Source organism: Caballeronia sp. LP006, from assembly GCF_031450995.1.
Lineage (GTDB): Bacteria > Pseudomonadota > Gammaproteobacteria > Burkholderiales > Burkholderiaceae > Caballeronia.
Map to the genome: position 1 here is coordinate 1 of NZ_JARTVW010000004.1, position 230,686 is coordinate 230,686.

The 230,686-nt window shown below is 62.1% G+C and carries 196 protein-coding genes, 3 tRNA genes, 3 rRNA genes and 2 pseudogenes (1 of these 204 cut by a window edge); 123 read left to right on the forward strand and 81 right to left on the reverse strand.

Translation table 11 applies throughout. The annotated features are described in order from the left end of the window. The coding region (locus P9250_RS10155) for a manganese catalase family protein (RefSeq protein WP_310392802.1) at window positions 1-859 on the reverse strand (859 nt) is incomplete at its 3' end. A 440-nt stretch (window positions 860-1,299) separates the two neighbouring features. Between P9250_RS10155 and P9250_RS10160 the strand changes: the two genes are divergently transcribed. Next, window positions 1,300-1,767: a hypothetical protein gene (locus P9250_RS10160; protein ID WP_310392804.1), complete on the forward strand. Its 468-nt coding sequence runs from the start codon at window positions 1,300-1,302 to the stop codon at window positions 1,765-1,767. Between the two features lie 81 nt (window positions 1,768-1,848). Here P9250_RS10160 and P9250_RS10165 read toward each other — a convergent pair whose 3' ends face one another. Together P9250_RS10165 and P9250_RS10170 are read right to left on the reverse strand one after the other, a co-directional pair. Further along, the gene (locus tag P9250_RS10165; RefSeq protein ID WP_250493707.1) at window positions 1,849-2,301 is read right to left on the reverse strand and encodes a DUF3597 domain-containing protein; all 453 of its coding nucleotides are present in this window, start codon (window positions 2,299-2,301) and stop codon (window positions 1,849-1,851) included. A gap of 213 nt (window positions 2,302-2,514) precedes the next feature. Next, complete coding sequence (locus tag P9250_RS10170) at window positions 2,515-3,369, reverse strand: LysR family transcriptional regulator (RefSeq protein WP_310392806.1); 855 nt, start codon at window positions 3,367-3,369, stop codon at window positions 2,515-2,517. Window positions 3,370-3,491: 122 nt separating this feature from the next. Between P9250_RS10170 and P9250_RS10175 the strand changes: the two genes are divergently transcribed. After that, window positions 3,492-4,373 carry an NmrA family NAD(P)-binding protein gene (locus P9250_RS10175; RefSeq protein WP_310392808.1) on the forward strand — a complete coding sequence of 294 codons (882 nt, stop codon included), beginning with the start codon at window positions 3,492-3,494 and terminating at the stop codon, window positions 4,371-4,373. Between the two features lie 9 nt (window positions 4,374-4,382). Here the strand turns inward: P9250_RS10175 and P9250_RS10180 are convergent, their stop codons facing one another. Together P9250_RS10180 and P9250_RS10185 are read right to left on the reverse strand one after the other, a co-directional pair. Beyond that, complete coding sequence (locus P9250_RS10180) at window positions 4,383-4,976, reverse strand: histidine phosphatase family protein (RefSeq protein ID WP_310392810.1); 594 nt, start codon at window positions 4,974-4,976, stop codon at window positions 4,383-4,385. A 103-nt stretch (window positions 4,977-5,079) separates the two neighbouring features. Continuing rightward, window positions 5,080-6,333 carry an MFS transporter gene (locus P9250_RS10185; protein ID WP_310392811.1) on the reverse strand — a complete coding sequence of 418 codons (1,254 nt, stop codon included), beginning with the start codon at window positions 6,331-6,333 and terminating at the stop codon, window positions 5,080-5,082. A 155-nt stretch (window positions 6,334-6,488) separates the two neighbouring features. Between P9250_RS10185 and P9250_RS10190 the strand changes: the two genes are divergently transcribed. Then, window positions 6,489-7,304 (forward strand): exodeoxyribonuclease III, encoded by an 816-nt coding sequence (locus tag P9250_RS10190; protein WP_244828748.1) that lies wholly within the window; start codon window positions 6,489-6,491, stop codon window positions 7,302-7,304. Window positions 7,305-7,310: 6 nt separating this feature from the next. On the opposite strand, the gene P9250_RS10195 is transcribed toward P9250_RS10190, so the two are convergent. Both P9250_RS10195 and P9250_RS10200 read right to left on the reverse strand, forming a co-directional pair. Then, window positions 7,311-7,859 (reverse strand): phasin family protein, encoded by a 549-nt coding sequence (locus P9250_RS10195; RefSeq protein WP_310392814.1) that lies wholly within the window; start codon window positions 7,857-7,859, stop codon window positions 7,311-7,313. Between the two features lie 153 nt (window positions 7,860-8,012). Next, on the reverse strand, window positions 8,013-9,371 hold the full coding sequence (locus P9250_RS10200) for a nucleobase:cation symporter-2 family protein (RefSeq protein WP_310392816.1): 1,359 nt from the start codon (window positions 9,369-9,371) through the stop codon (window positions 8,013-8,015). Between the two features lie 275 nt (window positions 9,372-9,646). Here P9250_RS10200 and P9250_RS10205 point away from each other — a divergent pair, with 275 nt between their 5' ends. The 7 genes from P9250_RS10205 to P9250_RS10235 all read left to right on the forward strand — a co-directional run bounded on the left by P9250_RS10205 (window position 9,647) and on the right by P9250_RS10235 (window position 16,806). Beyond that, window positions 9,647-9,994: a response regulator gene (locus P9250_RS10205; RefSeq protein ID WP_244828745.1), complete on the forward strand. Its 348-nt coding sequence runs from the start codon at window positions 9,647-9,649 to the stop codon at window positions 9,992-9,994. Window positions 9,995-10,306: 312 nt separating this feature from the next. After that, the gene (locus P9250_RS10210; protein ID WP_244828744.1) at window positions 10,307-11,239 is read left to right on the forward strand and encodes an STAS domain-containing protein; all 933 of its coding nucleotides are present in this window, start codon (window positions 10,307-10,309) and stop codon (window positions 11,237-11,239) included. Between the two features lie 59 nt (window positions 11,240-11,298). Continuing rightward, complete coding sequence (locus tag P9250_RS10215) at window positions 11,299-11,655, forward strand: STAS domain-containing protein (protein WP_244828743.1); 357 nt, start codon at window positions 11,299-11,301, stop codon at window positions 11,653-11,655. A 21-nt stretch (window positions 11,656-11,676) separates the two neighbouring features. Continuing rightward, entirely contained in the window at window positions 11,677-12,117 is a 441-nt protein-coding gene (locus tag P9250_RS10220; protein WP_244828742.1) for an anti-sigma regulatory factor, read from the forward strand. Beyond that, window positions 12,102-13,145, forward strand: coding sequence for an ATP-binding SpoIIE family protein phosphatase (locus tag P9250_RS10225; protein WP_250467494.1), 1,044 nt, complete (start codon window positions 12,102-12,104; stop codon window positions 13,143-13,145). The genes P9250_RS10220 and P9250_RS10225 overlap by 16 nt, the downstream gene beginning before the upstream one ends. Next, window positions 13,142-14,896 carry an ATP-binding protein gene (locus P9250_RS10230; protein ID WP_309848446.1) on the forward strand — a complete coding sequence of 585 codons (1,755 nt, stop codon included), beginning with the start codon at window positions 13,142-13,144 and terminating at the stop codon, window positions 14,894-14,896. The genes P9250_RS10225 and P9250_RS10230 overlap by 4 nt, the downstream gene beginning before the upstream one ends. Then, window positions 14,893-16,806, forward strand: a complete 1,914-nt coding sequence (locus P9250_RS10235; RefSeq protein WP_310392819.1) for a response regulator — start codon at window positions 14,893-14,895, stop codon at window positions 16,804-16,806. Before P9250_RS10230 ends, P9250_RS10235 begins: the two co-directional genes overlap by 4 nt. Before the next feature lie 11 nt (window positions 16,807-16,817). Here P9250_RS10235 and P9250_RS10240 read toward each other — a convergent pair whose 3' ends face one another. Genes P9250_RS10240 through P9250_RS10250 form a run of 3 tightly spaced genes read right to left on the reverse strand, consistent with a single transcriptional unit; the run spans window position 16,818 to window position 18,208 of the window. After that, on the reverse strand, window positions 16,818-17,129 hold the full coding sequence (locus tag P9250_RS10240) for a hypothetical protein (RefSeq protein WP_310392821.1): 312 nt from the start codon (window positions 17,127-17,129) through the stop codon (window positions 16,818-16,820). Further along, on the reverse strand, window positions 17,062-17,547 hold the full coding sequence (locus P9250_RS10245) for a hypothetical protein (protein ID WP_310392823.1): 486 nt from the start codon (window positions 17,545-17,547) through the stop codon (window positions 17,062-17,064). The genes P9250_RS10240 and P9250_RS10245 overlap by 68 nt, the downstream gene beginning before the upstream one ends. Next, window positions 17,501-18,208, reverse strand: a complete 708-nt coding sequence (locus P9250_RS10250) for a hypothetical protein (RefSeq protein WP_250493698.1) — start codon at window positions 18,206-18,208, stop codon at window positions 17,501-17,503. Before P9250_RS10250 ends, P9250_RS10245 begins: the two co-directional genes overlap by 47 nt. A gap of 300 nt (window positions 18,209-18,508) precedes the next feature. Here P9250_RS10250 and P9250_RS10255 point away from each other — a divergent pair, with 300 nt between their 5' ends. From P9250_RS10255 to P9250_RS10295, 9 genes are read left to right on the forward strand one after another with little or no spacing between them, the layout of a single operon-like run. Further along, window positions 18,509-19,177, forward strand: coding sequence for a GntR family transcriptional regulator (locus P9250_RS10255; protein ID WP_284503398.1), 669 nt, complete (start codon window positions 18,509-18,511; stop codon window positions 19,175-19,177). A 34-nt stretch (window positions 19,178-19,211) separates the two neighbouring features. Then, window positions 19,212-20,018 carry an SDR family oxidoreductase gene (locus P9250_RS10260; protein ID WP_310394119.1) on the forward strand — a complete coding sequence of 269 codons (807 nt, stop codon included), beginning with the start codon at window positions 19,212-19,214 and terminating at the stop codon, window positions 20,016-20,018. 14 nt (window positions 20,019-20,032) lie between these two features. Beyond that, a complete protein-coding gene (locus P9250_RS10265) occupies window positions 20,033-20,965 on the forward strand; it encodes a 3-keto-5-aminohexanoate cleavage protein (protein ID WP_250467488.1) in 933 nt (310 codons plus the stop codon). A 46-nt stretch (window positions 20,966-21,011) separates the two neighbouring features. Beyond that, window positions 21,012-21,758, forward strand: a complete 747-nt coding sequence (locus tag P9250_RS10270) for an N-acyl homoserine lactonase family protein (RefSeq protein ID WP_284503887.1) — start codon at window positions 21,012-21,014, stop codon at window positions 21,756-21,758. Window positions 21,759-21,810: 52 nt separating this feature from the next. Continuing rightward, window positions 21,811-22,944, forward strand: a complete 1,134-nt coding sequence (locus P9250_RS10275) for a sugar ABC transporter substrate-binding protein (RefSeq protein WP_310392826.1) — start codon at window positions 21,811-21,813, stop codon at window positions 22,942-22,944. A 30-nt stretch (window positions 22,945-22,974) separates the two neighbouring features. Beyond that, window positions 22,975-24,489: a sugar ABC transporter ATP-binding protein gene (locus P9250_RS10280; RefSeq protein ID WP_250493696.1), complete on the forward strand. Its 1,515-nt coding sequence runs from the start codon at window positions 22,975-22,977 to the stop codon at window positions 24,487-24,489. Between the two features lie 10 nt (window positions 24,490-24,499). Then, window positions 24,500-26,599, forward strand: coding sequence for an ABC transporter permease (locus tag P9250_RS10285; protein ID WP_250467485.1), 2,100 nt, complete (start codon window positions 24,500-24,502; stop codon window positions 26,597-26,599). Between the two features lie 35 nt (window positions 26,600-26,634). After that, window positions 26,635-27,576, forward strand: a complete 942-nt coding sequence (locus P9250_RS10290; RefSeq protein WP_310392828.1) for a 3-hydroxyacyl-CoA dehydrogenase — start codon at window positions 26,635-26,637, stop codon at window positions 27,574-27,576. A 28-nt stretch (window positions 27,577-27,604) separates the two neighbouring features. Further along, window positions 27,605-28,507 carry an SMP-30/gluconolactonase/LRE family protein gene (locus P9250_RS10295; RefSeq protein WP_309848461.1) on the forward strand — a complete coding sequence of 301 codons (903 nt, stop codon included), beginning with the start codon at window positions 27,605-27,607 and terminating at the stop codon, window positions 28,505-28,507. 18 nt (window positions 28,508-28,525) lie between these two features. Here the strand turns inward: P9250_RS10295 and P9250_RS10300 are convergent, their stop codons facing one another. Then, entirely contained in the window at window positions 28,526-29,311 is a 786-nt protein-coding gene (locus P9250_RS10300; RefSeq protein WP_310392830.1) for a DUF3658 domain-containing protein, read from the reverse strand. Window positions 29,312-29,584: 273 nt separating this feature from the next. Here P9250_RS10300 and P9250_RS10305 point away from each other — a divergent pair, with 273 nt between their 5' ends. From P9250_RS10305 to P9250_RS10340, 8 genes are all read left to right on the forward strand, one after another. Next, on the forward strand, window positions 29,585-29,977 hold the full coding sequence (locus P9250_RS10305) for a response regulator transcription factor (RefSeq protein ID WP_250467481.1): 393 nt from the start codon (window positions 29,585-29,587) through the stop codon (window positions 29,975-29,977). A gap of 102 nt (window positions 29,978-30,079) precedes the next feature. Then, entirely contained in the window at window positions 30,080-30,586 is a 507-nt protein-coding gene (locus tag P9250_RS10310) for a glycine zipper domain-containing protein (protein WP_310392832.1), read from the forward strand. Between the two features lie 105 nt (window positions 30,587-30,691). Then, window positions 30,692-31,861 (forward strand): efflux RND transporter periplasmic adaptor subunit, encoded by a 1,170-nt coding sequence (locus P9250_RS10315; RefSeq protein ID WP_409014891.1) that lies wholly within the window; start codon window positions 30,692-30,694, stop codon window positions 31,859-31,861. A 12-nt stretch (window positions 31,862-31,873) separates the two neighbouring features. After that, window positions 31,874-35,077 (forward strand): multidrug efflux RND transporter permease subunit, encoded by a 3,204-nt coding sequence (locus P9250_RS10320; RefSeq protein WP_310392834.1) that lies wholly within the window; start codon window positions 31,874-31,876, stop codon window positions 35,075-35,077. Window positions 35,078-35,096: 19 nt separating this feature from the next. Then, window positions 35,097-36,569, forward strand: coding sequence for an efflux transporter outer membrane subunit (locus tag P9250_RS10325; RefSeq protein ID WP_409014892.1), 1,473 nt, complete (start codon window positions 35,097-35,099; stop codon window positions 36,567-36,569). Continuing rightward, complete coding sequence (locus tag P9250_RS10330) at window positions 36,566-37,831, forward strand: paraquat-inducible protein A (protein WP_310392838.1); 1,266 nt, start codon at window positions 36,566-36,568, stop codon at window positions 37,829-37,831. Before P9250_RS10325 ends, P9250_RS10330 begins: the two co-directional genes overlap by 4 nt. Then, complete coding sequence (locus tag P9250_RS10335; protein WP_310392840.1) at window positions 37,824-39,476, forward strand: MlaD family protein; 1,653 nt, start codon at window positions 37,824-37,826, stop codon at window positions 39,474-39,476. Before P9250_RS10330 ends, P9250_RS10335 begins: the two co-directional genes overlap by 8 nt. Continuing rightward, the gene (locus tag P9250_RS10340) at window positions 39,473-40,048 is read left to right on the forward strand and encodes a PqiC family protein (RefSeq protein ID WP_250467476.1); all 576 of its coding nucleotides are present in this window, start codon (window positions 39,473-39,475) and stop codon (window positions 40,046-40,048) included. The genes P9250_RS10335 and P9250_RS10340 overlap by 4 nt, the downstream gene beginning before the upstream one ends. A gap of 8 nt (window positions 40,049-40,056) precedes the next feature. Here the strand turns inward: P9250_RS10340 and P9250_RS10345 are convergent, their stop codons facing one another. Then, a complete protein-coding gene (locus P9250_RS10345) occupies window positions 40,057-40,437 on the reverse strand; it encodes a nuclear transport factor 2 family protein (RefSeq protein ID WP_310392842.1) in 381 nt (126 codons plus the stop codon). 183 nt (window positions 40,438-40,620) lie between these two features. On the opposite strand from P9250_RS10345, the gene P9250_RS10350 reads away from it, so the two are divergent. The 11 genes from P9250_RS10350 to P9250_RS10400 all read left to right on the forward strand — a co-directional run bounded on the left by P9250_RS10350 (window position 40,621) and on the right by P9250_RS10400 (window position 53,750). Beyond that, window positions 40,621-43,035, forward strand: a complete 2,415-nt coding sequence (locus P9250_RS10350) for a penicillin acylase family protein (protein ID WP_310392844.1) — start codon at window positions 40,621-40,623, stop codon at window positions 43,033-43,035. Window positions 43,036-43,199: 164 nt separating this feature from the next. Then, window positions 43,200-43,568 carry a DUF4148 domain-containing protein gene (locus P9250_RS10355; protein WP_244828721.1) on the forward strand — a complete coding sequence of 123 codons (369 nt, stop codon included), beginning with the start codon at window positions 43,200-43,202 and terminating at the stop codon, window positions 43,566-43,568. Window positions 43,569-43,974: 406 nt separating this feature from the next. Beyond that, window positions 43,975-45,507: ribosomal RNA gene (locus P9250_RS10360) — 16S ribosomal RNA — on the forward strand. A gap of 64 nt (window positions 45,508-45,571) precedes the next feature. After that, a tRNA-Ile gene (locus P9250_RS10365) sits at window positions 45,572-45,648 on the forward strand. A gap of 56 nt (window positions 45,649-45,704) precedes the next feature. Next, window positions 45,705-45,780: transfer RNA gene (locus tag P9250_RS10370), tRNA-Ala, on the forward strand. 305 nt (window positions 45,781-46,085) lie between these two features. Then, window positions 46,086-48,966: ribosomal RNA gene (locus P9250_RS10375) — 23S ribosomal RNA — on the forward strand. 117 nt (window positions 48,967-49,083) lie between these two features. Beyond that, window positions 49,084-49,197: ribosomal RNA gene (gene rrf / locus P9250_RS10380) — 5S ribosomal RNA — on the forward strand. The 16S, 23S and 5S rRNA genes sit together here with 2 tRNA genes alongside, the layout of an rRNA operon. 200 nt (window positions 49,198-49,397) lie before the next feature. Beyond that, on the forward strand, window positions 49,398-50,042 hold the full coding sequence (locus P9250_RS10385; protein WP_310392847.1) for a hypothetical protein: 645 nt from the start codon (window positions 49,398-49,400) through the stop codon (window positions 50,040-50,042). Between the two features lie 53 nt (window positions 50,043-50,095). Further along, the gene (locus P9250_RS10390; protein ID WP_310392849.1) at window positions 50,096-51,094 is read left to right on the forward strand and encodes a LacI family DNA-binding transcriptional regulator; all 999 of its coding nucleotides are present in this window, start codon (window positions 50,096-50,098) and stop codon (window positions 51,092-51,094) included. A gap of 90 nt (window positions 51,095-51,184) precedes the next feature. Then, on the forward strand, window positions 51,185-52,969 hold the full coding sequence (locus tag P9250_RS10395) for an IlvD/Edd family dehydratase (RefSeq protein ID WP_310392851.1): 1,785 nt from the start codon (window positions 51,185-51,187) through the stop codon (window positions 52,967-52,969). A 13-nt stretch (window positions 52,970-52,982) separates the two neighbouring features. Next, window positions 52,983-53,750 carry an SDR family NAD(P)-dependent oxidoreductase gene (locus P9250_RS10400; protein ID WP_250526972.1) on the forward strand — a complete coding sequence of 256 codons (768 nt, stop codon included), beginning with the start codon at window positions 52,983-52,985 and terminating at the stop codon, window positions 53,748-53,750. 58 nt (window positions 53,751-53,808) lie between these two features. On the opposite strand, the gene P9250_RS10405 is transcribed toward P9250_RS10400, so the two are convergent. Beyond that, complete coding sequence (locus tag P9250_RS10405; RefSeq protein WP_244828716.1) at window positions 53,809-54,144, reverse strand: hypothetical protein; 336 nt, start codon at window positions 54,142-54,144, stop codon at window positions 53,809-53,811. A gap of 357 nt (window positions 54,145-54,501) precedes the next feature. Between P9250_RS10405 and P9250_RS10410 the strand changes: the two genes are divergently transcribed. The 8 genes from P9250_RS10410 to P9250_RS10445 all read left to right on the forward strand — a co-directional run bounded on the left by P9250_RS10410 (window position 54,502) and on the right by P9250_RS10445 (window position 64,561). Next, window positions 54,502-55,683 (forward strand): MBL fold metallo-hydrolase, encoded by a 1,182-nt coding sequence (locus P9250_RS10410; protein ID WP_310392853.1) that lies wholly within the window; start codon window positions 54,502-54,504, stop codon window positions 55,681-55,683. Between the two features lie 138 nt (window positions 55,684-55,821). After that, on the forward strand, window positions 55,822-57,462 hold the full coding sequence (locus P9250_RS10415; protein ID WP_244828714.1) for a methyl-accepting chemotaxis protein: 1,641 nt from the start codon (window positions 55,822-55,824) through the stop codon (window positions 57,460-57,462). A 13-nt stretch (window positions 57,463-57,475) separates the two neighbouring features. Continuing rightward, window positions 57,476-57,943, forward strand: coding sequence for a chemotaxis protein CheW (locus P9250_RS10420; protein WP_250466574.1), 468 nt, complete (start codon window positions 57,476-57,478; stop codon window positions 57,941-57,943). Further along, complete coding sequence (locus P9250_RS10425; protein ID WP_310392856.1) at window positions 57,940-59,250, forward strand: CheR family methyltransferase; 1,311 nt, start codon at window positions 57,940-57,942, stop codon at window positions 59,248-59,250. Before P9250_RS10420 ends, P9250_RS10425 begins: the two co-directional genes overlap by 4 nt. Continuing rightward, entirely contained in the window at window positions 59,247-59,963 is a 717-nt protein-coding gene (locus tag P9250_RS10430; RefSeq protein ID WP_250509858.1) for a chemotaxis protein CheW, read from the forward strand. The genes P9250_RS10425 and P9250_RS10430 overlap by 4 nt, the downstream gene beginning before the upstream one ends. Beyond that, window positions 59,960-62,398, forward strand: a complete 2,439-nt coding sequence (locus P9250_RS10435; RefSeq protein ID WP_310392859.1) for a hybrid sensor histidine kinase/response regulator — start codon at window positions 59,960-59,962, stop codon at window positions 62,396-62,398. The genes P9250_RS10430 and P9250_RS10435 overlap by 4 nt, the downstream gene beginning before the upstream one ends. A gap of 16 nt (window positions 62,399-62,414) precedes the next feature. Beyond that, window positions 62,415-63,446, forward strand: coding sequence for a chemotaxis response regulator protein-glutamate methylesterase (locus tag P9250_RS10440; protein WP_310392861.1), 1,032 nt, complete (start codon window positions 62,415-62,417; stop codon window positions 63,444-63,446). Next, window positions 63,443-64,561, forward strand: coding sequence for a diguanylate cyclase (locus P9250_RS10445; protein ID WP_284503312.1), 1,119 nt, complete (start codon window positions 63,443-63,445; stop codon window positions 64,559-64,561). The genes P9250_RS10440 and P9250_RS10445 overlap by 4 nt, the downstream gene beginning before the upstream one ends. A gap of 78 nt (window positions 64,562-64,639) precedes the next feature. Here P9250_RS10445 and P9250_RS10450 read toward each other — a convergent pair whose 3' ends face one another. The 5 genes from P9250_RS10450 to clcA all read right to left on the reverse strand — a co-directional run bounded on the left by P9250_RS10450 (window position 64,640) and on the right by clcA (window position 68,746). Further along, entirely contained in the window at window positions 64,640-64,801 is a 162-nt protein-coding gene (locus P9250_RS10450; protein ID WP_035967564.1) for a DUF1328 domain-containing protein, read from the reverse strand. 231 nt (window positions 64,802-65,032) lie between these two features. Beyond that, a complete protein-coding gene (locus tag P9250_RS10455) occupies window positions 65,033-65,203 on the reverse strand; it encodes a hypothetical protein (protein ID WP_244828708.1) in 171 nt (56 codons plus the stop codon). A gap of 316 nt (window positions 65,204-65,519) precedes the next feature. Further along, window positions 65,520-66,134, reverse strand: coding sequence for a LysE family translocator (locus tag P9250_RS10460; protein ID WP_250466581.1), 615 nt, complete (start codon window positions 66,132-66,134; stop codon window positions 65,520-65,522). A gap of 118 nt (window positions 66,135-66,252) precedes the next feature. Next, a complete protein-coding gene (locus tag P9250_RS10465; RefSeq protein ID WP_310392864.1) occupies window positions 66,253-67,281 on the reverse strand; it encodes an aldo/keto reductase in 1,029 nt (342 codons plus the stop codon). 121 nt (window positions 67,282-67,402) lie between these two features. Further along, a complete protein-coding gene (clcA, locus tag P9250_RS10470) occupies window positions 67,403-68,746 on the reverse strand; it encodes a H(+)/Cl(-) exchange transporter ClcA (protein ID WP_310392866.1) in 1,344 nt (447 codons plus the stop codon). 192 nt (window positions 68,747-68,938) lie between these two features. Here clcA and P9250_RS10475 point away from each other — a divergent pair, with 192 nt between their 5' ends. From P9250_RS10475 to P9250_RS10485, 3 genes are all read left to right on the forward strand, one after another. After that, window positions 68,939-71,236 (forward strand): VTT domain-containing protein, encoded by a 2,298-nt coding sequence (locus P9250_RS10475; RefSeq protein ID WP_310392868.1) that lies wholly within the window; start codon window positions 68,939-68,941, stop codon window positions 71,234-71,236. Next, a complete protein-coding gene (locus P9250_RS10480) occupies window positions 71,233-71,985 on the forward strand; it encodes an endonuclease/exonuclease/phosphatase family protein (protein WP_250509863.1) in 753 nt (250 codons plus the stop codon). The genes P9250_RS10475 and P9250_RS10480 overlap by 4 nt, the downstream gene beginning before the upstream one ends. Window positions 71,986-72,216: 231 nt before the next feature. Beyond that, window positions 72,217-72,705 (forward strand): HU family DNA-binding protein, encoded by a 489-nt coding sequence (locus tag P9250_RS10485; RefSeq protein WP_310392871.1) that lies wholly within the window; start codon window positions 72,217-72,219, stop codon window positions 72,703-72,705. Window positions 72,706-72,803: 98 nt separating this feature from the next. On the opposite strand, the gene P9250_RS10490 is transcribed toward P9250_RS10485, so the two are convergent. Beyond that, entirely contained in the window at window positions 72,804-73,697 is an 894-nt protein-coding gene (locus P9250_RS10490) for a LysR family transcriptional regulator (RefSeq protein WP_250466591.1), read from the reverse strand. A gap of 129 nt (window positions 73,698-73,826) precedes the next feature. Between P9250_RS10490 and P9250_RS10495 the strand changes: the two genes are divergently transcribed. After that, window positions 73,827-74,570 (forward strand): SDR family oxidoreductase, encoded by a 744-nt coding sequence (locus tag P9250_RS10495; RefSeq protein ID WP_310392873.1) that lies wholly within the window; start codon window positions 73,827-73,829, stop codon window positions 74,568-74,570. Between the two features lie 45 nt (window positions 74,571-74,615). Here the strand turns inward: P9250_RS10495 and P9250_RS10500 are convergent, their stop codons facing one another. Next, on the reverse strand, window positions 74,616-76,196 hold the full coding sequence (locus tag P9250_RS10500) for an exonuclease domain-containing protein (protein ID WP_310392875.1): 1,581 nt from the start codon (window positions 76,194-76,196) through the stop codon (window positions 74,616-74,618). Window positions 76,197-76,376: 180 nt separating this feature from the next. Here P9250_RS10500 and P9250_RS10505 point away from each other — a divergent pair, with 180 nt between their 5' ends. Next, window positions 76,377-77,246 (forward strand): proteasome-type protease, encoded by an 870-nt coding sequence (locus P9250_RS10505; RefSeq protein WP_244828698.1) that lies wholly within the window; start codon window positions 76,377-76,379, stop codon window positions 77,244-77,246. Window positions 77,247-77,261: 15 nt separating this feature from the next. Here P9250_RS10505 and P9250_RS10510 read toward each other — a convergent pair whose 3' ends face one another. The 3 genes from P9250_RS10510 to P9250_RS10520 form a co-directional block, all read right to left on the reverse strand. Continuing rightward, the gene (locus P9250_RS10510) at window positions 77,262-78,227 is read right to left on the reverse strand and encodes a glycerophosphodiester phosphodiesterase family protein (protein WP_310392877.1); all 966 of its coding nucleotides are present in this window, start codon (window positions 78,225-78,227) and stop codon (window positions 77,262-77,264) included. 220 nt (window positions 78,228-78,447) lie between these two features. Then, window positions 78,448-79,617 (reverse strand): porin, encoded by a 1,170-nt coding sequence (locus P9250_RS10515; RefSeq protein ID WP_244828696.1) that lies wholly within the window; start codon window positions 79,615-79,617, stop codon window positions 78,448-78,450. A gap of 343 nt (window positions 79,618-79,960) precedes the next feature. Further along, window positions 79,961-81,328, reverse strand: a complete 1,368-nt coding sequence (locus tag P9250_RS10520; RefSeq protein WP_310392880.1) for a YihY/virulence factor BrkB family protein — start codon at window positions 81,326-81,328, stop codon at window positions 79,961-79,963. Between the two features lie 237 nt (window positions 81,329-81,565). On the opposite strand from P9250_RS10520, the gene fdnG reads away from it, so the two are divergent. From fdnG to P9250_RS10535, 3 genes are read left to right on the forward strand one after another with little or no spacing between them, the layout of a single operon-like run. Beyond that, on the forward strand, window positions 81,566-84,643 hold the full coding sequence (gene fdnG / locus P9250_RS10525; protein ID WP_244828694.1) for a formate dehydrogenase-N subunit alpha: 3,078 nt from the start codon (window positions 81,566-81,568) through the stop codon (window positions 84,641-84,643). Between the two features lie 10 nt (window positions 84,644-84,653). Further along, entirely contained in the window at window positions 84,654-85,586 is a 933-nt protein-coding gene (gene fdxH, locus P9250_RS10530) for a formate dehydrogenase subunit beta (protein ID WP_244828693.1), read from the forward strand. After that, window positions 85,573-86,223 carry a formate dehydrogenase subunit gamma gene (locus P9250_RS10535; protein ID WP_310392883.1) on the forward strand — a complete coding sequence of 217 codons (651 nt, stop codon included), beginning with the start codon at window positions 85,573-85,575 and terminating at the stop codon, window positions 86,221-86,223. Before fdxH ends, P9250_RS10535 begins: the two co-directional genes overlap by 14 nt. Window positions 86,224-86,235: 12 nt before the next feature. Here the strand turns inward: P9250_RS10535 and P9250_RS10540 are convergent. Beyond that, a pseudogene (locus tag P9250_RS10540) lies at window positions 86,236-86,566 on the reverse strand (type II toxin-antitoxin system ChpB family toxin). Between the two features lie 10 nt (window positions 86,567-86,576). Continuing rightward, on the reverse strand, window positions 86,577-86,855 hold the full coding sequence (locus P9250_RS10545) for a PbsX family transcriptional regulator (protein ID WP_409014867.1): 279 nt from the start codon (window positions 86,853-86,855) through the stop codon (window positions 86,577-86,579). A gap of 92 nt (window positions 86,856-86,947) precedes the next feature. Between P9250_RS10545 and fdhE the strand changes: the two genes are divergently transcribed. The 6 genes from fdhE to P9250_RS10575 all read left to right on the forward strand — a co-directional run bounded on the left by fdhE (window position 86,948) and on the right by P9250_RS10575 (window position 94,230). After that, window positions 86,948-87,925, forward strand: coding sequence for a formate dehydrogenase accessory protein FdhE (gene fdhE / locus P9250_RS10550; protein ID WP_310392885.1), 978 nt, complete (start codon window positions 86,948-86,950; stop codon window positions 87,923-87,925). Between the two features lie 63 nt (window positions 87,926-87,988). Further along, window positions 87,989-89,395 (forward strand): L-seryl-tRNA(Sec) selenium transferase, encoded by a 1,407-nt coding sequence (selA, locus tag P9250_RS10555; protein WP_409014893.1) that lies wholly within the window; start codon window positions 87,989-87,991, stop codon window positions 89,393-89,395. Continuing rightward, on the forward strand, window positions 89,392-91,305 hold the full coding sequence (gene selB, locus P9250_RS10560) for a selenocysteine-specific translation elongation factor (RefSeq protein ID WP_310392889.1): 1,914 nt from the start codon (window positions 89,392-89,394) through the stop codon (window positions 91,303-91,305). Before selA ends, selB begins: the two co-directional genes overlap by 4 nt. 61 nt (window positions 91,306-91,366) lie before the next feature. Further along, window positions 91,367-93,370, forward strand: coding sequence for a VTT domain-containing protein (locus P9250_RS10565; RefSeq protein ID WP_309959899.1), 2,004 nt, complete (start codon window positions 91,367-91,369; stop codon window positions 93,368-93,370). 48 nt (window positions 93,371-93,418) lie between these two features. After that, complete coding sequence (locus P9250_RS10570) at window positions 93,419-94,039, forward strand: DedA family protein (protein ID WP_244828687.1); 621 nt, start codon at window positions 93,419-93,421, stop codon at window positions 94,037-94,039. A gap of 95 nt (window positions 94,040-94,134) precedes the next feature. Beyond that, window positions 94,135-94,230 (forward strand) — tRNA-Sec (locus tag P9250_RS10575). A 30-nt stretch (window positions 94,231-94,260) separates the two neighbouring features. Here P9250_RS10575 and P9250_RS10580 read toward each other — a convergent pair. Together P9250_RS10580 and P9250_RS10585 are read right to left on the reverse strand one after the other, a co-directional pair. After that, window positions 94,261-94,830, reverse strand: coding sequence for a hypothetical protein (locus tag P9250_RS10580; RefSeq protein WP_310392890.1), 570 nt, complete (start codon window positions 94,828-94,830; stop codon window positions 94,261-94,263). Further along, a complete protein-coding gene (locus P9250_RS10585) occupies window positions 94,776-95,492 on the reverse strand; it encodes a hypothetical protein (protein WP_310392892.1) in 717 nt (238 codons plus the stop codon). The genes P9250_RS10580 and P9250_RS10585 overlap by 55 nt, the downstream gene beginning before the upstream one ends. Before the next feature lie 542 nt (window positions 95,493-96,034). Between P9250_RS10585 and P9250_RS10590 the strand changes: the two genes are divergently transcribed. Continuing rightward, window positions 96,035-96,925: an NAD(P)H-binding protein gene (locus P9250_RS10590; RefSeq protein ID WP_310392894.1), complete on the forward strand. Its 891-nt coding sequence runs from the start codon at window positions 96,035-96,037 to the stop codon at window positions 96,923-96,925. 453 nt (window positions 96,926-97,378) lie between these two features. Beyond that, on the forward strand, window positions 97,379-97,561 hold the full coding sequence (locus tag P9250_RS10595) for a hypothetical protein (protein ID WP_250466609.1): 183 nt from the start codon (window positions 97,379-97,381) through the stop codon (window positions 97,559-97,561). 71 nt (window positions 97,562-97,632) lie between these two features. Here P9250_RS10595 and P9250_RS10600 read toward each other — a convergent pair whose 3' ends face one another. After that, window positions 97,633-98,544: a sterol desaturase family protein gene (locus P9250_RS10600; protein WP_310392897.1), complete on the reverse strand. Its 912-nt coding sequence runs from the start codon at window positions 98,542-98,544 to the stop codon at window positions 97,633-97,635. 343 nt (window positions 98,545-98,887) lie between these two features. On the opposite strand from P9250_RS10600, the gene P9250_RS10605 reads away from it, so the two are divergent. Continuing rightward, entirely contained in the window at window positions 98,888-101,095 is a 2,208-nt protein-coding gene (locus P9250_RS10605) for a TonB-dependent siderophore receptor (protein ID WP_250526952.1), read from the forward strand. A gap of 81 nt (window positions 101,096-101,176) precedes the next feature. Here P9250_RS10605 and P9250_RS10610 read toward each other — a convergent pair whose 3' ends face one another. The 3 genes from P9250_RS10610 to P9250_RS10620 form a co-directional block, all read right to left on the reverse strand. Beyond that, window positions 101,177-102,475 carry an SUMF1/EgtB/PvdO family nonheme iron enzyme gene (locus tag P9250_RS10610; protein WP_244828681.1) on the reverse strand — a complete coding sequence of 433 codons (1,299 nt, stop codon included), beginning with the start codon at window positions 102,473-102,475 and terminating at the stop codon, window positions 101,177-101,179. 136 nt (window positions 102,476-102,611) lie between these two features. Next, window positions 102,612-103,322 (reverse strand): helix-turn-helix domain-containing protein, encoded by a 711-nt coding sequence (locus P9250_RS10615; protein WP_244828680.1) that lies wholly within the window; start codon window positions 103,320-103,322, stop codon window positions 102,612-102,614. Between the two features lie 101 nt (window positions 103,323-103,423). Then, window positions 103,424-103,894 carry a universal stress protein gene (locus P9250_RS10620; RefSeq protein WP_250466613.1) on the reverse strand — a complete coding sequence of 157 codons (471 nt, stop codon included), beginning with the start codon at window positions 103,892-103,894 and terminating at the stop codon, window positions 103,424-103,426. 264 nt (window positions 103,895-104,158) lie between these two features. On the opposite strand from P9250_RS10620, the gene P9250_RS10625 reads away from it, so the two are divergent. The 3 genes from P9250_RS10625 (at window position 104,159) to P9250_RS10635 (ending at window position 108,546) form a co-directional block, all read left to right on the forward strand. After that, entirely contained in the window at window positions 104,159-105,691 is a 1,533-nt protein-coding gene (locus P9250_RS10625; RefSeq protein ID WP_244829721.1) for an MFS transporter, read from the forward strand. 297 nt (window positions 105,692-105,988) lie between these two features. Beyond that, window positions 105,989-107,575, forward strand: coding sequence for an aldehyde dehydrogenase (NADP(+)) (locus P9250_RS10630; protein ID WP_310392901.1), 1,587 nt, complete (start codon window positions 105,989-105,991; stop codon window positions 107,573-107,575). A 32-nt stretch (window positions 107,576-107,607) separates the two neighbouring features. Next, window positions 107,608-108,546, forward strand: coding sequence for an SMP-30/gluconolactonase/LRE family protein (locus P9250_RS10635; protein WP_310392903.1), 939 nt, complete (start codon window positions 107,608-107,610; stop codon window positions 108,544-108,546). Between the two features lie 98 nt (window positions 108,547-108,644). Here the strand turns inward: P9250_RS10635 and P9250_RS10640 are convergent, their stop codons facing one another. Further along, window positions 108,645-109,103 (reverse strand): hypothetical protein, encoded by a 459-nt coding sequence (locus P9250_RS10640; RefSeq protein ID WP_310392906.1) that lies wholly within the window; start codon window positions 109,101-109,103, stop codon window positions 108,645-108,647. Between the two features lie 185 nt (window positions 109,104-109,288). Between P9250_RS10640 and P9250_RS10645 the strand changes: the two genes are divergently transcribed. Next, window positions 109,289-109,441 (forward strand): hypothetical protein, encoded by a 153-nt coding sequence (locus P9250_RS10645; RefSeq protein ID WP_244828674.1) that lies wholly within the window; start codon window positions 109,289-109,291, stop codon window positions 109,439-109,441. Window positions 109,442-109,498: 57 nt separating this feature from the next. Here P9250_RS10645 and P9250_RS10650 read toward each other — a convergent pair whose 3' ends face one another. Then, a complete protein-coding gene (locus P9250_RS10650; protein ID WP_310392908.1) occupies window positions 109,499-110,116 on the reverse strand; it encodes a DUF3005 domain-containing protein in 618 nt (205 codons plus the stop codon). A 280-nt stretch (window positions 110,117-110,396) separates the two neighbouring features. On the opposite strand from P9250_RS10650, the gene P9250_RS10655 reads away from it, so the two are divergent. Then, window positions 110,397-110,630 (forward strand): hypothetical protein, encoded by a 234-nt coding sequence (locus tag P9250_RS10655; RefSeq protein WP_250509879.1) that lies wholly within the window; start codon window positions 110,397-110,399, stop codon window positions 110,628-110,630. 97 nt (window positions 110,631-110,727) lie between these two features. Then, window positions 110,728-111,708, forward strand: coding sequence for a serine O-acetyltransferase EpsC (epsC, locus tag P9250_RS10660; RefSeq protein ID WP_310392910.1), 981 nt, complete (start codon window positions 110,728-110,730; stop codon window positions 111,706-111,708). A gap of 5 nt (window positions 111,709-111,713) precedes the next feature. On the opposite strand, the gene folE is transcribed toward epsC, so the two are convergent. The 4 genes from folE to P9250_RS10680 all read right to left on the reverse strand — a co-directional run bounded on the left by folE (window position 111,714) and on the right by P9250_RS10680 (window position 113,621). Next, entirely contained in the window at window positions 111,714-112,364 is a 651-nt protein-coding gene (gene folE / locus P9250_RS10665; RefSeq protein WP_244828667.1) for a GTP cyclohydrolase I FolE, read from the reverse strand. Window positions 112,365-112,437: 73 nt separating this feature from the next. After that, window positions 112,438-112,656, reverse strand: coding sequence for a hypothetical protein (locus tag P9250_RS10670; protein ID WP_310392912.1), 219 nt, complete (start codon window positions 112,654-112,656; stop codon window positions 112,438-112,440). Between the two features lie 49 nt (window positions 112,657-112,705). Next, the gene (locus P9250_RS10675) at window positions 112,706-113,161 is read right to left on the reverse strand and encodes a VOC family protein (protein ID WP_250509881.1); all 456 of its coding nucleotides are present in this window, start codon (window positions 113,159-113,161) and stop codon (window positions 112,706-112,708) included. Window positions 113,162-113,198: 37 nt separating this feature from the next. After that, window positions 113,199-113,621, reverse strand: a complete 423-nt coding sequence (locus P9250_RS10680) for a nuclear transport factor 2 family protein (RefSeq protein WP_310392914.1) — start codon at window positions 113,619-113,621, stop codon at window positions 113,199-113,201. 150 nt (window positions 113,622-113,771) lie between these two features. Between P9250_RS10680 and P9250_RS10685 the strand changes: the two genes are divergently transcribed. Then, window positions 113,772-114,407, forward strand: a complete 636-nt coding sequence (locus tag P9250_RS10685; RefSeq protein ID WP_310392916.1) for a TetR/AcrR family transcriptional regulator — start codon at window positions 113,772-113,774, stop codon at window positions 114,405-114,407. A gap of 56 nt (window positions 114,408-114,463) precedes the next feature. Here P9250_RS10685 and P9250_RS10690 read toward each other — a convergent pair whose 3' ends face one another. Continuing rightward, on the reverse strand, window positions 114,464-115,843 hold the full coding sequence (locus tag P9250_RS10690; protein WP_244828654.1) for an MFS transporter: 1,380 nt from the start codon (window positions 115,841-115,843) through the stop codon (window positions 114,464-114,466). A gap of 419 nt (window positions 115,844-116,262) precedes the next feature. Here P9250_RS10690 and P9250_RS10695 point away from each other — a divergent pair, with 419 nt between their 5' ends. From P9250_RS10695 to P9250_RS10745, 11 genes are all read left to right on the forward strand, one after another. Continuing rightward, window positions 116,263-117,225 (forward strand): 2-hydroxyacid dehydrogenase, encoded by a 963-nt coding sequence (locus P9250_RS10695; protein ID WP_310392919.1) that lies wholly within the window; start codon window positions 116,263-116,265, stop codon window positions 117,223-117,225. 85 nt (window positions 117,226-117,310) lie between these two features. Then, window positions 117,311-118,210, forward strand: coding sequence for a LysR substrate-binding domain-containing protein (locus tag P9250_RS10700; RefSeq protein WP_310392921.1), 900 nt, complete (start codon window positions 117,311-117,313; stop codon window positions 118,208-118,210). A gap of 173 nt (window positions 118,211-118,383) precedes the next feature. Beyond that, window positions 118,384-120,261, forward strand: a complete 1,878-nt coding sequence (locus P9250_RS10705) for an ABC transporter permease (protein WP_310392924.1) — start codon at window positions 118,384-118,386, stop codon at window positions 120,259-120,261. Continuing rightward, the gene (locus P9250_RS10710; RefSeq protein WP_310392926.1) at window positions 120,258-121,004 is read left to right on the forward strand and encodes an ABC transporter ATP-binding protein; all 747 of its coding nucleotides are present in this window, start codon (window positions 120,258-120,260) and stop codon (window positions 121,002-121,004) included. Before P9250_RS10705 ends, P9250_RS10710 begins: the two co-directional genes overlap by 4 nt. Further along, window positions 121,001-121,720: an ABC transporter ATP-binding protein gene (locus P9250_RS10715; protein ID WP_244828646.1), complete on the forward strand. Its 720-nt coding sequence runs from the start codon at window positions 121,001-121,003 to the stop codon at window positions 121,718-121,720. Before P9250_RS10710 ends, P9250_RS10715 begins: the two co-directional genes overlap by 4 nt. Window positions 121,721-121,750: 30 nt before the next feature. Further along, the gene (locus P9250_RS10720; RefSeq protein ID WP_310392928.1) at window positions 121,751-122,956 is read left to right on the forward strand and encodes an ABC transporter substrate-binding protein; all 1,206 of its coding nucleotides are present in this window, start codon (window positions 121,751-121,753) and stop codon (window positions 122,954-122,956) included. 16 nt (window positions 122,957-122,972) lie between these two features. After that, window positions 122,973-123,893 (forward strand): LysR family transcriptional regulator, encoded by a 921-nt coding sequence (locus P9250_RS10725; protein WP_250526941.1) that lies wholly within the window; start codon window positions 122,973-122,975, stop codon window positions 123,891-123,893. A gap of 150 nt (window positions 123,894-124,043) precedes the next feature. Beyond that, on the forward strand, window positions 124,044-125,132 hold the full coding sequence (locus P9250_RS10730) for an HlyD family secretion protein (RefSeq protein ID WP_250493198.1): 1,089 nt from the start codon (window positions 124,044-124,046) through the stop codon (window positions 125,130-125,132). Between the two features lie 4 nt (window positions 125,133-125,136). After that, window positions 125,137-126,711, forward strand: a complete 1,575-nt coding sequence (locus P9250_RS10735) for a DHA2 family efflux MFS transporter permease subunit (protein ID WP_244828642.1) — start codon at window positions 125,137-125,139, stop codon at window positions 126,709-126,711. 12 nt (window positions 126,712-126,723) lie between these two features. Beyond that, entirely contained in the window at window positions 126,724-128,184 is a 1,461-nt protein-coding gene (locus P9250_RS10740) for an efflux transporter outer membrane subunit (RefSeq protein ID WP_310392931.1), read from the forward strand. Next, the gene (locus P9250_RS10745) at window positions 128,181-128,630 is read left to right on the forward strand and encodes a PaaI family thioesterase (RefSeq protein ID WP_310392933.1); all 450 of its coding nucleotides are present in this window, start codon (window positions 128,181-128,183) and stop codon (window positions 128,628-128,630) included. Before P9250_RS10740 ends, P9250_RS10745 begins: the two co-directional genes overlap by 4 nt. Window positions 128,631-128,672: 42 nt before the next feature. Here the strand turns inward: P9250_RS10745 and P9250_RS10750 are convergent, their stop codons facing one another. Further along, the gene (locus tag P9250_RS10750) at window positions 128,673-130,001 is read right to left on the reverse strand and encodes an aspartate aminotransferase family protein (protein ID WP_250493201.1); all 1,329 of its coding nucleotides are present in this window, start codon (window positions 129,999-130,001) and stop codon (window positions 128,673-128,675) included. A 163-nt stretch (window positions 130,002-130,164) separates the two neighbouring features. Between P9250_RS10750 and P9250_RS10755 the strand changes: the two genes are divergently transcribed. Further along, complete coding sequence (locus tag P9250_RS10755) at window positions 130,165-131,574, forward strand: PLP-dependent aminotransferase family protein (protein ID WP_310392936.1); 1,410 nt, start codon at window positions 130,165-130,167, stop codon at window positions 131,572-131,574. A gap of 17 nt (window positions 131,575-131,591) precedes the next feature. Here the strand turns inward: P9250_RS10755 and P9250_RS10760 are convergent, their stop codons facing one another. From P9250_RS10760 to P9250_RS10780, 5 genes are all read right to left on the reverse strand, one after another. Then, the gene (locus tag P9250_RS10760) at window positions 131,592-131,990 is read right to left on the reverse strand and encodes a hypothetical protein (protein ID WP_244828624.1); all 399 of its coding nucleotides are present in this window, start codon (window positions 131,988-131,990) and stop codon (window positions 131,592-131,594) included. Between the two features lie 112 nt (window positions 131,991-132,102). Further along, window positions 132,103-132,870, reverse strand: a complete 768-nt coding sequence (locus P9250_RS10765; RefSeq protein WP_310392938.1) for a methyltransferase domain-containing protein — start codon at window positions 132,868-132,870, stop codon at window positions 132,103-132,105. A gap of 10 nt (window positions 132,871-132,880) precedes the next feature. After that, window positions 132,881-133,660, reverse strand: coding sequence for an ABC transporter substrate-binding protein (locus P9250_RS10770; RefSeq protein WP_250466645.1), 780 nt, complete (start codon window positions 133,658-133,660; stop codon window positions 132,881-132,883). A gap of 120 nt (window positions 133,661-133,780) precedes the next feature. After that, window positions 133,781-134,185, reverse strand: a complete 405-nt coding sequence (locus tag P9250_RS10775; protein WP_244829720.1) for an Hsp20/alpha crystallin family protein — start codon at window positions 134,183-134,185, stop codon at window positions 133,781-133,783. Window positions 134,186-134,202: 17 nt separating this feature from the next. Further along, a complete protein-coding gene (locus P9250_RS10780; protein WP_250466646.1) occupies window positions 134,203-134,637 on the reverse strand; it encodes an Hsp20/alpha crystallin family protein in 435 nt (144 codons plus the stop codon). Between the two features lie 261 nt (window positions 134,638-134,898). Here P9250_RS10780 and P9250_RS10785 point away from each other — a divergent pair, with 261 nt between their 5' ends. Genes P9250_RS10785 through P9250_RS10795 form a run of 3 tightly spaced genes read left to right on the forward strand, consistent with a single transcriptional unit; the run spans window position 134,899 to window position 137,584 of the window. Continuing rightward, window positions 134,899-135,879 carry a 2-dehydropantoate 2-reductase gene (locus P9250_RS10785; RefSeq protein WP_310392940.1) on the forward strand — a complete coding sequence of 327 codons (981 nt, stop codon included), beginning with the start codon at window positions 134,899-134,901 and terminating at the stop codon, window positions 135,877-135,879. Between the two features lie 44 nt (window positions 135,880-135,923). Further along, a complete protein-coding gene (locus P9250_RS10790; RefSeq protein WP_250510275.1) occupies window positions 135,924-136,349 on the forward strand; it encodes a nucleotide pyrophosphohydrolase in 426 nt (141 codons plus the stop codon). A 59-nt stretch (window positions 136,350-136,408) separates the two neighbouring features. After that, a complete protein-coding gene (locus tag P9250_RS10795; RefSeq protein WP_310392942.1) occupies window positions 136,409-137,584 on the forward strand; it encodes an acyl-CoA dehydrogenase family protein in 1,176 nt (391 codons plus the stop codon). A 36-nt stretch (window positions 137,585-137,620) separates the two neighbouring features. Here the strand turns inward: P9250_RS10795 and P9250_RS10800 are convergent, their stop codons facing one another. Continuing rightward, on the reverse strand, window positions 137,621-137,884 hold the full coding sequence (locus tag P9250_RS10800; protein ID WP_244828613.1) for a DUF4148 domain-containing protein: 264 nt from the start codon (window positions 137,882-137,884) through the stop codon (window positions 137,621-137,623). Between the two features lie 388 nt (window positions 137,885-138,272). On the opposite strand from P9250_RS10800, the gene P9250_RS10805 reads away from it, so the two are divergent. From P9250_RS10805 to P9250_RS10815, 3 genes are all read left to right on the forward strand, one after another. Further along, window positions 138,273-138,512 (forward strand): hypothetical protein, encoded by a 240-nt coding sequence (locus tag P9250_RS10805; RefSeq protein WP_244828611.1) that lies wholly within the window; start codon window positions 138,273-138,275, stop codon window positions 138,510-138,512. 292 nt (window positions 138,513-138,804) lie between these two features. After that, on the forward strand, window positions 138,805-139,266 hold the full coding sequence (locus tag P9250_RS10810) for a DUF3293 domain-containing protein (RefSeq protein ID WP_250466652.1): 462 nt from the start codon (window positions 138,805-138,807) through the stop codon (window positions 139,264-139,266). 445 nt (window positions 139,267-139,711) lie between these two features. Continuing rightward, window positions 139,712-140,398 (forward strand): filamentous hemagglutinin N-terminal domain-containing protein, encoded by a 687-nt coding sequence (locus P9250_RS10815; protein WP_310392945.1) that lies wholly within the window; start codon window positions 139,712-139,714, stop codon window positions 140,396-140,398. Here P9250_RS10815 and P9250_RS32600 read toward each other — a convergent pair. Further along, a pseudogene (locus P9250_RS32600) lies at window positions 140,360-140,728 on the reverse strand (hypothetical protein); the annotation flags it as partial. The gene P9250_RS10815 and the pseudogene P9250_RS32600 overlap by 39 nt on opposite strands. Before the next feature lie 66 nt (window positions 140,729-140,794). On the opposite strand from P9250_RS32600, the gene P9250_RS32605 reads away from it, so the two are divergent. The 5 genes from P9250_RS32605 to P9250_RS10840 all read left to right on the forward strand — a co-directional run bounded on the left by P9250_RS32605 (window position 140,795) and on the right by P9250_RS10840 (window position 146,188). Continuing rightward, window positions 140,795-140,998: a hypothetical protein gene (locus tag P9250_RS32605; protein ID WP_409014868.1), complete on the forward strand. Its 204-nt coding sequence runs from the start codon at window positions 140,795-140,797 to the stop codon at window positions 140,996-140,998. A gap of 329 nt (window positions 140,999-141,327) precedes the next feature. Further along, a complete protein-coding gene (locus P9250_RS10825; protein WP_310392949.1) occupies window positions 141,328-142,653 on the forward strand; it encodes a hypothetical protein in 1,326 nt (441 codons plus the stop codon). A gap of 312 nt (window positions 142,654-142,965) precedes the next feature. Next, window positions 142,966-143,319 carry a hypothetical protein gene (locus P9250_RS10830; RefSeq protein WP_250526577.1) on the forward strand — a complete coding sequence of 118 codons (354 nt, stop codon included), beginning with the start codon at window positions 142,966-142,968 and terminating at the stop codon, window positions 143,317-143,319. 427 nt (window positions 143,320-143,746) lie between these two features. Beyond that, the gene (locus P9250_RS10835) at window positions 143,747-144,097 is read left to right on the forward strand and encodes a hypothetical protein (protein ID WP_310392952.1); all 351 of its coding nucleotides are present in this window, start codon (window positions 143,747-143,749) and stop codon (window positions 144,095-144,097) included. Window positions 144,098-144,391: 294 nt separating this feature from the next. Beyond that, complete coding sequence (locus P9250_RS10840; protein WP_310392954.1) at window positions 144,392-146,188, forward strand: ShlB/FhaC/HecB family hemolysin secretion/activation protein; 1,797 nt, start codon at window positions 144,392-144,394, stop codon at window positions 146,186-146,188. Between the two features lie 86 nt (window positions 146,189-146,274). Here P9250_RS10840 and P9250_RS10845 read toward each other — a convergent pair whose 3' ends face one another. Beyond that, window positions 146,275-146,775, reverse strand: coding sequence for a M48 family metallopeptidase (locus P9250_RS10845; RefSeq protein WP_244829716.1), 501 nt, complete (start codon window positions 146,773-146,775; stop codon window positions 146,275-146,277). A gap of 213 nt (window positions 146,776-146,988) precedes the next feature. Between P9250_RS10845 and P9250_RS10850 the strand changes: the two genes are divergently transcribed. The 3 genes from P9250_RS10850 (at window position 146,989) to P9250_RS10860 (ending at window position 153,130) form a co-directional block, all read left to right on the forward strand. Further along, window positions 146,989-147,549 carry a metal-dependent hydrolase gene (locus tag P9250_RS10850; protein WP_310392956.1) on the forward strand — a complete coding sequence of 187 codons (561 nt, stop codon included), beginning with the start codon at window positions 146,989-146,991 and terminating at the stop codon, window positions 147,547-147,549. A gap of 58 nt (window positions 147,550-147,607) precedes the next feature. After that, window positions 147,608-148,105, forward strand: a complete 498-nt coding sequence (locus tag P9250_RS10855) for an LEA type 2 family protein (RefSeq protein ID WP_250493211.1) — start codon at window positions 147,608-147,610, stop codon at window positions 148,103-148,105. Between the two features lie 168 nt (window positions 148,106-148,273). Continuing rightward, complete coding sequence (locus P9250_RS10860; protein WP_310392958.1) at window positions 148,274-153,130, forward strand: NAD-glutamate dehydrogenase; 4,857 nt, start codon at window positions 148,274-148,276, stop codon at window positions 153,128-153,130. A gap of 1 nt (window position 153,131) precedes the next feature. On the opposite strand, the gene P9250_RS10865 is transcribed toward P9250_RS10860, so the two are convergent. Then, window positions 153,132-153,320 (reverse strand): hypothetical protein, encoded by a 189-nt coding sequence (locus P9250_RS10865; protein WP_244828599.1) that lies wholly within the window; start codon window positions 153,318-153,320, stop codon window positions 153,132-153,134. A gap of 297 nt (window positions 153,321-153,617) precedes the next feature. Between P9250_RS10865 and P9250_RS10870 the strand changes: the two genes are divergently transcribed. Continuing rightward, window positions 153,618-154,898 carry an ATP-binding protein gene (locus P9250_RS10870; RefSeq protein WP_310392960.1) on the forward strand — a complete coding sequence of 427 codons (1,281 nt, stop codon included), beginning with the start codon at window positions 153,618-153,620 and terminating at the stop codon, window positions 154,896-154,898. Next, window positions 154,895-155,575 (forward strand): response regulator, encoded by a 681-nt coding sequence (locus P9250_RS10875; RefSeq protein ID WP_310392962.1) that lies wholly within the window; start codon window positions 154,895-154,897, stop codon window positions 155,573-155,575. Before P9250_RS10870 ends, P9250_RS10875 begins: the two co-directional genes overlap by 4 nt. A gap of 41 nt (window positions 155,576-155,616) precedes the next feature. Here the strand turns inward: P9250_RS10875 and P9250_RS10880 are convergent, their stop codons facing one another. The 10 genes from P9250_RS10880 to P9250_RS10925 form a co-directional block, all read right to left on the reverse strand. Further along, entirely contained in the window at window positions 155,617-155,886 is a 270-nt protein-coding gene (locus P9250_RS10880) for a hypothetical protein (protein ID WP_244828592.1), read from the reverse strand. A gap of 144 nt (window positions 155,887-156,030) precedes the next feature. Next, window positions 156,031-156,366 (reverse strand): host attachment protein, encoded by a 336-nt coding sequence (locus P9250_RS10885; RefSeq protein WP_244828591.1) that lies wholly within the window; start codon window positions 156,364-156,366, stop codon window positions 156,031-156,033. Window positions 156,367-156,561: 195 nt separating this feature from the next. Continuing rightward, window positions 156,562-161,379: a cellulose synthase subunit BcsC-related outer membrane protein gene (locus P9250_RS10890; RefSeq protein WP_409014894.1), complete on the reverse strand. Its 4,818-nt coding sequence runs from the start codon at window positions 161,377-161,379 to the stop codon at window positions 156,562-156,564. Then, a complete protein-coding gene (gene bcsZ / locus P9250_RS10895) occupies window positions 161,379-162,530 on the reverse strand; it encodes a cellulose synthase complex periplasmic endoglucanase BcsZ (protein WP_244828587.1) in 1,152 nt (383 codons plus the stop codon). Before bcsZ ends, P9250_RS10890 begins: the two co-directional genes overlap by 1 nt. A gap of 1 nt (window position 162,531) precedes the next feature. Then, window positions 162,532-165,012: a cellulose biosynthesis cyclic di-GMP-binding regulatory protein BcsB gene (gene bcsB / locus P9250_RS10900; protein WP_250493216.1), complete on the reverse strand. Its 2,481-nt coding sequence runs from the start codon at window positions 165,010-165,012 to the stop codon at window positions 162,532-162,534. Between the two features lie 10 nt (window positions 165,013-165,022). Next, window positions 165,023-167,239, reverse strand: coding sequence for a UDP-forming cellulose synthase catalytic subunit (gene bcsA / locus P9250_RS10905; protein ID WP_250509905.1), 2,217 nt, complete (start codon window positions 167,237-167,239; stop codon window positions 165,023-165,025). Then, window positions 167,236-168,021 (reverse strand): cellulose biosynthesis protein BcsQ, encoded by a 786-nt coding sequence (gene bcsQ / locus P9250_RS10910; protein ID WP_310392969.1) that lies wholly within the window; start codon window positions 168,019-168,021, stop codon window positions 167,236-167,238. The genes bcsA and bcsQ overlap by 4 nt, the downstream gene beginning before the upstream one ends. Continuing rightward, window positions 168,018-168,878: a cellulose biosynthesis protein BcsP gene (gene bcsP / locus P9250_RS10915; RefSeq protein WP_310392971.1), complete on the reverse strand. Its 861-nt coding sequence runs from the start codon at window positions 168,876-168,878 to the stop codon at window positions 168,018-168,020. Before bcsP ends, bcsQ begins: the two co-directional genes overlap by 4 nt. 155 nt (window positions 168,879-169,033) lie before the next feature. After that, on the reverse strand, window positions 169,034-169,492 hold the full coding sequence (bcsD, locus tag P9250_RS10920) for a cellulose biosynthesis protein BcsD (RefSeq protein WP_310392973.1): 459 nt from the start codon (window positions 169,490-169,492) through the stop codon (window positions 169,034-169,036). Between the two features lie 607 nt (window positions 169,493-170,099). Then, window positions 170,100-170,297 carry a hypothetical protein gene (locus P9250_RS10925; RefSeq protein ID WP_244828575.1) on the reverse strand — a complete coding sequence of 66 codons (198 nt, stop codon included), beginning with the start codon at window positions 170,295-170,297 and terminating at the stop codon, window positions 170,100-170,102. A 433-nt stretch (window positions 170,298-170,730) separates the two neighbouring features. Here P9250_RS10925 and P9250_RS10930 point away from each other — a divergent pair, with 433 nt between their 5' ends. Continuing rightward, window positions 170,731-171,345, forward strand: a complete 615-nt coding sequence (locus P9250_RS10930; protein WP_310392976.1) for an NAD(P)-dependent oxidoreductase — start codon at window positions 170,731-170,733, stop codon at window positions 171,343-171,345. A 91-nt stretch (window positions 171,346-171,436) separates the two neighbouring features. Here P9250_RS10930 and P9250_RS10935 read toward each other — a convergent pair whose 3' ends face one another. From P9250_RS10935 to P9250_RS10955, 5 genes are all read right to left on the reverse strand, one after another. Continuing rightward, complete coding sequence (locus tag P9250_RS10935) at window positions 171,437-171,910, reverse strand: DUF3331 domain-containing protein (protein WP_250466687.1); 474 nt, start codon at window positions 171,908-171,910, stop codon at window positions 171,437-171,439. An 872-nt stretch (window positions 171,911-172,782) separates the two neighbouring features. Next, window positions 172,783-173,622 (reverse strand): ABC transporter permease, encoded by an 840-nt coding sequence (locus tag P9250_RS10940; protein WP_250466689.1) that lies wholly within the window; start codon window positions 173,620-173,622, stop codon window positions 172,783-172,785. Between the two features lie 4 nt (window positions 173,623-173,626). Then, window positions 173,627-174,889, reverse strand: a complete 1,263-nt coding sequence (locus tag P9250_RS10945) for an ABC transporter permease (protein ID WP_310394125.1) — start codon at window positions 174,887-174,889, stop codon at window positions 173,627-173,629. Between the two features lie 96 nt (window positions 174,890-174,985). Further along, window positions 174,986-176,026, reverse strand: coding sequence for an ABC transporter substrate-binding protein (locus P9250_RS10950; RefSeq protein WP_250466692.1), 1,041 nt, complete (start codon window positions 176,024-176,026; stop codon window positions 174,986-174,988). A gap of 85 nt (window positions 176,027-176,111) precedes the next feature. Then, window positions 176,112-177,209: an ABC transporter ATP-binding protein gene (locus tag P9250_RS10955; RefSeq protein WP_250466694.1), complete on the reverse strand. Its 1,098-nt coding sequence runs from the start codon at window positions 177,207-177,209 to the stop codon at window positions 176,112-176,114. 216 nt (window positions 177,210-177,425) lie between these two features. Between P9250_RS10955 and P9250_RS10960 the strand changes: the two genes are divergently transcribed. The 10 genes from P9250_RS10960 (at window position 177,426) to P9250_RS11005 (ending at window position 191,880) form a co-directional block, all read left to right on the forward strand. Beyond that, complete coding sequence (locus P9250_RS10960; protein ID WP_250466695.1) at window positions 177,426-178,928, forward strand: PLP-dependent aminotransferase family protein; 1,503 nt, start codon at window positions 177,426-177,428, stop codon at window positions 178,926-178,928. Window positions 178,929-179,344: 416 nt separating this feature from the next. Continuing rightward, window positions 179,345-179,890, forward strand: coding sequence for a fimbrial protein (locus tag P9250_RS10965; protein WP_244828565.1), 546 nt, complete (start codon window positions 179,345-179,347; stop codon window positions 179,888-179,890). Between the two features lie 116 nt (window positions 179,891-180,006). After that, on the forward strand, window positions 180,007-180,750 hold the full coding sequence (locus tag P9250_RS10970; protein ID WP_244828563.1) for a fimbria/pilus periplasmic chaperone: 744 nt from the start codon (window positions 180,007-180,009) through the stop codon (window positions 180,748-180,750). 156 nt (window positions 180,751-180,906) lie between these two features. Beyond that, on the forward strand, window positions 180,907-183,504 hold the full coding sequence (locus P9250_RS10975) for a fimbria/pilus outer membrane usher protein (RefSeq protein ID WP_310392982.1): 2,598 nt from the start codon (window positions 180,907-180,909) through the stop codon (window positions 183,502-183,504). A gap of 12 nt (window positions 183,505-183,516) precedes the next feature. Beyond that, entirely contained in the window at window positions 183,517-184,623 is a 1,107-nt protein-coding gene (locus P9250_RS10980) for a fimbrial protein (RefSeq protein WP_310392985.1), read from the forward strand. 74 nt (window positions 184,624-184,697) lie between these two features. Beyond that, window positions 184,698-185,216, forward strand: coding sequence for a fimbrial protein (locus P9250_RS10985; protein WP_310392987.1), 519 nt, complete (start codon window positions 184,698-184,700; stop codon window positions 185,214-185,216). Window positions 185,217-186,255: 1,039 nt separating this feature from the next. Beyond that, window positions 186,256-187,107 carry a hypothetical protein gene (locus P9250_RS10990; RefSeq protein ID WP_310392989.1) on the forward strand — a complete coding sequence of 284 codons (852 nt, stop codon included), beginning with the start codon at window positions 186,256-186,258 and terminating at the stop codon, window positions 187,105-187,107. Between the two features lie 78 nt (window positions 187,108-187,185). Further along, window positions 187,186-188,415, forward strand: coding sequence for an HlyD family efflux transporter periplasmic adaptor subunit (locus tag P9250_RS10995; protein WP_244828543.1), 1,230 nt, complete (start codon window positions 187,186-187,188; stop codon window positions 188,413-188,415). A 2-nt stretch (window positions 188,416-188,417) separates the two neighbouring features. Continuing rightward, complete coding sequence (locus P9250_RS11000; protein ID WP_310394127.1) at window positions 188,418-190,538, forward strand: ATP-binding cassette domain-containing protein; 2,121 nt, start codon at window positions 188,418-188,420, stop codon at window positions 190,536-190,538. Then, the gene (locus P9250_RS11005) at window positions 190,531-191,880 is read left to right on the forward strand and encodes a TolC family outer membrane protein (RefSeq protein WP_310392991.1); all 1,350 of its coding nucleotides are present in this window, start codon (window positions 190,531-190,533) and stop codon (window positions 191,878-191,880) included. The genes P9250_RS11000 and P9250_RS11005 overlap by 8 nt, the downstream gene beginning before the upstream one ends. On the opposite strand, the gene P9250_RS11010 is transcribed toward P9250_RS11005, so the two are convergent. Next, complete coding sequence (locus P9250_RS11010) at window positions 191,877-192,449, reverse strand: TetR/AcrR family transcriptional regulator (RefSeq protein ID WP_244828540.1); 573 nt, start codon at window positions 192,447-192,449, stop codon at window positions 191,877-191,879. The two genes, P9250_RS11005 and P9250_RS11010, sit on opposite strands and share 4 nt — an antisense overlap. Window positions 192,450-192,529: 80 nt before the next feature. On the opposite strand from P9250_RS11010, the gene P9250_RS11015 reads away from it, so the two are divergent. Next, on the forward strand, window positions 192,530-193,024 hold the full coding sequence (locus tag P9250_RS11015; RefSeq protein WP_310392994.1) for a nuclear transport factor 2 family protein: 495 nt from the start codon (window positions 192,530-192,532) through the stop codon (window positions 193,022-193,024). A 13-nt stretch (window positions 193,025-193,037) separates the two neighbouring features. Here the strand turns inward: P9250_RS11015 and P9250_RS11020 are convergent, their stop codons facing one another. Continuing rightward, window positions 193,038-194,060, reverse strand: coding sequence for a transporter (locus P9250_RS11020; protein WP_310392996.1), 1,023 nt, complete (start codon window positions 194,058-194,060; stop codon window positions 193,038-193,040). Window positions 194,061-194,307: 247 nt separating this feature from the next. On the opposite strand from P9250_RS11020, the gene P9250_RS11025 reads away from it, so the two are divergent. The 3 genes from P9250_RS11025 (at window position 194,308) to P9250_RS11035 (ending at window position 195,770) form a co-directional block, all read left to right on the forward strand. Further along, complete coding sequence (locus P9250_RS11025) at window positions 194,308-194,631, forward strand: hypothetical protein (protein ID WP_244828535.1); 324 nt, start codon at window positions 194,308-194,310, stop codon at window positions 194,629-194,631. Between the two features lie 82 nt (window positions 194,632-194,713). Next, the gene (locus tag P9250_RS11030) at window positions 194,714-195,169 is read left to right on the forward strand and encodes a response regulator (protein WP_310392998.1); all 456 of its coding nucleotides are present in this window, start codon (window positions 194,714-194,716) and stop codon (window positions 195,167-195,169) included. A 322-nt stretch (window positions 195,170-195,491) separates the two neighbouring features. Further along, complete coding sequence (locus P9250_RS11035; protein ID WP_244828532.1) at window positions 195,492-195,770, forward strand: hypothetical protein; 279 nt, start codon at window positions 195,492-195,494, stop codon at window positions 195,768-195,770. Window positions 195,771-195,906: 136 nt separating this feature from the next. On the opposite strand, the gene P9250_RS11040 is transcribed toward P9250_RS11035, so the two are convergent. Further along, on the reverse strand, window positions 195,907-196,866 hold the full coding sequence (locus P9250_RS11040; RefSeq protein ID WP_244828531.1) for a chemotaxis protein: 960 nt from the start codon (window positions 196,864-196,866) through the stop codon (window positions 195,907-195,909). Between the two features lie 355 nt (window positions 196,867-197,221). On the opposite strand from P9250_RS11040, the gene P9250_RS11045 reads away from it, so the two are divergent. The 3 genes from P9250_RS11045 (at window position 197,222) to P9250_RS11055 (ending at window position 199,705) form a co-directional block, all read left to right on the forward strand. Then, a complete protein-coding gene (locus tag P9250_RS11045) occupies window positions 197,222-197,665 on the forward strand; it encodes a CBS domain-containing protein (protein WP_244828530.1) in 444 nt (147 codons plus the stop codon). A gap of 190 nt (window positions 197,666-197,855) precedes the next feature. Beyond that, complete coding sequence (locus tag P9250_RS11050; protein WP_309849500.1) at window positions 197,856-198,866, forward strand: diacylglycerol kinase family protein; 1,011 nt, start codon at window positions 197,856-197,858, stop codon at window positions 198,864-198,866. Beyond that, window positions 198,863-199,705 carry a metallophosphoesterase gene (locus P9250_RS11055; protein ID WP_250466715.1) on the forward strand — a complete coding sequence of 281 codons (843 nt, stop codon included), beginning with the start codon at window positions 198,863-198,865 and terminating at the stop codon, window positions 199,703-199,705. Before P9250_RS11050 ends, P9250_RS11055 begins: the two co-directional genes overlap by 4 nt. A 42-nt stretch (window positions 199,706-199,747) precedes the next feature. Here the strand turns inward: P9250_RS11055 and P9250_RS11060 are convergent, their stop codons facing one another. Further along, a complete protein-coding gene (locus P9250_RS11060; RefSeq protein WP_244828521.1) occupies window positions 199,748-200,155 on the reverse strand; it encodes a PPC domain-containing DNA-binding protein in 408 nt (135 codons plus the stop codon). 129 nt (window positions 200,156-200,284) lie between these two features. Here P9250_RS11060 and P9250_RS11065 point away from each other — a divergent pair, with 129 nt between their 5' ends. Together P9250_RS11065 and P9250_RS11070 are read left to right on the forward strand one after the other, a co-directional pair. Continuing rightward, window positions 200,285-200,674, forward strand: a complete 390-nt coding sequence (locus P9250_RS11065; protein ID WP_250526599.1) for an MAPEG family protein — start codon at window positions 200,285-200,287, stop codon at window positions 200,672-200,674. 39 nt (window positions 200,675-200,713) lie between these two features. Then, a complete protein-coding gene (locus P9250_RS11070; RefSeq protein WP_250466718.1) occupies window positions 200,714-201,400 on the forward strand; it encodes an alpha/beta hydrolase in 687 nt (228 codons plus the stop codon). A 115-nt stretch (window positions 201,401-201,515) separates the two neighbouring features. On the opposite strand, the gene P9250_RS11075 is transcribed toward P9250_RS11070, so the two are convergent. The 9 genes from P9250_RS11075 to cobA form a co-directional block, all read right to left on the reverse strand. Further along, on the reverse strand, window positions 201,516-202,475 hold the full coding sequence (locus P9250_RS11075; protein WP_310393003.1) for a nucleoside hydrolase: 960 nt from the start codon (window positions 202,473-202,475) through the stop codon (window positions 201,516-201,518). Beyond that, a complete protein-coding gene (locus P9250_RS11080; protein ID WP_250493237.1) occupies window positions 202,472-204,511 on the reverse strand; it encodes a hybrid sensor histidine kinase/response regulator in 2,040 nt (679 codons plus the stop codon). The genes P9250_RS11075 and P9250_RS11080 overlap by 4 nt, the downstream gene beginning before the upstream one ends. Window positions 204,512-204,902: 391 nt before the next feature. Next, complete coding sequence (locus P9250_RS11085) at window positions 204,903-205,061, reverse strand: hypothetical protein (RefSeq protein WP_244828514.1); 159 nt, start codon at window positions 205,059-205,061, stop codon at window positions 204,903-204,905. A gap of 159 nt (window positions 205,062-205,220) precedes the next feature. Then, complete coding sequence (locus P9250_RS11090) at window positions 205,221-208,043, reverse strand: Hsp70 family protein (protein ID WP_310393005.1); 2,823 nt, start codon at window positions 208,041-208,043, stop codon at window positions 205,221-205,223. Further along, window positions 208,044-209,927, reverse strand: a complete 1,884-nt coding sequence (locus P9250_RS11095) for an Hsp70 family protein (RefSeq protein WP_309960825.1) — start codon at window positions 209,925-209,927, stop codon at window positions 208,044-208,046. Next, on the reverse strand, window positions 209,924-210,508 hold the full coding sequence (locus P9250_RS11100) for a DUF2760 domain-containing protein (protein WP_250466727.1): 585 nt from the start codon (window positions 210,506-210,508) through the stop codon (window positions 209,924-209,926). The genes P9250_RS11095 and P9250_RS11100 overlap by 4 nt, the downstream gene beginning before the upstream one ends. Before the next feature lie 487 nt (window positions 210,509-210,995). Further along, entirely contained in the window at window positions 210,996-212,135 is a 1,140-nt protein-coding gene (locus P9250_RS11105) for a CmpA/NrtA family ABC transporter substrate-binding protein (protein WP_310393008.1), read from the reverse strand. A 20-nt stretch (window positions 212,136-212,155) separates the two neighbouring features. After that, the gene (locus P9250_RS11110) at window positions 212,156-212,731 is read right to left on the reverse strand and encodes an ANTAR domain-containing response regulator (RefSeq protein ID WP_244829714.1); all 576 of its coding nucleotides are present in this window, start codon (window positions 212,729-212,731) and stop codon (window positions 212,156-212,158) included. Window positions 212,732-212,920: 189 nt separating this feature from the next. Further along, window positions 212,921-213,682 (reverse strand): uroporphyrinogen-III C-methyltransferase, encoded by a 762-nt coding sequence (cobA, locus tag P9250_RS11115; RefSeq protein ID WP_250493241.1) that lies wholly within the window; start codon window positions 213,680-213,682, stop codon window positions 212,921-212,923. 716 nt (window positions 213,683-214,398) lie between these two features. On the opposite strand from cobA, the gene P9250_RS11120 reads away from it, so the two are divergent. Genes P9250_RS11120 through P9250_RS11140 form a run of 5 tightly spaced genes read left to right on the forward strand, consistent with a single transcriptional unit; the run spans window position 214,399 to window position 222,660 of the window. After that, window positions 214,399-215,724 (forward strand): MFS transporter, encoded by a 1,326-nt coding sequence (locus P9250_RS11120; protein ID WP_244828502.1) that lies wholly within the window; start codon window positions 214,399-214,401, stop codon window positions 215,722-215,724. Between the two features lie 23 nt (window positions 215,725-215,747). Further along, entirely contained in the window at window positions 215,748-218,291 is a 2,544-nt protein-coding gene (gene nirB, locus P9250_RS11125; protein ID WP_250466731.1) for a nitrite reductase large subunit NirB, read from the forward strand. Window positions 218,292-218,306: 15 nt separating this feature from the next. Next, window positions 218,307-218,651, forward strand: a complete 345-nt coding sequence (gene nirD / locus P9250_RS11130; RefSeq protein WP_244828499.1) for a nitrite reductase small subunit NirD — start codon at window positions 218,307-218,309, stop codon at window positions 218,649-218,651. Further along, window positions 218,648-219,916, forward strand: a complete 1,269-nt coding sequence (locus P9250_RS11135) for an FAD-dependent oxidoreductase (RefSeq protein WP_310393011.1) — start codon at window positions 218,648-218,650, stop codon at window positions 219,914-219,916. The genes nirD and P9250_RS11135 overlap by 4 nt, the downstream gene beginning before the upstream one ends. 2 nt (window positions 219,917-219,918) lie before the next feature. Continuing rightward, entirely contained in the window at window positions 219,919-222,660 is a 2,742-nt protein-coding gene (locus tag P9250_RS11140; RefSeq protein WP_310393013.1) for a molybdopterin-dependent oxidoreductase, read from the forward strand. 544 nt (window positions 222,661-223,204) lie between these two features. On the opposite strand, the gene P9250_RS11145 is transcribed toward P9250_RS11140, so the two are convergent. From P9250_RS11145 to P9250_RS11165, 5 genes are all read right to left on the reverse strand, one after another. Next, window positions 223,205-224,725 carry a heavy metal sensor histidine kinase gene (locus tag P9250_RS11145; protein WP_244828493.1) on the reverse strand — a complete coding sequence of 507 codons (1,521 nt, stop codon included), beginning with the start codon at window positions 224,723-224,725 and terminating at the stop codon, window positions 223,205-223,207. Next, entirely contained in the window at window positions 224,722-225,435 is a 714-nt protein-coding gene (locus tag P9250_RS11150; protein WP_244828488.1) for a heavy metal response regulator transcription factor, read from the reverse strand. Before P9250_RS11150 ends, P9250_RS11145 begins: the two co-directional genes overlap by 4 nt. A gap of 100 nt (window positions 225,436-225,535) precedes the next feature. After that, complete coding sequence (locus P9250_RS11155; protein WP_309849533.1) at window positions 225,536-226,999, reverse strand: efflux transporter outer membrane subunit; 1,464 nt, start codon at window positions 226,997-226,999, stop codon at window positions 225,536-225,538. Further along, window positions 226,996-228,246 (reverse strand): efflux RND transporter periplasmic adaptor subunit, encoded by a 1,251-nt coding sequence (locus P9250_RS11160; protein ID WP_250493245.1) that lies wholly within the window; start codon window positions 228,244-228,246, stop codon window positions 226,996-226,998. The genes P9250_RS11155 and P9250_RS11160 overlap by 4 nt, the downstream gene beginning before the upstream one ends. Before the next feature lie 25 nt (window positions 228,247-228,271). Continuing rightward, window positions 228,272-230,686, reverse strand: partial view of an efflux RND transporter permease subunit gene (locus P9250_RS11165; RefSeq protein WP_309849536.1) — the 3' portion only. 786 nt of this gene lie beyond the right edge of the window; only the last 2,415 of its 3,201 coding nucleotides appear in the window; its start codon lies off the right edge, out of view — the gene reads right to left on this strand; it ends in the stop codon at window positions 228,272-228,274.

Consider the following 230,686-nt stretch of genomic DNA (forward strand, 5'->3'; position numbering starts at 1 on the left):
TGCCGGAGCCGAGATCGGCGCCGGTGGTCGGGTCGCTCGACGGGTCCGATGCGGTACGCGTAGCCATTGCCTGCAACGCATCCACCTCTTCCTTCGATACGCCGACGGTGGCCGTGCCATCGCCGCCATCGACTGCGGGTTGTGGATCTTCGACGAACTTCCAGTCGCCGCCTTCATTCCACGAACCGCGCGCGTCATCGCCCTTCGACATATTGAAGTACACGCTCGTGAATTCCGGCTGACCGGGCAGCTTGCCTTGCGGGAAATTCGGCTGAATGGAATGCAGCGCCTTTTCGAAGGACTTCTGATGCGCGATTTCACGCGTCATCAAAAAGCCGAGCGCTTCCTTGATGCCCGGATCGTCGGTCACGTTGATAAGGCGTTCATAGACGATCTTCGCACGTGCTTCCGCCGCGATATTCGAGCGCAGGTCGGCAGTCGGTTCGCCGATCGTATCGATATAAGCTGCGGTCCAAGGCACACCGGCCGAGTTCGTAAGCGCCGGTCCGCCGCCATAGAGCAGAGCGGTCGTGTGCGAGTCGTTACCGTGACCGGTCATCGAGCGATACAGCTCGGCTTCGGTCTGCACGGCTTCGGCGAGTTGGCCCTTTGCGCCCTTGTTGAGCATGGCCACGATCGAGCCGATGATTTCCAAATGGCTCAGTTCTTCGGTGGCGATATCGAACAGCAGGTCCTTGCGGCCCGGATCGTCTTCCGATACAGCTTGCGTGAAGTAACGGCATGCCGCCGCCAGTTCGCCTTGCGGCCCGCCGAACTGCTCTAGCAGAAGATTGGCAAGACCAGGATTCGGCGCAGCTACGCGAACGGTGTATTGCAGACGCTTATTGTGAACGAACATATCAGCCACTCCTTTGTAACAGCGAGCGCCATCCTGCAGCGGACGAGCGCACGCATTCGGTTTTAGATGAGTTGTTGATCTCGCGGCGACCGAGAGGACGTTGTTGCGTCACTTGCGGTCATCTTGCTGCGAGCCTCAGCGCATGGTTCGCGCTGGCTGAACGGCCGGGGACAGGGCCGAGTTGAGTCGTTGAATGGGGAACCGAGTTCATGCAGCCGCGTGGACTGGCATGGCGTCGGCTTGTAAGTACTACAGCAACCGCCGTGCCATTGAATCCGTCATGCAGCTTTTTCCTCTAGCGTTCAGCGAGAAGCACCGATCGTTCGAGAAGTATCTGGACGTTCGCAATCGGTGTGCCGCGACCCGGTTGTAACCGGAACTTACGGCACGCGGAATAGCCTTTGCTCTTGGCTAACGACTCTCAAAGCTCAAAGGAAAGTATGCATTCCAGATTAATCGAAACCTTGTCGCGCGCGATGTTCTCCGGCGCAAGCGCGGGTGTGGCGTCGGCGCTTGTCGCAGCGGCGGGCGCGTCGAAATCCGGGCATCGTCCTTATTCGGCGATGAACGCTGTCGCGCATTGCATCTGGCCCGAACAGGCGCCAAAGGAGGAGGCGCCCAGCGTTCGATTTACCGCCGTCGGTTCTGGCATCCATCTGGGCAGCGCGGTTTTTTGGGGCGTGCTATTCGAAACGCTGTGCACTTCGCGTGCGCGTCCGCGTGATGTCGTTGCTGCCGCGATTGCAACGTCAGTCACTGCTTATGTCGTGGATTTCCATGTCGTCCCTAAACGCTTCACGCCGGGATACGAAGCGCGTTTGAGCAAGCGCGCCTTGGCATCGACTTACGTGGCACTGGGTGCGGGGTTTGCCATGGTGGCGTTGGCGCGCATGGGGCGATCGCGCTAAAGGATGTGAGGTGCGGTCCGTGATGCGTCATACCAAATGAGTCGCGACGCCAGGGCAACGCCGCGACGATTTACAGCGTGGTCAGTCTTGCAAATCCGCCGGCACCTTGCCTCCGTTTTCCGCCAGCTTCTTCATGACTTGCTTATGAAGCCAGATGTTCATGGACGCGGAATCGTCGGTGCTGCCGGTGTAGTGCAACTCGGCGGCAAGCGACTTGCGCGCATCCAGGCTGCTGTCGAGATCGAGCAACTTAAGCAAGTCGACAATCGAAGTGCGCCAGTTCAGGGTCGCACCGCTTTGCTGCTGCTTCTGCGTGAGGATTGCTTCGACATCCACTTCGGGCATCGGCGTGACCGGCGGGCGCGCGGGTTCGGCGCTTGCCGTGCCTGCGGGCGTGCTCGTCGGCGTGCCCGATGCCGTCGGTGTCGCCGGCGCTGCGCCCGGTGAAGCGGGCGGAGTAGCGGCGCCGGATGCGCTCGCGGCCGGATGATCGTGCGGGAAAATCTTGTTCAGGATGCTTGAAAAGATGCTCATGGTTCCTCCGTTGGTTTCATTGGTGTTTTGCGATGAAGCCTGTCATTTCTTCACCGGCCGTCGGACAAGGACGCATAAAGCAAGCCTGCTTCCGACAGACTCGTACGTCATGGTGAGCGAACCATCGGACAGATAGGCTCGAAGGGTAGTTGTCGATGCTAATCTGATCGCCAGCCCACTCGCAGCCGTCGACGCTCAAACAGCCTACGTTCATCACTCCGGCTTTCCGAGCACATCCAGAAAAGCCCGCACCTTCGCACTCAACAAACGACGTGAGCTATACAGCGCCCAGATCGCGACGGCCGGACCCGCATCCTCCCCCAACGCGACCAGCCTGCCCGCAGCCACATCCGGCGCAACGAGCAACCCAGGCAGAAGCGCGGCGCCCGCACCATCCAGCACGGCTTCGCGTATCAATAAGAGCGACGACATACGCAACACCGTTCGTGCTTCGATGGTGCGTGACTTGCCATTGGCGGTACGAATTTGCCAAGGCGTGTCGTTTGCGGTGGAAAGCGTGATCGCAGGCAGCGACGAGGGAAGTTCATCGCTGTCGATAAGCGAAGGCGCAGCAACCAGCACGCGCCGGTCGGTCGCGATCTGGCGGCCCATGAGTAGTACGTCGGCCGCCGGATTCACGCGTATCACGAGGTCATAAGCGTCTTGCACGGGATCGACCAGACGGTCCTCGGCGACGAGCTCCAGTTCGACTTCGGGATAAGCAAGCGCGAACCGGGCAGCCACACGCGCAAGCACCGCATGTGTGAACACGACGGGCCCGCTTACGCGCAGCTTGCCGCGTGGCACGGGCGCACGCGAGGCGATCGATTCGCCGAGATCGGCGATATCCGCGAGCAGTCCGTGCGTTCCCTGATGCAGCGCCTGACCGTCCTCCGTGAGCCGCAACGTGCCCGAGCCGCGCTCGATCAGCCGCACACCGAGCTCCTGTTCGAGTTCGGCGACACGTCGCGAAAGCGTGGCTTTCGGCCGGTCGAGCTTGCGCGCGGCGGCCGCGAAACCGCCATATTGGGCGACGGCGTTGAAATCGGCGAGAGCGATCAGGTTCATGGCGTTCCATCCGTGAGACGGGGCGTCTTGTTTTAAGGGCTTCCGACTCGAAAGCGGAACGCCTATCGTATCAACACCGGGCCTCTTGACGGCCCGATCAACTCGAAAACTGGAGAATCAACATGGCTATTCTCGTTACAGGAAGCACGGGCGTGATCGGCACGCAGGTCATCGAACAACTCGCGCGGCTGGATGGCGGCGTCGAGGTGAGGGCGCTGACGCGCAAGCCCGCGGACGCGAAGTTTCCGGCGCACGTCAAGCCGGTGCAGGGCGATCTCAGCGGCCTCTCTTCGTTTGCAGCGGCGCTTGCCGATATCGACACGCTGTTCCTGCTCGCGCCGAACGCTGCCGACGAACTCACGCAGGCCCTGCAGGCTTTGAGCCTTGCGCGCGAGGCGGGCGTGAAGGGCATCGTCTATTTGTCGGTATTCAAGGGCGACGAATATGCGGATGTGCCGCACTTCACGAGCAAGCACACCGTGGAGCGCATGATCGAGCGTGAGGCGCTGCCCGTCACCGTGCTGCGTCCGGCGTATTTCATGCAGAACGACGTGCGCCAGAAAGAGCCGCTGCTGAACGCGGGAATCTTCGGCATGCCTATCGGCGATAAAGGGATTTCGATGGTCGATGTGCGCGATATCGGTGAGGCGGCCGCGCGCGAATTGCTCAGACGCGAACACGCAACCGACGCGCTGCCCGCCGAAACGTACGACCTCGTCGGACCGGAGGCGATCACTGGGACGAGCGTCGCGGCTATCTGGACCGAAGCCTTGCAGCGCCCCATTCGTTACGCGGGCGACGACCTCGCTCCTTTGCAGGCAAGCCTCAAGTCGGCGCCCGAATGGCTCGCGTACGACATGCAACTCATGATGCGTCGCTATCAGCGGGAAGGCGCGGTGGCAACGGCCGCGCAAATCGAGCGCCTGAGCGCGCTGTTGCAGAGGCCGCCGCGGTCGTATCGCGATTTTGCGCGGGAGACGGCGAGCGGCTGGCTCGACGCTTGAGCGGACGGTTCAGGCGCGCAGATTCCACTTGATGATCGCGCGGGTGTCGCGCTCGAAGCCGAGCACGCTCATCGACGCGGTATCGAGCACGAAATGCGCGCCGAACGTGGCCGTGCCGGTGACCCACTGCGCCGCGAGCACGCGCAGAAAGTGCGCGTGCGAAAAGATGGCGATATGCGTCTTGCCGGAGCCAGTCAGCCGGTCGATCACGGATTGCGCGCGGCGTCCGATATCGGCGGCAATTTCGCCTTGGGGCATGGGGGAAGTCCAGACCGACCAGTCGGGAATTTCCTGGCGGATATCCACGGTCTTCCTGCCTTCGTAGATGCCGTAGTCCCATTCGTGCAGCGACGGCTCGACCTCGGCTTGATCGCCGAGACCCGCGAGCTTGCAGGTCTCCCGCGCGCGGCTCATTGGACTCGTGAGCACGAGATCGAACGACTGGGCGGCGAGCACGGGTGCGAGCGCCGATGCCTGCTTGCGGCCTTCGTCGGTCAAGGGGATATCGGTCGAACCGGTGTGCTGGCCCGACTTGCTCCATTCGGTTTCGCCATGCCGGATCAGCCAGATATGCATGCTGTCGTGGGGTTTGGAATCGGCCATGATGTGGGTAGAGTGGTTCGCGCACACGCGCGGCGTGGCTTGCATGGTAAGGGTTATGGGAGCGTTTGTCAGAGGCGGTGCGAAAGAAGGTGCCGCATGACTATCACGGCGCGGCATCCGAGCTCGTGCTGCCGTTCCTGCGCAAAAACACCCACGCATTAAACCCCGCCCCCATGAACATCAACACGCTCGTCATCGCGAACACCGAATGCATGCCCACGTGCGCCGCGATGAAGCCGCCCGCGAGCGGCCCCGTCACCTGTCCGATGTATTGGGCCGAAGTCGCATAGCCGAGGATATAACCCGCCGCGCTGTCCGGCACGCTATGACGCACCACGCTAGTGATGGCGGGCAAAAGACCGCCGAGCGCAAGCCCCATTAGAAAGCGCAGCACGACGAGCTGCGTGCCGGTCGTGACGAAGATCTGTGGAATCAGCAGCACGCCGCATAACCCGAGACACGCGACGATCACCTTCGTCGCGCCGATGCGGTCCGCCAGCCGCCCGACGCGAGGCGCGGCGAGCACGCTACCCAGCGCGGCGGCGGACATCACGAGGCCCGCGACCAGCGTCACGTTCTTCTGGTCCTGCACCAGTTGCGACACGTACACGGTGATGATCGGTTCGATCGACATGTTGGCGAACATCAGCAGCATGGCGCTCGCGAGCATCGCGATGACGGGCGTAAGCTTCGGCACGTCGCGCCAGCCGCTGCTGCGCGCGCGGGCCGGCGAACCCTTCGCGCCATCGGGCACACGGCGCTCTTCCTTCACGAAGAGCGTCGTCATGATGAACGAGCAGAAAATAAGGCCGCCTGCAAGAAAGAAGGTCGAACGGATGCCGATCAGCCCAGGCAGCAGCCCGCCCACGAGCGGGCCGACGAGATTGCCCGCCATCATTCCCGACGCGTGCGTGCCGAGCGCCCACGCGGTGCGGTGCCGTGGCGTCTGCGTCGCGATCATCACGATGGCGCCGCTCGCATAGCCGCCGACGAGTCCCGCGAGAAAGCGGATCGCCACCAGTTGCCAGACCGTCTGCACGACACCGAGCAGCGACATGGTGATCGCCATGCCGAGACTCGCGCGGATCAAAATCGGCTTGCGGCCATATCGGTCGGCAAGACGCCCCCACAAAGGCGCGACGAGACCCGCTGCCAGAAAGGTCGCGCCGAACGCGACGCCCGACCATTGCACCGCGCTCTCCACGGAGGCCGCGCCTAACTGCTGCACGTAAAGCGGCAAAAAGGGCAGGAGGAGCGTCATCGCCATGATGGTGGTGAACGAACCGAACACGCAGACATAGAGATTGCGTTGCCAGTGCAGCGAGCCATCGGCGTGCGGCGGAACAGTAGCGGACATGTGGATGCGGACAGGAGAGTGAAGTCGAGTTCCCGTGAATGTCGCAGATTTCATGGCGATGCGCTTGGCCACGACGACGCGGCATGCATCGTGCAACGGCCCTGGGCGCGTTACGATGAACGCGCCACGAGTCCACGACCGATGGAGAACGCCGAGTGAAGATCGCGACTTTCAACATCAACGGCATCCGCCCGCGCCTGTCCGCCCTGCTCGGGTGGCTCGAACGCGAGGAGCCGGATATCGTCTGTCTGCAGGAGCTGAAAGCAACCGATGCGCAGTTTCCCGCCGCCGATATCGAGAAAGCGGGCTACGGCGCGCTGTGGCACGGTCAGGCATCGTGGAACGGCGTCGCCATTCTCGCCAAGGGCGCGGAACCGATCCTCAGCCGGCGCGGATTGCCAGGTGGCGAAGACGACACACATAGCCGCTACATCGAGGCCGCAGTCAATGGTTTGCTGATCGGATGTCTTTATCTTCCGAACGGCAACCCGCAGCCCGGCCCGAAGTTCGACTACAAGCTCGCGTGGTTCGAGCGCCTCAACGCGCACGCGGCCGCTTTGTTGAAGAGTGGCCATCCTGTCGTGCTCGCGGGCGATTACAACGTCATTCCCACCGACGAGGATATTTACAACACGCGCTCATGGAAAAAGGATGCGCTGTTGCAGCCCGAGAGTCGCGCGGCTTACGAGAAGCTGCTGGCGCAAGGTTGGACCGATGCATTGCGCAAGCATTATCCGAATGAGCGTATCTATACGTTCTGGGATTATTTTCGGCAGCATTGGCAGACGAACTCGGGCTTGCGCATCGATCATCTCTTGCTGAGCAAGGACCTCGCGCCGAAGCTGAAAGATGCGGGCGTCGACACGTGGGTGCGTGGCGAGCCGCATGCAAGCGATCATGCGCCAACGTGGATCGTGCTGAAGGAAGGGCGCGGCGGCGCACGCCCCAAGAAGAAGGCGGCGGATGCTTGAGGCGCGTCAGCTCGATCTTTTCGATGCCGCGCGTGTTGCCTTCGTGACAGCGGTTTGCGCGCTCTGTGTGATCTCGCCGCTCGCATCGAGAATGACGCCGCTGGTTTGCTCCGCGGCTGTAGTCGCGGTGTCGGCGAGATCGGTGATGACAGCGCCCGTGGACTGCGCGGCTTCGGTGGCGTCGGTCGTGGCGGTATCGAAGAGACCCTTCAGTTTGATGCCGTTTTGCTCATACTGACTGCGCACTTCGCCGACGACGTCAGCTTCCGTCGACGTGATGATCGACAACACATGCTGTCCGTACGATGCCGCTTTCTGCGGGAACTGCGCGAGCATGATCGACTGCCAGCCGAAGACATCGCCGGCGCTGGCTTCATCGCCCGCTTTCAGAAGCGCGTTGCTTTCCTCGACCATTTTATTGACGGTCTGCACGTTGAGTTCGGCGAGCGCCTGCATGGTGCTCGCGAATCGGCCGCTGATAGTGAGAAACGCCTGGAGATTGGCGCGAGCAAGCGATGGCATCTGGTAGGCGAATTGACCGGGGTATTGGAACATTTGGCGCTCCTTGTGGGATTGGGTATGTTCGCGGCGCTCGTGCCGCATGCGATCAATGAGACGTGACGGTGTAGCGCCGGTTCCCTCGATCCCGCGCGAAATTTTGCTGACACTCGTGCTTATGCGACAACGCGAAGAAGTGTCGCTGAACCGTCACTCCTCCCCCTGCCTCAAACTCAACGGCATTTCCCCCGCAATCTCGCGCTCGACATCCGCCGCCGCTCTGCCGCGATTGAAGAACGCATTGAGCAGGATCGCAAACACGGCAGCAAGCGTGATGCCGCTGTGCGTCAACGGCCCGGCCCACGCCGGCATGTGCGCAAAGAACGTCGGCGCGACGAGCGGAATCACGCCCACGCCCAGACTGATCGCGATGATCAGCAAGTTGTTCTTGCTCTCGTAATCGACCTTGCCGAGTATCTTCACGCCCGTGGCCGCGACCATGCCGAACATCGCGATTCCCGCGCCGCCCAACACGACCACGGGAATCGATGCGATCAAATTCGACAGCTTCGGCAAGAGCCCGAGCAATATCAGGATCACGCCCGATACCGCGACCACCCAGCGGCTCTTCACGCCCGTAATTCCGACGAGTCCGATGTTCTGCGAAAACGAGCTATGCGGAAACGTATTGAAGATGCCGCCGATCACCGTGCCGAGGCCATCGGTGCGTAAGCCACGCGTCGCGTCGCCGCGCAATACCGGCCGCCCCGCGAGATCGCCCAGCGCGAGAAACATGCCGAGCGATTCCACCATGATGACGACCATCACGAGACACAGCGACGCAATCGCCGCGATATCGAAAGTCGGCCAGCCGAAAGCGAACGGCCGCACCGGAGAAAACCATGCCGCTTGAGCGGTGCCCGAGACATCGACGAGTCCGAGCGCCAACGCGACCGCGAAGCCAATCGCCATGCCGAGCAGCACGGAGATATTCGCGAGAAAGCCGCGCAGATACTTGTTGATGACGAGAATCGCCAGCAGCACGATGCCCGCGATCATCAAGTTCTTCGGATCGCCGAAATTAGGCGCGCCGCGCCCGCCGCCCGCCCAGTTGATCGCCACCGGAAAGAGCGTCATGCCTATGGTCAGGATGATCGTGCCCGTGACGATAGGCGGAAAGAAGCGCATCAGCCGCCCGAAAAATGGCGCGATGAGTATGGCGAACACGCCCGCCGCGATGGTCGCGCCGAAGATGGCGGTGAGCCCCGCGCCCGACGAAGCCATGGCGACCATCGGCCCGACCGGCGCGAAACTCACGCCCATGATGACCGGCAAGCGAATGCCGAATTTCCATACGCCGATGCACTGCACCAACGTCACGATCCCGCACGCGAAGAGGTCCGAGCTGATGAGAAACGCGACCTGATCCTTCGGCAGCTTGAGCGCCGCGCCAATGATGAGCGGCACCGCAATCGCGCCCGCATACATCACGAGCACGTGCTGTATGCCCACTGCAAGCATGGCGGGCAAGGGCAGCACTTCATCGACGGGATGGATCGTGTGGGCCATGTGTGCTCCGCAAGTTTCATGGTTGTCCTGCTCCGGGCGAGTATTGCACCGGCACGCTCCTGGAAAAATATTCGCGCCGCTATAGATGGCATGCAATGGCGCATCGACGCGCCGACTCAAGCGGCGAACGGCCAAACCTTCGCCGCTTTCGGTACGAATGTGCTGGCGCCAGAGTGGATGGACTACACTCTTTCTCGCGCGCGGCGTCATGGGTTGCTTGGAGTTTTTTTGCTTGCCGCTGGCGCATCGTTTCGGTCGTACCGGAGCCAGTCACGATGAACCTGTTGCTCGTCGACGATAATGAAGCCTGCATCGAGACTCTCGCCGATATCGCGACGAGTCTCGGGCACACCGCTGCCATTGCGTACGACGGCGCCGGTTGTCTGGCGCTCACGAGTCACACACGTTTCGACCGCATCTTTCTCGACATTTCCCTGCCCGACGCCGACGGCCGCGACATCTGCAGCCGAATTCGCGCCGCCGGTCTTTCGCGCGACGCCCGCATCATCGCAATGACGGGTCACTCCGATTTCGTCGATGGCAGCGGCGAAACGGAATTCGACGGTTATCTCCTCAAGCCCATCAGCCTCCAGGCGCTGGAACTGTTCCTGCTGACACGCTGATTTGGTCTGATTGCATGGGATAGTTTTGACCGGCTTCTGTCCATCCCGGATCGAACGACCGGAAGCAATTGCCGATCGCTTGCGAATCGCTTTATCGAGCTAGCGAAAATGCGCGGAAGGCACGCGCCAAAAGGCTTCGCAGACTGTCGATTTTTGAGACGACGTGCTACATTCCGAGCGCCTTTGCGTTGCTTTCGGTCATTCGCAGTTCTGCGTGGCCGATCGTTGCAGCGCAAAAGCGCTTTCGCCCGGCGCGGCTCGCCAGTCATCCTACGGACGCGCGCATAAAAACATTCGCACAGGAATCTCGGCATGGATATGGTCGGCGGAACTCGGCTAGCCCAATTGTTCAACAGCAACCAGGCGGGACTGCTCGCCGAGTGGATCACGCAGCAGCATGCAATCGCATCGCGGCGCGGACTGGTCGGCGAAGCGGAGTTGCGCAATCAGTTCGGGCAGTTCGTCGAACTCATGGTGGCCGCGCTCGGCGCAAGCGACACGGTCGACTTCGAATCGAGCGCGTGGCAGGAAGTGCGCGCATTTCTCGCCGATATGTCCGGCCAACGCGCGCGTCAGGGTTTCTCGCCGGTCGAAACCGCGATGTTCGTGTTCTCGCTGAAGCAGCCGCTGTTCGCGCGTCTGCGCGCATCGCTCGAAGGCGAGCCCGCGACGCTTGCCGATCTCACCTGGACCATCAGCACACTCTTCGACGCGCTCGGGCTCTACACCACCGAAGTGTTCCAGGCGAGCCGTGAGCAAGTGATCGTACGTCAGCAACAAGAGTTGCTCGAACTGTCCACGCCTGTCGTGCAACTGTGGGACGGCATCCTCGCGTTGCCGCTCATCGGCACGCTGGATTCGGCGCGCACGCAGGTGGTCATGGAAAACCTGCTGCAGAAGATCGTCGAGACGGGAGCCGCCATCTCGATCATCGACATCACGGGCGTGCCGACCGTCGATACGCTCGTCGCGCAGCATCTGCTGAAGACCGTGGCGGCGGCGCGTTTGATGGGCGCGGACTGCATCATCAGCGGGATTCGGCCGCAGATTGCGCAGACCATCGTACATCTGGGCGTGAACCTGTCCAACGTCACGACGAAGGCGACGCTCGCGGCGGCGTTCGTGGTCGCGCTGCAGCGCACGGGCAAGTCGCTCTCCGTCGAAAACACGCAGCGCGGGGGCAAGAGCGGCGCATCCGGCACAGCAGGCCCGGCGGGTTCGTACGACGCGCTGCAAGCCGAATGACGGCGCGCGTCGACAACCGCCACGCACAACGCGATTAGAAAGACCGAACGGGGCCAGCGATGGAACGCATTCCGATTCTCACGATGGGCAAGCTGCTGCTCGTCACCATTCAAGTGGACATGCACGACCGTCTTGCGCTCACGCTGCAGGACGATCTGACGAGCCGTATCGTGAAAGATGGCGCGCGCGGCGTGCTGATCGACATTTCTTCACTCGACGTGGTCGATTCGTTCATCGGCCGCATGATCGGCAACACGGCGGCCATGGCGCGCGTGCTCGATGCGCAGACGGTGGTCGTCGGCATGCAGCCATCGGTTGCGATCACGCTCGTGGAACTCGGGCTCGCGCTGCCGGGCGTGCGCACCGCGCTGAACGTCGAGAAGGGCATGGCGCTGCTCAATCAGAGCATCTACTGACGGCCGCATGTGACGCCTTCCATGACGACCTTCACTTCATCAGCCGCGCAAGCCGCCTCGACGTCGCCCATCACGCTGCCGATCCGCTCCGACGAGCAGATCGTGCGCTTGCGCCAGCTCGTGCGCGAAAAAGCCGTCGCGCAGGGCTTGTCGCTCATCGATCAGACCAAGTTCGTGACGGCCGCAAGCGAGCTGGCACGCAACACGCTCATCTACGGTGGCGGCGGCGACGTGCATTGCTTACTCGTCGAGCGCAATGGGCGCCGTGGCCTCAAACTCGAATTCGTCGATCAGGGGCCCGGTATTCCGGATATCGCCCGCGCGCTGTCCGACGGCTTCACCTCGGGTCATGGTCTCGGGCTTGGTCTGGGCGGCGCAAAGCGCCTGTGCGACGAGTTCGAGATTCGCTCGGCGCCGGGCGAGGGCACTTACGTTTCGATCACCAAATGGAAACCGTTTTGAAGGAATCGATGGCCGCGCAGCAGCGCTTCGAAATCGCGGAGGCGAGTCAGATCGCCTTTGCCCGGCGCGCTATCGGCGAACTCGCGCGCGGCCTCGGTTTCAACGAGACGGTCGCGGGAAAACTGGCGATCGTCGTGACCGAATGCAGCACCAATCTGCTGAAGCATGCCGAGCGCGGCGAGTTGCTGGTGCGGCCGCTCGAAGATAGCGGGCGTTACGGCATCGAAGTACTGTGCATCGACAGCGGACCGGGAATCGCGGATCTTTACCGGTGCTTCGAGGACGGTTACACGACCGCCGGCAGCCCGGGCAACGGCATGGGCGCGATCAAACGTCTGTCCGACGAACTCGACATCTGGAGCCAGCCGGGACAAGGCACGGTGCTGCGCACGGTGTTCTGGAGCGGCGAAGCCAACCATGCGGCACCGGCGCGCGTGACGTATGGCGTAGTCAATCTGCCGCTCGAAACCGAAACCGTTTCCGGCGATGCCTGGTCCTGCCACATGGGCGAGAACGACTTCACCGTGCTCGTCGCCGATGGCCTCGGGCACGGTCCGCTTGCCAATCTCGCGGCAATCGAAGCGGCGAAAATTCTGGGCACGGACGGCGACGCATCGCTCGAACGCATCATGGAACTGGCCAACGGCGCGCTGCGCACCACTCGCGGCGCGGCAGTGGGCATCGCGCGCGTGCCGTTCGCCAGTGACTCGGCGGCAGTCGCGTTTGCGGGCATCGGCAATATTTCGGCGAGTGTGTGGTCGCTCGACACGCACAAGCATCTGGTCTCGCACAGCGGCATTGTCGGGCACGCGGCGCGGCGTGCGCAGCAATTCGCGACGCCTTATCCCGCGCACGCGCTCATCGTGCTGCATTCGGACGGGCTTACGTCGCGCTGGGATCTCGCGCGTTATCCGGGTTTGAATCTGCGCCATCCTTCGCTAGTTGCGGCGCTTTTGTATCGCGATTTCACGCGCGGCCGCGACGACGTCACGGTTTTTGTCGCGCGTATGGGCGTGCGTGCGCCATGACGACGCGCCTCTATTCGATGCGGCTCGAAAGCGAGCACGATATCGTCGCGGCGCGGCGCAAGTCGCGCGATGCGAGCGCGGGACTCGGTTTTTCGTCGCAGGATCAGACGCGCATCGCGACTTCGGTGCTGGAAGCGGCGCGCACGGTGCTGCTCGCGGGCACGTCCGCACGCGCCGATTTTCTCGTCGATACGGACACGCGGCCGGCCCGCTTCGTCGTGCGCTTTTTTGCAAGCGCCGGTGCGGGCGAGCGTCTGCGCGCGGTCAGAACCGACGATTCGCAAGCCGCGCTCGGCCTGCTCGCGGCACAGCGATTGATGGACGAATGCGCCATCGCCGAGGAAGCCGACGGCGGCACGTCTATCTCGCTCGCGAAGGCGCTGCCGGACAACGCGCCCTTCGATGCAACGTCGGCCCGCTCGGTCGCCGACACGCTCTCCGCTTCCACGGACGTCGATTCCACCGCTGAATTGCAGCGTCAGAACCGCGAATTGATCGGCGCGCTGGCCGACTTGCGCGAGCGTCAGGAAGAACTCACGCATCTCACGCGCGAACTCGAAGATACGAATCGCGGCGTGGTGGCGCTTTATGCCGAACTGGATGCACGCGCCGATCATCTGCGTCGCGCGGACGAGTCCAAGTCGCGCTTTTTGTCGAACATGAGTCACGAGTTCCGCACGCCGCTTTCGTCGATCCGTGCGTTGTCCAAGCTCTTGCTCGAACGTATCGACGGCGAGCTGACCGAGGAGCAGGAAAAGCAGGTGCGCTTCATTCGCCGGGCGGCGGAAGACTTGTCCGAAACGGTCGATGACCTGCTCGACCTCGCCAAGATCGAAGCGGGCAAGATCGACGTGCGCCCCGTCGAATTCGAAGTCGATACGCTTTTTTCCGCGCTGCGCGGCATGCTGCGGCCGCTTTCACCGGGTGGCGCGGTCGACTTGATTTTCGATTCGTGCGTGGGCCTGCCGCCCATTCGCACCGACGAAGCGAAGGTCGCGCAAGTGCTGCGAAACTTCGTGTCGAACGCGCTCAAGTTCACGGAGCGCGGCGAAGTGCGCGTAAGCGCGAGTTACGACGAAGCGCGGCGGCTGATCACGTTCGCGGTCGCCGACACGGGCATCGGCATCGCGGCCGAACATCAGCACGTGGTGTTCGAGGAATTCGGCCAGGTCGAGAACCGGCTGCAGCAATACGTCAAAGGCACGGGGCTCGGTTTGCCGCTGTGCCGCAAGCTCTGCAAGCTGCTTGGCGGCGATGTGTCGCTCACGAGCGAACCGGGGCGCGGCTCGACCTTCAGCGCGACCATGCCCGCTTATTACGGCGACGAACACGACATCGCGCATACCGAACATTCCGCCGCCGACGACCCTCGTCCGATGGTGCTCGTCGTCGCGAGCAATCCGATCGAGCGACTCGATTGCGAAGCGGCCTTGCGGCAGTCGCCGTATCGCGCGATGACGGCCGCGACGCTCGACGAAGCGACCCGCGCGCTTACTCGCACACCGCCCGCCGCGCTTTTGTTGACCGTGCGGCCCGCGCCGGTCGAAGCGTGGACGTGGCTCGCCGCGTTGCGCGCGCAGGCGGCCATGCGCAACCTGCCGATCGTCGTGCTCGGCGAGGCCGAGGACCGTGGCGAGGCGGAAGCGTTGGGCGCGGCGGCGTTCATCGGCAAACCGGTGGCGGGCAGTGAACTCGCGAGTGTGCTCGCGGCGGTGACGGACGCGCACCGCGCTTACGGAACAGAGTCATGACGAGCGACTGGAGCGAGGTGCTGATCCTCAACGTCGACGACAACGACGGCGCGCGCTATGCGAAAACGCGCATTCTGTCGCGCGCGGGGTTCAATGTCATCGAAGCCGCTACCGGCACGACGGCGCTCGAACGCGTGCGCGCCGAATCGCCCGACCTCGTTTTGCTCGACGTGAAACTGCCCGATATCAACGGGCTCGAAGTGTGCCGGCTCATCAAGGCTTCGCCGGAGACGGCGGGCACGCTCGTGCTGCAGACATCGGCGGCGGCCGTGCATAGCCTCGATCGCATTCGCGGTCTGGAAGGCGGCGCGGACAGTTACCTCACTGAACCCGTCGAGCCCGCCGAATTGATCGCGCATGTGCGTGCGTTGTTGCGCGTGCGGCTTGCGGAAAGCGCGTTGCGGGAAAGCGAGGAGCGGTTTCGTCAGCTTGCCGAGAATATCGACGACATTTTCTGGATGCTCGATCCCGCGACCAATCAGTTGCTCTACGTGAGCCCCGCTTACGCGCGCCTGTGGGATACGCGCGAGGGTGCGCCGCTGCCGACGCCGGGCGTGGATCACTGGTCCAACGAAGTGCATCCGCTCGACCGCGAGCATGTGGGCGCGGCGTACCGGGAACTGGCGGCGCACGGCACGCCTTATCAGGAAGAGTTTCGCGTCACGGGTGCCGAGGGCGGTCCGCGCTGGATGGCCGAGCGCGCGTTCCCGATACGCGGCGTGGGCGGACGGCCGGATCGCATCGCGGGCGTCGTCAACGATATTTCCGAGCGCAAGGCCGCGGAAATGCTGCTGCGCGACGCCGATCGCCGTAAGGACGAATTCCTTGCGATGCTCGCGCACGAGTTGCGCAATCCGCTCGCGCCAATACAAAACGCCGTCGATTTGCTCGATCCGAAGCGCAAGCCTTCGCCGCAGCACTTTGAAACGGTGCGTACGATCATCGACCGTCAGGTGCGGCATTTGAGCCGTCTTGTCGACGATCTGCTCGATGTCGCGCGCATCACGCAAGGCAAGATCACGCTGCGTCAGGAAGCGGTGGATGTGGCAATGGCAATCGAAGCGGCCATCGAAACCGCGCAGCCCGCGCTGCAGAGAAAACGCCATACGCTCACGACCAAGCTCGGCGATTTGCCGCTATTCATCGTGGGCGATAGCGTGCGGATTGCGCAGGTGTTCGGCAACCTGTTGTCGAATGCATCGAAGTACAGCGTCGAGGAAGGCGAGATCGAGATCGAGACGGCGCGGGTCGGCGACCAGGCGCGCATCAGCGTGCGCGACAAGGGCATCGGAATTGCCGCCGACATGCTGCCGCATATCTTCGATTTGTTCGTGCAGTCGGAGACATCGCTGGAGCGTTCGGAAGGCGGGCTCGGCATCGGCTTGCCGCTTGCGAGGACGCTCGTCGAGTTGCAGGGCGGACGTATCGAAGCGTATTCGGCGGGACTGCAACAGGGCAGCGAGTTCGTCGTGTGGTTGCCGCTTGCGTGTGGACCGCAGGCGGTGCCGGTTCCGCGTGTCGAGATCGCGCCGGGATCGAGCGGCGGCAGACGCGTGCTGCTCGTGGATGACAGCGTGGACGCGGCAACCGCCATGGGTCTTCTGCTCGAAGCCGATGGCTACGATGTGCGCGTCGTCCACGATGCGACGGCTGCGCTCGAAATCAGCGAGACATTCGCGCCGCAGATCGTGCTGCTGGATATCGGCTTACCGGGGATGGATGGATTTCGCCTCGCCTGCGAGATGCGCAAGCGTGCGGCGACCGCGGATGCGCTCTTGATCGCGGTGACGGGTTATGGACAGGCGCATGACCGGCAACGGTCGAAGGAAGCCGGGTTCGATCATCATCTCGTGAAGCCGGTGGCGTTCGAGGAAATTCAGAAGGCGGTGGCGGGGCGGTTTGGGGCTTGAACGCCTGCCGGCTAGCGTTCGCGGCGTGCGCGTTTCATCTCGAGGTATAAGCGATTCGCTACTGGATCGTTCGCCATGTATGCAACGTCTTCGCCGCTGCTTTCCATTTGGCCATCGAGACCGGGTAACGCGGTGAGATGCGCAAGCAGGCCGGCGTGAGAGACGGCATCGACAATCAACGGCGCGAAATAGCTATCGAGATGCTTGTCCGCCGGGCTCTCGATTTCCTTTGTGAGCGCTTCCAGATAGGCTTCTTTACGCGATGCGCTCCAGTTGATCGCGAAATTGGCCCGGTAACAAAGCTCGGCATGAACGATCAGCATGGTGCGGCCGTTTCCGTCGAGAAACGGATGCCCAGGCGAATGCGCCCATCACGGTTCCAGGCGCTTCTCGCATCTTCAGCGGATGGTTGCCGATGGCAAGACCCCATTCAACCGCGCGTTGACATTGTTCCGACGCTTCGAACTGAATGCGTTGCCCCTTGCCGACGAGTCTTGCCACGCCTAGCGAGTAACGATCTTTTCCCGCCCAGGGATAGAACTCGTCGAACAGAATTCCGTGGACCTCGAGGAAATGCTCATAAGCAATGTTGCCTCGCACCGAGCGCAAAAATGTCAGTGCCTTTTCGAGGTTTGCTTCGAAGAAGCCGTGCTCCTGATACTTCAGCTCGTCGAGATCCTTGATGCGTTCAATGTTACGCAGATAGCCTGCCGTCTCGTAGTCCCCGAACGGGTCGAACACGCCTCACCTCTTTCAAATGATTGGTCATCAAGCGTGCGAACTGACGCGCGTTGACAATGTCGTTCTTCTTCAGCAACACGAGCAACTTCCCTGTCAAGTCGAAGTCGACGTCGTCTCCAGCGGCGCGTGTCACAGCTTCCGCGAAGTCATCGAGCCCGGAGCGCCGGTATTCAATGCCATGCGACTTCGCAAGGCGCTCTACGAAACTCGCAACGCCTTGAGTGGGCAGCTCGTCGATATTAGCGGGCAGCCCGGGCGTTTTGGTAACGTCTGTCTCGGCGCGCGGACGGACCACATATTGCACCTGAATGCCGTCCCACCCGAGCTTGCGCTGAGTCCGGTTGGTTCCAATATCGACCAGGCAAACAGCGCGATCGCGTTCGCGTCGAATGGTCAAGCCGATGACATGCACGCCTAGTTTGTCGAACACTTCGAAAAGCAATATTTCCAGCCGCACGGCAAGTTGCGCTTTGCCCGCCGAATCTGGAACCGCCTTTGCAAAAATTCCGGCTCCTAGTCTAACCAGCCGGCCATCGTCGATTTGATGCTGTATTGCCGTACTGAGGTGGGAGGCACTCGCAAGACCACTCAAGTCACGGCGAAGCACGACATTGCCTGCGCGTTTCTTCAATGAGATCGACAGCTTGCTATCCAGGTTCATGAAGCACCTCGGTTCGTCGACAAGGTAGTCATTATAAAACGATAAAAACGATTTAGATACATGAAGTTAGACGCGCATGAATTGCCTGATTACCAGCAACATATGCACGATGCTTTAACGTGTGATGCGCGTTTTCACCTATCAATCCCTCGTTGACTCCACGCCCATCACGTCCCACACTTCACTCCAAGCAAGTGTGATCACAGGTCACACAAACCATACGAAACCAAACCGGAGGCTGTGTTGGCGACTCGCACGACGACAGACCTTCCCGCGCTCGAAGTCGTGGCGCGCGAAACCATGGCCGGGCGCGTCTATGCGCAGTTGCGCGAGGCAATCATGACCGGCCGCTTCGCGCCCGGCCAGTTGCTGAGTCTGCGCAGCGTCGCGGAAGCGGTAGGGTCATCCACCATGCCGGTACGCGCCGCGCTCACGCGCCTGCAAGCGGAAGGCGCGCTGATCGACGGCGCCGGACGCGCGCTGATGGTCCCGCCCATGACGCTCGAATTGCTCGAGGAATTGCGCGACGTGCGCATCGCGCTGGAAGGCGCGGTCGCGAAGCGCGCAGCATCGCGCATGAGCCGCGCGCATCTCACGCAATTGCAGGAAGTGTTCGACGAGATGGATGCCTACGTCGAAGCCGGCGATGCATCCGCTTATCTGCGCAGCAACTTCGAATTCCATATCGCGATCTACACGCACGGCGCAAGCGATCTCACGCTCGCGACCATTCAAAACTTGTGGATGCGCATCGGTCCGTTCCTGAACCTCGTCGCGCCGGACATTCCGCACATGCGCAAGTCGATGGCCGCGCATCGGCATATCGTCGATGCGCTTTGGCGCGGGGATGGCGAAGGCGCGCGCGCGGGCATCGAGGAAGATATCGGCGATGCGGCGGCCGATCTACAGGAACGGCTTCCGGCCGCTCATTCGGAAAGCGGCAACGGCGAGCAAAAGGCAAGCGCCTGAGTTTGTATTCAACGATAACAATGACGGAGACATGATGACGGTTCTTCAGATGCTGAAACCGCACGCGGGTTTGCGCGTGCTCGTGACAGGCGGCGCATCGGGCATCGGGCTCGTGATTGCGCGGGCCTTCGTCGATGCCGGCGCGCGCGTGCACGTGTGCGATGCGAGTCAGGAAGCCATCGACGCACTCGCCGAAGCCGAAGCCAGCACGGAACTCAACGCGATCAGTTCGACGCTCGCGGATGTGTCGGATAAAGCGGCCGTGGAGCGCGTCTTCGCCGATGTCGAGCGCGAGCTCGGCGGTCTCGACGTGCTTCTGAATAACGCGGGAATCGCGGGACCGACAGGCGGTATCGACGAGCTCGACGAGAAGGATTGGGAAGACACGGTCGATATCAACCTCAACGCGCAGTTCTATTTCGCGCGTCGCGCGGTGCCGCTTCTGAAGCAGGCGCGCGATGGCGGCGCGATCATCGCGCTGTCGTCGGTTGCGGGCAGGCTCGGCTACGCCTTTCGCACGCCGTATGCCGCAACCAAGTGGGCGGTGGTCGGCATGACCAAGAGTCTTGCCATCGAACTCGGACCGTCGAACATTCGCGTCAATGCAATTCAGCCGGGCATCGTGAAAGGGCCGCGTATCGAGCGCGTGATCGCGGCGCGTGCGAAGCAACTGAATCTGCCTTACGAAGAGATGGAGAAGCAATATCTCGCGAAGATTTCGCTGCGCCGCATGACGACGCCCGAGGAAGTCGCAGCCACCGCCTTGTTCCTGTGTTCGCCGGGCGGCAGCGGCATCTCGGGGCAGGCCATTTCGGTGTGCGGCAACGTCGAAGTGCTCTAAACCAAGGAGACGACATGGCAACGAGACGCAAGGTCATCATCACGTGCGCGCCCACGGGCGCAATTCATACGCCGTCGATGTCGCCGTATCTTCCGGTCACGCCGCAAGAGATCGGCGATGCGGCGCTCGCCGCCGCCAAGGAAGGCGCCGCGATTCTGCATCTGCACGCACGCGATCCGAACGATGGTCATCCCACGCAAGACCCCGCCGTGTTCCAGGAATTTCTGCCGCGCATCAAGGCCGAAACGAACGCCGTCATCAATCTGACGACGGGCGGCAGTCCGCACATGACGGTGGCCGAGCGTCTGAAGCCCGCGCATCACTTCAAGCCCGAAGTGGCGTCGCTCAACATGGGTTCGATGAACTTCGGTCTCTACCCGATGCTGGACCGCTTCAAGGATCTGAAGCACGAGTGGGAGCGCAAGCATCTGGAGAACAGCCGCGATCTCGTGTTCAAGAACACGTTCGCGGATATCGAATACATCCTCACGTCGTGCGGTGCGAACGGCACGCGCTTCGAATACGAATGCTACGACATCTCGCATCTCTATAACCTCGCGCATTTCGTCGATCGCGGGCTCGCCAAGCCGCCTTTCTTCGTGCAAAGCGTGTTCGGTCTGCTCGGCGGTATCGGGCCGCATCCGGAAGACCTCGCGCACATGCGCCGTACCGCCGACCGTCTCTTCGGCAAGGACTATGTCTGGTCGATTCTCGGCGCGGGCCGTAACCAGATCACACTCGGCTCCATTGGTCTCTCGCAAGGCTCGAACGTGCGCGTGGGCCTGGAAGATTCGCTGTGGATAGAACCGGGCAAGCTCGCTGAATCGAGCGCGGCGCAAGTGCGCAAGATTCGCCAGGTTATCGAAGGACTGTCGCTCGACATCGCCACGCCAGACGAAGCGCGTGAGATGCTGAAGCTGAAGGGCGCAAGCGAAACCAACTTCTGAGCCAGAGGGCATCGTGAACGACAGGGCAAAGCTGAAAGTAGTCGCGATGCCGACGGGCTGGCTGACCGTCGATCGCTCGTCGCAAGTGTATGGCCGCTATTTCGGCCAGCAGATCAAGGTGCCGGTGTGGTCCACGGCAATCGTCGGGGCCGGCAAGAAGATCGTCGTCGATACCGGCATTCATGATCCAGGCTGGGTTTCGAACTTCGTGTGTCCGTGCGAGCAGGCGCCCGAAGAGAAGCTCGAACGCGCGCTCAAGGAGTACGTGGGATGGAGCGCGGATGACGTCGATATCGTCATCAACACGCATCTGCATTACGACCACTCGGGCGGCAACACGCTCTTTCGCAACGCACGCTTCATCGTGCAGGCAAGCGAATGGGAATACGCGGGGCATCCATTGCCGACGCAGGCCACGTATTACCAGGAGTTTCTGATCGGCCGCGAGCCGCTGGCGTATTTTCGGTGGCAGTTCGTGCATGGCGTGGCCGACATCGTGCCGGGCGTGCGCGTGGTGCCGACGCCGGGACATACGCCGGGGCATCAGTCCGTCGCGGTGGACACCGAAGACGGCGTCGTGCTGATCGCGGGCGACTGTGCGAACTGCATGGAGAACATCGTGGATCTGGTGCCCGTTGGCATCGTGCATGAAACGCTGGCGGAGTTCAGCTCGCTTTCGCGGATTCGCCAGATCGCGGATTTCGTCATACCCGGACACGATCCCAACGTCGTGCCCGGCAGCGCGGGTATTGCACTGCCGGCGAGCGCTCGCTTGCCGCATGTTCCGAAGTAAAAGCGCGCAATAGCAGAAGCGGTAAAAACCATACGAAGACCCGGAGGAAGACATGAAAGCATTGACGCAGACAATTCGTCGTGCGAAACGCACGGCGTTCGGTTTGGCGCTCGCGACGACGCTCGGTATCGCGATAACAGGGCAGGCCGCAGCGGCGGACAAGTACAAGGTGTTTCTGTCGATGAGCTATGTCGGCAACGACTGGCAGACCGAAGCTGCGAACATGGTGAAGGCAATGGCCAACACGCCCGCGCTCAAGGACAAAGTCGATCTCGAAGTGCAGGTCGCGGGCACCGACGCACAGAAGCAGATTCAGCAGATCAACTCGATGGTGCAGGCAGGCGCGAAAGCCATCGTGATCTACCCGATCTCGCCGACGGCGCTCAATCGCGCGATCAAGAACGCGTGTTCCAAGGGCGTGGTGGTCGCGGCGTACGACGGCGAAGTGACCGAGCCGTGCGCGCATAACGTGACCATCGATCAGCATCAGGCAGGCACCGTCACCGCGGAATGGCTCGCGAAGACCATCAACGGCAAAGGCAATATCGTGGTCGTCAACGGCGTGCCGGGCACGTCGGTGGACCGCGCGCGCACCGAAGCGGCAAAGGCCGTGTTCGCGAAGTTCCCCGGCATCAAGATAGTCGCCGAAGGCACCGGCATGTGGAGCCAGGCGACGGCGCGCACCGAACTCTCGAAGATTCTCGCGACGAATAGCTGGGACAAGATCGACGGCCTGTGGATGCAGGTCGGCTGCTTCACGGCGGCCTCGATGCAGCTCGAAGCCGGTATCGCCGATGACAAGATCAAGCCGTGCGCGGGCGAATCGTCGAACGGGCATCGTGTGCAGATGCTGCCGCCGGGAACGGTCAAGGGCGAGGGCACGTATCGCTCGATCGGGTATCGCTCGATCTCGTATGGCGCGCCGCCGTACTCGGGCGCCATGGCGCTCAAGATGGCCGTGCAGAAGCTCGACGGCAAGGACTTTCCGCCGCGCGTGACGCTCAAGCTGCCGCTCGTGCTCACGCAGGATTCGAAGCTTTGCAAGACGGGCAGTATCGAGGAACTGAAGGCGGGTTGCACGGCCTTCATGCCGGACAAGGTGCCGCCGGGCTGGTTCGCCGACATCTATTCGGAAGACACGAAGGAAGTGGGCTTCAACGCGGCGCTCACCGGCAATCAGGACTGAACGACATCTAAAGGTTAAGGGAGGCAAGCGATGACATCCCTTGCGATCGACCTGTCGAACGTGACGAAGCGCTTCGGCGCCACTGTCGCGCTCGACGGGGCGTCGTTCTCCGTCAAACGCGGCGCGGTGCATGCGCTGCTCGGCGAGAACGGCGCGGGCAAGTCCACCACGGTGAAGCTGCTGTCGGGTCTCATGCAGCCCGACGCCGGCAGCATTCGCGTGATGGGTCGGGACGTGGCGATGAAAGGCCCGAAGGACGCGCATCGGGCGGGCGTGCAGACCGCGTTTCAGGAGATGACACTCGTGCGCGATCTCACCGTCGCGCAGAATCTGTTGATGTCGTACGAGCCGACCGGCTTTCTCGGGCGCATCAGGAAGCGCGAGGCGCAACGCCAGGCGGCCGAATGGCTCGACAAGCTGGAACTGTCGGACGTGCGTCCTGGCGCTTATATACGCGACCTGTCGTTGCCGGTGCGGCAGAAGATCGAGATCGCCAAGGCCATCGTGCGCGCGCCGCAAGTGTTGCTGCTCGATGAACCGACGTCCGCGTTATCGGGCCGCGACGTGGCGTGGCTTTCGCGCCGTATCGACGAGATGAAGGCGCAGGGCGTGACCTTCGTGTTCATCTCGCACCGGATGCAGGAAGTGCGCGAGTTCTGCGACAGCCTCACGGTGTATCGGAATGGCAAGGACGTCGGTGCTTTCGATACCGCCGATATCTCCGATGACGAAGTCATTCGTCTCGTGATCGGCCGCTCGATGGAAGCGAAGTATCCGCCGAAGGTCACGCCGCCTGTGCTGACGGAGAACCACGGCGCGCCTGCAATCGAAGCACGCGGCATACGTGTCGATGGCGTCGTGAGCGAGTTCGACCTCAAGCTGAAAGTGGGCGAAGTGCATGGCATCGCGGCGTTGCAGGGCATGGGCCAGCGCGAGATGTTCGAGGCGCTCTTCGGCGCGAGCTTCATCGACGATGGCGAGATTCGTATCGACGGCAAGCCGGTTACGTTGACGTCCACGGCGGATTCGCTCAAGGCCGGCGTCGCGACGAGCTTCCTGCCCGAAGACCGCAAGACCGAAGGCTTGTTCCTGCGCTTGCCGGGCGGCGAGAACGTGTCGCTGCCGGTGATCGGACGCTACTCGCGTTTCGGCTTGATCGACCGCAAACGCGAACAGGCGGCCATACGTCGCTCGCTTGCGCAGATGGAAGTGAATCCGCGTGCGCTCTACAAGCCGTGTCTTTCTTTCTCGGGCGGCAATCAGCAAAAGATCGCGATGGCCAAATGGCTGCTCACGCAAAGCCGCGTGTGGCTCATGTTCGACCCGACGCGCGGTATCGACGTAGGCACCAAGCATCAAATATTCGTTTTGATGCGTGCGTTCGCGGCGGCGGGCGGCTCCGTGCTGTTCTATTCGACGGACGTGCCCGAACTCGTCAACGTGTGCGACTGCGTGTCGGTGATGTATCGCGGCCGCAATGCGGGCGAGCTCGAAGGCGAGGCGCTTACCGAAGAGAACGTGATGCGCAAGATGCTATCCAGTTGAGGAGTTGCATATGAAAATAGCCATAGCGTCGCCAGAAAGCGAGATCGTGAGGCCCGGCGCGCGCGTGGGAATCGGCGCGCGCATCGACCATCATCGCGGGCTCATCATCGCGATCGGTGCGTTGCTCGCCATGCTCATTGCGTGGGTCGCGCTATCCGCCACGCCGGTCGGCATGTACGACATCGGTTCGGTCATATCGAGCAGCACAACGCTCGCGCTCGCGGCCATCGGGCAGACCATCGTCGTGCTGTCGGGCGGGTTTGATTTGTCGGCGTCGGCGGTCGTGTCGCTGGCCAACGTGCTCGCGGTGCGCTTCGTGCAAGGCTCGCCCGTCGAGCAGTGGGCGGGCGTCGCGCTCATCATCGCCATAGGCGGCGGCATCGGCCTCGTCAACGGCGCGCTGATCGCGTGGTTCCGCTTGCAATCCATTGTCGTTACGCTCGCGACGATGTTCATGGTGCAAGGCGTCACGCTGCTCATCCAGAACAAGCCGGGCGGCAGCATCGGCGAACAATTCGGCGGCTTTCTCACGGCCGACCTGATTCCCGACAAGATACCGATGTCGGCTGTCCTGCTCGTCGTGGCTTTGCTCGTGTGGTCGTTCATCAAGCGCACGCGCTTTGGCGTCGGTCTCTATGCGCTTGGCAGCGACCCCGATGGCGCGTATGCCAACGGCATGCCGGTCACGCGTTATCGCATCGCGACCTATGCGCTCGCAGGCATGTTCTACGCGGCAGCGGGCCTATACGTGTCGGCGCAGACGGGTTCGGCCGATCCGCTCGTCGGCCGCCCGCTCCTGCTTTCCATGTTCACGGCGGTCGTGCTCGGCGGCACGTTGCTTGGTGGCGGTCGTGGCGGTTGCGTTGGAAGCGTGTTCGCCGCAATGACGCTGATGATCACGGTGAACATCCTGCTCGTCTTGAACGTATCGGCGTTCTTCACGACGATTGCCGAAGCCGTGATCCTGATTCTCGCGGTGCTCGGTTCTTCCATCGGCAAGCAGTCGGCGGCGCACGAGTGCGCGCGGCAGGCTTCGCAATGGCTCAAGGCCGTGCGAACGGGCACGCGTGCACGCGATGACGGCCATGCGCGGCACGTGGCGTTCGAAGTCGGCGATTATCGTCCCATCGAGAACAAGGAGTTGAAGGGCCGCGCGATCCCGGACTGGATCGAGCGCAATCGCGAATGGGTCAAGTACGTGATTCCCGCGTACCTGCTGTTCTTCGGCGTGGTCGTCATCACGGGCTTCGTCTATGGTCCGGGCGTGCTGATCAGCGCGAACTTCTATAGCAGCCTGCTCACGCTGACCTTGTTTCTCGCGGTCCTCGGTCTCGGTCAAGGCGCGGTCATTCTCACCGGCGGTCTCGATCTGTCGATGCCGTGGCTCATCACGCTATCGGGCGTACTGTTGACGGGTCTCACGCATGGCTTGAACGGCGCCGCGGTCTGGGCGGTGCCGGTCGTGCTCGGCGTGGGCCTGCTCGTGGGCATCTTCAACGGCGTGGGCGTCGTCATGCTCGGCTTGCCGCCGATTGTCGTGACGCTGGCGGCGAACGGCCTGCTGCAAGGTCTCACGCTCATCTATTGCAATGGCTCGCCGCAAGGCTGGACGCCGTCCGTGATCAGCGAGTTCGTCAATGCTCGTCTCGGTCCGCTGTCGCTAGCCGCCTGGAGCGTGCCGCTGTTTCTCGCGATTGCCTTGCTGCTGTTGCATCGGACGCCGTTCGGCAGGCGCGTCTATGCGGTCGGCAATTCGCCGATTGCCGCGCGTCTTTCCGGCGTGCGCGTCGGCTCCACGTTGATCGCGGTGTATTGTCTTTCGGGTCTGTGTTCCGCGCTCGTCGGCTTGCTGCTCGCGGGCTTCAGTTCGCAGGCGTTTCTCGGCATGGGCGATCCTTATCTCTTGCCTTCCATTGCCGTGGTCGTGGTCGGCGGCGCGCTCATCACGGGCGGACGCGGTCACTATCTCGGCGTGTTCGGCGGAGCGCTTTTGCTTACCGCGCTCGGCACTTTGCTCGCGGGCACGACCGTGCCGCCAGCGGTCCGCGACATCATCAATGGCCTCGTCGTTCTCGCTGCGGTGATCACGTTGCGCGACAAGCGAGGTTGACGAGCCGCTCATAAAAACCGGAGGAGACACAAGAAATGAACCCAAGGCAAATAGCGATCATCGGTACAGGACGCATCGGCAGGGCGTGGGCCATCGTGTTTGCGCGCGCGGGCTTCAGCGTGAATCTGCATGATGCGTCGAAGGACATGCTGAACGGCGCGATCGCTTCGATACGGGAAAGCGTGGACGACCTCGCGTCGTTCAAGCTGACCGACGAGTCGACCGATGCCATCGTCGCGCGCATCAAGACTTGCGAGTCGCTCGAGGAAGCCGTGTCCGACGCGGCTCTCGTGCAGGAGAACATCGCGGAAATGGTCGAGCCCAAGCGCGAACTATTCGCGCAACTCGACCGCCTGACTCATCCCAATGCGCTGCTTGCCAGTTCGACCTCGGGCCTGCCTGCATCGACCTTTACGCAAGGCTTGAAGGGCGGCGCGCGCTGCCTCGTCGCGCATCCGGTGAATCCGCCTTCGCTCGTGCCGCTCGTCGAGCTATGCGGCGCGCCGTGGACCGCGCCCGAAGCGATCGAACGAGCGCGCGCCATCTACGAAGCGGCGGGACAGAAGCCCGTGACCGTGAATCGTGAAATTTCGGGCTTTCTGCTCAACCGCCTGCAAGGCGCGGTGCTCGACGAAGCGCTCAGTCTCTATGCGCAGGGTTACGCCACGGCGGCCGACCTCGATACGGTCATGCGCGATGGTCTCGCCATGCGCTGGTCGTTCATGGGTCCGTTCGAAACGATCGATCTGAACGCGCCAGGCGGCGTCGCGGATTACGCGGCGCGCTATAGCGGCACATATCGCAACATCACGGCGACGCGCGTGCCTTTCGACTGGCCCGAAGAGATATTGACTAAGCTCGACGCCGAACGCCGCGCCGTTCTGCCGCCCGATCAGATCGAAAACCGCAGTAGCTGGCGCGATCGCAGGCTGATGGCGTTGATCGCTCACCGCCTCGCGGACAAGGACAAGGCGTAGCCACGCCACAACCAGGAAGGAGACGACGATGCCCGAAACCCGCTTGCTGGTCGATGCCAACAATCATCTGGGTGAAGGACCGCTTTGGGACGTGAAGGAGGAGAAGCTCTACTGGATCGACAGTACCGCCGCCGAAATCTATAGCTGCCGCGCCGATGGCAGCGAGGTCGAACGCTACTTCGTGCCGCGTCATATCGGTTCCATGGCGCTGCGTGAACAAGGCGGCGCGGTGGTCGCGCTCGCGAACGGGCTGCATTTCTACGATTTCGACGCGCAGACGGTGCAGTTTATCGGCGACCCGGAAAGCGACGATCCCGAAACGCGCTTCAACGACGGCAAGGTGGATCGGCAAGGGCGGTTCATTGCGGGCACCATGTCTTACGACTTCGATCGCTACTTTGCGGATCGCGGCCAGCGTTCCACGAAAAGCGGCGGACTTTATCGGCTCGATACGGACGGCAAGATCGCGCATCTGGACAGCGGCATCAGTTGTTCGAACGGTCCATGCTGGAGCCCGGACAACCGCACTTTCTACTTCACCGACACGTATAGCAAGGAGATGTACGCGTACGACTACGACATCGAAACGGGCGCCATATCGAACAAGCGGCTGTTTGCTTCCGCGCGCGACATGGCCGGCACATTCGATGGCGCGACGGTCGATTCCGAAGGCTACGTATGGTCCGCGCTGGTGTTCGGCGGGCGCATCCTGCGCTTCGCGCCCGATGGCTCGCTCGACCGTGTCGTGCCGTTTCCGGTTCGCAATCTGACGAGCGTGATGTTCGGCGGCCCGAATCTCGACATTCTTTACGTCACGACGATGGGCCGCCCGATGTGGGGCATTCCGCAGAAAGAGCGCGACAAGGGTGGTCTTTTCGCGGTGACGGGACTCGGCGTGACAGGCCTTCCAGAGCCGCGTTTTGCGGGGTGAGATTCGAACGCCCGACGCTTAACTCTTTACGATCCACACCGAGTTGAGATCGTGGGCGTCGCCTTCCGTTACCGTCAACTTGCCTGCCTCGATGAGGCGGGCAAAGCGCCACTTGCAGAAGAGATCGCTGCGTCCCGAACGATGCATGGCCGCGCCAAGCATCTCGCTGCTTGCGAGCTTGGCCGGGGCGCCCGACGCGAGCGCGATGAAGTCCGCGTCGTAATGATCGATGGGATGCGAAGCGAGCTTGCCGTCTTCCCACACACGCACGGCTTCCCCATCTTCCTTGAGCGCGGCCCATTCGTTCGCGAGTTGCGTGCGCAGGCCGGCGCTTGCGGGCTTGCGTGCCGCGACGAGCGCGGCGGCCGCGCCGACATCCAGCGCCAGCGCTTGTCCCTTGGGAATCGCGCGAGCCACGGCGCGCAGGCTCGCATCGATTTCGCTCACGGGCACGTCCGCGTCGCGCAGCCACCAGTGCGCGCGTCGACGCAGCGCTTGTTCCACATCGCCTGCCTCGGCCCAGATCACTACCTCGGACGCCTGAGTCGTAAGGTCGGCGAGGCGCCGGTTCATGTCGCGTAACTCGCCATACCAGTCCATCGACGCTTCGTCTTGCGGATCGAAGCCGCCGCACGCGTAGAGCGCCTTCATGAAGCCGACGCGCGCATCGGGCGAGCCGGTGTCGACATCGACGAGCGGGCCGATCGAGCCATCGTCGAGGATATCGATGACGGGATCGCGCAACGCCGTGCGCAACATGGCCGCGGCCGAGCCGCCCTGACATAGGTGATGGATGGTTTTCATCGGATTCTCCTCTTCAACGACATACCTTCAACGACACATCGCCGACCCCTCCGGCGCGTGAAGCCGCAGACTATAGCGGAATTCGTATCTCGAATTTAGCGGTCGGTCCCGGTTTTCTTCCCGGACCGGGTCCCCGCTTTATTCCTCACCGCGCTCATGGGACTAAAGTCCAATACCGGTTCAAGAGCCGCGCGTCTATTCTCCAGCGAGAAATCAAGAGCCGGGGCGTGGACACAGCGCCTCGTGGTGCTGCCGAACTTCACGCCTGATCCAATGAGCGATGCGACGCCAACCGTGGCCGTGGTCGATGACGACGAATCGGTCTGCCGGGCACTCAAGCGGCTGCTGCGTGCGGCCGGCATGGCGTCGGCGAGCTTCGGCACGGGCGACGCGTTGCTCGCCGCACTCGACGAAAACGACGCCGCATGGCGGCCCGACTGCATCGTGCTCGACGTGCAGATGCCAGGCATCAACGGGCTGGAAGTGCAACGGCGTCTGGCGGGCACCGACATGCCAATCGTCTTCGTCACGGCTCACGACGATCCCGCCGTGCGCGATACGGCGCTCGCCGCGGGAGCCGCGGCCTATCTGCATAAACCATTCGACGACGAAGTGTTCATCGGCGCGGTGCGCGCGGCCATTGCACGCGTGCGCGAGGCGCCATGACGTCCTTCCCGGCACCGCATAAAACGACGACACATGGAACGAGGGCCGGTTGCGTGCGCAGACGGTCAGGCATCGACGAAAACACTGAGAGGGAGTACCGAAATGAACAGCACGTTTCAAACCGCGCGGAGCCGGCGCGTGCGCCTGTCATCGAGCGTGGCGCTCATGCTTGCGACCGCGGTAACGCTCGAAGCAGCCGCGCAGCAGGCGATCTATTACCCCGCGCGCGGCCAAAGCCAGAGCCAGCAGGGCAATGACGTATCGCAATGCCAGCAATGGGCGAAGCAGAACACTGGTATCGATCCGATGGCACTCGCGCAGCAGGCTAACCAGCCACCGCCAACGCAGCAACAGGGCGGACGCGTGCGTGGCGCGGCGGGCGGGGCGGCAGCGGGCGCCGCGATGGGTGCGATAGCCGGTGACGCGGGCAAGGGCGCGGCAGCGGGTGCGGCGGGCGGTGCAGTAATGAGCGGGGTGCATCAACGGCAGCAGCGGCGTGCGGCCGCGTCGCAGCAGCAGGCCAATCAGCAACAGGTCTCGCAGGAGATGACGACCTTCAACCGGGCCGTGTCCGCCTGCATGACGGGACGCGGCTACACCGTGCAATAGACGCGAGCCACGCGAGCGGAGACACTTATGCCGACTTCACCTTTGCGGATCTTCAAAGCCCCCGCTCCGGCTTCGTCGGCGTTCGTGCGCTGGCGGCGCGCGGGCATGCGCTTCGTCGGCGTCTCGTTGATGTTCGCCATCGCGGCATGCGAGAAGCAAGCGAGCGCGCCCAAGCCCGCCGCGCCCGAAGTCACCGTGATGACCGTCGAAGGCCGCGACACGCCCGTCACGTTCGAATTCGTCGCGCAGACGCAGAGCTCGCGCGAAGTGGAGATCCGCGCACGCGTGGAAGGCTTCCTCGAAAAGCGCCTCTACACCGAAGGCGCGCTCGTGAAAGCAGGGCAGGTGATGTTTCAGATGGATCGCAAGCCGTTCGAGGCTTCGCTGCAAACCGCGCGCGGCCAGCTCGCGCAACAGCAGGCGCGGCTCACCGTGACCAAGGCGAATCTCGCGCGGGTGCGTCCGCTCGAAGCGCTGAACGCCGTCAGCAAGAAGGATCTCGACGACGCCATCGGCAACGAGAAATCCGCACAGGCCTCGGTGATCGCCGCGCAAGGCGAAGTACAGAACGCCGAACTCAATCTGGGCTACACCACCATCAAGAGTCCGCTCACCGGCTTGTCGAGCTATGCGCGCATGCAGGAAGGCAGCTATCTTTCGGCAGGCAATTCGAGCCTGCTGACTTCGGTCGCGCAACTCGATCCCATGTGGATCAACTTCAGTCTCTCGGAAAACGAGGTCTTGAGCTATCGCGATCAGATCGCGAAAGGACGCCTGACCGCGCCCGCTGACAAGCGTTATATCGTCGAAGTCATTCTCGCCGATGGCTCGCGCTATCCGGATACCGGCCCGGTCGATTTCTTCGCGCCTTCGTATAACAAGGACACGGGCACGTTCCTCGTGCGCGCGGTGCTGCCGAACAAGGCCGGGCAGTTGCGCCCCGGCCAGTTCGTGCGGGCGCTGGTGCATGGCCTCACGCGGCCGAACGCCATTCTCGTGCCGCAACGCGCCGTGTTGCAGGGCGCGAAAAGCCACTACGTATGGTTGCTCGACAAGGACGGCAAGACGCCGCGCGAGCAAGTGGTGGAGGTGGGCGACTGGCTCGGCGACAACTGGTTCATATCGGATGGTCTGCGCGCGGGCGACCGCGTGATCGTCGATGGCGCGATACGCGTGTCCGCGGGCGCGCCCGTCAACGTGAAGGGCGATGCCGCGCCCGTTGCGCCGCCAGGCGAAGCGACCATCAAGGTCGAGCCAGCCCAACAGGCGAAGTGAGCGAAGGCCGCCATGAAATTCTCTCACTTCTTCATCGACCGGCCTATCTTCGCGATGGTCGTGTCGATCGTCATCACGCTCGCGGGCGTCATTGCCATGCTCGCATTGCCGATCGCGCAGTATCCGGACATCACGCCCGCGCAGGTCACGGTGACGGCTCAGTATCCCGGCGCAAGCGCGGATGTCGTCACCAACAACGTGGCCGCGCCGATCGAGCAGCAGGTGAACGGCGCGGACAACATGATCTACATGAACTCGTCGAGCTCATCGACGGGACAAATGACGCTCAACGTGTTTTTCGATATCGGCACCAACCCGCAACTCGCGCAAGTGGACGTGCAGAATCGCGTGAACCTTGCGTTGCCGCAGTTGCCGCAATCGGTGCAGGCGCAAGGGGTGCAGGTACAGAAGAAGTCGTCGGCGTTCATGATGGTGATCGCCATCTATTCTCCGAGCAACCGCTACGACGCGACGTATATCGCCAACTACGCGAACATCTACGTGCTCGATGCACTGAAGCGCATTCCCGGCGCCAATCAGGCGAGCATCTTCGGCTTTCCGGATTACGCGATGCGCATCTGGCTCAAGCCCGAACGCATGGCACAGCTCGGCGTGACGCCTTCTCAAGTGCAGAGCGCGGTGTCCAATCAGAACCAGCAGTTTGCGGTGGGCAGTATCGGACAATCGCCGACGGGCACGCCCGTGCAGCAGTCGTTCGCCGTCACCACCACGGGACGGCTCGCCACGCCTGCCGAGTTCGAGAACATCATCATTCGCGCGCAGAACGGAGGCGCCGCTATCGTGCGCTTGAAAGACGTGGCGCGCGTCGAACTCGGACAGAAGGATTATTCGATCCGCAGCCGCTTTCAGGGCAAGCCCGCAACGGTGATCGCCGTGTATCAGCAGCCGGGCGCGAACGCGCTCGATGTATCGAAGCAAGTGCGCGCCACGCTCGAACAGATGAAGAAGTCATTTCCGGAAGGGATCGACTATCGCGTTTCGATGGATACCACCGAGTTCACGCGCGCTTCGATCGCCGATGTGATCCACACCTTCTTCGAAGCACTCGTGCTCGTGGTGATCGTCGTGTATCTGTTCCTGCAGAGCATACGCGCGACGCTCATTCCGGTGCTGGCGGTGCCGGTGTCGATCGTCGGCACGTTCGTGGGCATGTCGCTGCTCGGCTTTTCCATCAACATGCTCACGTTGTTCGGGATGGTGCTGGCGATAGGGATCGTGGTGGACGATGCCATCGTCGTGATCGAGAATGTCGAGCGCAACATGACGGTCTTCAAGCTGCCGCCGAAAGAAGCCGCGAAGCGCGCAATGGACGAAGTCTCGGGACCGGTCGTCGCTATCGTGCTCGTGCTGTGCGCGGTGTTCGTGCCCGTGGCGTTTCTCGGTGGCATCACCGGGCAGTTGTACAAGCAGTTCGCCATCACGATCGCCATATCCGTGGTGTTCTCCGGGATCGTTGCGTTGACCTTGTCGCCCGCGCTCGCGGCACTGCTGCTCAAGCCCGAGCATGGCAAGAAGGCGCGCTTTTTCGCGTGGTTCGACAACGGCTTCGCGAAGATGACGCGCGCTTATTCGCGCTCGGTGGCGTTCGTCATCAAGCGCTCGATCCTCATGTTGCTGATCTTCGCGGGCATGATCGGCCTTTCGATCTGGATGGTGAAGTCGATACCCACGAGCTTCTTGCCGCCCGAGGACCAGGGGTATCTGCTCGGCGCGGTGATCATGCCCGATGCCGCGAGCCTCGACCGCACCGGAGAAGTCTCGGAACGCGTAACCGATTACTTCATGAAGCAGCCAGGCGTGGACAGTATCACCACGGTGGATGGCTTCAGCCTGCTCGACAGTCAGACGAAGAACAACGCGGGTACGTTCTTCGTCGGCTTCAAGAGTTTCGATGAGCGCTACTCGTCCGCGAACATTCGCACGCAAAATGCGCGCGCCGTGCTGCTCGGCGCGTACAAGAATTTGTCCACGGTGAGTCAGGGTATCGTGCTGCCCGTCAATCCGCCTTCCATTCCGGGCCTTGGCACGACGGGCGGTTTGGAGATGTGGATACAAAGCAAGGGCGATGCGGGCAGCGCGCAGATATCGGCCAGGGTCCAGGATTATCTGGCGAAAGCGAAGCAACGGCCCGAATTGCAGGGCGTGACATCCACGTTCAACGCCAACGCGCAACAGCTTCAAGTCGAAGTGGATCGTGCCAAGTCCGAAACGCTCGGCGTTCCGGTGCAGGATGTCTACAGCGCGATGCAGACCATGTTCGGTTCGCTCTACGTCTCGCAGTTCAACAAGGACAGCCGTCTGTGGCAAGTGATCCTGCAGGCGGAATCGTCGGAGCGTCGCACGCCCGAGGACTTGAATCGCATCTTCGTGCGCGGCAGTTCAGGCGAAATGGTGCCGTTGAAATCCGTAGTCACGTACAAGTACGTGACCGGTCCCGATCTGATCACGCGCTTCAACAATTTTCCCGCAGTGAAGATCACGGCCAACGCCGCGCCCGGTTACAGCACGGGGCAGGCCATGGCCGCGCTGCAGGACATTGCGACGAGCACGTTGCCGCAGGACTACGGTATTGCGTGGAGCGGTCAGGCATACGAGGAACAGAGCTCGGGCAGTTCATCGGCGATGGTGTTCGTCTTCGGCCTCGTCATGGTGTTCCTGATTCTCGCCGCGCAATACGAGAAGTGGTCGTTGCCGATGGGCGTCTTGCTCGCCGTGCCCTTCGCCTTGTTCGGCGCACTGCTCGCCATTCTGCTTCGCGGGCTCGACAACAACGTGTACTTTCAGATCGGCCTCACCATGCTCGTTGCGCTCGCGGCGAAGAACGCCATTCTGATCTTCGAGTTCGCGGTGCTCAACCGCGAAGCGGGCAAGTCCATCTACGAGTCCGCGATGACCGCCGCATCCGAGCGCTTGCGCCCGATTGTGATGACATCGCTCGCGTTCATTCTCGGCTGCGTGCCGCTTGCGATTGCGACGGGGGCATCGGCGAATAGCAGGCATTCCATCGGCACGGGTGTGATCGGCGGGATGCTGGGCGCCACGCTCATCGCCGTGTTCTTCATCCCGATGTTCTATTACGTCATCGAGACCATGAGCGCCAGGTTCGGGTCGAAGAAGAAAGGCGAAGGCAAGGGCGAAGCGGGTTCATCGCCCGCGGCGGACCATGACGGGCCCGCAACGCACGGAGGCGAATGACATGCGCTCAACCATAGCCATGAAACCGTCATCGCGTGTGATCGTGCTGATCGTGTCGTCGATGCTCGGCGGTTGTCTGCTCGGGCCGAATTACGAGCGTCCCGCCATCGAAACGCCCGATAGCTTTCGCTTCGCCGCACAGCAATCGAACGAGATCGCCAACACGGCATGGTGGGAGCAATTTCAGGACCCCGCGTTGAATCAGTTGATCGCCATTGCGTTGCAGGAGAACAAGGATGTGAAGATCGCGGCGGCGCGCGTCGATGAATTCCTCGGGCAATTTCAAGTCACGCGTTCGCAGCTGTTTCCGCAAGTGGGATTGGGCGCGAATGCCGAGCGCGAGCGCTTACCCATCGGGTCCGCGCAATTGCCGCCGGGCGTAGGCACGGTCATCAATCAGTATCAGCTCGCGTTGAATGCTTCGTGGGAAATAGACGTGTTCGGGCGCTTGCGGCGTCAGACGGAAAGCGCACGCGCTAGTCTGCTTGCAAGTGAGGAAGGCCGCCGAGCGACTATTTTGTCGTTGGTGGCTTCGGTGGCATCGACCTACATCACGCTCGTTTCGCTCGACCGGCAACTCGATATTGCGCGAGCCACGGTCAAGAGCCGGCAGGAGTCCGTGATCGTGTTCGGCCTGCGCTTTCAATACGGCGAAGTCTCGCAGATGGAACTGGCGCAGTCGCAGTCGGAGTATCAGGCCGCGCTCGCGACGATTCCGCAACTCGAACAGCAGATCGCCACGCAAGAAAACGCGTTGTCCATTCTGCTGGGCCGTAATCCGCAAGGCATCGCACGCGACCGCGAACTCGACGATCTGGCCACGCCGCAAGTCCCAGAAGGTCTGCCCTCGGAGTTGCTCACGCGGCGGCCGGATCTGCGTCAGGCGGAGCAGAACCTGATCGCGGCGAATGCGCAGATTGGCGCGGCGCGGGCGCTGTATTTTCCGTCGATATCGCTCACGGGCCTCTTCGGCACTGCAAGCACGCAATTCTCGCAACTCTTCACGGGAGCGGCGCGCGTGTGGTCGTTCGCGGGTGCCGTGACGCAGCCCATCTTCACGGGCGGAGCGATCAGCGGACAAGTCAAGGCGGCGGAGGCGCAGCAGCAACAAGCGCTTTTCTCCTATGAAAAAGCGATTCAAGTGGCGTTTCAGGATGTCGACGACAGTCTCATCACGCTAACCAAGAGCCGCGAAGCACGCGATGTGCAGGGCCGTCAGGTCGATGCCTTGCGTACCTATGCCAATCTCGCGCGGCTGCGTTACGAGGGTGGCTACACGAGCTATATCGAAGTGCTTGATGCGGAACGCAGCCTCTTCCAGTCGCAGTTGAGCTATACGCAGACGCAGGCCGCCGCGCTCAATGCCATGGTTTCGCTCTACAAGGCGATGGGCGGCGGCTGGGTCGCGGAAGCCGAGCAACGCACGGCAGTGGTCTACGACACGCGCGGCGCGGTGGTCAAACGCGATGCGAAGGACGAGCCATCGCCATGAACGCGCGCGCCAACATGCGTTTGATCGCCTGTCACGAATGCGATCTCCTGCAACATGAAACCGTGCTGCAAAGAGGCGGCGTCGCGCGCTGTGCACGTTGCGGCGCGCCGCTGTATCGCAATCGTCCCGATGGACTGAATCGCGCGCTTGCCTGCACGCTCGCCGCCCTCACGATGTTCTGCATCGCCAATGCGTTTCCTATCGTGGGACTCGAAGTGAGCGGCACGGTGGTTCAAACCACCCTGCTCGGCGCGGTGCGTGTGCTTTACGCCGATGGCATGTGGCCCATCGCGGGGCTCGTGCTCGCGACCACGTTCATCATGCCGCTTGCCGAGATGTGCGCCATGGCGTGGCTGCTCGTTTCACTGAGCAGGGGTTACGCGCCGCGTGCCGGACGTGCCGCCTTTCGCGCGTTGCATACGGTGCGGCCGTGGGGCATGACCGAGGTGCTGATCCTCGGCTTTCTCGTGGCGCTCGTGAAACTTGCGCATATCGCGAGTGTCGTGCCTGGCCTTGCGCTCTTTGCATTCGGCGGCGTCATGCTGCTGATCTCGGGCGCTTCGGCATCGTTCGATCCGCGCGAGGCATGGGCATTGATCTACAAAAGCAGCCTCGCCGATGCCCCTGCTTATCGCGGCCACGCGCGCACCGCGAAACAAGCGGGCTTCTTCGTCTGTCACGATTGCGCGCTCGTCTCCAAGGCGCCGCCGCATGCGCACGACGGAAACTGTCCGCGTTGTCATGCACGGCTGCACTTTCGCAAGCCCGACAGCATCGAGCGAACGTGGGCGCTGCTGATCGCCGCGATGGTGCTCTACGTTCCCGCCAACGTGCTGCCCGTGATGGATACGAGTTCGCTCTTCGGCGCGCAGAAGGACACCATCATGAGCGGTGTCGCGTATCTGTGGACTTCGGGTTCATGGCCACTCGCGGTGCTGGTGTTCATCGCGAGCATTGCCGTGCCAATGCTCAAGATACTCGCGCTGCTCATGCTCGTCGTCAGCACGCAGATGCGCTCGCGCTGGCTGCCCGCGCGGCGCACGAAGATCTATCGCATCGTCGAGTTCGTCGGTCGCTGGTCGATGCTCGATATTTACGTGATCACCGTGCTCGTCGCGCTCGTGCAGTTCAATGCGCTGGCGACGATACGCGCGGGCGCCGCCGCCATTGCTTTCGGTGGAGTCGTCGTGCTGACGATGTTCGCGGCAATGGCATTCGACCCGCGTCTCATCTGGGACGCCGCGGACCAAGGACATGGCTGAACCTCCCGATATCAAGCGAGCGCCTCCGGATGAATTTCCCGAAGCCTTGCCCGCCCGCCGCCCGCGCTTCGGCATTTCGCTGATCTGGCTCGTGCCGCTCATCGCGGTGCTGATCGGCGGATGGCTCGCGGTGCAGGCCATCCTCGAGAAAGGTCCGACGATCTCCATTACTTTCAACACGGGCGAGGGGCTCGAAGCGGGCAAGACCAAGCTCAAGTACAAGAACGTGGATATCGGCACGGTCAAGAGCGTGGTGCTCGCGCCGGATCACAAGCGCGTGATCGCATCGGCGGAAATGGCGAAGGATGCGGAACACATGCTCGTCGACGACACACGCTTCTGGGTCGTGCGCCCGCGCATTTCAGGCGGCACGGTGTCGGGCCTCGGCACGTTGATCGGAGGCGCGTTCATCGGCGTGGATGTGGGCGTGAAGAGCGCGAAGCGTCACGACTATACCGGGCTCGAATCGCCGCCTGTCATCACGGCGGACGTGCCGGGGCGCGAGTTCGTGTTGAAGAGCCCGACCATGGGTTCGCTCGATGCCGGTGCACCGATCTACTTCAGGCGTCTCCAGGTGGGACAGGTGACCGCCTATGAGCTCGATGCGGACGGCATGGGCGTGACCATCCACATTTTCGTCAACGCCCCTTACGACAAGTACGTCAAGCTCGATACGCGCTTCTGGCAGGCGAGCGGCGTGGACGTCAAGCTCGATTCGACCGGTGTGAAGATGGACACGGAATCGCTCGTCGCGATACTTGTGGGCGGGCTCGCATTCGAAACGCCGGCGCCCTTGAAAGAGCTTGCCGATAGCTCTGATCATCAGGATCTGGCGGAAGCGCCTGCGAGCAGCGTGTTCCAGCTCTTCGGAACACGCCCCGAAGCGATGAAGCGGCATGATCGTATCGTCGATACCTACGTGTTCAATTTCAAGGAATCGGTGCGCGGTCTGTCGGTCGGCGCGGAAGTGGATTTTCGCGGTATCGTGCTCGGCGAAGTGACGGCCATCAATACGCAATACGATCCGGTGCGGCGGGAATTCAGCATCCCGGTACGCGTGAACTTCTATCCGGAACGCTTCACCATGCGCATACGGGCAGGCGACAAGACGGGACGTCTCGTGCCCGACCGGCATCAGCTCTTGCAATACATGGTCGAGCACGGCTTTCGCGGGCAATTGCGTACCGGTAGCATCCTGACGGGGCAGCACTATATCGCGGTCGATTTCTTCCCGAACACGCCGAAAGAAAAGATGGACACAAGCGGCGATCCGCCGGAAATTCCGACCGTGCCGGGCGGCTTGCAGTCATTGCAGGACTCCGTGCAGGCACTCGTGGCGAAGTTCAACAAGATTCCGATCGAAGGGATCAGCAACGACCTGCGCGATACGCTCAAACAGGCGCAGGTGCTTATCAAAACGCTCGACACCGACGTCGCGCCACAAGCGAAAGCAACGCTCGCGGCTGCACGCGATGCGCTCGGCGCGACGAGCCGCGCGTTGCAGAGCGACTCGCCGTTGCAGACCAGCACCGCCGAAACCATGCGTGAGTTGTCGCGCACGGCCGCTGCATTCCGCAATCTCGCGGAGTATCTCGAACAGCATCCGGAAGCGATACTGCGCGGCAAGCCGGAGGATAAAAGGTGATATACCGTTTCTTCGTTCCAGCGCTCATCGTCATGGTCGGCGCGTGTGGTGCATCGCCCAAGGCCGCGTTCTATACGTTAAGTCCCGAAGCCACACTGCAACCTGCCGCGAATGTCAGGCCCGTTCGCGTGACCGTGGGGCCCGTGACGGTTCCCGACCTTGTCGACAAGCCGCAAATGATCACGCGAACCATGCCGAACGAAGTGACCGTGAACGAGTACGCGCGCTGGGGCGAGCCGTTGAAAGAGAATATCGCGCGTACGTTGGCGGCGGATTTGTCGCGCGTGCTTGGCGTGGATAATGTGTCGATTTATCCGCCGAGTGCGGATATCAAGACCTATCAGCTACGCGTCGATGTGATGCATTTCGAATCCGTCATCGACGATTCCGTCACGCTCGATGCACTCTGGAGCCTTCGCGCCCCCGATGGTGTATCGCATTTCGACGGGCACACGCTCGTGCACGAAAACACGAAAGGCGATGGTTTCGCCGCCATCGCCGCGGCGCATAGCCGCGCGCTCGCGCAGATGAGCCGGCAGATCGCGGCCGCGCTCGGCGAGATGCGGCAATGAACGATGCATCACGTCGTAATTGAATCGCCTTCGGGCGCTTCGTGCGGCAGCGACCAGCCGAAGAATACCTGCGCGTCGTGCAGCTTGCCGGCTCGTATCGAGAGAATCTCCGTGTTGCGAAAGGCCTTGCCGTCGAGCATGCGCGCATCGTACGTGACGAACACATGTTCGCCGTCCTGCCTCATGTGAACGAAGTCGAAGGTGGCGATTGCGTTCGCGTTCGGCCAGCAACGCGCGAAGTAAGTCGCGCGGTCGAGACGGTTATCGCGAGGACTCGTGAAATGGAAGTCTTTCGCGATGAGCGCTTCGATGGCGGCACGATCCTTCTTCACATACGCTTCATATACACGTCGCGCGACTTCAACCGGGTCGAGAGTTTCGTCGGGCATGAGTTTCTCCTTTGCGATAGGCTTCGGGTTGCGAGCGCGATTCATCGTCACGTCTCATACGACGTTCGAGCGGTCGCGGAATCGACGCATGGTCACGCGTCGTGCGCAAAATCCAACAATAGCTTCGCATGAGACTTGAGTCGGAGGCGTGTGTTCCGGCTCTTGTCGACAGGAGACGGTTACATGCCAGCAAGACGCCTTATTTCCGCGCTGCTTAGCGCTGCATTGCTCGCCTCACTTCCCATTCAATCCGCCCTCGCGGACGATACCCCCACCGAAACGATTACCGTGGCAGGACTTTCCGAGCCTTCGGACATCCTGGTGGATCGCTGGGGCGTGCCGCATATCTACGCGGCCAACGACAGCGACGCGTTCTTCGTGCAAGGCTTCAACGCCGCGCGCGATCGTCTGTTCCAGATCGATCTATGGCGTCGTCGCGGGCTTGGCGAACTCGCCGAAGTCTTCGGGCCCGCGTATGTCGAGCAAGACAAGGCCACGCGGCTCTTTCTCTATCGCGGCGACATGGAGACCGAATGGAAGCGCTATGGACCCGATGCCAAGCCGGCCGCGACGCGCTTTGCAGCAGGCGTCAACGCGTATATCGACTGGCTTGCCGAGCACCCGGACCGCATGCCTTATGAGTTTCGCAAAGTCGGTTACTGGCCCGCGAAGTGGGGCGCGGACGATGTCGTGCGTATCCGCAGTCATGGCCTGACGCGTAATTTGACGAGCGAAGTGGCGCGTGCGCGCGTCGCATGCAAGAGTTCGCTCGATGCCGATTCGGTGCGCTTCGGTTTGCAGCCACAGTGGAAGCCGCAGATGCCCGCGGGTCTCGATCCATGCCTGCCCGACGATGTTCTCAAGGTCTTCACGCTGGCGACGCAAGGCGTGCGCGTGACGAAGGAATCGCTCAAGAGCGCGGATGCCTCGACTTCGATGATTGCCGCTGCCGACAATCCCGAGGAAATCACCGAGGGCAGCAATAACTGGGTGGTCGCGCCGGGCAAATCGGCGACGGGCCGCGCGATCATGGCGAACGATCCGCATCGCGCTTATGCCGCGCCGAGCCTGCGCTATATCCAACAAATCAGCACGCCGACGCTCGATATCATCGGTGGCGGCGAGCCTTCCTCGCCGGGCATATCCATTGGTCATAACGGGTCCATTGCGTACGGTCTCACGATCTTCAACATCGATCAGGAAGATCTCTACGTCTACGAGTTGAACCCCGCCGATGCGCGGCAGTACCGCTACAAAGGTGCATGGGAGCCGATGCATGTCGTGCACGAGACGATCAACGTACGCGGCGCGGCGCCCGTCAAAGCGGACCTACTGTTCACGCGTCATGGTCCCGTCATCTACACGGAAGACAGCAAGCATCGCGCATTCGCCGTGCGTACCGCATGGCTCTCGCCGGGTATGTCGCCTTACTTCGATTCCATGCGCTACATGCGCGCGAAGAACTATGCGCAGTTCAAGTCGTCGCTTGCGACCTGGGGCGCGCCCACGGTGAATCAGGTCTATGCGGACACGCAAGGCAACATTGCTTGGGTGCCAAGCGGCCTTGCGCCTGTTCGTCCGAACTGGGATGGCCTCATGCCCGTTCCCGGCGATGGCCGCTATGAATGGTCCGGGTTCTGGCCGCGCGACGCAATGCCTTCGGTCTATAACCCGTCGCAAGGGTACTTCACTACATCGAATGAAATGAATCTGCCGGCGGGCTATCCCTATGCCGAACGCAAGCTCGGATTCGAATGGACCAACGGCTCGCGGCATCAGCGTATCGACGAAGTGTTGAAGTCGCTAGACAAGGTATCGATCGAAGATTCCGAGCGCTTGCAAAACGATGATGTGTCGATACCCGCACGTCGTCTCGTCGCGTTGTTGCAGCCTCTTTCCGGCGACGATGCCGACACGCGCGCGGCACTCGGCATGCTCAAGGGCTGGGATGCGCATATGCGCGCCGATTCGGCACAGGCCGCGCTCGAAGAGGTCTGGCTCTCGCGGCATCTCGGCCGCGCATTCAAGCAAGCTGTCTTGCCGAAGGACGCGGCGGCTTCATTCGGTGCGCCGGACACGGCCGTGATGCTCGACTCGCTCGAACATCCGGCCGCGCGTTTCGGTGACAACGCTGAAGCGAAACGCGATGCCGTGTTGCTGTCGAGCCTGCGCGACGCTTATGCGGAGATGTCGCGCTTGCAAGGCAACGACGCCACGCGCTGGCAGTGGGGCGGGCTTCAAACCAATCTCAACGCGCATCCACTGGCCGATGCCGTCGATGCCGACACGCGCGCAAAGCTCAACGTCGGGCCCATGGGCAAGGGCGGCAGTGCTTATACGCCGAATCAATCGACGTATCGCGCAAGCGATTTCCGCGAGACCAATGGACCATCGTTTCGCGTGATCGTCGATGTCGGCAATTGGGATGCATCGCGCGCGGTGAATCTGCCGGGCGAATCGGGCGATCCGGATAGCCCGCATTACCGCGATCTCGCGCAGATGTGGCTCGATGGCGAGTACTTCCCGCTGCTCTATTCGCGTAAGGCCGTCGAGGCCGCGACCGAGAAGCGCGTGCACCTTGTTCCAGAGACGCGTTGATCGCGCTTGAGTTTTTAGCAGGACGATGGGAATAGATTCCGGCATGGGCGGGTTTACGAATTGAAGCCTCAGCGCTCGAAGATTCAAGAGAGTCGAGCGTGTTCGATGAGGTTCCTGGGTCGTCATCGATCCAGCCAAACCCTTTCTTGCCGGAGTCTTGCATCATGAACATCATCGCCAAGGTTGTCGTGTCGCTCGTCGTTGTCGCTGCGCCTGCGCTTTCCTTTGCTCAAGGGTCGAGCGAACCGCTCACTCGCGCGCAGGTGAAAGCCGAGCTCGTGCAGATCGAGCAAGCGGGCTATTCAGTCGGGTCGGGCGACAGTACGAACTATCCGGCCGACATTCAGGCTGCGGAAGCAAAGGTCGCCGCGCAGCAGAACACCAATGAAACGAATGAGGCATACGGCGGCATGCATGAGAGCGGCGCGGCGTCAGGGACTGTGCATCGTGGGGCTGCGTCGCCTTCGTCATCGTCATCGTCGAATGCTTGTGTCGGCCCTGCGGACTTTTGCGTTCCGTTCTTTGGAAGTTAACTTTCTAAGCCGACCAGCCATGCACTTTGCTTTTGTCTTTCGAATAACTTGCTAAAGGCTGCAAACATCGCTTAGTGGCTGCCCGAAAATTATTTTCGAAAAGGGGGTTGCCATGCTGTCTTTCGCCAGTCATAATTCGCCTCCCGTTGAATGACGGCGCGCAAGAAAGCAAGCAGACAAGCGAAGCGATCAAAGCGCAATGCTCTTTAAAAACTAACAGCCGATAAGTGTGGGCACTTGATGGCGCGAGCGGTTCTGACCTTTCGGGGTTGGGACGTTTAGCGAAAGTTATCAAGTCTCACACAGTATTAGAGGAAGGTTTATCTGTCGAGAGACGGATTGATCATCGTCAGTACGTTGAGTGAGCGACCGGTTGGTAAAACAACCGAAAACAGTAACAGGCATTGAACTGAAGAGTTTGATCCTGGCTCAGATTGAACGCTGGCGGCATGCCTTACACATGCAAGTCGAACGGCAGCACGGGGGCAACCCTGGTGGCGAGTGGCGAACGGGTGAGTAATACATCGGAACGTGTCCTGTAGTGGGGGATAGCCCGGCGAAAGCCGGATTAATACCGCATACGATCTACGGAAGAAAGCGGGGGATCCTTCGGGACCTCGCGCTATAGGGGCGGCCGATGGCAGATTAGCTAGTTGGTGGGGTAAAGGCCTACCAAGGCGACGATCTGTAGCTGGTCTGAGAGGACGACCAGCCACACTGGGACTGAGACACGGCCCAGACTCCTACGGGAGGCAGCAGTGGGGAATTTTGGACAATGGGGGCAACCCTGATCCAGCAATGCCGCGTGTGTGAAGAAGGCCTTCGGGTTGTAAAGCACTTTTGTCCGGAAAGAAAACCTACCTGTTAATACCGGGTGGGGATGACGGTACCGGAAGAATAAGCACCGGCTAACTACGTGCCAGCAGCCGCGGTAATACGTAGGGTGCGAGCGTTAATCGGAATTACTGGGCGTAAAGCGTGCGCAGGCGGTCTGTTAAGACCGATGTGAAATCCCCGGGCTTAACCTGGGAACTGCATTGGTGACTGGCAGGCTAGAGTATGGCAGAGGGGGGTAGAATTCCACGTGTAGCAGTGAAATGCGTAGAGATGTGGAGGAATACCGATGGCGAAGGCAGCCCCCTGGGCCAATACTGACGCTCATGCACGAAAGCGTGGGGAGCAAACAGGATTAGATACCCTGGTAGTCCACGCCCTAAACGATGTCAACTAGTTGTTGGGGATTCATTTCCTTAGTAACGTAGCTAACGCGTGAAGTTGACCGCCTGGGGAGTACGGTCGCAAGATTAAAACTCAAAGGAATTGACGGGGACCCGCACAAGCGGTGGATGATGTGGATTAATTCGATGCAACGCGAAAAACCTTACCTACCCTTGACATGGACGAAACCCGGGTGAGAGCTTGGGGTGCTCGAAAGAGAATCGTCGCACAGGTGCTGCATGGCTGTCGTCAGCTCGTGTCGTGAGATGTTGGGTTAAGTCCCGCAACGAGCGCAACCCTTGTCCTTAGTTGCTACGCAAGAGCACTCTAGGGAGACTGCCGGTGACAAACCGGAGGAAGGTGGGGATGACGTCAAGTCCTCATGGCCCTTATGGGTAGGGCTTCACACGTCATACAATGGTCGGAACAGAGGGTTGCCAAGCCGTGAGGTGGAGCCAATCCCAGAAAACCGATCGTAGTCCGGATCGCAGTCTGCAACTCGACTGCGTGAAGCTGGAATCGCTAGTAATCGCGGATCAGCATGCCGCGGTGAATACGTTCCCGGGTCTTGTACACACCGCCCGTCACACCATGGGAGTGGGTTTTACCAGAAGTGGCTAGTCTAACCGCAAGGAGGACGGTCACCACGGTAGGATTCATGACTGGGGTGAAGTCGTAACAAGGTAGCCGTATCGGAAGGTGCGGCTGGATCACCTCCTTTCTCGAGCTTAAACGCTCGCCCACTCAAGTGTTCACGCTTATCGGCTGTCAGAAAGACAGGCTAAGGGTCTGTAGCTCAGTCGGTTAGAGCACCGTCTTGATAAGGCGGGGGTCGTTGGTTCGAATCCAACCAGACCCACCACCCGGGCAAGCGGTGCTTAAAACGACCAAGCGAGCAGACTGAGTCAGGCACACACGGGGGGATTAGCTCAGCTGGGAGAGCACCTGCTTTGCAAGCAGGGGGTCGTCGGTTCGATCCCGTCATCCTCCACCAATCCTCAATGCACAGCGCTGAACGCGGGGTTCAACGTTGCGCATTGGCGATTGAGCCAGTCAGCGCGGGTAGGTGATCGAATTTGATCATGCTATCGGCTGTCGTTCTTTAACAATCTGGAAGAAGTAGTAAAGAGATTATTCGAAAGCACTTAGAGATGGGTGTGAGTAGGGTAATCAGGGTTGTGATTGTATCAAGTATGAAAAGGTGATCGAAAGATTGCTTTGGAATACGGCACAACGCGAATACTCAACCTATGACGGTGGGCTTAAAGGCAGCAATGCTGGCAGACACACTCGTTATAGGGTCAAGCGAACAAGTGCATGTGGTGGATGCCTTGGCGATCACAGGCGATGAAGGACGCGGTAGCCTGCGAAAAGCGGTGGGGAGCTGGCAAACGAGCTTTGATCCACCGATATCCGAATGGGGAAACCCGGCCCGAATGGGTCATCCTAAGCTGAATCCATAGGCTTAGTGAAGCGAACGCGGTGAACTGAAACATCTAAGTAACCGCAGGAAAAGAAATCAACCGAGATTCCCAGAGTAGTGGCGAGCGAAATGGGATCAGCCTGTACTCTTTATCTGTGTTGTTAGCTGAACGCTCTGGAAAGTGCGGCCATAGCAGGTGATAGCCCTGTAAGCGAAAACAGCGTGGAAGAACTAGGGGTACGACAAGTAGGGCGGGACACGTGAAATCCTGTCTGAAGATGGGGGGACCATCCTCCAAGGCTAAATACTCGTGATCGACCGATAGTGAACCAGTACCGTGAGGGAAAGGCGAAAAGAACCCCGGGAGGGGAGTGAAATAGATCCTGAAACCGCATGCATACAAACAGTCGGAGCCTCGCAAGGGGTGACGGCGTACCTTTTGTATAATGGGTCAGCGACTTACGTTCAGTAGCGAGCTTAACTGATTAAGGCAGGCGTAGCGAAAGCGAGTCCGAATAGGGCGATCAGTTGCTGGGCGTAGACCCGAAACCAAGTGATCTATCCATGGCCAGGTTGAAGGTGCGGTAACACGTACTGGAGGACCGAACCCACTAACGTTGAAAAGTTAGGGGATGAGCTGTGGATAGGGGTGAAAGGCTAAACAAACTTGGAAATAGCTGGTTCTCTCCGAAAACTATTTAGGTAGTGCCTCGTGTATCACCTTCGGGGGTAGAGCACTGTCATGGTTGTGGGGTCCATTGCGGATTACTACGCCATAGCAAACTCCGAATACCGAAGAGTGCAATCACGGGAGACAGACATCGGGTGCTAACGTCCGGTGTCAAGAGGGAAACAACCCAGACCGCCAGCTAAGGTCCCAAAGATTGGCTAAGTGGGAAACGAAGTGGGAAGGCAAAAACAGTCAGGAGGTTGGCTTAGAAGCAGCCACCCTTTAAAGAAAGCGTAATAGCTCACTGATCGAGTCGTCCTGCGCGGAAGATGTAACGGGGCTCAAGCCAGTCACCGAAGCTGCGGATGCATATTTATATGCATGGTAGGAGAGCGTTCCGTAAGCCTGCGAAGGTGCGTTGAAAAGCGTGCTGGAGGTATCGGAAGTGCGAATGCTGACATGAGTAGCGATAAAGGGGGTGAAAAGCCCCCTCGCCGTAAGCCCAAGGTTTCCTACGCAACGTTCATCGGCGTAGGGTGAGTCGGCCCCTAAGGCGAGGCAGAAATGCGTAGCTGATGGGAAGCAGGTCAATATTCCTGCACCATTGTTAGATGCGATGGGGGGACGGATCGCGGAAGGTTGTCCGGGTGTTGGACGTCCCGGTCGCTGCATTGGAGAAGGTGCTCAGGCAAATCCGGGCACATAATTCAAGGGTGTGGCGCGAGCTTCCTCGGAAGCGAAGCAATTGGAAGTGGTTCCAAGAAAAGCCTCTAAGCTTCAGTCTAATAGTGACCGTACCGCAAACCGACACAGGTGGGCGAGATGAGTATTCTAAGGCGCTTGAGAGAACTCGGGAGAAGGAACTCGGCAAATTGGTACCGTAACTTCGGGATAAGGTACGCCTCTGTAGCTTAACCAGCCTGCGCTGGAAGGGTGAAGAGGTTGCAATAAACTGGTGGCTGCGACTGTTTAATAAAAACACAGCACTCTGCAAACACGAAAGTGGACGTATAGGGTGTGACGCCTGCCCGGTGCCGGAAGATTAAATGATGGGGTGCAAGCTCTTGATTGAAGTCCCGGTAAACGGCGGCCGTAACTATAACGGTCCTAAGGTAGCGAAATTCCTTGTCGGGTAAGTTCCGACCTGCACGAATGGCGTAACGATGGCCACACTGTCTCCTCCCGAGACTCAGCGAAGTTGAAGTGTTTGTGATGATGCAATCTCCCCGCGGCTAGACGGAAAGACCCCATGAACCTTTACTGTAGCTTTGCATTGGACTTTGAACCGATCTGTGTAGGATAGGTGGGAGGCTATGAAACCGGAACGCTAGTTTCGGTGGAGCCGTCCTTGAAATACCACCCTGGTTTGTTTGAGGTTCTAACCTTGGTCCATGATCTGGATCGGGGACAGTGCATGGTAGGCAGTTTGACTGGGGCGGTCTCCTCCCAAAGTGTAACGGAGGAGTACGAAGGTACGCTAGGTACGGTCGGAAATCGTGCTGATAGTGCAATGGCATAAGCGTGCTTAACTGCGAGACCGACAAGTCGAGCAGGTGCGAAAGCAGGTCATAGTGATCCGGTGGTTCTGTATGGAAGGGCCATCGCTCAACGGATAAAAGGTACTCTGGGGATAACAGGCTGATACCGCCCAAGAGTTCATATCGACGGCGGTGTTTGGCACCTCGATGTCGGCTCATCTCATCCTGGGGCTGTAGCCGGTCCCAAGGGTATGGCTGTTCGCCATTTAAAGAGGTACGTGAGCTGGGTTTAAAACGTCGTGAGACAGTTTGGTCCCTATCTGCCGTGGGCGTTGGATATTTGAAGGGGGCTGCTCCTAGTACGAGAGGACCGGAGTGGACGAACCTCTGGTGTACCGGTTGTCACGCCAGTGGCATCGCCGGGTAGCTATGTTCGGAAGAGATAACCGCTGAAAGCATCTAAGCGGGAAACTCGCCTTAAGATGAGATATCCCCGGGGCTTCGAGCCCCTTGAAGGGTCGTTCTAGACCAGGACGTTGATAGGTCAGGTGTGTAAGTGCAGTAATGCATTGAGCTAACTGATACTAATTGCCCGTAAGGCTTGATCCTATAACCAGTGTGTTTGAACCACTGGCGAGTTATGCGTGTGCGACAATCGCCACCCAACATTTACTGCTTCTTCCCGGATTGGTTGTGTGCCCACCCGGCGCACGACAACAAGTCATGCCTGATGACCACAGCGAGTTGGTACCACCCCTTCCCATCCCGAACAGGACCGTGAAACGACTCCACGCCGATGATAGTGCGGATCTCCCGTGTGAAAGTAGGTAATCGTCAGGCTCCTCATGCAGCAACAAAAACCCCACCCCCCAAACAGGTGGGGTTTTTGCGTTTCTGCGGGGTTGGCGCGCGAGAAAACACAACGTCAACGCACCATTAGAGTCAGGCACGTTATAAGCTTCGAAGGCTGTGATTCTGTCGGTAGAATGGCAACGCAAGGTTGTCCATGCCGAACGATTAGGCTGACCTCTGGAGCGCATATGAGAACGAGTCTGTTGATCGCCGCCGTGAGCGTCTCGCTGCTATTCGCAGCCTGCGGCAAGAAGAACGATGCGAGCGAGTCCAGTCTGGGCGACGCCATTTCCGCCGATATGAAAACAGATCGCGGACTTCTGTGTCTGAATCGCAGTGGACGTGGCCCGTACACATTTCCATCGGCCTATACGAGTCGCGATCTCAACGAATATTCCGGCGCCGCGCTGCGTGAGCAACTCGCGGCGCTCGAAAAAAGCGGACTTATCGCGCGCTCCGCGGCGACGCCCGCCAATGCCAATGCCAAGCAAAATGGCATTGCATATAGCCTGACGGGCGAAGGGCAAAAGTACGCGGTTGAAACCACGCGTCCGGCTGGCGACCCGAACGCCACCAGCGATTCCCGTGTCTGGATGCTGTGCTACGCGCACGTCAAGCTCGACAAGGTCGTCAGTTGGACAGAGCCTGATCCCACCGCGCATCGTTCGGACGTCACCTACACCTATAAGCTCGATAATCCCGCGTCGTGGGTCGACGACCGCGACATCAAGCGCGCTTTCCCCGACCTGACCGCCGCCGATCGCGAAGCGGGCGAGACCAAGCTGCACGTCACGCTCGAACAGCATACCGATGGCTGGGTGCGCGTGGATTGAGGAACTTCTCGCAAGCCAGGCCGAGCGACGACGCGCCATCGGGTCCGCCCCGCATGTCCGATGTAGCGGCGCTCGCGGGCGTCTCGAAAATGACGGTATCGCGCGTGCTCGCGGGACACAGCGTTGCCCTGGCGACTCGTGAGCGCGTGCAGAAAGCCATCGAAGAACTCGGCTATGTAGCGGATGCCGCCGCCGGTGCGCTTTCATCCGGGCGGTCGGAATTTGTTGCCGTGCTCGTGCCGTCGCTCGCAAGCTCCAACTTCTCCGATACGGTGCGCGGTCTGTCCGCGTCGCTCGAACCGCATGGCTTGCAACTGCTGATCGGCGATACCGACTACGACTTGCAGCGCGAAGAACGCATCGTGCGTTCGATGCTGCGTCATCAACCACGCGCCATCGCTCTGACCGGCTCGCGTCACACGGACGCCGCCCGCGTTTTGTTGCGCCGCTCAGGCGTACCTGTCGTGGAAATGTGGGATGCGCCCGCCGAGCCGATCGATTCCGCCGTCGGTTTCTCCAACGTCAGCGCCGCGCGCGCGATGGTGCGCCATCTCGCGGAACGCGGCCATCAACGCATCGGATTTCTGGGTGGCGCGAGTGAGCTGGACAGGCGCGGCCTCGACCGGCTCAAGGGCTTTCGTTCGCAGATGAAGGCGTTCGGTCTCGACGATACCCGCGTCATCCGGCTAGGCGACTCGCCGATCACGATGAGCCACGGCGGCCCTGCAATGGCCGCGCTGCTTAAAGCATGGCCGGATACGCAAGCCGTGATGTGCGTGAGCGACATGTCCGCGTTCGGCGCGATAATGGAATGCCACAGGCGCGGGCTTCGCGTGCCGCGGGACATCGCCATTGCGGGTTTCGGCAACTTCGAGGTCGCCATGTGCTGCACGCCGTCGATCACAACCGTTTCCGTCGATGCTTACGGCATCGGTTCGCGCACGGGCGCGACGCTGCTCGAAGCGATCGAAGCGCGCGATCGCGGAGTGATGGAGAGCATGGGCAAGAAGGTACGCGTCGGTTATTCGGTATTGGCGCGCGAGAGTGCCTAGGCGCATATCGAAGTAACTCGAACGCTGCGATAAACAACCCGCCCGTGTTACCGGTAACATAACGCAATCGAAAACCACGGAGACAACCCCATGCCCCAGCATCCAACTCGCCGTCTACGTAGCCAGGAATGGTTCGACGATCCCTCGCACGCCGACATGACCGCGCTCTATGTCGAGCGCTTCATGAACTACGGTCTTACGCGCGAGGAGCTGCAATCGGGCAGGCCGATCATCGGTATCGCTCAGACGGGTAGCGATCTTGCGCCATGCAATCGCCACCATATCGAGCTTGCCGAGCGCACGAAAGCCGGTATTCGCAATGCGGGCGGCATTCCCATGGAGTTCCCCGTGCATCCGCTCGCGGAGCAAAGCCGCCGTCCGACTGCCGCGCTCGATCGCAACCTGGCCTATCTCGGTCTCGTCGAAGTGTTGCACGGCTTCCCGCTCGATGGCGTCGTTCTCACGACCAGCTGTGACAAGACCACGCCCGCATGTCTGATGGCAGCGGCGACCGTCGATCTGCCGGCCATCGTGCTGTCAGGCGGGCCGATGCTCGACGGCTGGTACGAAGGCAAGCGCGTCGGCTCGGGCACGGTCATCTGGCATGCACGCAATCTGCTTGCGGCAGGCGAGATCGATTACGAAGGCTTCATGCGACTCACGACCGCATCGTCGCCGTCCATCGGCCATTGCAACACCATGGGCACCGCGCTCTCCATGAACAGCCTCGCCGAAGCGCTCGGCATGTCGCTGCCGACTTGCGCGAGCATTCCCGCCGCTTATCGCGAGCGCGGTCAGATGGCGTATGCGACGGGCAAGCGCATCGTCGACATGGTGCGCGAGGACTTGCGGCCATCGCAGATCATGACGCGCGAGGCTTTCGAGAACGCGATCGTCGTGGCGTCGGCGCTGGGTGCATCGACCAATTGCCCGCCGCATCTGATCGCGATTGCGCGTCATATCGGTATCGAATTGAGTCTGGAGGATTGGCAGCGTTATGGCGAGGACGTGCCGCTGATCGTGAACTGCATGCCTGCTGGAGAGTATCTCGGCGAGAGTTTTCATCGCTCGGGCGGTGTGCCGGCCGTGCTCAGGCAACTCGATGCGGCCGGTCTCATCGAGCGCGCGTGTCGGACGGTATCGGGCCGCAGCATCGGCGAAATCGCGGACGACGCGCCCGCTGCCGACCGCGAAGTCATCCGCACGGCCGACGATCCGCTCAAGCACGGCGCGGGCTTCATGGTGCTGTCGGGCAATTTCTTCGACAGCGCGATCATGAAGATGTCCGTGGTCGGCGAGGCCTTCACGAAGACCTATCTCAGCAAGCCGGGCGAAGAGAACGTGTTCGAAGCGCGCGCCATCGTTTTCGATGGACCGGAGGATTACCATCGGCGCATCAACGATCCCGCGTTGAACATCGACGAGCATTGCATTCTCGTGATTCGCGGCTGCGGCACGGTGGGTTATCCGGGCAGCGCGGAAGTGGTCAACATGGCGCCGCCTGCGGAAATGATCAAGCGCGGCATCGATTCCTTGCCTTGTCTCGGCGACGGCAGGCAAAGCGGCACGTCGGCGAGTCCGTCCATTCTCAACATGTCGCCGGAAGCGGCCGTCGGCGGCGGTCTCGCGCTCTTGCGCACGGGCGACCGGATTCGCGTGGACCTGAATGCGCGTTCGGTGAACGTGCTGATCGAGGAAGGCGAACTCGAAAGCCGCCGCACGCATGCCGCGTTCGCCACGCCGCCCGCGCAAACGCCGTGGCAGGAGTTGTATCGGCAGACGGTGGGGCAGTTGTCGACGGGCGGGTGTCTCGAGCCCGCGACCTTGTATTTGAAGGTGATCGAGACGCGCGGCAATCCGCGTCATTCGCACTGAAGAGGAGACGCTCATGGCCTATGCAATCTATCCGAGCCTCGTAGACCGACATGTCGTCGTGACGGGCGGCGGCAGCGGAATTGGCGCATCCATCGTCGAGGCGTTCGCGAAGCAAGGGGCGCGCGTGTCGTTCATCGATGTCGCCGAAACCGACGCGCGCGAACTCGAACAGGCGCTCGCCAGCGAGAAGCACGCGCCGAAATTTTACCGTTGCGATCTGCGCGATACGGCCGCCATCGAAGCCATATTCGACGACATGATCGCGGCGGCGGGACCGCTCGATGCGCTCGTCAACAACGCCGCCAACGACGACCGCCATCGATGGGACGACGTGAGCGCCGCGTATTGGGACGAGCGCATGGCCGTGAATCTGCGGCATCAGTTCTTTTGCGCGCAGGCGGCGGCCAAGAGCATGCGCGCGAACCGGCGCGGCTCGATCATCAACATGGGTTCGATTTCGTGGCATCTCGCGCTGCCGGAACTCACGCTCTACATGACGGCGAAGGCGGCTATCGAAGGCCTCACGCGCGGATTGGCGCGCGATCTCGGCGCGCACGGCATTCGCGTGAATACCGTGATTCCGGGCGCCGTGCGAACGCCGCGTCAGATGAAGCTGTGGCAGTCGCCCGACAGCGAGGCCGCGCTTCTTGCGCAGCAGTGTCTGCACGAGCGAATCGATCCGGAACACGTCGCGCGGATGGTGCTCTTTTTGGCATCCGACGATGCGGCGCGCTGCACGGGGCGCGATTATTTTGTCGATGCGGGATGGTTTGGAACCTGAGCGTTACGGCCAGGACGTTCCATGTGTCGTCTGCCCGTAACGTAACGTACACGGCACCTCACACCCGCGCGTCGCGCCCACGCATTGCACGCGGCGTCGCCTTCACCTTCGGCACGCTGCTGGTTTCGATGTAATGCTGCACGCGTTCGGCCGCGTCGTAGTAGCCGCGTTCATCGAGCCAATGCCAGACTGCCGCGAGGAAGAGCCCGAGGCCCGTATGGCCGCAATGGGCGATGAAATCCGCGACGCCTTCGGCCAGCGCGGCATCGCGCCCGGGCTCCTGCAGTGCGCTCGCCACGTGAGAGGCGCTGCGCGACACGAGCATGGCGTGCATCGAGAAAAGTTGCGGATTGAACGTGCGTGCAGCGTGACTGCGTTGTTTACTGCCCATCATCGGGCCCCCGGTTTCGAAAGTGCGGTGTACGGCGCGCTCGGTCCTGAACTGCTAGATGAGAAACGAGCGCGCGCCACCGATGGTCTATTTGGATTGTTCGTGACGCCTGTGCCGACGTTCGGAGCGGTTTATTGCAAGAAACGGGCCTACTTTGTCGATTTCGTTGTCCCGCCTTGCGGGATAAGGCAGACGAATACATGCGGCTTCATCCAAACAGCACCTGCCGGTGCGAAAAGACAAGTTTTTCTACATTCCGTAGAATCAATTGCCCGGCGTGCTTAATTCATAGCGAAGCCTAAGAAGCCGCCAACCGCGCATGGCCTGGCCTAAAGCCCAATGCGCTCAACCGGTCAACTCATGCGCCGTATCCTTGCGAGCCTTTTCAATGCAGGACAGCACGGCCCGCGCGCCGTCGTATGTGCCTTCGCCGTGCTGGCCGGCTGCTCCGGCAACACGGTCGCGCAGAGTGAGGAGCCAGCGAGCGCGAGCACCGCGAAGACCGATGCGCAAACCCAGCCGCAGCCGTTGCATCACGCGAAGCACACCGCGTCCGGCTTCGAGAACGACTACGGCCAGTTGCCGCACGAGTCGCTTCTGAAGTGGCGCTGGGAGCGCTTGCGGCAGGGTCTGCCCAAGCCGCCCGCGAACGGCTATCGGTTTCCGATGGCGCATCCCGACATCGCCTGGCTCAAGGCCAATCGCACGGAGAACACGCTCACGTGGATCGGCCACGCGAGCGCGCTGCTGCAAATCAACGGCGTGAACATCCTCGCCGATCCGGTGTTCTCCGAACGCGCGTCGCCGTTCTCGTTCGCGGGTCCGAAGCGCAAGACGCCGCCCGGGCTCACACTCGACGAGTTGCCGCACATCGATATCGTGCTGATTTCGCATAATCACTACGACCATCTGGATAAGGCGAGCGTCGAAGCGCTCAACCGGCAGGCGGGCGGCCCGCCGCGCTTTCTGGTGCCGCTCGGCGTGAAGAAGTGGATGAACGACGACGGCATCCAGAACGCGGAAGAACTCGACTGGAGCGACGAAACCCATGTTGCCGGCCTCGATATCTGGTTCGTGCCGAGCCAGCACTGGTCGGCGCGCACGCCCTTCGATCGCGCGGAAACGCTGTGGGGCGGCTGGGTGGTGAAAACGCCGGCGGGCGCGGCGCATCCGTTTTCGTTTTACTTCGCGGGCGACACGGGCTATTCGCCAGACTTTCGCGATATCGGCGCGCGCTTCGGCGGCTTCGACCTTGCGCTCATTCCCATTGGCGCGTACGACCCGCGCTGGTTCATGCACGGCCAGCACGTCGACCCCGAAGAAGCCGTGCGCATCTTCCAGGACGTGCAGGCGAAGAAGGCGATCGGCATCCACTGGGGCACGTTCGAACTCACCGACGAGCCGCTCGACGAGCCGCCGCGCCGGCTCGCCGATGCCGTGCGCCGCGCGGGCCTGCCCGCCGATTCCTTCACCGTGCTCAAACACGGCGAAATGATCCGTCTCGATTCCTCCCGCTCAAGCGCCGCCGCAATCAGCCGTTAACCCAGTCAACTGCACTGGCATATACCGTGCATGGTGCGTGGGACGCCGCGCGCAGTCAGAACGCGCGCGCCGCAAACGATTCAATGCTCGTGACGCCTTCCGACGCGGTTTCATACGGTCCGCGCCGATCGATTACACATGAGGGTTCATCGCGTGAAGCATCTGTCCATCCGGCATCGCATACTGGCGAGTTTCGGCGTCATTCTCTTCCTGATGCTGGTCATGGCCGCGCTGTCCTATACGCTGCTCGGCGGTATCGACCGCGAGGCGAAAAGCCTCGAAGAAGATTCGATGGTCGGTCTTTCGCTGTCCAACGATCTGCGCGCGGCCTGGCTCGAAAGCTACGCCGTGACGCAACGCCTGGTCTTCGCCGATAGCGACGAGGCACTCATTCGCCGCGATAGCGACCGTCTGACGCAAACGCGCGCGACGCTCGACAAGCTCATCGAGAACTACGCGCCGACCGTCCACGAAGAAGACGAGCGCCGCATCTTCGACGAATTCAGGCATCAGCGCGCGCTTTACGCGCCGCTGCAGGACGAAGCGCTGCGCGGTCTCATCGATTCGAAACAAGCCGGCGCCACGGTGTTCAACACGCGCCTGACGCCAGTCTGGGAAGCGGGGCAAAACGCGGCGCGCGCGCTCGTCGACTACAACGAGGCGAGCAACGCGAGTTCGGTCAAGAGCATCCGTCATTCGGTGGGCAAGTCGGAGACGACGCTCGTCGTCATCATGCTGGTGGCGTTGGCCACGGCCGCCGTGCTCGGTTTTCTGCTAATGCGCGCGCTGACCGTGCCGATGCTGCGTCTCGTCGATGTCGTCGACAAGATGCGTACGGGCGATTTCACGCAGCGGCTCGACCTCGCGCGCGCCGATGAGTTCGGCACGCTCGAAGCGGGTTTCAACCGCATGACCGACGAACTCACGGGGCTCGTCGGGCAGGCGCAGAAGTCTGCGCTGCAAGTGACGACATCGGTCTCCGAAATCGCCGCCACCGCACGCGAGCAGCAAGCGACCGCGAGCGAGACTGCCGCAACCACGACGGAAATCGGCGCGACGTCACGCGAGATCTTCGCGACGGCGCGCGATCTCGTACGCACAATGAATGAAGTGTCGGGCGTCGCGGAGCAGTCGGCGACGCTCGCGGGCACGGGTCACGCCGGACTCACGCGCATGGAGGAAACCATGCGGCACGTGATGGAAGCGGCCGGTTCGGTGAACGGCAAGCTCGCCATCCTCAACGAGAAGGCGGGCAACATCAATCAGGTCGTCGCGACCATCACGAAGGTGGCGGACCAGACGAACCTGCTTTCGCTGAACGCGGCCATAGAAGCGGAAAAAGCCGGCGAATACGGACGCGGCTTCGCGGTGGTGGCCACCGAGATTCGGCGTCTTGCGGATCAAACCGCGGTCGCGACCTTCGATATCGAACAAATGGTCAAGGAGATTCAGTCTTCGGTCGCGGCGGGCGTGATGGGCATGGACAAGTTCTCGGAGGAAGTGCGGCGGGGCATGCTCGACGTGCAGCAAGTGGGCGGGCAACTGTCGCAGATCATCCATCAAGTGCAGACGCTTGCGCCGCGCGTGTCGATGGTCAACGAAGGCATGCAGACGCAGGCAGCCGGCGCGGACCAGATTTCGCAGGCGCTCTCGCAATTGTCGGAAGCCGCGCAGCAGACGGCGGAGTCGTTGCGTCAATCGACTCAGGCCATCGACGACCTGACGCATGTCGCAAACGGTCTGCGTACCGGCGTATCGCGCTTCAAGGTGGCCGCGTAAAGCGGCGCGCGCCATGCTCTTCGTCCAGTTCACGCTCGGCTCCGATCGCTATCTGCTCGACAGCGCGCAGATCGAGCGCATGTTGCCGCTCGCGCCGTTGAAGGCGCTGCCCGGCGCGCCGGAGTGGGTTGCGGGCCTGTTCGATTACGAAGACGCACCCGTGCCCGTGATCGATGTCGCGGCGCTGGCGCTCGGGCGCGCGTCGCGCGAACGCTTGTCGACGCGGCTCGCGCTCGTCGCTTACCGGCGCGGCGGCGCGCACGATTCGACGACGCATCGACTGGGTCTCGTGCTCGAACAGGCAACCCGCACCGTCACGCTCGATACCGCCGCGTTCGCCGATGCGGGCATCGACACGCCGCACGCACGCTATCTCGGTCCCGTCGCGCGCGATGAAGCGGGCCTGCTGCAATGGGTGCGCATGGAACATTTGTTGCCGCTCGACGTGCAGGCGTTGCTCTTTGCCGAGAGCACATCATGAACGAAGACAACACGCGCCGCTTTACCGAGCTGCTGCATCGGACGATCGGGCTCGACGCCGAGTCTATCGGCACGAACGCGGTAATGCGCGCGGTGCGCGAGCGCTTCGATGCATCGCGCGCGGTGACGCTCGACGACTACTACCACGCCGTATCGAACGATCCCGCGCTGATGCAGGAACTGATCGAAGCGGTCGTCGTGCCGGAAACGTGGTTCTTTCGCGATCCCGAGGTCTATACGGCGCTCGCGCGGCTTGCGCGCATTCGTCTGTCGGAGCGCCCTTCGAACTCCGTGCGCGTGCTGAGCCTGCCCTGCTCGACGGGCGAGGAAGCCTATTCGGTGGCGATGGCCTTGAGCGATGCAGGCATCGCGGCGGACCGCTTCGTCATCGAGGCTATCGACGTAAGCGAACGCGCGTTGTCGCATGCGCGCCGCGCGCACTATGGACGCAATGCGTTTCGTGGCCGCGCGCTGGGTTTTCGTGACCGGCATTTTCGCGCGACCGAAGACGGCTGGCAGCTCGACGAGCGCATGGCGCGCTGTGTGCGCTTCACGCAAGCCAATCTGTTTCAACTCGATGCGCGCATGTTCGAACGCTTCGACTTCATTCTGTGCCGCAACGTGCTGATCTACTTCGATCGCGAGACGCAGAGCGCCGCGTTGCGCGTGCTCGACAGCTTGCTGGCCGACGGCGGCATGCTCTTCATCGGACCTGCTGAAACGGGTCTCCTGATGCGCGAAGGCATGAGTCCCGCGAACATTCCGCTGGCTTTCGCGTTCAGAAGGCCCGAGCGCGAGATCGTGACTGCCGCTCCTCCGATAAAGCCTGCGGCATCCGGCGAATTCGTCATGCCTGCATGGGCGCGAGGCGCTACGCGTGTGGACTCGTCGAAGGGTTCCGTGTCGAAGCCGATGGCGTTTGCAGCGCCTGCGATGGCGTTGCATCGAACCTCGACACCGGTGAGCGTCAATCCGGCGCCGGCCTCGACGCCAACGCCAACGCCAACGCTCGCGCAAGCCCACGCTCTCGCCGATGCCGGTTCGCTGATCGAAGCCGAATCCATCGCGCGCGGGTGGTTGCACAAGCACCCGGCAAGCGCGGATGCGTACTATCTGCTCGGCGTGATCGCCGATGCCCGCAACGCGCACGACGAATCGCGCGCGCATTATCGCCGCGCGCTTTATCTCGATCCGACGCATCGCGAAGCGCTCACGCATCTTGCCGCGCTGCTTCAACTCGATGGCGACACGGACCGCGCGCGCATCATGCTGGCTCGCGCCGAACGCAGCGCCGAGAGCGCGCGATGAACGCCCGCACGCCGCTCATTACCGATGTCATCGACGACTGCTGGAACCGCATCGGCGTGCGCGGCGACGGCTCGTGTCCGAAGCTCGAACGGTACGTGCATTGCCGTAATTGCCCGGTCCATGAGTCGGCGGCGGCGCGCGTGCTCGATCGTGTCGATGCGGTTTCGGTCGTCGAGCGCTTCAAGGGCGACGCAAAAGGAAAGCGCGACGCAGCCGATGCCGTTTCGTATCTCGTGTTTCGCATCGGCGGCGAATGGCTCGGCTTGCCGACCGCGTGTTGTGCGCAGGTCGCGCAACTTCGGCCGGTGCATACGTTGCCGCATCGGCGTAACCGCGCGGTGCTCGGCGTCGTGAACGTGCGTGGACGTTTGCTGGTATGCGTGTCGCTGGCGCGTCTCTTCGGTATTGAGGAAAGCGTGGCGAAAGCGGTTTCGAAATCGCAAGTTGTCGATGCACGCGAACTCGGCCGTCTGCTCGTCGTTCAACGGCATCGGGATGACGCGCACGCGGATGACGAAGGACCGCTCGCTTTTCCCGTCGATGCCGTCGATGGCGTGCATCGCTTTTCGGCCGCGCGTTTGCAGCCGGTGCCCGCGACGCTCGCGCAACGTCATGCGTCGCATACGCAGGCGCTTGCGCCGTTCAAGGATACGACCGTCGGCTTGCTCGATGCCGAACGTCTCATCGACAGTCTCGACGGGAGTCTCGGATGACGAGTGCCGATCCCGGACGCCGCTCGCTGCTCGACCTGTTTCAGGAGGAAGCGCGCGCGCAGGCGCAGATTCTTTCCGATGGCCTCATCGCGCTGGAACGCGCGCCGAACGATCCGGTCACGCTCGAAGCGTGCATGCGCGCGGCGCATTCGCTTAAGGGCGCGGCGCGCATCGTCGGTGTGCCGGTCGGCGTGACGCTCGCGCATGTCATGGAGGACTGCTTCGTCGCGGCGCAGGAAGCGCGCGTGACGCTCGATGCGGTCTATATCGACATGCTCTTGTGCGGCGTGGATATGATCGTGCGGATCGGTCAGGCGGAAGAAATCGACGCGCAGACGACGCTGGAATGCGAGGTGAATGCGTTTGTCGAGGGGTTGAATGCGCGTTTGGTGGGTGATTCGGATGGGTTACACGAGTTGGCGTTGGCAACGTCCACGGCGGATGAGACGGACAGGCTTCGCCTAGGCGCAACTTATGATGTTTCGTCGCGCGATCGTGCAAACGATGGGCCTCGTTCGCACACACCGCATCATACGCATTCCGCAATGCGCTCGAACGAAGCTCACGCGCTTCACGCAAGGGATGAATCGAATCTCACATCGCGTTCTGACGAAGCCCACACGCTGCGCGCAAGCGCCGAAACGCATCGTTCACGAGCGTCGCAAGAAGCATCCCGTCCAACCGAAGCCCGCATGCTTCGCGTGCGCGCCGAAACTCTCGACCGCCTGTTGAGTCACTCCGGCGAGACGCTCGTCGAATCGCGCTGGCTCAAGCCTTTCTCGCAATCGATGCTGCGCGTGAAGCGCATTCAGCATGACGCGAGCCGCGCGCTCGAACGCCTGCACGACACCTTCGCCGACAGCGCGCCACTCGACGCGCGCGCACAGGCCGCGCTCGACGAAGCCCGGCGCCTGACGAACGAAGCGCATCGGCAACTGAGCGAGCGGCTCGCCGAACTCGAAAACTACGACCGCCGCTCGACGCATCTCGCGCAACAGATTTACGACGAAGCGCTCGCTTGCCGCATGCGTCCTTTCGTCGATGCAACCGGCGGCTTTGCGCGCATGGTCCGCGACGTGGCACGCTCGCTCGGCAAGGAAGTACGCCTCGTGATCGCCGGCGAAACCACGCAAGTGGACCGCGATATCCTCGATTTGCTCGACGCGCCGCTCGGCCATTTGCTGCGCAATGCGGTCGATCACGGCATCGAAGCGCCATCGCTGAGACGCGCGCTCGGCAAGCCGGAAATCGGCACTATCACGCTCGAGGCACGGCATAGCGCGGGCGCGCTTTTCATCAGCGTATCCGACGATGGCGGCGGTATCGACCTCGATGCATTGCGCCGCACCGTCGTGCACAAACGCCTTGCAAGCGAAGACACGGCCGCGCGACTTTCCGAGGCGGAACTGCTCGAATTCCTCTTTCTGCCAGGCTTCACCATGCGCGACGCCGTCACCGATGTATCCGGCCGTGGCGTCGGGCTCGACGCCGTGCAAGACGTCGTGAGGCAAGTGCGCGGCAGTCTGCGCGTGACGCAGGATGCCCACGCCGGCACGCGCTTCGTGCTGCAGTTGCCGATCACGCTGTCGGTCATTCGCAGCCTGATCGTCGAAGTCGCGGGCGAACCCTATGGCTTGCCGCTTGCGCATGTCGTGCGCACGCTCGTGCTGCCGGTGAACGCTATCGATACGCTCGAAGGTCAGCAGCATTTCGCCTTCGACGGCAAGCGGCTGGGTCTTGTGACGGCGCATCAAATCTTGCAGACGCCGAGCTTCGAAGCCGCGAACGACGCGCTCGATGTCGTCGTGATCGGGCAGGGCGCGTCGAGTTACGGCATTGTCGTGGACCGCTTTCTCGGCGAACGCATGCTCGTCGTGCAACCGCTCGACAAACGGCTCGGCAAGGTGCGCAACATCGCGGCGGGCGCGTTGATGGAAAACGGCGACCCGCTGCTCATCGCCGATCTCGACGACTGGCTGCGCTCCGTCGAAAAGCTCGTCGCGGGCGGCGAACTCGGCCGTGTCGATAGAAGCACGTCACACACGACGACAGCAAGCGCGAAACGTGTGCTCGTGGTCGACGATTCACTCACCGTGCGTGAGCTCGAACGCAAGCTGCTTGCATCACGCGGCTACGACGTCGCCATCGCGGTGGACGGCATGGACGGCTGGAACGCGGTGCGCGGCGAGCACTTCGATCTCGTCATCACGGATATCGACATGCCGCGTCTCGACGGCATCGAGCTCGTGACGCTCATCAAACGCGACGCGCAACTTGCGCGCACGCCCGTGATGATCGTGTCGTACAAGGACCGGGCGGAAGATCGCCAGCGCGGTCTCGATGCGGGCGCGGACTACTATCTCGCCAAGGGCAGTTTTCACGATCAGGCGCTGCTCGACGCGGTGCGCGATCTCATCGGCGAGGCGAAGCCATGACCACGGAGCGCGCGCGATGAAGATCGGTATCGTCAACGACATGCAGCTCGCGGTCGAAGCGTTGCGGCGCGCGCTTGCCATTCGCCCCGACCTCGAGATTCTGTGGGTTGCAAGCGACGGCCGGCAGGCTGTCGACCTGTGCGCTTCGCAGACGCCGGATGTCGTGCTCATGGATCTCGTCATGCCGAACATGGATGGCGTGGCGGCCACGCGTCACATCATGGCGAAGTCGCCGTGCGCCATTCTCGTCGTCACGGTGGATATCGGCGCGAATACGTGGCGCGTGTATGAGGCGATGGGCGCGGGCGCGCTCGATGCCGTCGATACCCCCGCGCTCGCCGGTGCCGATGCGCGGCGCGGTGCAGCGGCGCTCATCGCGAAGATCGATCAGATCGGCGCACGTATCGCGCCTTCGATGGCCATGACGGCCACGCCCAAGAGCCAATCGCGGCTGCTTGCAATCGGCGCATCGGCGGGCGGCCCGGCGGCGCTCGCGACATTGCTCGGCGCATTGCCTGAAGATTTCTCCGCCGCGACCGTTATCGTGCAGCATGTGGACCGCGCCTTCGCCGAAGGCATGGCGGACTGGTTAAGCGGTCAATCCGCGCTGCCGGTGCGTATCGCGCGCGAAGGCGACGTGCCCGCGCCCGGCGTCGTGCTGCTCGCGGCGACCAACGATCATCTGCATTTCACGGATGCCACGCATCTCGGCTACACCGCGCATCCCGAAGCGTTGCCGTACCGGCCATCCGTCGATGTGTTCTTTCAGAGCGTGGTCGAACGCTGGACCGGACGCGCGGTCGGCGTACTCTTGACAGGCATGGGACGCGACGGCGCCATCGGTCTCAAGGCGATGCGCGCCAAGGGTTATCACACGATCGCGCAGGACGAAGCAACGTCCGCCGTCTACGGCATGCCGAAAGCGGCCGCCGCGCTCGATGCCGCCGTCGCGATCCTGCCGCTGCCGCGCATTGCGGGCGCACTCGCGCAAGCTTTCGACAAAGAAAAAGAAGCGCGTATAACGACATTTCCGAGGACACGTTTATGAAGCTCCCTCATCCCGATCCGCTCGCCGAACGCGTGAAGCGCGCAACGGCCGCCGCGGCTCAGAGCATCGAGCAGGCGAGCGCGCGCTCGCTGGCCCATGAACGCGCCGTATCCGAACTGCTCGCGGTGGCGCTCAATGCGCCGCCTGCCGCCGATTTGCCGGTGATGGTGCTGCTCGTGGACGATCAGGCGATCATCGCCGAGGCACTGCGCCGCGCGCTCGCCGACGAACCGAATGTCGATCTGCACTATTGCGCCGATCCCGCGAGCGCGCTTGCCGTCGCGCGCGAAACGCGGCCGACGGTGATTCTGCAGGATCTCGTGATGCCCGGCGTCGATGGACTTACGCTCGTGCGCCAGTACCGCGAACATCCGGCTACGCGCGACATTCCCATCATCGTGCTTTCGACGAAAGAAGAGCCGCGTATCAAGAGCGCGGCGTTCGCGGCGGGCGCGAACGACTATCTCGTGAAGCTGCCCGATACCATCGAACTGGTGGCGCGCGTGCGATATCACTCGCGTTCATATCAGAACCTGCTGCAGCGCGACGAAGCGTATCGCGCGTTGCGACAGTCGCAGCAAAAGCTCCTGGAAACGAATCTGGAATTGCAGCGCCTCACGCATTCGGACGGTCTCACGGGACTCTCGAATCGTCGAAGACTCGACGATTATCTCGATGCCGAATGGCGTCGTGCGGCGCGCGATCGCGCATCGGTCGGCTTTCTCATGATCGATGTCGACAACTTCAAGTCGTATAACGATACCTACGGACACGTCGCCGGCGACGATGTGTTGAAGCTCATCGCGCATGCCATCGAAACCAGTCTGAATCGTCCGGCCGATCTGGCCGCGCGCTTCGGTGGCGAGGAATTCGCGGTGGTGTTGCCATCGACATCGGCGCCGGGTTTGCGGCTGCTCGGCGAGAAGATTCGCATCGCGGTCGAGGCGTTGCAAGTGCCGCATGCGGGATCGGCCACGGACTTCGTGACCGTGAGTGTCGGCGGCGCGACGCAGGACGTGATCGATGAAAACGCTTCGAAACAACTGGTCGAATCGGCCGATCTCGCGCTCTATCGTGCGAAGCGCGATGGACGCAATCGCGTGATCATCGGTTGACTGGTGCAAAAAGCAAAGCCGGAAACAAAAACGCGCGGTCCGAAGATCCGCGCGTTTTCGTTTGGGCTCACGCTTTCGTCATCGCCTGAACACGCCGAGCAAGAGCGTAGCGAGGAAGATCACGATAAAGATGAAGAACAGGATCTTGGCGATTTCCGCCGCGCCCGTTGCGATCCCGCCGAAGCCGAAGAAGGCCGCGATGAGCGCAATGATGAAAAAAATGACAGCGTAACGGAGCATGAAGCCTCCCACGGGGACACGATTGGTTGGTTTTTGATTCGCATGCGGACTGACATCGTCGCCGCCATCGCTCATCGGTTCATGCCGCGCTTTTGTTCAATGTTCGACGCGGCACGAGGACCTGAGCAACCAATGTGCCTAAGACCATGTCTGCATTTAAATGCAACAACGCCGCGAGCACTGCTCGCGGCGTCGAGTAACGCGCTTCCATATGTGAAATGTCGATGCGCTCTAGCTGCCTGGCGCGCGATTGGAATCGGCTTCGTCTTGGAGATCGTCTTCGTCGTCGACTTCGTTTAGCGCATCCGGCAGGTTGTTCTCCATTTCGTCGCGCTCGATCTGATCGGCCAGGTCGAGAGATTTACGCGTGGCGGGACCGGATGGGCGGTTGGCTCCAGACATGGCATGACTCCTTGAACGGATTTCGAAGCCGCGCCGGGAAGTGGCGCGAGTGAACGGTGCCAGTCGAGGCACGTGCACGCCGGCAAGAGCCGCCTTAACGAATCGCTTAAGGGTGAATGCGCGATCGCTCGAAACGGCAATGGGTCGATGTCGACCGATGTCGACCACCGGTAAAAGACGCAGTCCCAAACTTGCAAGGGGGACGGCAAGAATTGCGCGGCCGGCGCGTCGGACCAGTATGCACCGGTCCGGCGGCGCGGCAAAGAGGCAATTAAAAGATCATCGGATGTTTAGCGCCGCGCTGGAAAAGCAAATCTCAGGCGAAGAAATGCGCGACGATGGGATACAACGAACACACGAGCAGCACGGCCATGGTGATGTTGAACGCGCGCAACCAGCGCGGTCTTGAAAGAAAGCGCCGCAGCGACATGCCGAAAGCCGCCCACGCCACGATGCACGGCATGCCGATCACGACGAACAGGAGCGCCATCAGCCCGGCATTGAGCGAGAGACTCGAATGCAGATGGATGGTCGTCGCGGCGGTGAGGACCATCATCCACGCTTTGGGATTGACCCATTGGAACGCGACGGCTTCGTAAAAGCGCATGGGGCGGCGCTCGCCGTCGCGCATCTGCACGGACGACGACGTTCCGATCTTCCACGCCAGATACAGCAGATAGACCACGCTTGCGGTTTCGAGCACCGTATAGAGCCACGGCAGCCGCTCGAAGGCTTGCGCAAGCCCGAGCCCCACTGCAAGCATCAGGAGCGCGACGCCCGCACTGATGCCGAGTACATGCGGAACCGTGCGCTTCAGGCCGAAGTTGACGCCCGACGCGAGCAGCATGGTGTTGTTGGGACCGGGCGTGATGCTCGTCACCATCACGAAGAGGGCAGCGGCGGGCAAGGCGTTCAGGAAGTCGATTGGCATGGTGCAGTCCGCAAACAAAAAATCTATTGCACCAAGTGTAGGGAAAGACGGCAGTACAGTACCGGTACAAAACGTCAGAGGCTTTCCGGTACGGTACGAGCGCCTTCAATGAGAGCTATCAGACAGGAAACGGATTGCGCTCCGCAAATCCTTGCTGATGCCAGTACGGATACGGCGGCTTCACCGTGCTCGCTTCGTCGAGTTTCTTCAGCTGTTCCGCCGTGAGGTTCCAGCCGACCGCACCGAGGTTCTGCCGCAACTGTTCTTCGTTGCGCGCGCCGACCAGTACGGTCGCCACCGTCGGTCTTTGCAGCAGCCAGTTCAGCGCGATTTGAGGAATGGTCTTGCCGGTTTCCTCGGCGATGGCGTCGAGCGCGTCGATCACGCGATACAGATGTTCTTCCGGCACCGGCGGCCCCATGTCGGCGGTCTTATGCAGACGGCTCGACGCGGGCAGCGGCTGACCGCGCCTGATCTTGCCCGTGAGACGCCCCCAGCCGAGCGGACTCCACACCACCGCGCCCACGCCTTGATCGATACCGAGCGGCATCAGTTCCCATTCGTAGTCGCGCCCGATCAGCGAGTAGTAGGTCTGATTGGCGACATAGCGCGGATAGCCGTAACGGTCCGCGACATCCAGCGACTTCTGCAGATGCCAGCCCGAGAAATTCGACACACCGGTATAGCGGATCTTGCCCGCGCGCACGAGATCGTCGAGCGTGGAGAGCGTTTCCTCGACGGGCGTTTTCGCATCGAAACCATGTAGCTGGAAGATGTCGATGTAGTCCGTCTGCAAGCGCTTCAACGCATCGTTCACGGCATGGATGAGATGGAAGCGCGACGAGCCCACGTTGTTCGGCTCGTCTTTATCGAAGCGAAAGGTCGCCTTGGTCGAGACGATGACTTTGTCGCGCCGGCCCTTGAGCGCTTCGCCGAGGATGGCTTCCGACGAGCCGCCCGAATAGATGTCGGCGGTGTCGAACATGGTCACGCCCGCGTCGAAGCAAATGTCGACGAGCCGCTGCGCTTCGCTGACGTCGGTTTCGCCCCAGGCCTGAAAGAACTCGCCCTTGCCGCCGAACGTGCCCGTGCCGAAACTCAGCACGGGAACCTTGAAGCCCGAAGCGCCTAGATGTCGATATTCCATTGTTGCGTGTCCTCATTCGGTTGTCGGTCTGTCCTGCCGCATGCATCGCGGAAGGGGGATCGTCGAGACTACCGCAATGCGCACGTATGCGCTGAGACTGCCGCCGTGCGCTTTCACGAGGCTAACGCCGTTTTGCCGCGCGCTCGCCGAGCGAATCGTATATCGGCGGACAGCGCAGCAGCATGGGCACGAGCATGGCGGTGAAGCACGCGGTGAGCATCGGCAGGAGCAGCGTGAAGCTCGCGGTCATTTCGGTGACGAGCACGATACCCGTCATCGGCGAACGCACGACTGCCGCGAAGAACGCGGCCATGCCGACCGCCGCGAAGGTGCCGATATCGCCGGTGGATGCGGACATGCCGGGGAACCAGTCGAAGCAGATGCGGCCGAACACGAAACCCGTCTGCGCGCCGAGCACGAGCATGGGCGCGAAGAGACCGCCCGGCGTGCCGGCCGCATACGATACCGAGCCGAGCACGAAGCGCAGCGCAAGAATGGCCGTGACGCCCGCGATGCTGCCCGCGCCCACCAGCGTTCGTTGCGTGAGGACATCGCCGCCGCCCGCGAGATCCGGCGCGAACCACGCGAGCAAACCGACCGCCGCGCCAATGACAGCCGCGCGCGCGAAGGCTCTGCGCGTCGGCGATGCAATCAACGGATGACGCGTGAGCCAGTCGGATGCGTCGAGTGTCCAGAGAATCGTGCGTGAATAAGCGGTGCCCAACAGGCCGAGCGCCACGCCGAGCACGAGATGCGCGGCCGTCATGCCGAAGCCTGGAAACGGCTGCGCGGGCAGATGGAAGTCGGGCAGATCGCCGTGCATGAGACGCGCCATGGCAATCGCACTTGCCGATGCGCCGAGCGCGGCCACGGCGGTGCGCGTATCGAAGCGGCGCATCAGTTCTTCGAGCACGAACACCGCGCCCGCGATGGGCGCATTGAAGGCGGTGGCGAGCCCCGCGCCCGCGCCGGCCGCGAGCAAGACGCCGCGATCGGTTGCGCTGCGTCCAAGCAAGGTGCCGATGCGATGCGCGATGCTCGCGCCCATTTGCACCGTCGGTCCTTCGCGTCCGAGCGCGAGTCCTGCACCGATGGCGAGCACGCCGCCCACGAACTTGACCGGGATGAGGATGAGCGAAGCGGGCGGCGCCTTGCCATGCAAGACTGCCTCGACATGGGGAATGCCGCTGCCGCTTGCCTCGGGCGAGAAGCGCGCGACGAGCCATGCCGCCAACGCAGCGGCGAAAGCCGCCGCAAGTACCACGACAATGCTTGCCGCGCCATGCCCCGAATGCGCCCATGCAACGAGCGCGTAGCGCAGCGCATCGGCGCGTTCGAGCGAAAAGCGGAATAACGCACCGAGTGCGCCACTCGCCGCCCCGACGATGACCGCGGCTACGGCGAGCGGAATGAGTCCGCGTGGCGAGTCTGCTTCGACTTCGGCTTCGGGCTTGTAGTCGGTCATGGCGCTCGTTCGTTTGAAGGATGCGCGCCAAGCGTAGCACCGAACGCGGCGGCATCGCGGGCACGGCACTTGCAAACTTAGACTCGATGTCAATGCCGCGCTTGAATCTGGCGCGGCGAGCGAAACCATCACGGAGAAACCGGCATGAGTCGCACCCACGAACGCACGACGTCTGACGAAGCTGCATAACGCATGACGCACGTCGATGCCCCTTTCTTCGAGCCGGACCGCAATTGCGCGAACGTGCGCCATGCGGATCGCTTCAGCCTGCTGATAGACGGTGCGGATTATTTTCGCGTGCTGCGCGAAGCGATCACGCGCGCGGAGCGCACCGTGTTCATCCTCGGTTGGGATATCGACAGCCGCATGCAGCTCACGCCGGAAGGTGCGGACGATGGTTTCCCAGCTGCGCTCGGCGACTTCCTGCATGAGATCGCGGCGAACAAGCGCCGTTTGCGCATCTACATCCTCGCGTGGGATTTCGCCATGCTGTATGCGTTCGAACGCGAATGGCTGCCGGTCTACAAGATGGGCTGGCGCACGCATCGGCGTATCGCGTTTCAGATGGACGGCAAGCATCCGATGGGCGGATCGCAACATCAGAAGGTCGTCGTGATCGACGATAAGCTCGCGTTCGTCGGCGGTCTCGATCTCACGCGTTCGCGCTGGGACACGACCGCGCATGCACCCGACGATGCGCTGCGCCGCGATGCGAACGGTACGCCGTATCAGCCTTTCCACGATGTCCACACCATGTTCGATGGCGATGCCGCGCGCGAAATGGGTATCCTGGCGCGCGAACGCTGGGCGCGCGCGTGCGGCAGACGGCTTGCGATACGCGCACATCGCGCGGCCGCCGACAGCGATCCGTGGCCGCCCGCGCGCGCGGTCGATATCGACGATGTGCGAATCGCCATCTCGCTCACCGAGCCTGCTTACGGCGGACGTCAGCCCGTGCAGCAGATTCGCACGCAATATCTCGATGCCATCGCGAGGGCGCGCCGCTCGATCTATATCGAGAACCAGTACTTCACGTCGGGTTCCGTAGGCGCGGCGCTCTCGGAGACGCTCGCGCGCGAGGACGGGCCGGACGTGGCTATCGTGGTGCCGCGCAATCAGAGCGGCTGGCTGCAGGAGGTGACGATGGGCGTGTTGCGCGCGCGGCTCAACACGCTCTTGAAAAGCGCGGACCGGCATGGGCGATATCGTCTGCTGAGCCCAGAAGTGCCCAATCTCGGCGAGCAGATCGTCAACGTGCACAGCAAACTGATGATCGTCGATGACGAATTGTTGATCGTCGGCTCCGCGAATCTGAACAATCGCTCGATGGTGCTCGACAGCGAATGCAACGTATCCATCGACGCCGGCGCCGATCAGCGCATTCGCCGCGCGATTGCGAAGATGCGCGATACGCTGCTCGCGGAACATCTCGGTTGCGAAGTCGCGGATGTCGTGCGCGAGCGCGATGCACGTGGCGGCCTCAATGCCGCGATCGAAGCGTTGCAACGCAATCGCGATGAACATCGCACGTTGATTGCGCTCGACCCGGAAGTATCGGCGGAACTGGATCAGCTCATTCCGCCCGATGCGCTGATCGACCCTGAAACGCCTATCGCCGCCGATCAGCTCGTCGAACAATTCCTGCCCAAGGAAAGGACGCGTCCGCTGATCGGCCGCTTCGCGCTTCTCGGCGTGCTCGTGCTGATGGTGGTCGGCGTGGCCGCGCTTTGGCACTGGACGCCGCTTGGCGACTACGCCAATCTGAAGTCGTTGACCAACGCCACACGCCACATCGAAGCACTGCCGTTCGCGCCGCTGTTGATCATTTTGTGCTACGTGGCGGCCGCCGTGCTCTCGGTGCCGGTGACGTTACTGATCGCGACGACGGGCATCGTGTTCGGCGGTCTTTGGGGCGGCGTCTATGCGTTCGCCGGCACGCTGGCAGCGGCGGCGATCACCTATTCGCTCGGCAACTGGCTTGGGCGCGATGCCGTGCGCAAGGTCGCGGGCGCGCGCGTGAACCGGCTATCCGAACGCGTGGCGAAGCGCGGCATCGTAGCGGTCGTCGTGTTGCGGTTACTGCCGGTGGCGCCGTTTGCCATCGTCAATCTCGTGGCGGGCGCCTCGCATATCCGCATGCGCGACTTCATGATCGGCACGGCGCTCGGCATGGGACCGGGCATCGTTCTGACAGTGGCGTTCGCGCATCAACTGGTGGCGTCGTTCCGGCATCCGACGGTCGGCTCGTTCGCGGTGCTGATCGGCATTGGCGCGGCGTTACTCGGCGTGTCGCTGCTATTGCAACGCTTCCTCGGAAGTGGCGAAGAAGAAAAAGTCCACGAAGGCGCACCGAGCGATGCCGACAAACCGCGCGCCAGCGACGAGGCGCAACGCGCGAGCCGTCTGCGCGAAAGCGGTGCGATGCCGCGCGAAACCGGCCATGCCGCAAGCAACGGCGCGCCCGCACGCCATGACGAGGTCAACCCATGACGATGATGCACGAAGCGGGAATGGATATCGGCAATCAATCGAAGCACGCGGCGCGCGCGAGAGAATTGCGTATCGCGACTTACAACCTGCATGGTGCGGTTGGCATCGACGGACGTTTCGCGCCGGAGCGTATCGGCGAAGTGCTCAACGAAATCGATGCCGATATCTTCGCGCTGCAGGAAGTGCCGCTCGGCGGCAGTGCATCGCCCGATGTACTCGAAGTGCTGCAGCGCATGACGGGTCTGCACGCGGTCGCGGGCCCGACGCTCGATACACCCGCGCGCCGTTATGGCAATGCGGTCCTCACGCGCTATCCGGTGCAGGCCGTGCGCACGCTCGATCTTTCGTTCAGAAGCCGCGAACCGCGTGGCGCGCTCGATGCCGACATCGACTGTGGCGGTGAAGTGTGGCGCGTGGTCGCGACGCATCTCGGGCTTGCATCGAGCGAACGTCGCATGCAGGTCGAACAAGTGCTGCAAAAATTCGATACACCTGCCTTGCCCGTGATCCTTCTCGGCGACCTGAACGAATGGTTCGTTCATGGCCGCACCTTGCGCCGGCTCGTTACGCACTTCCATCGCGCGAGTGCGCTGCGCACGTTTCCGACGCGCTATCCGCTCTTCGCGCTTGATCGCATCTGGGTGCATCCCGGTGAACGTCTGATGAGCGTGAACGTGCATCGCACGCGCTTGTCGCGGGTTGCATCGGATCACTATCCGCTCATTGCGCATATCGCGCATCGTTCATGACTGGCTCTTCATGAGCCTTTCAACTCGACGCATAAGCATCGATTCGATGCTCATCACTCGATCGTCGACTCGCATGTCAGCGCGACGCCACGAAAAAGCCCTGGAAAAACGATATAAAAACGCAAAAGACTCGCACGAACTCGCTTGGCGTATGTAGAATCCGGCCTGATACGAACGCATTACCGCGAACGTATTCCGATATCACTGACCAAAAACACAGGTAGGAGAAACATGCCGACTTCCGCAAAAACCGCTGCCAAGAAAGCCACGGCCAAAAAGGCCACGGTAAAGACCGCCGTACCGGCTAAGAAAGCAGCATCGAAGGTTGCCGCGAAGAAAGTACCCGCCAAGAAGGCCGTCGTTGCCAAGAAGGCAGTCGCCGCCAAGAAGACCACTGGCGCGCTGGCTCCGATCAAGGACACCTTCACCAAGGCATCGCTTGCAACGCATCTGTCCGAGCGTGCAGCCGTGGATGTGAAGGCGGTCAAGGCCGTGCTGGTCGCGCTGGAAGACACCATCCTTGGGTCCATCCATAAGAAGGGCGCAGGCGAGTTCACGCTCTCCGGTCTTCTGAAGATCACGGCGCAAACCGTTGCCGCGAAGAAGAAGCGCTTCGGCAAGGACCCGTTCACGGGCACGGAGCGCTGGTTCCCGGCCAAGCCCGCAAGCGTTCGCATCAAGGCGCGCGCGTTGAAGAAGCTGAAGGATGCCGCAGCGTAAGGTTTAAAGCCTGAACTGATTGCCTGATTTTCGGTGATCGGGAATCGAGAGGCCAGCGTTCCTTTTAATCGAGGACGTTGGCCTCTCGTGCTTTGATTTCAAACGTCGGCTTTCGCAAAGATATCGCTCAACCAGTCCACGAAAACCCGTACGCGCGCTGAAAGCTGCCGCGCATGCGGATAAAGCAGCGATACCGGCATGGGCGGAACAATCAAATCAGGTAACACGCATTGCAGCCTGCCATCGGCGAGTTCGCTTTCTATGCGATAACGCGGCACTTGCACAATACCGAGTCCCGCGAGCGCAGCTTGCGTATATAGCTCGACGCCGGTAACGGAAATCGCGCCCGGCAGCTCTATGCTTTGCACGCCGTCGGCCATTTCGAATTCAAGGGCAACATTGCGCCCGCTTGCACTCGATACATAATTCACCGCGCGATGCGCCGCAAGCGAATCGATATCTTCAGGCGTGCCCATTCGCGCGAGATAAGTGGGACTCGCCACCGTCACTTGTTCGAGCGTGGCGACGCGTTTTGCGATCATCGACGAGTCCTGCAGAGTGCCCGCGCGCAACACGCAATCCACGCCTTCACGCACGAGATCGACGAAGCGGTCGTCTTCGCCTACATGCAGTTCGATCTGCGGATAGCGTTCGAGAAACGCCGGCAACCCAGGCACGATGAAATGGCGTGCAAGCGTTCCTTGCAGGTTGACGCGCAGCAAGCCCTTCGGCTCCGCATGCCTGAACGAACCTTCCGCTTCCTCCATGTCCGCGATAAGCCGCACGCAACGGCGATAATGCGCGTCGCCATCGGGCGTGAGGCGCACGGTGCGTGTCGTGCGTTCGAGCAGGCGCGCACCGAGCCGTTCTTCCAGGCGCTTCATCAGATTGGTGACGGTTGCGCGCGGCATCTGCAAGTCGTCGGCGGCTTGCGTGAAGCTGTGGCGCTCGGCAATGCGCACGAACACCTGCATTTCCTGAAAGCGGTCCATGTCGGCTGAAGTTCGAGGTCTGAGATTGTTGAGGCAACTGGAACGATGATACTAATCCGCAAGCGATGATCGCGAAAACGAAATGATCCATCATGGCGCTCATCGATTAACGAACATGAGGAGCAAACCATGAATCAATCGCACGCGAACAAGGTTGCCATCGTCACGGGCGCATCGCGCGGAATTGGCGCGCAGATTGCGAGACGTCTCGCGCAGGAAAGTTTTGCGGTAGCGGTGAACTATGCATCGAGCGCGAAGGAAGCGGACGCGCTCGTCGCGGAACTGGAAGCCGCGGGAAGCCGCGCGCTCGCGGTAAAGGCGGACGTGGCTAGCGCCGACGACGTGCGACGCATGTTCGATGCGGTCGAAGCGCAACTCGGCCCCGTCGATGCGCTCATCAACAACGCAGGCGTGCTCAAGGCCACGCCGCTCGCCGACACGAGCGACGCGCTCTACGACCAAACTTTCAACATCAATGTGCGCGGCACGTTCAACACGCTGCGCGAGGCGGCGAAGCGTTTGAACGAAGGCGGGCGTATCGTCAATTTTTCGAGCACGACGCTCGCGCTCAACATGCCGGGATACGCCATTTACAACGCCACGAAAGCGGCCGTCGAAGCGTTCACGCATGTCTTCGCGAAGGAGTTGCGCGGACGAAGCATTACCGTGAATGCGGTGGCGCCGGGGCCGGTTGCGACTTCGCTCTTTCTCGATGGCAAGACCGACGAACAGATCGCGAACTTTTCGAAGATGCCGCCGCTTGAGCGGCTCGGCCAGCCGGAAGATATCGCGTCGGTGGTTGCGTTTCTTGTCGGCAAGGATGCGGGATGGGTCAACGCGCAAGTATTGCGGGCGAACGGCGGGTTGGCTTGAGTTGGGCGCTCGATCGCGCCGTGTCGTTAGGGCGCTGTCTTCGCGTCAGAAACTCAATGCGAATTGATCTTCGACGTAACGCGTCTTCATGCGCTTCGTCTTCGTTTGGGTCGGCGCCGGCGTCTTCATCGGCGCCGCCACGATTTGCGCGATCTGCGCGACGAGACGGAACGCAGGTCGCGCATCGCACGCGATCCATTCGAACTGACCGGACGACAGGCGTTTCGCGATCAGCGCGTACACATCCGGGTCGAACGGACGTATCTCCGGCGCGCTGGCAAGCAACGATGCAATTTCCTCGCGCGCGGCGCATGTGCCGAGATAGCACCATCGATCGATGACATGCCACGCCTCGCGATTCGTCGATGCATCGCGCTCGCTGATCGCGATGGCGCCTTCATGCGGCCAGCGCACGAGGCGCGCATTGCCGAGCGCTTCGAGCGCACGCGCCGCATGGTCCGCGAACGGCTCCGCGCCCGCGCATGAACCGAGACAGCGCTTCACCTGATAGCCGAAGCAACCGCGCGCCGGTCCCGCTTTTTCCAGGCCGAGCGTGGCGTGGCAGAGTCGATGTTCATCGGCGAGATGGCGCAGATACGCATGCGCCTTCGCGCGCGATTCGAACACGCCGAAGAGATGCGCCTCGCGCGACAGATCGCGCTTGCTCGCGCGCAGCAGCACGGGCGCAGGCGCGCCCGGCAGCCATTGCCACGCGCACGCCGCCGACGCGCGCTTGAGCAGCCGGTTATGCAGCGGCTGCAAGTCCTTCACGAGCTTCGCTTCGAGCAACAGCGCGCCGAGTTCGCCCACGGTCTCGCGGTATTCGATTTTGCGGATGGCCTGCGATATCGACAAATCCTTCGCCAACCGATGATCCCCCGCGAAATGCGCGCTCACACGCTGCTTCAGATTCACGCTCTTGCCGACGTAGAGCGTAATGTCGTCCGCGCCGTGGAAGAGATAGACGCCGGGCGTGGCAGGCAACGCGTCGAGCGCGCCCTCGGGCAACGCGGCGGGCAGACTCGCGCGCCTGACGAGCGCTTTCACGGCGGCATCGACGAGTTCTTGCGAATAGAGCGCGTGAATCTTTTGCCAGAACTGCCAGAGGAGGTCGGCATCGGCGAGCGCGCGGTGGCGTCCTTCAGGCGCGAGATTGAAGCGCGCGATGAGCGCATCGAGCCCATGACGTTCGACCGATGGAAAGAGCGAGCGCGACAAGCGCACCGTGCACAGCGTATCCGCGCGAAACGCAATGCCCGCGCGACGGAACTCGTTCTTGAGGAAGCCGTAGTCGAAGCGCGCGTTATGCGCGACGAAAAGCTTGCCCTGGAGACGCTCGGCAAGCGCCTGCGCGAGCGATTCGAAAGTGGGCTGACCGCGCACCATGCTGTCCTCGATGCCCGTCAGACGCGAGATGAACGGGGGCACCGGCATGCCCGGATCGACGAGCACGCTATAGCGTTCGATGCCCGCCTTGCTCACTTCTATGACGCCGATTTCGGTGATGCGATCCACCGTCGGATTGCTGCCGGTGGTTTCCAGGTCGACGAACACGATGGGACGCGCGAGGCCTGCGAGCAGCGTGTCCGCTGCGAATTCATCGAGGTCGTCCGTGAGATCGTGCATGAATATAGGTGCTGGAAGTGCGCGCTGGTGACGCTCTCAAGCAGCGCGGATAAGTGCCGTTAATCAGTTTAATGCCTTTGCTGCCGCATTTATGCGATTCAGCGAAAAAACGCAGCGCGAATGCGATGCGCGGGCAGCGTCAGTACAATAGCGTTTTGTTTGGCTTCAGGATTGATCGACATGACTTATTGCGTGGGTATGTGTGTGGACGAGGGCCTCGTGTTCCTTTCCGATACGCGCACGAATGCCGGTGTGGACCACGTAAGCGCCGCCCGCAAAATGACTGTTTTCGAACAGCCGGGAGACCGGGTGATCGTGCTGCTTGCGGCCGGTAACCTCGCGCTCACGCAAGCGGTGACGCATATGCTCGCCGAACCCGCGGACCCGGACGCGCCCACGCTTTATAGCGTCGCCACCATGGCGGAAGCCGCGCGCATCGTCGGCGACGCGGTGCGCGAAGTGCATCGGCGCGACGCGCTTTCGCTCGCGGAATTCAGCGTCGATTTCAACTGCAGCTTCATTCTCGGCGGTCAGATACACGGTCAGCCGCCGCGCCTTTTCATGGTTTATGCAGCGGGTAACTTCATAGAATCGACGCGCGTTTCGCCTTATTTTCAGATTGGCGAGTCGAAATACGGCAAGCCGATCATCGACCGCGTTATTACGCCGTCCACGGATCTCGACGAAGTCGCGAAATGCGCGCTTATCTCCATGGATTCGACGCTGCGTTCGAATCTCTCGGTGGGCTTGCCGCTCGACTTGCTGGTCTACGAGAAAGACGCGTTGCGCGTGACGCGTTTCGCCTCGCTCGACAACGACAGCGCGTATTACCAGATGATCCACCGCACGTGGGGCGAGCGCCTGCGGCAGATTTTCGGCGAGATTCCGAACCCTTCGTGGACCGATCTTGCCAACGTGCCGCTGCGTCCGCGCGAGTCGCGCACGATCGTGCCGCGGCTCGTCATCGGCGATCTGCCAAGTTCTGGTGAAGCGCCGGCGCAGACGCTCGCCGAGGACGTGGATTCAAACGGCAACGCGCCGCAGCAGTAGACCTTCAAGAATCCTTCAGGGCGCGTTTGCAGGGCACTGGAGCGGCTCGGCGAGGCTTGTCTTGCTCGCGTATGCCCGGCGCGGCGAATCGGCCAGCACGGCGTCCATTCCAAGACACGCGGCGGCGCGATAATCCTCCGCCTGGTCGACCCCGATCGCCAGAATCCGCACGTTGCCGTTCGTCTTGAAGCAACTGACCGCCAGCGGCGTCCAGAGTCGCGCATCCACGGCGGAGCGCGCTTCGCCAAGCGTGAACGTCTCGACCAAATCCATCTTTCTCCTGTATTCGAACGCCGTCCATGTGCCTTCGGGCGGCGGCTTTCGGCACTCGTGCTCCAGCGCGACTTGCGCCAGGCGCTCACGCGTCGCATCGCGCGATTCGAAAAGACGCGCTTCGCGATAAGGCGCAAACGCCGCCTGGTACACGGCATCCGTCGAATAGATCAGCACGCGCGGCCACGCGCTTTCCTCGCTCAGCACGCGGGCGACGGCGCTTGCCTGCGTTTCGGCGGGCAGCGCTTTCATGTCGAGTATGACCGTCGTGGACGATGGAATGGCCCGCAATGCCTCGGCGAGCGAGGGAATAGGCAACGGCCGCGCGCGATACGGATACTGCTTCGCGCCGTTCGCATCCGTCTGCGTGAAGTTCCAGCCCGCGTTCAGGCTTCGTAACGCGGCGAATTCGTGGCTGGCGACCGTGCCTGTGCCATTTGTATTCGCGGAGAGATCGGCCGGACGATAGAGCACCGGGACGCCATCGCGCGTGAGTTGCACGGTGAGCCAGATCGCATCCGCGTGATTTGCAAGCGCGGTCTCAATGGCGAGCAGGGTGTTTTCAGGCGCGTCCGCCGCGCCGCCGCGATGCGCGACGATCATTGGCAAAGCGTTGCCGGATGCGGCTGGTACAGGCGCGAAACGGCAGGCCCCGAGCAAGACAAGCCAAGCGAAACACGAGACAGCGGCGAGTTGGCGCGACAGCATGAACGAATCTCCCCCGGATGCTTGGTTATCCGAACGATTGTGCTTTATGCGCGCGCGTCGATGAAGCCCGTCGGCACAATTTGTTGCGGTTCACGCTGGCTCGAACTGTGGGGCAAAGGCTTTGCACAAGAAAAAACAGCCACCGGAAAACCGGTGGCTGTCGAGGTGTGCTGCTCTATCGTGTGGCGCGGTACTCGCGTACCGGGCCATCCGCTTGTTCTTAGAACTTGTGACGCACGCCGATGATGACGATTTCCTGATGGCTGCTGCCGCTGTCGTAGCCGTAGGAACCGATCGAGGCTTGCGCCGAGTTGATGCCGCCCGTCGTGCCGTCGCGCTGATCGCCGCTTGCGTGCTGGTAAGCCGCAACTGCGTAGAAGTCCGTGCGCTTCGACAGCGAGTAGTCCGCACCCAGGCTGGCCTGGTGGTACTTGGCCGACGTGTCGCCGCCCGACTTCGTGTAGGTGTAGCCCACGCCGAGCAGCAGCGCCGGGGTTGCCTGGAAGTTCACGAAACCGTTGCCGACGTTGAAGTGTTCCGAGCCGAAGCGCGAACCACCGTCTGCCTTGAACTGTGCATTGCTGTACGAACCGCCGACCGTGAACGCGCCGATCGTGTACTGAACCGCGCCGCGAGCGATGCCGATTGCGTGCGCCGATGCGTATGCGTTGTTGATCGGGCCGTCGAACAGTGCGTCCGACGTCGTGCTGTTCCACGTGCTTGCGCCCGTCGGCGGAATGCGGCCGGCGTTCGGGTTGTTAGCGTAGAAGTAGCCGCCGGCGACTGCCAGGGGGCCGTTGTTATACGTTGCAGCGCCCGACCAGGTTTGACCTTGGCCCGTTGCGCCTGCCAGACCCGAGAAGCCGTACAGGCCTTCGACCTGGAAGCCCGCGTAGTTCGGCGAAACGTACTTAACGGCGTTGCTCACGCGCAGCGAGTTGTCGTAGTTGTCGACGTCGCCCGGCGTTGCGAAGATTGCGCCCCAGTAGTTGTCGGCCGTGATGCCTTGGACCATGTCAACCAGCGGATCGTATTGGCGACCCAGGGTGACCGTACCCCACTGATTGCCCGACAAACCGACGAATGCTTGACGACCGAACTCGCGGCCACCTTGGCCGAGACGGCCGGTGCCGATGTCAAAGCCGCTTTCCAACTGGAAAATTGCCTTCAGACCGCCGCCCAGATCTTCTTGACCCTTCAGGCCCCAGCGATCGCCGGACAGATTGCCGTTGATCATGCCGTACAGGTGGTCGCCATTTGCGTTGGCGTTGCTCACATAACCGAGACCAGCGTCGATCACGCCATACAGCGTCACGCTCGTTTGTGCCTGTGCCGCGCCAGCTGCGCCGAGCAGCGCCAGCGAGAGGGACGTCAGTGCGAATCGTTTCATCGAATTCTCCACGCGATTGTTAAATATCGTTGTTGCCGGCGCAGAGAATAACGCAACGTTTCGAATCTTAAGAAACGAAAAAAATTTACTGTCTCGTAAAAGACACAGTTTCTAACGTGGTCTCAAAAAGGGGGATTTCTGTTTGTTTTGAACGGGTTGCGGGTGACAGGCTATCTTGAAATTAGTTCCGCGCTCAATTCTAGGATATTCCAATGGCGCGCGATTACCATCAATCCGATTAACAAACCGCAGCCGTGAGCGGGTATTTTCCTTTCACCAAGGCAACAAAAAACGCCGCGCTCTAGAGGCGCGGCGTTCGTGGAAGGCGAAAAGGAAATGCGGATCAGCCTTGCAGGTCGTCGTTTTCCCGAGGCGCGGAGCCGCGGCGTGTGAGCAACGCGACTGCCATTCCCGCGCTTGCCGCGAAAAACACCGAGCGCCACGGGTGCCGCTTCACTGCGGCATTGGCGGTCGATGCCTTGCGACCCGCGCCCAGCATGGCCATCGCCGTGGCGCGCGTCGCGGTGCTCTCGACGCGCGCGATCTTGCGCGATATCTCCAGCGCCTTCGCCACCGCCGATACCTTCTTGCGCGCCTGTCCCGTCAACAACTGTGCGTGTTGAGCGCGCGCGCCGATGGCACGCCGGGCGCTCGCGGGCACGGGCGCATCGTTCCGAGCGCTGGCGGGCGATACGACTGGCGCTGTGCTCGATGCCTCCGTCGCCGCCGCCGATGCGGATGCCGCCGCAGGCATGCCCGTGCGCGTGGAAGCCGCGAGCATCGAACCGATCTTGGCGCGGCTGCCCGGCGGCACGCGTCCCATGTTTTGCTGGCCCCACGCGCCGCGCGGATCGTGCAGACGCGCGCGGGCCGCCGAGAACTCCGCGCCGAGCAACAACACGGCCGCCGAAAAATACAGCCACATGAGCAGAACCGCGAGCGATCCGGCCGCGCCGAACGCGCTGGCCGTGCCTGCGTGCGTCAAATAGAGCGCGAACAGTTTCTTGCCCGCCGAGAACAACAGCGCCGCGACAAGCCCGCCGACGAGCGCGTCGCGCCACTGCACGGGGGCATCGGGGAGAAATTTGAGCAGCGCGCCGAACGCGACGGTCAGAATGGCGAGACCGGCGACCAACTGAACGATATCGCCGATGATCACGAACGGCGAGTCGCCCCAGAGCCACATGCCGACGGCCTGGATCGCGGTGTCCAGCACCAGCGAGACGATCAGGAGAAACGCCACGCCGAGCACGAGTCCAAACGAGATGAGCCGCACGCGCACCATCGCAAAGACGCTCGAGCGCTGATCGCCCGTGAGCGGCCATACAAGATTGAGCGCCGTATTGAGGGATGAAAACGTCGCCGACGCCCCGATCGCGAGCAGCGCGAACGAGATGACCGCCGCGATGCCCGTCCCGCCGCTGCGATGCGCATTCTCGACAATACTCTGCACGCCTGCCGCGCCCTGATCGCCGAGCAGCCCGTTGACCTGATGAAAGAGCTGGCCGCGCGCGGCTTCGGCGCCAAACACCCAACCGGCCACGGCGATCACCATGACGAGCGTCGGCGCGAGCGAAAACGCAGAATAGAAGGCGATACTCGCGGCCATCGCGGCGCAACGATCCTCCGAAAATTTCTTGAGCGCGCCGAGCACCCAGGAGGCGTCCTTTTTGACGACGGCTTCGATCTTCTGTGTGGATACGGAACTCATGGCGGACCTCTGGATACGATGAACGGACTGACCAAACGCGAACGAAGGAGAGCAGGAACTATTCCAGTCCAACCGTAAGTCGACGGGACTGGGTGCAACGTTTGGCTCTTGAGCGCGCGTCGGCGCAACGCCACAACGAGGCTTCGCATCGAGTCGAAAGTGCCGTGTTCGCCAGCGAAATAGGACAGCGCGCCCTATAATTTCGCCACCCACATTACAAAACGCCGAGGCACTAAAATGCTGCAAATGTCACGGCGACAGTTCCTGAAGGTCTCAGCGAGCACGCTCGCCGGATCGAGCCTGGCGGCGCTAGGCTTCTCTCCGGCACCTGCGCTCGCCGAAGTTCGTCAGTACAAGCTGTCGCGTACCACGGAAACGCGTAATACCTGCCCGTACTGCTCAGTCGGATGCGGCATCCTCATGTACGGCCTCGGCGACAACGCCAAGAATGCGAAGGCCAGCATCATCCATATCGAAGGCGACCCCGACCATCCCGTCAATCGCGGCACGCTGTGCCCGAAGGGTGCATCGCTCATCGACTTCATTCATAGTCCCAGCCGCCTCATGCATCCCGAGTATCGCGCGCCGGGATCGGACGAATGGAAGCGCATCTCGTGGGAAGACGCGCTCGACCGTATCGCCAAACTGATGAAGGAAGATCGCGACGCGAATTTCGTCGAGACCACGGCGGACGGCAAGAAGGTGAATCGCTGGCTGACCACGGGCATGCTCGCGGCGTCGGCAGGCAGCAACGAAGTCGGCTATCTGACGCATAAAACTGCCCGCAGCCTGGGCATGCTCGCATTCGACAATCAGGCGCGTGTCTGACATGGCCCGACGGTGGCAGGTCTTGCCCCGACGTTTGGCCGTGGAGCGATGACGAACCATTGGGTCGACATCAAGAACGCGGACGTGATTCTGGTAATGGGCGGCAACGCAGCCGAGGCGCATCCGTGCGGTTTCAAGTGGGTGACCGAGGCGAAGGCGCATCGCAAGACGCGTCTCATCGTGGTCGATCCGCGCTTTACGCGCACCGCATCGGTGGCGGATTTCTATGCGCCGATTCGCACGGGAAGCGACATCGCGTTCCTGGGCGGCATCATCAATTACCTGCTCACCAACGACAAGATTCAGCACGAGTACGTCCGCAACTACACGGACATGTCCTTTATCGTGCGCGAGGACTTCGCGTTCAAGGACGGCGAGTTCTCGGGCTATAACGCCGAGAAGCGCAACTACGACAAGTCGAGCTGGGACTACGAACGCGGCGACGATGGCTTCGTCAAGGTCGATCCGACCTTGCAGCATCCGCGCTGTGTCTACAACCTGCTCAAGCAGCATTTCTCGACCTATACGCCCGAGATGGTGACGAAGGTCTGCGGCACGCCGACCGACAAGTTCCTCAAGGTCTGCGAGATGCTTGCCACGACCGCCGCGCCGAATCGCGCGGGAACCATTCTGTATGCGCTCGGCTGGACGCATCACTCGGTCGGCGCGCAGATGATCCGCACCGGCGCGATGGTGCAACTTCTGCTTGGCAACATCGGCATGGCGGGCGGCGGCATGAACGCGCTGCGCGGGCACTCGAACATTCAAGGCCTGACCGATCTCGGCCTGATGTCGAATCTGCTGCCCGGCTATATGACCTTGCCGATGGAAGGCGAGCAGGACTTCGACGAGTTCATCAAGAAGCGCGCGACGCAGCCCTTGCGGCCGAATCAGTTGAGCTACTGGAAGAACTATCGCGCGTTCCATGTGAGCTTCATGAAGTCATGGTGGGGCGACAACGCGACCGCCGAGAACAACTTCGGCTTCGACTATCTGCCGAAGCTCGACAAGTCCTACGACATGCTCCAGGTGTTCGAGCTGATGGCGCAGGGCAAGATGAACGGCTATATCGCGCAGGGTTTCAATCCGCTCGCGGCCGCGCCGAACAAGGCGAAGATCGGGCTTGGACTGTCGAAGCTGAAGTGGCTCGTCATCATGGACCCGCTCGCCACCGAGACTTCCGAGTTCTGGAAGAACCACGGCGAGTTCAACGATGTCGACGCCTCGAAGATTCAGACTGAAGTCTTCCGTCTGCCGACCACGTGTTTCGCGGAAGAGCGCGGCTCGCTCGTGAGTTCGAGCCGCGTGCTGCAATGGCACTGGCAGGGCGCGGTCGCTCCGGGCGAAGCGAAGAGCGACCTGGAGATTATGTCGGGGCTGTGGCTGCGCATTCGGCAGGCCTATAAGGAGAAGGGCGGCAAGTATCCCGATCCTATTCTCAACATGACTTGGCCTTATGCGGACCCGGAAAGTCCGACGCCCGAAGAGATCGCGATGGAGTTCAACGGCCGCGCGCTCGCGGATGTCGCCGATCCCACCGACAAGACGAAGGTGCTGGCGAAGAAGGGCGAGCAGTTGTCGAGCTTCGCGCTTTTGCGTGACGATGGCTCGACGGCGAGCGGTTGCTGGATCTTCTGCGGATCGTGGACGCAAGCGGGCAATCAGATGGGCCGGCGCGACAACTCGGACCCGACGGGCATCGGTCAGACGCTCGGCTGGGCGTGGGCGTGGCCGGCGAATCGCCGTGTGCTCTACAACCGCGCGTCATGCGATGTGAGCGGCAAGCCTTTCGACCCGACGCGCAAGCTGATCGCATGGAACGGCAAGGCGTGGACCGGACCGGACATTCCCGACTTCAAGGCCGACGAGCCCCCGGAGAACGGCATGAATCCGTTCATCATGAATCCGGAGGGCGTGGCGCGTTTCTTCGCGCGCGACGGCATGAACGAAGGACCGTTCCCGGTGCATTACGAACCGTTCGAGACGCCGCTCGGCTATAACCCGTTCTTCCCGGACAACAAGGCCGTGGTGAGCAATCCAGCCGCGCGCATCTTCCCGGATGACCGCGCGGCGCTCGGCACCGCCGACAAGTTCCCGGACACGGCGACGACCTATCGCCTGACCGAGCACTTCCACTACTGGACCAAGCACGCGCGGCTCAACGCCATCGTGCAGCCGCAGCAGTTCGTGGAAATCGGCGAGGAACACGCAAAGGAAGTGGGCGTCGTGGCGGGCGAGCGCGTGAAGGTATCGAGCAATCGCGGGCATATCGTCGCGGTGGCGCTCGTCACCAAGCGCATCAAGCCATTGAACGTGGAGGGCAAGAAGGTGCATACCGTCGGCCTGCCGCTGCATTGGGGCTTCAAGGGCCTCACGCAGCCGGGCTATCTCGTCAACACACTGACGCCTTCCGTGGGCGACGGGAACTCGCAGACACCGGAGTTCAAGTCTTTCCTCGTGAAGGTCGAAAAAGCCGAGAAGGCTTAAAGGAGACGAGATGGCTCTGCAATCGCTCGACATCAAGCGCCTCTCGGCCACCACCACGCCGCCGCCGCAAGTTCGCGAGCCGGTGACGGGGACGGTCGCGAAGCTCATCGACGTATCGAAGTGCATCGGCTGCAAGGCATGTCAGACGGCGTGCATGGAGTGGAACGACCTGCGCGACGACGTCGGTCATACGACCGGCGTCTACGACAATCCGCGTGATCTCACCGAACATTCGTGGACGGTGATGCGCTTCACGGAGTACGAGAACCCGAAGGGCGACCTCGAGTGGCTGATCCGCAAGGACGGCTGCATGCATTGCGAGGATCCGGGGTGTCTCAAGGCGTGTCCGTCGCCGGGCGCGATCGTGCAGTACACCAATGGCATCGTGGATTTTCACGAGGAAAACTGCATTGGCTGCGGATACTGCGTCACGGGCTGCCCGTTCAACATTCCGCGTATTTCCAAGGAAGATCATCGCGCGTACAAGTGCACGCTCTGTTCGGACCGCGTCGCGGTCGGGCAGGAGCCGGCGTGCGTGAAGACGTGTCCGACGGGCGCGATCATGTTCGGCACCAAGGTGGACATGATCACGCAAGCGGAGGATCGCATCGAAGACCTGAAGGAGCGCGGTTTCGAGAACGCGGGTCTTTACAATCCGGCGGGCGTGGGCGGCACGCATGTGATGTACGTGCTGCATCACGCGGATCAGCCGCAGCTTTATCACGGGCTCGCGAAAGACCCGCACATCAGTCCGCTGGTGTCGATCTGGAAAGGCGTCACCAAGCCGCTTGCGATGGCGGGTATCGCGCTGGCCGCGATCGCCGGGTTCTTCCACTACACGCGTGTCGGTCCGAACGAGGTGAGCGCGGAAGAAGAAGCCGAAGCACAGCACGAAGCCGAAGAGGCGTTTCAGCAAAGGGAGCGTTCGAATGAAACACGATAGCGAACTGCGCGACGTGAAGGGCAACCGCCTGATCGTCCGTTACACGCCGAACGAGCGCAGCAATCACTGGATCACCGCGATCACGTTCGTCTTGCTGGCGCTCTCCGGTCTCGCGATGTTTCATCCGTCGATGGCCTGGCTCTACGCAATCTTCGGCGGCGGCCAGTGGACGCGCATTCTGCATCCGTTCGTCGGCTGCGTCATGTTCGTCTCGTTCATGATTCTTGCGCTGCGTTTCTGGCATCACAACTATCTGGACAAGGCTGACGTGCAGTGGATGAAGCAGATCGACGACGTGCTGGCCAATCGCGAAGACCGGCTGCCGGAGATCGGCAAGTACAACGCCGGGCAAAAGCTGCTGTTCTTCACGATGGCCGCTTGCCTGCCGCTTCTGCTGTTGAGCGGCATCGTGATTTGGCGGCGCTACTTCTCGTTCTACTTTCCCATCGAGATCATTCGCGTGGCGGCGGTCGTGCATGCGGCGGCGGCGTTCGTGCTGATCATCGGGATCATCGTGCATATCTACGCGGCGATCTGGATCAAGGGTTCTGTCGGCGCGATGACACGCGGCACGGTCACTTATGGATGGGCGAGGAAGCACCATCCGAGGTGGTTCAAGGAGATCATCGGCAAGTAGGCCGAATGCGCGTCAGTCGAGAATGGCGTGACGGCGCGCTAGCGCGTCGTCCGTCACTTCGATTGGCGCGCGTTCCTCGACTCGCACCGCGCGCTTCGAGGTCTAACGTGCGGACCATGTTTACGAGCGCGACGCCTTGCGTCCTTGTGCCAAGCCCGGCGAGCGGGACTGCGAAACCGGCGTATCGCGCGAAGCCGCCGCTCTGCATGACAGGCGCGACCAGTGCGGTCTCTAGCGCATTGAATGACGCAGCCGACAGCACGAGCCCGGGCCTGAAGTCGCTTTGTTGCTCATGGCCGATTGCCGGACTCAGGCCGACGTGCGCAATATCCCCGTGTCGAATTTGTTGCCTTTCACCATAGCTCACGTCCTCCCGGTTTTAGATTGTTCCAGTCAGCCAATTCATCGAAGATAGGCGCCTTCGGGTCGCACTGCGCCTGCAGTTCCTCGAGCGACAATTCGCGACGAGCCGGCATCGGCATGATTCCCGCCGGGCACACCTCGACATTGAATTTGTCGCCAAGGGTCAGTTTCATGCCTTCCAGCAGCGCGGCGGGCAACCGGACTGCCGCGCCATTTCCCTGCTTCCGTATTGAAAGTTCCATTTTGAATTTCCGTTGGCGTGAACTCATTTTTGTACCTCCGCGCGGAGCATGAGCATCCCTGAGCGCTCCGTTATAAGCTGTTATTCTTGATCCCGCCCCGACCTTCCTTAAGGAATCCCGTGGTCCAACGCATTCTCGAAGCCGCCAAGATCGAGTCTCTCGATCCTTCGGCCATTCCCCGTCTTCGCATGCCCGAACGCGGCACCGTGTTCGCCGCCCGCGCCGCGCGTCTGTTGCAACTCGCCGAAGCGAGCAATCCGATCGCGGGCTATCTGCGCCTCATGGCCGCGATCGCCGATGCGCAGCAACGCATCCTTTCGACCTCCACCGCTTTGATGCCCGCGCGCGAGTCGATCGAACGCAATCAGCAGCATTCGATGCCTATCGTCCCCGCGCTCACCGACGAGCGCGATCCCGCGTGGCGCGACGTGCTGTTCATGCTGCTCGACAGTATCGAAGCCGCGGGCGCGCTCACGCCGCCGCTCGCGCAACTCGTTGCGCGTCTGCGCACGACCGACGCGGCCACGCTCGACACGCAGGCCGACGCGATCATCGCGCTGCGCTTCGCGGAGATCGATCCGGCGGCGGCGCCATTCATCGTCGCCGCGCTGCAAGTGGTGTGGACCGATCTGGCCACGCGCATCGCCGTGTCGGATGTGCCTTATCTCGATGCGCCCGGCGTCTGCCCGCTCTGCGGCTCGATGCCGGTGGCGAGCATCGTGCGCGTCGGCGGCACGCATGATGGTTATCGCTACGTGCAGTGCGGCTTGTGCTCGACCGAATGGCACGTCGTGCGCGCCAAATGCTCGAATTGCGACTCCACCAAGGGCATTGCGTATCACGCCATGGGCACGCCCACGGACGACGAAACCGAGGAACAACGCGCCGCCCGCGCGAAGCAGGCCGCGCTCAAGGCCGAATCGTGCGACGAATGCGGCATCTACAGAAAGATCGGCTATCAAGACAAGGCCTACGACTTCGAGCCTTACGCCGACGATCTGGCAAGCCTCACGCTCGACCTTCTGATGGGCGACGCCGGTTTTCGCCGTGCGTCGCCGCATCCGTGGCTGTGGCCCGAACACGTCGATGAAGCATGAAGGGAAGAGGATAGAAGCGTGAGTAATGTCACCGGCAACAACGACAGCGAATTGCGCGCGCTGATGGCACGAGTGCCATCGGTGGAGCGCGTGCTGGCATCGGCGGCATTCGCGCCGGTCTTGGCCGCGCACGGACGCACGCAGACGCTCGCCGTGCTGCGCGCGTCGCTCGACGCATGGCGCGCCGAAGCGCAGGCGGGCCGCGCATCCGTCGAGGCACTGGCCGATGCGAGCCTCGCGGCAAGCGTCGGCGCGACGCTCGACAAGCGCGCGGAAAGCAGCGTGAAAAGCGTCTTCAATCTCACGGGCACGGTGCTGCACACGAACCTCGGCCGCGCGCTGTTGCCGGATGAAGCGCTGCGCGCCGTCGCCGAAGTCCTGACGCGGCCCGCCAATCTCGAATTCGATCTCGCGACCGGCGCGCGCGGCGACCGCGATGACCTCATCAACGAACTCATCTGTGAACTGACGGGCGCCGAAGCCGCGACGGTCGTCAACAACAACGCGGCCGCCGTGCTGCTGACGCTGTCCGCGCTGGCCGCGCGTCGCGAAGTGATCGTGTCGCGCGGCGAGCTGGTCGAGATTGGCGGCGCGTTTCGCATTCCCGACATCATGAGCCGCGCGGGCGCGAAGCTGCGCGAAGTCGGCACGACCAACCGCACGCATCTGAAGGATTACGACGAAGCGATCAACGCCAGGACCGCGCTCCTGATGAAAGTGCATTGCAGCAACTACGCGGTCACGGGCTTCACCAAGGAAGTCACGCTCGCGGAACTCGCGCCGCTTGCGAGGGCGCGCGGCTTGCCGGTTGTCGTGGATCTCGGCAGCGGCACGCTCGTCGATTTGGCGCAATGGGGCTTGCCGCGCGAGGCCACGGTTCGCGAGACGGTCGAGGCAGGCGCGCAACTCGTCACCTTCAGCGGCGACAAGCTGCTCGGCGGCCCGCAGGCGGGCCTGATCGTCGGTACGAAGGAACTGATCGCGAAGATCAAGAAGCATCCGCTCAAGCGTGCGCTGCGGGTCGGCAAGCTCACGCTCGCGGCGCTCGAAGCGGTGTTGCGGCTTTATCGCACGCCGGAGACGCTCGCCGAACGTCTCACCACCTTGCGCCTGCTGACGCGTCCCGCGGACGCCATGCGCCTTGCCGCCGAACGCATCCAGCCCGTGCTGCAGGCAATGACCGGTGCGGATTTCGTCGTCGCCACCGAGCCGATGTTCAGTCAGATCGGCAGCGGCGCGTTGCCGGTCGATGTCCTGCCGAGCTACGGCCTCGTCGTGCGGCTCACGAGCGGCAAGAAGGCGGGCGGCCAGTTGAATCGCATCGAGCGCAGACTGCGCGATCTGCCGCGCCCGGTCATCGGGCGCATTGCGGATAACGCGCTGTGGCTCGATCTGCGCTGTCTCGAAGCACAGGACGAAGCCGCGTTCATCGCCCAACTGGAGATGCGGGCAACGGGCCGCAACGCATGATCGTCGGCACGGCGGGGCATATCGATCACGGCAAGACGACGCTCGTGCGCGCGCTGTCGGGGGTGGATACGGATCGTCTGAAGGAAGAGAAGGCGCGTGGCATTTCCATCGAACTGGGTTATGCATACGTGCCGCTCGGCGATGGCGGCGTGCTTGGCTTCATCGACGTGCCGGGGCACGAAAAGCTCGTGCATACGATGGCCGCGGGCGCATGCGGCATCGACTTCGCGCTCGTCGTGATCGCCGCCGACGATGGCGTCATGCCGCAAACGCGCGAACATCTTGCGATTCTTCAGTTGCTCGGCGTGAAAGATGGCGCAGTGGCGGTGACGAAGTCCGATCGTGTCGATGCCGCGCGCCTGAACGAAGTCCATGCCGAAATCGCCGCGCTGCTGGCCGGTACCGCTTTGCAAGACGCACCGCTCTTTAACACCAACGCCACGCGCGATGACGACTCAGGCGTGGCCGCGCTGAACGCGCATCTGCACGATGTCGCCATGCACTGGCGCGCGCGCCGCGACGACGGCTTCTTTCGTTTGGCCGTGGACCGCGTGTTCACGCTCGCGGGCCAGGGCACGGTGGCGACCGGCACGGTGTTCACGGGGCAGACGAAGGTCGGCGACACGCTGGCGCTCGCGCCGCGCGAGGGCGAAGCGCCGGTTCGTGTGCGCAGCATTCACGCGCAGAATCGCGCTTCGGAGACGGGGCGCGCGGGCGAGCGCTGCGCGCTCAATCTCGCGGGCATCGAGAAGGACGCGCTGTCGCGCGGCGACTGGATTCTCGATGCGCGTCTCGCGCGCGCGTCCGAGCGAATCGACGTCGAACTCACGCTTCTCGCCGATACCTCGCCGGCGCTCACGCACTGGAGCCCGCTGCATGTACATCTGGGCACGATGCACCGCGTCGCGCACATCGCCTTGCTCGACGGCGAAACGCTCGCGGCCGGGCAGACGGCGCGCGTGCAACTCGTATTCGATAAGCCGGTTTGCGCGCTGCCGGGCGACCGCTTCATCGTTCGCAATGCGCAGGCGGATAAAACGGTAGGCGGCGGGCGTGTGCTCGACCCGTTTGCGCCCGCACGCAAGCGCCGCACGCCGCAGCGCCACGCGTGGCTCGATGCGCTCACCGCGATGCTCGACACCGGCGCCATCGGCGAACTCTTCGCGCAGTCGCCGTATGGCTTGCCGCGCTCGCTCGTCGAGCATCTTGCAGGTCGAACGCTTGGATCGATGACCCAGCCCGACGGTCTGCGCAGCATACCCATTCACGACGATGCGCTCTTGATCAGCGTCGCGCGATGGGACGCGTTGCACGCGTGTCTGACGGATGCACTCGCCGCCTTCCACGAACGCTTTGCGGACGAGCAAGGCCCGGATACCGCGCGCCTGCGCCGCATGGCCGCGCCGCTCGCGCCCGAAGCGCTGTGGCGCGCGCTCATCGACGACGCCGTTACGCAAGGCACGATTGCGCGAAGCGGTCCGTGGCTGCATTTGCCATCGCATACGGTTACGCTCGATGCCGCCGAGGACGCGCTGGCCCGCGTCGTGCTCTCATCGATCGAGGAAGGCCGCTTCGACCCGCCGTGGGTCAGGGATTTGGCCACCACGCATGGCGTGCCCGAAGACGCGGTGCGGCGTCTGTTGCGCAAGCTCTCGCGCCGTGGCGATGTCTTTCAGGTGGTGCGCGACTTGTTTTACGGACGCGCGTCCATTGCAGCACTTGCACGGCTGGCTGCCGAACATGCAAACGCGAACGGTGCGATAGGCGCGGCCGCATTTCGCGATGCCAGCGCGCTCGGCCGCAAACGCGCGATCCAGGTTTTGGAGTTCTTCGACAGGGTTGGGTACACTCGGTTTCACCGCGACCTTCATCTGTTGCGAACCGACAGCCGCTGGCACGAATCCGTCTGACTATCGAACGTCGAGTTACGACGTGGAGACCTTCGCGGCGCAGGCTGTCGCGTGAAATCCGATGGAGCATTCCTACTACAAGCTCTTGCATCTTCTGTCGAGCCATCCCGAATGGACGCTCGTGGTAGTGCTGCTTGCGTCCTTTCTGGAGTCGCTCGCATTCATCGGCACCTTCATTCCGGGCAGCACGGCCATGTTCATCGCGGGCGCGCTCGTCGGAACCGGCGCGCTGAATCTCGGCTGGGTGATGGTCTGCGCGGTCGTTGGCGCCATTGCGGGCGACGCGGTCAGCTTCTGGTTCGGCAAGCGCTATGCAACGAGCATTGCGCAGATGTGGCCGTTTCGGGCGCATCCCGGCGCACTCGTCGCCGGCCGAAGATACTTCGACAAACACGGCGCGAAGAGCGTGGTGCTCGCGCGTTTCGTCGGACCGATGCGCGCGGTGGTGCCGGTCGTCGCTGGCGTCGCGGGCATGACGCCCGCGCGCTTTCTGGCGGTCAACATCATTTCCGCGCTGATCTGGGCGCCGCTGCACATCCTGCCGGGCGTGGTCTTCGGAGCTTCGATCGAACTGGCGGGCGCGGTATCGATCCGGCTCGTAGTGATCCTCGTCATCCTCGCGGCGCTTGCGTGGCTCGTGTTCAATCTCGCGCGCGTGGTGATTTCGCATGCGAAGGAATGGACGTTCGCCTCGCGCGACATGTTGCTTGCGACCTGCCAGCAACGCCGTGGTCTGGCCGCGCGGATGCTCGCACGCGCGCTCGATCCGGGCAATCCTGCGACCGGGCTCATCGTGATGATTTCCGCGCTGCTGCTCGTCTCGGCGGTCGCGTTCTTCTACGTGCTGTCGGGCGTGGCGCGCGGCAGTTCGCTCGTGCAGGTGGATACCTCCATCTTCCGGCTGTTGCAGTCGTTCCGTTCGACCTGGGCCGATTCCATCCTCGATGCCGCCGCCACGCTCGGCAGCACGCCGACGCTCGCCGCGCTCGCCGTAACGGTCGTCGTGTGGATGGTGTTCGAGCGGCGCTGGCGCACGGTCACGTACTGGCTCGTCGCCGTCGTGTTTTCGCAATTGCTGGTGCTCGCGATCCGCTTCACCGCGCGCGATCCGATGCTCGTCACGCTCGCGCCCGCCGACCATTCTTTTCTGAGCAGTCACGTCTCGGCCACGGTCGTGATCTACGGCTTTCTCGCGTTCTTGCTGCTGCGACGCGTCGGCACCATTTCGGGTGTGTTGATCGCGACGGCGACATCGGCGATCGTCACGGCCGTCGCGCTCGCCGGGTTGTACTTCGGCCGCTTCACCATTTCCGCCGTGCTCGGCAGCGTCGCGCTCGCGGCCATCTGGGTGTTTCTGATCGCGCTCACGGCGGTGTGGCGCAATCCCGGCAAACCGAAGCCGCGTCCGTGGATGCCGTTCGCGGTGCTGGCCGTCATCTGCGCAAGCGTGGCGTTGCAGTTGAGCGATTCATCCGAGGCGCACAGCGCGCCGCCCGTCACGGTCGTCATCACGCCGATTCAATGGACCGATACCTTCTGGCGCACGTTCTCGTGCTACCGGTCGGCCATGGATGGCGACCGTCGCGAGCCGATCACCGTGCAATGGGCGGCCACGCCCGCGCAAATTCGCGCGCAACTGACGAGCCGCGGCTGGACCGAGGTGTCGGGCGTGTCGGTGAAGAGCGTGATGTCGGTAGTGTCGCCCAACGCACCGGCGGTCGCCTTGCCCGCGCTGCCGCGTCTGAACAACGGCGAGCCGTCGAAGCTCGTGTTCACGCGCTCGCATCTCGGCCCGCAGGAGCGCGACGTCCTGCGTTTCTGGCCCACGAACTACGCGCTGGGCATGGGCTCCCGCGCGCGGCCCATGCCGATCTGGCTCGGGTCCGTGGTCCATGAGCGCATCAGGCGACCGACCTGGCCGTTCAACGTGCTGCGCCCGGACTTGCGTGGCGACCCGATGGCGTTCGACCGTGGCGCGGGTTCGCCGTGGGGCGGCATTGAAATTGCGAATAGCGCGGGGTGCGGCGGCATTCCCGTGATGCTCGTCGAATCGCGGGCCGATTGAGCGCGTCCGGCCGCGAGACCACAGACCACAACGAACCGAGGAAGACGCGTGATTCAGATACCGCCATCGGCGATTGCGCAGTGGGGCGGGGCGGCGGTGTTCGCCAATGTGCTGCTGACGCGGCTCGGTGTGCCGCTGCCTTCCGCGCCGTTGCTGCTGTTCGCGGGAACGGCCGTCGCGAACGGGCGGCTCTCGTTCGTCTCCGTGCTGGTGGCGGCGGTGGCGGGCGCGCTCATCGGCGACGGTGTGTGGTTTGCGGCGGGACGCATCCACGGGCGCAAGCTCATTGCCGCGCTTTCGCGTCGCTCCTATGCGATCGACAACGGCATGCGTACGACCGGCGCTCTTTTCGAGCGGCATGGCGCGCCTATCGTCGCGGTATCGAAGTTCATACCGGGACTCGGACTCGTCACGCCGCCCTTGATGGGTACGACGCAAATCGCCGTGCCCGCGTTCTTTCTTTGGGATACGGGTGGGATCGTCGCGTGGGCTGCGTTCTGGCTGCTGGGCGGCGCGCTCTTTCAGCGGCAACTGCAATGGACGCTGATGGAGTTGCATCTGCACGGCGCGACGGTGATCGACCTGCTGGTGGTGCTCGCGCTGATCTTCTTCGCGTACCGTCTGTTACGCCGCAAGCCGCCGCACCAGCCAAGCGACAAGAGCGGTTGATGGCCGGTACGCCGGCAAGTATGCGAATTACGCATCGCCGCTATAATCGCGGCGCGCCTGGTCGAAGTGTTGTCAGCGTGCTGAGTTTCTCCGCAGGAAGGCATTCGTATCCGGTGGTACGGCCGGGCTTCAAACCCGGTTGGGGATGTCAGACATTCCCAGGTCGGTTCGACTCCGGCTGCCTTCCGCCAATGCCTTTCCTCGCGCCTCTTTGCGTGCCGTTAGCGACGCTCGTACGACAACGTCGCCGGGTCGCTGTTTCTGAAGACCGCGAACCACGGATCGATCAGGCCTCCGCCAACCGGAACGACGACGTCGCATTTCTTCGTGCGCGTGTCGCATCGGCGCAATTCGCCTGTCGTCTCCGCTGCGCTCCCAGAGATCGGAATGTACAGCTTTCCTTCGGGACCGAAGATCAGTGCCTGCGCGGATGCTCGGGGCTTATCGAAGTCGGATAGCGGCAAGGAGTCGACGACTTTCCCGCTCCTCACGTCGAACTTCAGAATGCGGTCGACGTTGTTCTTATCCAGCGGATCGGCGCTGCTGGTGGTATCGCGAAAACTCGTGACCCAGAGGTAGCCCTTGTCGTCGAACACCAAGCCTTCTGGCCGATGGAATCCGAACTTCAAGCCCTGACTTTGCACCGATGCATTGGTCGCAATTACCTTGTCCAGTTTATAGGTGTAGGGATTGAAGCGAAGGATGTACGCGAGCAGCGATAAGGGGTCCGTCGGCGCTACCGCCGGACAGCCGCGCGCCGCGACATACAGCATGCCGTCCGGCCCGAACACGACGCCACGCGGATAAAAGCCCGCCGCGATCCGACACGGTCCAGCGTGCGAACGAACACGCCCGATTCGCTGTATTCCCGCACATCGCCTTCGTCCACCTTCGTGCAGGTTTGCCCGCTCTTGATGACGTTCGCGACGTAGTAATGGTCCGGCTGATAACCGTAATGCCAGTCGCGCGTGCCGCCGCCGAAAACGATGCCCTGCGGCGCATAAGGTACGTTTCGCGATTTTGGATTCACGAGGTACTGCTCGAACATGCCCGTGCGCCCATCCAGCTTGATGACGTCGCCGCTCGCCGCGGGATCTTCGCTGAAGTTTAGAATGCTGGCGATCAAGGAGGCGTCGTTGAAGATGATGCCCATGACGCCGTTCAACTCGCCACCGAAGGTAGAAGATGCGAAAACGCGCACGGCTCCGGTACGGAGGTCGACCTGCTTGATGGTGTCATCGTTCGTGTCATTCGGGTCGCCGATATCGCCGACGAAGATGCTCTCGCTTCTGTTGCCACCTCCTCGCGAGAACGAGTCATCGGCTTGCGCCCAATGCGTCGTGAATATGCCGCCCGCGACGGCCGCACTCGAAAGTAAAGAACGAAGAATCTTCGACGCGAATACCGCTCTTGCGTGCCGTGTCTCGCTTGAGACCGGGAAAGCTGGTTTCATTGCCGCCTCCATGGATGAGCTTGATGTGTTCCTCGTATGCGCCACGGTCCGATCGCGCATCCGTGTCGCGACATGTGTGTACGGCCGTGGCTTTCATCGACGTCGCGTGCGGCGTCTGGTCTTGCTGAATTGCGCGGACAAAAGGAGAGGCGTGCTCGTGTCCGTCGAGCAGAATGAATTCGTTTGGAGTCTGAAATATACCGAACGGTCGGATGCGCGGTTGCTTTCTGGCGCGCGCTGGGACGCTGGCGATGACCTGACTTAGCATAGTCGGAACGAAGCGGAATGCAAGGCAATGACAAGACGCTCGTCGGATGCGTCCGGTGGGTTTCGGGCACAGCCGATTCAGCGTGAATCTTCGAGCCATGCGGAATTCACAATTCAGACTTGCTTTGACCTCTGTATAGATTTTGGCTAACATCCAATCACTTGGTGTGTTCGTTTCGGATTTTTGCAGCTCTCGTCCGCGCTTAAAAGTGCATATGCACTTTAGCCGGCCAACCTGGAACGGACGTGCTTAACCACGAAACAGGAGAGGCATCATGGGACAGCAACGAATTTTGGTTACGGCAGCGGCGGGCAAGACGGGCGTGCATACCGTTCAGAACCTCCTCGACAGCGGACATGCAGTCCGCGCGCTCGTGCGAACAGTGGATGCGCGCAGCGAGGCGCTTCGGCAGGCCGGGGCGGAAGTCGTCGTCGGAGACTTGCTCTCGCACGACGACGCCATTCGTGCGACGGATGGCGTCTCTGCCGCGTATCTCTGTTTTCCCGTGCGTCCGGGCTTCATCCAGGCGACCGCCTATTTCGCCGATGCAGCGCGTCGCAACGGACTCGATGTCGTCGTCAACATGTCGCAAATTTCCGCGCGAGAAGATTCGAAAAGCCACGCCGCGCGCGACCATTGGATTGCCGAGAGAGTGCTCGACTGGTCGGGCGTGCCGACGGTGCATATCCGTCCGACGTTTTTCTCCGAGTGGATGGTTTTTCCGTGGGTGCGCGATACGATCGTGCAGGACGGCAAGATTGCGCTGCCATTCGGCAACGGACGTCACGCGCCGATTGCCGCCGAAGATCAGGCGCGCTTCATCGCGACAGTGCTCGCGAAACCCGCAGGTCATATCGGCAAGACGTACGAGCTTTGCGGTCCCATCGAGCTGAGTCAGAAGGAAATTGCCGAGAAGATCGGCGCGGTGCTCGATCGCAAAGTCGTCTACGACCCGATGACGCTCGACGCTTATCGCGAGCATCTGAGCCAATACAAGCTGCCCGAATTCATGATCCAGCATTTCATCGAAGTGGCGGTGGACTATCAGAACGGCGTGTTCGAAGGGCGCGACGAGATCATCGGCCGGGTCACCGGGAAGGCGCCGCAGACCGTCGAGGAGTTTGTGGAAGCTAATCGTGCTGCGTTCGGGAAGCGCGACATTTAAGGTGCGTGCTTTATAGCGTTGCCGTGGCGCGTTTAGTGTAAGAGCGCGTCATCGGCTCGCTTCAGCATCACGGACGTGTGCCGTTTCCAGATGTTCTCTGCATTCACGCGTCGCATGCGTTCCGACCCGTAGCGGTCTTTGGGTACGCTGGCTTATTCTGCAGAGCGCGTACCGCGTCGTCCGCGCCGTGTACGGCCGAATAGCTTGAGTTTTGCAACCGGTCTAAATCGTTACCGGCCGACTGGCAGCGCAACGTATATGCGTCTTGCCAAACGACAGACATATTTAGGACGTTTAATAAAGTATCTTTCGTGCAGCTTGGTTACGATTGGGGTTCCGCTTGCTTTCGAACGACCGAGCCTGGTGGCTCCGGTTGTCGACAGCTTAAGTATCTGGCGACAGCATGTTTGCTGAAAGCGGACTGTCGCCCCACATAACCAGAAAAGGTTTGAAATGATCAAGATCGATCGCATTGCACTGGCACAATCGAATATCGCTGGCGGCGCTGTGAAGCAGGGCACGGGCACCGGCCCGTACTCGCCGAGCACGCCTGCCGCACCGACGCAAACGGGCACTGCCAGTTCCGTCATCATCGTCAACGGTCAGACGGTCATCAGTCAAAGCGTCACGTTCTAACGAACGCTGCGGCTGACAGTCGACAAAGGCGGATCGCACGATCCGCCTTCCTTCGAGTGTGTAACTGCCGTTCAACCTGCCTGCGCGGGTTGCACGCTGTCTTTCTGCCTGCGCTGCAGTTCCTGCGTCGTCTCGCCTTGACCGTTCGGCAACCAACCCGGCGGGCGAAGCACGAAGGAGACAGCATCCGAAACGCGCTTTGCACCGGCCATGTCTCTTCCAAGGCTCACCCAGTGCTCCGTCTCCACGACAATCGGGTTATGCGAAGTGGTCGGCGTTGTCAGGCCGTAGCGGCAGGGTTCATCGGCGCGTTCCTCCACGTAAGTGCCGAACAGCCGGTCGAAGATAATCAGCACACCGCCGAAGTTGGCATCGAGGTAAGTGGCATTCGAAGCATGATGAACTCGGTGTGAAGAAGGCGTGTTGAACACGTATTCGAGCCAGCCGAGCTTGGGTATCCACGTAGCGTGCAACCAGAACTGATAGAGCAGATTGATGGACACGACGGCTATCACCACTTCCGGTTTGACGCCGAGCCACGAGAGCGGCGTGAAGAAGATGGCCGAACCCGTGAGCTTGGTGGTCCAGCCGAGCCGATAAGCGGATGACAACGTCAACTGGTTCGGCGAGTGATGAACCGCGTGGCTCGCCCAGAAGAAGCGCACCGTATGCGCGATGCGGTGATACCAGTAGTAGCAGAACTCCTGGCCAATGAAGAGCAGGAAGATCGTCAGCATGTCGTTGGTCGCGACGGTATGAATACGGTGCTCCCACGCGAAATGAAACACAGGCGTTGCTAGCGAGAGCGGCAAAAACGCGAGCAGCTTTCGGCCGATCAGATCGGCGAGCGATATCCAGAATTCGTGCCAGTCAAACGCGCGGTTGGTGCCTTTGTACTTGCCATGCAGCACGAACGCTTCGGTCATCGATGCAACAAGCACGATGGCCATCATGTACGTCGTGATTTTGCCGATCAATTCCATGATTTCACTCGGTTCCAGTGGGTTGCGAATGAAGTCACTTTAGCGATCGACTTCGTTGAAAACCATGCAGAAGTTATTTCGCGGGATGTCACGTCAACGACCTGCACCGGGCCTGCCGAAAAATCGAATTTAGATGCGCTTGCCTATGGACAGCCATCTGAATGTTGCGTCGCTACAAATTTTCCATGCGGTTAATGATAACGAATCGCATTTACACTATAATGCCGGCGACAATAGAACAGACCGAACGTGCGTGAGCCTTTCGGCGTTCGCCAAAATAATCCCGCCCGGATTCCCCTTGCCCTGGGACGGTAATCGACCATCACCGACGTTCTTCCGATTCATGCCCGTGTTCCGTTCGAATTCCGCGCAGGCCTTGCCTGCCAAGGCGCTTGTTCATCGCGCCGCTATCGTTGCCGCTATCGCCGTCGTGTTTTCCGTGTCGGCCCAAGCTCAAACTGCCGACGCTCCATCCAGCACCGATAACAGTGCTTCTCCCGCCAACACTTTGCCTGCGGTCAAGGTTCAGGCATCGAAAGAAGCGTTGCCCGGTTCGCTCGAACCGACTTATGCAGGCGGCCAAGTCGCGCGCGGCGCAAGTTTTGGCGTGCTCGGCCAGCAGAAGATGCTCGACGTGCCGTTCAGCATGACGACTTACACGTCCAAGCTGATCGAAGATCAACAAGCGCGCACTATCGGCGACGTGCTGATGAACGACCCGTCCGTGCGCACGTCTTACGGCTTCGGCAACTTCGCCGAGACCTACGTCATTCGCGGCTTCCAGTTGCAGGGCGACGATGTGTCGCTCAACGGTCTCTATGGCATCACGCCGCGCCAGCTCGTCGCGACCGACGCGCTCGAACGCGTCGATGTCTTCAAGGGCGCAAATGCGTTTCTGAATGGCGCATCGCCGGGCGGTTCGGCGGTGGGCGGTGGTTTGAATCTGCAGTTGAAGCGCGCGGACGATAAGCCGCTTACGCGCGTGACGGTGGAGGAAACCGCTTCGGGCGATTTCGGCGCGCATGTCGACGTGGGTCGCCGTTTCGGCAGCGAAGGGCAGTTCGGTATTCGCGTGAACCAGGCGAATCACGACGGCGAGACGAGTATCGACGGCGAACATCGGCGCGACAATACGACGGCCGTGTCGCTCGACTGGCGCGGCGAAAAGCTGCGTCTCTACGGCGATTTTCTGTATCAGCGCCAGCGCGTGAACGGCGGCCGGCCGACGGTCAACGACTCGGCGAACTACATCCCCGAGCCGCCCTCGGCCACGTATAACTATGCGCAGACGTGGAGCTATTCATCGCTCGAAGATACCGTCGGCATCCTGCGCGCGGAATACGATTTTCTGCCTGGCTGGACGGCTTACGTGACGGGCGGCACGCGTCACACCAACGAGCACGGGGAGTATTCGTCGCCCACGGTGAGCGCGACTGGCGTGACGGCCACGCGTCTCGGCGTGCCGCACCAGGAGGACAACACGTCGGCGGAAGCGGGTGTGCACGGTCATTTCAACACGGGACCGGTGTCGCATTTCGTGGCGGCGGGCGCGTCGATCGTACGGACGGATTCCCAATCGGCCTACACGCTTTCCGGTTCGTTCCCGACGAGTCTGTATGACACGCCGCAAGTCGGCTATCCGGCTAACGCGTTCACGGGCGGCAATCTGCAAGATCCGCAGACCACCGCGCTGAATCTGCTGCGCAGCATTTCCGTGTCGGATACGCTCGGCTTCCTGAACGATCGCGTGCTCTTCACCATCGGCGCGCGGCACCAGGAATTGCTGTCGAATTCTTACTCGTACACCGGAGCGCAGACGGCGAACTATAACCAGTCGATCACGACGCCGGTCTTCGGCCTGGTCGTGAAGCCATGGGAAAACGTGGCGCTGTTCGCGAATCGCAGCGAAGCACTGACCATCGGCGACACGGCGCCCAACACCGCGCTCAACTTCGGGCAGCAACTCGCGCCCGAGAAGTCGAAGCAATATGAAGTCGGCGCGAAGTACGACAACGGAAAGTACGGCGCGTCGCTCGCGCTATTCCAGATCGAAAAGCCGATGACCTACACCAACACCGCGGGCTTCTTCGTCGCGGACGGTGACGAGCGCCATCGCGGCGTGGAGGCATCGGTGTACGGCGAGCCGGTAAAGGGCGTGCGCCTGATCGCGGGCGCGACTTACATCAACGCGACGCAGCAGGACACGGGCACGGCCGTGACCAACGGCAACAAGCCGATCGGCGTGCCGACCATGATGTTCAACCTGAACGCGGAATACGATGTGCCGATGCTGAACGGCCTCACGCTGACGGCGCGCTGGATCCACACGGGGTCGCAGTATCTGAACGTGAACAACACGTTGTCGATCCCGGCGTGGGATACCTTCGACCTCGGCGCGCGCTACTCGACGGCGGTTTTCGGCCGTCCGACGACCTTCCGCGCAAGCGTGCTCAACGTGGCGAACAAGTCTTATTGGTCGTCGACGAGCGGCGGGTATTTGCTGCAAGGCGCGCCGCGCACGGTGCTGTTGTCGGTGACGACGGACTTCTGATGCTCACGTAAAAACGCCGCCGGTTCGCAATGAGACCGGCGGCGTTTTCGTTTGCGCGATACACGTCAGGCAATCAGGCGTTCAGGCACTTATGCAGCGAAACCCGGCGTAGACGTACTGGTAATGCCCTTGAAACCAGTTGCGAAAACTCGGTCTCAACATGCATGCCGCGGTACGCGGTGAGCCGCCCTTCATGATGAAGTGCTTGCCGTCGAAGAAATTAGCCGAATAGCCGAGATAGAACGGGAAGGGCTCGAAGCCTTCGAGCGGCCCGAATACCGTCGAGGTCCATTCCCAGCCATTGCCGAACTGGCCTTCGACGCCAAAGCCGCTGCGATTCTCCGGATAGGCCTGCACGGGTGAGGGATCCCAGCGCCGGAAGTCGAAGTTGCCTTCCACTTCGTGCGGCGCGCCCTCCGCCGCGCGCTGCCATTGCGCCTCGCTCGGCAGCGCCTTGCCGGCCCAGCGCGCATAGGCGTTCGCCTCGGCATAACTCACGTACACCGGCCAGTCGAGCGGCAACTCGATTTCCTCGAACATCGTGCGCAGTCGCCAGCCATCGGAGCTGTCGCTTTCGGCGGGAATCCAGAACGCCGGATGCGCCACGCGTTGCTCCTCCTTCCACGCCCAGTCGGCATCGGTCCAATAGGCACGATTCCAGTAGCCGCCGGCATCGATGAAGCGCAAATAGTCGCCGTTCGTCACCATGTGGCGGTCGATCTCGAACGCAGGCACGTCCACGCGAACCTGGCCGAACTCGTTGTCCCAACCGAACATGCCGCCTTGGCGCGTCAGCCCGAGTGTCGCCGTTCCGGCCGGCACGCTCACCGTCTCGTGGGAAAGTTCACGTTCGGAGTTTCGCTGCGAAATCGCATTGGCCGGCGCGATTTTTCTATCGACTGGCAATTGATGCAGCATGTAGGCAAGCGTTTCGGCGTGCATCAGCCGATGTTCGATTGCGACTTCCAGCAACTGCGCGGGCGATTCGTCGGCGGAAAGCGGCCGTGCGGCGATGGTCACCGGATCGAATTGCGCGTCGATATCCGCGCGCACGCGGTCGCGATACGCCCGCACTTCGGCGAGCGTGGGCCAGTCGGCGGGCTGATCGGTGGGCAAGCCGCCATCGACCGGATCGATGCCGAAAGCAAAGAGTTGGTCGTAGGCAGGATTGAAGTCCGGCAGGTCGAAGAGCCGTTTGTCCAGCAGATTACGGTCGAAGGCTTCGAGATGCCCGATGTAGAAAACGATGCGATGCCGTTCGGCAATCGGCCGGTCGTAAAGATGTTCCGGCTTGACGATATCGAACAATTCGTCGGTTACGCGACGCGCCTCGGCGAGCCGGTCGAGCAACGGGTGACGCAGGGAAGGTTCGCGATTCATGTCGCCCAATCTCCGTGGCTTAGCCAATCAGAAAGATTAAAGCGTAGCGAACCGCGTGCCAACTTAAAAATCCACGCGGTTTATGCGCGTTTTGTCTAACAATCGCGGCGCAAGGCGCGCCGCGCAAGGCTTTGCGTCAGATGCTGCGCAGGCGTTCGAAATCGTTGATGCGAATGGATTTGCCCTTCGCTTCGATGAGGCCTAGCTTGTCGAAACGCGAGAGCGTGCGGCTCACGGTTTCAAGCGTCATACCGAGATAGCTGCCGATATCGTCCCGCGTCATGCGCAACGTGAACTCCGCCGTGGCATACCCCCGCTTGGCGAGCCGCATGGATAGATCGAGCAGCAAGCGTGCAACGCGCTCTTCGGCGCGCAGCAGGCCGAGTTGCAGGACATGATCCGCCTCGCGATTGATAGCCTGTCCGAGCATGCGAAGCATCCGCTTTTGCAGGGTGTCGGTTTCGCGGCACATGCGCTCGAAAAGCGCATACGGAATGACACACACGGAACTGTCTTCGAGCGCGATCGCGTCGCAGGCATGCTCGCCTTCGCCGATACCGTCGAGCCCGAGCGCGTCGCCCGCCAGCAAGAGGCCCGTGACCTGTTCGCGTCCGCCTTCGCGGATCACCACGGTCTTGATCGACCCCGAGCGCAACGCGAACAGCGAATCGAACGGAGTGCCCGCACGGTAGAGCGCTTCGCCACGCCGCACCGAACGCGTAACCGAGATCACATGTTCGAGCTTGGCGATGTCACGAGCGTTCAGGCCTTCGGGCATGCAGAGATGGCGCATGGCGCAGGTCGAGCACTGAGCCAGATTGCGCCGTGAGGGAAAAATGTCGGACATGGCGGCCGCTTTTGTTGATGGATGACAAAAACCATTGTCCCATCGCGGGATTGTTAACCCTGGCGACAAAATGCCGCGCATCCGTTTGCGCTAGTCCATGGTTAGGCGCTCTCGTTGCCTTCCGGGCTGGCTGCCGAGGGAATCAGCAGAACGGGCAGCGTGGCTTGCCGCAGGCATCGCTCCGCAACGCTGCCAAGAAGCAGGCGCTGAAAGCCTTTGCGTCCGTGCGTGCCCATGATCAGCACATCGGCGTTGAAGTCGACGGCGGCCTTGGTGATGAGCATCGCAATGTCGTCGCTCGCGGTGGCCTCGACGGTCACAACCTGACCTTCGATGCCGCGTTGCCTGAGCGCGTCCGCCGCCTGTCGAGCAAGGTCGGAGCCTTCCTCCGCCAGCGTTTTCTGCAACTGGCTCGGATCGTAGCCGGGCACGTCGAAATACACGGCCCCGCTCTCGACGACGTAATACGGCTGCACGACGGCCTGATGCGTGACAGCGAGATCGAGCGCGATTTCGAAGGCGCGCTGTGAAGTCCGGCTTCCGTCGATGGCGACGACAATGCGTTTGAACATGACGTTTTCCTCATTCCCGGTCGATGTTTCACCGTGGATTGCACGGCGAGAAGGCGCTTCCAGCATAGCGCGCGAGTAGTCCGAAGACGTGCGGTTAATTTTGCGCTAAGTCGATCTGCCGCAAGCTAACCCGTACAATTCGTCTTTCTGACATCAGCGCCCGCTTAAAAATTCCACGGGCGTTCCTCCGACTCGTTTTCTCCAGCCCGCCGCATGACCGAAATCCAGCCGCCAGCACTCGCCTTCAGAACCGCGCTTTACGCGATGCTCGGCATCGGACTCGTCAACATGCTCGTGGCGCTCGATCAGACCGTGGTGAGCACCGCGCTGCCGTCTATCGTCGCGGAACTGCACGGCTTCGAGTATTACGCGTGGATCGCGAGCGCGTATCTGCTGGCGTCGGTGGTGACGGTGCCTGTGTTCGGACGTCTCGGCGATTACTTCGGGCGCAAGCGTTTCGTGATCGCCGCGGTGATCACGTTCACCGTGGCGTCGGTGCTGTGCGGACTCGCGCCGGACATGCTGTTTCTCGCGCTTGCGCGCGGCTTGCAGGGCGTGGGCGGCGGCATGATGGTCGGCACCGCGTTCGCCGCGATCCCCGATCTCTTCCCCGATCCGCGTGCCCGCGTGCGCTGGCAGGTGGTGCTGGCGGCGGCATACGGCATAGGCACGGCGGCGGGGCCGTCGCTCGGCGGCTGGATGAGTCAGCACTGGGGCTGGCGCTCGACCTTCCTCGTGAACTTGCCGGTCGGCGCGCTGGCGCTGTACTTCATCTGGGCGCATTTGCCGAATCTGCATCGGCCGCGTGAAGGCGGCGTGAAGATCGACTGGCCCGGCGCCGTGCTCGTCGCGCTCGTGCTCGGCGGTTTCCAGGCGTTGATCGAGGCACTGCCGAAGGGCGGACTGTCGGCTGGCAATCTCGCGCTCGGCGGCGCGGTGATCGTGGGCGCGGCGGCGCTTCTGATTTGCGAGCGGCGCGCGACGCATCCGATCATCCCGCTCGATATTTTTCGTGAGCCACAACTCGTCACGTTGTTCACGCTGTCGTTCCTCGCCGGCTTCGTCATGTTCTCGCTGATCTTCTTCGCGCCGCTTTTGCTGCAGGGCGGCTTCGGCCTTTCGCCGCAGGAGGCGGGGTTGCTCGCCACGCCGATTGCCGCGTGCATTGCGCTTGGCAGCTTCATCAACACGCGTATCGTCATTCATTTGCGCAAGCCGACGATGATCCTCACCATCGGCTTCACGCTGCTGATGCTGGCGTCGGTGGCGCTTGCCTTCGCGCAGGAAACGACGCCCTATTTGTATATCGAGCTGCCGATGGGCGCGGTCGGCATTGGTTTGGGCTTCGTGCTCAACAACATGAATATCTTCGGGCAGGAGATCGCGGGGCGCGAGCGTTTCGGCATCACAACGGCGCTCTTGCAGTCCACACGCATGGTCGGCGGGATGCTCGGAACGAGTATCGTCGGGACGATCGTCGCGCATCATTACGCGAGCGTGGTTTCGCGCACGATCAGCGTTCTGGGTACGAGCGCGGCGTCGCAGTGGCGGCCGCGTTTTATCGACCCGCGCATTCTCGTCGATGAAGCGTTGCGCGACACGCTGCTGTCCGAACTGCGCACGGCCGGGCTCGATGCTCCCGCGCTCTTCGATGCCGCCCGCGATGCGCTCGTGCAGTCCATTCACATCGGCGTGATGTTGACCGCAGTGGCCGCGCTGGTGGCGGCGTTGCTCGTGCGGCGGATTTCGCATATCACTTTTCGGCGGGCTGGGGCTTCGGCGAAAGACGCGGCGTAAGGCGCGGCGGTCAGGCTGAACGGCTGCCGCGCTTTAGTACGATCGGCTGCGCCTTCCACAGTTTGGTACCTTTCTGGCGCCAGTGTGCTAGCTTTTCGACGCGATCACCGCAGCTACGACACGCGTCGCTCATGCATTCGCGGAACGCTTCCCTCGCGTCGCCGGTCACTGAAATCAAGACGCGCAACGCCGCACGCGGCACGCTTACTGCGCCCGTTCGTCGACACGTTCATTGCCGCGCGCCCTCGGATTTAGTGAACGAAGGCGCATCCGGCCTCATCGATACAAGGAGCTGACATGAAGATCACCGGCGAAATGCTGATCGGTTCATCGGCCGTACGAGGCACCGACGCCACGCTGCGCGCCTTCGATCCCGCACGCGACATCGAACTCGAACCCGCCTTCGGCGGTGGCGGCGACGCCGAAGTCGCGCGTGCCTGCGAACTCGCGGATGCCGCATTCGACGCGTATCGTCTCGCGCCGCTGGAAACCCGCGCGCAGTTTCTCGAAGCGATCGCGGACAACATCATCGCGCTCGGCGATACGCTGATCGACCGTGCGCACGCGGAATCCGCGTTGCCGAAGGCGCGAATCGAAGGCGAACGCGCGCGCACGGTCGGTCAGTTGCGGCTCTTCGCGTCGCTCGTGCGTGAAGGCCGATGGCTTGCCGCGACGCTCGATTCCGCCCAACCCGACAGAAAGCCGTTGCCGCGCTCCGATCTGCGTTTGCAAAAGATTCCGGTCGGTCCGGTTGCAGTGTTCGGCGCTAGCAATTTTCCGCTGGCGTTCTCGGTCGCGGGCGGCGACACGGCGTCGGCGCTCGCGGCGGGGTGTCCTGTCGTCGTCAAGTCGCATCCGGCGCATCTCGGCACGTCGGAACTCGTGGGACGCGCGATCCAGAAAGCCGTTGCCGACAGTGGCTTGCCCGAAGGCGTGTTCTCGCTGGTGGTCGGCGCGGGCAATGCTATCGGCGAGGCGCTGGTGGCGCATCCCGCGATCAAATCGGTTGGTTTCACGGGCTCGCGCCGCGGCGGCCTCGCGCTCGTGAACATCGCGGCGAAGCGCCCCGAGCCGATTCCCGTTTTCGCCGAAATGAGCAGCGTGAATCCGGTCTTCGCTTTGCCGGGCGCGCTCGCCAAGCGCGGCGATACGCTCGCTTCGGGCTATATCGATTCGGTGACATTGGGCGTCGGCCAGTTTTGTACGAATCCCGGCCTTGTGATCGCGCTGGCGGATTCCGATCTCGACGATTTCATCGATCACGCGGCGGCCGCGCTCGAAAAGAAGGGCACGCAGACAATGCTGACCGCGGGCATCGCCGACGCCTACGCGAACGGCGTGAAGGAACGCGACGCGACGGGCGCGGAACGCATTGCAACGGGCAAGCAGGAAGGTGGCGCAGCTGGCAAGGGCGGCGCGTTGCCGGCGCTGTATCGCGTGACGGCGGAGCAGTTCTTGACCGTGCCGCAGCTCGCCGACGAGATTTTCGGGCCCACGTCGATCATCGTTGTGTGTCAGGGCGAGGACGAGATGATCGACGTCGCGCGTCGTTTGGAAGGCCAGTTGACCGCGACCTTGCTGATGGACAACGACGACATCGATCTCGCGCGCCGGCTCATGCCCGTGCTCGAACGCAAAGTGGGCCGCATTTTGGCGAACGGCTTTCCGACCGGCGTCGAGGTGTCGTACGCGATGGTGCACGGCGGCCCGTACCCGGCGACTTCCGACAGCCGAGCGACTTCGGTCGGCGCGATGGCAATCGAACGATTCCTGCGGCCGGTCTGCTATCAGGATTTGCCGGCAGCGCTCTTGCCCGAATCGCTTGCCGATGACAACCCGCTCAATCTCTGGCGCCTGCGCGATGGCGAGCTGGGACCGAATTGATCCACTTGAGCCAAACCGAGGAGACCCCAAGCATGACAAGCAACGAGCGCCGCTATCCCGACCCTGCCGTCCGTGTGCTGGACCCGCGCTTCAATGCGTTGAGGCTGGCATCGGCGTCGGTGGAATGTCTGTATCAGGGCGCGCGATGGTCGGAAGGCCCGGTCTGGTTCGGCGATGGCCGCTATCTGCTGTGGAGCGACATTCCGAACAACCGCATCCTGCGCTGGGACGAAGAAAGCGGGCAGGTCGGCGAATTCCGCAAGCCGTCGAATAATGCCAACGGCAACACGCGCGATCGCGAAGGGCGGCTCGTCACGTGCGAGCATCTCACCCGGCGCGTGACGCGCACCGAGTACGACGGTTCGATCACCGTGCTCGCGGATCGATACCAGGGCAAGCCGCTCAATTCGCCGAACGATGTGGTCGTGAAGTCGGATGGCTCGATCTGGTTCAGCGATCCGCCTTTCGGCATCGACGGCTATTACGAAGGCGAAAAGCAGACGGCGCAATTGAAGCCCGCGGTGTATCGCGTCGATGGCCAAAGCGGCGAGATCACGCTTGTGTTCGATGGCTTCATCGGGCCGAACGGGCTGGCTTTTTCGCCCGATGAGTCGGTGCTGTATGTCGTCGAATCGCGTTCGTCGCCACGCACGATTCACGCGTTCGATGTGCTCGACGACGGCCGGAAGTTAGGCGAACCGCGCCTCGTCATCGACGCCGCACGCGGTACGCCGGATGGATTTCGCGTGGATATCCACGGCAATCTGTGGTGTGGCTGGGGTATGGGCGACGCGGAACTAGACGGCGTGCGCGTTTTCACGCCGCAAGGCGAGGCGATCGGACATATCGATTTGCCGGAGCGTTGCGCGAACGTGTGTTTTGGGGGAAGGCATCGCAACCGGCTGTTCATGGCGGCAAGTCACGGCCTGTACGCGCTTTATGTGAATACGCAGGGCGCAAAAGGCGGTTAAGCCATTCAGAATGCGCCGTGTGTGAGCGCGGCGCGTTCAAACCGATGCTTACTTGAAACCTGAACGGGTTCCGGCATCGAGCGCAGGGCCTGTGCAATTCAGGCTGTAGCGCGCAGCGGCATCCGCGAGACGAGATAGAGCGATGCCGCGAGCTTGCACACCAGTGCCGCACCGCAAATGATTGCGCCGGTCGGCAACGCATGCCATTGCAGGGCGATGGTCGGCGCCACGAACATGACGGACACGAAGCCGAGCGCGACAGTCATCCAGCGCGCCCACTGCAGTCGCGCGGCGACGCACAGATAAAGCAAGCCGACAAGCAAGCGCGAGACAATCGATGCAGCGAGCGGATGACTCGACGCATCGCCGGGAAATCCAATCGCGATAGCTAGCGCGAGTTCGGCCCATGACAGCGCGTACGCCGCGCCAAGGCACACGAGCGCGGATCTGAAGCGCTGTTCGGCCGCCGTGCGCGGCTCAGGAGGACGCGTGTGGTCAGTTGGGACGGATGCGGCGGTGTCGCTCGCGTAGCTTTCGTAGGCTTCGATCGTGGCCATTTGTTCTTCCCCTTGGTCGCGCTTCAGTCGATTAACGCGGTATCCGCGCTGTCGTTCTCATACCTGTTCACAGGCGTTTTTTTGCTGTGTGACTTGAGCATACGGCGTGCCTGAGCGATCATCGTTCGTCGGAGGAACACCCGTTGCTCGTTGAACATCAGCTTTCACCACGACAGGAGCCGAACATGAGCAACCAGAAAGAGCAGAATCCTCACTCCGAGCGCGACGAGGAAGACGTCGACAAAGCCGTGGAAGATACTTTCCCGGCAAGCGACCCGCCAGCAACCGGCGGCGTCACGCGTATCGAGCCGGATGAAGAGAAAGATCAGAAGAAATGAAAAAAGCCACGCTTCGCGCGTGGCTTTTAGTGGGTGACGCCAGCGTGGCGCGCTACGTTACGACTTGTCGATTTCGAAAAGCCGCGAAGGCCGCATGTGATTCAGGGCGTAATGCTTACGGCCACGCAAGGTGTTGCCATGCGCGTCGCGGCTTACATAAACCTGATTTTCCTCGACGGCGCGAATGCTTGGCGGCACCATCCCGCGGTCGATCAGGCGGTAACCACGATCTAACGCCAGCAATATCCCGTTGCGACCCGGCCGACTGTCGAACCCGCCAAAGCCGTCGCCTTGCTCGGCGACATGGTTGGCATGCGTCGCGTTCGAATTGATGACGGCATCCGGATCGGTGGCCTGCATCTGCTCATAGCGCTTCGCCTGGATGTTCTTGCCATCGGCATCGACGGTGTCGTCGAGGGTCTCGTCGTTGGCGACGTCGATGCCGCGCGGCCGCGACTCCGGCGTGCCGAGCGGTCCGATATTGCGGTCGGCCTGGCCCGCGCTTTCCTGCTTCGCGCCCGCGCCCGCGCCCGCATGCGCCTCGCGGCCAGACTCGGCCTTCTTCGCATCGCTCATGTTCACGCGCGCAGTCTCTGCGCTCGGCGTCTTGATCGGGCTGTCGGCGGCGCGATCCGCTTGCTTGTCTTGCGACTCGTTGGATTCGGCGTTATTCATTTCCTGCTCCTTGGGAACTGGCTAAACCGTTTTCCCTCACGCAAGACTCGTTCCGGAAATTTGGCGACGGAACTCCAGCCCTTGCAGGCGGGACACTCAATCGTCATCGAATTTTTAAGGCTTTTTTTTCAATGCCAAGCGGATTTCCTGCAAGTATTATTTGGAACCTGCTGGCAGCAAAGCGCGAATGCGGGACGCGAGCAACAAGGAGGGCGTGTCCAGTACGGCTGCTGGTTGAGCAAGTCATACGAACGAGCAGGGCACTTCACACAGGTGACTCATGCAACAAGATGCAGCCTTTTCACATCGAGGCTATCTACTCAACTGTGCGCCAGCCAGGACGGGGGATGGCGATTATCAGCCGTACGTCGTGATCTCGCGATCCAGCGACGGTGAGCTCGTTGCGAACCGATTCTTCCCCGCGGACTTGCGATTTCGCAACGAGGGGGAAGCCATCGCGCACGGCCGCGATTGGGCCGTCCGATGGATTGACGCAAGTCACGTTACAGTCTAATCCGCGGGCCGTACACGCAGCACGCTTGCGCAAAACCGTTTACGCTTAGTGTTCATCCGCCGCCGCTGCGCGGTCTCCGAACGCCAGCCCAGAAGACATGCAGAACAAGTCCTTACCCGAGCAGGCAGCGCCATCCGATTTTTCCACTCACGCGCCCCACGAATGGGGTTTGTCGCGCATCGTCGCTGACTTACGCCAATCGCGCGAGGAACTGCATCGCACGCGACATCCGCTTGGCATACGTGAGTTGCCTTCGCGCGAGGCGATCGTGAGGATCGTCAACGGTCTGCGCTCCGCGCTCTTTCCCACGCACTACGGCGCGCCCGATCTGACCGATGAAAGCGTCGACTACTATGTCGGCCAGACGCTGGAAACCACTCTGCGTCTCTTGCATGAGCAGATTCGCCGCGCGCTGCGCTTCTTGCCCGAGCATCGTGAGACGGGCGAAGCGGAGGTCACGGCGCAAGCGTTCGCCATTGCGCGCGAGTTCGGCTCGCAGTTGCCGGAGATTCGCGCGCTGCTCGTCAGCGACATTCAGGCTGCCTTCACGGGCGACCCCGCCGCGCAGCACATCACCGAGATTCTGCTGTGCTATCCCGGCATCTGGGCGATGACGCATCACCGGCTCGCGCATGCGTTGCATCGGTTGGGCGTGCCGCTGCTCGCGCGCTTCATCAATGAGATCGCGCATTCGCTGACGGGTATCGACATTCATCCGGGCGCGACCATCGGGCCGAGCTTCTTCATCGATCACGGCACGGGCGTGGTGATCGGCGAAACGGCCGTGATCGGCCGGCATGTGCGCGTGTATCAGGCCGTGACGCTGGGCGCAAAGAGCTTTCCCTCCAGCAGCGACGGCGTGCTCGTGAAAGGCAACGCGCGGCATCCGGTTGTCGAGGACGATGTCGTGATCTACGCGGGCGCGACCATTCTCGGGCGCGTGGTCATCGGCAAGGGCTCGGTAATCGGCGGCAACGTTTGGCTCACGCACAGCGTGCCGCCGGGCAGCAGCGTTTCGCAGGGCAAGATCCGCGAAGGCAGCGGCGCCGATTCACCGGGCAACGGTTACGGCGCTTGATAGCTCTAAGTGTTCGAGACGTTGAACACACTTTGAGTGCCGACGATAGACAAGAACTCACGCCGCGTCGATGGGTCGTCGCGGAACGAGCCGAGCATGCGCGACGTAACCATCGACACACCCGCCTTGTGCACGCCGCGCGTCGACATGCATTGATGCGCAGCTTCCAGAATCACGCCGACACCGAGCGGTTGCAGCACTTCGTTGAGCGTATCGGCAATCTGCGCGGTCATCTTCTCTTGAATTTGAAGGCGCTTGGCGAAGGCGTCGACCAGACGCGCGAGCTTGGAAATGCCGACCACGCGTTCTCGGGGCAGATACGCGACGTGCGCCCGCCCGATGATCGGCACCATGTGATGCTCGCAATAGCTCTCGAAGCGGATGTCCTTCAGGACGATCATCTCGTCGTAGCCCTGCACTTCGGAAAAAGTGCGGGCAAGGATTTCATGCGGGTCTTGCTGATAGCCGGCGAAGAACTCTTCATACGACCGCACGACACGCGCCGGGGTGTCGAGCAGGCCTTCGCGACGCGGGTCGTCGCCCGCCCAGCGCAAGAGAACGCGCACGGCGGCTTCGGCTTCCTCGCGGGACGGACGATCGGCCGGTTTAGCGTGGATGTCCGAGTCGGAAAAATGGGTTTTGCGCGGGGCGCTCATTATTAGCTCCTTTCACATCGAAAGTGCGGATAGCACCCCTGTATTGTTCCATGTTTTCGGACCCTGTCAGGGGTCAGGTCTTTCCTCCACCGTCGATGCCTGAGCTCGTCCGCCAGACTTGCTTGCCGTCTTCGGTGAGCGTGCCGCTACTGTTGTCTTTGTCAGGCTCGGTGCCCGGTTCGGCCAGATGGCCGCCCGGTTGCTCCTGCGCGGGCTGCTTCTCGCCCTTGCGCTGCTCGATGCGCTCCTCTTGCGAACGTCCCGCGTAATTGTTGCTGCCTGCATTAGTCATGGCGCTTCTCCTCGATTAAGTTACGACCAGAAGCGCGCAAGAGCTATACCTAAGCGGGTTTGTTTTCCGCGCCGCCAACCACCATCCACGACACGCCGAACTTGTCCTGCACCATGCCGAAGCGCTTGGCGAAGAACGTCTGCGTGAGCGGCATCTGCACCTGTCCGCCGTCCGATAGTGCGTGGAAGAACTTTTCGGCTTCCTGCTCGTCCTCCGTGGAAATGGACAGCGACACGCCCTGGAAATTCGGCTTGCCGCTGCACATGCCGTCGGACGCCATCAGCATGGACTGGCCCACTGTAAAGGCCACATGCATGACCTTGTCTTCCGACCCAGGCGGCATGCCGCAACCGCTCGCGGCCTCGCTGCCGCCACCGGATTTGCCGGCGTCAGGGTTGTCGCGAAAGCGCATCATCATCAGCACTTGTGCGCCGAGACTCTCGCGATAAAACGTGATCGCTTCTTCGCAGCGGCCTTCGAAGAACAAATAGGGTTGCACTTGCATGTCTGCTCCTTGAGTAATGCGTGAGTTGCCAGGTGAATTACTGGGACTCGTCGGGGTCCATGTCCATTGTCAATGGCACCGACGCGTGTTCGTGCACGACGCGCCAGTCGCCGTCGATTCTTCTGAAGCACACGGTTGCACGCACGATGTCGTCGCGCCCACCCGCGGCCACGCGATTCACCGCATGCGCGAACGCGAGATCGCCGCTCACCGCCACGTGCAGATCGCGCACCTCGAACACGAGCGGGCCGCTGATGCTGTCGAACCAGCGCTGCCAATGCTCGCGATACAGCTCGACGCCTTTGAAGGATGCGGGCGGCACGACATCGAACACGACGACATCCGCCGCGTAATGAGTCACCAGCGCAGCAGCGTCTTTTGCAAGCACGGCCTGACGCCACGATTCCGTGAGTTCACGGATGCGTGCTTCATCTTGCGCACGTTCGTTCTTGACGACCATGACCTTCTCCTCGATGACGTTGAACCTGAGTCGTGACAATGCAACGACACAGCCTTTGTTTCAGGCGATATTTTTGTTTGTGTACACCGTCCACAAAAAATAGCAGAGATAATGGACAGTGTCCACATAGGTAAAGCCTCGCTTATAAAAATGACAAAAGCCAAGCCGCGCAGCACGTATCGACATGGCGATTTGCGCCGCGCAATGATCGATGCCGGCATTGCGCTCGCACGCGACGGCGGGCCGGACGCCATCGTGCTGCGCGAAGTCACGCGGCGCGCGGGCGTGGTGCCGAACGCCGCGTATCGTCACTTCGGAAGTAGACAGGAGTTGTTGACGGCCGTGCGTTCCGCGGCGTTATCGGCGGTCGCGCAAGCAATGGAGGAAGAACTCGCCGCGCGGCCGAAAAAGCGCAAGCGTGCCGATGCCGCGAAGGCGGGGCTACGCGCGGTCGGCGTGGGTTATCTGCGTTTCGCGCGGACCGAGACGGGTCTCTTTCGCACCGCGTTCACCGCGCCGCCAACCGAGTGGGGCGAGCATGAAGCCTCGTATGGCGTGGGGCCGGGCGGGCTCGATCCCTTTCAGTTGTTGAGCCGCGCCCTCGATGAGATGGTGGATGCCGGCGCGCTCGATCCGTCAAGCCGGCCAGAAGCCGAATATCTCGCGTGGAGCGCGGTGCATGGCTTCGCGCTCTTGCTGATCGAAGGGCCGTTGCAGGGATTGCCCGGCAAAGCCATCGAACCGCTTGCCGAGCGCTTGCTCACGATGGTGGAGAACGGTTTGTAATCGCCATGAAAAAAGGCCGCGAGACAATCGCGGCCCTTGGCAGAAGCGAACGCTGGTTACACTCGTTCTATCTTTCCGGACGCAGGCTCGACCACGCTGAACAACAGCAGCAAACAGAGCAGCGACGTCCCGAGCATGTAAAGGAACACACTGGTCCAGCTATAGCTGTCGAGCAGGAAGCCCACCGCGAGCGGTGCGCACGCGCCGCCTATCTGCCCGAGCGAATTGACGATACCGAATGCAGTCGGATACGTCGCCTTGCTTGCAAGTCCCATGGGATACGCCGAGTATCCCGCGAAGCCGATGCCGAGCATGAGGCCCGAGAGAATCAACGCCGCGCCGAGATAGACCACGCTGTCCGGCGCGTCGATGAGCGCGAACATCATGAGCATGGTGCCGAGCGCGCCGAGCATCATCATCGGCTTGCGGCGGCCGCCGAGCAGACGGTCGGAGATCAGGCCGCCGAGCATGTTGCCCGCCACCGCGCCGATGAACGGCGCCGAAGCGAGAAAGCCCATCTTCACCGAGGCAAAACCCTTCACGGTGACGAGATACGTGGGGATCCACGAGATGAAGATGTTGCTGATGCCGATCATGCAGCCATAGCCCAGCGCAATGCCGAAGATATTCCACGAGCGGAACACTTGCCCGACCGTTTCCAGCGGCGCCACGCGCTTCGTGCGATTGATGCCGTCGAGCCAGGGCATGGGCTCCATTTCGCCACGGCGCACGAGCTTGCCGGTCGAGCCATCGGTGGCGGATTCATCGAGAATATAGCGGCGTTCCGCGGGCGAGCAGAAGCGGTTTTCGCTCGGCGAATTCGTGACGAGAAACATCCATGCGACGGCAAAGAGAATGCCCGGAATGGCGAACACATAAAAGATTTCGCGCCAGCCCCAGAGCTGGATCACGATGATGCACACCGAAGGCACGATCAACGGTCCGAGCTTCGATGCGGCGATCCAGAGTCCTGCTGCCGTGCCTTTTTCGCGCGTCGGAAACCAGCGGTTGATGACGTTCGTGCAGCCAATGCCGAGCGGCCCTTCCGAAAGCCCCAGACCCACGCGATACGTCATCAAAAGCAATACCGAGGACGTCGTTCCCATCAAGCCCGTGAAGACCGATGTCAGCAGCATGAAGACGGAAAACAGAATGCCCGTGGTGCGTTCACTGAGCCGTTTGTAGAGCAGGCCAACCGGAATCTGCACGAAACCGTAAGCGAAGGAAAAGAGACTGACGATCATCCCCGCTTCCGAATTGGAGATGTGATATTCCTTCTTGAGATACGGCAAAGCAAAGCCGAAGTTGGCGCGGTCCGCGCACGCGATGGCCCAGATGCAGAAGATCAGGCCCATCACTACCCAGCGATGGCTGGTTCGTTTCTCCGCGATCGGTTCTGCTTTCGCCGCGCCCGCGACGCTGTCGGCATTGTTCATTCGTCTTCCTCCGGTTCATACGGCTTCAGCGCTTCGACGCCTTTTCCGCGCGATGCTGCAACAGATGAATTTCAGCGCGCGTTGCCGCCGAGATGGACCGACTGGGTGGAATGCGATGCAGAAGGGGAAAAGAAGCGGCGTGTTTTCAAGCTGTGTCTCCGATCTGTATGCAAGGCTTTTTTATGGTGTTCCTGCCGGTGATCCCATTGTCGGGGTGGTGATTTTGGGCGTCCAATCTTTTATTGCTATTACCTGATTCCCGGATTGAATCGATCGAGCGATACCTTTGAGAGCACGCCAATAACGGTATCAGTTGATAGCGCTTTGGGATTGGACGCGCCACGCAAAAGGCGACATGATCCGTCGACATCGCGGCCTGGCGCATGGCAGGCGAGACACGACCCAAAGGAGCCACCCAATTGAAGCCGACGAAGCCGAGCATTCTGCAACTGAACCCGATCCTCGTTCCCGCGATCAACGAGACGCTGGAGTCGCTCTACATCATGCATCGTCTCTTTCAGGTGGACGATAAGGACGCGTATATCCGCGAGCATGGCGCTGCGATCGAAGGCGTCATCACGGGTGGCCATACGGGCATCTCCAACGATCTCGTCGACAAACTGCCCGCGCTCAAGGTGATCGCGGTCAATGGCGTTGGCACCGATGCCGTCGATGTCGCGTACGCCCGTTCGCGCGGCATTCCGGTCACAGCCACCTTCGGCGCCTTGACCGAGGACGTCGCGGATCTCGCCATTGGCCTGATTCTCACGGTGATGCGTGAAATCTGTCCGGGCAACGACTTCGTGAAGGCCGGCAAGTGGCCTGAAAACCCGAGCCCCGCTGCGATTCCGCTGTCACGCCGTTTCAGCGGCAAGCGCGTGGGTATCGTCGGCATGGGCAAGGTCGGGCGCGCCATCGCCGTGCGCGCCGCGGCGTTCGGCTGTCCTGTCGCCTATACCGATGTACGCGCCATGGACGACATTGCGCATCGCTTTGTGCCCGACCTGCTCCAACTCGCGCGCGACAGCGACATCCTCGTGCTTGCCGCAGCCGCCGATAAAGCGCAAGGCATCGTCGATGCAGCCGTGTTGGACGCCCTGGGCCGCGACGGCTATCTCATCAACATCGCGCGCGGCAAGCTCGTGGTGGAAAGCGATCTCGTGCAGGCGTTGCAGGGCGGCGTGATCGCGGGCGCGGGTCTCGACGTATTCGTCGATGAACCCAACGTGCCCGCCGAACTCTTCGGCATGGACCGCGTGGTGTTGCAGGCGCATCGCGCGAGCGCGACGGTGGAATCGCGCACGGCCATGGGCGAGATGGTGCTGTCGAGCATCGCGCAGGCGCTTGCCGGGCTGCGTCCCGAAGGCAGCCTGACGACCTGATGCATGCACGGCCGTAAAGCAACGCAGGAGCCACTCGCGAGCCTCGACCTATAATGATCGGCTATTTCGTCAAAGTCGATTCCGCATGCTCGATCTCGGACAAGTGCGTTGCTTCGTCGCCGCCGCGACGGAACTAAACTTCAGGCGTGCGGCTGCGCTGCTCAACATGACGCAGCCGCCGCTTTCCAGGCAGATTCATCTGCTTGAAGAGAATCTCGGCGTCCTGTTGTTCGAACGCGTTGGCCGCACGGTCAAGCTGACGCCGGAAGGGCGTGTCTTCCTTGCCGATGCCGCGCGTCTGCTCAATCTCTCCGAGCAAGCGGAAAGCACGGTGCGGCGCGCGAGCAAGGGCAAGACGGGACGCGTGCGGCTCGGCTTCACGGGCGCAGCCGGCTACGAGTTGATTCCGCAACTGCTCGTCGCGGCCAAGCACGCGCTGCCCGATATCGATGTCGTCCTGCTCGAACTCGTTTCTGTCGCGCAGATCGAGGCCTTCGCGGCCAATACCATCGACCTCGGCTTTCTGCGGCCCTTGCCTTCGCGGCAACAGCTCGAATTTCTGCTCATCGACAAAGAGCCGTTGATCGTCGCGCTGCCCGCCGGTCACGAGCTATGCGCTTACGACGAGATCGCCCTGCCGCAACTCGATCAAGAGCCGTTCATCATGCACTCGCCGGTTCACGGCAAATACTTCTGCGACCGCATCATGGGCATGCTCGCGAGGGAAGAAGTGAACCCGCATTTCACGCAATATATCGACCAGACGCCCACCATTCTCTCGCTCGTGCGCGCGGGGCTTGGTCTTAGCATCCTGCCGGCGTCGGCGCAGCGCTTTCATTACGACAACGTCGAGTTCAGGCATATCGCCAACAATCACGTGCAGGCGGAAATGAGCATGGCATGGCGCGTGGATCAGGATAATCCCGCTGTGACGGCCTTCAGACTCATGGCCGCGGATCACTTCGCGAGCCGGGTGCAGGACTGATCGACGCTTGCGCCCCGAGCGCCCATGCGAGCTTCAAAAGCAGCGCTCGAACCGGATTCCCGCGCGCTGCTTTTTGATGCAATAAGGCCGAAGCGTGCATTTCATCGATAATGACGGCTCGCTCGCCCAACGCACGACTCAGCCCGATTCAAGCCGACTCCCGACCGCGCCCGATGCTCGCCAACTTGCTCGTCCAACTCGTCAACGGTCTCGCCGATGCCTCCGCGCTCTTTCTCGTCGCCTCGGGTTTATCGCTGATATTCGGGGTGACGCGCATCGTCAACTTCGCGCACGGCTCGCTCTACATGCTAGGCGTGTACGTCGCGTACAGCCTGACGAGCCGCGTCGGACAGAGCGTCGCGGGCTTCTGGATGTCGGTGCTGGCGGCGGCGCTCGTCATCGGCGTGCTTGGCGCGCTGATCGAAGTCGGCGTGTTGAGGCGCATCTATCGCGCGCCCGAGTTGTTCCACCTGCTCGCAACCTTTGCGCTGGTTTTGATCTTTCGCGATGCCGCGCTCTATCTATGGGGCCCGGAAGACCTGTTCGGTCCGCGCGCGCCGCATCTCGCGGGCGCCGTGCAATTGCTCGGCCACGCGTTGCCTTCGTATGACATCGCGCTGATGTGCATCGGCCCGCTCGTGCTCGCGGTGTTGTGGTGGGCGCTGACGCGCACGCGCTGGGGCACGCTCGTGCGTGCGGCAAGCGCCGACCGCGAGATGCTCGGCGCGCTCGGCGTGAATCAGGCGTGGCTTTTCACCGGTGTCTTTTTCGCGGGCGCGTTTCTCGCGGGGCTGGGCGGCGCGCTGCAAGTGCCGCGCATGTCGGCGAATCTCTCGCTCGATCTGGAGACTATCGGCAACGCGTTCGTCGTGGTCGTCGTGGGCGGCATGGGTTCGATACCCGGCGCGTTCGTCGCTGCCTTGCTGATTGCGGAGATCAAGGCGCTATGCATTGGCATCGGGCATGTGTCGCTCGGCGGTATCGACTTTTCCCTGTCGAAGTTCACGCTCGTCGCGGAGTTCGTCGTGATGGCCGTGGTGCTCGTATTGCGTCCGTGGGGACTCTTCGGCCGTCCGCAAGCCATCGCGCGCACTGCCGCGCCCGCCGATACGCCGCTTCGTCCCGCCACGCGCCGCCTGAAAATCGCAGCAGCGGGCGTAATCGTCTTGCTGGCGCTTGCGCCGCTCGCCGCTGGCGCGTTTCCCTACATGCCCGTGTTGCTCGTCGAGATCTTTATCGCCGTGTTGTTCGCCGCGAGCCTGCATTTCATCATGGGACCGGGCGGCATGCATTCGTTCGGGCACGCGGCTTATTTCGGCTTAGGCGCCTATGGCGCGGCCCTTTTCCTGAAGCTCTTTTCGTGGCCGATGGAAGTGTCGCTCGTGCTCGGCCCGCTCATGGCAGGCGTCGGCGCGCTCGTGTTCGGCTGGTTCTGTGTGCGCTTGTCGGGCGTCTATCTCGCCATGCTCACGCTCGCGTTCGCGCAGATCGTATGGTCCGTCGTGTACCAATGGGATGAAGTCACTGGCGGCAGCAATGGTGTGCTCGGTATCTGGCCAGCGGCGTGGCTGGCGTCGCCGGTTGCGTTCTACTATTTGACGCTAGTGTTCGCGATCTTCGGCGTATGGCTGTTGAGGCGCATGCTGTTCGCGCCGCTCGGCCTCGCCATGCGCGCCGGCCGCGATTCGCCGTTGCGTGCGGAAGCAATCGGCATCGACGTCATGCGCGTTCAATGGATGGCGTTCGTCGTCGCGGCGCTCGTGTGCGGTCTCGCCGGATCGCTCTATGCCTTTTCCAAAGGCAATATCTCGCCGGATGCGATCAGCGTCTCCCGATCCGTCGATGGTCTCGTCATGGTCCTGCTCGGCGGCATACAGACGCTATCCGGGCCTGTCGTCGGCGCCGCGCTCTTCACGTGGCTGCAGGATACCGTCGCGCGTCAGACCGACTACTGGCAGGCGCTGCTCGGCGGCGTGATCCTGCTGCTCGTGATCGCGTTTCCGCAGGGCATCGTGGGCTTTGCGCGCGAACGTTTCGGGAAAGCGCAATGACGCTCTTGCGCATCGAGCATCTTTCGAAATCGTTCGACGGCGTCAAGGCTGTCGATAGCGTGTCGTTCGATCTCGCGGCGGGCCAGTTGCTTGCGCTCATCGGGCCGAATGGCGCGGGCAAGTCGACGTGCTTCAACATGATCAACGGGCAGTTGAAGCCTTCGTCGGGATCGATCCGTTTCGACGGTCACGAGATCGCGGGCAAGCGTCCGCGCGATAACTGGCGGCTGGGCTTCGGGCGCACGTTTCAGATTGCCGCCACGTTCAATTCGATGACGGTGCTCGAAAACGTGCAAATGGCGTTGTTATCGCGCGAGCGTCGCGTGTTCAATCCGTTTGCGCGCGTGGCCGCGTGGCGCGAGGATGAAGCGCTCGCACTGCTCGAACTCGTCGGCATGACGTCGCACGCGAACCGTAGTTGCGCGGTGTTGGCGTATGGCGATGTGAAGCGCGTCGAACTGGCGATTGCGCTTGCGAATCGACCGAAGCTGCTGTTGATGGATGAGCCCACCGCAGGCATGGCGCCGCAAGAGCGTCACGCGCTAATGGCGTTGACGGCGCGGCTTGCAAGGGAGCGCGATATCGGCGTGCTGTTCACGGAGCACAGCATGGACGTGGTGTTCGAATATGCGGACCGGTTGATCGTGCTGGCGCGCGGCAAGCTGATCGCGGCAGGCGACGCGCGCACCGTACGCGACGATCCGCGCGTGCGCGAAGTCTATCTCGGGGAGGGCAGCGAATGAGTCGATCGAACGCGCTCCTCAAGGTCGAGGCCTTGAACGCATACTATGGCCGCGCGCAGATTCTGTTCGATGTCGGCTTCGAAGTGGGGCGCGGCGAAGTCGTCGCGTTGATGGGCCGTAACGGCGCGGGCAAATCCACGACGATGAAAGCGGTCATGGGCATGCTCGCGCGGACATCGGGCACCATTCGCTTCATGGGCGAGGACATTGCGGGCATGGCGCCTTATCGTATCGCGCGCATGGGGCTTGGCTACGTGCCGGAAGACCGGCGCGTGTTCGGCGATCTCACGGTGATGGAAAATCTCGACACGGGACGCCAGCCGCCGCGCGAAGGTGCGCCGCAGTGGACGCCGGACAAGCTCTTTCGCGTATTTCCGAACCTCGGCGAGATGCGCGAGCGGCGCGGCAGCCGCATGAGCGGCGGCGAGCAGCAGATGCTCACGGTTTCGCGCACACTGATGGGCAATCCGCGCCTCGTGTTGCTCGACGAGCCATCGGAAGGCGTTGCGCCGGTGATCGTGCGGCAAATGGCCGACATGATCCTCGAACTGAAGCGCGAGGGCTTGTCGATCCTGCTGTCCGAGCAGAATCTGAACTTCGCGGAACGCGTCTGCGATCGCGCGTATGTGCTGGAGAAAGGGCAAGTGCGCTATGCGGGCGCGATGCGCGATTTCGTGCGCGACGGCACCGCGCGACGCGACTTGCTCGGCGTCTGACGGAACGAATCGACCAAAGGAGAACGCTTGATGATTACCCGAGCAGGCACGCTGATTCGCCTGACCCTGACTTCCGCCGCCATGAGCGTGACCCTCGGCGCGTACGCCGACGCCATTCGCATCGGCGAGATCAATAGCTACAAGGCGCAGCCTGCGTTTCTCATGCCGTACAAGAACGGCTGGAATCTGGCGCTCGACGAGATCAACGCGGCGGGCGGCATCAACGGCAACAAGCTCGAAGTCGTCTCGCGCGACGACAACGGTAATCCGGGCGATACGGTGCGCGTCGCGCAGGAACTCATCGCGCGCGAACAGGTGCAACTGCTCTTCGGCGGCTACTTGTCCAACACTGGCCTCGCGCTCTCGGACTTCGCCAAGCAGCGGCGCATTTTCTTCCTCGCCGCCGAGCCCCTGACGGACAAGATCGTCTGGCAAGATGGCAACAAGTACACGTATCGGCTGCGGCCATCGACCTATATGCAAGTGGCGATGCTCGTGCCCGAAGCCGCGAAGCTCAAGAAAAAGCGCTGGGCGCTGGTGTATCCGAATTACGAGTACGGACAATCGGCCGTGGCGACCTTCAAGCGTCTGCTCAAGGCCGCGCAGCCGGATGTGGAGTTCGTCGCCGAACAAGCGACGCCGCTCGGCAAGGTGGATGCCGGCGCGGTGACGCAAGCGCTCGCCGACGCCAGGCCCGACGCCATCTTCAACGTGCTCTTTAGCGCCGACCTCGGCAAGTTCGTGCGCGAAGGCAATACGCGTGGCTTGTTCAAGGATCGCGCGGTGGTGTCGTTGCTGACGGGCGAGCCTGATTATCTCGATCCGTTGGGCGCTGAAGCGCCGGTCGGTTGGGTGGTGACGGGCTACCCGTGGTATTCAATCGATACCCCCGCCAACAAGAAGTTCGTCGCGGACTACGAGGCGAAGTATCACGACTATCCGCGGCTCGGTTCCGTGGTCGGTTATACCGCGATGATGTCGCTTGCCAACGGCCTGAAGAAAGCCGGTTCCGCCGATCCCGACAAGCTCGCGGCCGCCTTCAAGGGCCTTGGCGTCGATTCGCCGTTCGGACCGATCACCTACCGCAAGCAGGACAATCAATCGACGATGGGCGCGTATGTCGGCGTCACCGCGCTCAAGGACGGCAAGGGCGTGATGACGTCGTATCGTTATATCGACGGCGCGAGCGTGCAGCCATCCGACGACGAAGTGAAGAAACTGCGGCCCGCCGACTGACGCATCGACATTAAAAATGGACTACCTGACAAGCCTGAAGATCTTTCGCACGGTAGTGGAGGCGCGCAGCTTCGCGCGCGCGGCGGATATTCTCGGCTTGTCGCCGCCGGTCGTTTCGCGCGCGATCGCGGGTCTGGAGCAGCGCCTGGGCAGCAGGCTTTTCAATCGCACGACGCGGCAGATATCGCTGACCGAAACCGCCGAGCGCTTCTTCACCGACTGCTCGCGGCTTCTCGACGAGCTTCAGGCAATGGAGGAACGCGCGTCCAATCGCGCGAGCGAGGCGACAGGCCTCTTGCGGCTCGTCGCGCACACCACGGTGATGATGAGCCGCTATGTCCCGCTGATCGCGAGCTTCAGACGCGAGCATCCGCAAGTGCGGCTCGATGTGACGCTGACCGAGCGTCCCGTCGATCTCGTCGGCGAAGGCTACGATCTGGGTATCGTCATGCCGTTCATGTTGTCGAGCGATACCGTGGTCACGCGTCTGCTCGAAACCATTCCGCTTGCGCTCGTCGCCAGTCCCACGTATCTTGCGGCTCATCCGGCGCCGCGTCATCCATCCGAACTCATCGATCACGACTTCGTGCCGATGTCCGCGTCCATCCGCAAACCGGCGCTGACGTTTAGAATCGGCGGCGAGGACGTGATCGTGCCGCTGCGTTACGATACCTCGTCGAACAGCGCCGTCTTCAATCGCGCGATGGTGCTGGAAGGCTTCGGCATCGGCATGTTGCCTGTCGCGCTCGTGAACGAGGAAGTGCAAGCCGGCCGGCTCGTGACGTTACTCGATGCCTACGAACTCGTCGATGGCGCCATCGAATTCAAGCTTGCCTTCAGCACGCGTACGCTCTTGCCCGCCAAGGTGCGCGCCTTCGTCGAACATGCGGTGCGTTTCTGCTCGGACCAAAGCGCAACAGCCCGCCCGCACGCCTGATCCCCGATTCTTTCTCTCCGCGTTATTCACTCATGTCGGCCGCGCAGGTTGACCGGGTGCATATGCACATATAGTCTTTCGAGTCATCATGCGCGGCTCGAAACGCGCGCCATTCCGTTCACTTTCGTGCATATGCACAACGACTCGCAAATGACGACTCCATCGACCAATCTTCCTTCGGCCACTTCGCCCGCAGCGGCCGCGAAGCCGCGCCGGATATCGTGGATGCTGCTCTCGCTAGGACTTGTCGCGATCATCGTGATTGCGGCTGCGGCGTACTGGGCGCTCGTGCTGCGCTTCGTGCAGACCACCGACGACGCTTACGTCGGCGGCGATGTCACCGTGCTCGCCCCGAAGGTCAACGGCTTCGTGACGGATGTGCTCGTCACGGACAATCAGCCGGTGAAGGCAGGCCAGGTGCTGATTCGCCTCGATGCGCGCGACTACGACGCCCGCCTGGCGCAAGCGAACGCGGAAGTGTCGAGCGCGCGGGCCGCGGTCGATGAACTGCGCGCCAAGGACGCGTTGCAGGCGGCGGTCATCAACCAGCAGCAGGCGGAAGTGCGTGCTTCGTCGGCGGAATTGTCGCGCAGCACGTCCGACCGTTCGCGTTATCGGGAACTCGTCAAGGACGACGCGGTGTCGAACCAGATCGTCGAACGCGCCGATGCCGACTATCTCAAGGCGCAAGCGGCGATGGATCGGAGCGGCGCATCGCTCGTCGCGGCAAAACGCCAGTTGACGGTGATCGAAGCGCAGATTGCAGACGCGCAAGCGCGCGTGCAGACCGCCGAAGCCGCGCGGCGCGTGGCCGAACTCAACGTCGAATACACGACGATCCGTTCGCCTGTCGATGGCTACGTGGGAAATCGCACGGCGCGCGTCGGCGTGCTCGCGAACGTCGGGACATCGTTGTTGACCGTGGTGCCCGCCACGGGCCTCTGGGTCGACGCCAACTTCAAGGAAGACCAGCTCAAGAAAATGCGCGCCGGCGATGAAGCCGATGTGAACCTCGACGCATCGAGCGTGCCGCTGACGGGTCACATCGAAAGTCTCGCGCCGGCCACGGGCGCGACCTTCAGCGTGCTTCCCGCCGAAAACGCCACCGGCAACTTTACCAAGATCGTTCAGCGTGTGCCGGTGCGCATTCGTCTGGACGTACCGAAAGGCATGGAGCACGTGTTGCGGCCCGGCCTTTCCGCGACGGTGAAGGTTCATCTCGACAAATCGCGCGGATAAGACGATGACACAGACCGCTCCCTTGGACCCGGCAAGTCAGCCCACGCGTCAGCGCGTGCTCGCGTTCGCGCTGATGTGCCTCGGCTTTTTCATGGCGACGCTCGATATTCAGATCGTCGCGTCATCGCTCAAGGATATCGGCGGCGGTTTATCGGCGAGTCAGGACGAGCTTTCGTGGGTGCAGACGTCGTATCTGATCGCGGAGATTCTCGTCATTCCGATGTCGGGCTGGCTCTCGAAAGTGTTCTCCACGCGCTGGCTATTCGTGGCATCCGCGGTGGGCTTCACCATCACGAGCATGTTGTGCGGCATGGCGTGGGACATCAATTCGATGATCCTCTTTCGCGGCATGCAGGGCGCGCTCGGCGCCGCGATGATCCCGACCGTGTTCACGACCGCCTTCGTGCTGTTCCCCGGCAAACAGCGACTGATTGCATCGACAACTATTGGCGCGCTGGCCTCGCTCGCGCCTGCAATCGGACCGGTGATCGGCGGGTGGATCACCGATCAATGGTCATGGCACTGGCTCTTCTATCTGAACGTCGTGCCGGGAATCGTGGTCGCGGTGCTGGTGCCGAAATACGTGCATATCGATTCGCCCGATCTTTCGCTGCTCAAGAAGGGCGATTACGTCGGCATCGCGCTGATGTCCGGCTTCCTCGGCTGTCTGGAATACGTGCTCGAAGAAGGGCCGCGCAAGAACTGGTTCGGCGACAACGTAATCGTGGCCTGCACCTGGATTTCGGCGATCTGCGGTTTCCTGTTCCTCGTGCATGCGTTCACCGCGAAAGAACCGATTGTCGATCTGCGCGCGCTCGCGGTTCGCAACTTCGCAATCGGCAGTCTGCTCTCGTTCGTGACGGGCATCGGCATCTTCGTGTCAGTGTTTCTGACGCCCGTGTTCCTGAGCCGCGTGCGCGGCTTCGACTCGTTGCAGACGGGTCTCGCGCTGCTTTCCGTCGGCTGCTTTCAGTTGATCGCGCTCGGGGCTTACGCGTTCGCCACGCGCTTCTTCGACATGCGCATCTTGCTGGTTTTCGGGCTCATCTGCTTCGGCGCGGGATGCTTTCTCTATACGCCGCTCACGCATGACTGGGGCTGGCAGGAACTGCTTTTACCGCAGGCGTTGCGCGGCATCGGGCAACAGTTCGCGGTGCCGCCCATCGTGACGATGGCGCTCGGGTCGTTGCCACAGTCGCGGCTCAAATCGGCGAGCGGACTGTTCAATCTGATGCGTAATCTGGGCGGCGCGATCGGCATTGCAGTGAGTGCGACCATGCTCAACGACAGGCTGAACCTGCACTATCTGCGGCTGAGCGAGAGCGTGACCGTTGGCCGGCCCGTCATCGAGCAGATGCTCTCGCGCAGTTCCGCGCATCTCGCCGCCGCCGCCGGCGATGCGCTCGATGCATCGCAAGCCGGGCTCGCTTCGCTGCATGCGCTCGTGTTTCGCGAAGCACTCGTTCTGACTTTCGCCGACTGCTTCTATCTGCTCGCGCTGTGCTTTCTCGTCGGTATCGTCAGCGTGATTTTTTCGAAGCCGATTGCAAGCGCGCCGCCTTCGTCCGATGCGCATTGAGTGAATACGACCATGAAGAAGCTTCTCATCGAATTACTGGCCTTGAGCGCGTTTAGCGTGTTGAGTGCTTGCGCCGTGCAACCCGCGACGCACGCCGATCTTCCGGCGACGGTTCAGACGACGGCTCCTGTCGATTGGAACGTGGAAGTGCCCGCCAATACCGCCGATCCAGCGGCATGGTGGAATCAGTTCAACGACCCGGTGATGCATGAACTCGTCGCGTCGGTGCTGAACGGCAATCTCGACCTCCAGGCCGCAGTGGAGCGCGTGAAGCAGGCCGAGGCGCTCACCACGCAACGCCGCGCTGCCTTGCTGCCGCAACTCGACGCGAACGCCACGGCGTCCGATACGCGCCAGAACACGCCGCCGCCGCTTGGCTACGTGCGTCAGGCGGGCGTCGGTCTCGCACTGAGTTGGACGCCGGATGTGTTCGGCGGCGAGCGGCTCGAATTGCTGGCGGCGCAGGCGCAACTGGTCGGCCGCGAACACGCGTCGGATCAACTGCGTCTTGCACTCGCTGCCGATACGGCCGCTGCTTACGTCGATTTACGTTGGGCGCAGGCCGAACTCAAGATTCTGCAAGACAACGAGGCGATCCGCGAACGCGCGCTGAAGCTCACGCAACGCCGCCTGCAATTCGGCTTGTCGACGAAACTCGACGTGGCGCGCGCGCAAAATCAGCTCAGTGATCTGCAATCGCGCATGCCGCGCACGCAGTCGACCATTCAGCATCAGTTGAGCCTTATTGCCGTGTATTCGGGCCGCACGCCGGAGTCCATCGACCAACTGATGCTCGCCAATCCCGGCGCATCGCCCGTGATTCCCGTCCCTGCCGAGGGCGCGCCGCAATTGCTGCCTTCCGAAGCGCTGCTGCGTCGACCCGATGTGCTGGTGGCCTACGCGACGCTTCAGCAACGCGCGGCGGAAGTGGGCGTCGCGCGCGCGGAGCGCTATCCGAAGTTCTCGCTGCGCTTGTCGGATGGCTTGCTTGCATCGTCTTATCTCGGCTTGCCGACGCTCACCGACAACCTGTTTTCGGCCGCGCTCAACGCCACGAGTCCGATCTTCAACGCGGGGCGTATCACGGCCGAGATCGAACAGAACGAGAGCAGGATGCGCGAGTCGGAACTGCATTTGCGGCAGACCCTGCTCGAAGCGCTCAAGGACGTGGAAGATACGCGCAGCGACCTCATCAGCACGACCGAGCAGAGCGCGAGATTGACCGACGCGCTCGGTGCATCGGGACAGTCGCTCACGCTTTCGACGCAGCTCTACAAGGGAGGCGCGGCAAGCTTTCTGGATGTGCTCGATGCCCAACAGTCCTATCTGCGCGACGCCGATGCGCTGAACCAGGCGAAGCGCGAGCACGCGCTCGCGGCGGTGGCGCTGTATCGGTCGCTCGGCGGCGGCTGGAGCGTGACTAACGATGACGATCCCATCAAGACAGCGAGTCTCAAGGAGAACACGAAATGAGCTTGATCGACGAAACCGCACCCGGCCTCGACGGCCTCGCTCAATTGCGCCGGCTGATCGCTAGCGGCCGCAAGCCCGGCATATTCGAGTCGCTCAGGCTCGACTTCGTGGAAGTGGAAGCGGGCAGGGCCGTGTTCGAAGGCATACCGGGCGATCATGCGTATAACCCGATCGGCACGGTGCATGGCGGCTACGCGGCCACCTTGCTCGATTCGGCATGTGGATGCGCGGTGCATTCGTGTCTGACCGCGACACAGGCCTATACGACGCTCGAGTTGAAAGTGGCCTATCACAAGGCCGTGACGCGCGATTCCGGTTTGGTACGCGCCGAAGGACGCGTGCTGACGATGGGGCGGCGCGCGGCGTTTGCCGAAGCGACGCTCAAGGACGCGCGCGGGAGGTTGTTGGCTTCGGCGACATCGACGCTGCTGGTCATCGAGCGGTGAGAAGGCCCGGCATCCTCGAATCGGGATGCCGGGCAATGGCGCTTACTTCACGCTCTGCAACACCTTGCGCACCGTGCCGAAGATATGATCGATCTGATCGTCCTCGACGATCAGCGGCGGCGAGAACGCGAGGATATCGCCGGTGTAGCGCACGAGCACGCCTGCCTCGAAGCACTTCACGAACACTTCATACGCACGCGCACCCGGCGCGCCTTCACGCGATTCCAACTCCACGCCCGCGACGAGTCCGAGATTGCGGATGTCCTTCACATACGGCGCATCGCGCAACGCGTGCACGGCGCTTTCGAACTTCTCCGCCTTCGACGCCGCGCGCTCGAACAACTTGTCACGCGCGTACAGATCGAGTGTCGCGACAGCCGCCGCGGTTGCAACAGGGTGTGCCGAATACGTATAGCCGTGGAACAGTTCGATCGCGTTCGCCGCGCCTGCATCGACGATTGCGTCGTGCACCTTGCGATGCGCCGCGACCGCGCCCATGGGAATGGTGGCGTTGTTGATGGCTTTCGCCATGGTGATGAGGTCCGGCGTCACACCGAAATACTCGCTCGCCGTGGCCTTGCCCAGACGCCCGAAGCCGGTGATGACTTCGTCGAAGATCAGAAGAATGCCGTGTTTCGTGCAAATTTCGCGCAGCTTCTGCAAGTAGCCCTTCGGCGGCACCAGAACGCCAGTCGAACCCGCGAGCGGCTCGACGATGACCGCGGCAATCGTCGATGCATCGTGCAGCGCGACGATACGTTCCAGTTCTTCCGCGAGATGCTCACCCCACGCGGGCTGACCCTTGGAAAACGCGTTGTGCGCGAGGTCGTGCGTATGCGGCAAGTGATCGATCGACGGCAACAGCGCGCCCGAGAACGTTTTGCGATTCGGCGCGATGCCGCCCACCGAGATGCCGCCGAAGCCGACGCCGTGATAACCGCGCTCGCGGCCGATGAGACGCGTGCGCTGACCTTCGCCGCGCGCGCGATGGTAGGCAATCGCGATCTTCAACGCCGTATCGACGGATTCGGAACCGGAGTTCGTGAAGAAGATGCGATCCAGTCCTTCGGGCATCAGGCCCGCGACCTTGGTGGCCGCCTCGAAGGCAAGCGGATGGCCCATCTGGAAGGTCGGCGCGAAATCGAGCGTCGAGAGCGCCTTCTGCACCGCTTCGACGATCTCGTCGCGGCAATGGCCTGCGTTCACGCACCAAAGGCCCGCGCATCCATCGAGAATTTCGCGGCCGTCCGTCGAGCGGTAGTACATGCCTTTCGCGCTTTCGAGCAGGCGCGGTGCGGCCTTGAACTGACGGTTGGCGGTAAAGGGCATCCAGAACGACGAAAGGTCTTCGATGACAGGGCGGGCATTCATATCAAGTCTCCTCAAGGAACGGTCACTCTATGCCTCGACAAAATGGCGAGGCATAGACAGTTGGTTCACTGCATTGCCAACTGTGCTGGCAAAATGATGCAAACTGTAGTGGCGAGCGCGGCGCATATTCATCCAGTCCCGCGTGTTTCGACTATCCATACACATGATAGAACTCAGGCTCGAACGCGGCTCGCGTCATGCGCCAACGCTCGTCGAACAACTCGTGCAGGCTTTTTCGGGCGCTATCGAGTCCGAGACGCTGCGCGCGGGCGCGCTTTTGCCCTCGGTGCGCCGGCTCGCCGAGTCGCACGCGCTCAGCACGTTCACGGTGACCGAAGCGTATGGCAGGCTCGTGTCGATGGGTCTTGTCATCGCGCGGCGCGGTTCGGGGTATCGCGTGGCGGTGCGCCAGAAAAGCGAGCGCGTGCGGGCTGTCGAATGGCAGCCGCCTAGTCTCACGGCGACCTGGCTGCTCTCGGATGTCTTCGCGGATCATTCCGTGCCGATCAAATCCGGCTGCGGCTGGCTGCCGAACGAATGGGTCAACGAAAGCGGTTTGCAGCACGCGTTGCGCGCGGTGAGCCGCGTGCCGGCGGCGCGCATTGCCGATTACGGGCGGCCTTATGGATTTGCGCCTCTGCGCGAACGCATTGCGGAGCAGCTCGACCGGCACGGTTTGCCCGTCGATGCCGCGTCGAACGTACTGTTGACGGCCGGCGCCACGCAGGCGCTCGATCTGATCGTGCGCACGCTGCTGCGCCCGGGCGATGCGGTCGTCGTCGAAGATCCCGGCTACTGCAATCTGCTGCAGATTCTGCGGCTCGCGGGTCTCGACGTGCATGGCGTGCCGCGCACCGTGGCGGGCATCGATACGGAAGCGTTCGAGCGGATTGCGATCGAGCATCGGCCGAAAGCGGTTTTTCTCAATACGACGCTGCAGAACCCGACGGGCGCGACGTTGAGCATGGCGTCGGCGTTTCGTCTGATGCAGATTGCGGAGCGCCACGGCATGTGGGTCGTCGAGGACGATGTCAATCGTGAACTCGCGCCGCCCGGCGCGCCCTTGCTCGCGGCGATGGAAGGGTTGCACCGCGTGCTGTATGTCGGCGGTTTCGCGAAGACCATCACGCCTTCGTTGCGATGCGGTTATGTCGTCGCCGAGCGCGAAGTGCTGCGCGAACTCGCGCGCACGAAGATGGCGGTGGGACTGACATCGTCGGAGACGACTGAACGGATCGTCGAGAAAGTGCTGACCGAAGGCCGCTACGCGCGGCATGTCGAATTCGTCGTGGAAAAGCTGAAGGACGCGCACGCGCTCGTGGAGGAGCGCATGGATGCGCTCGGCATAGCACTGTTCCGCCGGCCGCGCGCGGGGCTGTTCGTATGGGGTGAATTGCCGATTGATCCCGCCGATGCAGGCGACATCGCAACGCGCGCGTTATCGCATGGAATCTGGCTCGCGCCTGGCTCGTACTTTCGCCCGGGCGACGCCGAGAGCGCGTCGTTCCGCTTCAACGTCCCGTATTCGATGGACGATTCGCTGTGGTCGTTCCTGGAGTGCGCGATTAGGTAGGCAACCGCGACGCAGCCTCAAGCACTTCCGCTGGACTCATGCGTGCGCTGCCTCGCGATGTTCGCGTTGCGTGGCGGCGTCACCGCTGCGCTCACATCGGAAGGATTGCGCAGACCATGCCGTGTCTCGCGCGACGCGGCCAGATGCGCCTGTAGCCGCTCACACACGTCTTTTCTGCGTACGGGATTGAGCGGATCGCACAGACGAATGGTGAGCGTGCAAGCGTCGATATGCTTGAGACGATTGGTGGCGGGCTCGGGCGCCTCCCACAGCACGACGGTGTGCGTGCCATCGGAAACCTGCACGACCTGAAAACGTGCAAGATCGATCTTGGTCAATTCATGCGGTTCGATCGCCTGATGCATGGTGTCCTCGACATTAGCCGGCTGGGTGAGCGAGAGCAATGCAAGCACCATGCCGAGATGCGCAAAGCACGTCGGATGGTCGGGCGCGTTTCCAGGCGCATTCGCCCGCGTGCAAAAAGGACAATGCGCGCTTCAAACTACGCGCCCCGTCTTCGTGCACGCGTCATTTCCTGACCGCAACGAAGGCCGCAGTCGTGTAGGGCACGGTGACGACATCCTTGCCGCGCAACTCCGGTTCGGCTTCGATCAACGCACGTACTTCATCGTCGATGAGCACGCGTTCCGCTTCCGGCAACGCCGCGATAAAACTGGTCGAGCGCACGCGATGCACGATCACATCGTCGGGGGAACCGGTGTGTCCGATCGAAAGATGGGTTTCGGCGAGCGCGTCGAAACCTTTATGCGGAAACGCGTGGCGCCATTCGCCTGTATAAAAGCGCGGCGCATCGCCCTCGTAGCGGTTCACGATGGCGTCGAGCTTCGCCACCCACGGCACACGAAAGTCGCGCAGATTCCAGACGAGGCCGAGCTTTCCGCCCGGCTTCAACACGCGATGAATCTCGCTTAACGCTTCGCCGTTCGCAAACCAGTGGAACGACTGTGCGCACACGACGGCATCCACCGATGCATCGTCAAGCGGAATGGCTTGCGCGGCGCCTTCCAGCACTTCCACACCCGGCTGCGCAGCGGCGAGCTTCGCGCGCATCGAAGCGACGGGTTCGACGGCAATCACGCGCGCGCCGGTTGCAACGAGGCGCGGCGTGAACTTGCCCGTGCCCGCGCCCAGGTCGACGACGCTCGCGCCCGGCCGCAAGCCGAGCGTCTCGGCGAGCCAACCCGCGAGTTCGGGCGGATAGTCGGGCCGTCCGCGCACGTAGCTATCCGCGTTCGCCGTGTAGCCGACGCTTGCGGCCTGATGAACGTTGGTCATGGCAGCTCCTTCATTCGCCATAGATATCGAAATCGAAATACTTTTGCTCGATGCGCTTGTACGTGCCGTCCTTGATCATCGCGGCGATGGCGCCATCGAGCTTCTCCTTCAAGTCGGTGTCTTCGCGACGCAAGCCGATAGCCGTGCCCGGTCCGAAGATCGCGGGGTCTTCGAGCGCGCCGCCTGCGAATGCGTAGGGCTTGCCGCGCGGGGTATCGAGAAAGCCGCGTTCCGCTTGCACCGCGTTTTGCAGCGACGCGTCGAGCCGGCCCGTGAGCAGATCCGCATAGACCTGATCCTGATCCGCATACGACACGATGGTGACGCCCTTCGCGCCCCAATGCGCTTTTGCGTATGTCTCTTGCATCGACCCTTGTTCGACGCCCACGGACTTGCCCGCGAGCGATTCGGCCGTAGGCTGGATCTTCGCATCGCGCTTCGAGACGAGACGCGTGGGAACGTGGAAGAGCTTGCTGGAGAAGGCGATCTGCTTGACGCGCGCGGGCGTCATCGACATGGTGGAGAGCACGCCGTCGAACTTGCGCGACTTGAGGCCGGGAATCATGCCGTCGAAGGCGTTTTCGACCCACACGCATTTTGCTTCGAGCCGCCGGCAGAGTTCGTTGCCGACATCGATATCGAAGCCGACGAGCGTTCCATCGGGCGCTTTCGATTCGAACGGCGGATAGCTCGCGTCCGTGCCGAAGCGAATGGTCGACCAGTCTTTCGCATGCGCGCTGACGGCTACAGTCAGCATGGAGCCCAGCAACACCGTCAACAGCCTCTTCACGATTAAGTCCCTTGTTTGAGTTTGATTGCTTGTGACCGCCCTGGGATTATAGAGGCTCGTGCAGGCGAAAAAACGGCCGCGTGATAGCGGCCGTTCGTTATTGCTGAGACATCGAAGCGCTCAACTCGCGCGCACTTCCACGCGACGCGGACGCGCTTCTTCACGACGCGGAATGGTCAGCTTCAGCACGCCGTTCTGCAGGTTGGCATCGATCTTCGCGGTGTCGAAGTCGTCGCTTATCGTGAATGCGCGTGCAAAGCGCGGCACGCGCAATTCGGCGTGATGCACACGCAGCGACGCCGTGACAGGCACGATTGCCTCGGCTTCGATGGTGAGACGCGAGTCATGTACTTTCACATCGAGTTTCTCGCGGGGCACGCCGGGCAGGTCGGCCCACAGCGTGATGCCCTGACTATCCTCGACGATATCGACCGCAGGCGTGACCGTCGTGCGGCGCACGGTGTCTTCCTTCTTGCGTGCAACTTCGTTTGCCTGACGCTCGGTGATTTGCGTGGTGTCGTTCATCATGTTCTCCCTGTGCCTTACTGAATGGTGATGGCGCGCGGCTTGGATGCTTCGCGCTTGCCGATGACGATAAACAAGGTGCCGTTTTCATAACGCGCTTCGACCTTGTCGGCATCCGCGTTTTGCGGCAGTTCGATCACGCGGCGAAACGCGCCCGTGAAGCGTTCCCTCGCGTAGGTGCGCGAGCCTTCGGTCAATGCTTCGGCGCGCCGTTCGCCGCTGATGGTGAGCAGGCCTTTGTCGACCGTCACGTCGAGCGATGCCGGCTCGACGCCCGGCACGAATGCCACGACTTCGATGGCCTCGTCGGTGCTGCCGACGTTCAGCGATGGAAACGCATCCGCGCGGCTGGCACGAATGCTGGAAGGCAGATTGCCGAGAAGCGAAGACATCTGCCGTTGCACGCGGTTCAGATCGCTCAGGAAGTCGCCGCCAAAATAAAAGTCACTCATGATTCGGTCTCCGATGTTACGGCCGTCAAGCCGGCAGCAGGAAGTTGAGATATGTCACCATGACAGCGCGCTGGTTCGCTGCCTCTGCATGCAAGGTAGGTGCGACGGCTATCGTTTCAATATCGAAAAGCGTATTTTGGGCGGGAATATTTATTCGCTTTCGTGCTCTTGAAATGAGCGTCGGCGCGCCTAGATTGAACCGTTTCGGCATGCGCCAAGCTCTTACAATGAAGTCCGACAGTTCAGACGAGGAGACGAGACATGAAGGTGTGCATTTATGGCGCAGGCGCGATCGGCGGCTGGATCGGCGTGAAGCTCGCGCAGGCGGGTTGCGATGTCAGCGTGGTCGCACGCGGCGCGACACTAAACGCCATTCGCGCGCACGGTCTGCAACTCGTCGAGAAAGATGCGACGCATGCCGTGAAGGTCGCGGCGAGCGCATCGCCCGAAGAACTCGGTGCGCAGGATCTCGTCGTGGTGGCGGTGAAAGCGCCCGCGATGGAAGCCGTGGCCGCGCAGATCGCGCCGCTTTTGAGCGAAAAGACCACGGTTCTGAGCGCGATGAACGGCGTGCCGTGGTGGTTCTGCGAAGGCCTGGGCGCCGAGTTCGCGGGCAAGCGGCTGAGTTCGATCGATCCGCACGGCGCCATCGCCGCCGCCATTCCGGCCGCGCAAACGGTGGGTTGCGTGGTCCACGCGAGTTGCTTGGTTGAAGCGCCGGGCGTGATCCGGCATCATCAAGGCAAGGGTCTCATTCTCGGCGAGGCGGCGGGGCAGTCGGGCACGCGTGCCGAAGCGCTCGTTTCGCTCTTCACGAAGGCCGGTTTCGACGCGACGCTCTCGCCGCAGATTCAGCGTGACGTGTGGTTCAAGCTCTGGGGCAACATGACGATGAACCCGATCAGCGCGATCACCGGCGCGACCACCGACCGCATCCTGAGCGACGATCTCGTGCGCGGCTTCGTCACGAACATCATGCTGGAAGCGAAGGAAATCGGCGCGCGCTTCGGCATTCCGATCGAGCAGAATCCAGCGGATCGCCATGCCGTGACACTCAAGCTCGGTGCAATGAAAACCTCCATGCTGCAAGACGTGGAAGCGCGCAAGGCCGTCGAACTGGACGCGCTCGTGGCGTCGGTACGCGAACTGGGCGCCATGACCGGCGTCGCCACGCCTTTCACCGACGCCTTGCTCGGCCTCGCGCGTCTGCATGCCCGCACGCTGGGCCTTTATCCCGCATAACGACACAACGGCATAACGGCATGACGACACGTCAAAGGATGGCGATGGATCAGCACAACGCGCCAGAAGGCCGAAGCGAACTCACGGAAATGCGCGACATGCTGCGCGAGTTCGTGCGCGAGCGGGACTGGAGCCGCTTTCACTCACCGAAGAATCTGGCGAGCGCGCTTTCAGTCGAAGCGAGCGAATTGCTCGAACCGTTCACATGGCTGGCCAGCGGCGACAAGAGCGAGCTGGACGAGACGAAGCTCGTGGCGATTCGCCACGAAATGGCCGACGTGCTCGCGTATCTCGTGATGCTCGCCGATTCGCTCGACGTGGATCTGCATCGCGCGCTCATCGAGAAGATGGCGTTGAATCGCGCGAAGTATCCGGCGGACATGGTTCGCGGCGATGCCCGCAAATACTCCGAGTACAAAGCCGCAGATAACAAAGCGGATGAAAACAAAGCGGCCGGGTACAAAGCCTGATGACGCGCCGTTTCGCGCACGGTTAAGCTTGTGGATCACCGCCTTCAAAGGATTTGCCGATGGACTTCTCCCTCACGCCCGAGTTGACTGAATTGCAGGCGCGCGTGCGTGCCTTCATCGCCGAAGAGATCGTGCCGCTGGAGAGCGATGCGCGCTGCACGCCGCATGGCCCGGACGAGTCGCTGCGCGCGGAACTGATCGCCAAGGGCCGTCGTGCGGGACTTCTGTCGAGTCACGTATCGCCGGAATTCGGCGGCCTTGGGCTCAATCATGTCGCCAAGGCGATCCTTTTCGAGGAAGCGGGTTATTCGCCGCTCGGTCCGGTCGCGCTCAATATCGCCGCACCGGACGAAGGCAACATGCATTTGCTCGAAGCCGTCGCGACGCCCGAGCAGAAGGAGCGCTGGCTACGTCCGCTCGCTGCGGGCGAGATTCGTTCGTGCTTTTGCATGACCGAACCGCCGCCGGGCGCGGGCGCCGATCCTTCCATGCTGCAAACGCTTGCCGTGCGCGATGGCGACGGCTACGTGATCGACGGCGGCAAGTGGTTCATCACGGGCGCACATGGCGCGGCGGTCGCGATCATCATGGCGCGTTTCGAGGATGGCCCCGCGACCATGTTTCTCGCCGATATGAGGAGCCCCGGCATCGTGATCGAGCGCGCAATGGATTCGCTCGATACATGCTTTCCCGGCGGCCACGGCGTGGTGCGTTTCGAAGGCTTGCGCGTGCCCGCGCAAAACGTCCTTGGCGAAGCGGGCGAGGGGTTCCGATACGCGCAGGTGCGCCTGTCGCCCGCGCGTCTCACGCATTGCATGCGCTGGCTCGGCGCGGCCCGGCGTGCGCACGATGTCGCCACGGCGTATGCGCGTCAGCGTCAGGCGTTCGGCAAGTCGCTCGGCGAACACGAGGGCGTCGGCTTCATGCTCGCCGATAACGAAATGGATCTGCACATCACGCGCCTCGCCATCTGGCATTGCGCGTGGGTGCTCGACCAGGGCGTGCTCGGCAAGCACGAATCGAGCGTCGCGAAAGTGGTGTCGTCCGAGGCGTTATGGCGTGTCGTGGATCGTTCGGTGCAAGTGCTCGGCGGACAAGGCGTCACGCACGAAACGGTCGTCGCGCGCATTTTCAGCGACATGCGCGCATTTCGCATTTACGACGGTCCGTCCGAAGTGCATCGCTGGAGCATCGCGCGGCGTATCTTGCGCGGTCAGCGGCCGCGCGCGGAGTAACGCGCGAGTACCGTGCTCAGGCAGCAGAAACGCTACCTAGTTCGCACCGGTCGCGCGTTGCGCTTGCCGTTGCTGGGAGACGATCTGTCCCGCGCGCATGGCATTGTCGGGATAGTTCAGCCAGTCGTTGGGATCGTAGCCGGCCGCGCGCCAGGCGAGAAACTCCTGCTTGACCTGAGCGCGTGTCTTCGGCGCGGAAGGGTCGCCGATCGGCGTGACCGGCTGGGCGAGCGCGCTCGCGGCACATGAGGCGACGGTCGCAAAAAGTATCAGATGGGAAAGACGAAATTTAGATGCCATGGCGATCACCTCGCATCGCGTCGAGCGGTTATTCCATTCTAGGCGACGGACACACGGCGGACACGTTAGAAGCGCCACTTATCCGCATCGAATAGAGGTGTTTTTGGCGAGATAGCCTTGAGTCAATACGGGTGCTTCGTTGTCGATCTTCCGTCTATCTCGTGTAAAAGGTTCCGCAATGATCGGCCTCGTCGGATCGGTACCACGCCTCGGGAAACCCCGTGTTGCAATGCAGCATCCCATTGCGTATGCTGTTCTGAGCGGGGCGGCTCACAGCCGCTCAAGAATATCAACAGACATCGACGCAATAACAAAGCGCCCGTTTTCGAGGGCGTTCGTCGAGGAGGCAGGTTAGCCTTACGAACGTCAGCTTGAAGGAGCCGCAAACATGGACTTGACCTTATCGTCTCTGCCGACGCTGCATGTTTTTTATCAGGAAGGCGGCTGGCATTGGGCCATCACCGTCGAACGTGCCGCGGGTGTCGGCATGAAAATCGCCGCTTATAGCGACGAAGGTTTCGATACGGAAGAGGAAGCGCGTGAAGACGGCGAGCAAGTGCTTCGCTCCGACGACTGGCGTTCGCGTCAAATCTTCAGCCGCGGCGAGCGGCAGCAGGGCTGCACATAACGGACGATCGTCGGGCCTCGTTGCTTCTCTGTCTTCTAGCTTCTCTGCGTTTTATCTTCGGCCGCGTTATGCGTGTCACGCCGCGCGTCGTTATCGACACGAATCGCATGGGTCGATGTCTCTCTGCTTCTCTCTCTCGATGCACTCCGCTTCGCGATGCCTTGCATGAATTCGCTTCGCTGTGCGGTAGTCTGCGTTTTATCAATCCGCTAAGTCGAGCGCGGTAAAGTTCGAGATGCAACGTGCGTCTTCAGCGCATGCCTTCTCAGCCGCCGATTCGCGGATTACCTACATGAACCACGACGAGCACCAACGGTTTCAACCCAGCCCGAGCCTTTTGGACGCGACGCGAGATAGTTACCGCGAGGCGATTTATCGCATCGATATCGAGCCGGTCGTGGAGATGAAAATCGGCGAGCATAATGCCGATGTTGCTTCACTTCTTTCAAGGCATCATGTCTTTAGCGCGGTGTTCGTGACGGCCTTCAATCCATTCGGACACGTGCTTGAACCGGCGCATAACGCAAAGCGGCAGTGCTTGCTGATCGACCATATCGAACGAGCGGGCTTGCATGCGCTGCCCGGAGCCGGCATCGATCCGAAGGGAAAGTGGATCGCCGAAGCAAGTCTTTTCGTCCTCGGCACGACGCGCCAATTCGCCGATGCGCTTATGCAAAAGTTCGAGCAGAACGCCGTGGTTTATGTCGATGCTGCAGGTCTGCCTTGTTTGCTGTGGCATCCGGTTTATCGTTGATATTGGTATTCGCCGTTGATTCTTCATCACTGGGTTTTCTGACTGACCACATCGCATGATTCGGACAGGTGGTGCTATGTGCACGCGCCAGTTGCTAACGTGATCGTCCATAAGACACGCAACGCAACTGCAAGTAATGCGTGGCACGCGCGACAAACGTAGACAGTTTTCGACACCTTCGTCGACGATGTCTGCATGCCCTTAGCTCGACTGATTTCGGAACGCTACCGAACGCTTCGGACCCGATACCGCGTTTTCAGTCCGCGTCTTGCAAGCGTGTGACTTTGTTCTGCTTTTCGTTAGCGACAAGTCCTTCTGTCGAATGTCCGGCGTCCCATCAAAGTAGGAACATTCTGATTGTTACGAACGGTTAATCCGCGAGTAAATAGCGGCCTTCCGCTTCGGGCGTGACCTGCGTTTTGAAATCTTTATAAAACTATAAGAAATGAATAAGCATTCCTACCGGCTGGTTTTCAGTCGCGTGCGACGTATGTTGGTGGTAGTGGCTGAGTTTGCATCGGCCCACGGTAATGGTGCTGCACGGGGAGAAGGTCTTGCACGGCGCGCGCCCGTCGCCTCGATGTTTCAATCAGCTTTTAGCGCAATGGCCTGGGCGGCCATGCTGCTGCTCGGTTCGGCTTCCGGGCTGACGTTTGCACAGATCGTCGCCGCACCCGGTTCCGGCGCGCAGGTCATTCAAACTCAGAATGGTTTGAATCAGGTCAACATCGCGCGACCGTCCGGCAGCGGTGTTTCCGTCAATAATTTTTCACAATTCGACGTACCTGCGAAGGGCGCGATTCTCAATAATTCGCCGGTCAATATCCAAAGCCAGCTAGCGGGATATATCTCGGGTAATGGGAATCTGACACCCGGCAATTCAGCGAAGATCATCGTCAATCAGGTGATGAACAATGCGCCTTCGCAGCTGCACGGGTATTTGGAAGTTGCGGGGCCTAAAGCAGAGGTGGTCGTCGCCAATCCGAATGGCTTGGTAGTCGACGGCGCGGGCTTCATCAACACCTCGCGCGTCATTCTCACCACCGGCACGCCGAATTATGGCCCGAACGGCAGTCTCGCGGGCTTCAATGTCACGGGCGGCAACATCACCGCCCACGCCGATGAGCGATAGTCCACCGACCGTCACCGAACTGCCCGTCGTCTGGTTGATGTCGGTATTCGACACACCATTGGCGCGCTCGACCACCTTGTGTTCGCCGGTCTGCACCGAACCGATGTCGTAGTTACCGCCCACGGACAGGCCGAGATTGCCGCCCACGTTCAGATTGCCCGCGTGCTGCTCGACGTTGCCGCCTGTCGTGATGAGCGCGTTGCCCGCCACGTTGAGGTTGGCAATGGGCCCAAGCGTGATCGTGGTACGCGTCGCGCCCGTGGCGCTGATCTGATCGACGCTCTTGACCGCCGTGTCGAGGATCAGATTGCCGCCCGCATTCAACGCAATCCTGTTCAAGCGTCGGCGAGTATTACGGCTGGATGGCTTAATCAATCAAGCGTCTCGCCGGGTCAAGTGAATAATTTCGCTGGAGGTTATGCCGGTGGTATGTCCGGCGCTTACGGCATATTTGGTGGAGGTATTGTGTCTTCGCCCGGCAATGGAACCGCGACAGTGATCGGTGTTGGTGGTGGTGCGAGTGCAGCAAAAAACACAAATATCGGTGGAATCAGTGGTGGGTTCAGTAACGATCAAGGTAAAACAGGATTGAGGTGGTGATTATGGTTGGGATTCCTGGATCAACCCCTAAGACCCGAGGTCAAAAGATCGTGGGTACCATAGCCTTTACCGCAATCATGGGCTTTATCGTATATGTAGTAGTAGAGAACATCTTCTTCCGCTAAAGCAACGAACCCCGCTGAGCCCGGTTTCGTTGAATGCAGCTGTTCAAGCGGGCGTAGTGATGAGCTTGCCATCCTAAACTTGAACGTGCACGCGGCTGTGTTGTTTGAACCCAGTCTATTCGAGCCACAGCCCGACAAGCTGAATGCGAGCTACGGGCCAGTCTGAACCGTGACACGGCCGACTTGAGTGGCACGGTAAGCAAGTTGCCGGATCTGTCGAAGTTGCTCAACCAGCAGGCGAGCACGCAGCAGGCAGCGGCGATCGTGGCGCAGACGGTGGCGACGCAGATTGGCAATTATGCAAATCGGCAAAAGCAGGCGGCGGAGGCGGCGGGCGATCAGGACACGGCCGATAAGTGGAAGGAAGGGGGCGCGTACCGGATTGCGATGCACATCGCGGGCGGGGCGGCGGTGGCGGGCTTGGGTGGTGGAAGCATCGTAAGTGCGGCGCAGGGTGCTGCTGGAGCGGGGATATCGGCGGCGGCAGCGGGCAAGTTGAACGAGTTGAGCGAAGCTATCGCCACTTCGAGCGCGACGGGTAACGCAAATGCGGACAAGGCACTCGGGAATATCATTGCGAATGTGATTGCCACAGGTGCGGGTGCTGCCGTGGGTGGCGGCTCTGGCGCAATGACGGCGTCGAATGCTGATCTTTACAATCGGCAACTCCACCCTGACGAAAGAAAATGGACGAAGGATAACGCGAAGAGGTTTGCCGACTTCTACAAGGATCAGACGGGGCAAACGCTGACGGCAGACCAGGCGCAGCAGATGTTACTGGCAAGTGGCTATCGAATGGTGGATGCGGCCGCGAGCGCGGGACCGGCGCCGGACGGAAGCAAGTACGCGACGGCGTTCATTAGTCAGAATGCTGGCAGCATGTTCGCTGCTACTGCAGCCGAGTACAAAAATCCGTTCTTGTACGGTAGCCAGGATGGGGCGCTGACGCCGGAGCAAAGGGCGTTGCCGGGAGCTGTAGCTAACCCTAAACTTGGACTCGCTATTGCGGGTGCGTTGGCGGCACCGGCAGTCCTACCTGCACTGGCAACAATACCCGGTGCGCCGATCTTCGGGATTGATGGTGCGTTGGGTTCAAGTACATGGGCTTCCCCGCTCGGCATCGGCGCGATCACAGGAACAGTCAACGCGACCTCACAGTATATTCAGAACGGCTCAGTGAATCCCGTTGACGTCGCTTATGCTGGGATCGGCGGAGCTGGAGGAATGTATGGTGGATTCTTTTGGAACGTTGGCCTCAATGCAATTACCGGAGCTGCCGACACGGCAACCAACAACGCCTTGTCCGGTAAGAACGACAGTATTGTGACGGGTGCAGCGGCAAATGCTGGCGCGGCAGCTATAGGCTTCAAGATCGGCGCGGGCGCTCAATCCATTGCAGCCGGATCGAGCGGAGCTAATTGGTTTATTCCGAATAATCTTCCGAATATTATTGCTGGATTTTTTGGGGCGGCCGGAGCGGAAAGTGGGGCGGCAGGAATAAATGCGGCCAAGACGCGGGTCGGAAAATAAAATGAGTAAATACATCCTTACCTACGTAAAGTTGTTCCTTCTGAGCTTCGTAGGCGCGATGATGTTAAGAATCTGGATGATTTTTATTTCCATGTGGATACATGGCGACCATTATCAATGGGGATGGGTCGATGTAAAATTTATTTTGGTTAAAGGCGGCCTATTGACGGTTTTATTCTGGGTTACCGTAACTATCGGCTGGATGAAAAACAGGTCATAAGCCAATGCGTCATTTCTTTTGGCAGCGTTCTACTGATGGCACGCCAAAACGCGCCAACCTAATGGAAGGAAGGCGCCGAGTACAGAACCGCGATGCAAATCGCGGGCGGGGCGGCGGTGGCCGGCTTGGGTGGCGGAAGCATCGGAAATGCAGCGCAGGGTGCTGCTGGAGCAGGGATATCGGCGGCGGCAGCAGGTAAGCTCAATGAGTTGAGCCACGACATTGCCGCGTCGAGTCCGACCGGCAACGCCGATGCGGATCGAGCGCTCGGCAATATCATTGCGAACGTCATCGCGACCGGCGCGGGTGCGGCGGTGGGCGGCAGCAGTGGCGCGGCGGCGGCTTCGGCCGTCGATTTGTACAATGGCCAGATCACCGCCCTAAGCCTGACGAACGACCGGGCCACGAGAATGCAGCAGGTAATGACATTACGGACGAGCATCTAAATATTGTGCCGTCGGGCGGTGGAGTTATTAACGAGGCAGAAGCTGGCGAGAAACTCACGGTGGGCGGTGGTGGTGCATGGGGCGGAGTGAATGGCAATGCAAAATCGGGAGTTTAAGACAGTAGCTTTACGCCTAACGAAGGTGTCTCTACGCCATACATTCGCCCGACAGGAGCTGGGCCAACTAATGCACAAAATGCAGCAGTTCAAGGACAGCCGTGTGTGGATTGTGGTGCTGTAACCGGCAAACAAGTTGCGGATCACGTAGATCCTCTAGTAGTACAGTATTATCGTTAAGGTTCTGTTAACGTGGAGCAACAGCGTTCGGCCGATGCTGTCCAGCCGCATTGCCCGACATGTTCTTCAGTACAAGGCGGCCAGCTAGGAGCCTTCGGGCGCGCCATGAAGAGCTATTTTGGATTCTGATTATGAGTGAAGACATTCGCGAAACACAGCGGAAAATGTGCGTGAAATTTAATGCCGCGTACTTTGGATGTGACCCCAGTCTCAAGGTGGGAATCTCCCGCAATGTAAAGGATGGACTTCGTCCATTGAATGGACTTCGACTTCAACCTGAAGGCGGTACATGTGGTTGGTATATTTGGGCTGGAGACAAGTTCTCTGATGCGCCGGACTTCTTTGTTCCCCTGCATGCAACGCACATCGAAGATTGGGCACCTTTGATCATTCCATACCTCGGATTGCCGCCTGGCTGGAGATTTATTGTCACTGAACATTATGACGACGTGTGGGAAGATCCTCATTTACTTGCTAAATGAACTACAGGGTGAACCGAATAACTCAACGGTGGTCAGTCGAATGACCAAACAGTTTGCCGCGATGTTGAAGTGGTCATCGGGATGTTTCGCGACTTTTTTGATCATGGCGATTTAACTGAGTTTGGCCTAAGCAAGACGCGTCGTCTTCGGGAACCTAGAGCGCGCTAAATCGCCACCTCAAAGACGCAGCGTACGAGAGCCATCGTCCGACGAAGTGATTTCGAGCTTAAATGGTGAGCGAAGAAGGCTTGCGAAGACGAAGGCATGCGAAGTAAAAGTGAGTATTTGAGCATTATGAGAATCAGAAAGTGGCTGACGGCTTTGCCGCTTACAGCCTTCGCATCACTAGGGATACACGCACAGCAAGCACCAAACTCCGCAAATGAAGCGGCAGCAGCGCGCGCCAACGCCCAGCAAGAACAACAGGTCCAGCAGCAACGCGAAGCGCAGCAACGTGAGACGTCAGTTCAAACGCCCGCCGTGCGCTCAACCGTTCCCGGCGATCAGGGCTTTCCAACCCTACCAACCGAATCGCCGTGCTTTCGCATCAACACATTCACGCTCGACGTTCCACCAAGCCTGCCCGACGCGATACGCGCCAAAGGCGCATCGGCTCTACCGCTCGATCCCTTCGCGTTCGCACGTGAATGGCTCGGCCACTACACCGATCAATGCATCGAAAAAGAAGGCGTGAACCTGCTGACCAAAGGCCTGCAGCAAGCGATCCTGAGTCGCGGCTACATCACCACACGCGTGTTGTTACCCGAGCAAGACCTGTCGCACGGCACGCTCAAGTTCGCGCTGGTCCCCGGCGTCATTCGTGACATACGGTTCGCCGAACCCTTGTCACGAGGCTCGTGGAAAACCGCTTTCCCCACAAGACCCGGTGACGTCCTCGACTTGCGCGATCTTGAACAAGGCATCGAACAGATGAAGCGCGTCGCCAGTCAAGATGCGGACATGAAGATCGAGCCGACCGACATCCCCGGCGAGAGCGATGTCGTGCTCACGGTCAAGCGCGGCAAGCCTTATTCGTTCGTCGCATCGGTCGATAACTCAGGCAGCCGCGCAACGGGCAAGCTGCAAGGCAACCTCAGTCTCGGCATCGACAACCTCCTTGGCCTGAATGACGTCCTCACTGTCGGCGCAAATCAGGACCTCGAATTCGGCGACAAGGGCTTGGGCTCGCATGGCTTCAACGGATCGTATTCGATGCCATGGGGCTATTGGACCGCGACCGTCTTCGGCAACACCAACACGTACTATCAACAGATCGCGGGCGCCAACCAGACCTTCGTGTCGAGTGGCAACTCACAGACCGCCGGCGTCAAGCTCGCGCGCGTCTTACATCGCGGGCAAAGCGACGTGTTCGGCACCTACGTGCAACTGTCGAAGCGCTTCGGCGCGAGCTTCATCGACGACACCGAGATCGAACTCCAGCACCGCAACAACACGTTCCTGGAACTCGGTCTGACGGATCGGCATTACCTGGGTGGCGCGCAGTTCGACGGCACGCTCGCGTTTCGCCAGGGCATCGGCGCATTTGGCGCGACGCCCGATCCATCCTTGCCGCCCGACCCGAATATCGCACCGACGCCGGCGACCAAGCCAAGCGGCCCGACTTACCGCTTCCACATGGCCGTGCTCGATGCGAACCTCTCGGTGCCGTTCGCCATCGCAAATCAAGCGCTTCGCTACGTGACGACGATCCACGGCCAGTACACGAACGACACGCTCAACTACATCGACGATCTGACCATCGGCAGCCGCTATACGGTGCGTGGCTTCGACGGTGAACAGATGCTCGCGGCCGAGCGCGGTTTCTACTGGCGCAACGAGTTGCAAGCGCCGATCGGAAAGACAGGGCAAGCGCTCTACGCAGGCATCGACTATGGACGCGTGTTTGGCCCGAACACGGCGTTCCTCGCGGGAACGCAGCTCGTGGGCGCAGTAATCGGCATTCGCGGCGGCGTCCCAACGAAATATGCTGGATTGAGTTACGACCTTTTTGCCGGCACGCCAATCTACAAGCCGTCACGGTTTCCAACCTCACGCGTAACGGTTGGATTCCAGATGACGGCCCAACTCTAAGTCATCGCGAAGGGGCGTACTTGAAAGTACGCCCCCTCGCTCGGGCACTGAGCGAGCAGGCGTCGCACCCTTAGCCTTCTTCCTGATCATCCTCCCCGCACCAAATCCCGATGCGTCAAATAAAGCCGTAGATCGAACTCGATTTGGTGATACCCCGGCTGCATCAATTCGCAAAGCCGGTAAAACGCCTTGTTGTGATCGTTCTCTTTCAGGTGCGCGAGTTCATGCACGACAATCATCCGAAGAAACTCGGGAGCCGTATCCTTGAAGAGCGATGCGATCCGTATCTCTTTCTTCGCCTTGAGCTTGCCGCCCTGCACACGTGAAATCGCCGTATGAAGACCGAGCGCATGACGCAGCACATCGAGCTTGCTGTCGTAGATAACCTTGTCGATGGAAGGCGCCACGCGCAGAAACTCGCTCTTGAGCTCCGCACAGTATTGATAGAGCGCGCGGTCGGACTGCACCGCGTGCTTCTGCGGATAACGCGCTTCGAGATAGCTGCCGAGCTGTTGCTGGGCAATCAATCGGCGCACTTTGTCCTGTAGCGTATTCGGATAAGCGCTCAGGTATTTCAGCTGTTGCATGACGATAAAAGTCGATAGATAAAGATGCACGAAGGCGCGCACGCGCAGCGTTGTTTTATTCATTCTAGTCAACGCTGCGCCATCTCGCCGCCGAAAGAACCATGAGCGGTGTTGCAGGTCCCGCATTTACGTAAGTTTCTGTATCCGCCCGCTCCGGCAGACGCGCGCCATGCGAACATCTGCGCTCTTCATTGCAAGCAGGACAAGGCAGTCATGGCATCGAGCAAGGCCCATCACGCGACCGGGTGGGCTGCGGGAATCATCGCGGCGGCAATCGTTGGCCATATGGGCAACATCGGCAGCGCGCAAGGCATCGACAAGACCAGCGGCGGCATGTATTACCTTTACCTTGCGCTGGCGTTACTTGCTGGGGTAGCCGGTGCAACCGCGCCGGACTGGCTCGAAGTCGCCTGGTGGAGCAAGAGGCGCAAGCTCTGGATCACGCATCGCACGCTGACGCATTGGGGCATCGGCTGGGGCGCCTTGCTCGCGCTTTCGTGGCATCTGCTGAGAGAACATCCCGCCGCGGCGGTCGGCTTCGGGTTCGCGTGCGGCGGCATCATGCATCTGCTCGCGGACTGGCCCAACCCGCTCGGCGTGCCCTGGATCGGTCCGCGTCATTCGCTCAATCTCTGGACGAGCGGAACCTGCGACCTGATCGTGGTCGGCTTGTCATGGGTTGCCGCGTTCTATGTCGTGGACGATCTCTGGTTCCATCACGCGCATGTTCGCATGCTGCTGAACGCGGTGCATGTGCTGACCGGTCCGGCATGAAGGCATCACCCCGTTAGAATGTCCGTTGCCTAATCTCTCGCAACAGGAGCCCTTGCCGATGCAACCGAATCACGCGCGAAGCCGTTTCCTTTTCCTGATCACCGCTCTCGTGATGCTGTTCGCCTTCTCCGGGTGCGCGAGTTTGCTCAACCGCGACAGCCTGCGCGTGAGCGTCGCGGGCATCGAACCGCTCGAAGGGCAGGGGCTCGAAATGCGCTTCGCCGTGAAGCTGCGCGTGCAGAATCCGAACGATACCGCCGTGAACTTCGACGGCGTCGCGCTCGATCTCGATGTCAACGGCCGTTCCTTCGCAAGCGGCGTCAGTCCGCAAAGCGGCACGGTGCCGCGCTTCGGCGAAGTCGTGGTGTCGGTGCCGGTTACGGTGTCGGCGGTATCGGTGGCGCGTCAGGCGCTCGGCTACGCATCCGGCGACTCGGTCAGCAAGGTCTCCTACGTCGCGCGCGGCAAGCTCGCGGGCGGTCCATTCGGCGGCACGCGTTTCTCCGACTCCGGCACCATCGACTTTCCCGGCGGCAACGGCGCGTTGGGTTACTGAGCAGCCCGTCTTCGGGCTGTCGCGCGTTCGTCATCATGACGGAATAAGGTGCCCTGACGAGCGCTCGCGCATTGTGCATCCGCACATGGTCCATCCAAGGCTTCCGCACGACGGGGCGCATAATCCTGCAGAGCATCCGACAGACTCGAAAAGACTGAGGAGGGCACCATGCTGGTCAGGAACGAAGCGCAGGTCGAACATCTCATCAAGGATCTGCTCGAATTCGCACACGGGCGTCTGCCTGACGCCGCCTTCCAGCTCATCGAGCCTTTCCTGCGTCATTACTACGACCAGGTGGATATCGAGGATATCGCGAGCCGCGATATCGCCGATCTCTACGGCGCGGCCATGGCGCACTGGCAAACGGCGCAGCAGTTCGCGGGCGGGCGCGAAGTCCTGCGCGTCTACAACCCCAATCTCGAACAGCACGGCTGGCATTCCGACCATACGGTGGTCGAGATCGTCAACGACGACATGCCTTTCCTCGTCGATTCCGTGACCATGGAGCTGAACCGTCTCGGTCTTGCGCTGCATTCGGCCATTCATCCGGTGTTTCGCGTGTGGCGCGCGGATGCCGGGCCGCACGCCGGCGACATCGTGCGTATAGGACAAGGTCACGCCGATGCAGGCGATGGCCGCTCGTCGCTCGAATCGTTCATTCATTTCGAAGTGGACCGCTGCAGCGAAGGCGAGCGGCTCGAAGAAGTGCGCGAGAGCATTGCGCGGGTGCTCGGGGACGTGCGCGAGGCGGTCGAGGACTGGCCGAAAGTGGTCGATGCGGCGCGCGCGTCCATCGCCGATCTGAAAACGCGCGATACGTCTCCCGACGGTCTCGAAGCGCGCGCCTTTCTCGAATGGATGGTGGCCGATCACTTCACGTTCCTCGGCTGCCGCGATTACGACCTCGTCGAGCACGAAGACGGTCTCGCGCTGCGCGGCGTGCCGGGTTCGGGCGCGGGCATTCTGCGCGAGCCGGCGGGCGGCGATCTCACGCCGCTGCCACCGGGCGCGGCCGCGATCGTCGAAGGCGCGGCGCCGATCTTTCTGACCAAGGCGAATTCGCGTGCCACGGTGCATCGGCCGGGCTATCTGGATTACGTCGGCGTGAAGCGCATCTCGCCCGACGGCAAGGTCACGGGCGAACGGCGCTTTCTCGGGCTTTACACATCGACGGCTTATCTCGTGCCGACCTCCGAGATTCCTATCGTGAGGCGCAAGTGCGCGAACATCGTGCGGCGCGCGGGCTTCCTCGAAAAAGGGCATCTCGCGAAGTCGCTCATCTCCGTGCTGGAACAATATCCGCGCGACGAACTTTTCCAGGCCGATGAAGACGTGCTCTTCGACATCGCGCTCGGCGTGCTGCGTCTGCAGGAACATCAGCGCACGCGTCTGTTCGTTCGGCGCGATCGCTTCGACCGCTTCGTGTCGTGTCTCGTGTTCGTGCCGCGCGACAAGTTCAACACCGACCTGCGCCGCCGCATTTCCAAAGTGCTGATGGAGGCGTTCAACGGCAAGAGCATCGAGTTCACGCCGCTGTTGTCGGAGTCGCCGCTGGCGCGGATTCATATCGTCGTGCGCGCGGATCGTGGCGCAATGCCCGAAGTCGATACGCGCGAACTCGAAGCGCGCGTCGTGCAAGTCGCGCGCCGCTGGCAGGACGATCTCGCCGATGCGCTCATCGACAGTCACGGCGAGGAAGAGGGCAACCGGCTGTTGCGCCGTTATGCGGATTCGTTTCCCGCCGGTTATCGCGAGGATTATCCGGCACGCACGGCGGTGCGCGACATCGAACTGATCGAGGCGACGCATTCGCGCCCCGGCGGTCTCGCGATGAGTCTTTATCGGCCGATCGAAGCGGCCATAGAACCGGGACGGCGCGCGTTTCGCTTCAAGGTGTATCGCGTGGGCGAGCCGATCGCGTTGTCCGCAAGCTTGCCGATGCTCGAACATCTCGGCGTGCGCGTGGACGAGGAGCGGCCGTATCTGATCGAGCCGATCGGTGCGCCTACCGCGTGGATTCACGATTTCGGTCTCGAATTGCAGGACGACGTGGAGTTCGATATCGACCGCGTGAAGCCGCTCTTCGAAAACGCGTTCGCGAGCGTCTGGACCGGCGAAACCGAGAGCGACGACTTCAATCGCCTCGTGCTGCGCGCGCAGTTCGGCGCACGCGACGTGACCATCATGCGCGCGTATGCGAAGTATCTGCGGCAGGTCGGCTCGAATTTCAGCGACGCGTATATCGAACGCGCGCTCACCGGCAATCCGAAAATCGCGACGAAGCTGCTCGAACTTTTCATGGTGCGTTTCGATCCCGCACGCGGCGGTTCGGCCGAAGAGCGCGAACCGCACGTCGCGCGCGTGCTCGCCGATATCGAGGCGGCCCTCGACAAGGTGCCGAATCTCGATGAAGACCGCATTCTGCGGCAGTTCCTCGGCGTCATCACGGCGACCGTGCGCACGAATCATTTCCGCCGCGAGCCGAACGGCGAACCGCGTCCGTACCTTTCGTTCAAGCTCGATCCTTCGAAAGTGCCGGGTCTGCCCGAACCCAAGCCGATGTTCGAGATTTGGGTCTACGCGCCGCGCGTGGAAGGCGTGCATCTGCGCGGCGGCCGCGTGGCGCGCGGCGGCTTGCGCTGGTCGGACCGTCGCGAAGACTTCCGCACCGAGGTGCTTGGCCTTATGAAGGCGCAAATGGTGAAGAACGTGGTGATCGTGCCGGTCGGTTCGAAGGGCGGTTTCGTCGTGAAGAATCCGCCGCCGCTCACCGACCGCGAAGCGTTTCTCGCGGAAGGCGTCGCGTGCTATCAGATGTTCCTGCGCGGCCTGCTCGATGTCACCGACAACCGCAAGCCCGATGGCATCGTGCCGCCGCCCGATGTCGTGCGCCACGATCCCGACGATCCCTATCTCGTCGTCGCGGCGGACAAAGGCACGGCCACCTTCTCCGATTATGCGAACGCCATTGCGCATGAATACGGCTTCTGGCTCGACGATGCCTTCGCCTCGGGCGGCTCGGTTGGCTACGATCACAAGAAGATGGGCATTACGGCGCGTGGCGCGTGGGAGTCGGTCAAGCGGCATTTCCGCGAGATGAACTTCGATACGCAGACCACCGACTTCACCGTGGTCGGCGTCGGCGACATGTCGGGCGATGTGTTTGGCAACGGCATGTTGCTGTCGCGGCATATCCGCCTGATCGCGGCGTTCGATCATCGGCATGTGTTCCTCGATCCGAATCCGGATGCGGCCACGAGCTTCGAGGAACGTCAGCGTCTCTTTGCGTTGCCCCGTTCGAGCTGGGCCGATTACGACACCGCGTTGATCTCGGCGGGCGGCGGCATTCATGCGCGCACGGCGAAGACCATTCCCGTGTCGCCGCAAGTGCAGAAGGTGCTGGGCATCACGGCATCGAGTCTTGCGCCCGTCGAGCTGATCCGCGCGATTCTGCTCGCCGAAGCCGATCTGCTCTATAACGGCGGCGTCGGTACGTACGTGAAATCGAGCATCGAGACCAACGCGCAAGTCGGCGATCGCACCAACGACGCCGTGCGCGTGAACGGTGCGGAACTGCGCTGCAAGGTCGTCGCCGAAGGCGGCAATTTGGGCTTCACGCAACTGGGGCGCATCGAGTTCGCGCAGCGGGGCGGACGCATCAATACGGATGCCATCGACAATTCGGCGGGTGTCGACTGCTCGGATCACGAAGTCAACATCAAGATTTTGCTCGGCCTCGTGGTCGCGGACGGCGAGATGACCGAGAAGCAGCGCAACGTGCTGCTCGCGGAAATGACGGACGAAGTGGGCCTGCTCGTGTTGAAAGACAACTACGCGCAGACGCAGGCGTTGTCGATTGCTAACCGTCACGTCGCTGAGACGCTCGATGCCGAGGCGCGCATGATGCGTTATCTCGAACGCGCGGGCCGGCTCAAGCGCAAGATCGAGTTCCTGCCATCCGACGACGAAATCGCCGAGCGCGCCGCTGCAAGGTTAGGACTGACATCGCCCGAGCGCGCCGTGCTGCTTGCCTACGGCAAGATGTGGCTCTACGACGAATTGCTCGAATCCGACGTGCCGGAAGATCCGCTCGTCGCCGATCTGCTGCCCGCGTATTTTCCGAAGCCGCTGCAGCGCCGTTTTAGCGCGACCATGCAGCATCATCCGCTCAAGCGCGAGATTCTCGCCACGCATCTGACCAACGTGCTCGTGAATCGCACGGGTTGCACGTTCGTGCATCGGCTGATGGAGGAAACCGATGCGCGGCCGAGCGATATCGTGCGCGCCGCATTGATGGCGCGCGACGTCTTCAGCCTCGATGACTTGTGGCGCAATATCGACGGACTGGACAATCTCGTCGCGGATGAAGTGCAGGCACGCATGTTCGTCGATGTCGTGCGTCTGCTCGACGACACCGCACTCTGGTTTCTGCGAACGCTCGAACAAAGTCCGAACGATACGGCGGGCGTGCTCGCGCGTTGCCGTGAAGCCGCGCATAGGCTCGCGCCGCAACTGCCCGCGCTCTTGCCGGCCACGCAACTCGATGCCTGGTACGCGCGCCGTCGTGAACTCGAAGACGCCGGCGTGGAAAGCAGTCTCGCCGCACGTGTCGCGAGTGGCGAGATTGCCACGGCGGTGCTCGATAGCGCGGAAGTGGCCGCCTGCTCGGAGCGTGGTCTCGAAATCGTGGCGAGCGTCTACTTCGGCATCGGCACGTTGCTGGATTATCGCGGTATCGCCGAGCGCGCGATGGCTTTGCCCATCACCACGCACTGGGACTTGTTGGCCCGCGCCGCCGCGCTCGAAGAGCTCGGCCGGCTCAAACGTGCGCTGACGGTGAGTGCGCTCGAACAGTCGAGAGGCATCGATAATCCGGATGTGATCGTGGAGAGTTGGCGCGCCAAACGCGAGGCGGCGCTCGACCGCTACACGCGCTTGCTCACCGAGCTTCGCGCGAGCGGCGGCACGAGTCTGTCGATGCTGCTCGTCGTGGTGCGCGAAATGGCGGTGCTCGAACGCGCCTGAATCAGCGGCGCTTTTTCCTGGTGGCTTTCGGTGGCGTGAGCGCGGCGGTCCAGAAGTCGGCTACTTGCTTCTGGCTGCGGCGCGTCGCCGTTTTCGTCTGTCGCCTGGCGGCCGCCGTTGCGTGGCCGCGCACCGATCCGGCCACGGCATTGGCGCCGGACAACCACATGCTCAGAAAAGGGTTCTTCATGGCGTTTGCCTGATGGTTGCGTTCGTTGATTCGTTTTCAACGCATCTCGAACGCACGGGACGTGCCCGCGCGGTGCGGTTGTGGTATTGCTTGGACGAAGCCTTGACGATCGAGGTTTTCGGTGAACGCAACATTCGCGCTGCGCCTTGCAGATGGCGGGTTGGCGCTGCGACCTTGATCGGCAAGAGAAGAAAGTAGCGACGCGCTTGGCAAATGCCGGGGCATCGCCTACGTCCTGCATGCCATTTCACGCCGCCGCGTTTGTAACGGGCGACGGACTGACAGGAGCACGGGGTCATGGCTATCGTGCACGCCACAGCGGCCTTCGCGGCCGCGTTGATGGGACTGACGCTCGCGCCCTTCGGCAAGCGCGCGCCGGCGCGGGACATTCGGGTGGCGCGCGCGTCGCTCTCGCTTCGTTTCAGCTCGCTGTTCTCCGTGCCGCCGTTCAAGCGGCATGCGCATGGTGCCGCATCGCAAGCCATTGCAGTGCCCGCGAGCATCGAACCCAATTCGTCCTTGCGCGATACGCTCGAATGCCTTCCGCTCGCGATCCTGATTCTGCAAGCCGATGGCCGTATCGAGTTCGTGAACGGCAGCGCCGAAAAGCTGCTCGGTTATGCGCGCTGCGAGCTGATCGGCGAACTCGCGGAGCTCGTCGTGCCCGGCTTGCAGATGGCGAGCCTGCAGCAGCCTGACGATATTGGCACGACCGTCGCGCAACTCTTCGCACGCCGCAAGGACGGCACGCAGTTTCTGGCCGATGTCGCCCTCAACGCGATGCACGGCAGCGACGCCTGCCTCACGCTTGCGGTGGTCATCGACCGCACGGACCGTTACGAGCTGCAGCGCAATCGCCAGGAACTCGCGCATATGACGCGCGTGTCGATGCTCGGCGAACTTGCAGCATCGCTCGCGCATGAGTTGAATCAGCCGCTCACAGCCATACTCAGCAACGCGCAGGCGGCGCAGCGCTTCATGAGCCGCGAGCCGATCGACCTCGACGAAATGCGCGAGATTCTGCGCGATCTCGTCGCCGACAACAATCGTGCGAGCGAGATTTTGCGACGCATTCGCGCGCTCGTGAAAAAGGGCGAGCTGGAAGTCGCGCCCTTGTCGATGGCTGGCGTGATCGGCGATGTCGCGTTGCTCGTGCATAGCGACGCGATCGTGCGCGGCATTCGCGTCGTGCTCGACTTGGCGCCCGACTTGCCGCAGATCCAAGGCGACAAGATTCAGTTGCAACAGGTCGTGCTGAACCTGCTGCTGAACGCCTTCGACGCGATGAACGATTGCACCGGCAAGCGCGTCGTGACCGTATCGGCTGCGCGTGATGGCGATGCGTGGCTGCAAGTCACCGTGCGTGATGAAGGCGAGGGCTTGCCCGCTGCTTTCACGGACGAACTCTTCAAGCCGTTTCATACGTCGAAGCGCGATGGTCTCGGGCTTGGGCTTTCCATCAGCCGCACTATCGTGGAGATGCACGGCGGGCGCATCTGGGCGGAGAGCAACAGCGGACATGGCGCGGCGTTTCATTTCAGGTTGCCGATTCGGGATCACGTAAGGACCGCGCCATGAGCGAAGTCTTTATCGTCGACGACGATGCTTCCGTGCGCCGCGCGCTCGAGCGTCTAGTGGGCGCGGCGGGTTATCGCGTGGAGGCGTTTGCGTCGGCACAAGCGTTTCTCGATCGTGCGCGCAAGCGCGCGGACCCCGCCTGTCTCGTGCTCGATGTGCAGTTGCCGGGCGTGAGCGGACTCGACTTGCAACGCGCGTTATGCAACACGAGCGAGACCTTGCCGATCATCTTCATCACCGGTCACGGCGATATTCCGATGACGGTGAGCGCCATGAAAGCGGGCGCGACGGATTTTCTGTCAAAGCCCGTTGGCGATACGGCCTTGCTCAATGCAATCGATGCCGCGCTGCTTCGTTCGGCCGCGGCGCTAGCCAGCCGCGATGAAATGGCCGGAATTCAACGCCGTATCGAACGACTCACGCCGCGCGAACGCGAAGTGCTGATACTCGTGGTGAACGGCTGGCTAAACAAGCAGGTGGCGAGTGAACTTGGCACCGTCGAAAAGACCGTGAAGGTGCATCGCGCACGTGTGATGGAAAAGATGGAAGCGCATTCGCTCGCGGAACTGGTGCGTCTGTCCGACAAGGCGGGCATCTTCACTTCGGTCGGCGCATGCGCGGGGTACGCGAGCCGTGATCGCGGCGAGCGTGGCGCTGGCAATGCAGAGGTTCATTGAGCCGCGCCGGAAAGTCAGGCGCGACTTCTTGCCGTTACGGCTTAGTGCGGGAAAGCGCCGTGTTCCGGTGCTTGCATCGGCGCGTGCTCGTGGTCGCGATTCTGCTCCATGCCGCGGTTGTCGGCGTGAAGCTCGTCCCGACGGCGTGCGTCCGGACGGCGCTCGTCGTGACGACGCGAATCGACGCGGCGTTCGTCGTGACGTTCTTCGTGACGGTACTCGTGCTTTTCATGCTTGTCGTGCTTGTCGTGCGCGGCGAACGCGCTCAGCGACAGCGAAGCCATGACGATCGCGGCGAAAATCTTCTTCATTTAAAGCGCTCCTGATTCCATGACCGCAAGCCGGATGGCTCGCGATGCGGAATCAACGTGCGCTTGGGTCTTTCGTTGACCCTTAGTATGCCGTTGTAAGGACTTTCAACATTTGTTCACAGATGTCGGCATGAGCGCGCGCCGTCAGAAGGGGCGGCGCGCGCTCATGCCGGCTGAGTCTTCGCTGGCATCTTCATGGACGAGCTTTTGAATCTCGATGCTCAGATACTCACGCAAGGTGCCGAGAAAACGCGGCTCCACTGCCAGCCGCAAGCGATCGAAGCGATGATTCACACGGCTGCGTTCGAGCATTTCGGCAACGGTTCGGGCGAATTGCCGGTCGCGTTCATTGGACTGCGGGGCGCGGGGCGCCGGGTTACGAAGCTCCTCGATTTGCCTGAGGTCAAGCTTAAGCCCTCTGGTTTCGAAGATCCGGGCACGGCTGTCATCGGCGGCCAGAACCCAGGTGATGGCGGTCATGTTGCTCCTCCTCCTCGCGGCCTTGAGCGCGAAGTCCCGACATTGTGCGCTTTCTCTCGCGCGTCGTCAGACATGTCTGTCACGCAGTGCAGCAAAGCGCGCGGCGGGTTCCAGGAGGAGCAACGATGTGAGGCAGCGTCATGCAATTTCGATGCGCCATGCACCGCAACGTAGGCGCATGGCGTCGAGTCCGCATCAATTCGCGAACGACAAATACGGCGAGCTGAAAGCCTGCGGCGGGAAGAGCGGCTGCACGCTGGTTTGCCGCGTGAAGCTGTATCGAACGTACACGGCAGCGAGCCATTCGCGATACTGATACGCGTTGCCGAACGAAGCCGTCGCGCCGATGGCGAGTTGCGGCGCAAGCTGGTATTCGCCCGTCGCGTTGAGCGAGTAGGACACGCCCGTCTTGCTCTGGCTCGGATAGACCGCGCCGGCATCCGGTGCAAGGTTGGCCGCCGTGAACGCCGCCTGATAATTCGGCTCCGTCGGGAAGTAGTTCGACGCGTCCTGCCGATAATGCTGCACGCCGATCGAGCCCTTCAGGTCGTATGTGAAAAGCCCGGTGCGGCCCATGTATTCGACCGGAAAGTTGAGAATGACGTACTGCTGCGGACTGAAGTAGCCGCCTTGTCCGTAGGTGAAGTACGAAAGGTTTTTGTCGTAGTGCATCAAGGTGGTATTCGCGCCGATGGTCAGCGCCTGATCCGCGTCCTTGATGATGCGCGTGTACACACCGCCGCCGCCCTTGACCGCGTTGTTCGTGGCGACGTTCTTGCCGTCGAGGAACTGGTACATCGCGTTGACATAGACACCGCTCGTGCCGTCGTCCCAGGCGAGGTCGCCGCGCGCACCGCTCGATGTCACGCCGCCCCAGGTCGCGCCCGCAAGCTGATCGCGCGCGCCGGCATAGGACAGCAGGCTGTCCGTGACCGCGCGTCGTGCGACGGCGAGCGAGTACGAGACTTTATCGGTGATGGCGTTCTGATACTGCAAACCGCCAACGACGTTGGTCTCGCGAAAGCCGAGCGGCGTCGTGCCGACGTCGCCCTTGAAGTTGCGGTTCTCGTAACCGACCGCGAGTCCCACGCCGGTCGCCGTCTGGGAGCCGTACTGGTTGCCGGCGGCCGGAGCGATCGCGTTGATGCCGGAGCCGAAGCGCGCGAGCGTGTTCTGCTCGCTGCTGGCGGTGCCGGCGTCGAGCGTGACGGGCGTCGCCCGCACGATCACGTGGCCGTTGCCGGCCTTGATGCGGCCTTCGATGGGCGCTTCGATATCGGTGAGGTTCGAGAGACCGTCTTCGCCGTTGCGATTGCGGAAGATGATCCCGCCCGACACCGTGCTGGCCTGTTCCCGCTCGATCTGCGCGAGTTCATCGGCGACGCCTGCAGTTTGCGGATTCGCGACGGGCGCGGGCATGCCGCCTGTGTTCATCGTGGCGGCGGACGCGGCGCGCTGCCCGGCTTGCGCGGCTTGCGGATAATACGGCTGCGCGTAACCGGCGGGTGGTTGCGGCACGTACTGTTGCTGGGCGTATTGCGGTGGATAGGGTTGTTGATATTGCTGTTGCGGATACTGTTGCTGCGGGTAGGGCTGCTGATATTGCTGCTGCGCATAAGCTTGCTGCGGATACGCTTGCTGATACGGCGGCTGATATTGCTGCTGCGGATAGCCTTGCTGCGCATAAGCCTGCTGACCATACGACGCCTGCGCGTACTGCTGCTGCGGCGCGTTGGCGGCTTTACGCGATGCCGAGCGCTTCGCCGTTGATGTACCCGCCCGAGTGCTCGCGCTTTGCGGCGCATAAGCTTCCGACTGCGCGGCTTGCGCCGCGGGCGACATCGGCCAGGGCGAACTGTTGTACGCGTCCTGAGCGGCAGGCGGCGCGCCTTGATACATCGGCGCTTGCTGCGGATACGGCGCGGGCTGCGCGTATTGACCTTGTTGTGGATATGAAGCGGGTTGCGCGTACTGCGCTTGCTGAGGATACGAAGCCGGCTGCGCATACTGAGTCTGCTGACCCGGATAAGCCTGCTGCGCGCCACCCGCGCCCTGATCCTGTCCCGGGTACGGCTGCAACGGCGCACCGGATTGCCCCGAGCCATAACTGTCGGGACCATAGCCGCCCTCGACCGGACGCGGCACACTGGCAGGCACGACCCCGCCACCCGACTCCCCCGAGCCATCCGCCGCACCGCCATACCCACCGCCCGCAACCGGACGAGGCACATTGGCAGGCGCCCCCGGCGCGCCGTTATAAGGACTCACATAAGGCGCGGAATAAGGCACGGTCTGAGGAGGCGGCAAATAGTTCGGCACGGGCTGCGAATAAGTCGGTGTGATGTTCTGGCGATACCCCGGAAACGCATTCGATCCGGCGGCAAGCGCGGACGGCGCCGTATCGACGGCGGTCTTGCCTTCGAATGGATTGGTGCCCGGCAACGGCATCGTGCCGATACGGCTCATCGCGGTCTGCCAGTCGCGCGGCAGGTTGCTCGCTGGCTGACCGGGAGCAGGCGCGAGCGGCGTATTGGCCGCAAGCAGCGAGCGCTGCAGGAACTGCGCGGCGAGATCGAGCTTGCCTTCTGCCCGATACATCCTCCCGATCGATGCAAGCACGCCCGGATCGTTCGGCGCGGTGTCGTACGCCTGTTTGGCAAGCGTCTCCGCCAGCTTGAAATCGCGCACGCCGGTGGCGGCCGACATCGCGGCGGCTTGCAGATTCACGTCGTCCGGACGGCGCGCGAGCGCAGTTCGATAGCAGTTGAGCGCGCTGCGGTCGTCGCCCGCCGAGGTGTACATGCGGCCGAGCGCGGCCTGCAAGTCGGCGTTGTCGGGCATCGCGGCGAGCCAAGGTGCGATCACGTCGTAAGCCGCCGCGAGATTGCCGCTCTGGCGCACGTTGTCCGCCCGCGCGATCACGATTCCGACGTTCAGATTGTTGAAGTCGGCGCGTTGCTGCGCGGTGAGCGGCATCGACTGCAGCCGGCGCATCACGGAACCGAGTTCGGCGTCCTGCTGGGTCTGCGAGAGGATTCCCGCGTATTGCAGCAAAAGACCGGGATCGTTCGGCGAATTGGCGATCGCGCCGCGCGTGAGCGAGAGTGCGCGCGATGCATCGCCCGCTTTCAGATACGCCGACGCCACCGCGCCCGTCAGTTCCGCGTTGCCGGCAGCAAGCGGCTCGGCGCGACGCAGAATCGCATAGGCTTGCTGGCGCTGACCGGCCGCGGCGGCGCGCGTCGCGAGTTCGGTCTGCTGATGCACCCAAAGACGATGTTGCAACGCGCCCATCGCCGGCGTGCGCTGCGCGGCGGTAATCCGGTCCAGTTGCGATAGACCCGTCGACCAGTCCTGTGTTTCGGCGGACAGAAGGGCGCTCGCGTAGAGCGCGTCGGTCATGTCGGGGTGCGCCGCGAGCAAGCCGTCCATCATGCTGCGCGCATTGCCGACCGCGCCCTGACGCACGTAAATGCGCGCGAGGTCGAGCCGTAGCCACGGATCGTCGGGGCTATTGAGCAGCGCGTCCTCGAAGAGACTGCGCGCCGTACCCAGATCGCCGCGTGCTTCGGCGGCGCGTGCCTGCGCGGCTTGCGCATCGCCACGCAGCTTGTTGATGCCGCCGGCTTTCGCCTGTTGCTCCGAGTTCAGCTTGTTGGCGAATTCGAGCGCTTCATCGCCGCGCCCCTGCGCCGCGAGCGCGCCGACGAGTCCGCGAATGGCATCGGGATTGTCCGCCTGACGCCGCAACGCCATGCGATACGCCGCTTCCGCGCCCTTCGGATCGCCATTCGCGAGCAGCATTTCGCCGAGCAGCGTCTGCGCGGTGACATCGGCGGGACTCGTCGCGATGGCGCGTTCGAAGAGCGCCTTGGCCTTCGCGATCTCGCCGTTGCTGCGTGCGCCGATGGCATCGCTCGTATAGGTCCAGTACGTCGCGCTCGTCAGCGCGTCCTTCCAGCGCGCCGGATTGCCGGCCCGCGACGCGCGTTCGAGATAGCTGCGCGCTTCCGCGAAACGCTCCTGTTTCAGCGCGATGACGCCGAGGCCGCCGAGCGCGTCAGCATCGTTCTGATCGCTTGCGAGCACCGACGAGAAACGCGCCTGCGCCGCGACCAGATCGCCGCGATCCACGGCAGCGAAACCTTCTGCGACAGTGCGACCGCGCGCATCGACGACTGCGCCCGCCTGCGCGCGTTCGCGTGCTTCCTTGTCTTGCAGCACCATCGAATCGAAACGCGCCTTGACGGCGGCATCGTCGGGCGAACCTTGCAGATACGCCTGAAACAGCGGTGCGTCCGATGCGCGCGCGCCGAGCCACAGCAGCGCCTGCCGCCAGCTCTTCTTCGCCTGCGCGCCGACCGTGCTGTCGTTCGACAACGCCGCCAGCCGGGCGATGCCATCGCGCCGCGTCGAATCGCGATACGTCAGATGCTGCGCATAGGCGAGGGTGTAGCGCGGATCGTCGGCATTCTGGCGCGCGAGCTGTTCGAGGCCGCGTCGCGCTTCGTCCCAGCCTTGCGGCGTCGCGGCGAGCGCCTGGTAATACTCGAGCTGAAGTTCGGGCGTCGCGGGCTTGCCTCCGATGGCACGCTTGTATTCCTGCACCGCCGACGCGCTCTGTCCGCTCTGCGCGAGACGGCGCGCGTCGTTGACGGTCTGATCGCGCGCGCTGGTTTCGCCGAGACGCCGCCCCAGATCGTCGATGTTCGGATAGTTCGGCGCGACCTGACGCAGTTGCGCGAGATACTGCTGCGCGCCGCTGCCGTCCTTGCGATCGGCGAGCACCATGCCCATGCCGAAGAGCGCATCGGGCTGCTTCGGGTCGAGGCGCAGCACCTTCTGCCACGCCTGCTCCGCGAGGTCGCCGCGCTTGTGCGACTGCCAGTATTTGCCCTGGTCGATCAACACGTTGAGCGGATCGGCACTCGTCTGCGCGATGGCGATGGCCGGCGCCGCCGCCGCGAACAATGCCGCGATGCGGATGGCCAAGGTACGTTGTCTGGCCCGCATCAGCATGCGCTTCTCCAGTTCGGCACGAGACGGCCGGATTCGTCGAAGCGATAGCGGCCTTCGACGAAGCCGCCACCGAAGAGACCGAGCACGCGGTCGTAATACACCGGTTCGCGGCCCGCGCCCGGCGGCGCGACGAGTGCTTCGAGATGCGTGCGCGCGAGGCCCAGGCCGTGCTGGTCGTTCAGCGCCTTGAAGTATGGCGCGAGCGCGCCCCAATACGAGAGCGGGCCTTCGCCGCTGGCCGTACCGGTCGTCGAAGAAACCTTCTCCGGCGGAAATCCCGTCTGCGCCACGCTCTGGCGCATGCCGCCGAGCGCGTCGAGCCAGGGCTTCGCGAGCGGATCGCCCGCTGCCGTCATGCCGGCCCAAAGATAGACGCGGATCGCGTCGTAGCTGCCGGTATCGCCGCTTTTTGGATCGACCACGAACTGGCCGTTCTGACTTGTTTGATACGCCGCCCAGTCGGGCGCATAGCCGCGCGGCGCGGTGATCTTGATCATGCGCGCGGCGCTTTGCGCGAGCTTCGCCCACGGGCCGTCGGGCATGTCGCGAGCCAATGCGCGCAGGAGCGGCAGCGGCAGATAGCTCGGGTTCAGACGCGTGACATCGCCTGTGCGAAAGCCTTGCGGACCGGGCAGCAGCATCGGCCCGAGGCCCGGCAGATCGACCACTTCCTGCTTGGCGATCTGCGCCGCGAGCGCCTGGCCGAGCTTCGTATAAGCCGGCTCCTTCCACAGCCGTCCGGCTTGCAGCAAGTCGTATGCAATCCACAAGTCCGAATCCGATGCCGAGTTCGGGTCCATCACGCCATAGCTGCCGTCCGGCTTCTTGCCCCATTGCCACGAAGGCAGACGCACGTTGTTCGCATCGAACTGATTGCCGGCCAGATTGGCGCGCGTCCAGTCGAGCAGACGGTCGAAAGTCGCGCGGTCGTTGGCGACCAGCGCGAAGAAGAGGGCGTAGGACTGGCCTTCTGAGGTGGTCTGCTGCGCGTCGGTGGAATGGTCGACGACTCTGCCATCGGCCTGCACGACGCGCTCGACGAACAACCGATACGCCGGCCATTCGCATTGCTGTGCAGCTTGTGAACTCAACGCCGCGCCGGCAAGAACACCCGCGACGGCGGCCTTCGAAATTGAACCCCGCATGTCAGTCCCTCAGACGCCGCGCGGCGAGCGAGCGCAGCGCACGATAAAAGACGGCAGCGATGATGAGCGCGGCGATCACGGCGGAAAACACCAGCAGCACCGGATGCGCGGACAAGGCCCAGCGCATGTAGTGCATGGGCGAAAGCTGGCCGACGTAATAGGCTTCGCCGTTGGACGTGACCGCGACCGTGCGGCCGTGAATCACCGCCATCGCGCCTTGAATGGATGGCAACAAGTCGTTGTCGAGCAGGGCGGCGGACAAATCCGCATCCGACTGTCCCGCCGCGCTGATGAGCGCCACCGCGCTGCGCCCGCTCTTCAACGGCGACTCGAAGCCGGTGAGAAGCGCGTCGCCGTTGGAGCTCACGAGCGACAGATCGGCGCGCGCCGGAGAACGTTCCGGGCCATGCTCGCCATGCCACCAGTCGACCAGCTTGAACGCGACATCGCTCAGCTGGAAGGTGCGCGCGTCGCCGTCGCCGGAAAAGGGCATGTTCTTCGCCCAGCGTTGCAGAAGCGGCTGACGGCCCGGCGAGCCGAGGACCAGCAAGTCCTTGTCGGCGAAGCGGTCGACATCGTTCGCGCTCGTCACCGTGACGCCCGTGACCGGATAACCCGTCGACGCTCCCATGCGGCCCATCTCCAGCAGAAAGAGACTGTAGTCCGCCGAGTTCGGATCGTTCGGCAGCACGACCGCCGTCTGCGACAAGTCGGCCATGCGCGTGAAGGGGAAACCGCCGTTGGCGAACGCGGCCAGATCGGGCAGCGCCATGTAATGCGGGAAGCTCGAAAGATCGATGGTCGAATTCGGATCGATGGCGCCGACGACGTTATCGAGCAGACGGCCGGTGCATTCGCCGGTCTTCGGAATGTCGTAGTAAAAGTGCATGCGCAACTGCGCGCGCGGCGAGATCAGAAGCGGCGGCAGATAAACCTCGCGGCGCGCGGCCACGGTCTTGTCCGGCATCACGCGGCTGAAGTACTGGCCGAGATCGAACGTCGAAGTCGATACCGCCGGGATGCGCAGCGACTGCACGAAGCCATTGTTCACGCTGATATTGAGCGACGAACGGTCCGGCGCCGGGCGCACGGTGTAGCGATAGCTCAGATCGACCGGCACGCCCTTGGTCTGCCACATGAAGAGATCAGGCGGCACACGCAGGTTCACGCGCACGGCGTCGGCGTCGTAACCGCGCGCGGTCAGATCCTGCGCTTCGGCCAATTCACCGAAACGCACGGCGCGGTCGGACGGCAGCCAGTTCGGCGCATCGTAGGGGCGGCGCGGTTGCAGATCGGCGAATTGCGTGATCGTCGCGCTCGTGCCGGAGAACGCGTTGCGACCGACACCCAGCGCTTTCGCGGCGGTCTTCAACTCGTTGTCGTCGCGTCCCATCACGAGCAGCAAGCGGCCGCGCGCGGCGGCATCGCGTTCGACGACCGCAATGGTCGGGCCGGAAACCGGCGGCAGATCGACGCCCGCGATTTTCGTATCGCCGGTGGCAAACACGACGGCGTTGCCCGCGAGCGGGACGTTATCGGACTGTGCCGGGAAGATCGCGCCGCGATAGCCCGCGAGCGAGCCGAAGTACGACGCCACGGTGCCCGCCGCTTCGAGCGCGGGCAGGCTCGGCTTGCCCGCGAAGACAAACGGCAGTTCCAGGCGACGCACGTCGCGCCGGTCGAAGAACGGCGCGGGCAGCGCGGCGAGATCGGGCTTGCTGGCAAGCGACGCATAAGTGAGATCGAGCGAACTCGCGTTGCTGACCGTCGCCCACAGCGTCGAATTCGACGGGTCCTCGCACTGCTGCGTGTAATGGCCGATCAGCTGAACGTTGAGGTGATTGAACTCGGTGATGAAGCGCGGATCGATGGCGATATCGCGCGCCACGAGCGTGCCGGCCTGATCGCGCGGCACGGGCAGGGTCGCCGCGACTTCGCCGTTGACGAGCACCTTCAATTGCGAGATGGACGGCAACAGCGACGGCGAATAGCTATAGATCAGATGCAGGACCGCGGCCGTCACGACTTCGTCGCCGCGCACGGAAAACGCCACGCCGTTCTGGCCATCGGTGCCGCGCATTTGCAGCGGGTCCTGCGCGCCGAGGTCCACGAAAGTAAGCGTCTGACGACGGCCGCCGGGAACGAGCGTGCCCGGATCGGCGGTAGTCGGAAGACGCGCGGCGAGCGGCGAGGACGGCTTGCCGGAGAACGCGGGAACCGGCATGGCGAGCGCGGGCTGGACGATCGTCGCGGAGTTGTAGATCACGGCCGGGCTTGGCGCGGGCACGCTGCCGACGCCGGTGGCCTGCTGCGTCGGCACACCGTTGGCCGCGACGGCATCCGCCGCTGCCGCGATGGACGCGAGCGGGCCAGCAAGCGCGGTCTGCAGTGCCGCGAGGAACGCCAGCGCCCGCACCAGCGGGCGTTCGCAAAAACGCGGCGCGCGCTCGCCCGCATCGTGATCAACACGCAACTTCGCCATGCCGGTGCCTTTATTGGTCTTTGGTGTTCAGCTTCTTCATGTCGACTGAACGCTTGCTCGTCCAGGTCCGAAGGTCGCTGTAGAGATGCTCGAAAAGCCCCGCGATACCGCGCGTGCCTACCAGCAGCACGTGCGAAAGGCCGCGCAGCGGCGTATCGGGGCGGCGTCCTTCGGACCAGCCGGTCCACGCGTCCGCGCGCGCAAAAGTGGTTTTCACGAAGTCGTATTCCTGCTCGCGCGTGAGCTGCGAGAAGCGCAGGCCGACGCGGCCCTTCGCCGTGAAGCCGACCGTGGCCGGGAACGCGTATTCCTCGTCGCCTCGAAAGAGCGAGACGGTGACGCGTTCGTGCATCGGCACTTCGATGTCGTTCGGCAGCTTTACGCCGACGCCGCCTTCCGAATAGTCGATCGTCTCGCAAGCCAGCGTGCGCCCCGTCGAGAACTTGAGCATGACGGGCATCTTCATCGTCACGCGATGCGTGCTGCGCACCTGACGCCGCTCGCTAGCCGCCGCCACGCTCGCGCCGAGAATCAGCATGTTGTAGACGGTCCAGCAGAGATTCAGCACGGTGGTCTGCACTTCGCTGCGGATATGCCAGTTGATGACGATATGCACCACGCCCGCTATGAAGCCGAGCAGGTTCAGCAGCAACAAGAACAGATACGGACGCGAGATGCCCCAGTCGAAGTAATCCTTCGCGATCTGGCCGCCCTTGGCCGTGACGTTGAACTTGCCGAGCTTCGGGTTGATGACGGCCAGCAGCGTCGGCGCCGTGATGTACGACGCCAGCACCGACTCATACACTTCGGCCCAGAACGAATGGCGGAACGAACGCTGCATGCGCGAATTGGTGATGCTCGCGTGCATCATGTGCGGCAGCGCGAAGATGGCGATGGTGCCCGCCGCCGCCTCGATCACGTGCGCGCCGAAGAACAGATACGAGAGCGGCGCGGTAAGGAACACGAGACGCGGCACGCCATAGAAAAAGTGCAGCATGCCATTGAGATAACACAGCCGCTGGCCGAGCTTCAAGCCCTTGCCGGTGAGCGGATTGTCGATCCGGAAAATCTGCGTCATGCCGCGCGCCCAGCGAATGCGCTGACCGATGTGGCCCGAAAGACTTTCCGTGGCAAGTCCGGCTGCCTGCGGAATCGCGAGATACGCCGTGGTATAGCCCAGCCGATGCAGCTTGAGCGCGGTATGCGCGTCTTCCGTCACGGTCTCGACCGCAATGCCGCCGATCTCTTCGACCATCGAGCGGCGCAGCACGGCGCACGAGCCGCAGAAGAACGTCGCGTTCCACAGATCGTTGCCGTCCTGCACGAGACCGTAGAACAGTTCGCCTTCGTTCGGCACCTTGCGGAACGTGCCGAGATTGCGCTCGAACGGATCGGGCGAGAAGAAATGGTGCGGCGTCTGCAGCATCGACATGAGCTTGTCGCGCAAAAACCAGCCGAGGCAGATTTGCAGGAACGAGCGCGTCGGAATGTGATCGCAATCGAAGATGGCGAGGTATTCGCCCTTCGTGATCTTGAGCGCTTCGTTGATGTTGCCGGCCTTCGCGTGGCGGTTATGCGTGCGGATCGTCCAGTTGACGCCCACCTCCTCGCAGAACGCCTTGAACTCGGGACGGCGGCCGTCGTCGAGCACGTGGATCGCGATCTTGTCGGTCGGATAGTCGAGCGCGAGCGCCGCGTAGATGGTCGGCTTCACCACCGAAAGCGGTTCGTTATAAGTCGGAATGAAGACGTCGACGGTCGGCCAGTCGTTGCGATCGGCGGGCAGCGGCAGCGGCTTGCGCTTGAGCGGCCACGCGGTCTGGAAGTAGCCGAGCAGCAGCACGAGCGTGGCATAGACCTCGGCTGCGACGAGCAACAGGCCCCACGCGGCGTCGAGCGGACGCTCCCAGTAGGTCGTCTCGGTCAGACGCCAGAACATGTAGCGTCCCGACGATACGACCGACAACATGATCATGACGAGCGTCGCGTACTGGCCTTGCAGACGCCGGAAGCCGAGCGCGCAGGCAAAGCAAACGGTTGCGAAAGCGAGCTGCTGACCGAACGCGAGCGGCACCGTCACCACGAAGTAGAGCGAGAACAGCGCGAACAGCGTGAGCAACACCGTGAGGATGCGGCTGCCCCAGATGCGCGCATCGACGAAACGTTCTAGCCGCGACGTGGCTACGCTGACTTCCGTTTCCTGCGAGGGAATCTTGACGGAGCTCATGCGACGTTCCTCGAAGCGGCCATGGAATTGACGGTGGCGAGAAGCCAGTCGCCGCACGCGCGCAAATCGGCGGCGGCTTGCGAGAGCGGGTCGTAGTGGATGAGTGTCGTGTCGCACGCAAGCGACTCGGATACGCCTTCGTCCTGATGGATCACGCCCGGAAAGAGCTTCGTGCCGAGCATGTTGCGCAAGACCTTGAGCACGTCCTTGCTCAACTGGCGCGATTGGTCAACCTGATTCACCACGTAGCCCTGACCGCCGAAGTCCTGACGCGGCGCGGCGTAGGCGTCGATCATGCGCTCCATGCCGGGAATCGCGGCGTAGGAAGCGGCATCCGCGAGCACGACGTTGAGCGCGAAGTTCGCGGCGCACAGCGCGGTGCGCGTGTAAACCGACGAGCCCGGCGGGGTATCGACGATAACGATGTCGTTGAGATCGAGCGCAAGCGATTCGAGCGAGCGCGCGAGCCACGCGGGGTCCTGGTCGACGAGCGCCTCGAAGCGGCGGCGATCGTCTTCCAGCACCGCGCCGTAGGGCAGCACGGTGACGCCGTCGACGCCATCGAACATCACGGTCTGCCACGGGTCGCCCGCGAGCGTTGCACGCGAAATGCCGTCGATGCTGTCGAGCGGAATGCCGAAGTGCAAGCGCAGCGCGTTTTGCGGATCGAGATCGACGACGATCACGCGGCGATGGCGCGCGGCGAGCACCGAGGCGAGGTTCGCGGCGAGCGTGGTCTTGCCGACGCCGCCTTTCGCGGAAACTACCGTGATGACTTTCATGAGCGTGTGAGGCGGGCAGCGAAGAGGGCGCGGTTCGGCTGCGCGGAATCGGTTGCGCCGGATGACGGGCTCGGTTGGCGCAGGCGGTCGAACATCGCGGTGAGCGAGCCTTCGGCGGCTTGCGGTGCTTGTGGCTCTTGTGGCTTGAAGAGCTTGCCGAGAATGGACGGCGCGTTGCTTTCCTGTTCGCGTGGGCCGGTGCGTGTTTGCACAGCCGGGTCGAGCGCGGCGGGTATTTCGCGAGCGCGGAAGGTCGAGGCGCCTTCCCGAGCGAGGGAGTTCGAAGCGGTTTTGATGCTGCCGCTCGCTTCCGCCGCAAGAATGGCCGGAGGTGTCACGGCACCAGCGTTCCCCTGTTCAGACGCGAAGGGCGACGCCGAAAAACGCGCCGGCGCGCTCGGACGCGCAAAGACAGGCGCTGGAGCGGAATCGGAAATCGGTGCCGCGCTCTCGGGCTTCGCCTCGACGGCAACCGGCGCGGCGTCGGCGAGCGCCGAAAAGCGCGAGGCGCTCAGCGAATCGAGCGCGGCGGGCGGCGTGACGGGCGGAATCGTGCGGCGATGCGCACGCGCGAAAAGCGGCGGCTTGGCGCGATTGATCGGCATTGGCGTGGGCGCGGCCGTGGCACGGTCGGCATCCGCTTGTGCCGCAAACTCAGGCTTGTGCACTGGACTCGCCTGCACATCACGACGCGGCGCGATTTCGGGGATGGCCGGTTGCGCGAAATCGAGCGTGGCCAGGAGCGGCCAGCGCGTGCGGGCATTCCTGGCCTCGTTTTCGCGGCCGATTTCCTGGTAGTCGCCTGCATTGCCGCCGAAATGATCGAACAGCTTTTCGATGTCGCGTGATGTATTCATGTTGCCGCATCCTCGTCGTGCCTTGCGTCGAACTGGCCTGATGCAATATTTTTGGCGCTGTCCGTTGCATGGACAGTCGATATCGCCGTTGCCTTCATATATAACGGCGGTCGTTGAAATTGATTGAATCCTTGCAGCGCCGCCAGTTGCGTCGCTTATCTCGTTGCGGTGCGCGCGAGCCGGAACTCGACTGCACCATCACTGCTCAATTCGCTTGCCTGGGAAATAGCAAGCCCTTGCGCGCCCAAACCGCTCAACCAGTGCTGATAAGCGCCTTCGAGAAAAGCCGGTGTCCATGCAAGCGCGCTTTCTCCGAACGCCGGCAGCGGCGCGCAGTAGTGAACGATGCTCAGATACTCGCGCTCGTCGGCTAATTCGACGAAGCCCCATTCCGAATCGCGCCACAAAACATTCAGCGCGTGTGCGAGGTCGGCGGTTGAATCGCATTGAGGAAGCGGCCGGGCATCGGCGAATCGGCTGCCGACTCGATGCATCAACTGTCGAAGTTCCGCACGACCGATCTGCGCTTCGAACTCCTCGGCAAGCGCGCCAAGAAATCCACGCCATTGCCTGGAAATCGTGTGGTCGAAGAGGTAATCGAAAGTAGCTGACATGGTTGCCGTTCAGAATGGCCTAAGGGAGTCTGCAAGAATTCTTGCAATGTCGTCGGTTCTTTTTACCTGGAACGCTGCGACTGTTTAACTGCGCGAGAGAGCACCGATCCGGTGGTTTGTCCAGTCGATAAAACACGTCTGAAGGTATCCCACTGGGTTTTTTTTCGCCAGTGGAAAGACTATCAGCGCATTTTTTTATCGCATTGAGCGAATAGGCATGCGATTGCGGCTCAGTTCGAGCATTCGAATAAACCTGCCCTTATTGACAAAATTTAGACAAGCTCGGTCGGAGGCCCGCCCGCTATGGCTCTGCGGTCGCGGACGCGAGAGTGTACCATCTTGTTAATATTATCAAACGACAAAAGTCAGGCCTGATTCATACGGATTGACAATCACAGGAAGTGGTTAATCCTCTTATTAATTGCGTTGAGACAAAATGCATCTTTTTGTCTGACATTAGTGTTTCGAGGCATTTAAAAATGTCTGTAGATTGAATTGATTTCGGTCAATGTGACCGATTACGACGCGGCTCAACGCAAGCCTCTAAGGCGCAACAGGCGAAAAAAAACGCCCCGAGCGGGGCGTTTTTTTCTTGGCCAATCAACGATCACGGATTTGCGCGCACTGCGTCTCGAACTGCATCCATGACGATGCCGTAGTCGAGCGGAATGTCTAGCGCATCGGAGTAACCGTTTTCGTCGGCGGACTCTTCGGGCGCGGCACTGACCGGAAGCGACTCGTAGGCGGTTTCGCCAGACGGATTGTCGCGTCCTTCGATGGCACCCTGTAATTGCGGATTCTTCACGATTAACTCCTTCCGGTAATGGAGCGGCGAGGAAATGCAATATAAACCAATGACATGACAAATTGACGAATCGATGGAAGCTCTCGATGAGCGTGCTTCGCGCGGTGCGCCGATGACCGCTGCAGTTGCATGTTCCCAAGAGCACGGGGCCCTACAGTGTAAGGGCGACGCGCACGTGTGAATGTGCATTCTGATTATGACGACGCGTGTTCTGAATTGTCTTGCAAATCTGTTTTTCGGCTCGAAACTTGCGTCCTTTTTAGCGAGAAAAATGTAGCTAAACACGCGGCGAAAAACGAGATCGTCGTATGACGCGGCTATGATGAAGAATCGTTGCGAAACGCCTTTCGAATGAGCGATTTATTGCGAAGTGGGGTAAGTTAAACGCAGGCTCGATCGCCGGCGAAAGCGGTGTCACAAAGGAGAACCCACAATGAGCAAAATAGCGATCATTGGCGCAACCGGATATGCCGGCAGCAAGTTGCTGGAGGAAGCGTTGCGGCGCGGACACACGGTGACGGCGCTTGCACGCAACACGTCGGAGGTCGCCAAGCGTCCTGAAGTCACCGCGAAGAATGTAGACGCATCGGATGCGGCCGCGCTAAGCGAAGCCGTCGCCGGTCACGATGCCGTCTTCAGCGCCGCGCTATTCGCTTCATTGTCGGAGAGTGCGATCACCGAGCCGCTTCGACGCGCGGGCGTCAGGCGCTTGCTCGTGGTGGGCGGCGCGGCGAGTCTTTATGTCGGGCCGGGCCAGCGCGTGTTGGATCTGCCCGATTTTCCGGAAATGTACCGTTCAGAGGCGGCCGCGGGCGCGGCATTTCTCGACGCGCTGCGTCGCGAGCGCGAACTCGAATGGACGTTCGTTTCGCCGTCGGCGGAATTCGTCGACGGTCCGCGCACGCGCAAATTCCGTATCGGCGTGGACGAATTGCTCGTCGATAACAATGGCCGAAGCTGGATCTCTTTCGCTGACTTTGCCATCGCGTTTCTCGATGAATTCGAGAGCGGAGCGCATATCAAGCAGCGTTTCACCGTCGGTTACTGACAGCAACCAATAGACGCAAGGCGGCGACGATCCCGACACCCTGGGGTGCCGGAACTCGTCGCCGTCGTCGCTGCGCGACCGAGCGGTCAGCTTAGTCGTGCACGTCGCATTCGACTTCCTCGCTGTTGGCCGGCATCGCTGCGGCGAGAATCATCGCGGAGGCATTCTGCGGTTTCGGATCGCGCTGTGACGGGCGATACACCTGATCGCCGCGATGAATCGGCATCCCCGAGAGCGAGCAGATGCCTTCGGCGCTCGCCGTCGTCGCGCGCCAACCTTGATAACCATAGTGGCACGTACCTGGGTCCGACCAGTAGACGAGCGCCGTCGCGCTGGACGGCCGCTCGATCACGCGCACGACTGCCTGTGGGAAAGGCAGGCGGTCATCCGACGGGCGCGGATGCGGGTGCGCGCGGTTCCAGTCGCGCGTCAGGCGGTCGAGGAAACTATCTTCGATACGCGCGGTTTTTTGCGAGGGGCTGGTGTGGGCGGCGTCATGCGGCGCCGCCTCGAGCAGGTGAACCGTCTGTGACCACGGATCTGCAATTTTCGAAAAAGCTGTCATGGCATTGTTCCAGGCTTTGACTCGACCTAGAACGTACGCTATTAAGCATATTCCGATAAATAGTGCATCGGTGAAAACACTGTCCCGTTGCCGCGAATAATCGCGCGCTGGCGACGCGAAGGCTTGCTGGATATGGGTTTGAGCGCCGGACGCTTGCGATCGCGGACCGCCGGTATTGTACGATCGTTTTCCGAAGTGGCGGCCTTGGCGGCTTAATTGGCCGACATAGCAATGAGGCAGGCGGGTAAGCGGGCGCTTTACGCGTCCTTCGTCCCGGAAGCGACGATGCGCCGGGCACGCGCTTCCACGCGTCGCGCTAAATGCGAATCTGCCGGAAAGCGACGGCTTTATCTGACGGCCGGCGAAGCGTCAACGCGCAAAAAGTGGCCATCCTGGGTCTGTCGCGTGGCGCAACGAAGCCGGTGTCGGACGCAAGCAGCGCGTGCCGCGTCTTACGTTGCCGTTGTCGCTGTGTATGACCATCGTGTCACATTTTCACGCGCGCTGTGAGTCAGTTGCCGCGCGATGAATGAAGTATCTACAAGCAGCGCCTCGGCGGAAAGGCGACTTCAGCGGTAGCAAACTGCATGTCGTTCGGCGGTCGCGGGCCCAATCGAAGGCGCAGCCCGCAAGCGCCTCACGCCAACCGTGGGCACGCTTGCGGACTGGCGTAGCAGCGAAAACATTGCGGATAAAGCGTCGACATTCATAGAAGCACACCGAACTCTCGCTTATCGCCGACCGAAACCTGAAAATACGGAGTTCGGCGATATCGCATTGCAGTGCTTTTCGCGGCCGAGGCCCCACTCGAAGCCTCAGCCGGTAATGCTTTGCCTCGATCTGGCGAGCCATCTCGGACCGCTTGCAGATCATCACTCCGCAACCGCACGCGCCGCCGCACGACCCCGCAACCACTCCAGCGCCAGCAATAAACTCGTCGAAAACACGATCAGAATCGTGGCCAACGCGGCGATCGTCGGGCTGATGTTCTCGCGGATGCCCGTGAACATCTGACGCGGTAGCGTCGTCTGATCGGCGCCAGCGAGAAACAGCGTGACGACCACTTCATCGAACGATGTCGCGAACGCGAACAGCGCACCCGAAATCACGCCCGGCGCAATGACGGGCAGCGTCACGCGAAAAAACGTCCGCAGCGGACTTGCGCCAAGCGACTGACTCGCCCGCACGAGATTCATGTTGAAGTTCTGCAAGGTCGCCGCAACCGTGGTCACGACGAACGGCACGCCCAACGCCGCGTGCGCCAGAATCAACCCGAAATATGTATTGGCGATGCCGAGCGGCGCAAAGAATAAATACATGCCCACGCCGACGACGATCACCGGCACGATCATCGGCGAAATGAGGACGGCCATGAGCACGCTCTTGCCGACGAAATTCGCCTTCGTCAATCCAACCGCCGCGAGCGTGCCGAGAATCGTGGCGACGAGCGTAGCCGAGGGCGCGACGATAAAGCTGTTCTTTGCCGCCATGCGCCACTCGTCCGACATGACGAGATTGTGATACCAGCGCATCGAATAGCCCGGAATGGGATAGACGAGAAACGTGCTCGACGAAAACGAAAGCGGCACGATGGCAAGTACCGGCAGAATCAAATAGAGCAACGTCAGCACGCAAATGAGGCGCAATGCGAAATACCAGACGCGCTCGATAGCGGATGTATGCGGCGCGAACATCGGTTTGGCGAGTTTCATTGTCTTATCCCAGGCTTACGTTCGAGCGCGTGAATCGACCGTAGACGACGTAAAGCACGAGCGTCGCGGCAAGCAGCAGCGCGCCGAGCGCGCAAGCCATGCCCCAGTTGATCGTTACGTTCGTGAAATACGCGATGTAGTAGCTGACCATCTGGTCGTTCGGCCCGCCGAGAAGCGCCGGCGTGATGTAGTAACCAATCGCCAAGATAAACACCAGCAGCACGCCGGCCCCGATGCCCGGATAAGTCTGCGGCACATACACGCGCCAGAACGCCGCGAACGGATGACTGCCGAGCGAAACAGCCGCGCGCTGATAAGTCGGCGGCACGGACTTCATCACGCTATAGAGCGGCAAAATCATGAAGGGCAGAAGAATGTGCGTCATCGAGATATAAACGCCCACGCGATTGAACAACAGCGCGAGCGGCGAACCAATCAGCCCGCTCGCGAGCAGCGCCTTGTTGACGAGCCCTTCGCTTTGCAACAGCACGATCCACGCGGCGACACGCACCAGCACGGAGGTCCAGAACGGAATCAGCACGAGCACCATCACGAGATTGGCACGGCGCGCGGGCAGCGTGGAAATCCAGTACGCGAGCGGATAACCGAGCAGCAGCGCGAAAAACGTCACCGCGACGCCGATCACGAACGTGCGTCCAAAGACATTCAAATAGATGGATTGATCCGGACCTGCATGCTCGATGTCACCGAAACCGTCCTGCCGGTGATCCAGCGAAGCGAGCAGATAAAACGGCGAATATCGACCGGCGTTTTTCGCGATTGCCTGCCAATACGCGGGATCGTTCCAGCGCTCGTCGAGTTCGACGATCTTCGCGCGAATCTGCGGCGCGGCGAGCGGCTTGCCGTCGTCCGCGGTGAGCGGCATCGCGCGGGCAGTTTTTGCAACCAGCGAGCGATAGCCCGGAATCTCGGTGTTGAGCCGGCGAGCGAGCGCGCCCATCGATTCGCCGTCCTGTATCGCGGTGAGATCTTGCGCGAGCGCGGCATAAGTGGCATCGGGCGGCGCGGTTTTGCGATCCCAGTTTGCGAGCGCCGCGCCCGTGTGCGGCAGCGCGTTCGCGACTTCGGGATTCTGCACGGCGCGCGTGAGCAGCGCACCGATTGGCACCACGAAGATCACGAACAGAAAAATGGCGAGCGGCGCAATCAGCGCGAGCGCCATTGCGCGCTTTTTCGCATCGACGAGCTTCAGTTCGCGCTTGAGTCGCGCGCTCGATTCGCGCGTGTCGTCCGCGGCGATCGTCATGGTGTTCACGCTTTCTGTCTCCTATCCATGCAAAGGCTTGGCGTTGGCTGCGGTTCGCATTGCACGAAACGCAGCCGTGCTTTCACCAAAAAACGCTTACTTCGACGACCACGCCGTGAAGCGCTGTTCGAGCTCGTCGCCGTGATCGGTCCAGAACGCCATGTCCTGCAGCACGGCATTCTTCGCGTTGGCGGGCGAATTCGGCATGTCGGCCTGGATTTTCGGATCGAGCGCCGCGATAGCCGCCTTGTTCACCGGACCATAGGCGATGTTCTTCGCGTACGTTTCCTGCGGCTGCTGCGACACCGAATATGCGATGTACTGCGTCGCGACATCCTTGTTCGGCGACCCCTTCGGAATGGCCCAGTAATCGAGGTCGTAAATGCTGCCGTTCCAGACGACCTTCAGATTCTTGCCTTCCTTGCGCGCGGCATCGATACGTCCGTTATAGGCCGTCGACATCACGACATCGCCCGCGACGAGGAATTGCGGCGGCTGCGCGCCCGCTTCCCACCACTGGATATTCGGCTTCAGTTCTTCGAGCTTCTTGAACGCACGATCGGCGCCGGCTTTCGTGCCGAGCACCTTGTAGACATCCTTCGGCGGGACGCCGTCGGCCATCAGCGCGAATTCGAGGTTGTAGCGCGCACCCTTGCGCATGCCGCGTTTGCCGGGGAATTTCTTCGTGTCCCAGAAGTCTGCCCAGCCGGCCGGCGCGCCCTTGAGCTTGTCGGCGTTATAGGCGAGCGCCGTCGACCAGACGAAGAAGCCGGCTCCGCAAGTTTGCGGCGATTCGGTGACGAGTTCCGACTTCTTAGCGATCTTCGACCAGTCCAGCTTTTCGTAGAGACCTTCGTCACAGCCGCGTCCCAGATCGCCCGATTCGACTTCGACGACATCCCAGTTGACGTGCTTCGCTTCGACCATCGCTTTGACCTTGGCCTGCTCGCCGTTGTATTCGACGGCCGTGACCTTGTTACTCGATGATTTTTCGTAAGGCTGATTGAATGCGGCCTTTTGCGCATCGCCGTTCGCGCCGCCGAAATTGACGACGGTCAGTTCCGCCGCGAATGCGGATGCGCCCGACATGCACACGAGCGCCGCCGACGCCATGGAGCACAGTGCGAACTTCTTCATGGTGGTTTCCTCTCTTCCTTTTTGGCTTGGTGTTAGCAGTGGACTTGCGAGTAGACAAAGCAAAAGCGATGAAGCGCGCGCCGCTTTAGGCAAATACGCGCAAATGCTCGGGAGCGAATTCAAGCGCGACGGGCGCGCCGGGCGTGAAGGTATCGAGCAACGCATTGCCGAGCGGCACTTTCACGAAGCATTCGTCCTGTTCGCGTACGCCGCAGCGCATGCGTACGTGATCGCCGAAATAGATGAGGCTCTTGGCCTCGCCAGCGAGCGCGTTATGTGTCGCATGGTTCTGTTCGCGGATGGCCGCGAGCTTCATGCGCTCGGGCCGGATGCAGGCAATAGCCGACGCACCCGCCTTCGCCTTCGCGACATTCAGCCCGGAAAGCCGCGTGCCGTCGGCCAGGCGGATATCGCAGAACTCGCCTTGTGTTTGCTCGATGGTGCCGCGCAAGCGGTTGCTATCGCCGATGAAGTTGGCGACGAACTCGTTGCACGGCGCTTCGTAGAGATGGTCCACGGTATCGAGTTGCTGCACGATGCCTTTGTCGAATACCGCGACGCGGTCCGACATGGTGAGCGCTTCGCCCTGATCGTGCGTGACATATACGAAGGTCACGCCAAGCTTCTCGTGCAACGACTTCAGTTCGTACTGCATGTGCTCGCGCAGTTGCTTGTCGAGCGCGCCGAGCGGCTCGTCCATCAGCACGAGCTTGGGCTCGAATACGAGCGCGCGCGCGAGCGCGATGCGCTGCTGCTGACCGCCCGACAATTGCGCCGGGTAACGTTTCGCGAAGCTCTCCATGCGCACCATCCTGAGTGCGTTGTCGACGCGATGCGCGCGTTCCTCGGCGGACATCTTGCGAACCGTGAGCGGATATTCCACGTTCTGCTGCACGGAAAGATGTGGAAACAAGGCGTAGTTCTGAAACACCATGCCGATCTCGCGCTTATGCGGCGGCACCTTGTTGAGCAACTTGCCGTCTAGCCAGATCTCGCCGCCAGTCGGGAATTCGAAGCCCGCGAGCATCATCAGGCAAGTGGTCTTGCCCGAACCGGACGGCCCGAGCAGCGTGAGGAATTCGCCTTGGTAGATATCGAGGTCGAGCGATTTGACGACTAGGGTTTCCCCGTCATAAGTCTTTCTAACGCCGCGAAAACTGACGATCACCTGATCGGATTTCATCTTCCGTGTCTCCTTCGGAAATCGATGCGTTGTAGCTGGGAGCGGCCTGTATCAAGCCTCTACGGCGCCTGACCGGCGCCTTTGCGGCGCTCGGAAATTTTTCCACTGCCTGCGATAACTATAGCCCGTGACGGTTCTACAATGTGGAGCCATTTCAATATTCAACTTGGAACCACTTTGCCTTCTGGCGAGGTTCCTGAGGGCTCGGGGAAATTCATGGATACCATCATCCTCGCGGACTGGCTGAGTACGCGACTCGTCGAACGCTCGCAGGCGGAGCCGATGTACCGGCAGATGCTGGAACTCATGCAGCAGGCCATCCTGACCGGTCAACTTGCGCCCGGCACCAAGCTGCCGAGTTCGCGCATGCTGGCAAGCGATCTCGGCATCGCGCGCAATACCGTGCTGCACGTGTACGACCAGTTGACGGCCGAAGGCTATGTCACGTCGACGACCGGCAGCGGCACCTATGTGGCCGATACGGCGCCGCGCGAACGCGCCGCTGCGAAGCCGGGCGCCAAGTCGAGCGCCGACGCCGCTCAGAAGCCCTGCGCGATTTCGCAACGCGGCGCGCGCTTGATCTCGCAGGCGGGGGTATCGCCGAAACAGTGGGGCGCGTTCATGCCCGGCGTGCCCGATGTACGCGAGTTTCCCGCGCAAACTTGGAGCCGCTTGCAAGCGCGGCTCTGGAAGCGCGCGAATCCCGATTTGCTGACCTATGCGCCCGGCGGCGGCTACCGGCCGCTGCGGCGCGCGTTGTCGGACTATTTGCGTGTCGCGCGCTCGGTCAAGTGCTCGCCCGATCAGATCATCATCACGACGGGCATCCATCAGTCGATCGATCTGACCGTGCGTCTGCTCACCGATTTCGGCGACCGCGCGTGGGTCGAAGAACCGTGTTACTGGGGCGTGCGAAGCGTCCTGCAGTCGTCCGGGCTGTTGCTCGTGCCCGTGCCCGTAGATGACGAAGGCTTGAATCCGAACGCGCGTGACATGGCCACGCCGCCGCGTATCGCGCTGGTTACGCCTTCGCATCAGTATCCGCTCGGCATGGTGATGAGCCTCGCGCGGCGTCGCGCTTTGCTGGAGTTCGCGCGGCAACATGGCACGTGGATCATCGAGGACGATTACGACAGCGAGTTTCGCTATGGCAGCCGGCCGCTTTCGTCGCTGCAGGGACTCGACGACGCCGGACAGGTGATCTATGTCGGCAGTCTCGGCAAGATGCTGTTCCCCGGTTTGCGCATGGGCTATATGGTGGTGCCGGAAAATCTCGTCGATACGTTTCGCACGGGCGTCGCGGAGCTGTATCGCGAAGGGCAACTGATGCAGCAGGCCGTGCTCACCGAATTCATTCTCGACGGGCATCTCACCTCGCACGTGCGGCGCATGCGCGGGCTATACGGCGAACGAAGGGAATTGCTCATCAACGCCATTCGCGCGCGGTTCGGCAATACGCTCGCGGTGCACGGCGATCAAGCCGGACTGCACTTCGTCCTGGGCATGCCGGAACACGTCGACGACCGCGAAATCACGCGTCACGCAATGACGGCGGGCGTGGTGACACGGCCGCTAGCCAATTACTACATGAACGCGGATGCCGCGCGTCCCGGTCTCATGCTCGGCTACGCGTGCGTGCCGAACGATGAGATCGCGCCCGCGTTTGCGAAGCTCGCCGAATCGATCGAGATGGCGCTCTCGCCGGCGATGCAGGTGTGATGACGGCTCGTTGGCACCATTGCGCCGCGTGACCGCGGCGGGGCGGTCAAGATAACTGCTGAAGCGCAATCGAAGCAGGCGAGCGCCTTGCATGCCGTCGGATGTTCGCTGACCAAAGTCACGTCGAACAGAGCTGCTGCTTGCGTCAGGCAGCATTTATCGCATCACTAACTATTCCCTGACAAATTAGGAAAAATCGAGTGCCGTTTCTCGACGGTCTCGATTATCGTTGCGCTTCGCATTTCAACCAGACGAGATAAACGTAGCGCGTAAGCGGATGTCTATCTGTAGCAAACCTGGAAGCCGAGATGCGGCATTTGGGCGTCAAGTTCGAGGAGTGTGCGACCGCCTTTCGCGGCCGAACATTCAGCTTGATCTGACGACTCATCCCTGTCAATTTTTATAAGCATATCCAAATGAAAAAATCCTTGATCTCGGCGATGGTCGCCGCAGCACTGGGCCTCGTAGCAAGCGCCGCGTTCGCGTCGGACGGCACCATCACGTTCAATGGCGCGCTGACGGCCACGACCTGCACGATCAACGGCAACGGCACCAGCAGCAAGGACTTCACGGTCACGCTGCCGACCGTTTCCACGTCGACCCTGACGGCATCGGGCCAGACGGCCGGCACGACTTCGTACAACATCGCGTTGACGGGTTGCGCGCCGGTTACGGCAACGAGCGAAGCGGGCGTGTTCTATGAAGCCGGTGCAACGGTCGATGCGAACGATGGTCGCCTGATCGTGGCCACGGGCGGCGCGGGCAACGTCAAGCTGCAACTCCTGAACTCCGATGGTTCGATGATCAAGGCAGGCTACTCGCGTGAGCTGCAGAACGTGAAGTCGGCCGACATCTCCAGCGGCGCGGCATCGCTCAGCTATCAAGTTCAGTATTACGCGACGGGCGCGACGACCGCTGGCGCAGCCAACTCGTCCGTGATCTACAGCATCGACTACATGTGATCTTGCGGTAGTGGAACGGGGTCTTCGGCGCGATCATCGGTTGAAGACCCGTACATATGCGGGCGCGAGCCCGCTTTATCTTTACACTCGCGCTCCGTTTCGGGCATTACGTCAACATGAAAGTGGCAAAGAGACTCATAACGACCGCGGCATTTATCGTCGCGATGCAAGGGTTCATTCCTTCCGCGAATGCGTCGGTGGTGATTGCCGGCACGCGGGTCGTCTTCAATCAAAGCGATTCCGAAGTCACGGTGAAGCTGACCAACAACGGCAAGCTTCCCGGCTTGACCAAGGTGTGGATGGACAAGGGCGATCCGAACATCAAGCCGGACGCCATCGACGTGCCGTTCACCATCACGCCGCCGATCATGCGTATCGATCCGAGTAAATCGCAGACCTTGCGGATCATGTCGACGGGCGAGCCTTTGCCTGCGGACAAGGAGAGCATCTTCTATTTGAACGTGCTCGAAGTGCCGCCGAAACCCACGGGCGACGAAGCGAGCGCGAACCAGCTGCAGCTTGCATTTCGCACGCGCATCAAGTTTTTCTATCGCCCGAGCGGCCTTAAAGGCCAGGCAACGGACGCGCCGGGACAGATCGTGTGGCATCTCAAACACGATGGCGGCAAGAACTCGATCGAGGCGAGTAACCCCACGCAGTATCACGTGTCGTTCGACCGCGTGCAGGTTAGCAACGGCGCGAGTGCATCGGAGTTCACTGACGGCGGCATGGTAGGCCCGGGCGAAAGCAGGGCTTTCCCACTCAAGGGCGAGGTGCCCGCGAACAGCACGAAGATTCGCTATACCGCAATCAACGACTACGGCGGCCCGCAGGACGGCGATGCCAGTCTGGCGCCCTGAGTCATTCGCAGGCTTCTCGTCGGGCCTGCCCAGCAGGCCGATTCCCCGCGATAGCGCAGCGTTGCGCTGAACATCGCCATCACTCGTTAAGGATGAACTCGGAGCATGCCGCATAGCGTGCCGAGTCACGCTGTTGCCGTAATTTCGGAACACTAAATGAATATGCAATACCGAAGCGCTCATGTGTCCGGCATGCGCCTGAGACCCATCAGCCTGTTCACGCTTCAGGCATTGGCCGCAATGGGCGTGAGCGCTCACGCATGGGCCGATTCTACCCAGCAGATCGCGGCCGTCGAATTCAACGAACAATTCCTCGAAAACGGCAGCGGCGAAAAGCTGGACATATCGCGCTTCAACAAGGGACAAGAGATTCTGCCCGGCACGTATCGCGCGGATACCTACGTGAACGCCGTCTGGAAAGGCAAGTTCGATATCGATATCCGCGAGGCGGGCGCAGGCGCGGGTGTTGTCGCCATGCAGCCTTGCGTGAATGCGGACCTGCTCGATCGCATGGGTGTCGATCTGCGCAAGCTGTCGCCGGAGGCATCGGCGAAGCTCGATAACGCGGGCGATGCCTGCCTTACGTTGCCCGATCTCATTGCTGGAGCAACCGCGTCGTTCGACAACGGCGAGCAGCGTCTCGACGTCTCCGTTCCGCAAATCGCGATGAATTCGCGCGCACGCGGCTACGTCGATCCGAAGTACTGGGACGACGGCATCAACGCGGGCACGCTGCAGTACAACGCGAACGTTTATCACAGCTCGTCCGGCGGATACAACAACGACTCGCAGTATCTCGGGCTGATCGGCGGCATCAATGCGGGACCGTGGCGCTTTCGCTATCAGGGCAACCTGACGCACAACACCATCGGCGGTCAGCACTATCAGAGCGTGCAGACTTACGTGCAGCGTTCGTTCAGGGACATCAAGAGCCAGCTTACCGCCGGCGATACCTTCACGGACGGCGCGCTGTTCGACAGCTACGGAGTGCGCGGCGTCACGCTCGGCACCGACGACCGCATGTATCCCGAGTCGCAGCGCGGCTATGCGCCCGTGGTGCACGGCATTGCAAACAGCAACGCGCGGGTGCAGGTCAGGCAGAACGGCAACATCATCTACGAGACGACCGTCGCGCCCGGCGCATTCGAGATCAACGATCTTTATCCGACGGGTTACGGCGGCAATCTCGATGTCATCGTCACGGAAGCCGACGGCTCGCAGCACATTTCCACCGTGCCTTACGCGGCGGCGGTGAACGCGTTGCGACCCGGCGTCACGCGCTATAGCGCGACCATCGGTCAGTACCGCGATCCGAGCATCGATATTCATCCGTTCGTCTCGCAGGCAACGGTGCAGCACGGCGTCAACAATCTCGTGACGCTCTACGGCGGCATGATCGGCGGAGATATGTATTTCTCCGGCATGGTCGGCGCCGCGCTGAATACGAGCGTCGGCGCATTCGGCCTCGACGTGAGCCACGCCACCGCGAGCTTCAAGGGCTACGGCACGCACAATGGCGCGAGTGTGCGCTTGAGCTTCAGCCGTCTGTTCGAGCCGACGAATACGAATATCGCGGTCGCGGCCTATCGCTATTCGACCAATGGCTTCTACACGCTGCAGGATGCCGTCGCGCTGCGCCAGTTGTACGAAGACCATCAACCGGGTTTTCTCGATGCTCGCCAGAAGTCGCGCGTTCAGTTCGTTCTGAATCAGAGTCTGGGCGAGGGCGGCAAGTACGGCTCTGTGTATGCCGTGGGATCGATTCAAAACTACTGGAACCGGTCCGATCACGACACGCAATTTCAGATCGGCTACAGCAATAGCTGGCGACGCCTGACGTATGGCGTATCGGCGGTGCGTCAGTATCAAGTGAACACGAATCGCTGGGATAACCGCATCATGCTCAACCTCATGGTGCCGCTCGGCTTCGGCGCGCACGCACCGCAATCGTCCACGACCTTCCAACACGATACGAGCGATAGAAGCTCCACGTTGCAGGAATCGGTGACAGGAACGCTCGGCGCGGACAACGCGTTCAGCTACGGCGTCAACGCCAACTACAGCGACGGCGGAAATGGCTCGGGCTTTTCGACGAGCGCTGGCGGCAACGTCGGCTACATGTCGCCATTCGCGTTGATGACCGCAAACGCCAGTACCGGACGCCACTATTCGCAGGTCGGCGCGGGCATTTCCGGCGGAGTGGTCGCGTGGCGCGACGGCGTGGCGTTCACCCCGAATATGGGCGATACGGTCGCCGTGGTCGAAGCCAAGGACGCGGCAGGCGCGCGCCTCGCGAATGGTTCGGGCTTGCGCGTCGACCGTTGGGGGCATGCGGTCATCTCGGGCATGCAGCCATATTCGAACAACGAGGTCGAAATCGACCCCAAGGGTCTGCCGCTCAACATCGCGCTGAAGTCGACGGTGCAGCGCACGGCGCCGACCGCCGGTGCGGTGGTCGCCCTGAAGTTCGAAACCGAAAACCTGGGCAAGCCAGCGGTCATGCGCGTGACGCAGGCCGATGGCACGCCGCTGCCGTTCGGTGCCGAGGTATTCGACGGCGACGCCCACACCGTCGGTACCGTGGCGCAAGGCAGCCGCATCATCGCTACCGGGTTGAAGGCGGACGCGGGCGCGTTGAACGTGAAATGGGGCGACGGAGCCAGCCAGCGTTGCGTGGTGCGTTATCAGCTGCCGCAGTCCGTCGACGCAACCAAACCCAATTCGATCTCCATCGGCGATGGCGTGTGTCAGTGAGGAGAAGACGCGATGATTAATCAAGAAAACCATATGGGTACGATCGACAAGGTCGCCTCGGCGCTGGTGCGCGCTCTGCTGTGCTGGCTCGTCGCGTGGGCGCTGTTACCGGCGAATGCATATGCGGATTCCGCTACTTGCCGGTCGAACTACAGTGCGTTCACGCTTTCGATGCCCGCCGCCGTGGCCGTGGCGCGGGATCTGCCAAATGGGTCGATCTTGACCGCATGGTCACTGTCGCCATTGAAGAGCGACTATTACACGTGCACCGTGGTTGGCTCCGTGTACACGGGGACCGACTTCGAGACCGCGGGAGTGACGACGGACAGTCGAACCACATATACCGTGACCTACAACGGCGTTGCGTTCGCTGTGTACCCGACAACTGTGCCGGGTATAGGCATCGCGATGGGCGGTTACGTCGTCCCCGATGGCAGACAGACGAACCTTCGCTCGTTCGAAAAGATGGGTTCGCAGTGGAACTACCCCGGCACGATCTACAACGGCGGGCAATTGATCGTGGCTTTGGTGAAGATCGGAGACGTGACACCCGGCACACTCTCGGGAACGATCGCCCAGGCTTTCTCCTGGCAGACCTTGACACCACCGCCCGCTGGCAACGTGCTGTCCGCCGGGGTGATCGACTTCAACATCACGCCGGTCGTGATCACCGTTCTGACCTGCGAGACACCGGACGTGACCGTGCCGATGGGAACGCAGGGACCAGCCGACTTGCCATCCGTCGGAGCCGCGCCTAGCAAGGTCATCGGCTTCAATCTGAGCTTCAACAATTGCCCGGCCGGTGCGGCGATGCCGAATACGTCGGCTGGATTGATCCACAGCGTGCAGTACCGGATCGATCCGACTAACGGAACCATTGCCGGCTTCACCGACGTGGCGGCGCTGAATGGCAGTCCGAGTGCGGGCGGCGTGGGCATCCAGCTGTATGACAGCACGGGCTCGGTATTCGGTTTTGGCGTCAACCGCACGTTGAGCGGATTCGACGGCACGCGCAATAGCAGTTACACGCTTCCCATGACGGCCCGTTATTACCGCATCGGCGCGCTGAGTGCGGGACCCGCCAACGCCACGATGACTTTGACCGTGCTTTATCTGTGACAACGCGCGGCGAATTTGCCTGAGATATCGCCGCGCACTGTCTGACCGCTCATCAACACAAAGGAGAAACTCGAATGAAGCTTTTGAAAACCGGCGTGGCCGCGCTTGCACTCGTTGCCGCGCATTCGTCATTTGCCGCCGATGCCACGCTCAATTTCACTGGAACGATCATCTTGCCGACATGCACGGTGGATACGGATTCCGTTAATCAGACAATCACGCTTCAACAGGCTAAAACGACCGACTTTGCCGCCGTTGGCGCAACCAACTCCGCGCAGGCGTTCAATGTCAAGCTGGTCAGTTGCGCGGCCGGCACGAATATAGGGATGACCGTCAATGGAACCATCGATACGGTGGCAAGCGTCCCGAAAAACACGGGTACTGCTGCGCAAGTGGGCGTGCAATTGCTCAAGGCCACGAATGTGGGTGACAGTACGGGTTCGCCTCTCGCGTTGAATAGCGCGCTCACGCTGGGCGCAGCGGACGCGTCGGGTTCGATGACCGTTCCGATGGTCGCCCAATACTATAGGCTCGGCACGATGACCGGCGGCACGGTCACGGCATCGGCTACGGTGAACTTCACATATAACTAAGGTTTCAATCGCATCGTTAAACATAGCTGGCAAAACTACTTATTTGATTCCACGGAGTCGGTATGTAGTCTCTGATTGCCGGATAAAGCCGGCTCAAAGAAAACCCTCTACTTAGCAACAAGCAGGATCATATCTATGCACAAAATCGATCGAGAAGCGTTGAGCGAATGCTACGTCGCCGGTGGTGAAGCCAAGGCGTCGAGCAACTCCAGTTCAAATACTAACGTTTCCATTTCCATTACGTCTGGGAACCATAACGACAAGGCAAGAATCTCTGTTGCGGCCAACTAACGTTTCCAGCCTGTCCGAAGAAGCGATTGAACGACGGGGCCAGTGGCCCCGTTGTCGTTTGCCCTTAAAAAACAATCCACGATAACAATGAAAGCTCAATTGAAGCAACCGATACGGGCTTCTCGGCAATCACAAATTTTATTTGATTGCCTGTGGGCATGTATATACCCCTATGACCAGTTTTATTTTTCGGAATTATCGAAGTTTGAATTCGTTTCGGGATGCCGTATCATTCGCCTTCCTTTGATATTCAGCAAGATTCGGATATCGAAGGCAATGTAATTCGCAAGAACCTCATACTTGAATTCTTGCGCGTATCGTCAATCTAAAAATAGTTTCAAGGCAATCATGCAAAAAATCGAACGTAACGCACTCCAACACGCTGACATCGCAGGCGGCTGCAACAAGGGTTCGTCGGCTAAGTCGCAAACCGTGATCAACATCTACATCACGGGCTAAATCGAATATCCGCTTAGCACTTCCCGGGCGGCGGTAAGTGGTGGCCAACAGGGTAGTGCTGGCGGTTGATTGCTTGGCTTTTGACCTCTCCTGGTTTGCTCTCCGCGAGAGGTCATCGCAAGGGTAAAGAACGGATTATCCGCGCTGTATCCAATCTCGCCGAAGAGTGCGAGATCCGCTTTCTCATTATCTGACAGAAAATACCATGGCATCGTTGCGCCCAATGCTGAGAAAGTGGCTCGCGGTGTGTCGACATCGCGTAAAGCGCGCGGTTATTGGACGTATTCCGATGACCAAAACGGAACAGATCGCGAATATCATGCTGCGCGTCAACGGTTTATTCAATGCCGTCTGCCGCGCGCACGGCAACATTCGCGCAGAGATCGCGCGCGATATCCTGCATTTGCCAGCCGTGCAAATAAAGCGTTCACGCGCGGCAGCGCAACTGGAGAAGTTGATCGACCAGCGCATTTATTTCGGTCGCGATATTCGCAAGCACGAAGCCCTGCCCGAGTTAGACGCAATCGCGGAGAAGTTGGCGGCGCGAATCAGGCAACTCAAACGCGATGTGCCGAATCAGCCCGTGTTTGTCTCGCCCTTTCACTATGTCTCGCAATACGCGAATATTTATATCGTCGAGCGGCTTGTCGCCTTGCTCGACCTGAAGTCGCTTTCGGTGGTTTCGGGCGTGCCAAGGAATCAATATGGCGACGATCACAAGCTCATTCCCGGCATTAAAGTGCTTTACACCTATGGTGATGCAAATCGCAATGGACTTGGCGTGCGCGTGGCGCGTGCGCTGAAACGCGATGGCGTCGTCGTGCTGTTCTCCGACGTGCCGCCATTCACCATGCATCGTTATCCCATGGAGACCGCCGAGGTCAGAATGTTCGGACGCAGCGCGCGTATTCATAACGGCGTGTTCCGCATGGGCGAGAGTTTCAATGCGCTGTTGCTGCCGTTTTATTTGCGCTTCGAGCGCGGACATTTCGAGGCGCATATCTTCGACCACATTCCGCTCGCCGCGCCCGACGCGCCCCAGCGGCTCGCAAATTACATCGAAAGCGCGCTGACCGATAACTATCAGCAGTGGACTCCGGGCGGTCATCCCGCCATGTATTCGTTCGCTCCCAATCGCTAATCAGCGCAACCGAATCTGCGCGTCACGCACCCGGTGCAGACCGGGCCAGACCACGCAGCGAAGCCAGCCTTCATTCTCATGCAGCCGACCGATCTTCCCGAATTCAAAGACGTCCCGTGGCGATGGATAGCCTACGCGACGTCCATTTTTACTGTCGCCGCCGTCGCTTTCGCGTTCTTCCATCAGGTCGAACTGAAGCAGGATGTCAGTGGCGAAGTCATGTCTCCGTCCGAGGTCAAGATTCAAGGCTTGAGTGGACTGGTGTCGGGCATCTACGCGCGCACGGACGAAAAGGTGCAGCCCGGCACGCCGCTCTTTCGGCTGCAGCGGGATTTCTCGCTGACGACAGACGGACGTCGCCGACAAGTATTCGACGAGCAAATGCGCGATGACCAGATTCGCTCCATCGACGCGCAGTACAACGAGCGCCGCATCCAGTTGAATGCGCAGCGCGAATCGGCGCGCCTGACAGCAGTAAGCCGCCGCGCCGAGCTTGGGGCGCTCAACGCGCAGATCGCGCAGAACAATCAACTGGTCGGCGAGTTCCAGCAGCGGCTGGCGCGTCTGGATTCGGTGGCGGATTACGTTGCCGCCGACAAGGTTGAACAGGCTCGCGCGGATGTTCATCAGGGCAAGGCGACGGCCGCGCAAAGCGTCGCGCGTCAGCAGCAACTGGCGGGCGAAGTCAGCGCGTCGAGCAGCACGCAAGCCGATCTCGAAGCGCAATTGCGCGGCCTCGACGCGCAACATGAGCGCGACGTGCAAGACGTGCGCACGCGCTTCGAACGCGAACGTCAGGACGCGACCGTGTCCGCGCCGAAGGGCGGCACGGTCACGTTTTCGGGCCTCGTCGCGGGCCGCATGTTGACGACGGCCGACGTGGCGATGGTCATCGCGACAGACGAGAGCGGGCCCTTGCGCGCCGCGTTGAGCATTCCTTCTCGGCGTCGCGGTTTCGTGCGCGAAGGCCAGATCGTGCGGCTCAAGTTCGATGCATTCCCGTACGCCAAATTTGGCACGTACGAGGCGCGCATCGACTCCATCTCCGGCACCACCGTGCTGCCGGCGAGCCCGCCCAGTCCACCCGGCACACCAGGCGCGCCCGATCCGACCGAACAGACGGATAGCTCGAAAGAAGGCGAAGGCGATTACCTCGCATGGGCCACGCTGCGCGGCAATACCTTCGACTTCGAGGGACAGCATTTCAAGATTTTGCCGGGGATGCGGGCGACGGCGAGCATCGTCGTCGAGCGAAGGACGATTGCCGAATGGGTGCTGGCGCCCTTGTTCCGAATGCTGAGAGGTTGATGGTGCGGGTTATTTATCAGAATGAAGTGGCCGAATGCGGCTATGCGTGTCTGGCCATGGTGCTGTCGCATCTCGGCCGGGCGACCGAAGTACGCGAGTTGTCGAGCTACAAGCCCATTTCGGCGAACGGGCTGAGCTTGATGGACCTGTACGATGTCGCCACCGATTTCGGCCTTGCGGTGCAGGCATACCGCTTCGATCCCAACGATCTCTCGCAGGTCAAGAGGGGCTCGCTCATGCATTTCGGCGGCTCGCACTTCGTGGTGTTCGAAAAGGCGAGTCACGGCTACGTGCGCGTGCTCGATCCGGCAAGCGGCCGCCGGCGTATCTCGATGGACACGTTCCGCTCCGCCGTCTCCGGCTTTCTGCTGGAGTTCGCGCCTACGCCGCAAATGCCGCGCATCCGCGCGAAATCGCGCGTGCCCGCAGCGTTGAAGCGCGTGCGCGCACTGAATCCGGACCTCACGGCGCTCATCGCCAAGGTGCTGTTCGTCGCGCTCGGCAGTCAGTTCGCCATTCTCGCCGCGCCGTACTTCGGCAATCTGGTGCTCGACTACGTGGTCGCCGCGGACAATCGCAACTTGCTGAACGTGCTGATCATGACGTTCGCAAGCATCTTCGTGCTTGGCGCGCTGAGCGAATTCGTGCAGAAGTATCTGACCGAATTGCTCTACAACGTCACGCAGATCAACATGACCGAGGGGCTGATCGGCCATTTGCTGCGCAATCCCATGTCATGGTTCGAGAAGCGTCACGTCGGCGACGTCTTCGCGCGCGTGAAGGCGCAGGACGAGATCAGCGTGTTCGCGACGCGCTCCGCCATTTCCTTGCATATCGACCTGGCAGTCGGCGCACTCGCGCTCGTGCTCATGTTCATTCAGAGCCGCCAGCTTGCCGTGGTCGCGCTCGTCGTTTTCGCCGTGTATGTGGCGGTTGCGCTCAGCATGTTCGCGGCCATGCGCGACAATCACGCGCTCGTGCTCGAAACCTCGGCTCGTTGCGACGACTCGCTGATCGAGACCATCCGCGCGGCTTCGCTGCTCAAGCTCGCGCAAGGCGAGACCCGCCGCACGGCCATCTATATGACCGTCTACAAGGCTTATGCAGCGGCGCTTCTCAAGAGCAGCCGGCTGACCTGCACGCGCGACGGCATGCTCAAGCTCGTCAATTATGCCGATACCATCATCATCACGTATCTGGCGGCGCGTCTCATGCTGGGCGGCAAGGTGTCGGTCGGCGTGTTTTATTCGTTTCTGATCTACAAGTCGCTGATGTCGGAGCGCTTTGCGAGCGCCATCAACGCGATGTTCCAGTACTTCATGCTGAGCGTGCCGACCGCGCGCGTGGACGATATCGCCGAGAACGAGAACGAACGCTATACGCAGCTCGCGGATGCGCAGCGTGCCACCGAAGTGCGTCATTTCGAGCGTATCGACGTGCGCGATGTGACGTTCAGCTATGGCATTTCGGACCAACCGGTTCTGAAGAACGCGAGCTTCGAAGTGCGCAAGGGTGACAAGATCGTCATCACGGGGCCGTCGGGTAGCGGCAAGTCCACGCTCTTCAAGTTACTGTCGGCGGCCGAGCCGTTGCAGGAAGGGCATATCGCGCTCAACGACATCGCCTGGCCGAATCTCGCCGTCGATGAAATCCGCCGGCATCAGGCGCATATGCGTCAGGGCGATATCATCCTGCACGGATCGATCGCGGACAACATCACGCTCTTCACGGGCCAGGCGGACGAGGAGCGCATCCACAAGCTGCTCGACGACGTCGGCTTGTTACCCGACATCATGCGTTTGCCAATGCGAACGCGCACTGTCATCAGCGACACCATCGCGAATATTTCAGCGGGGCAGCGGCAGCGTCTGTTGCTGGCGCGCGCGCTCTATCAAAATCGCGAGCTATTGCTGCTCGACGAACCGACCTCGAATCTCGATCCTGCATCGGTGAAGCATATCGCCGGGTTGTTGCGCAATCTCGATCGCACCGTCGTCGTGATTACGCACGATATGTCGCTGGCTTCGGCTTTCGATACGCGCTATCGCTTCGAGGATGGTGGACTCGTGCGCGAAGGCCAAGCGCCTGTGGTTGCGACGCCGGAAGAAGAAGCTCATGCATAAATCGTTGAAGCGCAGCTTGCTGCTCGGTATGTTGATACACACGTCGTTCGCCCATGCCGACGATCTCATGGCGGTCGTTCAACAAACGCTCGGTCACGACGCCGAATTCGCGCAGGCGCGCGCAAGCTTCGAGGCCGCGAAGCAAGCGGTGCCGATCGCGCGCGCCGCATTGCTGCCGCAAGTCGGAGGCGGCTGGGGACGCGCGTATAACCGCATCGTCATGGACGGCTTTCCGCGTCAGGACTATTGGCAGAACGGCTGGATGGTGACCGTCTCGCAACCGCTCTTCGACTGGAGCAAGTGGACCGCGTATCGTCAGGCGGATTTCACGGTGGCGCAAGGCGCGGTGGACTTCGCGGGGGCGCAACAGGCGTCGATCCTTCGCGCGGTGCAGGCTTATTTCGATGAACTCGCCGCGGAAGACGAGCAGAAGCGCACGGCGGACTATCTCGCGGCCATCGACTTGCAGCTCGATCAGGTGCGTCGCAAGCGCGCGGCGGGTGAGGCCACGCTCATCGACCAGCGAGAAGCCGACACCGCGCGCGAACAAGCCCAATTGCAGCAGGCGGATGCGCAGGAAGATGTATCGACGAAACGTCGCGTGGTCGAGCAAGTCACCGGCCAGCCGTTCTCGGTGTTGCTTGCGTTGCCCCCAAGCATGACCTTGCCCGCCCTTTCCGACGGCGAAGAGTCGTGGACCGAGCAGGCGAAGGCGTCCAACTATTCGGTACAGTCGAAGCAACTCGGCTGGGAGATCGCGAAGTTCGATACCGCGAAGGCGCGCGCCGCGCATTATCCCGTCGCAAGCATTACGGGCACATATCAGCCTGCGGGCGCTGCATCCGGCTACTCACGGCCTACGACTACCACCACGGCCATGTTTCAGGTGCAGATACCGCTGTTCTCGGGCGGCGAGGTTCAGGCGCGCGTGAAGCAGACGCTCGCGCTCGCGGACAAGGAGGAGCAGGCGTATCTGCTGGCATCCAGGCAAGCAGAAGCGTCCGCGCGCGACAACTTTGCTCGCTATTCGCGTCAACGGATTCGGGTGGATTCGCTCACGCATCTCGTGCAATCCTCGCGAGACACGCTGGATGCCACGCAGATCGGCTACAAGGTCGGCAGCCGTTCGGGCACGGATGTGCTTCGATCCATCGACGCGCTTTACACCGCGCGCCGCGATCTGCTGCGCTCTCGCTACGATGCCATCGTCGCGTTCCTGAAACTGAAGGCCGATGTCGCGACCTTGAGCACGAACGATATCGAGGCCATGAACGCGAAGTTGTGTTGCAGCGCGCAGACGGCGCTCACGGCATCGGCGAAAGCGAGCGGCGGGTCGTTCTAGTCCGCGCTCGCTCCGCGTTTCACCGCTCGCACCACGCGTGCGAGCGCCTTCAATGCATCGGCGGGGGAGTCGGCGAATTGCGCGGCGACTATGGCGCCATCCACGGCGAGCGCCAGCGCTTGTGCATCGGCCTTGGCTGTGCGCGATGCAGGCATGAGTGCGCGAATTGCCGCGGTCATATCCCGCTTGTGCCGCCGCGCGATATCCACGGCCGGCGGCAACGTGCCGCCCACTTCCACCACCGAATTGATGAACGCGCAGCCGCGATACGTGTCGCCGCCGAACCACTCGGCAAGCGCGGGCACGAGCGCTGAGAGCGAGCCGCCGTGACGCGCGAGCGCGTCGCGAAACCACGTCATCCAGTTCTCGTGACGGAACGCCAGGAACGCGACGATCAGATCGTCCTTGCTCGGAAAATAACGGTAGAACGTTTTCTTCGCGACGCCCGATTCCGCAATCACCCGGTCGATGCCGGTCGCGCGAATGCCGTCGCGATAGAAGAGATCGTGAGCCGTTTGCAGGATTCGCGCGTCGGGCGTGAGTTCCGTGACTTCGGTATGCGTATTCATGCAATCGATTGTAGACAGGTTCGTCTACCTGCGCTAGAGTAGGCCGCAGGTAGACAGACCTGTCTCCCTATATCGACTACATGTCAGAGCGCAAAGGAGAGTTCGCCATGGAAAGCAAACCGCCGTTCCCGCCGTTCACCGCCGAAACCGCCGTGCAGAAAGTCCGTGCCGCCGAAGATGGCTGGAACACGCGCGACCCGAAGAAAGTCGCACTGGCTTATAGCCAGGACACCCGCTGGCGCAATCGCGCGGAATTCGTCGACGGGCGCGCTGCCGTGGAAGCGTTCCTGCAGCGCAAGTGGGATCGCGAACTGGACTATCGACTCATCAAGGAACTGTGGGCGTTTACGGGGAATCGCATTGCCGTGCGTTTCGCTTATGAATGGCACGACGATTCGGGCCACTGGCATCGCAGTTATGGCAACGAGAACTGGGAATTCAACGAGGCGGGTCTCATGACGCACCGCCACGCGTCGATCAACGACTTGCCGATTCGGGAAGCGGATCGCAAATATCATTGGCTGCTCGGACGTCGGCCGGACGACCATCCCGGCCTGAGCGATCTCGGCTTTTAACACGCGCGTACGCTCACATGTTGCGACGGCGGCGAAACGCCCACCATCCCGCGAGCACGGTAAAGCTCGCGACGATCAACACGAGCAGCCAGAAGCCGTGATGATTTTCCGCGAGCGGAATGCCGCCCACGTTCATGCCGAAGAAACCCGCGACGATATTGATCGGCAACGCGAGCACGGTCACGAGCGTCAGCGTGAACAGCGTGCGATTGCTCTGCTCGTCCATGCGCGTCGCGATCTCTTCCTGCAAGAGCTTGATGCGCTCGACGAGTCCCGCGAGATCGTTGAGCACGAGCGAAAATTCCTCGGTGGCGTCGCGCAATTCCTGAATGTCCTGCGCGTGCAGCCAGCGCGGCGGACGCGCAAGCAGCCGGAATACCGAGCCCGGTTCCGGCGCGAGCAGGCGTTGCAGCCTGACGAGCACGCGTCGCAACGCGCCGAGATCCGAACGGCTCGTGGGCGAATGCAGCGACAGAAAGCGGTCTTCTATGCCGTCCACTTCCACGCTCGTGCGCCGCACGATCTGCACGAGCAATTCCGCCTGATCGCGCAGCAGATGCGCGAGTAATTCCGCGGGCGAACGAAACAGCTCGCCACGTCGCACCGATTCGCGCAGGGAGTCCACGGAACGCAGCGGCTTCATGCGCGCGGTGACGAGAATCTTGTGATGCGTGTACGCCCACAAGGTGGCGATCTCGGACGGCGTCAGTTCGAAGTTGAAGATCACATCGTTGATGACGGCGAACAACGCGCCTTCCTTATGCTCGATGCGCGTCGAGTGCGAGCCTTCGCTGAGCGTCTCGAAGAACGCGTCGGGAAGGCCGAGCCGCGTGCGCATCCAGCGTTCGCACGCGCTATTGGCGAGATCGAAGTGCAGCCAGATGAATTCCTTCGACGTATAGTCGCGGGCGAGCCAGGCGCTCGCGGTGTCGGCGTCGATGGCAACGCCCGGCTGGTCGAGATGAAACCGGAAGCCGCAGACGAGGCCGGAGAAGTCGGAGCCGTAGGACGGTCTATGCAGGGTAGCGGGATTCATGCGGGCGGTCGGTGGCAGTGGCTAAACGGCGTCATCGATATCGACTGGCGTGACAGGGCGGCAGGCGTTAGTGTGCCATTGCTCGCGCGTCTGTCGATTGGGGCGCGCGAGCCAGGTTCTTCATACCCGTGCAAATATGGCTGTCACAAAGCGGGCGTATCATGGCGCAACGCAAGAAGGGCGCGGCGCGCCCTCGCATCGGACGATATCGACGCGAATCATTTGCCCAAACCGGGGAGAGGCAAGAGTGGACGACCGTGATGAACTGGATGGCGATACGCAAACCACGGCAGCAGGCGTGGTCCGGCTGGCTTCGGTGATCGCTGTTCTCGTGCGCGAAGGCGCGGTGGATACGCGCTTTGGCGGCAAGCTTTTCAAGCGGATCGACAAGGAAGCCCGGCGCGTGGCGGAAAACGAAGAAGCGGAGCGGGACGCGGTTTTCGCGGCGCTCGGCGAACTCGATCTGGCCTTGCGTCAGCACGACGCCGCGTCGCTCGTGGAAGCAAACGCGCGCCTGCGTGACCGCGAAGAAGTGGTCGCGGGCAAGCGTCGCAAAAGCAAAAAAGACTGACCGCGCACGCCGAGAAGCGGCGGCGCGCGTCTCTGGTCCGAAACCTGCTGGCTGTTCGGCAAAATGAATTTGCCGGATTGCCATGCCTCTGACTTCGCTGACTTCGCTGACCTCGTCTTCTCAACCGTGTTCGCTGTGGACCAACCGCAGCGTCGACGTCGACCGTAAGCAATGGCGCATTCTTATCGTGGATGACAACGCCACGAGCGCCGAGGCACTCTCCGCCGCCTTTCTCGCCGATGGCTTCGAGACGCGCGTCGCGCTCGGCGGCCTGGAGGCGCTGCACGCGGTGGATCGTTGGATCCCGCACATCGTCATTCTCGATATCACCATGCCCGAGCACGACGGTTTCGCCACCGCCCGTGTCTTGCGCCGCGTGGCTCAGACGCGCGACGCCGGGATCATTGCGTTTACCGCGCTCGGTGAAGAACTCGTCAGGACGCAAGGGCTTCACGCCGGTTTCGACGGTTATTGCCAGAAGGGCAGTTCGCCGGCCGCGCTCGTGCGGCTCATCGAAAAGCTCGTGCAGGTGCATTGAGAGATAACGCCGGAAATCAGCCCGAGTTACCCGTCTATTGCACGCTCGTGCGATAAATAATCGTTTTGCCCCCGCTAAACAAAGCTCGCGCCGCTGCTGGACTGCATCGTCCGCAAACCCTTATCCGAAAAGGCTACTCAGAACTTAAGCACAATCGTGCTGCCAGCGATTGTTGGTTCAGCGTGAAAAGTGTATTGAAAGATATCGAGATAAAAAAACGATAGTAGGGGTATACACTGCATTTCATCGACGTAGCAGACAGTTTCTCGCAAGACCGCTGCGGCGCTTTCTGATTGAACGTCAACCGTCTTTGGAGCTCACCATGAAACGCAATCTTATCGCTACTCTTTTGATCGCCGCTTCCGCCACGCTCGCAGCACCCGCATTTGCAAGCGGCTACGGCCCGGCTCCGTTTTACCGTCCGGCAGTCGGCGCGCCGAGCTCGCAACAAGGCCCGAGCGCACAAACCATTGCTGCTGAAGAAGCGGCTCATGGCGATAATCGCGCTTTCGGCGGTTCGCGTGACTCGCTGGCTCAATCGGGCAACCGTGCGCAAGCCAACGGCGATAACAACGCAAACTCGGTTTTCTTCGGTCACTGATCGAAGCAGTCCGGCCGGATTATCGTTCGGCTGAACGGACTGACCAGTACGCAATAAGCAAAGAAAACGGCGCCCGGAGAAACAGACTCACAAGGTCTGTTTTCTCGGGCGCCGATTTTGTTTGATCGCTCGGTTTTCAGGCCGCGTTGGCCAATGCGCCGCGCATGACGGTTGCGAGTTCGGAAGCCTCGAACTTCGACACATACGCATTCGCTCCGACTTTGCGAACGTGCTGCTCGTTCGCGGAACCCGAAAGCGACGAGTGGATCACCACCGGAATATGCTGCAAACCGGATTCCGCCTTGATCCGCCGCGTGAGCGTGAAGCCGTCCATTTCCGGCATTTCCAGGTCCGTCAGCACGAGCGCGATCTGATCCGACACTTCCGTGCCGTCCTTCTGCGCCTTTCTGAGCGCCGATTCCAGCACGTCCCACGCTTCCTGACCGGTCTTGGTCATGACGAAGGGCACGCCCATCGCGGTGAGGCTCTGTCCGATGAGCGAGCGCGCCACGCCCGAGTCGTCCGCGGCGAGCACGCGCGCGCCGGGCTTGAGCCGCAGGCGGCCCGTGCTTTCCTCGGTGATATCCGATTCCTGCCCCGGCAGCACTTCCCGCACGATGCGCTCGACATCCAGCACTTGCGCAAGACGCGATCCGTCGACGTTGCCGTCCAGCCGGGCGAAGCTCGTTACCGTGCTGCCGCCCGAATGCGATTCCGCCGACAGCACCTGATTCCACTCCAGCCGCACGATGTCATCGACTTCCTCGACCGCGAAGCCCTGCGTGGTACGCGCGAACTCGGTGACGAGCAGGATCTTCGGACCGTTTTTCGGCCGGCATCCGGTGATGCGCGCCAGATCGATCACGGGAATGATCTGCCCGCGAATGTCGGCGACGCCGAGAATTTCCGCGCTCGATCCCGCGACGGCGGTGATCGTCGGCATCGCGAGAATCTCGCGCACCTTGAACACGTTGATGCCGTAGAGCTCGCGCTGTTCCGAACCCGGCGCCTCGCCGAGCCTGAACAGAAGCAGCTCGAACATGTTGCTGCCCGCGAGCCGCACGCGCTGCTCGATATCCTGTTGTGAACTGCTCACCTTTGTCATCTCCATGAGCGGCGCCTCATTGCGCCGCTTGATGCGCGCATCGCGGCGCGCGTGTCTGATTAGCGGCACGAATCGACAAAACTGAAGGCGACGCGCCATGCGCGCGCAAACGCAAGTCCAGCGGGCTTGCAAAAACATGCGAGCGGACGGGCGCATATCCGCGAGCCGGGGTTGATCTATACTTTTTCCACGGTCGGACTTTCGCCGATGCAGCCGGTCACTTTTAAGCCCGCGCTACATGTCGCACGACGAACTGCCTCGCCCGTTACGCGCAACATCGGTTCCGCACAACAAAAGCGCGTGTTCATCGGCCGGTGAGCCGCGCGAAGCCAGACGGAGGCGCTCGATGGCAACAGTCGCACAGGTACTCAGTTCCAAACCCGATCAGACGGTCATCACGATCGCGGCAACTGCATCGGTCTACGATGCAATCAGATTGATGGCCGACCGCCATATTGGCGCGGTGATCGTCACGGAGAACGAGGAGATCGTCGGGATCGTGACCGAGCGCGACTATGCGCGCAAGGTAGTGCTGATGGACCGTTCGTCCAAGCAGACGCCGGTGCGCGACATCATGACCTCGCACGTGCGTTACGTCCGCCCCGACCAGACCACGGACGACTGCATGGCGCTCATGACGGAAAAGCGCATGCGCCATTTGCCGGTGATCGAAGACGGCAAGCTGACCGGCATGATTTCCATCGGGGACTTGGTGAAGAACATCATCTCCGAGCAGCAGTTCACCATTCAGCAGCTCGAGTACTACATTCGCGGCGGCGAACATACCTGATCTGCCTTGAGCGATGGCGCACGCTTGCGCGTGCGTCTCGTCATGCAGCTGTAAGCATTTTGTTATGATTCGGCAGATACTCGCCGGGCTTCGTTGCGTGCGTGTCGGCGGGACGTGGCGTCTTAAGCGCGCTTCCACGGCACGTCGGCGGCCAGGCGGGACGAATCGCACGATGCCAGGAGCGCTGCCGATGACCCCGACCGCCACACCCGTCATACCCGCCGAACCTGCTCGAGGCGCGGAACAAGGGCAGACACTTGCGCCGCACGCGCCGTTTTTTATCGTGATGAACGCGGGATCGGGCCGCAAGCAGGCCGATGAAACTCGCGCCGTGCTGGACCGCGAACTTGGCGCGGCGGGCCGGCGCTTCGAAATGTGCGTCGTCGATGACCCCGGCCGTCTGCCCGCCGCCGCGCGCGAGGCGGCACAACTGGCGCTCGATCAGGGCGGCGTGCTGGTCGGTGCCGGTGGCGACGGCACGCTATGCGCCGTGGCCGAAGCGGCGCTTACGCGCGGCGTGCCATTCGCGGTGCTGCCGCGCGGCACGTTCAATTACTTCAGTCGCGATCACGGTATTCCCGCCGATCTCGAGCTTTCCACCCGCCTGTTGCTCGAAGCGCGCGTATTTCCCGCGCAGGTGGGCTACGTGAACGGCCAGATGTTCATCGTCAATGCGAGTCTCGGGCTTTATCCCAAGCTGCTGGAAGATCGCGAAACCTACAAGCAGCAATTTGGCCGCAGCCGTTTGGTCGCGCTGTGGTCCGCGCTCAACACGCTATTGCGGCGGCATCGGCATTTGCGGCTGCATATCGAGCATGAAGGGCAAGTGCGCGACATCCGTTCATCGACGCTCTTCGTCGGCAACAACCGGCTGCAACTCGAACAGATCGGCATGGCCGAAGCCGGCGCACTGGAACATGGCTTGCTCGTGGCCATTGCGCCGCGCCCGGTCGGGCGGCTCGCGCATCTGCTCCTGTCCTTGCGCGGCGCGGCAGGGCGGCTAGCCGACTCCGATCACGTGACAAGTTTCACATTCGAGCGCATTACGGTGACGCATCCGTCCGGACGACGCCGTCGCGTGAAGATCGCAACCGATGGCGAAGTGGCGTGGCTGCAGATGCCGCTGGAATTCCGCGTTTCCGACAAGCCATTGCTGCTGCTCAAACCCGAGCCGGCCGTGGCCGAAGCCAATCGCTCATGAACGTTTTGCTGCAAATATCCGATCCGCATTTCGGCACCGAACGCCCGACGGTGGTGGCGGCGCTCTTGCGGCTTTCCGATGCCATCTCGCCCGATCTAGTCGTCGTCTCGGGCGACATCACGCAGCGCGCGCGGCGGTATCAGTTCGCGCTGGCGGGCGCGTTCTTCGATGCCCTCGGCACGCGGCCCCGGCTCGTCATTCCCGGCAATCACGACATTCCGCTCTTCAATCCGCTCGCGCGGCTTTTTCGTCCGTATGCGAATCATCAGCGCGTGTTCGGCGCGGAGCTCGAGCCGTCGTTCGAATCGGACACGCTGCTCGTGCTCGGCGTGAACACCACGCGTCCGTTCCGTCACAAGGACGGCGAAATTTCGATGCAACAGGTCAAACGCGTTTCCGCGCGGCTCGAAGCGGCAAGCGCGAAGCAATTGCGCGTGGTGGTCACGCATCAGCCGGTCGCGGTCACGCGCGCGAAAGACGAGGCCAACCTTCTGCATGGACACGAGCGCGCCGTGCAGCGCTGGGCGCGCGCGGGCGCCGATCTCATTCTTGGCGGGCACATTCATCTGCCCTACGTGTTGCCGCTGCACGATACCTTCGCCGGCCTGCCGCGCAAGCTGTGGGCGGTGCAGGCGGGCACGGCGCTGTCCCGGCGCACGCGCGGGACCATCGACAATTCGGTGAACGTGATTCGCTACGACGGGTCTTCGGGTACGCGCAGCACGACCGTCGAGCGCTGGGACTATGTGGAAACGAGCGAGCGCTTCGAGCTGATCGCGCGTCACGATCTCGCGCTGGATAGCGCCGCCGCCGAACCGGCAACAGTCGCATCCGCCTGATCGACGCTCTTGGAGCGCTTCGTGCTGCTGCAACTCAGGAAGCTATGTACGCCGGATGACGAGTTCCGCGAAACCTGTCGCGGGATCGTGCTCACGCGTGTAGCGTTCGTCCGGCAACTTTGCAATCAGCACTTCCGCCGTCGTGCGCACGATGCATCCCGCCGTGACGTGGCCGCCGAAGACGCGGCCATCGGCATCGGAGATGCTCATGTGCAGATGCGGCCCATCCGCCGATAGCGATCCCGCCAGCGTCAAGATTTCGAGGTCGCCGCGCAGAACGGTTGCCTCGTCGCGCCCGGCATAGCGCAAGGCAGCCACGCTCAGGCTGCCAATGCCTTGCAGGACGAACGCCGCGCCCGCTTCTTGCGCGCTTTTTTGCGAGCGAACTGCGAGATCGAGCGCGAGGCGCAGGTCATCGCCGGGAGAAAGACGCAGGGTAAGCGTGTGCATGGAAGATTCGCCGCGAGCGTAAGCATGGGAATGAGCGTAAGTCGAAGGAATGCCAAGCGTACACGTTCGCACGGCCCGATGGCATGATGGACCGTCGCTTGCATCGCCAACAAACCGATTGGAGACGCCATGAGTTTCGAACTGACGATGCTGGCCTGGACGCTCATCCTCGCTCTCGTGCAAGTGCTGCTGCCCGCGTTCTTGCGCAACAAGGAGACGGGCCTCAGATACAACGCCGGTCCGCGCGACGGCCCGGCGCCGCCGCCGCGCAAGCTCACCGGGCGTCTGATGCGAGCGCAATCGAACCTTTTCGAGACCTTGCCGGTCTTCGCTGTCGCGGTGCTGATCGTGCATGTCGCCGGGCGCGAAAATGCGCTTACGCACTATGGCGCGCTCATGTATTTCGTCGCGCGCCTGTGCTACGTGCCGCTTTATGCGGGCGGTGTGCCGTTCGTGCGCTCGCTGGTGTGGCTCATTTCCATCGTGGGTATCGTGTTATTGCTCGTGCCCATCATCTGACGCGTGATTGAACGTGATCGACCTCAAGGGAGTGATTGCATGTCCGCACAACCGTACGATCCATCGGTAGTGGAAGTCGAAACCGCGCCGGACCCCGAGTTCGCGGTGATCCTCATGCACGGACTCGGCGCGGATGCCAACGACTTCGTGCCGCTCGTGCCCGAACTGCGTCTGGCCGATGCCCCCGCCATGCGCTTCGTGTTTCCGAACGCGCCGGAGATTCCCGTAACCGCGAACAACGGCTACGTGATGCGCGCGTGGTACGACATCCTGTCGTTCGAAGGTATCAACCGGCGCGTGGACGAGGCGGGCATCGAGACGTCTGTGGCCTTCGTGCGCGAACTCGTTGCGCAGCAGAACGCGCGCGGCATCGCCTCCGAGCGCATCTTTCTTGCCGGCTTTTCGCAGGGCGGCGCAATGACCTATCAGGCGGGGCTCACGCATCCGGAAAAGCTCGCGGGGCTGATCGTGCTGTCGGGTTATATCCCGTCGAAAGGCTTGATCGATGCCTCGTTCAGCGAGGCGAACCGCGACACGCCGATCTTCGCCGCGCACGGCAGCTTCGACGACGTACTCAACGTGCGGCTAGGCGAGGAAGCCGTGGACTTCGCGCGCGAGCAGGGCTGCACGGTGGAATGGAATACGTATCCGATGCCGCATTCGGTCTGCATGGAGGAAGTGGAAGCACTGCGCGAGTGGCTGGGTGCGCGCTTGCGCGAGGGTTGAAGCGCCGCGTTGGTATGCCCGCCGATCCGCTTCGGCAAGGTGGAAGCCGCAGCGTGTCGGCATTGCCGCGGCGCGCGCCGGTTGCATGAAAGAAGCGGCGCACTAGACGAGCACGTCAGCCGCGCAATGTTCGAGCAAAGAGTTCGAGCACCGCGTCCGCATTGACGCCGATACACGCGTCGCACGATGGCCGCGTGTCCCAATCCGGCGCGCTGGCACGCATCGACGTGGGCTTTTGCACAGTCAAACCCGCCGCGATACCTTCGGTCAGCACGCGCACCGGCCCGCTTCTCGTCGTGAATAGTTCGCGCGCGACGACGAAAGCGGCCGCCGAATAATCGTGCGCGTAGATGCCGCGCGTCTCGCCGTCGTTCGCGTGAAAGCGCTCGTAAAAGCGCGAGACGTTCCATACGAACCGGCCGGCATTGCCTGCGCTGTCCCGCACATCGGCGAGAAACGCGTTCGTCATCACGGTTTCATGCGTTACATCGAGCCCGACGATCGACACCTTCCACGGCGCGCCGAAGACGATATCGGCGGCTTCCGGGTCGCCATGGATGTTCGCCTCGGCGGCGGGCGTCACGTTGCCGAGCGCACCGTTGTAACCGAACGCGCCGCCCATGACGACGACCTCGCGCACGAGCGATGCAATCTCCGGATCGTCTCGCAACGCGAGCGCGAGATTCGTGAGCGGCCCGACCGCGAGCAGCGTGATTTCGCCCGGCTCCGCGCGCACCTTCTCGATGATGAACCGATGTGCCGCGCGCCCGTCCTCCTTCACCGTGACGGCTTCCGTGCGCTCGACGTTGCCGAGCGCATCGTCGCCGTGGATTTGCGGAATAGGTTCGGGCGCGGCGCGTTGCAAAGGCGCTGCCGCGCCGCGCACGACCGGCACGTTCGGCGCGAAACGCGATGCAAGATAGAGCGCGTTGGCGGTCGTCGTATGGATATCCGCATTGCCGAACACGCTCGTGATGCCGACGAGTTCGATCCGCGGATGCAACGTCTGAAACACGAGCGCGATAGCGTCGTCGATACCGGGGTCGGTGTCGTAGATGACCTTGTGCACACTCATGCGATGGCTGCCTCGCAAGCGCTCTGGCCGGCGGCTGCGTTCGGCATCAACGCGACCATGCCGCGGCGCAATTCCGCCGGGCTCACGGGCTTGCTCAGCACGTCCTGCTCGCACGCGAGCGGCACGATGGTGGCCGACGGTTCGCCCGTCACGACCAGACACGGACACGGACGGCCGAGCCTTGCGGTGCCCAGCATGGCTACTTCGCGCGCGGTCTTGGAGTCGCGCAGGCGGTAGTCGGTGATGATGAGATCCGGGAAGCGCTCGATGTCCGCGAGAATGGTTTCGAACTCGTCGAAGGTCGCGGCGGAGTCGTAAAGCACGCCCCATTGCGAAAGCAGCGCCTCGGTGGATGCGCGCACGAGGCCGTCGTCTTCCACGAGCAGCACGTAGCGCCCGCTCAGCGCCGCCGCTTCGTTCGCCTCGGACAATGCAGGCGCGCGCGTGGACGGCTTGTCGAGCGTCGGTCCGCACTGCGGCATTTCCAGCGAGAAACGCGAACCGCGCCCTTCGGTGGACTTGAGCTCGATGCGGTGTTCGTCCAGCATCGAAATGACCGCATTGACGATAGACAGGCCGAGTCCCAGCCCCTTGTCGCGATCTTGCTCGGGGTTGTCGACCTGGAAGAAGGGCTGGAAGATGGCGTCGAAATAATCGGCCGGAATGCCGATGCCGTTATCCAGCACGTCGATGCGCGCCCGCGTCGGCGAGCGCACCACGCCGACGATCACGGTGGGCTTGGCGGTCTTGCTGGCGCTCTTGCTTTGATCGGCGTACTTGATGCCGTTCGAGATCAGATTGGCGATGGCGCGTCCGAGCCAGTGCGCGTCGCTTCGCACGCAGACGACTTCCGACTTCGGCAGCCGCAGCCGCAAGTCGACGCCACGGCTCATGGCGAACGGACGCAATTGTTCGACGGCTTCCTCGATGGTTCGCCGCACGTCGAACACGTGATATCGCGGCACCACGCGGCCCGATTCGAGCCGCGAGAGATCGAGCACGGCATTCAAGAGCCGCGCCAGAATGATCGACGAGCGCCCGCATTCGTCGATGAGCCGTTCCGCCTGCTCGAACTCGCCGTTGCGGATGGCCTCGGCGGCGGCTTGAAGGAACAGGTTGAGCGCGTGCATTGGCTGGCGCAGATCGTGGGTCGCGGCGGCGAGGAAATTGGACTTCTCGCGGCTCGCGGTTTGCGCGGCGATCATCTGCTGTTCGCGCAACGCGAGCAATGCCGTGGTCTTGTTCTCCTGGTCCTTCCTGGAGATCTCCAACTCGTCGTTCTTGCGCGCGAGCGAGCCGTTCGCGGCGCGCAGTTCGTCGTTGAGCGAGGCAAGCGCGCGTTCGGCGGAAAAGCGTTCGCGCGAGACGCGTTCGGCGTGCACGCAGACGCCGTGGCCGACCACGATCACGTTGAACATATAGAACAGTCCGGCAAAGAAATTCTCCGGATTGAGCAGATGCGCGGTGAGCTGCAGCACCACGATCGACGCCATGGTGACGATGCCCGCCGTCAGCACGACCCGCGAGCGCAGATAGAAGAAGCTGAACTGCACGAAGAGCGCGAGGCACAGCCCCGTGAAATGCTGCGTGTAGTTATAGGGCGAGGGCGTGATCGCGAAGAGCGCGAGGATCAGACACAAGAGCCCGTAGATGCCCGTGAGGATGACCTTCTCGGACATCGCGTGCGAGCGGAACGAGGGCCGCAGGACGAGACAGCATTCGAGAATCAGCAACACGATGCCCGCAAAGCGGATTGCCAGAATGTCGGACAGGCGCCCGTTCAGCGCGCTGTTGCCTTGCGAGAAACTGAAGTCCCACCAGAGGAAGCAGGTCCAGATGACGAGCGCGAGCAGCGCGGATGCGCGCCTGAACGCGCAGAATCGCTGCGCGTGATCTTCGAGGAATTGCGCTTCCAGCGCGCGGTCGGCGAAAGCGGCCGGAATGGAAAGATTGCGAACGAGACTGAGCCCCGCTTCTCGCGCGGCGGAGAAAATCTCGGGAGTGCGCACACGTTCGGCGCGTTGAGGGACGGCCATCGCTTGTTCGAGTCGCGGTTTCGGGGATATCTACTGTAGGCCAACTTGGTCTTACCAATACGCCTTTTTTTAGGCATCAACCGTTAAAAACGGAAATTTATGCGAGCTTTTGGCGGGCGGACGCTGAAAAAAGATGGCTTTGGACGGCAGCGGCAGGGAAGGAGAAGAGAGTCGACGCGCAAAGCAACCGGTGCATCTCGAACCGGATCAGTCGAACGGCGAGCCGGGCATGCCTGCTCGCCGTATCGAAGGACAGCCACGACCGATGCCCCCCGCGCGATGACGAGGGCTAACCGTACCGCGCGAGAGTGCGCGATACCGCGCGTACCGCGCGAGAGTGCGCGATACCGCGCGTACCGCGCGAGAGTGCGCGATACCGCGCCTCGCGCATTCACGATTTCGGTTTGGCCTTGGTGCTGCGTTTGGCGACCTGCGTTTCCTTGGCGCCCGCTGCCTTGGGCGGCGATGCCTTGGGACCGGCCGTTTTCTTGCGGCTCGACATTTCGGTTTCGGCGGGATTGCTCGCTTGAGCCTTGCGTGGGGATGGCATGATGACCTCCTTCAGTGTGTGTCCAGGACGAACACACTGATAACCATAGGACGCGCATAGCCGGGAATCAAGACGGCGCAAGGCTTTCGCGCCGTCTTTCGCAAAAAGCTTCTGAGAGCGAAGCAATTCGCGGTCTCGACGCGCCGCATCGACGCCAGTTCAGCCGATGAGCTTGAGCCCTGCCGGCAACGCCTCGCCGAACACGCGGCCTTCGTCGGCGCGATCGAGCGTGACGACTTCGCGGACCATGGCGATCCACGCTTCCGCCGCGCCCATCATCTCCAGGCGCTGCACGACGGCGGCGCGGATGTCGTCGGGAAGGTCGCGCGAACGGTCGCCCGTCATGCGCGCGATCTGCACGGCCGCGAACGCCGCCGGATCGACCTTCTTCCAGTCGAGCGCGAGGATCGCGCCGAGCCAGGCGGTCGCCGTCTCGGGCGGCACGACGCCATGCGCGCTGCCGTAGAACGGCTGCCGCGCGCCGATCCGCCCGACCGCCCACCAGCTCTGCACGTTCTCCGAAGGCTTCTTCAGCCGCGTGAGCAGCCATTCGCCGGTTTCGATCTTGCGCGCGACCGGCACGCGTTCGAGCGATGCCGCGAGCCGCACCATGTCTTCATAGCCCGCGCGCGCAGCGCCCGCCGCGCGCCGATAGCGGCTCGTGCCGGGCGGCTGAAGCACGAAGGCCATGTCGTCGAGCAGGCGCAGTTGCGCGGCTTCGGGCAGACCGCCTGCCGCGCGCCGCCATAGCGTCCACCATTCGGACCAGATCTGGCTTTCGTTGCCGTACTGGATGCCCTGGTCGAAGAGCGTCCACAATTGCTCGACGCGCCAGCCATCCAGCGGATGACCGAAGCCCGGCCGCAAGCAATAGCCCGTCAGGTTGAGCCACAGCCGTTCGTGATCGGCGGAACGGCGGCGGCGTTTCGCGCGGTCCCACAGCGCGCCGTAAAGCTCGCGCAAGAGCGCGAGATCCCAGCTATCGCGCGGGCCGAGCGCCTGTTCGAGCAGCGCGCGCAGGCGCTTGATCTCCTTCGGGCCGACGTCCTGTGAACGCGCGCCGAAAGTGCGGTCGATCAGATCGATGGCTTTTGGCAACGCAGGATGCGTTTCGCTTGCCGCCGCGTCGTTCGACGCATTCTCCCGGCGCAATTGAAATTCGAGCAGCCAGCGTTTGGCGGGATCGTCGGTGGCGATGCAGTGCATCTCCAGCGTGCCGACTTCAGTGAGCGAAGTCGTCAATTGCACGGGCGTCTCGTTGGGCTTGTGCGCGTGATTCGCCTCCTGGCCGCGCGGATCGACGACCGTGGCGATGGGCGGCAAGCGCACGAAGTCGCCGGCCGAGGCGCTGACATCGGCGATCTCGCCTGCTTTGAACGTCGCATCCGCCACCGAAGACACCAGGTGAAAGCGCACCGGCGCGCCGAGCCGCAACGCGAAGGTGCGGTCCGCCAGATGGATGGCCTGACCTTCCTCGGTGCCGCGCGGCAGCACGCAGACGCCGCGCTCGCCAGCGTCGCTCTTGTCTTCGTCGAGCAGCAGGAAATAGCTGCGTGCAGAGCCGCCGCCGATCTTCGGTGCGCGGCCCGCGCGCGCGAGCGCATAGGCGACCGCGCCGCGCGCCACGGCAACGTCCGGATCGTGATTGGCGAGCACGTGGACCGGCGCGCCGCGCCATGAACCGAGCGCCTCGGCGATACGGCTCGCAAGCGGTTCGGCGCGAAACACGCCGCCGTTCAGGAGCAGCGTGTCGGGAACGGGCAAGCTGGCTTGGTCAGATGCCGCTTCGCCCAACGCCTCGCGCGCCTGCGTGGCATGTTGCGCGAGAAACGCCGCGACGTGCCGCGTGACGCCGGCATCGCTTGCATAAGGCAGCCCGAATTCGACGATACCCCCGCGCGCGCGACGCGGACGCTCGTCGGGCGCGACCATCGGAAAGAAGCCATCGACGATGATCCGCGCGATCTCCTCGCGCGTCACTTCCGTGGAACGCGCGCCGCCGATCAGCTTCGAGCCCGCGCCGAGCAGCGTGATCGTGGCCTTGTCCGGCGCGTTGGCGCCGAGCAATTGCTCCTTGGCCGCGCGGCAACGTTCGACGAGTTGCGAAAGACGCGCGGCGGAGAGGCGCTCCTGATCGTTGCCGGCAAGGCGCCGCTCCACCAGATGCGCAAGCGCCAGGTCCATGTTGTCGCCGCCGAGCATCAGGTGGTTGCCCACGCCGATGCGCGTCAGGCGCGGCTCCGGGCCGTCCATCTCGACCTGGATCAGTGTGAGGTCGGTCGTGCCGCCGCCGACATCGCAGATGAGCACGAGCCGCGTGGCCGCGAGTTCATCGGCGAGCTTTTCGCGATGGTGAAACAGCCAGTCGTAGAACGCCGCCTGCGGTTCTTCCAGCAGGCGCAGCGCCGTAAGCCCGGCCATGCGCGCCGCTTCGAGCGTGAGGGCGCGCGCGCCTTCATCGAACGATGCGGGCACGGTGAGCACGAGGTCCTGCGCTTCGAGCGGCGAGCCCGGAAAGCGATGGTTCCACGCCGCGCGCACATGCGCGAGATAACTCGCGCTCGCGGCGACGGGCGAGATCTTTTCGATGTCGTCGCCCGCGCCCCACGGCAGAATTGGCGCGACACGATCCACCGAAGCATGCGAGAGCCAGCTTTTCGCGCTCGAAACGAGCCGCCCCGGAACCTGCGCGCCCAGCACGCGCGCGAGCTGGCCGACCACTTCGGGCAGTGCCGCGGCGTTTGCGTCACGGGGCCACGGCAACTGCAAGTCGTTCGCGTTCAGTTCTCCCGCTGCCGCGTGATACCGCAAAGACGGCAGGAGCGGGCGCGCCGCCACTTCGCCCGGACTCACGAGCTGTTCCATCTCGAAGACGCGAATCTCGTCCGAGCCCGCTTCGGCATAGGCGACGACGGTATTGCTCGTGCCCAGATCGATACCGACGCGATAGCGCGCGCCCGCCGCCTTCTTACGCGCCGGCACTTACAGGCCCATGCCCGAGTCGGCGCTCACGCCGCCGCGCATGTCGAACTCGACCTTCCAGCGCTCGGACGATCCGCGCGGCACGGCTTCGAGTTCGAGCGTGCCGGCCTCGGTGATGCGCGCGTGCAGCTTGACCGGCACGACTTCGCCGGGCGTGCGCCCTTCCGATGGCAGCGATGCCTCGATCTCCTCGAGTTCCTGCAGTTCGTCCGGCTGCCAGTATTCGAGCAGCGTGCCCACCTCGTCCTGACGGCGCACCGACGAGCCGAAGAAGCGGAAATGCACCGGCTCTCCGACCACGAGCCCGAACTCCTGCGCGGGCAGCGCGGCCTCCGTGCCTTCCTCCATGCCGAAAGGCGCCACGCACAGTGCCTGCACGGGCGGTTCGAGTCCGGGCACGGCAGGCATTGCCGACTCGACCGCGACGTAGTATGCGCGTGCCGTGCCGCCACGAATGCGCACGCCCTTGCCGCGCCGAACATAGCCGTAATAGGCCGCGCCGCGCGCCACCGCCAGATCGAGGTCCGCGCCTTCGAGCAGACGCGCGGCGGGCGCGTTCTCGGCGGCGAGCCATGAATTGAGCGTGGACATGACGCGCTCGACCAGGAGCGGCGACTTGAACACGCCGCCGTTGAAGAGCACCGCGGTCGGATGCAGCAGCGTCGCGCCTTGCGGGGCTTCGTGCTGCAAGCCTTCGATTTCCGCGAGCGCGTTCACCTGACGGCCAAGGAACGCGGCGAGGTGACGCGTCACGGCGGCATCCTGCGCATAGGGCAGACCGAGTTGCGTGAGACCGGCGCGTGCGCGGCTGACCGGGCGCGCGCTGCCATCGACTTGCGGGAAGAAGCCTTCGAGCAAGATCTGCGTGAGTTCGGCGCGCGTGAGCTCGGTGCGCAGCGAGCCGCCGATCAGCTTCGAGCCACGGCTCGGCACGACGAGCGGCACGGTTTCCGTGTCCGGATGGGTGAGCAGCGTTTCCTTGGCCGAACGGCACGCATAAGTGAGCGCGCGCAGTTGCCACGGATCGGGTTGCGTGCCGGCGGCCGCGAGCTTGCGCGCGACGATATGCGCGAGCGCCAGGTCCATGTTGTCGCCGCCCAGCAGGATGTGTTCGCCGACCGCGACGCGATGCAGTTCGAGATTGCCTTCACGCTCCACCACGGCGATCAGCGAGAGATCGGTGGTGCCGCCGCCGACATCGACGACGAGAATCACATCGCCCACTTTCACTTGCTTGCGCCAGCCGCCCGTCGACTTCTGAATCCAGCTGTAGAGCGCGGCTTGCGGTTCTTCGAGCAGCGTCATGCGCGCATAGCCGGCCGCCGCCGCAGCTTCGGCGGTGAGTTCGCGGGCGGCGGGGTCGAAGGAGGCGGGAATCGTCACGGTGACGTCCTGCTGATCGAAAGGCGCGTCCGGATGCGCGTGATTCCATGCCTCGCGCAAGTGCGTGAGATAGCGCACCGAGCTTTCGAGCGGCGAGACGCGTTCGACTTCCTCGGGAGCATCGGCGGGAAGGATGGCCGCGCGACGATCCACGCCCGGATGGCAGAGCCAGCTTTTCGCGCTGGAGACGAGGCGAATGGGCGTGCCAGCGCCCCGGCTGCGCGCCAGCTCACCGACGATGAACGGCCGCTCCTGCGTCCACGGCAAGGTCAGATCGCCGGGCGCGAGTTCGCTCGGATGCGGCAGATACAGAAACGAAGGCAGCAACTCGCGCTCCTCGGCCGCGCCAGGCGCCGTCAATTGCGCGATGGACAGCACGCCTTGCGCGGTCTTCTCGCCGTCGCTTGCGGACAAGTCGACGTAGGACAGCGCGCAGTGCGTGGTGCCGAGATCGACGCCGATGGAATAGCGCGGCGCGTTCTCTTCGTGATGATCGCTCATAGCTCCACCTCGGCCGGTGCGACGATGCTCGCGTCGTGTTGGTCCGCGAGCTTCGGCAGACGTGTTTCAGCGACCTTCCAGCCGCGATGGCTGAGATTGCCCGAGAACGGCGGCTTGCCGACGACGTTGCCGGTCACCCGCACGGCGCTGGCGTCGAAACCTTCGGGCAGCGTGATGCGGCTGCCTTCGGCTTCGTTGCGCACAGGCTGGATCGTGAAATGTTCGCGCAGCACCGAGCGGCAGCCGTCGTGCACGAGACGCGCGGCCGCGCCGATATCGGCGTCGCTGTAGTTGGCGATGTCTTCCTCGACGAAATCGATGAAGCGGGCGTCGCGCTGCAAAAGGCCGAGCAATTGCAAGGCGGCGACGGGGCTCGATTCCTTCAGCGGCGACGGCGCGGGCTTGGGCGCGACCGGCGCGGTTGCTACCGGCGCGGCGGCGGGCACGGGCGCTTCCGGCGCATGCGGGGCTTCGCGCAGGCGCTGCACGCGGCCGGCGAACGCGCCGTTGCCGAGCACGCCGAAGAACGCTCCGAAGGCAATGCCTATCCTGCCGAAGAAGGACGGATTCATGTCGGTCATGTGTTTGATGCTCCTTGTGGCTGCTTGCGAGGACGACCTATCCTCGGCGGCGCTGGTGGCCGGTGGCGGCGCGGTTCTGGTGTGCGGAAACGGCAGCCGATGCCGCGAGCGGCGGCACGGCAGGCCGTTTGAGCGCGGTTGCGTGAGCCGAAGCACGCGACGACAACGTCAGCGCGTTTCGGTCCGTATCCCGATATTGTCCATGATGTTGGCGCCGGGGCGCTAAAACCCGCCCGCGAGCGTCGCGCGGCGGCGCCCATTCTCTTGATTTAGGCGCTTAAGTCAAGGCTTGGCGGGATCGAGACGGCTTGATCGTGGCGCGGAGGCCGAGTCGCCACTGAACCTTGCGTTGGCTGGCGTGCTCACGACCGGGTCGAACCGACGTGCATGCAAGCTGGCGTACGGCGTGTCTTGGTCGCTTGCGACGTTTGCGCCTGGCCCTCGCACCGGCCGATGCAGTTTCGCGAGACGAGACAACAGCCCGCGCTCAAGCCTTCACATCGAAGCCCGCGAGATAACCGGCCGTATCGCCGCCATCCCAAACGCGTCCATCGCACAAGGTCGCTTTCCGATACTCGTCCGGCACACTTACGCCTGCCGCCAGCGCCGCCTCGCGATACAACGCCGTCTGGTTCACTGCCGACGCGATGGCGGCATCGTCGTGTTCACCGGAAAGCATGCCCCAGCGCCGATACTGCGTGATGAACCACGAGCCATCCGACACGCGCGGAAAGTTCACCGCGCCATTGTCGAAGAAGCGCACGGGAAGCGCGCGCGCGTCGCCGCCATCGGCAGCAGCCAGCCGGCTTTCGATGAGCGCCGCCGGGACCCCAAGCAACTCCGCCGAAGCCAGCGCCTGCGAAATCTCCACGCGATGCTCGCGCGCGTCGAGCCACGCGCATGCGTCGAGCAGCGTACGCACCAGCGCCCGCGCGCTATTCGGATACAGCGCGACGAAATCGCGCCGGCACGCAAGGACCTTCTCCGGATGATCCGGCCAGACTTCGCTCGTGTACGCAACCGTGCGTCCCACGCCGCGCGCTTCGGCCACCGCATGCCACGGCTCACCCGCGCAGAAGCCGTCGAGCATGCCTTCGGCCATCGCATCGGCCATGCGCGGCGGCGGAATCACGACGCTTTGCACGTCGCGCAGCGGATGCACGCCATTCGCCGCCAGCCAGTAATACAGCCACATCGCGTGCGTGCCGGTCGGGAAAGTCTGCGCAAGCACGGGCGGGCGGTCGAGCGACGCCAGCGCATCTTTCACGCTCGCGCCATTCCGAATGGCATCGGCGAGCGGGTTTGAAAAGGTGATCGCCTGACCGTTGCGGTTGAGGACCATCAGGACGCCCATGTCCGCCTGCGGCCCGCCGATGCCCAGTTGCACGCCATACACGAGCCCATATAGCGCGTGCGCGGCGTCGATCTCGCCGGAAAGCAGCTTGTCGCGCACGGCGGCCCACGAAGGCTGACGGCACAGTTCGATACGGATGCCGTGGCGCCGCCCCATCTCGTGGATGGCCGCGACGGCAAGCGGCGCGGCGTCGCTCAACGCGACGAAGCCGAGCCGCAAATGCGTGCGTTCGGGCAACGCGGACGGGGATGTATTCGTTTCGGGCAAGTTCATGGTCTGTGCAGTGTGCTCGGTCAGGGCAGCAAATCCGCGACCGAGAGAAGCTGGCGCGCGATCTCCGCGACTTTCACGCCCTGGTCCATCGCGCGTTTGCGCAGCATGGCGTAGGCGTCGTTCTCGGACAGGCCGCGGCGATCCATCAGCAGCCGCTTCGCGCGGTCGATGATCTTGCGCTCCGCAAGCTCGTTCTCCACTTGCGCGAGCCGCTGCCGCAACTGCGCCTCGTGTGCGAAGCGAGCAAGCGCGACTTCGATGATCGGTGCAAGCCGTGCGGGCGCGAGCCCCTCCACGGAATACGCTGTCACGCCCGCGCCGACGGCGGCGCGAATGAACTGCTGATCGGCGTCGTTGCTGAACATGAGCACGGGACGCGGCGCGGCCTTGTTCATCACCGCGAGCTGTTCGAGTGTGTCGCGCGAAGGCGAATCGGTATCGATGATGACGACATCCGGCTTCTGGCTCTCCACGGCCGCATGCAGCGCGGAAGGCGCGGCGACCTCGGCGAGCATGTCGTAACCGAGACGCGCCAGCTGCTCGCGCAAGTCGCCGATGGGCTTGGCGGTGTCGGTGACGAGCAAGACGCGCAACATGGATGGAGCAGGAGTCATGCGGGAAACGGTCGGAACGAAGGCATACGCGATACCTTCGACTCTAACGTGCGCCAGGCCGCTTGAGAACCTGGCCGAATGGCATAGGCAATACGGCGTGCGAATGTGCGCGACCAACGTCTTTCGTTGCGACGAACGCGCGGATTCAACGTTGCATCGCGAGCTATTCGTTCAAGCGGCATGCGCGAGACCTTGCCTGGAATGGCACGCGAATTCGACGGCTTCGCCTATCGCGCCGCCAATCAGAATGACGGCGGGGCTGCCGAGTCCGGCGGCGGTGGCGTCGGCGGCGAGACGATCGAGCGTGGTGACGAGGCGCTTCTCATCGGGCGATCCCGCGTGCTGCACGACCGCGGCCGGTGTATCGGCACGCAGCGCCAGGAGCAACGCCTGAGCGATGCTCGCAATGCGGCTCATGCCCATGTAGATGGCGAGCGTCGTGCCGGTGGCGGCGAGCGCGGCCCAGTCCGGTTGACTGTGATCCTGCATGTGCGCCGTGACGAAGGTCACGCCCTGACAATGATCCCGATGCGTCAGCGAAATGCCGAGCCCCGCTGCCGCCGCGAATCCCGACGACACGCCGTTCACGATATCCACGGCAATGCCTGCATGGCGTAGCGCCGAAATTTCCTCGCCCGCGCGGCCGAACAGCAGCGCATCGCCGCCCTTTACGCGCACCACGTGCAGGCCCTTTCTCGCATAACGCTGCATCAGACGTTCGATGAACGCCTGCGGTGTCGACCGGCAACCGCCGCGCTTGCCGACGCGAATCACGCGCGCGTTGGGCGCAAGCGTGACGATCTCTGGATTGGCGAGGTCGTCGAGCATGAGGATGTCGGCGGCGGCGAGCGCCTTGGCCGCGCGCAAGGTCAGCAAGTCGAGATCGCCGGGACCCGCGCTCAGGAGGGTGACTTTGCCTTCAACGTGATTCATCGTGTTCTCTTTCGGCTCGGGGCGAGATGACTCGCCTGTATCGGTGGGGCGCATCGGCGCGGCGGGACGAAATGCAAAAAGCGTCCGCCCGTGTCGTTGCACGAGGGGACGCCGTTGTCCTTGGGCCTTGGTCCATGCACGCATCGGTCGATGTATGCATGCTTTGCGCTGCTGCCAGCGCCGTTGCCGGCAGCGCTTCGAGCAATGCAATAAGCGGGCCATTTGCGCCGGGAACGCGCTTGCGTAGATGTCGCAAGGGCTTGCGCCTCGACGCGCGCATCACGTCGCACCGCGAGGAGGCACTGTCGATGTGCAGCCGGCACCCGAACAGCGCGCGCATGCCTCGATGCGTTGCCAAACGCATGGCGTCCCGCGTTCATTCGCACGATTAACCAGACGGTTCAAAAATAAGCGACGTTCGCACGCCATCAGTGCTGCGCCGCACCAGCGATGTGCCCGCGCGCATCAAAACGCGACGCGGAGCCAATGCGCGCTGCCGGTGCAGGATCGCTCGAACGCTTATTCCGCATGGTTGTGAGCTGCATGCGTTCAACATGGCATATCCCTTGCCTTATGTTCCGCCATCGGATCAACGGCGATCCGTCCTGATTACAGCGCCCGGCAGGTAAAAGCCATGCGGGCATCGGACAACGGCGTCCCCCGCATCGGCTTTCCGGCTGATGCGCGGGACGCCTTTCTTTTTTGGCGGAAAGACGATGGACAAAGCCACCCGGATCGATCTCTTCAGCATGCGCACGGCGCCGATGCGCGCCTTCCATCTCACATGGATGGCGTTCTTCGTATGCTTCTTCGCTTGGTTCGCTTGCGCGCCGCTGATGCCGCTCATCAAGCGCGAATACGGCCTCTCCAACGACCAGGTCGCCAACCTCAATATCGCGGCCGTGGCCGTGACCATTCTCGTGCGTCTGATCGTGGGCCCGATGTGCGACCGCTTCGGCCCGCGCAAGGTCTATAGCGCGCTGTTGCTCGCAGGCGCGGTGCCGGTGTTCGGCGCGGCGCTTTCCACGGGCTACGACAGCTTCCTGTGGTGTCGTCTTGCCATCGGTGCAATCGGTGCGAGCTTCGTCATCACGCAATACCACACGTCGGTGATGTTCGCGCCGAACGTCGTCGGCACCGCGAACGCCACGACCGCGGGCTGGGGCAACGCAGGCGCAGGCGCGGCGCAAGCTCTCGTGCCGATGCTGGTTGCCGCCGCGATCGCGTTGGGCGCAGGCGCGGCATCGTCGTGGCGCATCGCGCTGATCGTGCCGGGTATCGCCATGCCTGTGATGGCGTACTTTTACTGGCGCTATACGCAAGACTGTCCGCAAGGCAACTTCACGCAACTGCGCGAACTGGGCGTTGCCATCGACGGCGGCAAGAAGGGCGGCTGGCAGAGTTTCGTGACCGCATGCTCGAACTATCGCGTGTGGATGCTGTTCGTGACCTACGGCGCGTGCTTCGGCGTGGAAGTGTTCATCCACAACATGGCGGCCGTGTATTACGTCGATCACTTCAAGCTCTCGCTCGGCGCGGCAGGACTGGCGGCAGGCAGCTTCGGTCTGCTCGCGCTCTTTGCCCGCGCGCTCGGCGGCTGGCTTTCCGATAAAGCGGCCGCGCGCCGCAGCCTCGATATTCGCGCGACCTTGCTGTTCGTATTGATCGCGGGCGAAGGCATCGGTCTCTATGCGTTCGCGCATGCCGAAGGCGTGGCGCTCGCCATCGTATCGATGCTCATCTTCGGTCTCTTCACGCATATGGCTTGCGGCGCGACCTACGCGCTCGTGCCGTTCATAGACCGCAAGGCGCTGGGCGGCGTGGCTGGCGTGATCGGCGCGGGCGGCAACGTCGGCGCGGTCGCGGCGGGCTTCCTCATGAAAGGCGTGGGCAATGCGCAAGCCACGCTCTCGATGCTCGGCGTGATGGTCGGAGGCGCTGCACTGTGCGCGCTGGCCGTGCGCTTTACCCCGGAACACAAGGCACGCGAAGCCGCGTTGCGTGAAAGCGCGCTCGCGGGCAACAACCGTGTAGCTGGTTAAGTCATCACTCAGGCAGAGTCCCCATGAAAATCGTCGTCATCGGCCACGGCATGGTCGGCCACAAGTTCCTCGAATGTCTCGCCGAAAGCGGGCATGACACGCTGCAAGTCACCGTGCTCTGCGAAGAACCGCGCGCGGCCTATGATCGCGTTCATCTGACCGAATTCTTTTCGGGCAAGTCGGCCGATGAGCTTTCGCTCGTGCAGGAAGGCTTCTTCGATCGCTCGGGCTATGCGCTTCAGCTCAATGCGAAAGCCGTCGCGATCGATCGCGCGGCGCGTACCGTGACCGCATCCACGGGCGAAGTGCTGCCCTACGACAAGCTGGTGCTCGCAACGGGTTCGTATCCCTTCGTGCCGCCCGTCGAAGGCAAAGAGCGCGCGGGATGCTTCGTGTATCGCACGATAGAAGATCTCGAAGCGATGCGTGCCTTCGGTGCGAAATCGAAAGTCGGTACGGTCGTCGGCGGCGGTTTGCTTGGTCTCGAAGCGGCGAAGGCGTTGCGCGATCTCGGGCTCACCACGCATGTCGTCGAATTCGCGCCGCGTCTGATGGCCGTGCAAGTGGACGACGGCGGCGGACGCGTGCTGCGCAGCAAGATCGAGGAACTGGGCGTGACGGTGCACACGGGCCGCAACACGCTTGCCATCGTCGATGGCGAGGGTGCTGCGAATCGCATGAATTTTGCCGATGGCGCGCATCTCGATACCGACATGATCGTGTTCTCCGCGGGCATTCGTCCGCGTGACGATATCGCGCGTGCGGCCGGTCTCGAGATCGGGCCGCGCGGTGGCATCGTGATCGACGACGCATGCCGCACGAGCGATGCGGATATCTACGCCATCGGCGAATGCGCGCTGTGGCAAGGGCAGTTGTTCGGCCTCGTCGCGCCGGGTTACGACATGGCGCGCATCGTCGCGAAGCAGGTCATTGGCGCGGACGACGCCATGTTCGCGGGCGCGGACATGAGCACCAAGCTCAAGCTGATGGGCGTGGACGTGGCGAGTATCGGCGACGCACATGGCAAGACGCCGGGCAGCCGCTCGTATCAGTTCAGCGACGAGCGCAAGCAGATCTACAAGAAGCTGGTCGTGTCCGATTGCGGCAAGTTCCTGCTGGGCGGCGTGATGGTTGGCGACGCCACTGAATACGGCACGCTTTTGCAGATGATGCTCAACAAGATCGAGCTGCCGGAAGCACCCGAATTCCTGATCTTGCCGCAAAGCGACGGCAAGGCGAAGCCCGGCCTGGGCGTCGAAGCCTTGCCCGATGCCGCGCAGATCTGTTCGTGCAACAACGTGAGCAAGGCGGAAATCTGCGCGGCGGTGTGCGCGGGCGCGACGAGCATCGGCGCGTTGAAGAGCGCATGCAAGGCGGGCGCATCGTGTGGCGGCTGCGTGCCGCTCGTCACGCAGGTGCTGAAGAGCGAGATGAAGCGCCAGGGGCTCGCGGTCAACAACCATATCTGCGAACACTTCCCGTATTCGCGCCAGGAGCTTTATCACATGGCGCGCGTGGAAGGACATCGCACGTTCGGCTCGATGCTCGCGAAGCATGGCAAGGGTCTGGGCTGCGATATCTGCAAGCCTGCCGTGGCCAGCATTCTCGCTTCGTGCTGGAACGAGTTCGTGCTGAAGAAGGAGCATGCGGGCCTGCAGGATTCGAACGACTACTACCTCGCCAACATTCAACGCGATGGCACGTATTCCGTCGTTCCGCGCATGCCGGGCGGCGAAGTCACGCCCGATGGTTTGATCGCGGTCGGACAAGTGGCGAAGAAGTACGGGCTCTATACGAAGATCACGGGCGGCCAGCGCGTCGACATGTTCGGGGCGCGCGTGGAGCAGTTGCCCTTCATCTGGGAAGAGCTGATCGCCGCGGGCTTCGAATCGGGACATGCCTATGGCAAGTCGCTGCGCACGGTGAAGTCGTGCGTCGGTTCGACATGGTGCCGCTATGGTGTCGGCGATTCGGTCGGTCTCGCCATCGCGCTGGAAAACCGCTACAAGGGGCTGCGCACGCCGCACAAGATCAAGTTCGGCGTCTCGGGTTGCACACGCGAATGCGCGGAAGCGCAGGGCAAGGATATCGGCGTCATCGCGACGGAGAAGGGCTGGAACCTTTACGTCTGCGGCAACGGCGGCATGAAGCCGCGTCACGCCGAACTGCTCGCATCCGATCTCGACGAAGTCACGCTCATTCGCTACGTCGACCGCTTCCTGATGTTCTACGTGCGTACGGCGGACCGCCTGCAACGCACGAGCGTGTGGCGCGACAACCTCGAAGGCGGCCTTGATTATCTCGTCGATATCGTCGTGAACGACAAGCTCGAACTCGCCGCCGAACTCGAAGCGGAGATGCAACTCGTCGTCGATACGTACGAAGACGAATGGAAGAAGGCCGTCACCGACCCCGAAACGCGCAAGCGCTTCCGTCACTTCGTCAACAGCGACAAGAGCGACGAGAACGTGACCTTCGTGGAAGAGCGCGGCCAGATTCGTCCCGCGACGCCCGAGGAACGCAAGCTGAAGCTGATCGACATTCCTGTCGTCGTCGAAACCGTTTGAGCGCTGGAGACCACCATGAATGACCGCATTGAACAGGACTGGACCGAGATCTGCGCACTCGATGACATCGTGCCCGACACCGGCGTCTGTGCGCTTTTCAAGGGCGCGCAGGTGGCCGTGTTTCATGTGGCGGGCGACGAGCAGAGCGTCTTCGCCATCGACAACTTCGATCCGCATTCGCAGGCGGCGGTGCTCTCGCGCGGTATCGTCGGCAGCTTGGGCGAGCGCATTGTCGTGGCATCGCCGATCTACAAGCAGCACTTCGATCTGCGTACCGGCGAATGCCTCGAAGCGCCCGAGCGCTCCGTGACCGCGTATCGCGCACGCGTGGCCGGCGGCAAAGTGTGGATTGCCGCATGAAGACGGAATATGCGGTTGCGGCTGGCGCGGCCGATGTACCGATGGTGCAGGCGCGTCAGCGTCTCGTCGTGATCGGCAACGGCATGGCGGGCATGCGCACGGTCGAGGAATTGCTGAAGATCGCGCCCGAGCTGTACGACATCACCGTGTTCGGCGCCGAGCCTTACGGCAACTACAACCGCATTCTGCTTTCGCCCGTGCTTGCAGGCGAGAAAAGCGTGGACGACATCATCCTCAATACGCGCGAATGGTATCGAGCCAATGACATCACGCTGCATGCAGGCGACGCCGTGGTCGGAATCGATCGCGTGCGGCGCATCGTGCGCTCGGCAAGCGGTATCGAGGCGCGCTACGACCGACTTCTGATAGCGACGGGTTCGAAGCCTTTCATCATTCCCGTGCCGGGTTGCGATCTTCCGGGCGTGATCGCGTTTCGCGACATTCAAGACGTGGAAAAGATGCTGGCGGCATCGCGCGATCATCGTCATGCGGTGGTGATCGGCGGCGGCTTGCTCGGTCTCGAAGCGGCCAACGGTTTGCAACGTCAGGGCATGTCGGTGACGGTCGTGCATTCAAGCGAAAGCCTGATGGACCGTCAACTCGATGCGAGCGCGTCCACGTTGCTCAAGCGTTCGCTGGAAGCCAAGGGTCTGCGTTTCGCGATGGCCGCGAAGACGACGGAGATCGTGGGCGATGAACGCGTGACGGCGGTGCGCTTTGCCGATGGCCGCGAGATCGAAGCCGATCTCGTCGTGATGACCGCGGGCGTGCGTCCCAACATCGCGCTCGCGAAGGAAGCGGGACTGCACTGCGAGCGCGCGATCGTCGTCGACGACACCTTGCAGACTTACGATCCGCGCGTCTATGCAGTGGGCGAATGCGTGCAGCATCGCTCGGCTACGTTCGGTCTCGTGGCGCCGATCTGGGATCAGGCGCGTGTGGCCGGCGCGCATCTCGCGGGCGCGGGACATCGCCGCTATGTGCAGCGCGCGACCGCGACCAAGCTGAAAGTCACGGGCGTCGATCTTTACTCGGCGGGCGATTTCATCGGCGACGATTCGTCCGAAGACCTCGTGCTGCGCGATCCGGGTCGCGGCGTCTACAAGCGTCTCGTGTTGCAGGCGGGCTGTGTGATCGGCGCGGTGCTGTATGGCGACGTGAAAGACGGCGCATGGTATTTCGAGCTGATTCAGAACCGCACGGATGTCTCGCATCTGCGCGGACGTTTGTTGTTCGGCAAGACGCTTTGCGAAGCGCAAGCATAGATATGAACGCGAGAATCCCCATCATTCCGGTTCAGGCGGCTGCCGTTCGCACGACATGTCCTTATTGCGGCGTGGGTTGCGGCGTTGTGGCGACACCGCGCACGGCTATCGACGTGGCGATTGCTGGCGACGAAACACATCCGGCCAACTTCGGCCGCTTGTGCGTGAAAGGCTCGGCACTCGGCGACACGGTGAGCCTCGAAGGACGTCTGCTCAAACCGAAGCTGCGCGACGGTCAAACCGGCGCGCTCGCCGATGTCTCCTGGAGCGATGCCATCGGCACCGTGGCGAGCGGATTCGCTCGCATCGTCGAACGTCACGGTCCGGATGCGGTCGCCTTCTACGTATCGGGGCAATTGCTCACGGAGGACTATTACGTCGCCAACAAGCTGATGAAGGGCTATATCGGCAGCGCGAACATCGATACGAACTCGCGGCTTTGCATGTCGTCGTCGGTGGCGGGACACAAGCGCGCGTTCGGCGAAGACCTCGTGCCGCTGAATTACGAAGACCTCGAACTCGCCGATACCATCGTGCTCGTTGGATCGAATACGGCATGGTGTCATCCAATCCTGTTTCAGCGCATCGTGAAGATGAAGGAAGCGCGGCCAGACGTGAAGATCGTCGTGATCGACCCGCGCCACACGGCAACGTGCGAGATGGCCGATCTGCATCTGCCGCTCAAGCCCGGCAGCGATGTGCGGCTGTTCAACGGCCTGTTCGCGTTTCTGGCGGAGCATGGCGCATCCGATTCCGCTTTCGTCGATGCACACACCAACGGCTTCGATGCCGCGCTCGCGGCAGCAGGACCGTCCGATCTCGCGCAGACCGCGAAGGACTGCAAGCTCGATGCGCACGATCTGATGACCTTCTATCGGCTCTTTGCGCGCATCGAACGCGTGGTGACGGTTTATTCGCAAGGCGTGAATCAATCGAGCGCGGGGACGGACAAAGTCAACAGCATCATCAACTGTCATCTGTTGACAGGACGCATTGGCAAGCCAGGCATGGGACCGTTTTCCTTCACGGGACAACCGAACGCGATGGGCGGGCGCGAAGTGGGCGGCCTTGCCAACACGCTGGCGGCGCATCTCGAACTGGATAGCCCGTTGCATCGCGAGATCGTGCAGACGTTCTGGGCGTCGCCTGCGATTCCCGAACGCGCCGGATTGAAGGCTGTCGATCTGTTCGACGCCATCGAAGCCGGCCGCGTGAAAGCACTGTGGATCATGGGCACGAATCCGGTCGTGAGTCTGCCGGACGGCGACCGCGTGAAGCGCGCGCTTGCAAAGTGTGAACTGGTGGTGAGCTCGGACATCATCGAGCATACGGATACCAACGCTTGCGCCGATGTGTTGCTGCCCGCGCTCGGCTGGGGCGAGAAGGACGGCACCGTGACCAACTCGGAGCGCCGTATCTCGCGGCAGCGCGCGTTTCTGCCGGCACCGGGCGAAGCGCGCGCCGACTGGCGGATCATGTGCGATGTCGCGCGTCGCATGGGCTTTGCGGGCTTCGACTTCCAGGCGCCGCATGAAATTTTCGATGAACACGCGCGTTTGAGCGCATATCGCAACGACACGGAGACGGGCGTTTATCGCGCATTCGACATCGGCGGACTAACGCAACTCGGAGAGCAAGATTACGACCTGCTCGAACCCGTGCAATGGCCGCTGCGCTCGAAAGACGACACCGGCAGCGCGCGCCTTTTCGAGCAACGACGCTTCAGTCATGCCGATGGGCGCGCGCGTTTCATCGCGACGCCGCCGCGCGATCCGGTCAACGCGCCCGATGCCGACTATCCGCTCATTCTCAACACGGGCCGCGTGCGCGACCAATGGCACACGATGACGCGCACCGGGCGTTCGGCGAAGCTCGCCGGGCATATCAGCGAATCGTTCATCGACATGCATCCGCAAGACGCGCTTGCATACGGCGTGCGCGAAGGAGAGCTCGCGCGCGTGACGAGCCGCTGGGGTTCGATGATCGCGCGCGTTCAATTCGGCGGCGGCATGTCGCGCGGCAGCGTGTTCGTGCCGATCCACTGGAACGATCAGGTTGCCTCGGATGCGCGCGTCGGCGCGGTGGTGAATCCGGTCGTCGATCCGGTATCGGGCGAGCCCGAGTTCAAGCACACGCCTGTGTCGATCGAGCAATTCCACGTGACATGGCACGGCTTCGCGCTTTCGCGACGCGCGCCCGCGCTCGATTCCGTTACGCACTGGACGCGCGTGCACGGCGCGCGTTTCGTGCGCCATGAACTGGCGGGACGCAATCGTTTCGATGCCGCGCATGACGATCATCACGACTGGGCGCGCGCGCTCTTTCGCATTGACGATCCGCATGCGGACTGGATCGAATACGAGGACAAAAGTGCGGGCGTGTATCGCGCGGCGCATGTGGTGAACGATCGCATCGAGAGTTGCGTGTTCGTTTCCGAGCGCCCCGACTTGCCTGCACGCGCTTGGCTTGCGAGTCTCTTCGAGAAAGAGCGTCTCGACGATGAAGACCGCGCGAGCCTTTTGCTCGGCCAGCCGATAGGCAAGGGCGAGGACACAGGACCGACAGTCTGCTCGTGCTTCGGCGTCGGGCGCAATACGATCTGCAAGGCGATTCAGGACAAGGGTCTGAAGACGGCCGCGGAGGTTACCGCTTGCGTGAAGGCCGGCGGCAACTGCGGATCGTGCGTGCCGGAGTTGAAGAAGCTGATCGTCGAAACGGAGATGGCTCGGTTGAGCACGGTTTGATTTGTCATTTGACGGCTGCGGCAAGAAGCGGGCGCCTCGGCGCCCGTTTTTACTTCATGCAGTCTTCCAATAAGCGCCCTGTGAGCGCTGTCGAACCAAACATCTGATGAATCAGCGCGATTTCAGCGCATATGTTGGTTCCCCCGCCAATTCCTTTCGCGATTCTCCTTACAGTCCTTTCCCACAGGCGCATCGACAAAAATGAGCGTCAGCGGGCATCGTCGAATGGCTATGGGGATTGAAACGAAGGCACGGTTATTTCGGATGGCGAATGAGTTTCTTGGTGACGCTTCCACGCTATAGGGCACACGAAGCGAAGCTTGCCGCCATTGCAATAGCCATTGCCATTGCCGCGACGAAACCGACGTCGCAAACCGCTCGGTAACACCGTTGGAACTCCGGAGGCAACCAGGCAAGGTGGCGTTTCTGGAGCATGGAGATGTGCTTCACAGCCGTCTCTTCTTTTTGGGTTGGCTCGGATGTGGATACATCGGAAGGGCCAACCCTTTTTTTTTGACATTGCGGGAAAGCACCGCGAGAACAATCAGCCTGTGGAATGCCGTTCCGAAAGGCCCATCGCAATGCGCGCCTGCTGCGCATGCTCGGCGGATAACGGCGCCCCGGCCGATGCCCCGCCTTCGCTCATGGGCCGATGCTCATTGCCGAATCGCGCCACCGAGAACGCGAACGTGTTGATGCCCTTGGCACTCGTCGCCGATACCGTGCCGCGATGCATTTCCGCCACGGCCTTCACGATAGCCAGTCCCAGCCCATGATTCTCCCGGCTGTTGGTGCGCGAGCTTTCGGCGCGATAGAAACGATCGAACAGATGCTCCATGACAGGCGGCGCGATCTGCTCGCCGGGATTAGCCACCGCGATCCGCACGCGTCCATGCTCGCGCGCGATGTTGACCGAGATAGTCGCGCCCGGCGCGCAATGCTGAATGGCGTTCATCACGAGATTGGAAAGCGCGCGGCCGAATAGCGACGTGTTGACGAAGGCGCGTGCATCGCCGCTTGCCGTCGCGCGCACTTGCGCTTCTTCGAGCGGTATCTCCAGAAACTCCAGCGTGCGGCTCACTTCCGCCGCGAGCGACACTTCGACGAGTCCCGTTGCCCGTTCGCCCTGATCGGCACGCGCGAGGAACAGCATGTCGTTGATGATCGCGCGCACGCGCTCGAACTCTTCGAGATTCGACTGCAACGTATGACGCAATTCTTCGATCGGCCGGTCGCGCGTGAGTGCCACTTCCGTCTGGCCGATGAGAATGGTGACGGGCGTGCGCAACTCGTGCGCGACATCCGCATTGAACGATTCGAGCCGTCCATACGCGTGATCGAGCCGTTCTAGCGCGCCGTTGAATGACTTCGCGAGGTCTTCGAGTTCAAAGGGCAACGAGCGCGTGTTGAGCCGCTGCGAGCGATTGTTCGGGCTTACGTTCTGCGCGTCGCGTGTCAGACGCGTCAAGGGCGCAAGGCCCAGTCGCGCCACCGAATAGCTTAGGAACAACACGGCGACCGTGGCGAGCGCCGTCAATGCGGCAAGCGCAAGCCCGAAGGCGCGCATGGTCCGCACGTTCGGCGAACAGTCCACGGCCACAAAAAGCTGCAACGGCGGACGGTCCATATACGGCGGAATGGTCAGCGTGGTCATGAGCATTTCATACGCGCGGCCTTCGGGCTGGAAGTGCCCGTAATGGTCCTGCACGCGCTTGATCTGATCGCGCAAGGGCGGTGCGCCGTAGTTATAAAGCCCGTCGTTGCTGGCCACGGCGAACATCGTGGAGCCGTCACGCGGCGTGATGTCCGCGAGCTTCTCCTTGGCCATCTTCCACTTGTCGGGGTTCGATACGTGCGAGACGATCAGCCGTGCGATCTCCGCGCGATTGTCGAGCGAGTCGCGCAGATGCTGTTCGAGCTGCACACGCAGCACGAGAAAAAGCCCGGTGCCCACGAGCGCGAACACGAACAACGCGACGACCGCGAACATGACCGCAAGCCGCCGCGCAATGGATCGCTGCGAGCGCGGTTCGCCGTCGCCGGATTTGGCCCACTGCACGTTCATGATGTTCTCGCGTCTTCCCTGGTTTCCCGCGTGTCGCGTGCTTCGCGCACTTCGAGCACGTAGCCCATGCCGCGCACGGTATGCAGGAGCTTGGTGCGAAACGGCCCGTCGAGCTTGGCACGCAGCCGCTTGATGGCGGTTTCCACCACGTTGGTATGACTTTCGAAATCTACTTCCCAAACGAGTTCGGTGATGGCCGTCTTCGACAGGATATCCCCATGACGGCGCGCGAGGACGCTCAGCAGCTGAAATTCCTTCGCGGTGAGATCGAGGCGCACGCCGTCACGCGTGGCGCGTCTGCCGATCAGATCGACGTAAAGATCGCCCACGGAAATGAGCGTGGATTCCTGCGCGCGCGTGCGCCGTGCGAGCGCGTGCAGTCGCTCGACCAGTTCGAGAAACGAAAAAGGCTTGGTGAGATAGTCGTCCGCGCCCTCGCGCAGACCGCGCACACGGTCATTGATATGATCGCGCGCCGTGAGCATGATGACCGGCGTCGACTTCTGCAGACGCAGCGCCTTCAGCACCGCGAAGCCATCGCGGCGCGGCAGCATGACATCGAGCACGACCACGTCGTAATCGTATTCGATGGCCAGATGCGTGCCTTCCTCGCCGTCCATCGCGACATCGACGACCCAGCCTTGCTCGGTCAGTCCGGAGCGCAGGTAATCGACTACCTTGTGTTCGTCTTCCACTATCAGGACTTTCATGCCTGCCTCTTCAAGGGGTTTGCTTACCGCTCGCTTGCTTATTGTTATAGGTGATTACTATACGATCCTCACGTCTAACATGCTTGCATCGAACCGCCATTCAACGCGATGATTCCTTGACGCTCTGATTCGATGCACCCTGTTCCTGCGCCGCGTCATGCACGTCCCATCCGCCGCCCAGCGCCTTGACGAGCGCGACAGACGTGGTGTGTTGCTGGCCACGTATCTGCACATCCTGGCGCTCGCTCGTGAGCAATTGCTGCTGTGCGGTGATCACGTCGAGATAAGCGACGAGGCCGCCCGAATATCGGTCATTGGCAAGCGAAAGCAGACGCTGCGAGTCGACCACGGCTGCATGCGATTGCTTCGCCGCGCCATCCAGCACCGATAACCCGACGATACCGTCCTGCACCTGCTGGAACGCGCCGAGAACGGTCTGACGATAATTCGCCTCAGCCGCCACGTAGCCTTCGCTCGCGAAGTCGACGGCAGCGGAACGCCGGCCGCCATCGAACACGACCTGGCTCGCCATGGTGCCGATGGTCCACAGGAGGCTTGGCGCGGAGATGAGACTCGAGAACGCCGTGCTCTCCCAGCCGACGTTACCGTTCAAGGTCAGGCTCGGAAAGAATGCAGCCTTCGCGACGCCGATCTGCGCATTCGCCGACGCCATCGAACGCTCCGCCGATGCCACATCCGGCCGGCGTTGCAGCACGTCGCTCGGCAGGCCGAGCGGTATCGACGGCACCGGACGATCCTTGATGTCCGCCGCGATTGAAAACTGCGGCGCGGGCGTGCCAACGAGCGCCGCAATGGCGTGTTCGTATTGCGCGCGCTGGTTCAGCAGCAGTTGCGCCTGCACGCGTGTCGAGTCGAGTTGCGACTGCTGTTGCAGCACGTCGAGACCGGATACCGCGCCCAGATCGTGCTGCGAGGTCACGTAATCGAGCGCTTTCTTCTGCAGCCCCACGGAGCGATTCAGCACGTCGATCTCGGCATCGAGTTCGCGCATCGAGAAATAGCTGCTCGCGAGTTCCGTGGTGAGAACGAGCCGCGCGTTGGCGAGGTCGTCGCGCGATTGTTCCGCCGTTGCCTGTGCGCCTTCCACTTCGCGGCGAATGCGTCCGAACAGATCGAGGTCATAGCTCACGGAAGGCGCGAGCTTGATGTCGTTCTGAACCGTGCTCATGACCGGCGTGTTGTAGCTCGTGACCGGACGATTCTTCGATACGCGCAGACGGTCGGCCTGTGCGCCGAGATCCACCTCGGGCAGCGCGAGCGATGAGGTTTGCGCGAGCGTTGCGCGGGCCTGTTCGTAATGCGCGACGGCGGCCGCGAGCGTCTGATTCTGCGCGAGTGCTTGCGTCTCCAGCGTGTTCAGCGTGGCGTCGTCATAGCCCGTCCACCAGTCGAGCGCGAGCGGCGCGTGCGAAGGTTCGCCGACTCGCCAGTACGAGTCGGTTTGCCAGTCGGGCGGCGTCTCGGCGACGGGGCGCTTGTAATCGGGGCCGACGGTGCATGCCGCAAGCATCGTCAACATGCCGATGGCAACGATGCCTCTCATGACGCGGCCTTCTGATTCGGAGTCTGCGGATCGTGCTGATTCTGCTGCTTCTGCGGCTGGACCACGACATGATCGCCGTCCGCAATGGAATCGCTCGGATTGATGATGATCTTGTCGGTCGGCTCGATACCGCTCTCGATTTCGAGCGACTGCCCGAGATCCTGCGCGATCACGATCTTGTTCAGATGCACATGGCCGTTCGAGTCGACCACCGCGACGCGCGGTCCTTCCGCACGGAAGAGCAACGCATTGCCCGGCACGAGCAGGCGTGCATGGACGACGGCTGGCACCGCGACCTGCACATAGGCGCCGGGACGCAGGCGCTGATCGGCGTTGGGCAGCGTGACTTCGACTTGCAGCGAACGCGTGGGCACGTCGATCGCGCCGGAGATATGCGTGATCTTGCCGTGGAACTGCTGACCGGGAAGCTCGGCCTGCATCACGACCACCGACTGACCGACCGACACGTTCTGCGCATACGCCTGCGGCAACTGCACGAACACGCGCAGCGGGTCCGACTGCGCGAGCGCAAAGAGCGCGCGGCTCGCGCCACTGCCCGCGTCGATGAGATCGCCGACATCGACGTTGCGCTGCGTGACCACGCCTGCAAACGGCGCGACGATGCGCTTGAACGATTCGAGCTGACGCAGACGCTTCACGTTGGCGTCCGCGGCGGCGAGATTGGCCACGTCCTGGTTATACGTGCTCTGACGTTCGTCGAGTTCCTGCTGCGAGACGGCATCGCGCTGACGCAGTTGTTGCCAGCGTTGCAGCGAGCTTTTCGCAAGGCCCAGGCTCGATGCTGTCTGATCGCGTTGCGCGACCGCCTGCGCGAGCTCCTGATCGATTTCAGGGGTATCGAGATCGGCGAGCAACTGGCCTTGCTTCACGCGTGTGCCGATATCCGCGTACCAGTGCAGCAGATAACCCGTCGCGCGCGCATAAATCGGCGATTCGACGAAGCCGCGCAGCGTACCCGGCAAGGTCGTGTTGCCGCCGCCATCGGTCTGCGTTGGCGCGACCACGTTGACGTATTGCTGGGCGTTCTGTTGCGTGCGCGTGACGACCGAGCGGTTGTGAATCATGTCGCTGATCACGGTGCGCGCCGCGCCGAGCGCGAGCAGCGCAAGCACGATCACGAGCGCGATCTTCGCGCGTTTCCATTCGACATGGCGCGGTGGCAGCGCGGGTCCTTCATTCGGATCACGCGCGGGAATCGCGAGCGAGGCGTGGTTCTTTTCAGTCATGTTCGTCGGAGTGCCTGGATTGAATTCAGTGCTGCGTGTTCGTGTCGTCGGACTGCGCTTCGCCGTGCGATTTCTGGCCTTTGCGTTCCGCGCGTTTAGCAAGGCGCGCGTGAATACCCGCGAAGACGAGCGGCACGAAGAACAGCGTGGAAACCGTGGCAAACAGCAAGCCGCCGATCACCGCGCGGCCGAGCGGCGCGTTCTGTTCGGCGCCTTCGCCGAGACCGAGCGCCATTGGAATCATGCCGATGATCATCGCGAAGGCCGTCATCAGCACCGGGCGAATACGGCTTGCGCCTGCTTCGAGCGCGGAGGCGAGCGGCGGCACGCCCGCTGTCAGACGTTGCCGCGCGAACGACACCATTAAGATACTGTTGGCGGTGGCGACGCCCATCGTCATGATCGCGCCCGTGAGTGCGGGCACGGACAGATGCGTGCCGGTGAGAAACAGCATCCAGACGATACCCGCGAGCGCCGCCGGCAACGCGCTCACGATGATGAGCGGATCGACCCACGACTGGAAGTTGACGACGATAAGCAAATACACCAGCACGATCGCCATGGCCACGCCAACGCCCAGCCCGAAGAACGATGTACGCATGGTCTCGACCTGACCACGCACGTTGATCTGCGTGCCGCGCGGAAGCGTGCGGCGCGCTTCATCGACGAGATGATTCACCTGACGGGCCACGCTGCCGAGATCGTTTCCTTCCACGCTCACGAAGAGATCGATCACGGGACGGATGTTGTAGTGCGAGACTTCCGCGAACTGATTCTGCGGCGAGACACGCACGAGGTTGCCGAGCAATTGCGTCGGTCCCGTGAGCGAGGCAGACACAGGCGTGCGCAAGAGTTCGTCGACCGATGAAACCTGATACTGCGGCGTCTGTACCGCGAGGTTGTATTCCACGCCATTCTTCGGGTTGAACCAGAATCCCGGCGACGTTTGCGAGCTGCCCGATAGTGAAACGAGCACGTTCTGCGCGACATTGCTTGCCGAGAGATTGAGCTGCTGCAGACGCGTGCGGTCCATGGTCAGGTTGATGACGGGTTCGTCGAGCTTTTGCTGGATGTGCGTATCCACGTTGCCGGGAATCATGCGGATCTGCTTCATCAGCTTGGCGGCGACCTGAAAGTTAGCTTGCTGATTCTGGCCTTGAATCTGCACGTCTACGGCGGCGGGCAAGCCGAAGTTCAGAATCTGCGTGACGATATCCGCGGGCTGAAAGAAGAACTCCACGCCGGGGAATTTCTGCGGCAAGAGCGCGCGCAGTTCATCGATATATTTTTCGGTCGGCGCGTGATCTTCCTTCAACGCGACCTGTATCTCGCCGTCGAGCGTACCGATGGTGCCCGAGTTGCTGTACGAGAGATTGATACCGCTATAGGGCAGGCCGAGGTTGTCGAGGATGGTATCGAGCTCATCGGCGGGCACGACCTGACGCACGACCTTCTCGACTTCATCGGCGAGACGCGCGGTTTCCTCGATACGCGTGCCCGTCGGCGCACGCATGTGCATGCGGATGTCGCCGGCATCGACCGTGGGAAAGAAGTCCTGGCCGAGCACGAACACCAGCGCGGTGGAGATGAGACAGAAGCCGAGAAAGAGCGAACCATAGAGCCGCCGCTTCACGAGCAGGCTGCTCAGAATCACGATGTATGCGGCGCGCATGCGCTCGAAGCCGTGATCGAACCGGCGATGCAGCCGCATGAAGAGATTCGGCTTCTTTTTGGCATCGGGTGCATGCGCGTGGCCCATCAGCAGCATGGCGAGCGTCGGCACGAGCGTCCGAGAAAGAATGTACGACGCGATCATGGCGAACACCACGGCTTCCGCGAGCGGCACGAACAGGAACTTCGCCACGCCGGTCAGGAAGAACATCGGCACGAACACAATACAAATGCACAGCGTCGAGACGAGCGCGGGTACGGCAATTTCGCCCGCGCCTTCGAGAATCGCTTCGTGCAGATCGGTGCCCATGTGCAGATGGCGTTCGATGTTCTCGATGGTGACGGTGGCGTCGTCGACGAGAATGCCCACCGCGAGCGCGAGCCCGCCCAACGTCATGATGTTGATGGTCTGCCCGAGCGCATGCAGCACGATCAACGACGAGAGAATGGACAACGGAATCGAGATCGCGATGATGCAGGTACTGCGCCAGTTGCCGAGGAAGAGCAGGATCATGGCGGCCGTGAGCGCGGCGGCGATCAGCGCTTCGCGTACCACGCCCTGCACGGCGGCTTTCACGAACACCGATTGATCGAAGAGCGCGGTGATCTTGATGTCTTCCGACAACGACGAACGCGCTTGCGGCAGGAGACCCTTCAACGTGTTGACGATAGAGAGCGTCGATGAATCGCCGTTCTTCAGCACCGAGATCAGCACGCCGCGCCGGCCATCCTGACGCACGACGTTGGTCTGCGGCGAGAAGCCATCGCG

What these genes read in the sequence shown, in the direction of transcription:
- P9250_RS10160 (WP_310392804.1), top strand. Translation starts at nt 1,300, where the DNA reads ATGCATTCCAGATTAATCGAAACCTTGTCGCGCGCGATGTTCTCCGGC.
- P9250_RS10165 (WP_250493707.1), bottom strand. Translation starts at nt 2,301, where the DNA reads ATGAGCATCTTTTCAAGCATCCTGAACAAGATTTTCCCGCACGATCAT.
- P9250_RS10170 (WP_310392806.1), bottom strand. Translation starts at nt 3,369, where the DNA reads ATGAACCTGATCGCTCTCGCCGATTTCAACGCCGTCGCCCAATATGGC.
- P9250_RS10175 (WP_310392808.1), top strand. Translation starts at nt 3,492, where the DNA reads ATGGCTATTCTCGTTACAGGAAGCACGGGCGTGATCGGCACGCAGGTC.
- P9250_RS10180 (WP_310392810.1), bottom strand. Translation starts at nt 4,976, where the DNA reads ATGGCCGATTCCAAACCCCACGACAGCATGCATATCTGGCTGATCCGG.
- P9250_RS10185 (WP_310392811.1), bottom strand. Translation starts at nt 6,333, where the DNA reads ATGTCCGCTACTGTTCCGCCGCACGCCGATGGCTCGCTGCACTGGCAA.
- P9250_RS10195 (WP_310392814.1), bottom strand. Translation starts at nt 7,859, where the DNA reads ATGTTCCAATACCCCGGTCAATTCGCCTACCAGATGCCATCGCTTGCT.
- P9250_RS10200 (WP_310392816.1), bottom strand. Translation starts at nt 9,371, where the DNA reads ATGGCCCACACGATCCATCCCGTCGATGAAGTGCTGCCCTTGCCCGCC.
- P9250_RS10205 (WP_244828745.1), top strand. Translation starts at nt 9,647, where the DNA reads ATGAACCTGTTGCTCGTCGACGATAATGAAGCCTGCATCGAGACTCTC.
- P9250_RS10210 (WP_244828744.1), top strand. Translation starts at nt 10,307, where the DNA reads ATGGATATGGTCGGCGGAACTCGGCTAGCCCAATTGTTCAACAGCAAC.
- P9250_RS10215 (WP_244828743.1), top strand. Translation starts at nt 11,299, where the DNA reads ATGGAACGCATTCCGATTCTCACGATGGGCAAGCTGCTGCTCGTCACC.
- P9250_RS10220 (WP_244828742.1), top strand. Translation starts at nt 11,677, where the DNA reads ATGACGACCTTCACTTCATCAGCCGCGCAAGCCGCCTCGACGTCGCCC.
- P9250_RS10225 (WP_250467494.1), top strand. Translation starts at nt 12,102, where the DNA reads ATGGAAACCGTTTTGAAGGAATCGATGGCCGCGCAGCAGCGCTTCGAA.
- P9250_RS10230 (WP_309848446.1), top strand. Translation starts at nt 13,142, where the DNA reads ATGACGACGCGCCTCTATTCGATGCGGCTCGAAAGCGAGCACGATATC.
- P9250_RS10235 (WP_310392819.1), top strand. Translation starts at nt 14,893, where the DNA reads ATGACGAGCGACTGGAGCGAGGTGCTGATCCTCAACGTCGACGACAAC.
- P9250_RS10240 (WP_310392821.1), bottom strand. Translation starts at nt 17,129, where the DNA reads ATGCTGATCGTTCATGCCGAGCTTTGTTACCGGGCCAATTTCGCGATC.
- P9250_RS10250 (WP_250493698.1), bottom strand. Translation starts at nt 18,208, where the DNA reads ATGAACCTGGATAGCAAGCTGTCGATCTCATTGAAGAAACGCGCAGGC.
- P9250_RS10255 (WP_284503398.1), top strand. Translation starts at nt 18,509, where the DNA reads ATGGCCGGGCGCGTCTATGCGCAGTTGCGCGAGGCAATCATGACCGGC.
- P9250_RS10260 (WP_310394119.1), top strand. Translation starts at nt 19,212, where the DNA reads ATGACGGTTCTTCAGATGCTGAAACCGCACGCGGGTTTGCGCGTGCTC.
- P9250_RS10265 (WP_250467488.1), top strand. Translation starts at nt 20,033, where the DNA reads ATGGCAACGAGACGCAAGGTCATCATCACGTGCGCGCCCACGGGCGCA.
- P9250_RS10270 (WP_284503887.1), top strand. Translation starts at nt 21,012, where the DNA reads ATGCCGACGGGCTGGCTGACCGTCGATCGCTCGTCGCAAGTGTATGGC.
- P9250_RS10275 (WP_310392826.1), top strand. Translation starts at nt 21,811, where the DNA reads ATGAAAGCATTGACGCAGACAATTCGTCGTGCGAAACGCACGGCGTTC.
- P9250_RS10280 (WP_250493696.1), top strand. Translation starts at nt 22,975, where the DNA reads ATGACATCCCTTGCGATCGACCTGTCGAACGTGACGAAGCGCTTCGGC.
- P9250_RS10285 (WP_250467485.1), top strand. Translation starts at nt 24,500, where the DNA reads ATGAAAATAGCCATAGCGTCGCCAGAAAGCGAGATCGTGAGGCCCGGC.
- P9250_RS10290 (WP_310392828.1), top strand. Translation starts at nt 26,635, where the DNA reads ATGAACCCAAGGCAAATAGCGATCATCGGTACAGGACGCATCGGCAGG.
- P9250_RS10295 (WP_309848461.1), top strand. Translation starts at nt 27,605, where the DNA reads ATGCCCGAAACCCGCTTGCTGGTCGATGCCAACAATCATCTGGGTGAA.
- P9250_RS10300 (WP_310392830.1), bottom strand. Translation starts at nt 29,311, where the DNA reads ATGAAAACCATCCATCACCTATGTCAGGGCGGCTCGGCCGCGGCCATG.
- P9250_RS10305 (WP_250467481.1), top strand. Translation starts at nt 29,585, where the DNA reads ATGAGCGATGCGACGCCAACCGTGGCCGTGGTCGATGACGACGAATCG.
- P9250_RS10310 (WP_310392832.1), top strand. Translation starts at nt 30,080, where the DNA reads ATGAACAGCACGTTTCAAACCGCGCGGAGCCGGCGCGTGCGCCTGTCA.
- P9250_RS10315 (WP_409014891.1), top strand. Translation starts at nt 30,692, where the DNA reads ATGCGCTTCGTCGGCGTCTCGTTGATGTTCGCCATCGCGGCATGCGAG.
- P9250_RS10320 (WP_310392834.1), top strand. Translation starts at nt 31,874, where the DNA reads ATGAAATTCTCTCACTTCTTCATCGACCGGCCTATCTTCGCGATGGTC.
- P9250_RS10325 (WP_409014892.1), top strand. Translation starts at nt 35,097, where the DNA reads ATGAAACCGTCATCGCGTGTGATCGTGCTGATCGTGTCGTCGATGCTC.
- P9250_RS10330 (WP_310392838.1), top strand. Translation starts at nt 36,566, where the DNA reads ATGAACGCGCGCGCCAACATGCGTTTGATCGCCTGTCACGAATGCGAT.
- P9250_RS10335 (WP_310392840.1), top strand. Translation starts at nt 37,824, where the DNA reads ATGGCTGAACCTCCCGATATCAAGCGAGCGCCTCCGGATGAATTTCCC.
- P9250_RS10345 (WP_310392842.1), bottom strand. Translation starts at nt 40,437, where the DNA reads ATGCCCGACGAAACTCTCGACCCGGTTGAAGTCGCGCGACGTGTATAT.
- P9250_RS10350 (WP_310392844.1), top strand. Translation starts at nt 40,621, where the DNA reads ATGCCAGCAAGACGCCTTATTTCCGCGCTGCTTAGCGCTGCATTGCTC.
- P9250_RS10355 (WP_244828721.1), top strand. Translation starts at nt 43,200, where the DNA reads ATGAACATCATCGCCAAGGTTGTCGTGTCGCTCGTCGTTGTCGCTGCG.
- P9250_RS10385 (WP_310392847.1), top strand. Translation starts at nt 49,398, where the DNA reads ATGAGAACGAGTCTGTTGATCGCCGCCGTGAGCGTCTCGCTGCTATTC.
- P9250_RS10390 (WP_310392849.1), top strand. Translation starts at nt 50,096, where the DNA reads ATGTCCGATGTAGCGGCGCTCGCGGGCGTCTCGAAAATGACGGTATCG.
- P9250_RS10395 (WP_310392851.1), top strand. Translation starts at nt 51,185, where the DNA reads ATGCCCCAGCATCCAACTCGCCGTCTACGTAGCCAGGAATGGTTCGAC.
- P9250_RS10400 (WP_250526972.1), top strand. Translation starts at nt 52,983, where the DNA reads ATGGCCTATGCAATCTATCCGAGCCTCGTAGACCGACATGTCGTCGTG.
- P9250_RS10405 (WP_244828716.1), bottom strand. Translation starts at nt 54,144, where the DNA reads ATGATGGGCAGTAAACAACGCAGTCACGCTGCACGCACGTTCAATCCG.
- P9250_RS10410 (WP_310392853.1), top strand. Translation starts at nt 54,502, where the DNA reads ATGCGCCGTATCCTTGCGAGCCTTTTCAATGCAGGACAGCACGGCCCG.
- P9250_RS10415 (WP_244828714.1), top strand. Translation starts at nt 55,822, where the DNA reads ATGAGGGTTCATCGCGTGAAGCATCTGTCCATCCGGCATCGCATACTG.
- P9250_RS10420 (WP_250466574.1), top strand. Translation starts at nt 57,476, where the DNA reads ATGCTCTTCGTCCAGTTCACGCTCGGCTCCGATCGCTATCTGCTCGAC.
- P9250_RS10425 (WP_310392856.1), top strand. Translation starts at nt 57,940, where the DNA reads ATGAACGAAGACAACACGCGCCGCTTTACCGAGCTGCTGCATCGGACG.
- P9250_RS10430 (WP_250509858.1), top strand. Translation starts at nt 59,247, where the DNA reads ATGAACGCCCGCACGCCGCTCATTACCGATGTCATCGACGACTGCTGG.
- P9250_RS10435 (WP_310392859.1), top strand. Translation starts at nt 59,960, where the DNA reads ATGACGAGTGCCGATCCCGGACGCCGCTCGCTGCTCGACCTGTTTCAG.
- P9250_RS10440 (WP_310392861.1), top strand. Translation starts at nt 62,415, where the DNA reads ATGAAGATCGGTATCGTCAACGACATGCAGCTCGCGGTCGAAGCGTTG.
- P9250_RS10445 (WP_284503312.1), top strand. Translation starts at nt 63,443, where the DNA reads ATGAAGCTCCCTCATCCCGATCCGCTCGCCGAACGCGTGAAGCGCGCA.
- P9250_RS10450 (WP_035967564.1), bottom strand. Translation starts at nt 64,801, where the DNA reads ATGCTCCGTTACGCTGTCATTTTTTTCATCATTGCGCTCATCGCGGCC.
- P9250_RS10455 (WP_244828708.1), bottom strand. Translation starts at nt 65,203, where the DNA reads ATGTCTGGAGCCAACCGCCCATCCGGTCCCGCCACGCGTAAATCTCTC.
- P9250_RS10460 (WP_250466581.1), bottom strand. Translation starts at nt 66,134, where the DNA reads ATGCCAATCGACTTCCTGAACGCCTTGCCCGCCGCTGCCCTCTTCGTG.
- P9250_RS10465 (WP_310392864.1), bottom strand. Translation starts at nt 67,281, where the DNA reads ATGGAATATCGACATCTAGGCGCTTCGGGCTTCAAGGTTCCCGTGCTG.
- clcA (WP_310392866.1), bottom strand. Translation starts at nt 68,746, where the DNA reads ATGACCGACTACAAGCCCGAAGCCGAAGTCGAAGCAGACTCGCCACGC.
- P9250_RS10475 (WP_310392868.1), top strand. Translation starts at nt 68,939, where the DNA reads ATGACGCACGTCGATGCCCCTTTCTTCGAGCCGGACCGCAATTGCGCG.
- P9250_RS10480 (WP_250509863.1), top strand. Translation starts at nt 71,233, where the DNA reads ATGACGATGATGCACGAAGCGGGAATGGATATCGGCAATCAATCGAAG.
- P9250_RS10485 (WP_310392871.1), top strand. Translation starts at nt 72,217, where the DNA reads ATGCCGACTTCCGCAAAAACCGCTGCCAAGAAAGCCACGGCCAAAAAG.
- P9250_RS10490 (WP_250466591.1), bottom strand. Translation starts at nt 73,697, where the DNA reads ATGGACCGCTTTCAGGAAATGCAGGTGTTCGTGCGCATTGCCGAGCGC.
- P9250_RS10495 (WP_310392873.1), top strand. Translation starts at nt 73,827, where the DNA reads ATGAATCAATCGCACGCGAACAAGGTTGCCATCGTCACGGGCGCATCG.
- P9250_RS10500 (WP_310392875.1), bottom strand. Translation starts at nt 76,196, where the DNA reads ATGCACGATCTCACGGACGACCTCGATGAATTCGCAGCGGACACGCTG.
- P9250_RS10505 (WP_244828698.1), top strand. Translation starts at nt 76,377, where the DNA reads ATGACTTATTGCGTGGGTATGTGTGTGGACGAGGGCCTCGTGTTCCTT.
- P9250_RS10510 (WP_310392877.1), bottom strand. Translation starts at nt 78,227, where the DNA reads ATGCTGTCGCGCCAACTCGCCGCTGTCTCGTGTTTCGCTTGGCTTGTC.
- P9250_RS10515 (WP_244828696.1), bottom strand. Translation starts at nt 79,617, where the DNA reads ATGAAACGATTCGCACTGACGTCCCTCTCGCTGGCGCTGCTCGGCGCA.
- P9250_RS10520 (WP_310392880.1), bottom strand. Translation starts at nt 81,328, where the DNA reads ATGAGTTCCGTATCCACACAGAAGATCGAAGCCGTCGTCAAAAAGGAC.
- fdxH (WP_244828693.1), top strand. Translation starts at nt 84,654, where the DNA reads ATGGCTCTGCAATCGCTCGACATCAAGCGCCTCTCGGCCACCACCACG.
- P9250_RS10535 (WP_310392883.1), top strand. Translation starts at nt 85,573, where the DNA reads ATGAAACACGATAGCGAACTGCGCGACGTGAAGGGCAACCGCCTGATC.
- P9250_RS10545 (WP_409014867.1), bottom strand. Translation starts at nt 86,855, where the DNA reads ATGAGTTCACGCCAACGGAAATTCAAAATGGAACTTTCAATACGGAAG.
- selA (WP_409014893.1), top strand. Translation starts at nt 87,989, where the DNA reads ATGGCACGAGTGCCATCGGTGGAGCGCGTGCTGGCATCGGCGGCATTC.
- selB (WP_310392889.1), top strand. Translation starts at nt 89,392, where the DNA reads ATGATCGTCGGCACGGCGGGGCATATCGATCACGGCAAGACGACGCTC.
- P9250_RS10565 (WP_309959899.1), top strand. Translation starts at nt 91,367, where the DNA reads ATGGAGCATTCCTACTACAAGCTCTTGCATCTTCTGTCGAGCCATCCC.
- P9250_RS10585 (WP_310392892.1), bottom strand. Translation starts at nt 95,492, where the DNA reads ATGAAACCAGCTTTCCCGGTCTCAAGCGAGACACGGCACGCAAGAGCG.
- P9250_RS10590 (WP_310392894.1), top strand. Translation starts at nt 96,035, where the DNA reads ATGGGACAGCAACGAATTTTGGTTACGGCAGCGGCGGGCAAGACGGGC.
- P9250_RS10595 (WP_250466609.1), top strand. Translation starts at nt 97,379, where the DNA reads ATGATCAAGATCGATCGCATTGCACTGGCACAATCGAATATCGCTGGC.
- P9250_RS10600 (WP_310392897.1), bottom strand. Translation starts at nt 98,544, where the DNA reads ATGGAATTGATCGGCAAAATCACGACGTACATGATGGCCATCGTGCTT.
- P9250_RS10605 (WP_250526952.1), top strand. Translation starts at nt 98,888, where the DNA reads ATGCCCGTGTTCCGTTCGAATTCCGCGCAGGCCTTGCCTGCCAAGGCG.
- P9250_RS10610 (WP_244828681.1), bottom strand. Translation starts at nt 102,475, where the DNA reads ATGAATCGCGAACCTTCCCTGCGTCACCCGTTGCTCGACCGGCTCGCC.
- P9250_RS10615 (WP_244828680.1), bottom strand. Translation starts at nt 103,322, where the DNA reads ATGTCCGACATTTTTCCCTCACGGCGCAATCTGGCTCAGTGCTCGACC.
- P9250_RS10620 (WP_250466613.1), bottom strand. Translation starts at nt 103,894, where the DNA reads ATGTTCAAACGCATTGTCGTCGCCATCGACGGAAGCCGGACTTCACAG.
- P9250_RS10625 (WP_244829721.1), top strand. Translation starts at nt 104,159, where the DNA reads ATGCTCGGCATCGGACTCGTCAACATGCTCGTGGCGCTCGATCAGACC.
- P9250_RS10630 (WP_310392901.1), top strand. Translation starts at nt 105,989, where the DNA reads ATGAAGATCACCGGCGAAATGCTGATCGGTTCATCGGCCGTACGAGGC.
- P9250_RS10635 (WP_310392903.1), top strand. Translation starts at nt 107,608, where the DNA reads ATGACAAGCAACGAGCGCCGCTATCCCGACCCTGCCGTCCGTGTGCTG.
- P9250_RS10640 (WP_310392906.1), bottom strand. Translation starts at nt 109,103, where the DNA reads ATGGCCACGATCGAAGCCTACGAAAGCTACGCGAGCGACACCGCCGCA.
- P9250_RS10645 (WP_244828674.1), top strand. Translation starts at nt 109,289, where the DNA reads ATGAGCAACCAGAAAGAGCAGAATCCTCACTCCGAGCGCGACGAGGAA.
- P9250_RS10650 (WP_310392908.1), bottom strand. Translation starts at nt 110,116, where the DNA reads ATGAATAACGCCGAATCCAACGAGTCGCAAGACAAGCAAGCGGATCGC.
- P9250_RS10655 (WP_250509879.1), top strand. Translation starts at nt 110,397, where the DNA reads ATGCAACAAGATGCAGCCTTTTCACATCGAGGCTATCTACTCAACTGT.
- epsC (WP_310392910.1), top strand. Translation starts at nt 110,728, where the DNA reads ATGCAGAACAAGTCCTTACCCGAGCAGGCAGCGCCATCCGATTTTTCC.
- folE (WP_244828667.1), bottom strand. Translation starts at nt 112,364, where the DNA reads ATGAGCGCCCCGCGCAAAACCCATTTTTCCGACTCGGACATCCACGCT.
- P9250_RS10670 (WP_310392912.1), bottom strand. Translation starts at nt 112,656, where the DNA reads ATGACTAATGCAGGCAGCAACAATTACGCGGGACGTTCGCAAGAGGAG.
- P9250_RS10675 (WP_250509881.1), bottom strand. Translation starts at nt 113,161, where the DNA reads ATGCAAGTGCAACCCTATTTGTTCTTCGAAGGCCGCTGCGAAGAAGCG.
- P9250_RS10680 (WP_310392914.1), bottom strand. Translation starts at nt 113,621, where the DNA reads ATGGTCGTCAAGAACGAACGTGCGCAAGATGAAGCACGCATCCGTGAA.
- P9250_RS10685 (WP_310392916.1), top strand. Translation starts at nt 113,772, where the DNA reads ATGACAAAAGCCAAGCCGCGCAGCACGTATCGACATGGCGATTTGCGC.
- P9250_RS10690 (WP_244828654.1), bottom strand. Translation starts at nt 115,843, where the DNA reads ATGAACAATGCCGACAGCGTCGCGGGCGCGGCGAAAGCAGAACCGATC.
- P9250_RS10700 (WP_310392921.1), top strand. Translation starts at nt 117,311, where the DNA reads ATGCTCGATCTCGGACAAGTGCGTTGCTTCGTCGCCGCCGCGACGGAA.
- P9250_RS10705 (WP_310392924.1), top strand. Translation starts at nt 118,384, where the DNA reads ATGCTCGCCAACTTGCTCGTCCAACTCGTCAACGGTCTCGCCGATGCC.
- P9250_RS10710 (WP_310392926.1), top strand. Translation starts at nt 120,258, where the DNA reads ATGACGCTCTTGCGCATCGAGCATCTTTCGAAATCGTTCGACGGCGTC.
- P9250_RS10715 (WP_244828646.1), top strand. Translation starts at nt 121,001, where the DNA reads ATGAGTCGATCGAACGCGCTCCTCAAGGTCGAGGCCTTGAACGCATAC.
- P9250_RS10720 (WP_310392928.1), top strand. Translation starts at nt 121,751, where the DNA reads ATGATTACCCGAGCAGGCACGCTGATTCGCCTGACCCTGACTTCCGCC.
- P9250_RS10725 (WP_250526941.1), top strand. Translation starts at nt 122,973, where the DNA reads ATGGACTACCTGACAAGCCTGAAGATCTTTCGCACGGTAGTGGAGGCG.
- P9250_RS10730 (WP_250493198.1), top strand. Translation starts at nt 124,044, where the DNA reads ATGACGACTCCATCGACCAATCTTCCTTCGGCCACTTCGCCCGCAGCG.
- P9250_RS10735 (WP_244828642.1), top strand. Translation starts at nt 125,137, where the DNA reads ATGACACAGACCGCTCCCTTGGACCCGGCAAGTCAGCCCACGCGTCAG.
- P9250_RS10740 (WP_310392931.1), top strand. Translation starts at nt 126,724, where the DNA reads ATGAAGAAGCTTCTCATCGAATTACTGGCCTTGAGCGCGTTTAGCGTG.
- P9250_RS10745 (WP_310392933.1), top strand. Translation starts at nt 128,181, where the DNA reads ATGAGCTTGATCGACGAAACCGCACCCGGCCTCGACGGCCTCGCTCAA.
- P9250_RS10750 (WP_250493201.1), bottom strand. Translation starts at nt 130,001, where the DNA reads ATGAATGCCCGCCCTGTCATCGAAGACCTTTCGTCGTTCTGGATGCCC.
- P9250_RS10755 (WP_310392936.1), top strand. Translation starts at nt 130,165, where the DNA reads ATGATAGAACTCAGGCTCGAACGCGGCTCGCGTCATGCGCCAACGCTC.
- P9250_RS10760 (WP_244828624.1), bottom strand. Translation starts at nt 131,990, where the DNA reads ATGGTGCTTGCATTGCTCTCGCTCACCCAGCCGGCTAATGTCGAGGAC.
- P9250_RS10765 (WP_310392938.1), bottom strand. Translation starts at nt 132,870, where the DNA reads ATGACCAACGTTCATCAGGCCGCAAGCGTCGGCTACACGGCGAACGCG.
- P9250_RS10775 (WP_244829720.1), bottom strand. Translation starts at nt 134,185, where the DNA reads ATGAACGACACCACGCAAATCACCGAGCGTCAGGCAAACGAAGTTGCA.
- P9250_RS10780 (WP_250466646.1), bottom strand. Translation starts at nt 134,637, where the DNA reads ATGAGTGACTTTTATTTTGGCGGCGACTTCCTGAGCGATCTGAACCGC.
- P9250_RS10785 (WP_310392940.1), top strand. Translation starts at nt 134,899, where the DNA reads ATGAAGGTGTGCATTTATGGCGCAGGCGCGATCGGCGGCTGGATCGGC.
- P9250_RS10790 (WP_250510275.1), top strand. Translation starts at nt 135,924, where the DNA reads ATGGATCAGCACAACGCGCCAGAAGGCCGAAGCGAACTCACGGAAATG.
- P9250_RS10795 (WP_310392942.1), top strand. Translation starts at nt 136,409, where the DNA reads ATGGACTTCTCCCTCACGCCCGAGTTGACTGAATTGCAGGCGCGCGTG.
- P9250_RS10800 (WP_244828613.1), bottom strand. Translation starts at nt 137,884, where the DNA reads ATGGCATCTAAATTTCGTCTTTCCCATCTGATACTTTTTGCGACCGTC.
- P9250_RS10805 (WP_244828611.1), top strand. Translation starts at nt 138,273, where the DNA reads ATGGACTTGACCTTATCGTCTCTGCCGACGCTGCATGTTTTTTATCAG.
- P9250_RS10810 (WP_250466652.1), top strand. Translation starts at nt 138,805, where the DNA reads ATGAACCACGACGAGCACCAACGGTTTCAACCCAGCCCGAGCCTTTTG.
- P9250_RS10815 (WP_310392945.1), top strand. Translation starts at nt 139,712, where the DNA reads ATGAATAAGCATTCCTACCGGCTGGTTTTCAGTCGCGTGCGACGTATG.
- P9250_RS10830 (WP_250526577.1), top strand. Translation starts at nt 142,966, where the DNA reads ATGCAAATCGCGGGCGGGGCGGCGGTGGCCGGCTTGGGTGGCGGAAGC.
- P9250_RS10835 (WP_310392952.1), top strand. Translation starts at nt 143,747, where the DNA reads ATGAGTGAAGACATTCGCGAAACACAGCGGAAAATGTGCGTGAAATTT.
- P9250_RS10840 (WP_310392954.1), top strand. Translation starts at nt 144,392, where the DNA reads ATGAGAATCAGAAAGTGGCTGACGGCTTTGCCGCTTACAGCCTTCGCA.
- P9250_RS10845 (WP_244829716.1), bottom strand. Translation starts at nt 146,775, where the DNA reads ATGCAACAGCTGAAATACCTGAGCGCTTATCCGAATACGCTACAGGAC.
- P9250_RS10850 (WP_310392956.1), top strand. Translation starts at nt 146,989, where the DNA reads ATGGCATCGAGCAAGGCCCATCACGCGACCGGGTGGGCTGCGGGAATC.
- P9250_RS10855 (WP_250493211.1), top strand. Translation starts at nt 147,608, where the DNA reads ATGCAACCGAATCACGCGCGAAGCCGTTTCCTTTTCCTGATCACCGCT.
- P9250_RS10860 (WP_310392958.1), top strand. Translation starts at nt 148,274, where the DNA reads ATGCTGGTCAGGAACGAAGCGCAGGTCGAACATCTCATCAAGGATCTG.
- P9250_RS10865 (WP_244828599.1), bottom strand. Translation starts at nt 153,320, where the DNA reads ATGAAGAACCCTTTTCTGAGCATGTGGTTGTCCGGCGCCAATGCCGTG.
- P9250_RS10870 (WP_310392960.1), top strand. Translation starts at nt 153,618, where the DNA reads ATGGCTATCGTGCACGCCACAGCGGCCTTCGCGGCCGCGTTGATGGGA.
- P9250_RS10875 (WP_310392962.1), top strand. Translation starts at nt 154,895, where the DNA reads ATGAGCGAAGTCTTTATCGTCGACGACGATGCTTCCGTGCGCCGCGCG.
- P9250_RS10880 (WP_244828592.1), bottom strand. Translation starts at nt 155,886, where the DNA reads ATGAAGAAGATTTTCGCCGCGATCGTCATGGCTTCGCTGTCGCTGAGC.
- P9250_RS10885 (WP_244828591.1), bottom strand. Translation starts at nt 156,366, where the DNA reads ATGACCGCCATCACCTGGGTTCTGGCCGCCGATGACAGCCGTGCCCGG.
- P9250_RS10890 (WP_409014894.1), bottom strand. Translation starts at nt 161,379, where the DNA reads ATGCGGGCCAGACAACGTACCTTGGCCATCCGCATCGCGGCATTGTTC.
- bcsZ (WP_244828587.1), bottom strand. Translation starts at nt 162,530, where the DNA reads ATGCGGGGTTCAATTTCGAAGGCCGCCGTCGCGGGTGTTCTTGCCGGC.
- bcsB (WP_250493216.1), bottom strand. Translation starts at nt 165,012, where the DNA reads ATGGCGAAGTTGCGTGTTGATCACGATGCGGGCGAGCGCGCGCCGCGT.
- bcsA (WP_250509905.1), bottom strand. Translation starts at nt 167,239, where the DNA reads ATGAGCTCCGTCAAGATTCCCTCGCAGGAAACGGAAGTCAGCGTAGCC.
- bcsQ (WP_310392969.1), bottom strand. Translation starts at nt 168,021, where the DNA reads ATGAAAGTCATCACGGTAGTTTCCGCGAAAGGCGGCGTCGGCAAGACC.
- bcsP (WP_310392971.1), bottom strand. Translation starts at nt 168,878, where the DNA reads ATGAATACATCACGCGACATCGAAAAGCTGTTCGATCATTTCGGCGGC.
- bcsD (WP_310392973.1), bottom strand. Translation starts at nt 169,492, where the DNA reads ATGTCAGCTACTTTCGATTACCTCTTCGACCACACGATTTCCAGGCAA.
- P9250_RS10930 (WP_310392976.1), top strand. Translation starts at nt 170,731, where the DNA reads ATGAGCAAAATAGCGATCATTGGCGCAACCGGATATGCCGGCAGCAAG.
- P9250_RS10935 (WP_250466687.1), bottom strand. Translation starts at nt 171,910, where the DNA reads ATGACAGCTTTTTCGAAAATTGCAGATCCGTGGTCACAGACGGTTCAC.
- P9250_RS10940 (WP_250466689.1), bottom strand. Translation starts at nt 173,622, where the DNA reads ATGAAACTCGCCAAACCGATGTTCGCGCCGCATACATCCGCTATCGAG.
- P9250_RS10945 (WP_310394125.1), bottom strand. Translation starts at nt 174,889, where the DNA reads ATGACGATCGCCGCGGACGACACGCGCGAATCGAGCGCGCGACTCAAG.
- P9250_RS10950 (WP_250466692.1), bottom strand. Translation starts at nt 176,026, where the DNA reads ATGAAGAAGTTCGCACTGTGCTCCATGGCGTCGGCGGCGCTCGTGTGC.
- P9250_RS10955 (WP_250466694.1), bottom strand. Translation starts at nt 177,209, where the DNA reads ATGAAATCCGATCAGGTGATCGTCAGTTTTCGCGGCGTTAGAAAGACT.
- P9250_RS10960 (WP_250466695.1), top strand. Translation starts at nt 177,426, where the DNA reads ATGGATACCATCATCCTCGCGGACTGGCTGAGTACGCGACTCGTCGAA.
- P9250_RS10965 (WP_244828565.1), top strand. Translation starts at nt 179,345, where the DNA reads ATGAAAAAATCCTTGATCTCGGCGATGGTCGCCGCAGCACTGGGCCTC.
- P9250_RS10970 (WP_244828563.1), top strand. Translation starts at nt 180,007, where the DNA reads ATGAAAGTGGCAAAGAGACTCATAACGACCGCGGCATTTATCGTCGCG.
- P9250_RS10975 (WP_310392982.1), top strand. Translation starts at nt 180,907, where the DNA reads ATGAATATGCAATACCGAAGCGCTCATGTGTCCGGCATGCGCCTGAGA.
- P9250_RS10980 (WP_310392985.1), top strand. Translation starts at nt 183,517, where the DNA reads ATGATTAATCAAGAAAACCATATGGGTACGATCGACAAGGTCGCCTCG.
- P9250_RS10985 (WP_310392987.1), top strand. Translation starts at nt 184,698, where the DNA reads ATGAAGCTTTTGAAAACCGGCGTGGCCGCGCTTGCACTCGTTGCCGCG.
- P9250_RS10990 (WP_310392989.1), top strand. Translation starts at nt 186,256, where the DNA reads ATGACCAAAACGGAACAGATCGCGAATATCATGCTGCGCGTCAACGGT.
- P9250_RS10995 (WP_244828543.1), top strand. Translation starts at nt 187,186, where the DNA reads ATGCAGCCGACCGATCTTCCCGAATTCAAAGACGTCCCGTGGCGATGG.
- P9250_RS11005 (WP_310392991.1), top strand. Translation starts at nt 190,531, where the DNA reads ATGCATAAATCGTTGAAGCGCAGCTTGCTGCTCGGTATGTTGATACAC.
- P9250_RS11010 (WP_244828540.1), bottom strand. Translation starts at nt 192,449, where the DNA reads ATGAATACGCATACCGAAGTCACGGAACTCACGCCCGACGCGCGAATC.
- P9250_RS11015 (WP_310392994.1), top strand. Translation starts at nt 192,530, where the DNA reads ATGTCAGAGCGCAAAGGAGAGTTCGCCATGGAAAGCAAACCGCCGTTC.
- P9250_RS11020 (WP_310392996.1), bottom strand. Translation starts at nt 194,060, where the DNA reads ATGAATCCCGCTACCCTGCATAGACCGTCCTACGGCTCCGACTTCTCC.
- P9250_RS11030 (WP_310392998.1), top strand. Translation starts at nt 194,714, where the DNA reads ATGCCTCTGACTTCGCTGACTTCGCTGACCTCGTCTTCTCAACCGTGT.
- P9250_RS11035 (WP_244828532.1), top strand. Translation starts at nt 195,492, where the DNA reads ATGAAACGCAATCTTATCGCTACTCTTTTGATCGCCGCTTCCGCCACG.
- P9250_RS11045 (WP_244828530.1), top strand. Translation starts at nt 197,222, where the DNA reads ATGGCAACAGTCGCACAGGTACTCAGTTCCAAACCCGATCAGACGGTC.
- P9250_RS11050 (WP_309849500.1), top strand. Translation starts at nt 197,856, where the DNA reads ATGACCCCGACCGCCACACCCGTCATACCCGCCGAACCTGCTCGAGGC.
- P9250_RS11055 (WP_250466715.1), top strand. Translation starts at nt 198,863, where the DNA reads ATGAACGTTTTGCTGCAAATATCCGATCCGCATTTCGGCACCGAACGC.
- P9250_RS11060 (WP_244828521.1), bottom strand. Translation starts at nt 200,155, where the DNA reads ATGCACACGCTTACCCTGCGTCTTTCTCCCGGCGATGACCTGCGCCTC.
- P9250_RS11065 (WP_250526599.1), top strand. Translation starts at nt 200,285, where the DNA reads ATGAGTTTCGAACTGACGATGCTGGCCTGGACGCTCATCCTCGCTCTC.
- P9250_RS11070 (WP_250466718.1), top strand. Translation starts at nt 200,714, where the DNA reads ATGTCCGCACAACCGTACGATCCATCGGTAGTGGAAGTCGAAACCGCG.
- P9250_RS11075 (WP_310393003.1), bottom strand. Translation starts at nt 202,475, where the DNA reads ATGAGTGTGCACAAGGTCATCTACGACACCGACCCCGGTATCGACGAC.
- P9250_RS11080 (WP_250493237.1), bottom strand. Translation starts at nt 204,511, where the DNA reads ATGGCCGTCCCTCAACGCGCCGAACGTGTGCGCACTCCCGAGATTTTC.
- P9250_RS11085 (WP_244828514.1), bottom strand. Translation starts at nt 205,061, where the DNA reads ATGCCATCCCCACGCAAGGCTCAAGCGAGCAATCCCGCCGAAACCGAA.
- P9250_RS11095 (WP_309960825.1), bottom strand. Translation starts at nt 209,927, where the DNA reads ATGAGCGATCATCACGAAGAGAACGCGCCGCGCTATTCCATCGGCGTC.
- P9250_RS11100 (WP_250466727.1), bottom strand. Translation starts at nt 210,508, where the DNA reads ATGACCGACATGAATCCGTCCTTCTTCGGCAGGATAGGCATTGCCTTC.
- P9250_RS11105 (WP_310393008.1), bottom strand. Translation starts at nt 212,135, where the DNA reads ATGAACTTGCCCGAAACGAATACATCCCCGTCCGCGTTGCCCGAACGC.
- P9250_RS11110 (WP_244829714.1), bottom strand. Translation starts at nt 212,731, where the DNA reads ATGTTGCGCGTCTTGCTCGTCACCGACACCGCCAAGCCCATCGGCGAC.
- cobA (WP_250493241.1), bottom strand. Translation starts at nt 213,682, where the DNA reads ATGAATCACGTTGAAGGCAAAGTCACCCTCCTGAGCGCGGGTCCCGGC.
- P9250_RS11120 (WP_244828502.1), top strand. Translation starts at nt 214,399, where the DNA reads ATGGACAAAGCCACCCGGATCGATCTCTTCAGCATGCGCACGGCGCCG.
- nirB (WP_250466731.1), top strand. Translation starts at nt 215,748, where the DNA reads ATGAAAATCGTCGTCATCGGCCACGGCATGGTCGGCCACAAGTTCCTC.
- nirD (WP_244828499.1), top strand. Translation starts at nt 218,307, where the DNA reads ATGAATGACCGCATTGAACAGGACTGGACCGAGATCTGCGCACTCGAT.
- P9250_RS11135 (WP_310393011.1), top strand. Translation starts at nt 218,648, where the DNA reads ATGAAGACGGAATATGCGGTTGCGGCTGGCGCGGCCGATGTACCGATG.
- P9250_RS11140 (WP_310393013.1), top strand. Translation starts at nt 219,919, where the DNA reads ATGAACGCGAGAATCCCCATCATTCCGGTTCAGGCGGCTGCCGTTCGC.
- P9250_RS11145 (WP_244828493.1), bottom strand. Translation starts at nt 224,725, where the DNA reads ATGAACGTGCAGTGGGCCAAATCCGGCGACGGCGAACCGCGCTCGCAG.
- P9250_RS11150 (WP_244828488.1), bottom strand. Translation starts at nt 225,435, where the DNA reads ATGAAAGTCCTGATAGTGGAAGACGAACACAAGGTAGTCGATTACCTG.
- P9250_RS11155 (WP_309849533.1), bottom strand. Translation starts at nt 226,999, where the DNA reads ATGAGAGGCATCGTTGCCATCGGCATGTTGACGATGCTTGCGGCATGC.
- P9250_RS11160 (WP_250493245.1), bottom strand. Translation starts at nt 228,246, where the DNA reads ATGACTGAAAAGAACCACGCCTCGCTCGCGATTCCCGCGCGTGATCCG.